The organism is Citrobacter sp. Cpo012 (assembly GCF_030333015.1).
In the GTDB taxonomy this organism is placed as follows: Bacteria; Pseudomonadota; Gammaproteobacteria; order Enterobacterales; family Enterobacteriaceae; genus Citrobacter; species Citrobacter portucalensis.
The window spans coordinates 1-228,337 of record NZ_JAOWGR010000037.1; the positions used below are offsets into that span (position 1 = coordinate 1).

At 50.3% G+C, this 228,337-nt stretch carries 234 protein-coding genes, 2 other RNA genes, 5 pseudogenes and 1 other annotated feature (1 of these 242 cut by a window edge); of the genes and pseudogenes, 152 read left to right on the top strand and 89 right to left on the bottom strand.

The annotated features are described in order from the left end of the window. Positions 1-63 precede the first annotated feature (63 nt). Positions 64-1,211 (top strand): IS3 family transposase gene (locus tag OGX90_RS09800; RefSeq protein ID WP_155959297.1). Its coding sequence is split into 2 segments (ribosomal slippage): positions 64-301 and positions 301-1,211, totalling 1,149 coding nucleotides; the frame shifts between segments, so codons are not numbered across the junction. 164 nt (positions 1,212-1,375) lie between these two features. Beyond that, positions 1,376-1,639, top strand: coding sequence for a hypothetical protein (locus tag OGX90_RS09805; RefSeq protein WP_286623659.1), 264 nt, complete (start codon positions 1,376-1,378; stop codon positions 1,637-1,639). A gap of 221 nt (positions 1,640-1,860) precedes the next feature. On the opposite strand, the pseudogene OGX90_RS09810 reads toward OGX90_RS09805, so the two are convergent. Together OGX90_RS09810 and OGX90_RS09815 are read right to left on the bottom strand one after the other, a co-directional pair. Then, positions 1,861-3,002: pseudogene (locus OGX90_RS09810) on the bottom strand (site-specific integrase). Continuing rightward, a complete protein-coding gene (locus OGX90_RS09815) occupies positions 2,983-3,228 on the bottom strand; it encodes an excisionase (protein ID WP_008784452.1) in 246 nt (81 codons plus the stop codon). Before OGX90_RS09815 ends, OGX90_RS09810 begins: the two are co-directional and overlap by 20 nt. Before the next feature lie 388 nt (positions 3,229-3,616). Between OGX90_RS09815 and OGX90_RS09820 the strand changes: the two genes are divergently transcribed. Then, positions 3,617-3,871: a hypothetical protein gene (locus OGX90_RS09820; RefSeq protein ID WP_079902980.1), complete on the top strand. Its 255-nt coding sequence runs from the start codon at positions 3,617-3,619 to the stop codon at positions 3,869-3,871. 349 nt (positions 3,872-4,220) lie between these two features. Here OGX90_RS09820 and OGX90_RS09825 read toward each other — a convergent pair whose 3' ends face one another. After that, a complete protein-coding gene (locus OGX90_RS09825) occupies positions 4,221-4,847 on the bottom strand; it encodes a LexA family protein (RefSeq protein ID WP_286623661.1) in 627 nt (208 codons plus the stop codon). A 102-nt stretch (positions 4,848-4,949) separates the two neighbouring features. On the opposite strand from OGX90_RS09825, the gene OGX90_RS09830 reads away from it, so the two are divergent. The 13 genes from OGX90_RS09830 (at position 4,950) to OGX90_RS09890 (ending at position 13,361) form a co-directional block, all read left to right on the top strand. Beyond that, a complete protein-coding gene (locus tag OGX90_RS09830) occupies positions 4,950-5,177 on the top strand; it encodes a Cro/CI family transcriptional regulator (RefSeq protein ID WP_003826141.1) in 228 nt (75 codons plus the stop codon). 10 nt (positions 5,178-5,187) lie between these two features. Next, entirely contained in the window at positions 5,188-5,739 is a 552-nt protein-coding gene (locus tag OGX90_RS09835; protein ID WP_047722332.1) for a YmfL family putative regulatory protein, read from the top strand. Positions 5,740-5,911: 172 nt separating this feature from the next. After that, entirely contained in the window at positions 5,912-6,091 is a 180-nt protein-coding gene (locus OGX90_RS09840) for a DUF4222 domain-containing protein (protein ID WP_286623663.1), read from the top strand. Then, on the top strand, positions 6,081-6,938 hold the full coding sequence (locus OGX90_RS09845; protein ID WP_286623665.1) for a conserved phage C-terminal domain-containing protein: 858 nt from the start codon (positions 6,081-6,083) through the stop codon (positions 6,936-6,938). The genes OGX90_RS09840 and OGX90_RS09845 overlap by 11 nt, the downstream gene beginning before the upstream one ends. Then, positions 6,935-8,254: a phage N-6-adenine-methyltransferase gene (locus OGX90_RS09850; RefSeq protein WP_286623666.1), complete on the top strand. Its 1,320-nt coding sequence runs from the start codon at positions 6,935-6,937 to the stop codon at positions 8,252-8,254. Before OGX90_RS09845 ends, OGX90_RS09850 begins: the two co-directional genes overlap by 4 nt. Then, on the top strand, positions 8,251-8,637 hold the full coding sequence (locus OGX90_RS09855; protein WP_003034741.1) for a RusA family crossover junction endodeoxyribonuclease: 387 nt from the start codon (positions 8,251-8,253) through the stop codon (positions 8,635-8,637). The genes OGX90_RS09850 and OGX90_RS09855 overlap by 4 nt, the downstream gene beginning before the upstream one ends. Positions 8,638-8,650: 13 nt before the next feature. After that, a complete protein-coding gene (locus OGX90_RS09860) occupies positions 8,651-9,334 on the top strand; it encodes a phage antirepressor KilAC domain-containing protein (protein WP_065944768.1) in 684 nt (227 codons plus the stop codon). Beyond that, entirely contained in the window at positions 9,331-10,326 is a 996-nt protein-coding gene (locus OGX90_RS09865) for a DUF968 domain-containing protein (protein ID WP_286623669.1), read from the top strand. Before OGX90_RS09860 ends, OGX90_RS09865 begins: the two co-directional genes overlap by 4 nt. A gap of 17 nt (positions 10,327-10,343) precedes the next feature. Then, positions 10,344-10,760 carry an antiterminator Q family protein gene (locus tag OGX90_RS09870; protein ID WP_286623671.1) on the top strand — a complete coding sequence of 139 codons (417 nt, stop codon included), beginning with the start codon at positions 10,344-10,346 and terminating at the stop codon, positions 10,758-10,760. A gap of 112 nt (positions 10,761-10,872) precedes the next feature. After that, positions 10,873-11,772, top strand: a complete 900-nt coding sequence (locus OGX90_RS09875; RefSeq protein WP_286623673.1) for a hypothetical protein — start codon at positions 10,873-10,875, stop codon at positions 11,770-11,772. A 281-nt stretch (positions 11,773-12,053) separates the two neighbouring features. Beyond that, a complete protein-coding gene (locus OGX90_RS09880; protein WP_286623675.1) occupies positions 12,054-12,302 on the top strand; it encodes a class II holin family protein in 249 nt (82 codons plus the stop codon). Between the two features lies 1 nt (position 12,303). Then, positions 12,304-12,843 (top strand): lysozyme, encoded by a 540-nt coding sequence (locus tag OGX90_RS09885; protein WP_286623678.1) that lies wholly within the window; start codon positions 12,304-12,306, stop codon positions 12,841-12,843. A gap of 2 nt (positions 12,844-12,845) precedes the next feature. Beyond that, the gene (locus OGX90_RS09890) at positions 12,846-13,361 is read left to right on the top strand and encodes a hypothetical protein (RefSeq protein WP_286623680.1); all 516 of its coding nucleotides are present in this window, start codon (positions 12,846-12,848) and stop codon (positions 13,359-13,361) included. A 91-nt stretch (positions 13,362-13,452) separates the two neighbouring features. Here the strand turns inward: OGX90_RS09890 and OGX90_RS09895 are convergent, their stop codons facing one another. Next, positions 13,453-14,088: a hypothetical protein gene (locus OGX90_RS09895; RefSeq protein ID WP_286623683.1), complete on the bottom strand. Its 636-nt coding sequence runs from the start codon at positions 14,086-14,088 to the stop codon at positions 13,453-13,455. 371 nt (positions 14,089-14,459) lie between these two features. On the opposite strand from OGX90_RS09895, the gene OGX90_RS09900 reads away from it, so the two are divergent. The 27 genes and pseudogenes from OGX90_RS09900 to OGX90_RS10025 all read left to right on the top strand — a co-directional run bounded on the left by OGX90_RS09900 (position 14,460) and on the right by OGX90_RS10025 (position 37,750). After that, on the top strand, positions 14,460-15,005 hold the full coding sequence (locus OGX90_RS09900) for a terminase small subunit (protein WP_286623685.1): 546 nt from the start codon (positions 14,460-14,462) through the stop codon (positions 15,003-15,005). After that, a complete protein-coding gene (locus OGX90_RS09905) occupies positions 14,980-16,902 on the top strand; it encodes a phage terminase large subunit family protein (RefSeq protein ID WP_286623688.1) in 1,923 nt (640 codons plus the stop codon). Before OGX90_RS09900 ends, OGX90_RS09905 begins: the two co-directional genes overlap by 26 nt. Further along, positions 16,902-17,108 carry a phage head-tail joining protein gene (locus OGX90_RS09910; protein WP_003034782.1) on the top strand — a complete coding sequence of 69 codons (207 nt, stop codon included), beginning with the start codon at positions 16,902-16,904 and terminating at the stop codon, positions 17,106-17,108. The genes OGX90_RS09905 and OGX90_RS09910 overlap by 1 nt, the downstream gene beginning before the upstream one ends. Further along, a complete protein-coding gene (locus tag OGX90_RS09915; RefSeq protein WP_286623690.1) occupies positions 17,105-18,697 on the top strand; it encodes a phage portal protein in 1,593 nt (530 codons plus the stop codon). The genes OGX90_RS09910 and OGX90_RS09915 overlap by 4 nt, the downstream gene beginning before the upstream one ends. Further along, positions 18,678-20,015 (top strand): S49 family peptidase, encoded by a 1,338-nt coding sequence (locus OGX90_RS09920; protein ID WP_286623692.1) that lies wholly within the window; start codon positions 18,678-18,680, stop codon positions 20,013-20,015. Before OGX90_RS09915 ends, OGX90_RS09920 begins: the two co-directional genes overlap by 20 nt. A 9-nt stretch (positions 20,016-20,024) precedes the next feature. Further along, the gene (locus OGX90_RS09925) at positions 20,025-20,357 is read left to right on the top strand and encodes a head decoration protein (RefSeq protein ID WP_003826193.1); all 333 of its coding nucleotides are present in this window, start codon (positions 20,025-20,027) and stop codon (positions 20,355-20,357) included. 67 nt (positions 20,358-20,424) lie between these two features. Continuing rightward, positions 20,425-21,450, top strand: coding sequence for a major capsid protein (locus tag OGX90_RS09930; protein ID WP_003034798.1), 1,026 nt, complete (start codon positions 20,425-20,427; stop codon positions 21,448-21,450). A 45-nt stretch (positions 21,451-21,495) separates the two neighbouring features. Beyond that, the gene (gpFI, locus tag OGX90_RS09935) at positions 21,496-21,900 is read left to right on the top strand and encodes a DNA-packaging protein FI (RefSeq protein ID WP_286623695.1); all 405 of its coding nucleotides are present in this window, start codon (positions 21,496-21,498) and stop codon (positions 21,898-21,900) included. Positions 21,901-21,912: 12 nt separating this feature from the next. Further along, positions 21,913-22,266 (top strand): head-tail joining protein, encoded by a 354-nt coding sequence (locus OGX90_RS09940; protein WP_286623697.1) that lies wholly within the window; start codon positions 21,913-21,915, stop codon positions 22,264-22,266. A 9-nt stretch (positions 22,267-22,275) separates the two neighbouring features. Next, entirely contained in the window at positions 22,276-22,830 is a 555-nt protein-coding gene (locus OGX90_RS09945; protein WP_286623699.1) for a phage tail protein, read from the top strand. After that, positions 22,827-23,225 (top strand): phage minor tail U family protein, encoded by a 399-nt coding sequence (locus OGX90_RS09950; protein ID WP_286623701.1) that lies wholly within the window; start codon positions 22,827-22,829, stop codon positions 23,223-23,225. The genes OGX90_RS09945 and OGX90_RS09950 overlap by 4 nt, the downstream gene beginning before the upstream one ends. Before the next feature lie 7 nt (positions 23,226-23,232). Continuing rightward, positions 23,233-23,970 carry a phage tail tube protein gene (locus tag OGX90_RS09955; protein ID WP_286623704.1) on the top strand — a complete coding sequence of 246 codons (738 nt, stop codon included), beginning with the start codon at positions 23,233-23,235 and terminating at the stop codon, positions 23,968-23,970. Between the two features lie 36 nt (positions 23,971-24,006). Beyond that, complete coding sequence (gpG, locus tag OGX90_RS09960; protein ID WP_286623706.1) at positions 24,007-24,414, top strand: phage tail assembly chaperone G; 408 nt, start codon at positions 24,007-24,009, stop codon at positions 24,412-24,414. A 50-nt stretch (positions 24,415-24,464) separates the two neighbouring features. Then, on the top strand, positions 24,465-24,743 hold the full coding sequence (locus OGX90_RS09965; RefSeq protein ID WP_286623708.1) for a phage tail assembly protein T: 279 nt from the start codon (positions 24,465-24,467) through the stop codon (positions 24,741-24,743). Further along, on the top strand, positions 24,721-27,237 hold the full coding sequence (locus OGX90_RS09970) for a phage tail tape measure protein (RefSeq protein WP_286623710.1): 2,517 nt from the start codon (positions 24,721-24,723) through the stop codon (positions 27,235-27,237). Before OGX90_RS09965 ends, OGX90_RS09970 begins: the two co-directional genes overlap by 23 nt. A gap of 3 nt (positions 27,238-27,240) precedes the next feature. Beyond that, the gene (locus OGX90_RS09975) at positions 27,241-27,588 is read left to right on the top strand and encodes a phage tail protein (RefSeq protein ID WP_286623712.1); all 348 of its coding nucleotides are present in this window, start codon (positions 27,241-27,243) and stop codon (positions 27,586-27,588) included. Beyond that, complete coding sequence (locus OGX90_RS09980; protein ID WP_047411901.1) at positions 27,585-28,340, top strand: phage minor tail protein L; 756 nt, start codon at positions 27,585-27,587, stop codon at positions 28,338-28,340. The genes OGX90_RS09975 and OGX90_RS09980 overlap by 4 nt, the downstream gene beginning before the upstream one ends. Position 28,341: 1 nt before the next feature. Continuing rightward, positions 28,342-29,052 carry a C40 family peptidase gene (locus OGX90_RS09985; RefSeq protein WP_047411899.1) on the top strand — a complete coding sequence of 237 codons (711 nt, stop codon included), beginning with the start codon at positions 28,342-28,344 and terminating at the stop codon, positions 29,050-29,052. Positions 29,053-29,082: 30 nt separating this feature from the next. Then, positions 29,083-29,424 carry a hypothetical protein gene (locus OGX90_RS09990; RefSeq protein ID WP_286623716.1) on the top strand — a complete coding sequence of 114 codons (342 nt, stop codon included), beginning with the start codon at positions 29,083-29,085 and terminating at the stop codon, positions 29,422-29,424. Between the two features lie 43 nt (positions 29,425-29,467). Further along, complete coding sequence (locus OGX90_RS09995) at positions 29,468-30,073, top strand: tail assembly protein (RefSeq protein WP_286623718.1); 606 nt, start codon at positions 29,468-29,470, stop codon at positions 30,071-30,073. Positions 30,074-30,127: 54 nt separating this feature from the next. Further along, positions 30,128-30,844: a YnfC family lipoprotein gene (locus tag OGX90_RS10000; protein WP_047411892.1), complete on the top strand. Its 717-nt coding sequence runs from the start codon at positions 30,128-30,130 to the stop codon at positions 30,842-30,844. Positions 30,845-30,895: 51 nt separating this feature from the next. Further along, positions 30,896-34,099, top strand: a complete 3,204-nt coding sequence (locus tag OGX90_RS10005) for a TipJ family phage tail tip protein (protein WP_286623721.1) — start codon at positions 30,896-30,898, stop codon at positions 34,097-34,099. Between the two features lies 1 nt (position 34,100). Continuing rightward, on the top strand, positions 34,101-35,045 hold the full coding sequence (locus OGX90_RS10010; protein WP_047411883.1) for a DUF6453 family protein: 945 nt from the start codon (positions 34,101-34,103) through the stop codon (positions 35,043-35,045). A gap of 9 nt (positions 35,046-35,054) precedes the next feature. Further along, positions 35,055-36,422, top strand: a complete 1,368-nt coding sequence (locus OGX90_RS10015; RefSeq protein WP_047411881.1) for a phage tail fiber protein — start codon at positions 35,055-35,057, stop codon at positions 36,420-36,422. Between the two features lie 78 nt (positions 36,423-36,500). Then, entirely contained in the window at positions 36,501-36,728 is a 228-nt protein-coding gene (locus OGX90_RS10020; protein WP_502872846.1) for a DNA polymerase V, read from the top strand. A 21-nt stretch (positions 36,729-36,749) separates the two neighbouring features. Beyond that, positions 36,750-36,893 (top strand): annotated as a pseudogene (locus tag OGX90_RS23830) (HumD family translesion DNA polymerase); the annotation flags it as partial. A gap of 485 nt (positions 36,894-37,378) precedes the next feature. Continuing rightward, positions 37,379-37,750, top strand: a complete 372-nt coding sequence (locus OGX90_RS10025; RefSeq protein WP_174770379.1) for a hypothetical protein — start codon at positions 37,379-37,381, stop codon at positions 37,748-37,750. Between the two features lie 200 nt (positions 37,751-37,950). Here OGX90_RS10025 and OGX90_RS10030 read toward each other — a convergent pair whose 3' ends face one another. Then, entirely contained in the window at positions 37,951-38,622 is a 672-nt protein-coding gene (locus tag OGX90_RS10030; protein WP_047411876.1) for an SOS response-associated peptidase, read from the bottom strand. A gap of 809 nt (positions 38,623-39,431) precedes the next feature. Here OGX90_RS10030 and OGX90_RS10035 point away from each other — a divergent pair. The 3 genes and pseudogenes from OGX90_RS10035 to tnpA form a co-directional block, all read left to right on the top strand. Beyond that, positions 39,432-39,776, top strand: a complete 345-nt coding sequence (locus tag OGX90_RS10035) for a hypothetical protein (protein ID WP_146040267.1) — start codon at positions 39,432-39,434, stop codon at positions 39,774-39,776. 689 nt (positions 39,777-40,465) lie between these two features. Further along, positions 40,466-40,633: pseudogene (locus OGX90_RS10040) on the top strand (isocitrate/isopropylmalate family dehydrogenase); the annotation flags it as partial. Positions 40,634-40,827: 194 nt separating this feature from the next. Then, positions 40,828-41,192, top strand: a pseudogene (tnpA, locus tag OGX90_RS10045) (IS200/IS605 family transposase); the annotation flags it as partial. Positions 41,193-41,440: 248 nt separating this feature from the next. Here the strand turns inward: tnpA and OGX90_RS10050 are convergent. Next, on the bottom strand, positions 41,441-41,845 hold the full coding sequence (locus tag OGX90_RS10050; RefSeq protein WP_103285070.1) for a DUF1398 family protein: 405 nt from the start codon (positions 41,843-41,845) through the stop codon (positions 41,441-41,443). Between the two features lie 151 nt (positions 41,846-41,996). Beyond that, on the bottom strand, positions 41,997-42,269 hold the full coding sequence (locus OGX90_RS10055) for a hypothetical protein (RefSeq protein WP_063941461.1): 273 nt from the start codon (positions 42,267-42,269) through the stop codon (positions 41,997-41,999). A 241-nt stretch (positions 42,270-42,510) separates the two neighbouring features. On the opposite strand from OGX90_RS10055, the gene pdeG reads away from it, so the two are divergent. Further along, positions 42,511-44,034, top strand: coding sequence for a cyclic di-3',5'-guanosine monophosphate phosphodiesterase PdeG (gene pdeG, locus OGX90_RS10060; protein WP_267452367.1), 1,524 nt, complete (start codon positions 42,511-42,513; stop codon positions 44,032-44,034). A 169-nt stretch (positions 44,035-44,203) separates the two neighbouring features. Further along, positions 44,204-44,401, top strand: a complete 198-nt coding sequence (locus OGX90_RS10065) for a hypothetical protein (protein ID WP_071444734.1) — start codon at positions 44,204-44,206, stop codon at positions 44,399-44,401. A 116-nt stretch (positions 44,402-44,517) separates the two neighbouring features. Here the strand turns inward: OGX90_RS10065 and OGX90_RS10070 are convergent, their stop codons facing one another. Then, entirely contained in the window at positions 44,518-46,605 is a 2,088-nt protein-coding gene (locus OGX90_RS10070; RefSeq protein WP_286623728.1) for a TonB-dependent receptor, read from the bottom strand. A 396-nt stretch (positions 46,606-47,001) separates the two neighbouring features. Between OGX90_RS10070 and OGX90_RS10075 the strand changes: the two genes are divergently transcribed. The 11 genes from OGX90_RS10075 (at position 47,002) to OGX90_RS10125 (ending at position 55,397) form a co-directional block, all read left to right on the top strand. Next, on the top strand, positions 47,002-48,624 hold the full coding sequence (locus tag OGX90_RS10075) for an ABC transporter substrate-binding protein (RefSeq protein WP_286623730.1): 1,623 nt from the start codon (positions 47,002-47,004) through the stop codon (positions 48,622-48,624). Further along, the gene (locus tag OGX90_RS10080) at positions 48,624-49,598 is read left to right on the top strand and encodes an ABC transporter permease (protein WP_048214387.1); all 975 of its coding nucleotides are present in this window, start codon (positions 48,624-48,626) and stop codon (positions 49,596-49,598) included. Before OGX90_RS10075 ends, OGX90_RS10080 begins: the two co-directional genes overlap by 1 nt. Next, positions 49,588-50,400, top strand: coding sequence for an ABC transporter permease (locus OGX90_RS10085; protein ID WP_003832419.1), 813 nt, complete (start codon positions 49,588-49,590; stop codon positions 50,398-50,400). The genes OGX90_RS10080 and OGX90_RS10085 overlap by 11 nt, the downstream gene beginning before the upstream one ends. Then, positions 50,394-51,188, top strand: coding sequence for an ATP-binding cassette domain-containing protein (locus OGX90_RS10090; RefSeq protein WP_100272597.1), 795 nt, complete (start codon positions 50,394-50,396; stop codon positions 51,186-51,188). Before OGX90_RS10085 ends, OGX90_RS10090 begins: the two co-directional genes overlap by 7 nt. After that, positions 51,172-51,759 (top strand): ATP-binding cassette domain-containing protein, encoded by a 588-nt coding sequence (locus OGX90_RS10095; RefSeq protein ID WP_008784505.1) that lies wholly within the window; start codon positions 51,172-51,174, stop codon positions 51,757-51,759. The genes OGX90_RS10090 and OGX90_RS10095 overlap by 17 nt, the downstream gene beginning before the upstream one ends. 31 nt (positions 51,760-51,790) lie before the next feature. Continuing rightward, complete coding sequence (locus tag OGX90_RS10100; RefSeq protein ID WP_060682333.1) at positions 51,791-52,306, top strand: phospholipase D family nuclease; 516 nt, start codon at positions 51,791-51,793, stop codon at positions 52,304-52,306. Between the two features lie 77 nt (positions 52,307-52,383). After that, a complete protein-coding gene (zinT, locus tag OGX90_RS10105) occupies positions 52,384-53,034 on the top strand; it encodes a metal-binding protein ZinT (protein ID WP_003832427.1) in 651 nt (216 codons plus the stop codon). A 139-nt stretch (positions 53,035-53,173) separates the two neighbouring features. Further along, positions 53,174-53,812 (top strand): leucine efflux protein LeuE, encoded by a 639-nt coding sequence (leuE, locus tag OGX90_RS10110; RefSeq protein ID WP_048227040.1) that lies wholly within the window; start codon positions 53,174-53,176, stop codon positions 53,810-53,812. A 173-nt stretch (positions 53,813-53,985) separates the two neighbouring features. Next, a complete protein-coding gene (gene yeaR / locus OGX90_RS10115) occupies positions 53,986-54,348 on the top strand; it encodes a DUF1971 domain-containing protein YeaR (protein WP_003030735.1) in 363 nt (120 codons plus the stop codon). Positions 54,349-54,351: 3 nt separating this feature from the next. Further along, positions 54,352-54,534, top strand: coding sequence for a DUF1869 domain-containing protein (locus OGX90_RS10120; RefSeq protein ID WP_003832433.1), 183 nt, complete (start codon positions 54,352-54,354; stop codon positions 54,532-54,534). 218 nt (positions 54,535-54,752) lie between these two features. After that, positions 54,753-55,397 carry a hypothetical protein gene (locus tag OGX90_RS10125; RefSeq protein ID WP_174770369.1) on the top strand — a complete coding sequence of 215 codons (645 nt, stop codon included), beginning with the start codon at positions 54,753-54,755 and terminating at the stop codon, positions 55,395-55,397. Positions 55,398-55,449: 52 nt separating this feature from the next. Here the strand turns inward: OGX90_RS10125 and fdhF are convergent, their stop codons facing one another. Continuing rightward, the gene (fdhF, locus tag OGX90_RS10130; RefSeq protein WP_204192473.1) at positions 55,450-57,597 is read right to left on the bottom strand and encodes a formate dehydrogenase subunit alpha; all 2,148 of its coding nucleotides are present in this window, start codon (positions 57,595-57,597) and stop codon (positions 55,450-55,452) included. A gap of 361 nt (positions 57,598-57,958) precedes the next feature. Here fdhF and OGX90_RS10135 point away from each other — a divergent pair, with 361 nt between their 5' ends. Next, positions 57,959-58,207 (top strand): GlsB/YeaQ/YmgE family stress response membrane protein, encoded by a 249-nt coding sequence (locus OGX90_RS10135; RefSeq protein ID WP_003832440.1) that lies wholly within the window; start codon positions 57,959-57,961, stop codon positions 58,205-58,207. A gap of 48 nt (positions 58,208-58,255) precedes the next feature. Here the strand turns inward: OGX90_RS10135 and yoaJ are convergent, their stop codons facing one another. From yoaJ to OGX90_RS10150, 3 genes are read right to left on the bottom strand one after another with little or no spacing between them, the layout of a single operon-like run. After that, a complete protein-coding gene (gene yoaJ / locus OGX90_RS10140; RefSeq protein ID WP_095533175.1) occupies positions 58,256-58,330 on the bottom strand; it encodes a protein YoaJ in 75 nt (24 codons plus the stop codon). A gap of 2 nt (positions 58,331-58,332) precedes the next feature. Continuing rightward, a complete protein-coding gene (locus OGX90_RS10145) occupies positions 58,333-58,431 on the bottom strand; it encodes a YoaK family small membrane protein (protein ID WP_032941789.1) in 99 nt (32 codons plus the stop codon). A gap of 47 nt (positions 58,432-58,478) precedes the next feature. Then, positions 58,479-59,504 (bottom strand): sensor domain-containing diguanylate cyclase, encoded by a 1,026-nt coding sequence (locus OGX90_RS10150; protein ID WP_153753277.1) that lies wholly within the window; start codon positions 59,502-59,504, stop codon positions 58,479-58,481. Between the two features lie 186 nt (positions 59,505-59,690). Here OGX90_RS10150 and OGX90_RS10155 point away from each other — a divergent pair, with 186 nt between their 5' ends. Then, positions 59,691-59,939: a putative hemolysin gene (locus OGX90_RS10155; RefSeq protein ID WP_048214378.1), complete on the top strand. Its 249-nt coding sequence runs from the start codon at positions 59,691-59,693 to the stop codon at positions 59,937-59,939. A gap of 7 nt (positions 59,940-59,946) precedes the next feature. Here OGX90_RS10155 and OGX90_RS10160 read toward each other — a convergent pair whose 3' ends face one another. Continuing rightward, positions 59,947-60,294 (bottom strand): DUF488 domain-containing protein, encoded by a 348-nt coding sequence (locus OGX90_RS10160; RefSeq protein ID WP_048235531.1) that lies wholly within the window; start codon positions 60,292-60,294, stop codon positions 59,947-59,949. Between the two features lie 198 nt (positions 60,295-60,492). Here OGX90_RS10160 and OGX90_RS10165 point away from each other — a divergent pair, with 198 nt between their 5' ends. Next, on the top strand, positions 60,493-61,200 hold the full coding sequence (locus OGX90_RS10165; protein ID WP_286623734.1) for a CTP synthase C-terminal region-related (seleno)protein: 708 nt from the start codon (positions 60,493-60,495) through the stop codon (positions 61,198-61,200). A gap of 37 nt (positions 61,201-61,237) precedes the next feature. Here OGX90_RS10165 and OGX90_RS10170 read toward each other — a convergent pair whose 3' ends face one another. Next, positions 61,238-62,425 carry a CynX/NimT family MFS transporter gene (locus OGX90_RS10170; RefSeq protein WP_071444726.1) on the bottom strand — a complete coding sequence of 396 codons (1,188 nt, stop codon included), beginning with the start codon at positions 62,423-62,425 and terminating at the stop codon, positions 61,238-61,240. Positions 62,426-62,524: 99 nt separating this feature from the next. On the opposite strand from OGX90_RS10170, the pseudogene OGX90_RS10175 reads away from it, so the two are divergent. Beyond that, a pseudogene (locus OGX90_RS10175) lies at positions 62,525-63,323 on the top strand (AraC family transcriptional regulator). On the opposite strand, the gene OGX90_RS10180 reads toward OGX90_RS10175, so the two are convergent. The 3 genes from OGX90_RS10180 to dgcJ all read right to left on the bottom strand — a co-directional run bounded on the left by OGX90_RS10180 (position 63,300) and on the right by dgcJ (position 65,923). Then, on the bottom strand, positions 63,300-63,746 hold the full coding sequence (locus tag OGX90_RS10180; RefSeq protein ID WP_003832453.1) for a DUF441 domain-containing protein: 447 nt from the start codon (positions 63,744-63,746) through the stop codon (positions 63,300-63,302). The pseudogene OGX90_RS10175 and the gene OGX90_RS10180 sit on opposite strands and share 24 nt — an antisense overlap. 138 nt (positions 63,747-63,884) lie before the next feature. Next, positions 63,885-64,388 (bottom strand): YbaK/prolyl-tRNA synthetase associated domain-containing protein, encoded by a 504-nt coding sequence (locus OGX90_RS10185; RefSeq protein ID WP_032943105.1) that lies wholly within the window; start codon positions 64,386-64,388, stop codon positions 63,885-63,887. A gap of 44 nt (positions 64,389-64,432) precedes the next feature. Beyond that, on the bottom strand, positions 64,433-65,923 hold the full coding sequence (dgcJ, locus tag OGX90_RS10190) for a diguanylate cyclase DgcJ (protein ID WP_174770367.1): 1,491 nt from the start codon (positions 65,921-65,923) through the stop codon (positions 64,433-64,435). Positions 65,924-66,087: 164 nt separating this feature from the next. Here dgcJ and OGX90_RS10195 point away from each other — a divergent pair, with 164 nt between their 5' ends. Further along, positions 66,088-66,858, top strand: coding sequence for a class I SAM-dependent methyltransferase (locus OGX90_RS10195; RefSeq protein ID WP_008784518.1), 771 nt, complete (start codon positions 66,088-66,090; stop codon positions 66,856-66,858). 94 nt (positions 66,859-66,952) lie between these two features. On the opposite strand, the gene OGX90_RS10200 is transcribed toward OGX90_RS10195, so the two are convergent. Both OGX90_RS10200 and yeaG read right to left on the bottom strand, forming a co-directional pair. Next, on the bottom strand, positions 66,953-68,236 hold the full coding sequence (locus tag OGX90_RS10200) for a YeaH/YhbH family protein (protein WP_008784519.1): 1,284 nt from the start codon (positions 68,234-68,236) through the stop codon (positions 66,953-66,955). A gap of 121 nt (positions 68,237-68,357) precedes the next feature. Next, positions 68,358-70,292, bottom strand: a complete 1,935-nt coding sequence (yeaG, locus tag OGX90_RS10205; RefSeq protein ID WP_003030707.1) for a protein kinase YeaG — start codon at positions 70,290-70,292, stop codon at positions 68,358-68,360. 433 nt (positions 70,293-70,725) lie between these two features. On the opposite strand from yeaG, the gene OGX90_RS10210 reads away from it, so the two are divergent. The 4 genes from OGX90_RS10210 (at position 70,726) to OGX90_RS10225 (ending at position 73,690) form a co-directional block, all read left to right on the top strand. Beyond that, positions 70,726-71,472 (top strand): MipA/OmpV family protein, encoded by a 747-nt coding sequence (locus OGX90_RS10210; protein WP_008784520.1) that lies wholly within the window; start codon positions 70,726-70,728, stop codon positions 71,470-71,472. A 580-nt stretch (positions 71,473-72,052) separates the two neighbouring features. Next, positions 72,053-72,295, top strand: a complete 243-nt coding sequence (locus OGX90_RS10215; protein WP_032941787.1) for a hypothetical protein — start codon at positions 72,053-72,055, stop codon at positions 72,293-72,295. 10 nt (positions 72,296-72,305) lie between these two features. Further along, positions 72,306-72,656, top strand: coding sequence for a hypothetical protein (locus OGX90_RS10220; protein WP_191214794.1), 351 nt, complete (start codon positions 72,306-72,308; stop codon positions 72,654-72,656). A 179-nt stretch (positions 72,657-72,835) separates the two neighbouring features. Continuing rightward, entirely contained in the window at positions 72,836-73,690 is an 855-nt protein-coding gene (locus OGX90_RS10225) for an aldo/keto reductase (protein ID WP_286623737.1), read from the top strand. 657 nt (positions 73,691-74,347) lie between these two features. On the opposite strand, the gene OGX90_RS10230 is transcribed toward OGX90_RS10225, so the two are convergent. Together OGX90_RS10230 and gapA are read right to left on the bottom strand one after the other, a co-directional pair. After that, positions 74,348-75,232 carry a D-hexose-6-phosphate mutarotase gene (locus tag OGX90_RS10230; RefSeq protein ID WP_234692336.1) on the bottom strand — a complete coding sequence of 295 codons (885 nt, stop codon included), beginning with the start codon at positions 75,230-75,232 and terminating at the stop codon, positions 74,348-74,350. Between the two features lie 72 nt (positions 75,233-75,304). Then, positions 75,305-76,300 (bottom strand): glyceraldehyde-3-phosphate dehydrogenase, encoded by a 996-nt coding sequence (gene gapA, locus OGX90_RS10235; protein WP_003030697.1) that lies wholly within the window; start codon positions 76,298-76,300, stop codon positions 75,305-75,307. Between the two features lie 341 nt (positions 76,301-76,641). Between gapA and msrB the strand changes: the two genes are divergently transcribed. Together msrB and OGX90_RS10245 are read left to right on the top strand one after the other, a co-directional pair. Next, on the top strand, positions 76,642-77,055 hold the full coding sequence (msrB, locus tag OGX90_RS10240) for a peptide-methionine (R)-S-oxide reductase MsrB (RefSeq protein ID WP_003832475.1): 414 nt from the start codon (positions 76,642-76,644) through the stop codon (positions 77,053-77,055). Between the two features lie 42 nt (positions 77,056-77,097). Further along, positions 77,098-77,373: a YeaC family protein gene (locus OGX90_RS10245; RefSeq protein ID WP_003030693.1), complete on the top strand. Its 276-nt coding sequence runs from the start codon at positions 77,098-77,100 to the stop codon at positions 77,371-77,373. A gap of 44 nt (positions 77,374-77,417) precedes the next feature. On the opposite strand, the gene yajD is transcribed toward OGX90_RS10245, so the two are convergent. The 4 genes from yajD to ansA form a co-directional block, all read right to left on the bottom strand. Continuing rightward, positions 77,418-77,762, bottom strand: coding sequence for an HNH nuclease YajD (gene yajD / locus OGX90_RS10250; RefSeq protein ID WP_003832478.1), 345 nt, complete (start codon positions 77,760-77,762; stop codon positions 77,418-77,420). A gap of 94 nt (positions 77,763-77,856) precedes the next feature. Continuing rightward, positions 77,857-79,110 (bottom strand): chitinase ChiD, encoded by a 1,254-nt coding sequence (chiD, locus tag OGX90_RS10255; protein ID WP_153687144.1) that lies wholly within the window; start codon positions 79,108-79,110, stop codon positions 77,857-77,859. A 258-nt stretch (positions 79,111-79,368) separates the two neighbouring features. Further along, on the bottom strand, positions 79,369-80,007 hold the full coding sequence (gene pncA / locus OGX90_RS10260) for a bifunctional nicotinamidase/pyrazinamidase (RefSeq protein ID WP_048235524.1): 639 nt from the start codon (positions 80,005-80,007) through the stop codon (positions 79,369-79,371). A 14-nt stretch (positions 80,008-80,021) separates the two neighbouring features. Beyond that, a complete protein-coding gene (gene ansA / locus OGX90_RS10265) occupies positions 80,022-81,038 on the bottom strand; it encodes an asparaginase (protein ID WP_003832492.1) in 1,017 nt (338 codons plus the stop codon). Between the two features lie 237 nt (positions 81,039-81,275). Between ansA and OGX90_RS10270 the strand changes: the two genes are divergently transcribed. Next, entirely contained in the window at positions 81,276-82,343 is a 1,068-nt protein-coding gene (locus tag OGX90_RS10270; protein WP_234095912.1) for a GlxA family transcriptional regulator, read from the top strand. 35 nt (positions 82,344-82,378) lie between these two features. On the opposite strand, the gene sppA is transcribed toward OGX90_RS10270, so the two are convergent. Beyond that, a complete protein-coding gene (gene sppA, locus OGX90_RS10275; protein WP_032943122.1) occupies positions 82,379-84,235 on the bottom strand; it encodes a signal peptide peptidase SppA in 1,857 nt (618 codons plus the stop codon). Between the two features lie 175 nt (positions 84,236-84,410). Here sppA and OGX90_RS10280 point away from each other — a divergent pair, with 175 nt between their 5' ends. The 3 genes from OGX90_RS10280 to topB all read left to right on the top strand — a co-directional run bounded on the left by OGX90_RS10280 (position 84,411) and on the right by topB (position 88,073). After that, entirely contained in the window at positions 84,411-84,962 is a 552-nt protein-coding gene (locus tag OGX90_RS10280) for an NAD(P)H nitroreductase (RefSeq protein WP_008784540.1), read from the top strand. Between the two features lie 116 nt (positions 84,963-85,078). After that, positions 85,079-86,122 (top strand): selenide, water dikinase SelD, encoded by a 1,044-nt coding sequence (gene selD / locus OGX90_RS10285; RefSeq protein ID WP_003832497.1) that lies wholly within the window; start codon positions 85,079-85,081, stop codon positions 86,120-86,122. A 4-nt stretch (positions 86,123-86,126) separates the two neighbouring features. Beyond that, positions 86,127-88,073 carry a DNA topoisomerase III gene (topB, locus tag OGX90_RS10290; RefSeq protein ID WP_032934436.1) on the top strand — a complete coding sequence of 649 codons (1,947 nt, stop codon included), beginning with the start codon at positions 86,127-86,129 and terminating at the stop codon, positions 88,071-88,073. An 88-nt stretch (positions 88,074-88,161) separates the two neighbouring features. On the opposite strand, the gene gdhA is transcribed toward topB, so the two are convergent. Continuing rightward, a complete protein-coding gene (gdhA, locus tag OGX90_RS10295; protein WP_003832501.1) occupies positions 88,162-89,505 on the bottom strand; it encodes an NADP-specific glutamate dehydrogenase in 1,344 nt (447 codons plus the stop codon). Between the two features lie 237 nt (positions 89,506-89,742). On the opposite strand from gdhA, the gene OGX90_RS10300 reads away from it, so the two are divergent. After that, on the top strand, positions 89,743-90,018 hold the full coding sequence (locus OGX90_RS10300) for a YnjH family protein (protein ID WP_167819845.1): 276 nt from the start codon (positions 89,743-89,745) through the stop codon (positions 90,016-90,018). Here OGX90_RS10300 and OGX90_RS10305 read toward each other — a convergent pair. Next, the gene (locus OGX90_RS10305; protein ID WP_008784542.1) at positions 89,978-90,391 is read right to left on the bottom strand and encodes a pyrimidine (deoxy)nucleoside triphosphate diphosphatase; all 414 of its coding nucleotides are present in this window, start codon (positions 90,389-90,391) and stop codon (positions 89,978-89,980) included. The two genes, OGX90_RS10300 and OGX90_RS10305, sit on opposite strands and share 41 nt — an antisense overlap. A gap of 79 nt (positions 90,392-90,470) precedes the next feature. Between OGX90_RS10305 and OGX90_RS10310 the strand changes: the two genes are divergently transcribed. Together OGX90_RS10310 and OGX90_RS10315 are read left to right on the top strand one after the other, a co-directional pair. After that, positions 90,471-91,040, top strand: coding sequence for a carboxymuconolactone decarboxylase family protein (locus OGX90_RS10310; protein WP_153687147.1), 570 nt, complete (start codon positions 90,471-90,473; stop codon positions 91,038-91,040). Further along, positions 91,033-91,656, top strand: coding sequence for a CDP-alcohol phosphatidyltransferase family protein (locus OGX90_RS10315; RefSeq protein ID WP_060682316.1), 624 nt, complete (start codon positions 91,033-91,035; stop codon positions 91,654-91,656). Before OGX90_RS10310 ends, OGX90_RS10315 begins: the two co-directional genes overlap by 8 nt. A 100-nt stretch (positions 91,657-91,756) precedes the next feature. Here the strand turns inward: OGX90_RS10315 and OGX90_RS10320 are convergent, their stop codons facing one another. The 7 genes from OGX90_RS10320 to xthA form a co-directional block, all read right to left on the bottom strand. Then, a complete protein-coding gene (locus OGX90_RS10320) occupies positions 91,757-93,064 on the bottom strand; it encodes a sulfurtransferase (RefSeq protein WP_153687148.1) in 1,308 nt (435 codons plus the stop codon). Positions 93,065-93,152: 88 nt separating this feature from the next. After that, a complete protein-coding gene (locus tag OGX90_RS10325) occupies positions 93,153-93,785 on the bottom strand; it encodes an ATP-binding cassette domain-containing protein (RefSeq protein ID WP_153687149.1) in 633 nt (210 codons plus the stop codon). Further along, the gene (locus OGX90_RS10330; protein ID WP_153687150.1) at positions 93,785-95,320 is read right to left on the bottom strand and encodes an ABC transporter permease family protein; all 1,536 of its coding nucleotides are present in this window, start codon (positions 95,318-95,320) and stop codon (positions 93,785-93,787) included. Before OGX90_RS10330 ends, OGX90_RS10325 begins: the two co-directional genes overlap by 1 nt. Then, entirely contained in the window at positions 95,293-96,462 is a 1,170-nt protein-coding gene (locus OGX90_RS10335; protein ID WP_153687151.1) for an ABC transporter substrate-binding protein, read from the bottom strand. Before OGX90_RS10335 ends, OGX90_RS10330 begins: the two co-directional genes overlap by 28 nt. Positions 96,463-96,494: 32 nt before the next feature. Beyond that, positions 96,495-97,205, bottom strand: coding sequence for a TVP38/TMEM64 family protein (locus OGX90_RS10340; RefSeq protein WP_234692335.1), 711 nt, complete (start codon positions 97,203-97,205; stop codon positions 96,495-96,497). Next, the gene (locus OGX90_RS10345; RefSeq protein WP_218667722.1) at positions 97,202-97,858 is read right to left on the bottom strand and encodes a TVP38/TMEM64 family protein; all 657 of its coding nucleotides are present in this window, start codon (positions 97,856-97,858) and stop codon (positions 97,202-97,204) included. The genes OGX90_RS10340 and OGX90_RS10345 overlap by 4 nt, the downstream gene beginning before the upstream one ends. Before the next feature lie 223 nt (positions 97,859-98,081). Continuing rightward, entirely contained in the window at positions 98,082-98,888 is an 807-nt protein-coding gene (gene xthA, locus OGX90_RS10350; protein WP_003030642.1) for an exodeoxyribonuclease III, read from the bottom strand. Between the two features lie 444 nt (positions 98,889-99,332). On the opposite strand from xthA, the gene astC reads away from it, so the two are divergent. The 7 genes from astC to ves all read left to right on the top strand — a co-directional run bounded on the left by astC (position 99,333) and on the right by ves (position 107,120). Then, positions 99,333-100,553, top strand: a complete 1,221-nt coding sequence (astC, locus tag OGX90_RS10355) for a succinylornithine/acetylornithine transaminase (RefSeq protein WP_048214345.1) — start codon at positions 99,333-99,335, stop codon at positions 100,551-100,553. Then, positions 100,550-101,584, top strand: coding sequence for an arginine N-succinyltransferase (gene astA / locus OGX90_RS10360; protein WP_060682309.1), 1,035 nt, complete (start codon positions 100,550-100,552; stop codon positions 101,582-101,584). The genes astC and astA overlap by 4 nt, the downstream gene beginning before the upstream one ends. After that, positions 101,581-103,059: a succinylglutamate-semialdehyde dehydrogenase gene (gene astD, locus OGX90_RS10365; RefSeq protein WP_234610392.1), complete on the top strand. Its 1,479-nt coding sequence runs from the start codon at positions 101,581-101,583 to the stop codon at positions 103,057-103,059. The genes astA and astD overlap by 4 nt, the downstream gene beginning before the upstream one ends. Further along, positions 103,056-104,399 carry an N-succinylarginine dihydrolase gene (astB, locus tag OGX90_RS10370; protein WP_234692334.1) on the top strand — a complete coding sequence of 448 codons (1,344 nt, stop codon included), beginning with the start codon at positions 103,056-103,058 and terminating at the stop codon, positions 104,397-104,399. The genes astD and astB overlap by 4 nt, the downstream gene beginning before the upstream one ends. Beyond that, entirely contained in the window at positions 104,392-105,357 is a 966-nt protein-coding gene (gene astE / locus OGX90_RS10375; protein ID WP_286623747.1) for a succinylglutamate desuccinylase, read from the top strand. The genes astB and astE overlap by 8 nt, the downstream gene beginning before the upstream one ends. 348 nt (positions 105,358-105,705) lie before the next feature. Next, the gene (spy, locus tag OGX90_RS10380) at positions 105,706-106,191 is read left to right on the top strand and encodes an ATP-independent periplasmic protein-refolding chaperone Spy (RefSeq protein ID WP_003832537.1); all 486 of its coding nucleotides are present in this window, start codon (positions 105,706-105,708) and stop codon (positions 106,189-106,191) included. A gap of 353 nt (positions 106,192-106,544) precedes the next feature. Then, the gene (gene ves / locus OGX90_RS10385) at positions 106,545-107,120 is read left to right on the top strand and encodes an environmental stress-induced protein Ves (RefSeq protein ID WP_032943147.1); all 576 of its coding nucleotides are present in this window, start codon (positions 106,545-106,547) and stop codon (positions 107,118-107,120) included. On the opposite strand, the gene cho is transcribed toward ves, so the two are convergent. Beyond that, complete coding sequence (cho, locus tag OGX90_RS10390) at positions 107,080-107,967, bottom strand: excinuclease Cho (protein ID WP_234692332.1); 888 nt, start codon at positions 107,965-107,967, stop codon at positions 107,080-107,082. The genes ves and cho overlap by 41 nt on opposite strands. A 131-nt stretch (positions 107,968-108,098) precedes the next feature. Then, positions 108,099-108,929 carry an NAD(+) synthase gene (nadE, locus tag OGX90_RS10395; protein WP_234692331.1) on the bottom strand — a complete coding sequence of 277 codons (831 nt, stop codon included), beginning with the start codon at positions 108,927-108,929 and terminating at the stop codon, positions 108,099-108,101. A gap of 210 nt (positions 108,930-109,139) precedes the next feature. On the opposite strand from nadE, the gene osmE reads away from it, so the two are divergent. The 8 genes from osmE (at position 109,140) to cedA (ending at position 115,485) form a co-directional block, all read left to right on the top strand. Continuing rightward, complete coding sequence (gene osmE, locus OGX90_RS10400; protein WP_003030621.1) at positions 109,140-109,481, top strand: osmotically-inducible lipoprotein OsmE; 342 nt, start codon at positions 109,140-109,142, stop codon at positions 109,479-109,481. Between the two features lie 298 nt (positions 109,482-109,779). Further along, the gene (gene chbB, locus OGX90_RS10405; RefSeq protein ID WP_003832547.1) at positions 109,780-110,100 is read left to right on the top strand and encodes a PTS N,N'-diacetylchitobiose transporter subunit IIB; all 321 of its coding nucleotides are present in this window, start codon (positions 109,780-109,782) and stop codon (positions 110,098-110,100) included. Between the two features lie 87 nt (positions 110,101-110,187). Then, on the top strand, positions 110,188-111,546 hold the full coding sequence (chbC, locus tag OGX90_RS10410) for a PTS N,N'-diacetylchitobiose transporter subunit IIC (RefSeq protein WP_003030619.1): 1,359 nt from the start codon (positions 110,188-110,190) through the stop codon (positions 111,544-111,546). 54 nt (positions 111,547-111,600) lie between these two features. Further along, positions 111,601-111,948 carry a PTS N,N'-diacetylchitobiose transporter subunit IIA gene (gene chbA / locus OGX90_RS10415; RefSeq protein ID WP_048214339.1) on the top strand — a complete coding sequence of 116 codons (348 nt, stop codon included), beginning with the start codon at positions 111,601-111,603 and terminating at the stop codon, positions 111,946-111,948. A 10-nt stretch (positions 111,949-111,958) separates the two neighbouring features. Next, positions 111,959-112,801, top strand: coding sequence for a transcriptional regulator ChbR (gene chbR / locus OGX90_RS10420; protein ID WP_085951046.1), 843 nt, complete (start codon positions 111,959-111,961; stop codon positions 112,799-112,801). A 124-nt stretch (positions 112,802-112,925) separates the two neighbouring features. Continuing rightward, positions 112,926-114,281: a 6-phospho-beta-glucosidase gene (locus OGX90_RS10425; protein WP_032943151.1), complete on the top strand. Its 1,356-nt coding sequence runs from the start codon at positions 112,926-112,928 to the stop codon at positions 114,279-114,281. A 12-nt stretch (positions 114,282-114,293) separates the two neighbouring features. Next, positions 114,294-115,052: a chitin disaccharide deacetylase gene (gene chbG / locus OGX90_RS10430; RefSeq protein ID WP_286623750.1), complete on the top strand. Its 759-nt coding sequence runs from the start codon at positions 114,294-114,296 to the stop codon at positions 115,050-115,052. A 169-nt stretch (positions 115,053-115,221) separates the two neighbouring features. After that, entirely contained in the window at positions 115,222-115,485 is a 264-nt protein-coding gene (cedA, locus tag OGX90_RS10435) for a cell division activator CedA (RefSeq protein WP_071992542.1), read from the top strand. Positions 115,486-115,548: 63 nt separating this feature from the next. Here the strand turns inward: cedA and tcyP are convergent, their stop codons facing one another. From tcyP to hxpB, 4 genes are all read right to left on the bottom strand, one after another. Continuing rightward, positions 115,549-116,940 carry a cystine/sulfocysteine:cation symporter gene (gene tcyP / locus OGX90_RS10440; RefSeq protein WP_006684833.1) on the bottom strand — a complete coding sequence of 464 codons (1,392 nt, stop codon included), beginning with the start codon at positions 116,938-116,940 and terminating at the stop codon, positions 115,549-115,551. A 135-nt stretch (positions 116,941-117,075) separates the two neighbouring features. Continuing rightward, positions 117,076-117,675, bottom strand: a complete 600-nt coding sequence (locus OGX90_RS10445; protein WP_008784570.1) for a metal-dependent hydrolase — start codon at positions 117,673-117,675, stop codon at positions 117,076-117,078. Positions 117,676-117,758: 83 nt separating this feature from the next. Beyond that, positions 117,759-118,520 (bottom strand): 2-dehydro-3-deoxy-D-gluconate 5-dehydrogenase KduD, encoded by a 762-nt coding sequence (gene kduD / locus OGX90_RS10450; protein WP_204191768.1) that lies wholly within the window; start codon positions 118,518-118,520, stop codon positions 117,759-117,761. 146 nt (positions 118,521-118,666) lie between these two features. Further along, entirely contained in the window at positions 118,667-119,335 is a 669-nt protein-coding gene (gene hxpB / locus OGX90_RS10455; RefSeq protein WP_003832561.1) for a hexitol phosphatase HxpB, read from the bottom strand. Positions 119,336-119,501: 166 nt separating this feature from the next. Between hxpB and OGX90_RS10460 the strand changes: the two genes are divergently transcribed. Next, complete coding sequence (locus tag OGX90_RS10460; RefSeq protein ID WP_008784573.1) at positions 119,502-120,038, top strand: YniB family protein; 537 nt, start codon at positions 119,502-119,504, stop codon at positions 120,036-120,038. A 64-nt stretch (positions 120,039-120,102) separates the two neighbouring features. Here the strand turns inward: OGX90_RS10460 and OGX90_RS10465 are convergent, their stop codons facing one another. Both OGX90_RS10465 and pfkB read right to left on the bottom strand, forming a co-directional pair. Continuing rightward, positions 120,103-120,963 (bottom strand): fructosamine kinase family protein, encoded by an 861-nt coding sequence (locus OGX90_RS10465; RefSeq protein ID WP_003030598.1) that lies wholly within the window; start codon positions 120,961-120,963, stop codon positions 120,103-120,105. A 270-nt stretch (positions 120,964-121,233) separates the two neighbouring features. Further along, on the bottom strand, positions 121,234-122,163 hold the full coding sequence (pfkB, locus tag OGX90_RS10470; RefSeq protein WP_234692329.1) for a 6-phosphofructokinase II: 930 nt from the start codon (positions 122,161-122,163) through the stop codon (positions 121,234-121,236). A 287-nt stretch (positions 122,164-122,450) separates the two neighbouring features. Between pfkB and OGX90_RS10475 the strand changes: the two genes are divergently transcribed. Next, positions 122,451-123,209 (top strand): DUF481 domain-containing protein, encoded by a 759-nt coding sequence (locus OGX90_RS10475; RefSeq protein WP_003832568.1) that lies wholly within the window; start codon positions 122,451-122,453, stop codon positions 123,207-123,209. 164 nt (positions 123,210-123,373) lie between these two features. Here OGX90_RS10475 and yniD read toward each other — a convergent pair whose 3' ends face one another. After that, positions 123,374-123,481: a small membrane protein YniD gene (yniD, locus tag OGX90_RS10480; protein ID WP_003030590.1), complete on the bottom strand. Its 108-nt coding sequence runs from the start codon at positions 123,479-123,481 to the stop codon at positions 123,374-123,376. 304 nt (positions 123,482-123,785) lie between these two features. On the opposite strand from yniD, the gene thrS reads away from it, so the two are divergent. The 14 genes from thrS (at position 123,786) to selO (ending at position 136,567) form a co-directional block, all read left to right on the top strand. Continuing rightward, a complete protein-coding gene (thrS, locus tag OGX90_RS10485) occupies positions 123,786-125,714 on the top strand; it encodes a threonine--tRNA ligase (protein ID WP_003832572.1) in 1,929 nt (642 codons plus the stop codon). A gap of 3 nt (positions 125,715-125,717) precedes the next feature. Continuing rightward, positions 125,718-126,260, top strand: coding sequence for a translation initiation factor IF-3 (gene infC, locus OGX90_RS10490; protein ID WP_048997935.1), 543 nt, complete (start codon positions 125,718-125,720; stop codon positions 126,258-126,260). Positions 126,261-126,356: 96 nt separating this feature from the next. After that, on the top strand, positions 126,357-126,554 hold the full coding sequence (rpmI, locus tag OGX90_RS10495) for a 50S ribosomal protein L35 (RefSeq protein ID WP_003030583.1): 198 nt from the start codon (positions 126,357-126,359) through the stop codon (positions 126,552-126,554). A gap of 55 nt (positions 126,555-126,609) precedes the next feature. Further along, positions 126,610-126,966 carry a 50S ribosomal protein L20 gene (gene rplT / locus OGX90_RS10500; RefSeq protein WP_003030578.1) on the top strand — a complete coding sequence of 119 codons (357 nt, stop codon included), beginning with the start codon at positions 126,610-126,612 and terminating at the stop codon, positions 126,964-126,966. A gap of 120 nt (positions 126,967-127,086) precedes the next feature. Further along, positions 127,087-127,211, top strand: a sequence feature (Phe leader region). Next, entirely contained in the window at positions 127,092-127,136 is a 45-nt protein-coding gene (gene pheM / locus OGX90_RS10505) for a pheST operon leader peptide PheM (RefSeq protein ID WP_001386830.1), read from the top strand. It overlaps the preceding feature by 45 nt. 124 nt (positions 127,212-127,335) lie before the next feature. After that, positions 127,336-128,319: a phenylalanine--tRNA ligase subunit alpha gene (pheS, locus tag OGX90_RS10510; protein ID WP_003832580.1), complete on the top strand. Its 984-nt coding sequence runs from the start codon at positions 127,336-127,338 to the stop codon at positions 128,317-128,319. A 15-nt stretch (positions 128,320-128,334) separates the two neighbouring features. Continuing rightward, on the top strand, positions 128,335-130,722 hold the full coding sequence (gene pheT, locus OGX90_RS10515) for a phenylalanine--tRNA ligase subunit beta (protein WP_286623753.1): 2,388 nt from the start codon (positions 128,335-128,337) through the stop codon (positions 130,720-130,722). Positions 130,723-130,726: 4 nt separating this feature from the next. Continuing rightward, a complete protein-coding gene (gene ihfA / locus OGX90_RS10520; protein ID WP_003030571.1) occupies positions 130,727-131,026 on the top strand; it encodes an integration host factor subunit alpha in 300 nt (99 codons plus the stop codon). 121 nt (positions 131,027-131,147) lie between these two features. Next, positions 131,148-132,128 (top strand): vitamin B12 ABC transporter permease BtuC, encoded by a 981-nt coding sequence (gene btuC / locus OGX90_RS10525; RefSeq protein ID WP_003832584.1) that lies wholly within the window; start codon positions 131,148-131,150, stop codon positions 132,126-132,128. A gap of 60 nt (positions 132,129-132,188) precedes the next feature. Beyond that, positions 132,189-132,740 carry a glutathione peroxidase gene (locus OGX90_RS10530; protein ID WP_003832585.1) on the top strand — a complete coding sequence of 184 codons (552 nt, stop codon included), beginning with the start codon at positions 132,189-132,191 and terminating at the stop codon, positions 132,738-132,740. Then, entirely contained in the window at positions 132,740-133,489 is a 750-nt protein-coding gene (gene btuD, locus OGX90_RS10535; protein WP_008784579.1) for a vitamin B12 ABC transporter ATP-binding protein BtuD, read from the top strand. Before OGX90_RS10530 ends, btuD begins: the two co-directional genes overlap by 1 nt. Before the next feature lie 77 nt (positions 133,490-133,566). Continuing rightward, positions 133,567-134,031 carry an NlpC/P60 family protein gene (locus OGX90_RS10540; protein ID WP_003832591.1) on the top strand — a complete coding sequence of 155 codons (465 nt, stop codon included), beginning with the start codon at positions 133,567-133,569 and terminating at the stop codon, positions 134,029-134,031. Positions 134,032-134,349: 318 nt separating this feature from the next. Further along, entirely contained in the window at positions 134,350-135,063 is a 714-nt protein-coding gene (locus OGX90_RS10545; RefSeq protein ID WP_063941497.1) for an EAL domain-containing protein, read from the top strand. A 61-nt stretch (positions 135,064-135,124) separates the two neighbouring features. After that, positions 135,125-136,567, top strand: coding sequence for a protein adenylyltransferase SelO (selO, locus tag OGX90_RS10550; RefSeq protein ID WP_234692328.1), 1,443 nt, complete (start codon positions 135,125-135,127; stop codon positions 136,565-136,567). Here selO and OGX90_RS10555 read toward each other — a convergent pair. From OGX90_RS10555 to ppsR, 8 genes are all read right to left on the bottom strand, one after another. Then, on the bottom strand, positions 136,564-137,343 hold the full coding sequence (locus tag OGX90_RS10555) for a heme ABC transporter ATP-binding protein (protein ID WP_286623756.1): 780 nt from the start codon (positions 137,341-137,343) through the stop codon (positions 136,564-136,566). The genes selO and OGX90_RS10555 overlap by 4 nt on opposite strands. Continuing rightward, positions 137,336-138,328, bottom strand: a complete 993-nt coding sequence (locus tag OGX90_RS10560) for a FecCD family ABC transporter permease (RefSeq protein WP_003832595.1) — start codon at positions 138,326-138,328, stop codon at positions 137,336-137,338. Before OGX90_RS10560 ends, OGX90_RS10555 begins: the two co-directional genes overlap by 8 nt. Continuing rightward, positions 138,328-139,149, bottom strand: a complete 822-nt coding sequence (locus tag OGX90_RS10565; protein WP_234692326.1) for a heme/hemin ABC transporter substrate-binding protein — start codon at positions 139,147-139,149, stop codon at positions 138,328-138,330. The genes OGX90_RS10560 and OGX90_RS10565 overlap by 1 nt, the downstream gene beginning before the upstream one ends. Continuing rightward, the gene (chuS, locus tag OGX90_RS10570) at positions 139,146-140,177 is read right to left on the bottom strand and encodes a hemin-degrading factor (RefSeq protein WP_234692325.1); all 1,032 of its coding nucleotides are present in this window, start codon (positions 140,175-140,177) and stop codon (positions 139,146-139,148) included. The genes OGX90_RS10565 and chuS overlap by 4 nt, the downstream gene beginning before the upstream one ends. A 47-nt stretch (positions 140,178-140,224) precedes the next feature. Next, the gene (locus tag OGX90_RS10575) at positions 140,225-142,207 is read right to left on the bottom strand and encodes a TonB-dependent hemoglobin/transferrin/lactoferrin family receptor (RefSeq protein ID WP_286574068.1); all 1,983 of its coding nucleotides are present in this window, start codon (positions 142,205-142,207) and stop codon (positions 140,225-140,227) included. 74 nt (positions 142,208-142,281) lie between these two features. After that, positions 142,282-142,470, bottom strand: coding sequence for a hemin uptake protein HemP (gene hemP / locus OGX90_RS10580; protein ID WP_125363165.1), 189 nt, complete (start codon positions 142,468-142,470; stop codon positions 142,282-142,284). 170 nt (positions 142,471-142,640) lie between these two features. Next, positions 142,641-143,687, bottom strand: coding sequence for a 3-deoxy-7-phosphoheptulonate synthase AroH (gene aroH, locus OGX90_RS10585; protein WP_003030555.1), 1,047 nt, complete (start codon positions 143,685-143,687; stop codon positions 142,641-142,643). 126 nt (positions 143,688-143,813) lie between these two features. Continuing rightward, positions 143,814-144,647 (bottom strand): posphoenolpyruvate synthetase regulatory kinase/phosphorylase PpsR, encoded by an 834-nt coding sequence (gene ppsR / locus OGX90_RS10590; RefSeq protein ID WP_003832602.1) that lies wholly within the window; start codon positions 144,645-144,647, stop codon positions 143,814-143,816. A gap of 328 nt (positions 144,648-144,975) precedes the next feature. Between ppsR and ppsA the strand changes: the two genes are divergently transcribed. Further along, positions 144,976-147,354 carry a phosphoenolpyruvate synthase gene (gene ppsA / locus OGX90_RS10595; protein ID WP_003832604.1) on the top strand — a complete coding sequence of 793 codons (2,379 nt, stop codon included), beginning with the start codon at positions 144,976-144,978 and terminating at the stop codon, positions 147,352-147,354. A gap of 67 nt (positions 147,355-147,421) precedes the next feature. Here ppsA and fadK read toward each other — a convergent pair whose 3' ends face one another. The 5 genes from fadK to OGX90_RS10620 all read right to left on the bottom strand — a co-directional run bounded on the left by fadK (position 147,422) and on the right by OGX90_RS10620 (position 152,500). Then, complete coding sequence (gene fadK / locus OGX90_RS10600; protein ID WP_079933935.1) at positions 147,422-149,059, bottom strand: medium-chain fatty-acid--CoA ligase; 1,638 nt, start codon at positions 149,057-149,059, stop codon at positions 147,422-147,424. Between the two features lie 82 nt (positions 149,060-149,141). Continuing rightward, positions 149,142-149,435, bottom strand: a complete 294-nt coding sequence (locus OGX90_RS10605) for a ferredoxin family protein (RefSeq protein ID WP_008784590.1) — start codon at positions 149,433-149,435, stop codon at positions 149,142-149,144. Beyond that, on the bottom strand, positions 149,432-150,721 hold the full coding sequence (locus OGX90_RS10610) for an FAD-dependent oxidoreductase (RefSeq protein WP_286623758.1): 1,290 nt from the start codon (positions 150,719-150,721) through the stop codon (positions 149,432-149,434). Before OGX90_RS10610 ends, OGX90_RS10605 begins: the two co-directional genes overlap by 4 nt. A gap of 57 nt (positions 150,722-150,778) precedes the next feature. After that, positions 150,779-151,714 (bottom strand): electron transfer flavoprotein subunit alpha, encoded by a 936-nt coding sequence (locus OGX90_RS10615; protein WP_286623760.1) that lies wholly within the window; start codon positions 151,712-151,714, stop codon positions 150,779-150,781. 21 nt (positions 151,715-151,735) lie between these two features. Then, positions 151,736-152,500, bottom strand: a complete 765-nt coding sequence (locus OGX90_RS10620; RefSeq protein ID WP_020996442.1) for an electron transfer flavoprotein — start codon at positions 152,498-152,500, stop codon at positions 151,736-151,738. A 506-nt stretch (positions 152,501-153,006) separates the two neighbouring features. On the opposite strand from OGX90_RS10620, the gene OGX90_RS10625 reads away from it, so the two are divergent. Next, the gene (locus OGX90_RS10625; RefSeq protein ID WP_008784594.1) at positions 153,007-153,897 is read left to right on the top strand and encodes an AraC family transcriptional regulator; all 891 of its coding nucleotides are present in this window, start codon (positions 153,007-153,009) and stop codon (positions 153,895-153,897) included. 54 nt (positions 153,898-153,951) lie between these two features. Here OGX90_RS10625 and OGX90_RS10630 read toward each other — a convergent pair whose 3' ends face one another. The 8 genes from OGX90_RS10630 to rprA (OGX90_RS10665) form a co-directional block, all read right to left on the bottom strand. After that, a complete protein-coding gene (locus tag OGX90_RS10630) occupies positions 153,952-155,103 on the bottom strand; it encodes an acyl-CoA dehydrogenase (RefSeq protein WP_003832619.1) in 1,152 nt (383 codons plus the stop codon). A gap of 13 nt (positions 155,104-155,116) precedes the next feature. Further along, positions 155,117-156,712: an acyl CoA:acetate/3-ketoacid CoA transferase gene (locus OGX90_RS10635; RefSeq protein ID WP_286623762.1), complete on the bottom strand. Its 1,596-nt coding sequence runs from the start codon at positions 156,710-156,712 to the stop codon at positions 155,117-155,119. 155 nt (positions 156,713-156,867) lie between these two features. Continuing rightward, positions 156,868-157,626, bottom strand: coding sequence for a type I 3-dehydroquinate dehydratase (gene aroD / locus OGX90_RS10640; RefSeq protein ID WP_048235496.1), 759 nt, complete (start codon positions 157,624-157,626; stop codon positions 156,868-156,870). 36 nt (positions 157,627-157,662) lie between these two features. Then, positions 157,663-158,529 (bottom strand): quinate/shikimate dehydrogenase, encoded by an 867-nt coding sequence (gene ydiB, locus OGX90_RS10645; RefSeq protein WP_003836604.1) that lies wholly within the window; start codon positions 158,527-158,529, stop codon positions 157,663-157,665. A gap of 21 nt (positions 158,530-158,550) precedes the next feature. Continuing rightward, positions 158,551-159,786, bottom strand: a complete 1,236-nt coding sequence (locus OGX90_RS10650) for an MFS transporter (RefSeq protein WP_286623764.1) — start codon at positions 159,784-159,786, stop codon at positions 158,551-158,553. A 240-nt stretch (positions 159,787-160,026) separates the two neighbouring features. After that, positions 160,027-161,247 (bottom strand): MFS transporter, encoded by a 1,221-nt coding sequence (locus OGX90_RS10655; protein ID WP_208744366.1) that lies wholly within the window; start codon positions 161,245-161,247, stop codon positions 160,027-160,029. A gap of 48 nt (positions 161,248-161,295) precedes the next feature. Next, positions 161,296-161,652 carry a YdiL family protein gene (locus OGX90_RS10660; protein ID WP_008784601.1) on the bottom strand — a complete coding sequence of 119 codons (357 nt, stop codon included), beginning with the start codon at positions 161,650-161,652 and terminating at the stop codon, positions 161,296-161,298. Positions 161,653-161,809: 157 nt separating this feature from the next. Further along, an RNA gene (gene rprA / locus OGX90_RS10665) (antisense sRNA RprA) lies at positions 161,810-161,906 on the bottom strand. A 39-nt stretch (positions 161,907-161,945) separates the two neighbouring features. On the opposite strand from rprA (OGX90_RS10665), the gene OGX90_RS10670 reads away from it, so the two are divergent. After that, the gene (locus tag OGX90_RS10670) at positions 161,946-163,163 is read left to right on the top strand and encodes a site-specific integrase (protein WP_286623767.1); all 1,218 of its coding nucleotides are present in this window, start codon (positions 161,946-161,948) and stop codon (positions 163,161-163,163) included. A 109-nt stretch (positions 163,164-163,272) separates the two neighbouring features. Here the strand turns inward: OGX90_RS10670 and OGX90_RS10675 are convergent, their stop codons facing one another. From OGX90_RS10675 to OGX90_RS10695, 5 genes are all read right to left on the bottom strand, one after another. Next, positions 163,273-163,809, bottom strand: coding sequence for a GIY-YIG nuclease family protein (locus OGX90_RS10675; protein WP_286623769.1), 537 nt, complete (start codon positions 163,807-163,809; stop codon positions 163,273-163,275). Beyond that, positions 163,733-164,722 (bottom strand): primase-helicase zinc-binding domain-containing protein, encoded by a 990-nt coding sequence (locus tag OGX90_RS10680; RefSeq protein ID WP_286623772.1) that lies wholly within the window; start codon positions 164,720-164,722, stop codon positions 163,733-163,735. Before OGX90_RS10680 ends, OGX90_RS10675 begins: the two co-directional genes overlap by 77 nt. Next, the gene (locus OGX90_RS10685) at positions 164,715-165,041 is read right to left on the bottom strand and encodes a hypothetical protein (protein WP_286623774.1); all 327 of its coding nucleotides are present in this window, start codon (positions 165,039-165,041) and stop codon (positions 164,715-164,717) included. The genes OGX90_RS10680 and OGX90_RS10685 overlap by 8 nt, the downstream gene beginning before the upstream one ends. Before the next feature lie 69 nt (positions 165,042-165,110). Continuing rightward, positions 165,111-167,006, bottom strand: coding sequence for a DUF3987 domain-containing protein (locus OGX90_RS10690; RefSeq protein WP_286623776.1), 1,896 nt, complete (start codon positions 167,004-167,006; stop codon positions 165,111-165,113). A gap of 15 nt (positions 167,007-167,021) precedes the next feature. Then, entirely contained in the window at positions 167,022-167,291 is a 270-nt protein-coding gene (locus OGX90_RS10695) for a hypothetical protein (RefSeq protein WP_286623778.1), read from the bottom strand. Between the two features lie 872 nt (positions 167,292-168,163). On the opposite strand from OGX90_RS10695, the gene OGX90_RS10700 reads away from it, so the two are divergent. Both OGX90_RS10700 and OGX90_RS10705 read left to right on the top strand, forming a co-directional pair. After that, positions 168,164-168,415, top strand: coding sequence for a helix-turn-helix domain-containing protein (locus OGX90_RS10700; RefSeq protein ID WP_258735676.1), 252 nt, complete (start codon positions 168,164-168,166; stop codon positions 168,413-168,415). A 360-nt stretch (positions 168,416-168,775) separates the two neighbouring features. Then, positions 168,776-169,969, top strand: coding sequence for a HEPN domain-containing protein (locus tag OGX90_RS10705; protein ID WP_286623781.1), 1,194 nt, complete (start codon positions 168,776-168,778; stop codon positions 169,967-169,969). Positions 169,970-170,259: 290 nt separating this feature from the next. Here the strand turns inward: OGX90_RS10705 and OGX90_RS10710 are convergent, their stop codons facing one another. Both OGX90_RS10710 and OGX90_RS10715 read right to left on the bottom strand, forming a co-directional pair. After that, on the bottom strand, positions 170,260-170,775 hold the full coding sequence (locus OGX90_RS10710; protein WP_286623783.1) for a hypothetical protein: 516 nt from the start codon (positions 170,773-170,775) through the stop codon (positions 170,260-170,262). 83 nt (positions 170,776-170,858) lie between these two features. Continuing rightward, positions 170,859-171,218 carry a hypothetical protein gene (locus OGX90_RS10715; RefSeq protein ID WP_286623785.1) on the bottom strand — a complete coding sequence of 120 codons (360 nt, stop codon included), beginning with the start codon at positions 171,216-171,218 and terminating at the stop codon, positions 170,859-170,861. Positions 171,219-171,325: 107 nt separating this feature from the next. Here OGX90_RS10715 and OGX90_RS10720 point away from each other — a divergent pair, with 107 nt between their 5' ends. The 5 genes from OGX90_RS10720 to OGX90_RS10740 all read left to right on the top strand — a co-directional run bounded on the left by OGX90_RS10720 (position 171,326) and on the right by OGX90_RS10740 (position 174,808). Further along, positions 171,326-171,496: a hypothetical protein gene (locus tag OGX90_RS10720; RefSeq protein WP_286623787.1), complete on the top strand. Its 171-nt coding sequence runs from the start codon at positions 171,326-171,328 to the stop codon at positions 171,494-171,496. A gap of 37 nt (positions 171,497-171,533) precedes the next feature. Beyond that, positions 171,534-171,830 carry a hypothetical protein gene (locus OGX90_RS10725; RefSeq protein ID WP_286623789.1) on the top strand — a complete coding sequence of 99 codons (297 nt, stop codon included), beginning with the start codon at positions 171,534-171,536 and terminating at the stop codon, positions 171,828-171,830. 60 nt (positions 171,831-171,890) lie between these two features. Next, complete coding sequence (locus tag OGX90_RS10730) at positions 171,891-172,223, top strand: hypothetical protein (RefSeq protein WP_286623791.1); 333 nt, start codon at positions 171,891-171,893, stop codon at positions 172,221-172,223. A gap of 14 nt (positions 172,224-172,237) precedes the next feature. Continuing rightward, positions 172,238-172,519 (top strand): hypothetical protein, encoded by a 282-nt coding sequence (locus OGX90_RS10735; protein ID WP_286623793.1) that lies wholly within the window; start codon positions 172,238-172,240, stop codon positions 172,517-172,519. Between the two features lie 180 nt (positions 172,520-172,699). Then, positions 172,700-174,808, top strand: coding sequence for a phage tail tape measure C-terminal domain-containing protein (locus OGX90_RS10740; protein WP_286623794.1), 2,109 nt, complete (start codon positions 172,700-172,702; stop codon positions 174,806-174,808). Positions 174,809-175,037: 229 nt separating this feature from the next. On the opposite strand, the gene rprA (OGX90_RS10745) is transcribed toward OGX90_RS10740, so the two are convergent. Then, positions 175,038-175,145: antisense sRNA RprA (gene rprA / locus OGX90_RS10745), an RNA gene on the bottom strand. Positions 175,146-175,328: 183 nt separating this feature from the next. Continuing rightward, positions 175,329-176,438 (bottom strand): AI-2E family transporter YdiK, encoded by a 1,110-nt coding sequence (gene ydiK / locus OGX90_RS10750; RefSeq protein ID WP_003832632.1) that lies wholly within the window; start codon positions 176,436-176,438, stop codon positions 175,329-175,331. Between the two features lie 213 nt (positions 176,439-176,651). On the opposite strand from ydiK, the gene ydiJ reads away from it, so the two are divergent. The 3 genes from ydiJ to OGX90_RS10765 all read left to right on the top strand — a co-directional run bounded on the left by ydiJ (position 176,652) and on the right by OGX90_RS10765 (position 180,381). Continuing rightward, positions 176,652-179,708: a D-2-hydroxyglutarate dehydrogenase YdiJ gene (gene ydiJ, locus OGX90_RS10755; protein ID WP_267452055.1), complete on the top strand. Its 3,057-nt coding sequence runs from the start codon at positions 176,652-176,654 to the stop codon at positions 179,706-179,708. Further along, on the top strand, positions 179,705-180,115 hold the full coding sequence (menI, locus tag OGX90_RS10760; protein ID WP_008784603.1) for a 1,4-dihydroxy-2-naphthoyl-CoA hydrolase: 411 nt from the start codon (positions 179,705-179,707) through the stop codon (positions 180,113-180,115). The genes ydiJ and menI overlap by 4 nt, the downstream gene beginning before the upstream one ends. Before the next feature lie 77 nt (positions 180,116-180,192). Next, positions 180,193-180,381: a YdiH family protein gene (locus OGX90_RS10765; RefSeq protein WP_003030540.1), complete on the top strand. Its 189-nt coding sequence runs from the start codon at positions 180,193-180,195 to the stop codon at positions 180,379-180,381. A gap of 66 nt (positions 180,382-180,447) precedes the next feature. Here OGX90_RS10765 and OGX90_RS10770 read toward each other — a convergent pair whose 3' ends face one another. Beyond that, complete coding sequence (locus OGX90_RS10770) at positions 180,448-181,299, bottom strand: Vmh family MBL fold metallo-hydrolase (RefSeq protein WP_032943195.1); 852 nt, start codon at positions 181,297-181,299, stop codon at positions 180,448-180,450. 121 nt (positions 181,300-181,420) lie between these two features. On the opposite strand from OGX90_RS10770, the gene OGX90_RS10775 reads away from it, so the two are divergent. The 8 genes from OGX90_RS10775 to ldtE all read left to right on the top strand — a co-directional run bounded on the left by OGX90_RS10775 (position 181,421) and on the right by ldtE (position 189,433). Further along, on the top strand, positions 181,421-182,296 hold the full coding sequence (locus OGX90_RS10775) for a LysR family transcriptional regulator (RefSeq protein WP_048214311.1): 876 nt from the start codon (positions 181,421-181,423) through the stop codon (positions 182,294-182,296). A gap of 488 nt (positions 182,297-182,784) precedes the next feature. Beyond that, the gene (gene sufA / locus OGX90_RS10780; protein WP_003832645.1) at positions 182,785-183,153 is read left to right on the top strand and encodes a Fe-S cluster assembly scaffold SufA; all 369 of its coding nucleotides are present in this window, start codon (positions 182,785-182,787) and stop codon (positions 183,151-183,153) included. A gap of 8 nt (positions 183,154-183,161) precedes the next feature. Continuing rightward, entirely contained in the window at positions 183,162-184,649 is a 1,488-nt protein-coding gene (gene sufB / locus OGX90_RS10785; RefSeq protein ID WP_020996440.1) for a Fe-S cluster assembly protein SufB, read from the top strand. A 16-nt stretch (positions 184,650-184,665) separates the two neighbouring features. Next, a complete protein-coding gene (gene sufC / locus OGX90_RS10790) occupies positions 184,666-185,412 on the top strand; it encodes a Fe-S cluster assembly ATPase SufC (protein ID WP_003832649.1) in 747 nt (248 codons plus the stop codon). Beyond that, the gene (gene sufD / locus OGX90_RS10795; protein WP_032943209.1) at positions 185,387-186,658 is read left to right on the top strand and encodes a Fe-S cluster assembly protein SufD; all 1,272 of its coding nucleotides are present in this window, start codon (positions 185,387-185,389) and stop codon (positions 186,656-186,658) included. Before sufC ends, sufD begins: the two co-directional genes overlap by 26 nt. Continuing rightward, positions 186,655-187,875, top strand: coding sequence for a cysteine desulfurase SufS (gene sufS / locus OGX90_RS10800; protein WP_008784609.1), 1,221 nt, complete (start codon positions 186,655-186,657; stop codon positions 187,873-187,875). The genes sufD and sufS overlap by 4 nt, the downstream gene beginning before the upstream one ends. Before the next feature lie 12 nt (positions 187,876-187,887). Continuing rightward, on the top strand, positions 187,888-188,304 hold the full coding sequence (gene sufE, locus OGX90_RS10805; protein WP_003832654.1) for a cysteine desulfuration protein SufE: 417 nt from the start codon (positions 187,888-187,890) through the stop codon (positions 188,302-188,304). A gap of 124 nt (positions 188,305-188,428) precedes the next feature. Beyond that, a complete protein-coding gene (gene ldtE, locus OGX90_RS10810; protein WP_032943210.1) occupies positions 188,429-189,433 on the top strand; it encodes a L,D-transpeptidase LdtE in 1,005 nt (334 codons plus the stop codon). Between the two features lie 68 nt (positions 189,434-189,501). Here the strand turns inward: ldtE and lpp are convergent, their stop codons facing one another. The 3 genes from lpp to ynhH form a co-directional block, all read right to left on the bottom strand. After that, positions 189,502-189,738, bottom strand: coding sequence for a murein lipoprotein Lpp (lpp, locus tag OGX90_RS10815; RefSeq protein WP_003029373.1), 237 nt, complete (start codon positions 189,736-189,738; stop codon positions 189,502-189,504). A gap of 309 nt (positions 189,739-190,047) precedes the next feature. Beyond that, positions 190,048-191,460, bottom strand: a complete 1,413-nt coding sequence (gene pykF / locus OGX90_RS10820) for a pyruvate kinase PykF (RefSeq protein WP_003029366.1) — start codon at positions 191,458-191,460, stop codon at positions 190,048-190,050. Positions 191,461-191,467: 7 nt separating this feature from the next. After that, a complete protein-coding gene (gene ynhH, locus OGX90_RS10825; RefSeq protein ID WP_244293978.1) occupies positions 191,468-191,662 on the bottom strand; it encodes a protein YnhH in 195 nt (64 codons plus the stop codon). A 375-nt stretch (positions 191,663-192,037) separates the two neighbouring features. Between ynhH and OGX90_RS10830 the strand changes: the two genes are divergently transcribed. Genes OGX90_RS10830 through OGX90_RS10840 form a run of 3 tightly spaced genes read left to right on the top strand, consistent with a single transcriptional unit; the run spans position 192,038 to position 194,555 of the window. After that, the gene (locus tag OGX90_RS10830; RefSeq protein WP_063941515.1) at positions 192,038-193,060 is read left to right on the top strand and encodes a methionine ABC transporter ATP-binding protein; all 1,023 of its coding nucleotides are present in this window, start codon (positions 192,038-192,040) and stop codon (positions 193,058-193,060) included. Further along, positions 193,053-193,721: a methionine ABC transporter permease gene (locus OGX90_RS10835; protein ID WP_048214308.1), complete on the top strand. Its 669-nt coding sequence runs from the start codon at positions 193,053-193,055 to the stop codon at positions 193,719-193,721. Before OGX90_RS10830 ends, OGX90_RS10835 begins: the two co-directional genes overlap by 8 nt. Positions 193,722-193,742: 21 nt before the next feature. Beyond that, positions 193,743-194,555 carry a MetQ/NlpA family ABC transporter substrate-binding protein gene (locus tag OGX90_RS10840; protein WP_003029358.1) on the top strand — a complete coding sequence of 271 codons (813 nt, stop codon included), beginning with the start codon at positions 193,743-193,745 and terminating at the stop codon, positions 194,553-194,555. A 94-nt stretch (positions 194,556-194,649) separates the two neighbouring features. On the opposite strand, the gene ttrA is transcribed toward OGX90_RS10840, so the two are convergent. Genes ttrA through ttrB form a run of 3 tightly spaced genes read right to left on the bottom strand, consistent with a single transcriptional unit; the run spans position 194,650 to position 199,465 of the window. Beyond that, a complete protein-coding gene (ttrA, locus tag OGX90_RS10845; RefSeq protein ID WP_234692319.1) occupies positions 194,650-197,715 on the bottom strand; it encodes a tetrathionate reductase subunit TtrA in 3,066 nt (1,021 codons plus the stop codon). Beyond that, on the bottom strand, positions 197,708-198,730 hold the full coding sequence (ttrC, locus tag OGX90_RS10850; RefSeq protein WP_234692318.1) for a tetrathionate reductase subunit TtrC: 1,023 nt from the start codon (positions 198,728-198,730) through the stop codon (positions 197,708-197,710). Before ttrC ends, ttrA begins: the two co-directional genes overlap by 8 nt. Then, positions 198,731-199,465 (bottom strand): tetrathionate reductase subunit TtrB, encoded by a 735-nt coding sequence (gene ttrB, locus OGX90_RS10855; protein WP_353622332.1) that lies wholly within the window; start codon positions 199,463-199,465, stop codon positions 198,731-198,733. Positions 199,466-199,692: 227 nt separating this feature from the next. Here ttrB and ttrS point away from each other — a divergent pair, with 227 nt between their 5' ends. From ttrS to ydhT, 9 genes are all read left to right on the top strand, one after another. Beyond that, the gene (gene ttrS, locus OGX90_RS10860) at positions 199,693-201,426 is read left to right on the top strand and encodes a tetrathionate respiration histidine kinase TtrS (protein ID WP_103014617.1); all 1,734 of its coding nucleotides are present in this window, start codon (positions 199,693-199,695) and stop codon (positions 201,424-201,426) included. After that, on the top strand, positions 201,401-201,985 hold the full coding sequence (gene ttrR, locus OGX90_RS10865) for a tetrathionate respiration response regulator TtrR (RefSeq protein WP_008784617.1): 585 nt from the start codon (positions 201,401-201,403) through the stop codon (positions 201,983-201,985). Before ttrS ends, ttrR begins: the two co-directional genes overlap by 26 nt. A 92-nt stretch (positions 201,986-202,077) precedes the next feature. Continuing rightward, entirely contained in the window at positions 202,078-202,287 is a 210-nt protein-coding gene (gene fumD / locus OGX90_RS10870; protein ID WP_003029345.1) for a fumarate hydratase FumD, read from the top strand. 494 nt (positions 202,288-202,781) lie between these two features. Next, positions 202,782-203,408: a ferredoxin-like protein gene (locus OGX90_RS10875; RefSeq protein WP_003029338.1), complete on the top strand. Its 627-nt coding sequence runs from the start codon at positions 202,782-202,784 to the stop codon at positions 203,406-203,408. A 120-nt stretch (positions 203,409-203,528) separates the two neighbouring features. Continuing rightward, positions 203,529-205,631: an aldehyde ferredoxin oxidoreductase gene (locus tag OGX90_RS10880; protein WP_234692373.1), complete on the top strand. Its 2,103-nt coding sequence runs from the start codon at positions 203,529-203,531 to the stop codon at positions 205,629-205,631. A 10-nt stretch (positions 205,632-205,641) separates the two neighbouring features. Further along, positions 205,642-206,307, top strand: a complete 666-nt coding sequence (locus OGX90_RS10885; RefSeq protein ID WP_100272549.1) for a YdhW family putative oxidoreductase system protein — start codon at positions 205,642-205,644, stop codon at positions 206,305-206,307. 64 nt (positions 206,308-206,371) lie between these two features. Next, entirely contained in the window at positions 206,372-207,040 is a 669-nt protein-coding gene (locus tag OGX90_RS10890) for a 4Fe-4S dicluster domain-containing protein (RefSeq protein WP_020996435.1), read from the top strand. Then, positions 207,037-207,822 carry a thiosulfate reductase cytochrome B subunit gene (phsC, locus tag OGX90_RS10895; protein WP_048235471.1) on the top strand — a complete coding sequence of 262 codons (786 nt, stop codon included), beginning with the start codon at positions 207,037-207,039 and terminating at the stop codon, positions 207,820-207,822. Before OGX90_RS10890 ends, phsC begins: the two co-directional genes overlap by 4 nt. A gap of 51 nt (positions 207,823-207,873) precedes the next feature. Beyond that, the gene (gene ydhT / locus OGX90_RS10900) at positions 207,874-208,638 is read left to right on the top strand and encodes a protein YdhT (protein ID WP_423220558.1); all 765 of its coding nucleotides are present in this window, start codon (positions 207,874-207,876) and stop codon (positions 208,636-208,638) included. 9 nt (positions 208,639-208,647) lie between these two features. Here ydhT and OGX90_RS10905 read toward each other — a convergent pair whose 3' ends face one another. Genes OGX90_RS10905 through OGX90_RS10920 form a run of 4 tightly spaced genes read right to left on the bottom strand, consistent with a single transcriptional unit; the run spans position 208,648 to position 211,753 of the window. After that, complete coding sequence (locus OGX90_RS10905; protein ID WP_100272547.1) at positions 208,648-209,325, bottom strand: amino acid ABC transporter permease; 678 nt, start codon at positions 209,323-209,325, stop codon at positions 208,648-208,650. Beyond that, on the bottom strand, positions 209,315-210,100 hold the full coding sequence (locus OGX90_RS10910) for an amino acid ABC transporter permease (RefSeq protein WP_286623802.1): 786 nt from the start codon (positions 210,098-210,100) through the stop codon (positions 209,315-209,317). Before OGX90_RS10910 ends, OGX90_RS10905 begins: the two co-directional genes overlap by 11 nt. After that, on the bottom strand, positions 210,100-210,918 hold the full coding sequence (locus OGX90_RS10915; protein WP_071446911.1) for an amino acid ABC transporter ATP-binding protein: 819 nt from the start codon (positions 210,916-210,918) through the stop codon (positions 210,100-210,102). Before OGX90_RS10915 ends, OGX90_RS10910 begins: the two co-directional genes overlap by 1 nt. 1 nt (position 210,919) lies before the next feature. Further along, positions 210,920-211,753 carry an ABC transporter substrate-binding protein gene (locus tag OGX90_RS10920; RefSeq protein WP_100272545.1) on the bottom strand — a complete coding sequence of 278 codons (834 nt, stop codon included), beginning with the start codon at positions 211,751-211,753 and terminating at the stop codon, positions 210,920-210,922. Between the two features lie 306 nt (positions 211,754-212,059). Between OGX90_RS10920 and OGX90_RS10925 the strand changes: the two genes are divergently transcribed. Further along, positions 212,060-212,953, top strand: coding sequence for a LysR family transcriptional regulator (locus OGX90_RS10925; protein ID WP_048214301.1), 894 nt, complete (start codon positions 212,060-212,062; stop codon positions 212,951-212,953). Between the two features lie 52 nt (positions 212,954-213,005). Here the strand turns inward: OGX90_RS10925 and OGX90_RS10930 are convergent, their stop codons facing one another. Together OGX90_RS10930 and OGX90_RS10935 are read right to left on the bottom strand one after the other, a co-directional pair. Next, positions 213,006-213,146 carry a hypothetical protein gene (locus OGX90_RS10930; RefSeq protein WP_003832695.1) on the bottom strand — a complete coding sequence of 47 codons (141 nt, stop codon included), beginning with the start codon at positions 213,144-213,146 and terminating at the stop codon, positions 213,006-213,008. A gap of 93 nt (positions 213,147-213,239) precedes the next feature. Then, the gene (locus OGX90_RS10935) at positions 213,240-213,971 is read right to left on the bottom strand and encodes a FadR/GntR family transcriptional regulator (protein WP_048226681.1); all 732 of its coding nucleotides are present in this window, start codon (positions 213,969-213,971) and stop codon (positions 213,240-213,242) included. A gap of 193 nt (positions 213,972-214,164) precedes the next feature. Here OGX90_RS10935 and OGX90_RS10940 point away from each other — a divergent pair, with 193 nt between their 5' ends. The 6 genes from OGX90_RS10940 to OGX90_RS10965 all read left to right on the top strand — a co-directional run bounded on the left by OGX90_RS10940 (position 214,165) and on the right by OGX90_RS10965 (position 221,504). Further along, a complete protein-coding gene (locus tag OGX90_RS10940) occupies positions 214,165-215,064 on the top strand; it encodes a 2-dehydro-3-deoxygalactonokinase (protein WP_234692317.1) in 900 nt (299 codons plus the stop codon). Next, positions 215,057-215,719, top strand: coding sequence for a 2-dehydro-3-deoxy-6-phosphogalactonate aldolase (locus OGX90_RS10945; protein ID WP_048226678.1), 663 nt, complete (start codon positions 215,057-215,059; stop codon positions 215,717-215,719). The genes OGX90_RS10940 and OGX90_RS10945 overlap by 8 nt, the downstream gene beginning before the upstream one ends. A gap of 19 nt (positions 215,720-215,738) precedes the next feature. Next, the gene (locus tag OGX90_RS10950; protein WP_122984009.1) at positions 215,739-217,109 is read left to right on the top strand and encodes an MFS transporter; all 1,371 of its coding nucleotides are present in this window, start codon (positions 215,739-215,741) and stop codon (positions 217,107-217,109) included. Beyond that, positions 217,106-218,821 carry a dihydroxy-acid dehydratase gene (ilvD, locus tag OGX90_RS10955; protein ID WP_234692315.1) on the top strand — a complete coding sequence of 572 codons (1,716 nt, stop codon included), beginning with the start codon at positions 217,106-217,108 and terminating at the stop codon, positions 218,819-218,821. Before OGX90_RS10950 ends, ilvD begins: the two co-directional genes overlap by 4 nt. Beyond that, positions 218,818-219,720, top strand: coding sequence for a dihydrodipicolinate synthase family protein (locus OGX90_RS10960; protein ID WP_286623806.1), 903 nt, complete (start codon positions 218,818-218,820; stop codon positions 219,718-219,720). The genes ilvD and OGX90_RS10960 overlap by 4 nt, the downstream gene beginning before the upstream one ends. Before the next feature lie 302 nt (positions 219,721-220,022). Further along, positions 220,023-221,504 (top strand): APC family permease, encoded by a 1,482-nt coding sequence (locus OGX90_RS10965; RefSeq protein ID WP_234692313.1) that lies wholly within the window; start codon positions 220,023-220,025, stop codon positions 221,502-221,504. A gap of 21 nt (positions 221,505-221,525) precedes the next feature. Here OGX90_RS10965 and OGX90_RS10970 read toward each other — a convergent pair whose 3' ends face one another. Further along, the gene (locus OGX90_RS10970) at positions 221,526-222,224 is read right to left on the bottom strand and encodes a cache domain-containing protein (protein WP_003832700.1); all 699 of its coding nucleotides are present in this window, start codon (positions 222,222-222,224) and stop codon (positions 221,526-221,528) included. A gap of 24 nt (positions 222,225-222,248) precedes the next feature. Continuing rightward, complete coding sequence (locus OGX90_RS10975; protein ID WP_008784630.1) at positions 222,249-222,974, bottom strand: FadR/GntR family transcriptional regulator; 726 nt, start codon at positions 222,972-222,974, stop codon at positions 222,249-222,251. Positions 222,975-223,289: 315 nt separating this feature from the next. Here OGX90_RS10975 and OGX90_RS10980 point away from each other — a divergent pair, with 315 nt between their 5' ends. From OGX90_RS10980 to OGX90_RS10995, 4 genes are all read left to right on the top strand, one after another. Further along, positions 223,290-224,717, top strand: a complete 1,428-nt coding sequence (locus tag OGX90_RS10980) for a gamma-aminobutyraldehyde dehydrogenase (RefSeq protein ID WP_286623809.1) — start codon at positions 223,290-223,292, stop codon at positions 224,715-224,717. 11 nt (positions 224,718-224,728) lie between these two features. After that, entirely contained in the window at positions 224,729-225,202 is a 474-nt protein-coding gene (locus OGX90_RS10985) for an ester cyclase (RefSeq protein WP_057067612.1), read from the top strand. An 88-nt stretch (positions 225,203-225,290) separates the two neighbouring features. After that, complete coding sequence (locus OGX90_RS10990; RefSeq protein WP_048235463.1) at positions 225,291-227,183, top strand: NAD(P)-binding protein; 1,893 nt, start codon at positions 225,291-225,293, stop codon at positions 227,181-227,183. Between the two features lie 3 nt (positions 227,184-227,186). Continuing rightward, positions 227,187-228,337, top strand: partial view of a c-type cytochrome gene (locus tag OGX90_RS10995; RefSeq protein WP_125363183.1) — the 5' portion only. The gene runs 58 nt beyond the window's last position; the window shows 1,151 of its 1,209 coding nt (coding positions 1-1,151); the start codon lies at positions 227,187-227,189; its stop codon lies off the right edge, out of view.

Consider the following 228,337-nt stretch of genomic DNA (forward strand, 5'->3'; position numbering starts at 1 on the left):
TGAATCGCCACGGGTTTAACAGACACCTCGGAGTCATTTAAGATGACTTAAAGAGAGGTGCCCATGAGCGGTAAACGTTATCCCGAAGAGTTTAAAATTGAAGCAGTCAAACAGGTTATTGATCGCGGTCATTCTGTTTCCAGCGTTGCAACACGTCTCGATATCACCACCCACAGCCTTTACGCCTGGATAAAGAAGTACGGTCCGGACTCATCCACTAATAAAGAACAGTCAGATGCTCAGGCCGAGATCCGCCGACTCCAGAAGGAGTTGAAGCGGGTTACTGACGAACGAGACATATTAAAAAAAGCCGCGGCGTACTTCGCAAAGCTGTCCGACTGAGGTACGCCTTTATTCGTGACAACTCCCGTTGCTGGCCTGTTCGTCTGCTCTGCAGGGTGCTGGATGTTCATCCCAGTGGCTTTTACGCCTGGTTTAAGCAACCGTATTCTCAGCGCCACCAGGTAGATCTAAGACTGACGGGACAGATCAAACAGTTCTGGCTGGAGTCCGGTTGCGTTTATGGTTATCGCAAGATCCATCTGGACTTGCGGGATAGCGGTCAACAGTGCGGAGTGAACAGAGTCTGGCGACTGATGAATCGTGCCGGGATAAAGGCTCAGGTCGGGTACCGGAGCCCGCGGGCACGCAAAGGCGAGGCCAGTATCGTATCGCCCAACAGGCTCCAGCGACAGTTCAATCCGGATGCTCCGGATAAGCGTTGGGTAACGGACATAACCTACATCAGGACCCACGAAGGCTGGCTGTATCTTGCTGTGGTTGTTGATCTGTTCTCACGCAAAATTATCGGCTGGTCAATGCAATCCCGGATGACAAAGGACATTGTCCTGAACGCACTGCTGATGGCTGTATGGCGGCGTAATCCCCAAAAACAGGTGCTGGTTCATTCGGACCAGGGCAGTCAGTACACAAGCCATGAGTGGCAGTCGTTCCTGAAATCACACGGCCTGGAGGGGAGCATGAGCCGTCGCGGTAACTGTCACGATAATGCGGTTGCAGAAAGCTTTTTCCAGTTGCTGAAACGCGAACGGATAAAGAAAAAGATCTACGGAACGCGGGAAGAAGCCCGCAGCGATATTTTTGATTACATCGAAATGTTTTATAACAGTAAGCGTCGGCATGGTTCGAGCAATCAGATGTCACCGACAGAATATGAAAACCAGTATTATCAACGGCTCGGAAGTGTCTAGATTATCCGTGGCGATTCAATGATGCAATTAACATCGAAATTAAAAATCTAATTGTTGAACAAGCAGCAGAATATATAGAAGATGCAAATCCTGAAGGTATTAAAAAACTTGCTCAATTCGCTTCGTTGCATGGAAAGATTTGCCAACCGTCTATCGTGTATAAAATGGCACAAGAGGGAGTTTCAGCGCAACTGATCATATTGCTATTGGAACCTCATTTGAGATCGATTAGCCGTGAACAGCTCTTTTCAATCTTGAAGTTACTTGGTGGTGATTATGCCAGGCTGACTGAGGTTGGTTACGACAAACCCCGCATTCCAAATACTCCTGCCGATCTTTCACTGCTTGAGCGTCTCAAACAGGACGGGATTGTTGGAAAATATGATGAGAATGAATCACTGATTAAGGTGAACAAAAAATATAAATAAATAGGGGGAGATCGATACAGTTGGTTACTGACTTTCTGGAAGAGAGAATGACAGTTCTTGGCTTTCTGAATCCAAAATATATTTGGCTCATTATTGAATGAGCATTAATAATTCATGTTTTTATTATACGTATGGCGAATATGATATTCGCCGTGCTACTTAATAATTGAGATACGATGTTATTTTCAGCCCAGTAAATGTGTGTGGGGGAATTTGCCATGCTAGAGCCTACAATTTTTTAACACTACCTTTATCCAGTTTTTACCTCGATCGTCATGATAGCGGTCAGTTTGCTTTTGTGTTTTATGGCCAAGCAGTTTTTGAGTATCTAATCCCTGTACTTTATAAAGACGCTCAGATAGAGAGCGTTGTTCATGAAACGTAGCGGGAGTTCCTTCTCCCCAGTCAATCCCAGCCAGATCTCTCGCCTTACTAAAATTCATTGTTAATGTGTTTGATTTAACTTGTGCGCCGCGTTCAGCCTGTGAAGTCGTACGAAAAAAATGTACAAGGTATGGGCTGACTGCATAGTCACGGCAGCGAGCTACAACATCGCGCAGGCTCCAGTTGATTGCATTCAAACGCAGGGAAAGAGGAATAGCTATTTTGCTGCCGGTTTTTTCCTGTTCGATATGCAGATGATCATCCCATATATCGCTAAATTTCATTTTGGATATGTCACCAAGACGTTGCCCTGTCACAAGGGCAAGCAGCATTGCATTCCCCATATACTGTTGTTTCTTATCTGCGATATCGAAAATCTTCTGCCACTCCTCGAGACTAAGTCGTTGTCTGGTAATCTTGCGCCTGGGCTGTTTAGTAGCAAGGGCAGGGTTGTGACCAGGCGGCACTTCACCGTAGTGTTGGGCCTCTTTGAATACATCGATCAGCACTGAACGAACAACTTGTGCCATTCTTGGTTGGCCTGCAGATAGATACTTTCAAGAATTTGAGCAATATCCCTGACATCAACAGAAGATATGAGCTTCATTCCCGCACGTTCCTTAAGAAGTGCAACTGGCTTGGCTTTTTGTTTATACGTATTCTCCTTGATATCACCTGAAGCGAATCTTTCCTCCTGAATTTTCCAGTACCGCTCAAGCCAGGTAACTGTAGTAATTGCCTTACCCTTACTGGTAGCAATTCGATCGCTTATAGCCAGTACCTGTCTTGAACGCTGCTCAGCAAGTCTCGCGTTCGCTTCAGTAGCAATTGCTTTAGCCTCAGCTTCATCAGTACCCAGACTGTGAAATTTCCCAGTTACAGGGTGCTTGTACCTCCAATACACTTTATTGACCTTACGACTGTATAGTGGATAGAGGTTAGGTATTGATACATTATTTTTACGTGGTCTCGCAGCCATCGCTGAGGATCCTTTGCAATTTTGGTGAATCAGATTTCTTAATAACCGGCGCAGCAAGTTCTCCAACCAATTCCGCGTCCTCTCTCACTCTCCATAGCCTACCTTGCTTCATGGCTGGTGGAGAAAAGAGGTTTTGCTTAGCGTAACGGCGCAATGTCGAGACGCTAGGTGGATTACTTCTGTATTTATCAGTTGCCCATTCTTCAAGAGTTAACATCTGAATCATGCGTCATTCTCCATATAACCCAGCTGCACCCGGGTTTTAACATCAAATATTCGTACGGTTCTCCGCTGCCGTGTATATCGCTACTTTCAGCAGATTAAATCAGTTAACTTTTCCTACGACCCACGGCTTAGAAGTCCGTTGCTCTCTTTAAGCTAACATCGCAACTGGAAGCGCGCTCCGGTAGCTTTGGATTAACGGCTGACCTTATAGGTTAAGGGACAGAACGCGCTTTCATGTTGAGCCCTGAAAAAGGCTGGCGGTTACCGGACAAACGGGAAAACACCGGGCCGCCAGAACAGGGAAGTATTTGTTATTGCTTTGGCCTGCTTCTAACCACATCAGGCGCGGTGGTATCTTGGTGTTCTCACACAGCCAAGAAGGAAATAGCATGCGCGGAGTCGTCGTTCATCATGAGCACCGTATCGGTTATATCGTTATCCGTGACCCTATGGGGGAGTTCACAGTTGCAGAGCTGCTCGGCGGATATGATGTTGAGAAAGGGCACGTCATATCCGGAGATCTCCATAGCCTCGGAGGCGAAACATTTCTGAATGAGACTGAGGATGAAGATATTGATGTTTTCGTTCAGGGTTATGGCATGTCTGAACAGCAATCAATTCTTATGATCCGACGTACTCGCTAAACCACTTACGAAACAGAGCACAGCTTTTTAACGTTGCGTTGCAGTAATCAACGGATATGACCTGTCCTTCAGCAAATGGCTGTAGGAGCTCTTCGTTAATCTGCAACCCTCGTTTTGCAGCTTGTTCTAAGTCTGCAATCTTCTCAAAAAGCGCTTTCGCATTCTTATCCACTGACTATCTCCACACTTAGGCGAATCATCCGATTATTCATACGCCACTGGCGGCTACTTCGTGGGCGTCCTGCCTGTTCGCTGTTGATGAACAAAATCTAACTTAACTTAGCTTTTAGATCAAGAAAAAACACCAAACTATTCTTAGCTTGATGTTAAGAGGAAGGTTAGAGGTGGGTTAAAGCTCGTACTGAACGCCTTTGACAACGCCAATGATCAGGCAATTACCGTTAATTGAAATGTTTGGATAGCGTGGATTTAAGGGAACTAAGAACTTTTGAGGCCCATCGATGACAAGTTTTTTTATAGTAGCCTCGTTTGTCCCATCAAGCCTGGCTACGACTATCTTTCCATGAAGTGGCTCTGCATCTGGATCTACTATGACTGTTGCCCCTTCAGGGATTGTCGGGAGGCCATTTGGGTTTGTCATCGAATCACCTTTAACCTCCAATGCAAAGGAGCTATCCCCTATCCGGAGTGATGTCTCTATCCACTTATCTACTTCGCTGAAAACCTCTGCTGCTTTACATTCTGTAAACTGTCCAGCCTGAACCCAGGATATCACCGGAATCCTTTGCATCTTGGTTATCAGATTGCCTTCAAATTCAGTGCCATAAAGTATGTAATCAATTGAGGTGTTGAAATACTTTGCAAGTTTAGCTAGTGACTCGCCGCCTGGCACATTAACGTCTTTTTCCCAATACCCAACCGCCACATCACTAACACCGCAGAACTTACCCAGTTCTTTCTGCGAGGTTTTGGTTATGCGCCTGAGAGCTTTGATGCGCTGACCGACAGTTTCCATTTGAACACCATAAATAAATTAAAAGGCTAAGCAATCTTAGTTTTTATTGACCAAAGTTAGATTTGTTATTAATATCTAATCAAACTTAGCTAAGGAGGCGTTATGACAACCGATGATATTGAAAACTACTTCGGAAGTACTGAGAAGGTTGCCGAATTTTTTGGAATCACAAGCGAGGCTGTTTACCAGTGGCGTAATAGAACTGGTCGTCTTATCCCAAAAGGGCGTGCAGCTGAAGCAGCCTATCGGACCGGGGGGAAATTGGTTTTTCATCCCGACCTTTACGAAAAGCGTAGCGATGCTTCAGTAAAACTCAAACCACAGGAATAAGGGGGGAGCTGTGGGTAACGAACCTATTTGGAAAGTCGAACGTCAGCCAGCATGGCTGGTGGCGGCGATAAAAAAAACGATCACCGATCTACCTGGTGGTTATGCCGAGGCGGCGGAATGGTTGGGCGTGACAGAGAACGCATTGTTTAACCGCCTTCGTGTGGATGGGGATCAGATCTTCCCTATGGGATGGGCGATGGTGCTACAGAAAGCCGCCGGTGTTAGCTACATAGCAGATGCGTTTTCTCGTCAAACAGATAACGGGATTCATATCCCTGGTGCCGCACCAGAAACAGAGAACGAAGAAATTGGCTTAAAGCTGGCTGAGCTGGTGGGCAGGCTTGGGGATCTGGTCAACGCATACCGTCGATACATCGATGATGGTGTAGTTGATAAAGGGGAGTGGGACAGTCTGAATGAAATCGCCTACCAGTTCCGGGTAACGCTTATGACGTTCCTGAACCTGATTTCACGAGTTTATTGCCTTCCAGAAAAGAGTGACGCCCGCGAGTGTGCAGCTCCGGGCGCCTTGGCGAACAACTCTTCGAGTATGGAGAAATAATCCGCATGAGCAGTTTAACGGTTTTTAACCGTCTACCGCAACTCAGGATGATCCCGGTTTCGGGTACTCCGTTGTTTCGGTATGAACGCAGATTATCAAACCGCTGGGTTCCGTGTAACCACAGTAGGGCGGTTTCAATTGTGGGGGTCTACAACCGGAGGGCAAAACGCCTGTGTGCGAACTTAACCGAAGGTTCAAAGACCACCGTGGAGTGCCAGTCCGTGTTATCCGCTGGGAGCCAGAAACACAGCGCGTTATCTATCTGCGAGATGGCTACCCGCACGAATGTTTCAGCCCACTTGAGCAATTCAGGCAGAAGTTCAGGGAGATAACGGACGATCATGAGCACTAAATTAACCGGCTACGTATGGGATGGTTGCGCGGCGTCGGGCATGAAGTTGTCTAGTGTCGCGATCATGGCTCGCCTTGCTGATTTCAGCAGCGATGAAGGTGTGTGCTGGCCGTCCATTGAAACTATTGCTCGCCAGCTTGGCGCAGGGCCGAGCACTATCAGAACGGCAATCGCAAAGCTTGAAAAAGATGGCTGGCTCACGCGCACACAGCGCCGTAATGGTAACCGTAATGCTTCGAACGTATACCGCCTGAATGTGGCGAAACTTCAGGCTGCCGCATTTTCTCAACTGTCAGATTCTGACACGTCAAAATCTGACGCATCAAATTTTGACGCCTCAAAAACTGACCCGTCGAAATCTGGCAAAAATGGCGGTTTTGACCCGTCAGAATCTGGCGGGGATCCGTCAGTAAAATCAACACAAGATCCACAAGTAAGTTCAAAACCCTCTTGTCCGGTTGCGGCGCAACCAGACCCTGAAGTTGTGATTACCGACCAGGCAATTTTGGTTCTGACCCATTTGAACAAGATCAGCGGATCTCGGTATCAGAAATCCAAAACATCCCTAGAGAACATCCGCGCCCGACTGCGTGAGGGATACAGCGTTGCAGACCTGCAACTTGTTATCGACCTGAAGCATGAGCACTGGCACGAGAACGACGAGCAGTACCAGTACATGCGGCCGGAAACGCTGTTTGGCCCGAAGAAATTCGAAAGCTATCTGCAAAGCGCTACCCGCTGGAATCAGAAGGGACGGCCTAAACGCGCTGACTGGGGGGCGAAAAATCGCGATGTGATGGCTTTTGGTCCGGTTGATACAACGATTCCTGCGGGGTTCAGAGGATGACGTTAAACAAATATTGCCAGGCGCTGGCTGCACTACGTAGCCAACCAGCCCACGAATTGAAAGAAGTTGGCGATCAGTGGCGGACACCGGATCTGCTTTTCTGGGGTATCAACGCGCTATTTGGTCCATTAGTTCTGGACTTGTTTGCTGACGACGACAACGCGAAGTGCCCGGCATGGTACACCGCCGAAGATAACGCGCTGAAACAGAACTGGTCTGAACGTCTGGATGAACTGGGTGGCGCTGGTTATGGCAACCCCCCGTATAGCCGTTCGCAGTACCACGAGAAACAGGCGATCACTGGCATGACGCACATCATGAGCTACGCTGCAGCCCAGCGTGAAAAGGGCGGTCGCTATGTGTTCCTGATAAAGGCTGCGCCGAGTGAAACGTGGTGGCCGGAAGATGCCGATCACATTGTATTCATTCGCGGACGCATTGGGTTCGATCTGCCTGTGTGGTTTGTACCTGCTGACGAAAAACAGAAGCCCACCAGCGCGTTTTTTGCCGGTGCCATAGCTGTATTCGATAAGTCATGGCGTGGTGAGCGGTTCAGCTATATCAACCGCAAAGAACTGGAGGCAAAAGGGCGGGCGTTTATGACTTTGGCGCAATTTGCTGCCAGCAAGTCTCAACCTGCAACTGCCACACCATCTGAAGCTGACAAGCCAGAAGCAGAGTTGCCACTTACCCAGAAAGATATTTTTGATATCAGCGGTGTCGAGGCGTGGGCATGCGTTAGAGCTGCGTTCGGCGATAAAGAAGAATACACATTTAGTGAATCGAAGTTTGGGCATACCTGGGCGGCGGATTCTGTCGAAGCACCGGAATTCACTCAGGTATCACCATTAACGATCGACAAGGCCAAACTGCTCATTCTCGAAAGCATTTTGTTCGGTGTAGATGAGTGGCTTTTGTCGATTCAATTCGATGACGCTGCTGCGCGCCTGGATATGTCGGAACGTATTCGCACTGTTGCCCTTGAAGCATCCGGTGAATATGGCATGAACAGCACTGATTTCATTGTAGCTATGGGAAGCCTGGATGTTTCCAGTTGGTCCAATATTCGCCAGATCCGCATGCACATTCGTGAGAAAGCTAAACCAGTATCGGATCCGCTTCCCGAGTCCTGTATCTGGCCGCTGGAGGTTGGAATTGTATTCGACCAGGTGGATGGTGCTGACATGCTGGATGAGTCACTGCAACACAAGCTGAAAGCCAATATCAATCAACTCTGGCTGGAGCGGACTGCCACCAGCGAAATCATTACTGCTGCTTCTGAACTTGTTCGCAATATGCGGGGAGAGGCCGCGTGAAACTGGTACTGCCTTTTCCTCCGAGCGTGAACACTTACTGGCGCGCCCCTAACAAGGGGCCGCTGGCCGGTCGTCACCTCATTAGCGCTGATGGCCGTAAATACCAGAGCGCTGCCTGCGTGGCGATCATTGAGCAATTACGACGTCTCCCGAAGCCATCGACTGAACTGGCAGCGGTAGAAATCACACTGTACCCGCCGGATGCGCGCCGCCGGGATATCGATAATTACAACAAAGCCCTGTTTGACGCGCTGACGCATGCGGGTGTCTGGGAAGACGACAGCCAGATTAAGCGCATGCTGGTGGAATGGGGACCCGTAGTGCCGAAAGGTCGGGTAGAGATAACGATCAGCAGATATGAACCGGCGGGTGCAGCCGCCTGATATGGAGAAAAGTATGAGCCAGTTAGCAACAACAGCATTAACCATGTCCAGCAGCGATATTGCTGAGCTGGTGGAATCACGACATGACCATGTTAAACGGTCCATTGAACGCCTGGCAGAGCGCGGTGTTATTGAACTCCCCCCAATGGGGGAAGTTAAAAATCACCTCAATCAGTCGGTATCGGTTTATCTGATAGGGAAGCGGGACAGTTATATCGTTGTCGCGCAGCTGTCGCCGGAGTTTACCGCGCGTCTGGTTGATCGCTGGCAGGAGCTTGAGCAGGCACAGCAGCAGACGATTCCTCAATCATTCTCTGAAGCCCTACGTCTTGCAGCTGACCTTGCAGAACAAAAACAGCAGTTGACTAACGAACTTGCTGCCGCGGCGCCGAAGGTAGAGTTTGTTGATCGGTACTGTACAGCCAGTGGGTCAATGTCATTCCGCCAGGTGGCAAAACTGCTTAAGGCCAAAGAGCCAGATCTGCGGTTATTCCTCCTTGAGAACGACATCATGTATCGCCTTGGCGGAACGATGACCCCACGGCATCAGCATATTGATGCGGGCCGTTTTGAAGTGAAAACCGGCACATCCGTAACCTCAAATCATGCATTCAGCCAGGCACGTTTCACGGCGAAAGGCGTGCGCTGGATTGGTGGACTGTGGGCAGAACACATTGCCAGGGGGCAGGTCGCGTGAGAGCTCTGCTTACCCCCGAGATCGCCCATCGTATGGGGATTGTGTTGTTCCGTCCCGGTGCAGAACTGATGCACCTCTTCATGCGTGGTCGCGTTCTGCTCGAGCCTGAACCAGAAGAAATGGCGTCATTCAGTACCGGGGCTGTTCCGGCAGCCATTCAGCCGCTGGCTGATGATCCGGTAATGCGTCAGGTCTTCGAGAATGAGAGGGTTATTCAGCGTGCCGGTGGACTTCCTTCCCTTGAGCAATGGTTGAGTAATCGGTTTGAATGCCAGTGGCCACATTCAACGTGGCACGACAAGAACTTCACAACAATGCGGCACCCACCAGGAAGTATTCGCCTGTGCTGGCATTGCGATCACACTTTGTCGGGGCAGCATACCGAACAGCTTGCAGGTATAGCGGCAGGAAACCTGGCATCCTGGATTCTGGAAGTCATTAGGCGTGATTCTGGTTTTCCCGAGTCGCATATCCTGACGCTTCCGGAACTGTGCTGGTGGATGGTCAGAAACGACCTGGCTGATGTTATTCCGGAAAGCGTTGCACATAAGGGGTTACGGCTTCCGGATGAGACGCTCCGTTCTGTCATGAGAGAAAGCGACCTTGTGCCTTCCGCGTCTGCAACCTGCCTCGTGCAGGAGAAGGCGAAGAAGGTTCTCACCCTTAAGGTTGATCCGGAGTCGCCAGAGTCTTTCATGCTCAGGCCAAAACGTCGCCGCTGGGTAAATGAGACGTACACCCGCTGGGTTAAAACACAACCCTGTGAGTGTTGCCGACGGCCAGCAGATGATCCGCACCATATCGTAGGGCACGGTATGGGGGGGACAGCAACAAAAGCCCATGATCTCTTCGTGATCCCTCTGTGCAGAGAGTGCCACGACGAGTTACACGCCGATGTACCGGCATTTGAGCAGAAGCATGGTACGCAGCTTGAGCTGCTACTGCGTTTTATGGATCGAGCACTGGCGATCGGCGTAATAGTTAAAGCGTAAGTGTATGGAGATGAGCAATGCGTGATATGCAGAAAGTTTTAGATTTGTGGGGAGCATGGGCCGCGAGTGACTCATGTACCGTTGATTATTCACCGATTGCCGCGGGGTTTAAAGGGCTGCTGCCGCAAACCGGTAAAACTCGTCTCCAGTGCACCGATGATGATGGTCTGGTAATCGAGGGGTGTATGTCGCGCCTGAACAGAAAGAGGCCATACGATTATCAGCTCCTGATCGTGCATTACATATATCGGGTGTCAAAGCGCCAGATGGCGAAGCACCGTAAGAAAAGCGAAAAGCAGATCCGCATTGAAATGCAGATGGCAGAGGGCTTCATTGAAGGGTGTCTCTCGATGCTGGATATTCCCTTAGAAATGGACCCGGTTGTGTATATGGAAAACCGTCAAAAAAACGCTAGTGCGGTCCGCAGTTTTTAGTTTAACGTGTTAAGGGTGGTTTCTACGCCACTGACTTAAAAAGATTTTTAAACCTCGCCAATGCGGGGTTTAATGAGATATGATTGAGAAAAAGCTTATATAACAATTAGTAATGACTACGATAATCTCTCAAGACTCAGTTTTTACTGCTGCCGATGAATTATGGACTGATGCAGAGGATAGGCCTGCACCAGCTCCTTTCAAAAAGTTTTATGCGCTTAATGATAGTTTGCTGTTTTTCTCCGGTGATATAGATGCGATTCTTTCCGCATTATCTATGTATATTGGCTCATTGATCGGTGTTGATGAGGAGTTTGCTGAGCTAATGGGGCAGGCTGCTGAGTTGGATATGCGAACCTACGAGTTGATTGAAATTGATCGCTCCACAGGAAAGATTGTTTACGAGTATGGCTCCTCAAGGATTGAGGAACATGGGTGCATTTTTTACGGGCTTGGTTCTGGGTCTGACTACGCATTGAACTCATTTATCAACTCAATGGGGATCATTCTGAATTCTGGGAAGCCTTTTAAATTTCCAGAGCATGGACATAATCTCATCACTACATGCATGCAGCATGCATTCCAACTAGACGAATGCTCTGGTGGAAAAATTGCACATATTGTATGGGGAGATGATGGAGTAGTTTCCGACTGCTTGGCATGGGTTCCCAGTCCTGAACTCGAATCTTATCACTGCGCAATAATAGCAAAAATTCATGAACGCTTTGGTACCAAAGAAGAATTGAGGGAATTGATTGCTGGTCAGCTTGACGAGGAGAAGCAGGATGCTAAAGAACTAGAGATTGAGACTAAAATTTTTGACCAGGTTGATGATCGAGCGTATAGTTCACAAAACAGTCTAGCTGCAAAAGGAAGAACGAGTATGAACAACACTACTGAACAGAAACCTAGAGTCGCCGTAAAGACCTCTGGTTCTTCTCGGGGTAAGGTGTTCAGTTCGGCGGCTCTGAAAGAACGAATGGCCCAGCGTAAGGCTGAAGGTCTTAGTTAATTTTTTAAACAGATACTTTAAAAGCGCCTACGGCGCTTTTTTTGTTTTCAGGTAATGCTTTGCTGATACTAAAGACACTGTCTTAAAAAACGTTAACCTCTCCTTATTCGGCTCACAATATGAGCCAGTTAACAATACTTTTCGGCTCATCTAAGGTCACCTAGTCGGTGGCCTTTTTCATTTCGATCAGGGGTTCGTCGTCAGTATATCTATTTAACAAACACTCCCTGACGCCTGAACTTCCCCAATACAGCACCCCGAAACGTTCGGAGGTGAGAGAGATGCACAGACTTATGCCTGACAAAATTGCTTCGGCCGTGGGGTATTGCGCGTCCGGCGGCCTCATTTGCTGGGGCGGTGTCGCCAGATGGGTGCATGACCTTGATTGGAACCTGGTTGCCGTTATTGGCGGCTTTGTGATTGGCCTGTTGACTTTCTTCGTCAACTTTTACTTCAAACGGCGACAGACCAAGGCCTATGAACAGGCGCTGGCTCGCGGTTATGTTACTCCACCTCCCCAGGATAATTAATATGGCTTCCTCCAGAGCAAAACTCAGCGCGGCAATGCTGGCGCTTATCGCCGTTGGCGCTTCTGCACCAACGCTATTTGACCAGTTCATTAGCGAGAAAGAAGGTAACGCGCTTGTTGCTGTTATGGATCCGGGAGGCGTGTGGTCGCTTTGCCACGGTGTAACAGTTATCGAAGGCAAGCCAGTCATCAAAGGAATGACGGCCACCGAGGCGCAATGCAAAAAAGTTAATGCCATTGAGCGTGATAAAGCGCTGGCATGGGTACAGCGTAATATTCATGTGCCGCTGACTGAACCGCAAAAGGTCGGCATTGCCTCCTTCTGTCCATACAACATCGGTCCGGGTAAGTGTTTCCCTTCGACGTTCTATCAGCGCATCAACTCAGGCGATCGAAAAGGAGCGTGTGAAGCAATCCGCTGGTGGATTAAAGATGGCGGTCGCGATTGTCGGTTGACCAAAGGTCAGAAGAACGGCTGCTACGGTCAGGTAGAGCGACGTGACCAGGAAAGCGCGCTAACGTGCTGGGGGATAGACCAGTGACAATGAAATTAAACCTGTTCCCAGTCGCAATCGTGATAATCGCGGGCCTCTCAATTGCTGTGGTAAAGAGTTGTGCCGACGCCAGTATCATTGAGAGCGATAACAAAGTGCTACGCAACGATAACACGCTGCAGGGGCAGGTCATCGCAACCCAGTCTCTTAACTTCAATCGCTTTAACCAGGCAGCAGAGCATGCCAACAGGCTGAACTCCATGATTGATGCCAGCACCGAAGAGACTGTAATTGAATACCGGGAGATTCTCCGCCGTGAAAAAACATGTGATCTGCCTGTTCCTGCTGATGTCGCTGGTGGGTTGCTCGAATACGCGCACCGTTTACGTGCCAGCGCCATGCACACCGATACCGACAGACCTGACGCAGCCGATGATCGTTCCGTTGCCACCAGCTCAATGACGTATTGTCAGGCTGTTTTGTGGATTAAGCCGTTACTGGCGGTCATCGAGAAGGGAAACAATGATCTCGCCAGTATTCGGAGTATAGAAAATTTCAGGAAATAATGTATTTAAACCACGTTGCGTATTTTAATTTATTTCTAATTATCAAACTATTGTCTTTCAGAAAGGAAAGATCTGAAAGGCACATGATATTTTAATTGATTATATGTCTAATTGCCATTTTTAAGTCTACTAAATCATCGGTTTTAAGTTTGCTCAAAGAGTTGGCAATAACTTCATTTTCATCTTTTAGTATTTCTTTTTTGGCTGAATATAATTTCGGGTTAATTGAAAATGCACCGTTACTAAGTATGATTGGTTGTTCTAAAAAACCTAAATATGCAGAAAAGGCTCGATGCAAGTTTTCAATGTATTCTTTGAATTTAGTATCAGTGACGCTATGATAACGTAATGATTTATATAGGCTTTGATAGTTTTGGTAACGTAATTCCTGTGTGGAGTTGGAGAAGGCTCTACATTCTCTTATTAATTCGTCTTGCTTGGTAAATATCCCGTTGCTTCCGTAGAAATTATTAAGGTAACAAATTCTCGCTTCAATGTTCTTATCTAGGAATGTTACAACTCCAATAATGGAGTTTGAAAATACAAGATAATCAGTTGCTCCTTGGAATACAGCACTTTTGATTTTTTCAGCACCCCAGTTTTGGGCAATGCTAAATGCTAGATAAACAGTTAAGATTGATGCCATGCAACTTAAACCAGCAATTATGGTTGATAGTTCGTATTTTATTATTAGATGTCTAGAGATGAAAACATCAAATAAAATCATTGAAATACTCCACATGAATATAATTACAATTATTTTTGCGAATTTTTCTAACATTTTGAGTTCTTAATTTGAGCTAAGTTGTTTTAAATTACCAGGTATTATAACCCATTGTAATATCGCTGTATTTAAAAAATTCGTCGCTAAGTTTGTTTGGGTCCTTCTGGACATTTTAGATGCTTACGGGGCGGCGACCTCGCAGATTCTCGCTATTTATGAAAATTTTCAGGCATTTGCCGTTTCCGTTCTTCTTCTCGCTAATTCATTGTTTTAACTGTAAACACACCCTGAAAAGAAAGGAAATGATAAGCCTAAAAAACGGCTAAATAGCCAGAGGGCGTTTCCTTTCTCTGTTTTTGTGCATGGAGTGAGCTATGGAGGCCAACAAAAAGCGTCTTTCTGAAATATTTGGGGTCAGCGTGCGAACCATTCAGAACTGGCAGGATCAGGGAATGCCTGTAGCACGTGGCGGTGGAAAAGGTAATGAGGTCCTCTATGAATCTTCCGCGGCTATCGAATGGTATTCCGCACGCGACGCGGCGATTGAGAATGAGAAATTACGCAAGGAGGTGGAAGACCTTCGTCTTGCATCGGATTCCGATCTCCAGCCAGGTACGATTGACTATGAGCGTCACCGCCTCACCCGAGCGCAGGCAGATGCCCAGGAACTAAAAAATGCAAAAGATTCCGCTGAGGTGGTGGAAACCGCATTCTGCACGTTCGTGCTGTCGCGGATGGCCGGAGAAGTAGCCAGCATTCTTGATGGAGTTCCTCTGTCGGTTCAGCGGCGCTTCCCGGAGCTGGAAAACCGACATATTGATTTCCTGAAGAAGGACATCATTAAGGCCATGAACAAAGCAGCTGCGCTGGATGAAATAATACCGGGGTTGCTGAGTGAATATATCGAACAGTCAGGTTAAGGGGCTGCAGCACTCTGCGCGCGCAGGGCTACTTTCGCTGTATCGACCTGAGCCGCAAACAGCGGTTGAATGGGCAGACGATAATTACTATCTCCCCAAAGAGTCGGCCTACCAGGAAGGGCGCTGGGAAACGTTGCCGTTTCAGCGCGCGATCATGAATGCGATGGGTAACGATTACATACGTGAGGTCAACGTTGTTAAGTCTGCCCGTGTTGGCTATTCAAAAATGTTGCTGGGTGTTTATGCGTATTTTATTCAGCACAAGCAGCGAAATTCCCTTATCTGGCTGCCCACTGATGGTGACGCCGAAAACTTCATGAAGTCGCATATTGAACCAACGATCCGCGATATTCCGTCACTTCTGGCGCTGGCCCCCTGGTATGGCAAAAAGCACCGGGATAATACGCTCAGTATGAAACGTTTCTCCAACGGTCGCGGGTTCTGGTGTCTGGGTGGTAAGGCGGCGAAAAACTATCGTGAAAAGTCAGTGGATGTTGCCGGCTATGACGAACTCGCAGCTTTTGATGAGGATATTGAGAAAGAGGGTTCCCCGACGTTTCTCGGTGACAAACGTATTGAGGGCTCTGTCTGGCCTAAATCTATTCGCGGATCAACGCCAAAAACAAAGGGAACCTGCCAGATTGAGCGTGCTGCCAGCGAATCCGGGCATTTCATGCGTTTTCATGTTGCCTGTCCGCACTGTGGTGAAGAGCAGTACCTTAAATTCGGCGACAAAGAGACTCCGTTCGGGCTGAAATGGACACCGGGCGAACCCTCCAGCGTCTTTTACCTGTGTGAACATAATGCCTGCGTCATTAAGCAGCAGGAGCTGGATTTCACTGAAGCACGTTACATCTGCGACACCACCGGGATCTGGACGCGCGACGGTTTATCCTGGTTTTCATCAACAGGTACCGAAATCGACCCGCCAGACAGCGTGACGTTTCACATCTGGACGGCATACAGCCCGTTTACCACCTGGATACAGATCGTCAAAGACTGGCTAAAAACGAAAGGGGATACCGGAAAGCGTAAAACCTTCGTGAACACCACTCTGGGCGAAACATGGGAGCCTAAAATTGGTGAACGGCCTGATGCGGAGCTCATGGCCGAACGCAAAGAGTTCTTCGGCGCATCCGTACCGGAGTGTGTTGCTTATCTGACAGCCGGGATCGACTCCCAGTTGGATCGATATGAAATGCGCGTCTGGGGTTGGGGACCCGGTGAGGAAAGCTGGCTGATTGACCGGCAGATCATTATGGGCCGTCATGATGATGAAGCGACCCTCGTCAGGGTGGACGAGGCGATTAACAAAACCTATCTCCGAAAGAATGGCGTGGAAATGTCGGTATCCCGTATCTGCTGGGATATCGGCGGTATTGACCCCACCATTGTCTACAATCGCTCAAAAAAGCATGGCCTGTTTCGCGTGATCCCGATTAAAGGGGCTTCCGTTTACGGCAAGCCCGTCGCGAATATGCCGCGTAAACGCAACAAGAACGGCGTTTATCTGACGGAAGTGGGTACAGATACCGCAAAGGAGCAGATTTATAACCGCTTCACACTTCAGCCGGAAGGGAGTGAACCTCTTGCCGGAGCCGTGCATTTTCCCAATAACCCCGAAATTTACGATCTGGCTGAGGCACAGCAACTTACTGCTGAGGAGCAGGTTGAAAAATGGGTGGACGGGCGTAAGAAAATCGTCTGGGACAGCAAAAAGCGACGAAATGAGGCGCTGGACTGCTTCGTTTATGCGCTGGCGGCCCTGCGGATCAGTATTTCGCGATGGCAACTGAATCTTGATTCACTGCTCGCGAGCCTGCAGGAGGAAGAGGGAAGCCGGACCAATAACAAAACCCTGGCTGATTATGCCCGGGCATTATCTGGAGATGAATAATGGCGACACAGACAGATCTGGATGCCGCCCGCGCTGCGTTGCATGACCTCATGATGGGAAAGCGGGTAGCCACGGTGCAAAAAGACGGCCGGCGGGTTGAGTTCACTGCGACCTCCGTCAGTGACCTGAAGAAATACATTGCCGAACTTGAGTCACAGGTTGGCACCACTCCACGACGCCGGGGACCGGCAGGATTTTACGCATGAAAACACCTGCTTTGTTAGGACCGGACGGTAAAACCGCTCTGCGGGATTATGCCGGATATCATGGCGGTGCTGGTGGCTTTGGCGGTCAACTCCGCGCCTGGAACCCACCGAGTGAAAGCGCAGATGCTGCGTTATTGCCTAATTTTTCCCGTGGTAACGCGCGCGCTGACGATCTGGTCCGCAATAACGGCTATGCGGCAAACGCGGTACAGCTCCACCAGGATCACATTGTCGGGTCATTTTTCCGGCTCAGTTATCGGCCCAGCTGGCGTTTTCTGTGCATTGGGGAGGAAGAGGCCCGGGCGTTCTCCTGTGAAGTTGAGGCGGCCTGGAAAGAATTTGCGGAGGACGATTGCTGCTGCATTGATGCGGAACGTAAGCGTACATTCACCATGATGATCCGTGAAGGTATTTCCATGCATGCGTTTAACGGTGAGTTATGTGCACAGGCCACCTGGGACAGTGATTCCACGCGTCTTTTCCGCACACAGTTCAAAATGGTGAGCCCAAAACGCATCAGCAACCCCAATAACGCCGGAGACACGCGAAACTGCCGGGCAGGTGTCAGAACAAATGACAGTGGCGCCGCGCTGGGATATTACGTCAGAGAGGATGGCTATCCGGGGTGGATGGCGCAGAAGTGGACCTACATCCCGCGTGAATTGCCCGGCGGGCGGCCTTCCTTTATCCACGTATTTGAACCCCTGGAAGATGGGCAGACACGCGGTGCCAACGTGTTTTACAGCGTCATGGAGCAAATGAAAATGCTCGATACGCTGCAGAATACGCAGCTCCAGAGCGCGATTGTCAAGGCGATGTATGCCGCAACGATTGAAAGTGAGCTTGATACGCAAACCGCGATGGACTTTATTCTTGGCTCAGACAGTAAAGAGCAGCAAAGCAAGATGACCGGCTGGCTGGGGGAGATGGCCTCGTACTATACCGCGGCGCCGGTTCGTCTCGGCGGCGCGAAGGTGCCGCATCTGATGCCGGGCGACTCCCTGAATCTTCAGTCAGCGCAGGATACTGATAACGGCTATTCGACGTTTGAACAATCTCTGCTGCGCTACATTGCTGCAGGGCTGGGTGTGTCATATGAGCAACTCTCTCGCAACTATTCGCAGATGAGTTATTCCACCGCCCGCGCCAGTGCTAACGAGTCCTGGGCGTACTTTATGGGGCGTCGCAAATTTGTTGCCTCCCGCCAGGCCTGTCAGATGTTTTTATGCTGGCTGGAAGAGGCCATTGTTCGCCGGGTAGTGACATTACCGTCTAAAGCCCGGTTCAGTTTTCAGGAGGCGAGAAGCGCCTGGGGAAATGCTGACTGGATCGGCTCCGGGCGAATGGCCATTGACGGCCTGAAGGAGGTGCAGGAGGCCGTCATGCTCATTGAAGCGGGGCTGAGCACCTATGAGAAGGAATGCGCCAAACGCGGGGAAGACTATCAGGAAATCTTTGCCCAGCAGGTTCGTGAAACGATGGAGCGTCGTGCTGCGGGCCTTAAACCTCCAGCGTGGGCGGCTTCGGCCTTTGAGTCTGGACTGAAAAAATCGAATGAGGAGGGGACCGATGACGCCAGAGCTGCGTAATCTCCCGCACATTGCCAGTATGGCTTTCAATGAGCCGCTTTTACTTGAACCCGCCTATGCGCGGGTTTTCTTTTGTGCTCTCGCTGGTCAGTTAGGTATCACCCGTCTGACCGACACCGTGTCGGGCGTGACGCTTGGCGCAGAGCAGATGGCTGAACCGCTGGCACTCTTTGGTGATGATGAGGACATGGGACCAAAGCCGGCGCGAAGCTACCAGGTCACTGATGGTATCGCGGTGCTGCCTGTTTCCGGGACGCTGGTCAGTAAAACCCGCTCACTTCAGCCGTATTCGGGGATGACGGGGTACAACGGCATCATCGCCCGCCTCCAGCAGGCAATCAGCGATCCGGGTGTAGACGGCATTCTTCTTGATATGGATACGCCAGGTGGAATGGTGGCGGGTGCCTTTGACTGTGCGGACATCATCGCCCGTATGCGGGATACCAAACCCATCTGGGCGTTAGCCAACGATATGAACTGCAGCGCTGGCCAGCTGATTGCCAGTGCGGCATCACGTCGGCTTGTGACGCAGACGGCCAGAACGGGATCTATCGGGGTCATGATGGCCCACAGCAATTACGGCGCCGCCCTTAAAACCAGCGGCGTTGAGGTCACGTTGATTTACAGCGGCGATCACAAGGTGGATGGGAACCCCTACGAGAAATTACCCAAAGAGGTACGCGCAGATTTTCAGGCGCGTATTGACGCTACCCGGCAGATGTTCGCTGAAAAGGTGGCAGGTTATACCGGCATGTCGGTACAGGCCGTTCTTGATACTGAAGCCGCTGTATTTTCAGGCCAGGAATCAGTAGACAACGGCCTGGCGGAGCAGCTGGTCAACAATATGGATGCGCTGAACGTTATGCGCGATGCAATTCATAAACGAACGATGATTTCCCGAGGAGGAAGCATGAAAGGTACTACTGCATCCGCAGATACCACTCAACCAGCAGCATCTGCTGACCAGACCGTGACCACCGTTGACGTGCCTGCTGCGGTCGTTACTGACCCTGCAGCGGGTGCAACTGTTGATATCAGCAGCCAGCTGGCAGCGGCGGTCGCAGCCGAAAAAGGTCGCATTATGGGGATCCTGAACTGTGAAGAGGCGAAAGGGCGTGAATCACAGGCGCGCGCGCTGGCGGAAACGCCAGGGATGACGGTGGAAAGTGCCCAGCGCATCCTTGCCGCGGCTCCTCAGAGTGCCCAGGCGCGTACGGATACCGCGCTGGATCGTCTGATGGAAACCGCACCCGGCACCGTAACGGCAGGTAGCGCTTCTGCCGAAGCGGGTGACGATTTGTTAAATACGCCTGTTTAAGAGGTCAACATGTCTAACACTGAACAATTTACGCACAATCAGCCCCTCGGGAACAGTGATCCGGCGCATACCGGTTTTGCACCTGGTGAACTGACGAAAGCAGTACCGGCGATGACGCCCCTGATGCTGGATGCCACTTCCGGCAAGCTGACCGTCTGGGATGGCCAGCATGCGGGGGCTGCCTGTGGCGTTCTGGCGGTGTCTGCCGACCAGAGCAGCACTGAGCTGGCATTCTATAAGTCCGGCTCTTTCCGTATTGAAGATGTGCTCTGGCCGGATGCGGTGACGGATGAACACATCAAACGCAACGCATTCGCAGGTACAGCCATCAGTATCGTCTGACATCCGACTTAACACTAACCATCATCCACAGAAGCCGCCATCGCGGCTTTTTTTACGGGAAACATCTATGTCAATTTACACAACGGCCCAACTGCTGGCGGTCAATGAGAAGAAATTCAAGTTCGACCCGCTTTTCCTGCGTATCTTCTTCCGTGAAAGCTACCCCTTCAGCACCGAGAAGGTGTATCTGTCGCAAATTCCGGGCATGGTCAACATGGCGCTGTATGTCTCGCCTGTTATTTCCGGCAAGGTTATCCGCTCCCGCGGCGGCGCAACGTCAGAGTTTACGCCGGGTTACGTCAAACCCAAGCACGAGGTAAACCCACAGATGACGCTGCGTCGCCTGCCGGATGAAGATCCGCAAAATCTGGCTGACCCGGCCTACCGCCGCCGTCGAATTATCCTGCAGAACATGAAGGATGAGGAGCTGGCGATTGCCCAGGTGGAAGAGAAACAGGCGGTGGCTGCTGTCCTCAACGGTAAATACACCATGACCGGCGAAGCGTTTGAACCGGTTGAGGTGGATATGGGACGCAGTGCCGGAAACAACATCATCCAGGCAGGTGCTGCGGCCTGGAGCACTCGCGACAAAGAAACCTATGACCCTACTGACGATATTGAAACCTATGCGCTGAACGCCAGCGGCGTGGTCAATATTATCGTCTTTGATCCTAAGGGCTGGGCGTTGTTCCGTTCATTCAAAGCGGTAAAAGAGAAGCTCGACACCCGTCGGGGTTCTAACTCTGAACTGGAAACGGCGCTGAAGGATCTGGGTGAAGCGGTCTCCTATAAGGGAATGTATGGTGATGTGGCCATTGTCGTCTATTCCGGGCAATACATTGAAGACGACACCAAAAAGAACTACCTGCCAGATTTGAGCATGGTGCTGGGTAATACCCAGGCCCGCGGCTTGCGCACCTACGGCTGCATTCAGGATGTGGATGCCCAGCGTGAAGGCATTAACGCTTCCACGCGTTATCCGAAAAACTGGGTACAGACAGGCGATCCGGCGCGTGAGTTCACCATGATCCAGTCTGCACCGCTGATGCTGCTGGCTGACCCGGATGCGTTTGTGTCAGTCAAACTCGCCTGATGTCTATTCTGTGGCCCTGCGGGGCCCTGTTCCGGAGTTGTTCTTATGACTGAAAAAGAAAAGTTGATTGCGCGACTTAATGAGCTTGGCGCGCAGCTTGGCCGGGAAGTGAATACCAGTGGCACCATTCAGGAGCTCTCTATGCGCATTGCAGAGCTGGAGGAAGAGCTGAATGACGGCACGGATACCGATAGTGTTGAAAATAGTGGCGTGAGTGATGGTAGTGCATCCACCGGCGCCACAGAACCCGTGCCGCCAGTGGATACTGTGTTAAGCGGCAGGGCAGATGACGCACTGATGGCCGTCGAAACGCTGGCCACGCTGCACATTGAGGCGCTGCACGCGACCCGCGATGAATGGGTATCTATTGTGGGGGCGGGGACCGTGATCCGCGTGACAGAAGCGGATGCGGACAGTCTGGTTGCACTCGGACTGGTCCGCGAGCACTAACAGGGGAGCTGTGTGGCTGATTTCGATAACCTTTTTGATGCTGCAATAATACAGGCCGATGACACTATTCGGCAGGTTATGGGGACTTCTGCAACGGTAACGTCCGGCGCGATTTCTGGCGTCACGTTGAGTGGTGTTTTCGATGATCCGGAAAATATCGGTTACGCCACACCCGGCATCCGTGTAGAGGGGACCAGCCCGTCGCTATTTGTGAAATCAGCAACGATTGGGCAGCTGGCGCGGCTGGATACGCTGGATATTAACGGAAAGCCTTTCTGGGTTGACCGTATTGGTCCTGATGACTGTGGCTCCTGCCATGTCTGGCTTGGTACGGGTGCTCCTCCTGCAACGACCCGGCGCCGTTAAGGGGAAACAATGTCTTTAAAAGGGCTTGAACAGGCTATAGCAAACCTGAACAGCATCAGCAAAACGGCGGTTCCGAGGGCCTCGTCGCAGGCTGTTAACCGTGTCGCCACCCGGGCAGTCAGCCGAAGCGTTGCTGTTGTCTCGAAAGATACGCGGGTGCCGCGCAAGCTGGTAAAACAACGTGCGAAGATAAAACGCGCCACGGTGAAAAAGCCGATGGCAATGATTCGCGTGAACCGGGGCAACCTGCCCGCGATAAAGCTGGGTACCGCCAGCGTACGGTTATCCCGCAGAAAACGGGACAAAAAAGGGGCCAATAGTGTGTTGCGTATTGGCCCTTTTCGTTTCCCCGGGGCCTTTATTCAACAACTGGAAAATGGCCGCTGGCATGTGATGCGACGGACATCCAGACCCCGCTACCCGATCGAAGTGGTCAGCATTCCACTGGCAGCGCCACTGACGACCGCATTTAAAGATGAGCTGCCGAAGCTAGTGGAATCGGATATGCCTAAAGAACTTCGGGCATCCCTTACAAACCAACTCAGGCTGATTCTGAAACGATGAAACACACTGATATTAGAAAGGCGATTATTGATGCGCTGGAGAGTCATATTGGTAAAGACGCGCTCTATTTTGACGGACGTCCAGCAGTACTGGAGGAGGGGGATTTTCCGGCGGTCGCTGTCTTCCTGACGGATGCCGGGTATACCGGCGAAGAACTGGATGCTGATATCTGGCAGGCCACGCTGCATATCGAAATCTTTTTACCAGCGCAGGTACCCGATTCCGGGCTCGATGACTGGATGGAGTCACGTATTTATCCGGTGCTTGGCAATGTGCTAGGACTTTCCACATTGATCACTAACATGGTGCAGCAGGGGTATGACTACCAGCGCGATGACGATCTTGGGCTGTGGAGTTCGGCTGATCTGAAATATTCCATTACCTACGAAATGTGAGGACGCAATGACAACACCAAACCCACTGGCGCCGGTAAAGGGTGCCACCACCACGCTCTGGGTTTATTCCGGATCGGGCAACCCGTTCGTCAACCCATTATCAGATATTGACTGGACGCGCCTGGCAAAGATTAAAGACCTGCAGCCCGGCGAACTGACTGCTGAATCAAACGATGATACCTATCTGGATGATGCTGATGCTGACTGGACGTCTACTTCACAGGGTCAGAAATCGGCGGGGGAGGCCAGTTTTACGCTGGCCTGGAAACCGGCGGAAAGTGGGCAACAGGATCTGGTTCGCTGGTTTGATGACGGTACCGTGCTGGCGTACAAAATTAAATACCCGAATGGTGCCGTTGATGTGTTCCGTGGCTGGGTAAGCAGCCTGGGTAAAACGGTGACGGCAAAAGACACCATTACGCGTTCTGTCAAAATCAGCAACAACGGCAAGCCAGGTCTTGCTGAATACAGCGCTGCTGCAGTGATTGACGTAACCGGCGTCAGCCTGGATAAATCGACCACCACCGTTGCGGCTGGTGCCACCACCACGCTGAATGTCACCGTGGCACCAGCCAGCGCGAGCGATCAATCTTTCCGGGCCACCACCACTGATGCAGGTAAAGCCACGGTAACTGTCGCCGGTACGGTGCTGACGGTAACCGGTATTGCCGCCGAAACCGCCGACATTATCGTGATGACCAACGACGGGCTGTTTGTCGCGACCTGTAAAGTCACCGTTTCCTGACCTACGGGGCTGTGGCCCCGCTTTCCGGAGTAACCCATGTTTTTAAAAAGTGAGCTGTTCGAACGTAACGGTAATACAGTCACGCTCTACGAACTTTCGGCGCTGCAGCGTATTGAGCATCTTGAACACCTGAAGTCGCTGGAAAGTATCACTGATGCCGACATGCAGGCGGCGATGGATATGACGATTAAATCCGGCGCACTGCTGGTGGCCATGTCTTTATGGCATGGCCACGCTCTGAAAGGGACGCACAAAACGCCGAAAGAAGACGTTGAGCAGATCCAGAATGAAGTGCTGATGACCTGGCCGCTGGAGATTGTTTCCGCTGCAGAGTACAGCGTAAAGCTGTTATCCGGCATGGTGCCTTTGCACGAAGTGAATGACCCAGAGGATGTCGTTGTGACTGAGCCAGTCAGTCTGGAAAAGTCCTCGCCAGTGAGCTGACATTCGTCCTGAAACTGGCGCGTGAATTTCGCCGCCCGGACTGGCGCGCCATGCTTGCTGGTATGTCGTCAACGGAATACGCCGACTGGCGAACGTTCTACCAGGACAATTTTTTTAATGATGCGCAACTGGATGCACATTTTTCCTCGCTGATGCATATCGTCATTACCGCGCTTGACCCCAAAACCACATCAACCCCTGCCAGCTTCAGCCTGCTTTCACCTTCTGCGGAGGATATTGCCGACGAGGAACCCGGTGACGCTGTGCTGATGGCAAAGGCCGAGGGCATTTCAGGAGGCGTTCGCTATGGCCCAGACGGCAGTGGGTGACCTGGTCGTTAACCTTGACGTTAATTCGTCAAAGTTCAACGAGCAGATGGAGTACGTAAAAAGGCAGTTTAAGCAGACGGGTGACGCAGCGAATGACTCGGCTCTGAAGGTGCAGCAGTCATTTACCCGCCAGGAGAGTGCCGCGAAGAAGGCCGGTATTTCTGTCGGCCAGTACAACGCGGCGATGCGTATGCTGCCTGCGCAGTTTACGGATATCGCCACCCAGCTGGCCGGTGGGCAGAGTCCGTGGCTTATCCTGCTGCAGCAGGGGGGGCAGGTGAAAGACTCCTTCGGCGGTATCATTCCGACCTTCCGGGCGCTGCTGGGCAACATATCGCCGGTGATGGTGGGTGTTGGCGCGCTGGCAGTCGCTACCGGCGCGATGGTGTACGCCTGGTATCAGGGCTCGTCCACGCTGTCTGATTTCAACAAAACGCTGGTTCTGTCCGGTAATACCGCCGGGCTGACCTCAAACCGCATGCTGGTGCTGGCGAAATCTGGCGAGCAGGCGGGACTCACGTTTAACCAGACCAGCAGTGCGCTGACGGAGCTGGTTAACGCCGGAGTGCGTGCCGGTGCCCGGTTCGATGAGATGAGTCAGGCGGTAGCGAAATTCACCGATGCGTCGGGTGTGCCGGTCGATAAGGTGGCGGCGGCATTCGGCAAACTGACGAACGATCCGACCTCTGGTCTGATTGCCATGGCGCAGCAGTTTCACAACGTCACAGCGGAACAGATTGCTTATGTGGCGCAGCTGCAGCGTGCCGGGGATGAAGCCGGGGCGCTGCAGGCAGCTAATGATGCGGCGACGAACGGTTTTCGTGAGCAGACAAAGAGTCTGCGCGACAATATGGGTTCGATTGAGTCTGCTGCCGACAGCCTGAAGCGTGCCTTTAAATCGATGTGGGATGCGGCGCTCGATATCGGGCGGCCTGACACCATGCAGGAGATGGTTGCCAAAGCGGAAGCGGCCTTTAAGCGGGCGGATGAAATCTGGAATCTGCGTAAAGGTGATGGTTATGTCAATGATGATGCGCGCGCCAGCTACTGGAACGATCGGGAATCTGCACGCCTTGCACTGGAAATGGCGCAGCAGCAGGCCAGTGTGGCAAAGACAACTGAGGATAACGCCGCACGCGAGGCGGTGATTGAATCTGACCGCCAGAAGTATGCCGCGCAGGCGCAGTCGAATTATGCAAAGACGCAGACTGCGCTGGAGAAGTACACGGCCCGTCAGAATGAACTGAACAAGGCGCTGAAAGACGGACGGATCCTCCAGGCTGACTACAACATCAATCTGGAAGCTGCGAAAAAAGAATACGTCGACTCGCTGAAGAAACCCAAAGCCCCTTCAGCGGTAAAAACACCTGCAGGTGTAAAAAGTGTCGATACTGCCAGCGCGCAGACGCTGGAGCTGGAGGCGCAGTTACGCACTTTGCAGGAGCATAAGAGCATCACGGATACCATCAGCCAGCAGCGGCAGGAATTGTGGAAACAGCAATCCCGCTTTTCGGTGCTGGAAGAGGCCGCCAAAAAGCGCGCACTGACCGCCGATGAAAAATCGGTGCTGGCGAACAAAGACGAGGTGCTGGCGCGGGCCGAAGTGAATGCCCGGTTGGGCGATCAGATTGTTGCCCAGGAACGGTTAAACCGCCTGCAGGACAGCTCGCAGAAGTACGTTACCCAGATTGGGGAGAAAACCCGAGCGCTGGTGGCCGGGAGCAGTATGAGCAGTCGCGGTGCACAGCGGCAAAACGAAGAGGCACAGCTGCGGCAGGGCTGGATGAATGCCGGGGGTACGGACACCGATCAGGGTTATCAGAACGAACTGGAAGCACTGAAGAAATATTATGCCGCACAGGACGAGCTCCGTGGTAACTGGCAGGCCGGGGCGAAATCAGCGTGGGCTGACTATGCCGATTCAGCGGCTGATGCCTATGGTTCGATGAAGTCCGCAGCTTCAGCCACATTCGATGGTATCAGCCAGAATATGGCCGATATGCTGACGACAGGGAAAGCAAATTGGGCAGATTTCACCCGTTCCACGTTGTCGATGTTGACGCAGATCCTGATGAAGCAGGCCATGGCCGGTCTGGTCAGTTCCGCCACGTCAGCGTTGGGTTTCGCTGGCGGTGGTTATACCGGATCCGGCGGCAAGTATGAGCCAGCAGGTGTGGTGCATCGTGGAGAGTTTGTCTTTACGCAGGAGGCCACTAACCGAATCGGTGTCGGCAACCTTTATCGTATGATGCGCGGCTATGCGACTGGTGGTCTGGTCGGGGGGAGTGGCGGTGGCGTTGCTTCTCCTTTTGGCGTCAGCGTGTATGCGCCGGTTTCGGTTACAACAGGCCAGGGGGATTCCGGTCAACAGAAAGGAAGCGGCGATGCGCTGGGGAAAGCCTATCAGCAGGTGATCAACAGCTCCATCAGGGAAGGTATCACCAGAGAAGTCCGGCCCGGTGGAATCATCTGGAATGCAACAAAACAGAGGTAAGCAATGGCGATCGAGCATTTTGCATGGCGGATTAAAGCATCCAGCCAGCCGACTCTGAAAAGTAAGGATACCATCCGTACAGCGCAGTTTGGTGATGGCTATAAGCAGGTGTCAGGTGCCGGGCTGAATGATGAAACGCTCAGTTATGAGTTTTCATTTACCGGCGAACCGGGAACCGTCAAGGATATCTATGCTTTCCTGCGGCGCCATAAGACGAAATCATTTTCGTTTACCCCGCCTGGAGGTGATCTTGCGCTGTGGCGCGTTGAGGCAGACAGCCTGCAGCGCGTCACCAAAAGTAAAACAGTGGAAACCGTTTCGGCCACGTTTGAACAGGCATTTGCACCATGAGCTTAAACAGTGATTACCAAAAACTTGAGCCGGGCAATGCTGTCCGGCTTTTTGATGTCGATGGCACCGCATTTGGTGTTTCCGATGTTCTTCGCTTCCACGCCCACAATGTTGCCCACACTGCCGATGAGATCGCTGCTGCTGGTGGAGATGAAAATAAGCTACCGGCGAAATCGATCTGGTGGCAAGGGCGGGAGTATAAAGCCTGGCCCTGCCAGATAGAGGGTATTGAGACGGCGACCGACGGGACCAATGCGCAGCCAACGCTCTCAGTCGCTAACCTGGATAGTTCCATTACGGCGCTGTGTCTTGCTTATGATGACCTGCTGCAGGCAAAGGTCACCATTCATGACACACTGGCGCAGTATCTGGATGCGAAAAACTATCCGGAGGGCAACCCGTCTGCGGATCCTCATCAGGAAAAGCTGAAGGTGTTTTACATTGACGCCAAGAGCACTGAAACCAACGAAGTGGTTGCGTTTACGTTATCCAGTCCAATGGACCTGCAGGGGCAGATGATCCCGACGCGCCAGCTACATTCTCTTTGTACCTGGTGTATCCGTAACAAATACCGCTCCGGTGATGGATGCGACTATGCCGGGACGCGTTATTTCGACAAGCACAACAACCCGGTTAACGATCCCTCGCTCGATGAATGCCCCGGTACACTCACTGCGTGCAAGTTGCGACATGGCGAGGGGAACGAGTTGCCGTTCGGCGGATTCCCTGGCACATCCCTGATCAGGAGCTGATATGCGTCAGAAAATTATCGATGCGATTATGGCGCATGCTGCTGTTGAATATCCGCGCGAATGCTGCGGCGTGGTGGTGCAAAAAAGCAGGGTGCAGCGGTATCTTCCCTGCCGTAATCTGGCGGCAGAACCGACGGAGCATTTTCATCTTTCACCGGAAGATTATGCCGCTGCCGAAGACTGGGGAACAGTGATTGCCATTGTCCATAGCCACCCGGATGCCACGACGCAGGCGAGCGAACTGGATAAGTCACAGTGTGACGCTACGTTACTTCCCTGGCATATCGTCAGCTGGCCGGAAGGGGATTTACGCACCATTCAGCCGCGCGGCGAGTTACCACTGCTGGAACGTCCGTTCGTGCTCGGCCATTTCGATTGCTGGGGGCTGGTGATGAGTTACTTCTGGCAGACGCATGGTATTGAACTGAAGGATTACCGCGTCGATTATCCCTGGTGGGAAGATAATTACCCTGAAAATTTTTACCACGATTGCTGGTATGAATGTGGCTTCCGTGAATTCAGCGGCGCACCGCAGCCAGGTGATATGGTCATCATGCAGGTCCAGGCTAATAAGTGGAACCATGCCGGGATCCTGTTAGAAGGTAACATGCTACTACATCACCTTTACGGGCATCTGAGCCAGCGGGTGCCTTACGGTGGCTACTGGCAGGAACGAACAATGAAGGTTCTACGGCATGAGGCTCTGTGCTAACCTTTTGCAAAACAAAAGGGGGATAGGGATATGAAAAAAGCATTATTGGCCTTTTCTTTGTTAATCATGGCTGGATGTTCGAGCATGCAGGATCTCCGGAAGGAGCCAGCGTCAAATTCTTATCAGTCGAAGAAACAAATTGATGAGGTGGCTGAATGCATACTCGGTGGCTGGCAAGAAGAAAGCCAAAAATATGGAAGCGTTTTTATTCAGCCTTATGACGGTGGTAAAACTGTTTTTACACAATCTCAACTTGAGATGGTTGATTTAATATCGGATGGCGGAGTTACCAAGATAGAATTTCGTCATCAAGGTGGCCTGTTTGCTTATCGAATCAACAGCCGGATTAAAGTAATAGAACGATGTATCTAACCAAGACTTAACCCGCTTCGGCGGGTTTTTTTGTGGTGAGAATATGAAAGAAATAATGACAACAATTCAGCTAGGCGGAGTGTTAGGAAAGACCTTCGGTAGAACCCATCAACGACTGATAGCGCGAACTGGTGAAGCAGCTATTGCTCTAAGTAAAACGTTACCCGGTTTCGAAAGTTTCATGATCAACAGTAAGCGTCGCGGGTTAACTTTCGCAGTGTTTAAAGGAAAAAGGAATATCGCAGCAGATGAGATGGGGTTTCCCTCTGAAGGTGACGTAGTAAGGATCATGCCTGTAATTATCGGTAGTAAACGCGCTGGTCTTTTTCAGACCATATTAGGAGCGGTTTTGATAACTGCGGCTGTCTTTGTTTCTGGCGGCGTTGGCGCTGCTTTCGCTGCTGGTGGCTTGACTGGGTTTGCAACTGCCACTGGTGCATCGTTGGTCCTCGGCGGGGTAATTCAGCTTCTTTCACCGCAGCCATCCGGCATAGCCAGCAAACAAGGTGCAGACAACCGGGCTTCGTATGCGTTCGGAGGAGTAACCAATACAGCGGCGCAGGGGTATCCAGTCCCTCTTTTATACGGTCGGCGACGTATTGGTGGCGCTATCATATCGGCAGGTATTTACGTTGAAGAACAGCAATAACCATGTTGTAATTACGCTATAGGTAATAAGCCTAATATCAAGGTGATAGGGTATATGAAAAAATTATATGTTTTGTTACTCAGTACGGTTTTGATTTCTGGGATGAGTCACGCCGAAAATGGTTATATCCCTGTATTATATAATCTATCAACTATGTTCGATTTTAATCCTGTTAAAGGACCAGTGAAATCACTTAGTACTATAATGGAGAGTAATGGTAAGGTTACTTATAAAGTATTATTAAAGCTAAATAAAAAAGGTTGTATTGAAAGCCTGAGCCTGGATAATATTTCAAATGGCTTTAAAACAGAACTTAATAATGATGGGGTAAATCTTGTAGGCAAGAGAGGTGAAAACCCGTACTTTGTTGGTCTAACGGAAGATTGTAATATTCTTTCTCAGAATGATAATGGTGAGGAAAGTACATTTTCCCTCACGGCAAGTGGAATGATTAAAGATACTTATTATTTAGGGCAAAAAATAGTAACGCATTTTTATGATGATAGTGATAATTTAATACGCTCTGAGTTTTATGGTTCAGGTAAAATTTTGTCCAGTAATGAAGTTACGTATTTAGATAAGAATGCTAAACCTCTTGACTACAAGATTATAAACGAAAGTAGCTATGCACAAGGATATACTGCTACAACAACTTGTAAATACAACGCGAAACTTGTTCCAGAGTTATGTAATCTGATAATACAGAATACAGGGAATCCGCTACCTAAACCGACAGTAATTACAGCACATACAAGCGTGGAATTTTATTAAATATCCACCTTCATACATACCGCCTACGGGCGGTTTTTTTATGGGCGCAATATGGCTACAGCAACCCCGATAAAAGGCCGCAAGGGCGGCAGTTCCAGTTCCCGAACCCCTACCGAACAGCCTGATGATCTGCAATCTGTAGCGAAGGCCAAAATCCTCGTTGCGCTTGGGGAAGGGGAATTTGCAGGGCAATTAACCAGAAAAAATATCTACCTGGACGGCACGGCGCTGGAAAACACCGATGGCTCCCAAAACTTTAGCGGCGTGACGTGGGAGTTTCGCGCGGGAACTCAGGCACAAAATTACATTCAGGGCATTCCCGGTACCGAAAACGAAATCAACGTTGGAACTGAAGTATCAAGCGCAACAGCCTGGACGCGTACCTTCACCAACACCCAACTATCAGCCGTTCGCCTGCGACTGAAATGGCCTTCTCTGTTTAAGCAAGAGGACAACGGCGATCTGGTAGGGTATTCCATCAATTATGCAATAGACCTGCAAACTGATGGTGGGACCTGGCAAACCGTTCTTAATACCAGCGTAACCGGCAAAACGACGTCTGGTTATGAGCGCAGCCACCGTATTGATTTACCGCAGGCTGGCAGCACCTGGACAATCCGACTGCGTAAGATTACCGCTGACGCAAACAGCGCCAAGATCGGCGACACGATGACGCTGCAAAGCTTCACGGAGGTGATTGATGCCAAGCTGCGCTATCCGAACACCGCGCTGCTGTACATCGAATTCGACTCAAGTCAGTTCAATGGTTCGATTCCACAGATATCCTGTGAACCACGTGGCCGAGTGATCCGAGTGCCTGATAACTATGACCCCGATACGCGGACTTATAGTGGTACATGGCAGGGCGCGTTTAAGTGGGCCTGGACCGATAACCCGGCGTGGATATTTTACGATCTGGTTATTACCGATCGCTTTGGTCTGGGTAATCGCCTGACTGCAGCCAACATCGATAAATGGACGTTGTACCAGGTATCGCAGTATTGCGATCAGCCGGTACCGGATGGAAAGGGTGGAAGCGGGACAGAACCACGCTATACCTGTAACGTCTATGTTCAGGAGAGGAATGACGCTTACACTGTGCTGCGTGACTTTGCGGCTATATTCCGGGGTATGACGTACTGGGGCGGCGATCAGATTGTTGCGCTTGCCGATATGCCGAGAGATGTGGATTACGCTTACACCCGCGCTAACGTTATCGACGGACGCTTTACCTATTCCAGCAGTACAAAAAAAACGCGGTATACCACAGCGCTGGTTTCCTGGTCTGATCCGGGTAACGCCTATGCGGATGCGATGGAGCCGGTATTTGAGCAGCCTCTGGTGGCCCGGTACGGATTTAATCAGTTGGAAATGACAGCCATCGGTTGCACCAGGCAGTCAGAGGCGAACCGTAAGGGGCGCTGGGGTATCCTCACCAACAATAAGGATCGTATTGTTTCGTTTGATGTTGGCCTGGACGGAAACATTCCGCAGCCGGGATACATCATCGCCGTGTCAGACGAGCTTCTGTCTGGCAAAGTTATGGGCGGCCGCATCAGTGCTGTTAACGGTCGCGTGATAAAACTTGACCGCGTAGCTGATGCAGCAGCAGGCGATCGCCTTATTCTCAATCTTCCCTCCGGTGCGTCACAGAGCAGGACTATTCAGGCGGTTAACGGGGAGTCAGTCACAGTCACCACGGCATACAGTGAGACACCACAGGCCGAAGCTGTATGGGTGGTTGAGTCAGACGAGCTCTACGCCCAGCAGTATCGAGTTGTCAGCGTCTCCGATAATGATGATGGCACTTTCTCAATTACCGGCGCATGGCATGACCCGGATAAATATGCCCGTATCGATACCGGAGCCATCATTGACCAGCGGCCGGTGAGTGTGATCCCGCCGGGTAACCAGTCGCCGCCGGCTAACATTGTGATCAGCTCGTTTTCAGTGGTGCAGCAGAATATCAGCGTCGAAACCATGCGGGTGAGCTGGGATCAGGCGCAGAATGCCATCGCCTATGAGGCACAGTGGCGCCGCAATGACGGTAACTGGGTAAATGTGCCGCGCAGCTCCACCACGTCATTCGATGTTCCGGGCATTTACGCAGGGCGCTACCTCGTGCGTGTGCGTGCCATTAATGCCGCTGAAATTTCCTCTGGCTGGGGCTATTCCGAAGAGAAAACGCTGACGGGCAAGGTGGGAAATCCACCGAGACCTGTCGGCTTTGCGACAACGCCGATCAACTGGGGGATTCGCCTCAACTGGGGATTCCCGGCTAACACCGGGGACACGCTGAAAACGGAAATTCAGTACACCGCGAACAGTGATTTCTCTAATCCTCTTTTGCTGTCGGATGTGCCTTATCCGTCTGCCGAATATATCCAACTGGGTCTGAAAGCGGGGCAGGAATTCTGGTTCCGCGCGCAACTGGTTGACAGAACGGGTAATGAATCAGGCTGGACCGACTGGGTTCGTGGCGAATCCAATGCGAATGCTGATGATTACCTGGGTGATATTGCTGATGATTTCCTGACGTCTGCCGATGGTGACCGCCTGACAGGCGACATTGATACCAATCTGGAAGCTGCGTTGCAGAATGCGCTGGCCAACCATGGAACGGTGGAACACCAGTGGGCGCAGTACGGCGAAGTGCGCGCGGATATTCTGGTGGTTAAAACGACCATTGCAGATGTTGATAAAGCGATGGCTGAAATGTCCACGCAGGTGCAGGCGCAGTTCAATGATGTGACTGCAGCGCTGGAAGATAAGCTCACCGCCGTAGTTGATGCTACAGGAGCCTCTGCAATTTACACCCTCAAAACTGGAGTCCGGATTAACGGTGTGATGTATAACGCCGGAATGTCGATTGCAGTGCTGGCGGAAGCGGGTAAGCCGGTAGTCACGCGCGTCGGGTTTAACGCCAATCAGTTCGTCCTGATGAGTGGCAGCGGTGATACGCAATATTCACCGTTTGCGGTGGTCAGTGGTCAGGTATTTATCAGCGATGCGTTTATTCAGAATGGCAGCATTACCAATGCCAAAATTGGTAATTTTATCCAGTCGAACAACTTCGTTGCGGGCTCAACTGGCTGGCGCATTGATAAAAATGGAAACGCTGAATTGCATGGCAAACTTTACGCTGACAGCGGCCAGTTTGCATTTAACGGTACCAATAACACCGTCGTCATCAACGGGAATGGGCTGACGGTTAATTTGTCCGATGGTGGTCGGGTTGTAGTCGGGAGGTGGTGATATGCCGGAAGGGATATTAATCGACTATAACGATGGTCGCCCGGCAATGGCAATTACTGCGGGGCTGCGAGCACCCAGTTTTTGTACATCGTTCTCGGGCTGGTCATCCCAGTTCATGCAGTACCCTGTCAATACACCGCTTGTTCCTGGCTCACAGGTTATCGTTGTGCCAACTAATCCCATTTACATCTATTCCTTTGCTGAATTTGATGTGGCCATTATGAGCAGCGTAACCCGAAACGGTGATTCCGGGGTAATTATCGGGGCTGAGACAATCGGTGGAAAAAGTCTTGTCCCTGACTGGTCTGGCTACGTCATGGAGCTGCTGCCTGCGGCGACTTATAACGAAGGATTACTGGTTTCAAACTCGACTGACTTCACCGCTATATCCAACCAGGCCGCGCTGATGACCTGCACTTATTCAGGACGCATTACGGTTAACGGCAGTGCACCGCTTCCGGTGAGCGGTATTCCTTTCGGTAAATGGGATAACCCGAATGTGTCAGTGGGCTTTGATGGCGGCAATATCATCGTGCGCGACATTTCCTACACAGGGCGGGACGATGTGGCCGGAACGGCGACGATTGACCTGGTGATATTCAATCAGTCCGCACCTGTCGGTGGCGACGGTATCACGATGACCAACGCCGCCGGCCAGGTGACGTTCTCCACGCTGAAACGCCCCTTTGTGTATGACCGTCAAATCCAGATCACCGATGCCTTCCAGGATATTGGCGGTGGGTTCAGCCAGATAGTCTATACCGGCGTTCAGGTGCGTATGAGCGGTGGATGGGGAAATATCAGAACTAAAGGCGTGGTTATGTCAGGCGGCAGCGTCAGGTCAGCCTACAACAAAGTGTTCGCAAACCGTAACTCCGGTTCATGGGATATGACGAGAAACAGAAATATCGCCATGCCAATTCTTATTCTTCCGAACATGTACTGAGGAAAAACTATGTCAGCAGGAACATTAACCCTGACGAATAACGACCGTTATGTTACTGGCACAAATACGACGTTTACGACAGATTTAAAAGCCGGGGATTTCATTGTCTCGGTGGTGGGTGGCGTCACGTATACGTTACCAGTAGAAACCATTGATGATAATGCGGGCCTTGCTCTCGTCAGTCCTTACACGGGGCCAACTCAAAGTGGGCTAGCCTGGTATGCAGTTCCACGGCTGGCAATGAACCTGGTTACCTCAGCTCTGGTTACACAGAGTGCTGAAGCCCTGCGCGGGCTGAATTACGACAAACAGAACTGGCAGCAGCTTTTTTCTGGTACCGGAGATGTGACAGTAAAACTTCCCGATGGCAGTTCTTTTACCGGACCTGCATGGGGGGGGATAACCGCGACACTGAGTAACATTTCTCAGGCTCTGCAAGGGAAAGCCGGGAGCGGAGCAAACTCCGATATAACCAGCATAACAGGACTAACCACACCGCTGAGCCTGAAGCAGGGGGGGACGGGCTCAGATAATGCTGCAGGATCAAGGGTAAATTTAGAGGCAGCAAGTATCTGGAACTCATTCTCATCGAACATTATTAACAAAAACATTCAGAATTACCCACCCAGGACGGGCTACTGGCAGGCTGTCGATAATCAGTGGACACCTAAACTATATGGCGGAGTACTGTGTTTCAACAATTCAGGAAATGAGAAGAACGATTTTGTGGAAGGCCAGGTATCCAGATGGATGTTTATTTCTGACGATAATAAAATGTACCTCAGAATGACATATACAGCGTCGGGTCAAACTGTTGACACGCCATGGATTGCACAGTGGGGACAGGCAAACACTACAATTGATGCAAACGGGGCTCTGAAACCGGCATCACCGATAGTTAAAATATTTGGTAACGGGTCCGTGGAACTCAATGATGAGTCAGAAGGCGTTACCGTAAAACGCGTGTCAACCGGCGTGTATTTACTCTCTGGTGTTGTTGGGCTTAACGCAGATCCGCTCTGGGGGGGGATTTATGGTGGTGTAGTGATACCGACAGATATCAATAACCAACCGCTTATCTGGGCTGATTTTAGTTTGGAGCCAGACGGCGATATAGTGCTGAAAACGTATCACCGGACCCACCCCGGCGCGCCGGAATTCGCGCGAAACCTGATTGGCAAAAAGAATAACGATGGTTCGTTTACTGAAACGGTGCGGGATGGCGAGCCGGTTGATATTCCTGCAGGTCGATGGGTTGATGTGCGCGTTCAGATGCCGGAGGACAGTCTCTGGAATCAGAAACAACTGGTAATACGGGAGGCCATGGAAAAAGCTGAACGGGAGCGTCAGCAAAATCAGCAGGATATCCAGCAGTAATTATTGGTAGCATTTTCCTACATTGATCTAACCCAAATGAAACACTACTGTATATCAATACAGGTTTTTTTTGGGGTTATGACGATGCCACGCTTCTACGAAATTGAGACAGCTTTCCGCTCTGCGATTGTCAGGGAACCCAGTGGCCGTAGCACGGTCACGACCAGGGATTTTGTCCGGGAACTGAAAAAGGTGAACTGGGACTTCTCACTTAAAGATGCTAATGCGTGGATCGAATCCAGCGTTAGCACCTTTAAAGATATATCTTCAGTAGAAGGGGAAGAGCGCACTTTCATGCTTTTTTAACCCAAATGGGGGGCTTTAGCCATGGGCTTTCCTTCACCTGCCAGTGATTACGTTGAAACAAGGATTTCCCTCGATCAGCAGCTTATCAGCCAGCCAGCAGCGACTTATTTCATGCGGGCATCGCGTTCACATTTCAGGGAAGGGATAATTCAGAGGGCAATACTTTTTTTATGTGCATGGTAAACAGATAAATGATGAAGTATATGCATTGCTTAGTCAGAATTTAACTTTTAGCAAGTACACCCTGTACAAAATTTAAGAAAGTTAAGTGGATGTAAAGAGTATGGTAGTGTTTTTGGTAAAAAGAAGATTTATTTAACTAGTACTTGCTGAATGTGAAATATATTCAGGTTGATTATTTTTAGAGACATTTTATTTGATTTTTTGATGTGATAAAGTTGAGTTCCTTTTGAAAGTTTAATATTTCAGGTGAGCATTGATGGAAATTTATACTTCCGGTGGGTTGCTCAATAGGAATTGTAGGGCACTATGTGTTATAGCCATTCATGTAAAAGAGCATTAATTAGTTTGAAAAAAGGAATATGTGGATTTGTATTGAAAGTTAGCAACGATTCATGGCACTCCAGAAATTAAGTGCAAACCTCAAGGAAGTTGCATCATAAAAGCTCAAGTATGTAAGGTCTAACCAAATGAAAAAATTCATAGTTTTGTCGATACTAATTGCGTCAGTATCAGTTTCGGCTGCTGAGCCTACGGTCAAATCAATGGCGCATGCCACGTATCTGTGTGGTAGTAATGGGCTTGTGATCAAGACTGCTGGATTGGCTGCACAAATAGGGGGGGATGAGGGATACAAATTACAGTCTAGTGAAAACGTGCCTGCTACAGATGAAGCACCAGGTTATCTGTCAGTACAGTATGCTAGGTCAGCCCCAACGTCAGCCAACGCTGATTGGTTTGCACTAACACTCACAAAGCATAGTGAGTTTATCGCTCTCACTTATGTTAACCAAGAAAAGAAAGTCGAGTTGGTTGGTATGTCCTGCCAGATTGTGGAGTAATTTGTTCTTTATTTCGTTTTCAATTTAGGACAGGAACATCTACCAGGGTGGGGTCAGTTCACGCTTGATAGCCACTGCTACATCAAATTAGTTGCAGATAGTTGATCAGTACAATTCAGGTTTGAAGTAGGACGTTTAAATCATCAACATTTGCGCCCACTCCTTGCTCAAAGCCGCTATTTTCTCACCTCCCAAGGACATCAACGGATAGAGTCTATTAACTCTGGTCCTTGATTCTTTACATTCCCGACGCCACGCGTTACGGCATGCCATATAAATTTATCAGCCGGCACGGAACCGTCGGCCGCAATTTCCGCAGCTTCTTTCCCTCCGATGTCCTGTCTCATCCATTCGCGAGCGGCTTCTGGTGACAGTACCAGAGGCCGCCTGTCGTGAATATCTACCAATCCTTTGTCGGCCGCAGCTGTCACTATCAGGAAACCTTCTGCTTCATCTCCACGTTCGAATGGTGTGCTGCCGATCGCCGCCATGAATATCGGCTGACCATCGGCCCGGTGAATAAAATAGGGTTGTTTCTTGTCGCCTTCCTTTTTCCATTCAAACCATCCATCAGCAAAGCAAATTGCGCGACCATGTTGCCAGAGTGGTTTAAACATTCTGCTGGTGGCCGCAGTTTCAGAGCGTGCGTTAATTAGCGGTGGTTTATCCCACCACCCAGGGGCGTATCCCCAGATAACTGGATCAAGATGCAAGTGTTCATCACGTTCGCTCAGTAGCAGAACTTTGGTGCCTGGTGCCACGTTAAAACGACCGATTGGTTCGGGATCATATGGTATGTCGAGTTCGGCCTCATCAGCGAGTAGGGCGAGATAATCTTCACGCGTCATTGATTGAACGAAACGTCCACACATAGAAATCTCCAGCCATATGTCAGACTGAAAGTATAGGGCAGGAAGAAAAAGTGGTGCGCACCGGTAATGATTTAAAAGGAGCCTGTAAGGTAAATCGGAATGATGGTTTTGGGAATTGATGAATTCCGAAAGTGAAAAGGTTACTTAATCATTGTGTGGTAGCGATCCGGGGGTAACATTTGACGGGATTATTCCCCCGTAATTCCCCGTTGCTTCCCCGTTCAGAAAACAGGCATAAAAAAAACAGCCGTAACAGGCTGGTTCTTAGAGGATTTTTGGTCGGCACGAGAGGATTTGAACCTCCGAGCCCCGACACCCCATGACGCCTTAAAATTGCTTTAAGCCGCGTCATTTCTGGTCTTAGTTGACATTCGTATGTATAAACAATTTTTTTTGACAAAATCCGCATTATATATCAATGAGCTAGGGGAAATTTATCCCCATGATATTGAACTACTACCACATGCTTGATCTGTTAGCTTTCTAGGGTGGAAATCAGTTACAGGTAATGAGAAGCGGAAATTGTTTTTGAAAGATGACTACTAAATAGCCCTATAGGCTAAATTGTAATGATAACCATAACCACAAAATTCCCTACCCATAGAGGAGGGGATCTTCGAGTGAGCCAGAATAATTATTCAAGAGGTTTTAAATCTGTAGTCGTTTTTGCTGGTAACTATAATTTTGATGTATGAAATATTTTTTTGAATCAGATATAAATATACTATCTAGTATAATTTAGATAAAATGTCTTGTGCATATGTTGCAAATAAAATATATAAGATAATTTTAAATGGGTGGTTTTCAAATTGTTATATTATAAAGAAATTAATGCACAAGATGTAAAAAAGAATGATGTGTTGTTACAGGGTGAGAAACAAATAATAATCACAAGTGACGCTGTTCAGGAAAACATCAACGACGAGGTAGTTGTAAATTTAGAGTACAATCACTCAATTGACATGCAATTCAATATCGACCAAAAAGTGAAAGTAGTAGACTTTGCTTATGCAGAGAGAAAAAAGCAGATTGTAAAGGAAAAAAATAAAGATATATTATCTAACATTGGTGCTTTTATAGGCACAGGGTTGATGTTGATATGTGGTCTTGTTTTTATAATTTGGTTGGTAAAAACGATATGGTATCTAGTGTAGATATCCACATAGCCACAGCTTTATAGGCTTTATATCAATTATTAAGTAATTGCCTGCGTGGTTGAGCATTACACTTGGTAAAGATAAACGTGTTAGCTACGTTATAGTGATTATCGTCAATCGTCCGCTTCAACTCATCCCCGATCGGGATTGCCACATGACGGGGATAAGCATGTATGATACAAAATCGTGGTAGGTGACTGAAGTAAATGCTCTTATCCACAATAAAATAGTCTTATGAGGTTTAATATAGCGACTGACTATGCAAAGATTGTTAGAGAATAAGCAGTACAAAATGCTATAAGAGATGAGTTTCTTGAGTTTATGAAAGCAAGAAGGTTAGAAAGAAACGAACAAAATGCACACGTTTTTGCGTTATATTCTTAAGAAGTCTTCGCCATTACGGAATGACGCTATCTGTAAGCTTTTATTTTGTATGATGCTGAATTGTAAGTTATTGACGAAGAAAATCAATCTACTGATAAGTATGCAAAATACAACTGATTTAAAATCCCTTTGTCGTGAAGTTGCAGATAGATGCAGGTAGTTTTTCCCTTCTAAACGGTTATCAAAACCAAAAAACTTATATGGATAATCAATAGGTTGGGTGAAAGCTTATAAACATTTTATTTACACAAAATTCTGGTTAAATTGTCTTTTTATCAATTGGTTATGTTTAAATCATCTAACTACTGTTACGCCACATGGGTTGGGTAGAAGCGGCTGACCTGATTGTTAAAGGTATGGAAGGCGCGATTAACGCGAAAACCGTAACCTATGACTTCGAACGTCTGATGGACGGCGCTAAACTGCTGAAATGCTCAGAGTTTGGTGACGCGATCATCGAAAACATGTAATCCAGATCTTGGGTTGTATGAGAACGGGACCCGAGAGGTTCCCGTTTTTTTGTGCACAGAAAACCCCCCAGCTAGGCTGGGGGGCCGGAAAGCTTTCAGCTTTGGGCCAGTTATTAAAACCCCTTTTGATTTGTTAAAACACCTTGCGGTCTGGCAACAGCAAGGGTTAAACAAGAAATCAAAAGAGGGTCCCAATGGGAGACGAAAAGAACTTAATGCACACCCGATGGAACTGTAAATATCACATAGTTTTTGGGCCCAAATACCGAAGACAAGCATTCTACGGGGAGAAAGGTAGGGCGATAGGCAGCATCTTAAGAAAGCTGTGTGAGTGAAAAACGTGCGGATCCTGGAATAGGAGTGCTGTGCAGATCGTATCCATATGCTTATGGAAATCCTGCCCAAAATGAGCGTAGCCGGCTTTATGGGGTATCTGAAAGGGAAAAGCAGTCTGATGTTGTATGAGCAGTTTGGTGATATGAAGTTTAAATACAGGAACAGGGAGTTCTGGTGCAGAGGTTACTACGTCGACATGGTAGGTAAGAAAACGGCGAAGATAACTACCTGCAGGAGTACATCAGGACGCAATGCCTGAATTAACTGAGCCAGCTTAATTGCGGATTTCATATACCTGGGTGTCCAATCAATTAAGCACAGTACAATGACATAATCATGCGTTATGTCGCCGCAGTGTTCCGCATTAACTATGACTGTAGCCCGATGTGGTGATCCTTCACGCGGGTTTGTCCCTTAAGCCAGCTTCTACGGTGCTGAGTGGAAGAAATCGGACTACTAGTTCAACTATCATTATATTAATGGATTATTGTTCTCAACATCTTCCATGTATAAAAGCGTATCGTCAACAGAGTAGTAATGCCGTTTGTTATCATTGACATCCGTAACCCATCGGAAAACGCCAGCATTGACAAGTGTTGCAGTATATTCACGAAATGTGGATTTCCCGGAATAATGAATCTGGGCTGCTTTTTTTACTTGTTCCGGGTTCTTGTTTGTACTGACTTTCAATAAGTCTCTTTTCCCTCTTATTAATATTACTTCATCATTTTCTGTCACAACTCTGATGTTATCAGTAGCCAGGTAGTAAATATAATAAGCAATATTCTGGCGTTTTAGTTCAGAGTAAAACCACGGAAAGTTATGTTCCTTTCTCACTTGCTCAAACATCTTTTCAAGAACATCAACCTGATCCATCAGGGTTATAACCTATTGTTAGTCATGAGAGCGTATAGTGTGCACGAACGGTTTTATCACTTCAATCTGGTCTGACTTCTTGGTGCGGACAGCAAAGCCATGAGAGCAATTGCGCACAGCCCATTTACGCGTGCGCACCCGGTGCGTGCAATTATTCTTTTGCTGAAAGTTTGTACGGAAATACATGCAGAGCGTTGGCTGCGATGGGATAAACGCCCAGGCCTTCTGTTCTGGCTTTGATTTCCTCGAAAGAGAGTGAAGGGGAGGGTTCTCGTCCGCCCCACAGATTAATGCCTTCAGGAACATCGTCCCGGCTGTACTCCTCGGCGATCTCGATGGTTCCGCCACTATTCAATTCGATGACAACGCTTTTTCCGTCAACAGGAATCAGGTTCCCGTCATTGTCAGTGATAAAGATTTTCATTTGATTACCTCTTATTAGTGCATTCCTATGATAGCAAAATTGGATGAGGTGAAACGCCGGTTTTGTACTGCGAATTTCAGTAATGATTTTATCAATAAATTAGTAAGTTACGTTGTTATTGAGGAAATGTGACTGGGCGCATGGCGACTTTTGTTTCTGTCTACCATGCTCTGTAGAGATAAATTAGAACACGTCAATGCTCATCGCAACGACTGATCAGTTTTCACCACAGGACATGAGAATGCGCAAAGCACTTTTACCGGTAACTGCTGCGGTGTGTCTTTTTTTAATCGGTGTTTTTATTCTTAATATGCAGCTTTGGTATTCCTCCTCGATGGAAACCCTCGGGGGGGCCAGATATGCCGCGAAAAATATGGATAACATACTTGATGAAGCTTTCCAGGCAACCCGTACCGCTATGCACATCGCTGAAAAAAAATGCGATTTGGAGGGGCAATACCAACTTGGAACCGAAGCTGCGCTCCGACCCCATTTGCGAACGCTGATAATTATTCGACAGGGGAAGGTTTGGTGTACCTCTTTGCCGGGTAATCGGATATTACTTAAGCATATTCCCGTTATAGCTGATACTAATTTACAACTGACTCCCGCAAGCAATACCGAGAATGAAATACCTGTTCTGCTGTATCAAACACGTTTTCACACAGGCCGTATAATCGTCACCATAAGTGGCGTGCATATCCGAGGGGCACTGAATGTCCCGTTAGCGGGAGTAACGTACTCGTTGCTTGTGGGTGACGCAGTACTCGGTTTATTGGGCGATGTGAAACCTGTTGCTGCAAATGCGCAGAAGTTTGGCCAAGTGAATTCCGCGAAATATTCCTTCAGCATCATTTACGCTGAACCACCATTGTTTAGTGCTAGCAGGTTGATCAGGCATGGCTTAGGGATCCTGATTTTTATCCTACTGATATCGCTCGCCGCCGCTTATGCCATTGATAAGTATCTGAACAAGAACGATACCCCTGAAGAAACGTTGCGCAGGGCGATAGTAAAAGGAGAGATCGTGCCTTTTTATCAACCTATCGTAAATGGTCGCGAGGGGACGTTACGCGGTGTTGAAGTGCTGGCCCGATGGAAACATCCTAAGGCCGGATATATCTCTCCTGCTTCCTTCATTCCCGTCGCTGAAAAATCAGGCCTGATAGTGCCACTAACTCAAAGCCTGATGAGGCAGGTCGCGGAAAACATGAACGCCATTGCCAGCAAACTGCCATCCGGCTTCCATGTCGGCATTAACTTCAGCGCATCCCATATCACATCCCCTACATTCGTGCAGGAGTGCCTGCATTACAGGGATAGTTTTAACCGCGATGACCTCAATCTGGTAATCGAAGTTACTGAGCGCGAGCCGTTAGATGTGGATGAAGATCTTGTGCAGAGGCTCAATATCCTGCATGAGAATGGCTTTGTGATTGCGCTGGATGATTTTGGTACGGGCTATTCTGGGCTTTCTTATTTGCATGACCTGCACATTGATTACATTAAAATCGATCAGAGCTTTGTGGGAAGGGTAAATGAGCTTCCCGATTCAACCCGAATTTTAGATTGTGTCCTCGATCTGGCTCGTAAACTATCTTTAAGCATCGTTGCCGAAGGGGTTGAAACAAAGGCTCAGCTTGATTATCTCAACAAAAACAACATTGTTTTCCTGCAAGGGTACTATTTCTATAAACCAGTAACCTTCACTGAGTTCGTCATGATTCTGCTGTCAAAGCCTAAAGTGAAGGTTTTTGTCGAATAAATACAAGATAACCTAATTGATGAAAAGTGAGCATGAAATCTGCTTCGGTAGCAAAAATCCGACGATTATCTTTATCGTGAGACAAATCTCAGATTCTGTTAGTTAAAATCTATACCCTTATCGATGTGGTGGTTATTTGTGTTTTCATATACAGCAACTGGATAATGGTATGGCAGATATAACATTCGCGATGGAGCGTGATTCAAGTCATAGAGCGGCGAAAAATAAGTTGGATGTGCGAAGCAAAGTGAAGAACACAAATCGCAACCAGCTTGCGATTGCCGCAGTCTTGTTTTTAGGCGGTATCGTCGGGGTTATTGTTTTGGCATTATATCTAATGGTGCAGGAAGGGGTGTTTCTGTATTAATTGTTTAAATATTCTTATATGTTAAAATAAGTTGCTGATTATATCTTGTGTCTTCTTTCAATAATATTCTGCTGGTCGGGGTATTAGTGTGCCCCGACCAGCAGGATCTTATAAAATTAGAACTGATAATTTAAAGATACCCAGTAGTTACGACCAGGGTTTACGTACCCAGTGGTGGATTGCGCCGTTTGATAGTAATCACCTGCGTAAGTACTATTACGCCCCACCTGATACAATTTGACCTCACTAAAGTCTTTATCCAGCACGTTATTAACCGCCGTATTAAGCGTCAGATCTTTGGTCAGCTTATAAGACATCCCCATATCGACAACGGTCCAGGCTTTTAAATCAGCGCCTTTATCGTCATAGACGGCCTTTTGTACCGCGCTAAGGTTGTCGTAATTTTCGGTAAAGCGTGGGGCTTTGCCGCGATAACGTGCGCTTAACCAGGCGTTCATATCTTCCGTTGCCTGCCAGTTCAGGCGGGCATTAGCCATATGTTTTGGGGTGTAACTTAATGGCGCGCCTTTATTGTCACCATCTTTTTGCTTGCTCTGAGTGTAGGTATAGTTGAGAGATAAGGTCAGCACATCCGACCAAAGAGGGAAGGTGCTGGCAAATTCAACGCCATCGGTCCTCGCCTTGCCGCTGTTGGTATAGCTGTTGGTATTATCATCGATAGAATATGAGACAATTTTATTTTTGTATTCGGTATAGAAGCCGGTAATGTTGGCGTTAAGCCCGGCGTCGTTCTCGTAATACAGCCCGGTTTCGTAGCTGATACTTTCCTCAGGTTTGAGGTCCGGGTTACCGACCGTATTCACCGTTCCCTGCGCGGTTACACCGCTGATCCCGTTATGCAACTGGCTTAGTGATGGTGCTTTATAACCTGTCGTCACGCCACCTTTGAACGTCCAGGCGTCGGAAACGTCCCATACCATATAGGCTCGTGGGCTGAGATGACCGCCAAAGACATCGTTATGCTCATAGCGTGTTCCTGCGGTTAAGGCCAGCGAGTCGAGAATATGCCATTCATCTTCCGCATAGGCTGCCCACGTTTTTTGATGGAACGTCTCGCCGGTATTGGCCAGTACCACACCATCTTTCATCCGGGCATCCCAGAATTCTCCGCCAAGGGTTAAGAGGTGCGAATCACCTAATGGCGTCAGCAGCACTGAGTCAAGAATGACGTTGGTGTTCTTCAGTTCACGTGCGTCACCGGCCCGGCCAGCGTTCTCTGGCGTGAGTGCGGAAGATACCAATTGCCGGCCTTTGTTTTCGGTTTCATTCCAGCCGAGGGAGGATTTCCAGGTGCCGAACGTTAAGGCTGTATCGTGGCCGAGGGTCACTTTGTTACGCTCATAGCGTAGCGTTTTATCATACCCCCCTGTCAGGTTGCCCAACTGCCCGTCATCGTTGTCATAGCGCTGTCTGGCGGAGTCGAGATCTAACCACAGCGTATTGTTCTCATTGGTTTTCCAGTCGAGGCGCGTGCCAATATTATAGTTTTCCGATTCGGTAGGATAAGGTACGCGGGTGGAGGCGGTATCGCTGAGGGAGGTGACGCTGGAACCCTGACGTTGGGTTGTGCTCCCCCGAACCTGCATATCCAGTACGCCCGCAATCAACGGGCCGCTTGACCAGAAGTTGGCGACCGTACTGTTACCCCATTTATTACTCTCTTGCAGGTTAACGCCGGTATTGATGGAAGTGCTCCATTTATCGGTGCTTTTTTTGGTGATGATATTCACCACGCCACCGATTGCGTCGGACCCATAAAGTGTCGACATCGGGCCGCGGATCACCTCAATATGATCGATTGCCGCCAGCGGGGGCATAAAGCTGGTATTCATGGCAGAGAAACCGTTTGGCGTTACGTCGCTGCTGCCGTTTTGACGAATACCGTCAATCAGGATCAAGGTATAGCTGGCAGGCATGCCACGGATGCTGATCTCCAGACCGCCGGTTTTACCGGTGCTGCTTTCAACATCTACCCCTTCAACAGAACGCAGGGCTTCACCTAAGTCATTATATTTATTGGTTTGTAACTCTTGCTGCGAAATAACAGAGACGCTGGCGGCGGCATTGGTGATTTTCTTTTCATAACCGGAAGCGGTTACCACCATGACATCTTCAGCAAATACCAGGGGGCTGGAAAATCCTAAACAGGACAGAACGACAGAGGCAACAGGTTTTAAACGCATAGTCAAACTTCCTTTGTTAAAAATTCAAAGGCAGTAAGATAATTGATGGAAATGATAATACAAATAATTATCATTACAAATTTACATAACTTGTCACTTCTGGTGTTTTTCTTGAATAAATATACATAAATTGTCATGAGTTTTAGATAAGGAATTAGCAGGAAGGGACAATAGTCCGCATAGGCAATTATTAGTTCGGGATTAATATTTCTGTGAATAAATGGCGAGGGATTAATCTATTTTCTGAGATTCACATCGTACTCATAACGGAGTATCAGAAAAAAGTATGATAATTTTAGAAAATCGTCATACTTTTCTGCGCCGCATCATTTTTTTCGTCATTTCTGTCCGCCATAATCCCTTCCCCAGGAGACTGCTTAACGACGGTAAATCGTTATGCGGCATAAAAATAACGTAAATCTGGATAACATAATGATCAAAGGCAAGCTGGCACTGCTTACGTGCGCATTGACTCTCGCATTAACCTCACCACTTCTTGCCGCGCAAAATGCGAGCGAAGGGCAGACGTTAAAACTGGCAATTGGACCAGAACCAACGGAAGGGTTTGACCCGATGCTGGGCTGGAGTCATGGCAGCTATTTGCTTTTGCATGCACCATTATTAAAACAAAATGCAGATATGAGCTGGGGAAACCTGCTGACGGAAAAAGTAGAGACCAGCGCAGACGGCAAAACCTGGATATTGACGTTAAAACCTGACCTTAAATTCTCTGATGGTTCCCCGCTAACCGCTGAAGATGTGGTGTTCACCTATAACAAAGCAGCAAAAAGCGGCGGTAAAATCGACATGGGAAACTTCACCCATGCCAGCCTGAAAGATAACCGTACGGTAGAAATTACGCTAAATAGCCCACAGAGCACCTTTGTGAATGTGCTGGGTTCTTTGGGTATTGTTCCGGCGAAACGGTATGACGAAAAAACATTTGCCAAAAATCCGATTGGCGCGGGTCCTTATCGGCTGGTGAGTTTTCAGCCGGGACAGCAGTTGATCGTGGAGGCTAACCCCTGGTATGCCGGTAAGAAAAATGATTTCAGTAAGCTGGTGTTTGTCTTCCTTGATGAAGATAACGCTTATGCCGCAGCGCGCAGTGGCCAACTGGGACTCGTACGTATCGCGCCGTCGATGGCGGTCGCTCCTCAGCAGACAAATTTGAAACTTTGGGTACGCGATAGCGTGGAAAACCGGGGCATTGTGTTCCCGATGGTTCCTACAGGTAAAAAAGATGCCAATGGCTATCCGATTGGGAACGATATCACTGCCGATGTTGCCATCAGGCGCGCCATCAACTATGCCATCGACCGTAAGCAGCTTGCCGATCAGGTCATGGAAGGTCATGCGATTCCTGCGTATAGCGCAGTGCAGGGGCTGCCGTGGCAGGGGCAATCCGTTGCGTTCAAAGATGGTGACAGCGAAAAAGCACGCACGATTCTGGAAGAAGCCGGCTGGAAGGTGGGTAAAGATGGCGTACGAGTGAAAGACGGCAAAGAGGCTCGACTGACTTTATGGTACGCCAGCGGTGACAGTACGCGCCGGGATTTAGCCGAAGCTGTTCGCGCAATGCTGGAGCCGGTGGGCATTCAGGTATCACTACAGTCAGGAAGCTGGGAAACTGTTGAACGTCATATGCATGCGAACCCGACGTTATTTGGTTGGGGAAGCCTGGATCCGATGGAGCTTTTCCATCATTACAGTAATCAGGCCGCGGGCGTGGAATATTATAACCCAGGCTATTACAGCAATCCTGTTGTTGAACAGCACCTTAAACAGGCTATCGACGCCCCAGACTGGCAAAAGGCGTTACCTTTCTGGCAACAGGTGGAGTGGGATGGTAAGCAAGGGGCTGGCGTGCAGGGCGATGCTGCCTGGGCATGGCTGCTGAATATTCAGCACACTTATCTGGCAAATCCGTGTATTGATTTAGGCAAAGGCGCACCGGAGATTCACGGTAGCTGGTCACTACTCAATAATCTGGACGAATGGACCTGGACCTGCCGTTGATGAAGTCTGTTGTGGGCCATTTTCTACGGCTGATTGTGCTATTAGTGCTGGTTGCGGCTGGCACTTTTGTGCTGCTCAGTTTTTCTCCAGTCGATCCGATTCGCGCTTATATCGGCAATGATCTCCTGCATGTGCCGCCGGAGCAATATGCACGCATTGCTGCTCGCTGGGGATTGGACCAGCCGCTATGGGAGCGTTTTGGTCACTGGTTTGTTCGTGTATTGCAGGGCGATCTCGGCTATTCCATGTTGTTTAATGCGCCGGTTGCCAGCGTGATCAAGGAACGCTTTTCCACCTCATTTGCGCTGCTTGGCGGCGCGTGGCTACTCTCCGGCATATTGGGAACGGCAATGGGGTTTGTCGCGGGTCGCTACCTGAATCGCTGGCCGGACAAAGCAATCTGTCGCCTCAGCTATCTGCTTTCTTCGCTGCCGACCTTCTGGATTGGCATGTTGCTGCTGGCGTTATTTGCCGTGCGCTGGCCGGTATTTCCGGTCTGCTGCGCGTGGGAGCCGGGCAACAGCGGCGATATGGCGACGCTGACCGAGCGTCTGCGTCATCTGGTGCTCCCCGTTTGCGCGCTCAGTTTGCTGGGGCTGGGGCAAATTACGCTTCACACGCGGGAAAGCATCGCCAGCGTAATGAAAAGCGAATTTGTCCGTTTTGCACGTTCCCAGGGAGATAAAGGCTGGTCACTGTTACGCCATCAGGTTCTGCGTCATGCAATTACGCCTGCGCTGTGTTTGCAGTTTGCCTCACTGGGAGAACTGTTGGGAGGTGCACTATTGGCCGAAAAAGTCTTTGCTTATCCAGGACTGGGGCAGGCCACCATTGATGCCGGGTTACGCGGCGATCTGCCGTTACTGATGGGGATTGTGTTGTTCAGTACCGTACTGGTGTTCATTGGCAACTCGCTGTCTACCTGGCTTGTCCGTATGTTGAACCGTGCTCTGGAGCGACCTGATGCTCTATAACCCGACGCCGACGCTAATTCGTCTTTTATTCTCTTTTAGCTGCCTGTTATTCATTGCAGTGTATGGTGCCGCAATGCTGGATAACCCGTTGAGCGTTAATCTGCTTGCTCGTCATCTTCCACCTGATGCGATGTACTGGTTTGGCACCGATAACCTCGGTCGCGATCTGTGGATCCGTTGTTTTCAGGGTGCACTAACCAGTCTGCAAATTGGTATTGGTGCGGCGTTGTGCAGTGGCTTAATTGCGTTAATGATGGCGGCGGTTTCGCGCATACATCCGCGTCTGGATGTGCTTATGCGCCTTATAACTGATGCCATGCTGTCGATGCCGCATCTGCTGTTGCTTATTTTGATCTGTTTTACGCTGGGCGGCGGGAAAAACGGGGTAATCATGGCGGTTGCACTAACGCACTGGCCGCGTCTGGCGCTGATCCTGCGTGCTGAAGCGCAGCGCGTGGCCCACAGTGACTATCTGACGTTGACCTGGCGTCTGGGACACGGCCATTTTTACTGCTGGCGGCATCACTATCTACCGGCGTTGTTACCCCAGTGGTTAACCGGGACATTGCTGATGTTTCCCCATGCGGTGTTGCACAGCGCGGCGTTAAGCTTCCTCGGTTTTGGACTGGCACCGCATGAACCGTCGCTGGGCCTGCTGCTGGCGGATGCGCTGAGGTTTATCAGTCATGGTGATTGGTGGTTAGTGCTGTTTCCAGGACTGATGCTGTTCAGTCTGGTGATGTTATTCGATCAGCTCGCAAGGGCGGTGCATCGTTTATGGTTACGAGGTGACGCATGTTGAGTTTAAGGCAGGTCTCGCTGGACGTGGCGCGTTATCGCTGGTACGGCGCGAAAAACTGGTCTTCGCTGTTGCAGGATATCTCTTTCGACGTAGCGCCTGGTCAGATGGTGGCGCTAGTTGGGGGAAGTGGCGAAGGTAAGAGCCTGTTGCTGCAATGTCTGCTCGATCTCTTACCAGACAATTTGCGTTTCAACGGCGTTATTACCCTGGAAGGTAAAACGCTGGGTAGTGATGATATTCGCAAATGTCGTGGTAATACCTTCAGCTACGTCCCGCAAGGTATTCAGGCACTTAACCCGCTGCTCTCGATTGAAAAGCATCTGCGCAGGGCATGCCAGCTTTCTGACCAGCAATGGAATGCCGGAAAAATTGAACGATTGCTCCAGCGTAGCCGACTGGAAAGTCGCGTATTAGATGCTTTTCCGCGTCAGCTTTCAGGCGGTATGGCAAAACGTGTTCTGGCTTGTCATGCGTCTCTGAGTCAGGCTCGCTATATTCTGGCGGATGAAATTACCGCCTGGCTTGATGCACCTCTCGCTAATCAACTGCTTGAACAGTTGCGTGAGCAATGTGAGCAAGGGGCTGGCGTTTTATGGGTAACACATGACCTCACGCTGGCGGCCCGCCATGCGGATCGTATTGTCGCGCTGCATCAGGGAAGGGTGTCGGATAACGTCAGCCGGGAACAGCTGTTACGCGGAGAGATTAGCGAACACCTGCAACGACAATGGCGGGCGCTGCCTGAAAGAAATCAACTTTTTGGAGAGCGCGATGCTGTGCTGTCGTGATGTAACAATCCGTCAGGGGGAAAAGGTTCTGTGGCAAAATCTGACCTTTTCTCTACGCCCTGGAGAACGTATTGGGATTTGTGCGCCCAGTGGAACTGGCAAAACGACGCTGGGACGCGTGCTGGCGGGCTGGCAGAAACCAACTTCCGGTGACATTCTGATTGATGACCAACCGTTGCCGATGCACCAGTATTGTCCGGTGCAACTGGTGCCACAGCATCCAGAATTAACTTTTAACCCCCGACGCAGCACCGGTGATGCGGTGCATGATGCATGGCGACCGGATGCTGCAATGCTTACCCGTCTTCACATCAATCCAGAGTGGTTAACCCGCCGTCCCGGACAACTTTCTGGTGGTGAACTGGCGCGAATTGCTTTACTTCGCGCGCTGGACCCGCGGACACGTTTTCTTATTGCTGATGAAATTACTGCCCAGCTTGATCCTTCTATTCAACGGGATATCTGGGCGCTGCTGCTTGAAGAATCTCAGCGTCGACCATTGGGTATGCTCATTATCAGTCATCAGCAGGCGCTGCTTGATCAGATCTGCACGCGAGCGCTACTCTCTTAGGTCTCTTTCGCATTTCAGGCAAATAACTAACGTGATCGTAAAAACTATCGCTGTGGCTGCGCTAATGTACGGGGCGGGTGCTTTTGCAGCACATGCTTCCATTCAGGTGGGTTTTTCACCGGAAGGGTCGGCTCGGGCTTTAGTGCTGGATTCAATTAACCATGCGCAGCACAGCATCGATATGATGGCTTATTCATTTCAGTCTGCAGATATTGTTCAGGCCTTGGTAAACGCTGAAAAGAGAGGCGTAGTGGTTCGGGCTGTTATCGATAAGAAACGTAATGAGGGCAAGGTTAGCCAGAAGGCCATCGCGTTTGCTGCCGCGAATGGGGTTGATGTGCAACTGGATGGTCACTACCACATCCAGCATGACAAGGTAATGATTATTGATGGCGACACGCTGGAAACCGGTTCATTCAACTTTGCCAAATCCGCAGAATTTGCCAACTCTGAAAATGTGTTAGTTATTCGTGACGAACCTGCCGTTGTTGCGCAGTATCAGGCCCATTTTGACAGCCGTTGGAAAATCGCGCACCAGAGCGGTTAAATGCTTCACAACGCCGTTGATTTAAATGTTATGTTATATTATAACACCTCACTCGCAAATGATTTGAGGGTGAAATTTTGGCTATTCGTTTTAAAAAACTGACAATCGCTCTGGGGATGCTTTTAGTCAGTAGTTCGGTTCTGGCGCATGGTCATCATTCCCATGGTGCGCCAATGAGTGAAGCAGAACAAAAGGCGTCGGAAGGGGTATTTGATGATAACCAGGTGCAGAACAGGGCGCTGACCGACTGGGATGGCATGTGGCAATCTGTTTATCCGTATCTGGTCAGCGGCGAACTTGACCCAGTATTCAAAAAGAAAGCGGAGAAAGATAAAAGCAAAACGGCAGAACAAATCAAAGCGTATTACCGTACAGGCTATGCAACCAACGTAGACACTATCGGTATTGAAAATGGCGTGATGGAGTTTCATACCGGGAATCAGGTTGCATCATGTAAATACGACTACGCCGGATATAAAATCCTGAATTATAAATCAGGCAAGAAAGGTGTACGGTATCTGTTTGAGTGTAAAGCTGCTGACAGCAAAGCGCCTAAATATGTGCAATTTAGCGATCATATTATCGCTCCGCGTAAATCGAGCCACTTCCATATCTTTATGGGAAATACCTCGCAGGCAGCCTTGCTTGAAGAGATGGAAAACTGGCCTACCTATTACCCTTATCAGTTGAAGGGAGAAGAGGTTGTGGATGAGATGCTGCACCATTAATCCGGGCTAGCCTTATCTGTACACACCCGTCACCAGTGGCGGGTTTTTTAATTCATAACCTTCTCTTTCCATCACCCGATGCATTCGTTAGCATATTGTATCGCAGCAAGTGCATGTGTTTTTTCAGGAAGAGGTTAACGTGTTCGCAGAGTATGGAGTTCTGAATTACTGGACGTATCTGGTGGGAGCCATTTTTATCGTGTTGGTACCGGGGCCAAATACGATATTTGTGTTGAAGAACAGCGTCGGTCGGGGAGTGAAGGGTGGTTATCTCGCCGCAAGCGGTGTGTTTATCGGTGATGCCGTGTTGATGTTTTTGGCCTATGCCGGTGTTGCCGCATTGATCAAAACAACGCCCGTTTTGTTCAATATTGTTCGCTATCTTGGCGCGTTTTATCTGCTGTACCTTGGTGCGAAGATCCTGTATGCGACACTGAAATCGAAAGCAAGCGATGCTGCGGCCGAGGAAGTCCCGTTTGGCGCTATTTTTAAGCGAGCATTAATTCTAAGCCTGACGAATCCCAAAGCTATTTTGTTTTATGTTTCGTTCTTCGTGCAGTTTATTGATGTCAATGCACCGCACTCAGGGCTGTCATTCTTTATTTTGGCCATTACGCTTGAAGTAGTGAGCTTTTTCTATCTGAGCTTCCTTATTTTCTCCGGCGCGTTCGTGACACAGTATATTCGCACGAAGAAAAAACTGGCCAAAGTGGGTAATTCCCTAATCGGCCTGATTTTCGTTGGTTTTGCCGCTCGTCTGGCCACGCTTCAGTCGTGATGCTATCGGCCCGCTGGTTGCGGCGGGCCTTCAATATGACGCTTTGCTTTTCATTTGTAATTGTAGGGTTATAACCAATAAATGGTATTTTAAATGTATATTTTGAGGCGTACCCTGTGTACAGCAGCGATTCAATAAGACTCGCTGGTTGTCGACTGGAAAAGGGAAGAAAAATGCTTCAAATTCCACAGAATCATATCCATACACGTTCTACACCATTCTGGAACAAAGAAACTGCGCCTGCCGGAATTTTCGAACGCCACCTTGATAAAGGAACTCGTGCTGGGGTTTATCCACGACTTTCTGTTATGCAGGGGGCGGTCAAATATCTCGGATACGCCGATGAACACAGTCCGGAGCCAGTAGAGGTGATGGTTATTGAAGCCGGTCAGTTTGGCGTTTTTCCGCCGGAAAAATGGCATAACATCGAAGTGATGACCGACGACACTTACTTTAATATCGATTTTTTCGTTGCCCCGGAAGTTCTGATGGAGAGTGCAAATCAACGAAAAGTCGTGCGCACCGGCAAGGAGTAAATCATGGGCAAAGCAACCTATACCGTAACCGTGACCAATAACAGTAACGGTGTTTCTGTTGATTATGAAACAGAAGCGCCGATGACATTACTGGTGCCGGATGTGGCAGCAGAAGTGGTCAAAGACTTGGTCAATACCGTTCGTTCGTACGATACCGAGAATGAGCATGAAGTCTGCGGATGGTAGGCGTTAAATACTCTTACTGATTGAATACACAGAATTTTAATGTACTAACCGCACAGCGTTTTGACGGCGCCGTGCGGTTTTTTTATTTGTGTTGAACGTAGTGATGTCCGAAAAAAGATTCCTTAAGAATACCTTAAGAAATTCGCATTGAATGCTAATTGTCGATCATTCACAGGAGTTATGATCGCAAAACAGTAACAATACAGAACATCGCGCTTATGAAACTGAATACCCAAATTACATTCCCCACACTTATTCTAGGACTGGTCATTGTGGCGATCCCGTTCACCGCGAACTGGAATCTTCCGCTGCTTAACGGCACTGTCGTCAGATGGATCGAAAATGGGCAGGCGCTATGGCTACTGTTTGGTGCCGTATTTACCCTTGGCTATATCCGGCCTTTATCACGCCCTGAAGGCGAGAAGCAATTTTGGCTTTGGGCAGCCGTGTGGTGGTTGGTATTGCTGGGGAGAAGCACCAGTTGGGGCCGTGACTATTTCCCGGAGCAGCCTAAACTTCTGTTCAGAGCTATCTCTGTTGTAATGATTTCCATGATTATTCTGCCGGTGCTGTTGTCGAAGCGCTTACGCCTGGATATTGTCCGACGCGTGCGTAATGAACAGCTACCGCTCTGGCTGCTGGCGATCACCGCCTGCGCATTTTTGATTTCCGATACGGTAGAGCATCATCGTCTGCTGGCTCCCATCTTCCTGCACAATGTCCAATATGGCGATATGATTGAAGAATTGTACGAACTGCCGTTTATGGCTGGCCTGTTTCTGATGAACCTCGGTTTTATGCAGCGGGATATGCAGGAGGAATCTGCCTCCATCCGCTTCAGTGAACCACACCTGGTAAAGTAATGAGATAAAACCTGAGTCTGGGTATCCAGACTCAGGTGGCGATGGTGGGGAATTACGCAATGGCCTCACATAAGCGCGATTTCATGTCGCTATACGATTGAGCGGCATACTTTTCAGCCCATCTCTGATCGCTAATGTGCTCGATATTTACGGCACAATATTTGGTTTCCGGCGTTTTCGAGATTGGATCGAGGTTATCCTGGGTCAACTCGTTGCATGCACCAATCCACCATTGATAGGTCATATACACCGTTCCGGAATTGATACGCTCGGATACATCCGCACGGCTGATGACCTTACCCCGACGCGAGCTGACCCACACCAGATCACGATGACGGATACCCAGTTTTTCGGCATCATGGGTATTGATTTGCACATATCCTGGTTCATCAGCCAACGCTTGTAACGCTGCGCAGTTACCGGTCATCGAGCGACAGGAGTAATGCCCAACTTCACGCACGGTACACAGTACCAGCGGATAATTGTCATCCGGAACTTCTGCGGGCGCTCGCCACGGTGCGGCAAACAGTTTGCCTTTGCCGTTGGCGGTATCAAACTGGCTGTGCGCGTAAAGGTACGGCGTACCAGGACTATCGAGATCGGGGCACGGCCACTGAACATGCCCCATTTCCCCCATTTTCTCATAGGTCACGCCGTAGAACAGCGGGCACAGCTCGCGCATCTCATCCCAGATTTGCTGGTTATTTTGATACTGCATTGGATAGCCCATTTCGCTGGCCAAAAGGCTGATGATCTCCCAGTCACGTTTCACATCAGCGGTGGGCTCAATCGCTTTCTCAAAACGCTGGAAGCCGCGATCGGCGCAGGTAAATACGCCGCCATGTTCGCCCCATGAGGTGGCGGGCAGGAGGACGTCGGCCATTTCCGCTGTCTTAGTCATGAAGATGTCTTGCACGACGATAAAATCGAGCGCGTTAAACCCTTCCCGAACCAGGCCCAGGTCGGCCTCGGTTTGCAGCGGATCCTCTCCCATGATGTAGTAGGCTTTTATTTTGCCTTCGAGAGCCAGATGCGGAACTTCAGTGATGCGCGTTCCAACCTTGTCATCCATCTGATTAACGTCAATGCCCCATGCGCTGGCGAATTTTTCCCTGACGGCGGAATCGGTCACGTCCTGATACCCCGGGAATTGGTTAGGTAGTACCCCCATATCGCACGCACCCTGCACGTTATTTTGCCCGCGCACCGGACCAACGCCGACGTTAGGGCGACCCAGATTCCCGGTCAACAACGCCAGGCTCGACAAACCGCGAACCACATCAACGGCCTGACCAAACTGGGTGACGCCCATCCCCCACATTACGGTTGCCGATGGTGCTGCGGCAAATGTACGCATTGCCTGACGAACCTGCTGTGCGGGAACGCCGGTCAAATGTTCAACGGCTTCAGGCGCATAGTCCTTAACGGTTTCCCAGTATGTTTCCAGCCCTTCCGCATGCTTTTGCACATACTCGCGATCGTAGAGTTGCTCTTCGATAAGAACATGACCGAAGGCATTAACCAGCGCCATGTTGCAACCATTTTTCAACTGCAAATGTTGGTCAGCAATACGGGCGGTTTCAATACGACGTGGGTCGCAGACAATGATTTTTGCACCGTTCTGGCGAGCTTTAATTACCCGGCGGGCTACGATCGGGTGCGAGTCGGCGCAGTTATAACCAAAGATCAGCAGACATTTTGAGTTTTCAATGTCGCTGATGGAATTGCTCATGGCGCCATTGCCTAATGTTTCTTGTAACCCGGCAACGGAAGGACCGTGACAGACGCGGGCACAACAATCGACATTATTGGTATGAAGTACGCCACGTGCGAATTTTTGCATCACGTAGTTAGTTTCATTTCCGGTTCCCCGGGAAGAGCCGGTAGTCATGATGGCGCGAGGGCCATAGGTATTTTTGATTTCAGACAGGCGTTTTGCGGTGTAACGAATGGCTTCATCCCAGCTAACGGGCGTGAATTTGCCACCTTTTTCATAACGGATCATCGGGCGAGTCAGACGGGGAGTCAGAAGGCGTGTGTCGTTAAGAAAGTCCCAACCATAATAGCCTTTCAGGCATAACTGATTTTGGTTCGTTACACCCTCTGCGGCTTCGGCGCGGATGATTTTGTTATTTTCGACAACAAGCTTGAGCTTGCACCCGGCCCCACAGTATGGGCAAACACTGGTGATTTTTTTCATCAATAACAGACCTGTTAAATGCTGAAATAGCGCGAATTGTAGACGCAGCCGCGCGATAAGCACCGCGGACTACGATTTGTCGTAGCGACGGGTTGTTTAAGCATAAAGTGTGCCAGAAGTGAAAACCCAGCAATAACGGGGCTGACGGCAAAAGAGTTAAGCATAATGACTGACGATTCGACATTAATGACGAGGAGCGGCAAAAATTTAGCCTGTCGGTCAGCAGTCATAACCTTATGAAACATCGGAAAAAGATGAAAATATGAAGTGATGACGATCACAAATTTTAATTTTTCAGCGCTATGCTATGCTTTTATACAACGAGCGAATCGTTAATTTAAAAACATAAGTGAGGAAAATTATGGGCATTATTTCATGGGTGGTTTTCGGTCTTATCGCTGGGATTTTGGCAAAATGGATTATGCCGGGTAAAGATGGCGGCGGATTCTTTATGACCATTATCTTAGGGGTTGTCGGTGCGGTAGTGGGTGGCTGGATCAGTACCTTCTTTGGTTTTGGTAAAGTTGATGGTTTCAACTTCGGCAGTTTCGTCGTAGCGGTTATCGGTGCGATTGTGGTGTTGTTTATCTATAGAAAAATCAAAAGCTAACTAAACATGCAGATAATAGAGGCCACTGATAAGTGGCCTTTATTTTGGTTACCACCACCCCAGTTCCGTGCCCAGAACCACGATGATCGCCACGCCAATCATAATAATCGTTGTTTTTTTCATCGTTATGCTCCCGGCGCAGCGTAGCCGCCAATAAAAAACCAGGATAAGAAAACGACAGCGGAAATGAAAATAATGACAGGGAAAATAATACCGAGTCGCATACGATTATCTACCAGAGTTATTTAAAGACGAGCCAGCATAGCAGGGCTTAATGTACGACAAAAGGGGTTTTATCCTGACGCTTTTTATCCTGATACATTGCGCTGTCTGCAAGATGAAGCGCACAGTTTACATCAGTCTCCAGCGGATCAATTTCCACCACACCCAGACTGGCACCAGGATAAAACAGATGAATGTCACCCAGGTGGTAGTCACCGCAAATCTGCTGTTGCAGCTGATTTTTCACCTGCTGCAGACGCATAAGTTGATCAAGTTCATCTTCCGCTGACAGGCGAACGACTAAAAATTCGTCACCGCCCAGTCGACCGAGAATGTCATTATCATTACATTCACGGAGCAGGCGCTGCCCAATCTGGATCAGGAACTGGTCACCAACCTCGTGGCCAAAGCGGTCATTAATCAGTTTGAAATCATCCAAATCGATATAGGCGACAACTATCTTCTGCCTGAGATGGCGGGCAAGCGAAAAAAGGGTTTCCACATTTTCAAATATTGCGCGCCGATTCGGTAAACCGGTCAGGGCATCGGTGTAGGAGTGAGCAATCAGCGCAGCGTTCGCTTCACGTAACTGAGCAACCAACGACTCTTTTTGAATCGACTGGGCGATCAGACCGGCAAACAGATGTAATACTTGTTCTCCACGTTGGCTCAATGCCTGCTGGCGGCGGCTGGTAGCGCAGAGTGTACCGTAAAACGTTCCGTCAGGAAGATGAACGGGAGTGCTCAGAAAGGTGGTGATGTCCAGTGCGCGAGCGGCGGTACATTCCGGCCAGCGTGCGGGCACGTTGTCACTGTACAGACAGTTTTCCTCAATAGCGCGTTTGCACAGCGTTTCATCCCACGGCACGGAAAGCCCTTCGGGGATCTGCATTTGGCGGCTATTACGCGCATACAGAATATGCTGCAGACGGGCATCCAGATCGACCTTGGTCAGGTAGGTCGATTCCATCTCAGTCACCATCTCCAGCATCTCCAGAAGTTGCCGAACCAGACTTTCAACAGACTGCTCCGTGGCTAAGGATTGTGAGACTCTGGCAAGGATCATGTCCGACATGAGATGTAAATGCTCCTGAGTAATGACTGGGCTGACGTTGCCCGCATGATAGAACATCAAGGTGAAAGATGAAACACGCCATCCAGCTCAGAATGTAAACATAAAATGGATAGCTGGCAGGAAAACATGGAGATAGATGGAAAGTCGGGGTAACCTGCCAGGATAAGGTTTTTAACAGGAGTAAATATGAAACTGGCATCTATTGTTTTGCCCGGCTTGCTGGTGCTGGCGGGGTGTACCACGGAACCGGAAGCGCCTGTGCCACCGAAAGTTGGCATGGCGAATCCAGCATCGGTGTATTGCGAACAAAAGGGCGGCTCGTTGATTGCGGTGCAGACTCCGCAAGGTGTTAAGTCTGACTGTAAACTACCCAACGGGGAAGTGATTGATGAATGGTCACTCTGGCGTAGAGATCATCCGGCAACGGCCAAGTAATACGCGGTCAGCATTGACGTAGCCACTCAGCGAGCACCAGCGCGTGGTTTTGCTGGGTATTCTTCGCCGCATACAGTAGCGTTAAGGTTTGCTGCTGGGCAATCTCTGCGAGGCGCTTTCCTTCCTGCTGCTGTTGGGCCAGCTCTGCGCGATATTGCTCGGAAAAGTGTGAAAAATCGATCAGTTCTGCGTGGAATGCTTTGCGCAATTCAGAAGATGGCGTCAGCGTTTTATTCCATTCGTTGAAAGTAAGGTCAGTCTTTTTTATTCCGCGTGGCCACAACCGGTCGACCAACACGCGATAACCATCGCTTTTTTCTGCCGGGTCATACACGCGTTTACACTGAATCTTCATCTCTTCATCCGCTCCTTTCAGCTACCGCTCAGGTATTGCTCATCAACTTTATTACGGTTAAATAAGATCGTAAAACGTGACCATTATAGCATTTTGCCCGCCCTGACTCCCAATTTAAGGGATTGTGATACCACTAAAAAGTCGGTAGGCTGAGGCTCCTTATGCTGTCCCTTATTGTCAGGACACAAGGAAAGCTTAATGGAAATTTCCCCAATTAAAGATACGCTTCGCATTGCGCTGGTGGGCGATTACAGCCCCAATATTGTGGCGCACCAGGCTATTCCCCTTGCTATCGATGATGCTGCCGCCGTCCTGGAATTGGTGGCTGATTACGACTGGCTAACCACATCTGATATCAACAGCAGTGAGGACTTGATTGGCTATGATGCCATCTGGGTCGTTCCAGGCAGTCCATATCGCCATCTTGAAGGGGCGCTGATAGCGATACGCTACGCGCGTGAAAACAGCATCCCGTTCCTGGGGACCTGCGGCGGCTTTCAACATGCGATTCTGGAGTACGCCCGCAACGTGCTGGGCTGGAGCGATGCCGCCCACGCCGAGACGGACACCACGGGTCGGATGGTGATAGCACCATTGACCTGCTCGCTGGTAGAAAAAACGGATGATATTGAGCTGCGGGCCAATACGCTGATTGCCAAAGCCTACGGGCGGGATGTTATCACCGAGGGATATCACTGCAACTATGGCGTATCGGAGGATTTTGCCGCCGAGCTTGAAAGCGGTGATCTTCGGGTGACCGGTTGGGATGAGGCTGGTGATATTCGTGCCATTGAGCTGGTGACGCATCCATTTTATGTTGGCACGTTCTTTCAGCATGAACGCGGAGCGCTGGCGGGAAAACCCGTACCGTTAGTTCAGGCGATGCTGCGCGCCGCGCGCGGATAAAAAAACGGGCAGGTTGTTCACGAACCTGCCCTGTGCATTATGCGCTCGCGATCTCCCGATTGCGCCCCGCGCACAAACCAAATACCGCCATCAGCATCGCTAACACGGCGACCCCGCCAAGAGGAATCAGCCAGCTATCGTTGAGGTCGTGAATTTTCCCCATCAGTGGTGGTCCGCAGGCCGCCAGTAAATATCCGACAGACTGTGCCATGCCGGACAGGGCAGCAGCCTGATGCGCTGAGCTTGCGCGCAGGCCAATAAAGGTCAAGCCGAGAATCATCGTCGCGCCTGAGCCAAAGCCAAACAGGATGGTCCATAGCAATGCCTGGTCGGGCATTATGGCGAATCCCGCCGCGCCGACGGCGCACATTAATGAAACCAGTGCGGCGATGGCGCGCTGATCCTTAAATCTGTTCAGGACGAGAGGAATCAATAATCCCGGCGCGGCGGTCGCCAGCTGCAGTAAACCATGCAGCGAACCGGCCTGCGCCTCGCTGTAGCCGTGGCTGATCAAAATGGCGGGCAACCAGCCGATGATGACGTAGTAGATAAGCGAATTGATCCCCAGAAACAGCGTCACCTGCCAGGCGAGGCTGGAGCGCCAGATCGCGCGGGAATGCAGAGCGCGCGAGTTGCTCAAGCTGGCATTGGCCGTCTGGCGGCATTGGGGTAACCAGATAATCAGTGCCAGCAGCGGAAAGGCCATCAGTACCATCAGCGCACCGCGCCAGCCAAACCCGTTCAACGCCAGCGGTACCACAATGGCGGAACCCAGTGCCGCTGCTGCGCCCATGGTCAGCGAGTATGCGCCAGTGAGTTTCGCCACATGCTGAGCAAAATCACGCTTAATCAGTCCGGGTAAAAGCACATTTCCCAATGCGATTCCGCAACCAATGATAGCGGTGCCGCTAAACAGGAACCCTGGTGAGGGCAGCGAACGTATCGCAATACCCACGCAAATCAGTAGCATAGCAACAAACAGGCTGCGTTCGATACCCCAACGGCGCGCAACGGCGGCAGCCAGAGGTGAAACCAGTGCGAAAGCCAGCAGTGGCAGGGTGGTCAGAAGCCCCGTCTGGGCGGTACTCAGACCGTAGTCGGCGCGAATTGCATCCAGCAACGGGGCAGCACCGGTAAAGGTGACGCGCAATGTGGTGGCAATCATCAGGATCCCCGCGATCAGCAACGCTGCGTTCTTGCCACGGGAGGAAGGTGTATTTGTCATTTTTTTCTCATATCGTCAGGCGAGGCGATACCTTAGCGTTTTTACTCAATGGATGAATCAAGCTAAAATGACAGTTTATCGCTTAAATCGGACATTTTTATGTTAGGACTGAGGCTGGATGGATACGAACCCGATCTTCACCACGATGCGGCGGTGGCGTTTTGTATTCAGGCCCGGGAAGATGAACTTTTCAGTCCGCTGCATCAGCACCGTAAAGGCCAGTTGATTCTGGCACTGCATGGCGCGATCACCTGTGAGGTTGAGAATGCTATGTGGATGGTGCCCCCGCAATATGCGGTGTGGATCCCCGGTGAAATTCCACACAGCAACCACGTTACCGTTGGCGCACAATTGTGCTTTTTGTTTATTGAGCCGCAGGCCGTCGTGATGCCCGATCGTTGCTGCACGCTGAAAATTGCTCCGTTGTGCCGGGAGCTTATTCTGGCGCTGGCATCCAAAACGGATGCCCAACGGCTGGAGCCGGCAACCCAGCGGCTGACGCAAGTGTTGTTTGATGAACTGCCGCAGCAACCCCAGGAGCAAATGCAGTTGCCGGTTTCCGATCACCCGAAAATTCGCAGAATGGTCGCAACGATGGCGAGAGAGCCTGCACAATGGCAGACGTTGGGGCAATGGGCCAGCGTATTTGCGATGAGTGAACGTAACCTTGCTCGCCTGGTCGTCAAAGAAACGGGGCTGAGTTTTCGCCGCTGGCGTCACCAGCTCCAGCTGATTCTGGCGCTGCAGGCGTTAATTGATGGTCGCAATGTACAACAGGTCGCGCAAATGCTCGGGTACGATTCGACCACGGCATTTATCTCTATGTTCAAAAAAGGCCTGGGACAGACACCAGGCCGTTATCTGAACGGGCTGGCTACTGCTTCCCAACAATCAATGAGACCAGACCTGCCGCAATAAGCGGCCCCACTGGCACACCGCGAAACAGCGCCACGCCCAGTACCGTGCCCACCAGTAAACCAGCAACAAGCTGAGGCTGGCTACCCATTAGCGTAACGCCGCGTCCGCCAAGCCAGGAGACAAATACCCCAACGGCAATAGCAACCAGTGATTTCCAGTTCACAAAGGAGTGGATGAGCGTGGAGGGCGGTAGCGTTCCGCTGGCGATCGGCGCCATGACGCCAATAGTCAGAATTATAATCCCGACGGTCAGGCCCTGTTTTTCAATCCAGGGAAAGAAGGTATTCAGTGGGGTAACACGGACAATAATCAGCACCAGAATTGAAACAGCGACAGTGGTGTTGTGGCTGACAAAGCCCAGAGCTGCCAATCCGAGCAGGATCAGCAGAGTGACATCAAACATCGTAGTTTCCTTGCCAAAAGAAAAAATAAGCCTGCTTACTGTACGCGTAAATGCGTGACGGAACAGGCTTTTTTTAATGATTATGATTTTTTTTGGGCTAACGCACGAAGCGATGTTTTTTACTGCTAACTTGTGCAGTTATTGTTCTCTGCGGAACGGGATTAATTCCGGTTGCGCGATGCGCAGGTAATCTGCGGTATCCATGATCACAGATTTTTCCAGCATTCCGGCATTGAACGCAATTTCATTAAAACGCTCAAACAACAGTGGGTCGGCGACCAGCTTGAGGTTCGGATGAAAACTGAACGGTGGGATAGCGCCAAATACGCAGCCAGTCAGTTCATCTACCTCCGCCGGGCTGGCAAGTGACGCTCTCAACCCGCCAATATGGCTGGCCAACAGGCTCAGGTCGGCCTGCTGATCGGCAGAGAGGATCGCCAGAACATGCTGATTGACGCCGTTGCCTTTTACTTTGCAGACCAGCGCTTTTGCACCCTGACCCAGTGCGGTACCGCGAATTTCAGAGACAGCTTCACATTTGCCTACGGCTTCATGGCTGACTACGCGGTAGGTCGCACCGTGTTCTGACAACAGGGAGATTAAACGCTGGTGCGTTGCGTTACCTTTGTTTACTTCCGTCATGACTTACTCCTGGTACAACAATGAAAATCCTGTCAGAAAAATAATTACGCATCGGTGCGTTTTTTCTGTTTGTTCAGGTAGAGCTGTGCATCAGATGCTTTGTAGGCATCATCAATGGTGTCGTTTGGCTGCATATTATAAATCCCGACAGAGAAGCTGATTGATCTATCTTGCGCAATAATTTGTAAGTTATAGCGAATCCTCTCCAGCAGGCGGGGCGTTAATTCACTGGGGTGATCGATGAGGATAATGCAAAACTCATCGCCGCCGAGGCGGATGGCATAGTCGCTTTTGCGAATGGACGTTTGAATAGCTTTGGCCAAAATGGTGATAATGCGATCGCCTTCCTTATGCCCCAACGTATCATTAATAACTTTTAGTTTGTCGCAATCAATGGCGATAAAGGTCACGAGCGTTCCTGTGTTCACCAACTGTTGCAAACGCTGCTCAAGCGCTGGCGTTAAAATTTTACGGTTGTAGAGCCCTGTCATCGCATCACTGACATTTTCCCGTGTGACGTTGTGATACAAGCGAAAATGCGTTCTGACCATATTCAGCAGCAATATCGTTGCCAGTAGATAGAAGGCGAATATCTTCCAGGACGAGACAATAAAGTACATGACATCAAGTGAGAGGGTGATACGTATACCGCCAGGTATGTCCTTCTCATAGTGAACATAGCGGAACAGATCGGTTTCACTTTTGTGAACGAGGATCTCTTTACCTGAACTGGTGTCAGAGACCGTTACGTTAAGATAACGCCAGACGAGAGGGCGGTCGCTGGTATAGAAAATATTCTGTAAATTCTCTTTATTAATATCCACCATCACCACGCCTTTTAGCTTATTGGCGTAGTAAACCGGTGTTAAAAAGCTCATCACCTTTTTCTCGGTCAGGTTATCTTCATAAATACTGGAGATCACCGTGCGGCCAGTAAAAATACCGTCAATATCATTCTGGTCGATTCCCAACGTACCTTTTTGCAAAAACGACCAGTTGTGTATCGCAAATCTCCGCGAGTCGATCACATCATAGAAATAAACGTAGTTATTTTTGAGATCGACGTAATATCGAAATTTATACTCCAGCGTCCCTAATCCCTGACCGTAATCTTTCTGCTGGCGATTAACATTGACCGCCCGGTCAAAAGAGGGCAGCAGAAAAATGTCATCAAGCTGTTCGCTACATTTTGTTGAGGTGGTCTGCAACGTACCGTGTAATGGCAGATAGTTGCGCTTAGTGAGATTGAGCCCATGAGTGCCGTTAACGCTGTCGAAAGCGTTGCAAAGTACTTTTTGCTGTTCGAGAGAAGCAGGCCCCTGAGGGGACGAAAATGTGCGCATCAGATGGGCTGCGATGCTCTGATTTGTGTACTTATCATAGAGAAACGAGGAGTCGGCTTTCTCATTGATATAGCGCATGTACGCATTCATTGCTTTATCACTAGCAATGAGCTCATAAACCAAAAAAGAAGATGTCAAAACAATTACGCTGACGGAGATAAAGATCCTGAGCGCTTTATGATGCAATTTCATAATGATTTACAGCCCTGTAAGTCTGATACTTCAGTCTATCACACGGCATACATCCGCTCTAACGCTACGGGAAAGGACATTTTGAAATAAAAATCATTCGCGTACTTCACCTTTAACTCTTAATGTTGTATTTATAATGCAACTTATAAAAAGGAGACAGGCCAATGAGCGCGACTGAAAAAGCGGGTCATACATTTTTAGCCAGCCTGGGCAAAACCCGTCTGCGTCCGGGCGGTGTTGAAGCAACAGAATGGTTGTTTAGCCAGTCACAGCTGACGCCCGGCAGCCAGGTACTTGAAGTGGCGTGCAACATGGCCACGACGGCGATAGAGTTAGTTCAACGCTATGGCTGTACCGTATACGCCATTGATATGGATAAAACCGCACTGTCAAATGCAAGGAATAACGTAGCGGCAAATGGTCTGGAAAATCATATTCATGTGATGGCTGCTAACGCCAACACTCTTCCTTTTGCGGATAACAGTTTCGATGTTGTGATTAACGAAGCCATGCTGACAATGTATGCCGATAAAGCGAAGGCGAAGTTAATTGCCGAATATTATCGCGTGTTGAAGCCCGGTGGGCGTCTGCTCACCCACGATATTATGTTCACCGCCCAAAAACTGGGCGCGGGCGATCAGGGCCAGCTTGTCGATGTGGTGAAATCAAACGTTAGCCCAATGACCAGACAAGGCTGGCGTGATTTGTTTCTTAACTGCGGGTTCGAACAGGTCCTGCAGCAGAATGGCAACATGTCGCTGATGTCGCCGCGCGGATTAGTTCGTGATGAAGGGCTTACGGGGGCGGTAAAAATTGTGTTTAACGGCTTACGCACGAGCGAAAATCGTCGTCGTTTCCTGAAAATGTTTCGCTTCTTCCGTTCGCAACGTCATCAACTCAATTACATTGCCTGCTGCTCTGTAAAGGGAAAATAAAAAGGATAAACGGATGAATATTGATAAGATGAAAAAACAGCACCCGTAAAAAATCAGCCAGAGAAGATAACCTCTGGCTGATTTGTTTAGGTGGTTAACTATTGCTGGTCGTACTTTGTTTATGAAACAGTTCGCGGAATACCGGGTAAATATCATCCTGGTCGCGAATATGTTGCATCGCAAAGTTATCAAAAGTTGATTGCAGATGTTCGTATTCACGCCACAAGGTTTGGTGAGCGCGGCGAGTGATTTCGATATAGCTGTAATAGCGGACCACTGGCAGCAGTTTTTTCGCCAAAATCTCATGACACAGCGGTGAATCATCAGCCCAGTTATCACCGTCCGATGCCTGTGCAGCATAGATGTTCCACTGGGCAGGGTTGTAGCGCTCTTTCACCACTTCATCCATTAACTTAAGCGCACTGGAGACAATGGTTCCCCCGGTTTCCTGAGAGTAGAAGAACTCATGCTCATCCACTTCTTTCGCCTGGGTATGGTGGCGAATATAAACCACCTCCACGTTCTTATAGGTCCGGCTTAAGAACAGATACAGCAGGATATAAAAACGTTTAGCCATATCTTTGGTCGACTGATCCATTGAACCAGAAACGTCCATCAGGCAGAACATTACCGCCTGGCTGGAAGGGTCGGGGCGTTTTTCATAATTCTTGTAGCGTAAATCAAAGGTGTCGATAAATGGCACGCGTTCGATTTTTGCCCGTAGTTCGGCAATCTCTTTGCGTAACCGTTCCTCTTCCAGCAACTGTGCTGGTTCGCTTTTCGCGATGGTTTCCAGATCCGCTTCGAGAGCATGCAGTTCGCGACGCTTACCCGCTGTCATCGCCGTGCGGCGCGCCAGTGAGTTTTGCAGGGATCGCACCACGCTGATGTTGGCAGGCACACCGTTAGAGGTAAAACCTGCCCGGTGTGTTTTGTACTCCGTTAGCTGACGCTGCTGATTCTGCTTCAGGTTAGGAAGTGCTAAATCTTCGAACAACAGATCGAGATATTCATCTTTAGAGATCTGAAAGACGAACTCATCCTGACCCTCACCATCCTGGCTGGCCTGGCCTTGTCCGCTTCCTGAACCGCCACCGCCGCCCTGTGGGCGTTCAATGCGGTCATTCTGCACAAAATGGTCGTTACCCGGATGCACGCGATGGCGCAGGCCACCACGTCCCTGATGAAACATTGGTTCGCTAATATCATCAGTCGGAATAGAGACAGATTCGCCGCTATCCACATCAGTCACCGAACGCTTGTTAATGGCCTCGGAGATCGACTGTTTAATTTGCGATTTATAACGGCGTAAGAAGCGCTGGCGGTTTACCGTGCTCTTGTTTTTGCCGTTAAGACGCCGGTCAATAAACCAGGTCATAAGCCCCCCGTACTGCCAACTGTTCGCCATGTCTGTAAGTGCCGGATGGCGCTAGCGCTATCCGGCCTACGGAACATTGTTTTGCAAGCCCGGTAAGCGCATGCGCCACCGGGCACTTATGTTAAGACGATTTACGTACGCGCAAATACCATTCGCACAGTAAACGCACCTGTTTACGCGTGTAGCCTTTTTCCATCATACGGTCGACAAAATCGTCGTGTTTTTTCTGCTCGTCAGTCGAGGTTTTAGCATTGAACGAAATGACCGGCAGCAGCTCCTCGGTATTGGAGAACATTTTCTTCTCAATGACCGTGCGCAGTTTTTCGTAACTGGTCCAGTTTGGATTGCGACCGCTGTTATTCGCTCTGGCACGCAGAACAAAGTTGACGATCTCGTTACGAAAATCTTTCGGGTTACTGATACCCGCCGGTTTCTCAATTTTCTCCAGTTCTGAGTTCAGTGACTCGCGGTCAAACAGCTGACCGGTATCCGGGTCGCGATACTCCTGATCCTGAATCCAGAAATCCGCATAAGTGACATAACGGTCGAAAATGTTCTGTCCGTACTCGGAATAGGATTCGAGATAAGCCGTCTGGATCTCTTTGCCGATGAATTCAGCATATTTCGGGATCAAATAGCCTTTCAGGAACTCAAGATAACGCTCAGCTTGCTCCTGCGGGAACTGTTCACGTTCGATTTGCTGCTCCAGTACGTAAAACAGATGTACCGGGTTAGCTGCCACTTCGGCATGGTCAAAGTTAAAGACGCGAGAGAGGATCTTAAACGCGAAACGCGTGGACAGACCGTTCATTCCCTCATCAACCCCGGCGTAATCCCGATACTCCTGATAGGATTTCGCTTTCGGATCGGTATCTTTCAGGCTTTCTCCATCGTAAACGCGCATCTTCGAGTAAATGCTCGAGTTCTCAGGTTCTTTCAGGCGAGAAAGAATGGTAAAGCGAGAGAGCGTTTCCAGTGTGCCCGGTGCGCAAGGCGCATGGGTCAGCTCACTGTGGTTAAGCAGTTTTTCGTAAATTTTGATCTCTTCAGAGATACGCAGGCAATAAGGCACTTTGACGATGTAAACACGGTCAAGAAACGCCTCATTGTTTTTGTTATTACGGAACGTTACCCATTCGGACTCGTTCGAGTGGGCAAGAATAATCCCGTTAAACGGCAGGGCAGAGATACCTTCTGTCCCGTTGTAGTTTCCTTCCTGGGTGGCGGTCAGCAGAGGATGCAGCACTTTAATCGGTGCTTTAAACATCTCAACGAACTCCATAATCCCCTGGTTTGAGCGGCATAGTGCACCCGAATAACCGTAGGCATCAGGATCGTTCTGGGCGTGGTGTTCGAGTTTACGAATATCCACTTTCCCGACCAGCGCAGAAATATCCTGGTTGTTTTCATCACCAGGCTCCGTTTTGGCGATTGCGATCTGCTCCAGAATAGACGGCCAGACTTTGACGACGCGGAATTTTGTAATGTCCCCGCCGAAATCGTGCAGACGTTTCGCAGCCCAGGGCGACATGATCGTACCGAGATAGCGACGCGGGATCCCATACTCTTTTTCCAGGATCTGCGCGTCTTCCTGCGGATTAAACAGGCATAACGGATGATCGTTGACCGGGCTACGTTCGCCATTGGCACTCAGGACATAAATCGGTACTCTCTGCATCAGCGACTTCAGTCGCTCAGCAAGAGATGATTTCCCCCCTCCCACAGGCCCCAGCAGATACAGAATCTGCTTCTTCTCTTCCAGACCCTGAGCCGCATGTTTCAAATAAGAAACAATTTGCTCAATGGCGTCTTCCATGCCGTAAAACTCTTCAAAGGCGGGATAGCGTGCAATTACCCGATTCGAAAAGAGTCGAGAAAGTCGAGGTTCGTGGGCAGTGTCGACCATGACAGGCTCACCAATAGCCATTAATAGCCGCTCTGCCGCGTTGGCATAAGCACTGCGATCTTGCCGACAAGTGGTAAGAAACTCCTGCAGCGTGAACTCTTCGTCCTTGGCAGCTTCATAACGCTGGCGATAGTGATCGAATATATTCATGGTATGCCGTCCTTTCGTTTTTTAGCACATGTTAAGAGCCGTTCATATGAATAGTAGAGGCCCCTGAAGAGGTAAACTGAACGACGTCGCTGCTGAATAAATAAGCAACTCTCATGCCATTTTGGTGGTCAGGAGATCAACGTATTCGGTGATACACCTTCTAAAATTAAGCGTAGATGGCATTTGCAAAACTTGCCTGTGTGCGCAAATGAATTTCAATGGCATATCAATAACTCATCAGCAAAAAAAGCACATCTTATGTAAAGAATTGGAGCGGGATTCATGCGGTGTTCACCGTCCTGCAAGCAAAATGTCATCACTCGCTGAGAAATTAGGGGGTTACATTCTGGGGCGAATACGTAAAATAGTTGGGCTGAAGCGTATTGGCGGTTACACTTTGACCGCTACACATTTGAATAAGGAATTATGGATTGTGACCAAACTCAAACTTCTGGCACTTGGCGTCCTTGCCGCAACCGCAGTTAGCACCGCACAGGCGGAAAGTCAGTGGACTGTTGGCGCGGGTGTCGGCGTGATTAACAGCCCGTACAAACAGTATGACCGCGATGTTTACCCTGTTCCGGTTGTCACCTATGAAGGCGATAATGTCTGGTTCCACGGCTTGGGTGGCGGCTACTATCTGTGGAATGATACGGCAGATAAGCTCTCCATCATGGCGTACTATGATCCGACGCATTTCAAGCCGGGTGATAGCGATAGCCATGCTTTGCGCCAACTCGACAAGCGTAAAAGCAGCTTGATGGCTGGCCTCTCGTATGTACATAACACCCAGTATGGTTTCCTGCGTACTGCACTGGCGGGTGATACTCTGGATAACAGCAACGGCTTTATCTGGGATCTGGCCTGGCTCTACCGTTACACTAATGGTGGGCTGACTCTGACGCCGGGTATCGGTGTGCAGTACAGCAGCGAAAACTACAACGACTATTATTATGGCGTGTCCAATCACGAGTCTCGCCGCAGTGGTCTGAAAAGCTACAACGCTGACGATGGATGGGATCCGTACCTGGAGTTGACCGCGAGCTATAACTTCATTGGAAACTGGAACGTATACGGAACTGGCCGTTATGTGCGCTTGAGTGATGAAGTGAAGGACAGTCCGATGGTCGATAAGTCCTGGTCTGGCATCTTCTCAGTGGGTGTGACCTACAAGTTCTGATGACATTCAGTGTTGAACACAAGCCCGCAGACATGCGGGCTTTTTTGTGCGCTACCGATATGAATATTGATCTAAAACATGAGATTTCGTCATTTGTGCTGATTTGACATTCTGTCAGGCTACAACGAATTTTTAACGTATTATTCCTGTCGCTGTTACTAAAAATAAACCTGCTATTTTATTAGCCTGTTATCTATTCATTTTTGAATGAAGTAAAGTCGTGAAGGTTTAGCAAATCATTGTCATGAGGTAATGGTTTGTAGCTATACAATGCGTTGATAATACTAGGGTTTACGATCGAGGTAAGCGTTATTTTCTTATTGTTAAGCACAATGAAAATTATTGATAACTCTTTTAGCATGTTTATCTCATGGCGAAAGTTAACTTTCATGTGAAAAAACAAAAATTAATCGATTGATTTTAATTTTACATCTTTAGGTATTTATCTGAAAAAATTAAAATTGACATTAAATATCCCATTGCAGATATTAATTAAACTTTAAAGTATCGACAGCAACTCTTCATGGCATTAAATATAATGCGCCATGTGGATTTTTTGAGAATAAACCTGGTATATATAATGAAAAAGTTAATCATGATAGCTGTGATGGGCGGGATTCTGGCTGGTTGTTCCTCCGAGGCTTCACGCATGAATGCTTGCGAAAGCAAGGGTGTGAGCCGTGATGCCTGTTATGTTGCGGAGCAAAACCGTCAGGCGACAATCAATGCTGCCGCTGAAAAACAGGCTATGGAAAATGCGCAAAACTTGTATGGCACAAATGATACAAATTCCAGTCACCACCACAAACACGATAAATATTAAGGTTTAACTAATGAAGAAATTAATTATTATCGCTGCTCTGGTGGCTTCCTCTGCTGCGCCTGCGTATGCCATCAGTGAGGCTTATCGTCAACAGTTACAGCATGAACATAAAACCATGGTCAGTGACACGAATACCCCGGTACACGCCAGTAAAATCACGCCCGTGCATGTGAATAAACTTGGAGTGGACTTTAAACGTGGTGCTGATGGCATTGCTTATATTAATGGCAAACCTGCGGCAAATGATGAGAATAGTGCTGAAGCTCAGTCTTATAGCGCAGGTTTGATTTCCGTTATCGTCTATAAAAACGGAAAAATCAACGCTATGAAAGAGGGGAAATATTTAGGTCGGTTGAAATAACCACTTCGTAGATAAGATTTTGTATTTTTTCGGCCCGGGAACATCTGCTGTTCCCGGGCTTTTTATTTCGCTCGCCTTAACGATCGGTTTCCAATCCATGATGGTGCAATTTGTGCACCCTAACAGGACACATGCACGTTGTTTTGCTTTACTGTGGTGCATTAACACAGGAGGGTGCGATGACAGCGAAACAGGTGACGTTTACAAACCAGGTATCGCTTCCTGCTATTGGGCAGGGAACATGGTACATGGGCGAGGATCCAAGCCGACGCCGGGATGAAGTGTCTGCGCTGCAGGCCGGACTGGATCTCGGCCTGCGATTGATTGATACCGCAGAAATGTACGCTGATGGTGCAGCGGAAGAGGTGGTGGGTGAAGCATTAACGGGACGGCGTGATAGCGCTTTTTTAGTCTCGAAAGTTTACCCATGGAATGCCGGTCGACAGAAAGCCATTGCCGCCTGCGAAGCGAGCCTGCGTCGACTGAAAACTGATTATCTGGATCTCTATTTGCTGCACTGGATGGGCGATTTTTCATTTGCAGAGACCATCGATGCCATGGAAACACTGATTGCGCAGGGGAAAATCTGCCGTTGGGGAGTCTCAAATCTCGATTATGATGATATGCAGGCGTTATGGCAGGTACCCGGTGGACGAGAGTGTGCAACTAATCAGGTGCTTTATCATTTAGCCTCGCGCGGTATTGAATATGATTTACTGCCGTGGTGCCAGCAGCAGCAGATGCCGGTCATGGCATACAGTCCGCTGGCCCAGGCGGGACGACTGCGTGGCGATTTGCTTTCTAACTCTGTGGTGAATGACATCGCGCGTGCGCACAATGTTAGCGCTGTGCAGATTTTGCTGGCATGGGTGATTCGTCAGTCGGGTGTAATAGCCATCCCGAAAGCCGCAAGCGTAGCGCATGTCGAACAAAATGCCGCCGCGCTGGAGATAACGCTCTCTGTAGATGAGTTGAAGCAGTTAGATAAGGCGTATCCGGCGCCAAACGGTAAAACCGCGCTGGATATGGCCTGATTTGCCAAATGCCGATGTTCCCGCAGCTTATCAGGCCTACGGCTGCGTGTAGTTTGTAGGCCGGATAAGGTGTTAGCAGCATCCGGTACGGTGCGTAGAGCTGCCTGATGCGCTGAGCTTATCAGGCCTACGGCTGCATGTAGTTTGTAGGCCGGATAAGGCGTTGGCAGCATCCAGGCACGGTGCTCGGAACTGCCTGATGGCGCTGTGCTTATCAGACCAACGGCTGCATGTAGTTTGTAGGCCGGATAAGGCGTTAGCCGCATCCGGCATGGTGCGTGGAACTGCCTGAGGGCGCTGTGCTTATCAGACCTGCGGCTGCGTGTAGTTTGTAGGCCGGATAACGCGTTAGCCGCATCCGGCACGTTGCGCAGAGCGGTCTGATGGCGCTGCACTTATTAGGCCTACGGCTGTATGTAGTTTGTCGGCCGGATAAGGCGTTAGCCGCATCCGGCATGGTGCGTGGAACTGCCTGAGGGCGCTGTGCTTATCAGACCTACGGCTGCGTGTAGTTTGTAGGTCGGATAAGGCGTCAGCCGCATCCGGCATGATGCGCGGAACTGCCTGATGGCGCTGTGCTTATCAGACCTGCGGCTGCGTGTAGTTTGTAGGCCGGATAAGGCGTTAGCCGCATCCGGCACGGTGCGTAGAGCTGTGTTAGCGTTTAGCTACACGAATAGTCTGCGCGAGGCGAGATGGTTTTTCTTCGGTGGTTTTCTGCGGAGCGGTCGCGTAAGCCGTTTCTACACAAACAAACGTTTTGTAGCCATCATCCGGCATGTCGCCCATGCTGACGGACAGCGCCGGGCCAGGGTTCCAGCCCACTACATTCAGATGGTGGTGGTGGACAACATCTATATTGCGATTCAACGCATCATCATGAATCACGCTGCACGCTTCCGGATTCAGATAAACGCGATCGGTGCGGTCCGGGAAGGTCTGGATCCCATCAGCCAGCACATCTTCTTTAGCATCATTCACTTTATCGATCAGGCGATCGCCAAGACCACTGACTTTCACTGCCGCAATGTCACCAACGTTGAAATAGGTATGCAGTGCCGAGGTGGTTTCAAACTCACCATGAGCTTCCAGCTCCATTTCACAGGTGGCTCCCACTTTGAAGCGGGCAAGCAGGCAAAAATCGTGAGGCCAAAGCTGACGCGTTTCAGCGTTGCTCTGCAGTTCAAACGTCAGCACCACGCCATTGTCGTCTTCGTTGTGCGCTTTCAGCGTCCATGGCAGGTTGCGGGCAAAACCATGCGAAGGCAGGCCCTGCTTAGCAGCCGGACCAAACCACGGCCAGCAAATTGGTACGCCGCCACGCAGCGCTACGCCGGTTTTAAATGGGGTATTATTACTTAACCACAGGACTTCCTCTTCACCATTTGGTTTCCAGGAAAGAAGATGTGCGCCCTGCAGCGCGAAAGAAGCTTTAACCTGTGGGTGATCGACAACAAGAACCTCAAGCTCATCAAGCTGACGGCGGGAGAGGACAGGGGTAATTTGTTCGATTACCGGAAGTGCAAAAATTTTATTAATCATTACGCAATCCTTTCTTCAGGCAAAAAAAAGAGCGACCTGAGTCGCTCTTACAGATTACTGTTTCATCTCAACTTATTTGGAGATGTGAGCAATCAGGTCCAGAACTTTGTTGGAGTAGCCGGTTTCGTTGTCGTACCAGGATACCAGTTTCACGAAGTTGTCGTTCAGTGCGATACCAGCTTTAGCATCGAACACGGAAGTGCAAACTTCACCGTTGAAATCGGTAGATACTACGTCGTCTTCGGTGTAACCCAGAACGCCTTTCATCGGGCCTTCGGAAGCAGCTTTGATTGCTTTCTTAATTTCTTCGTAAGAAGCAGCTTTTTCCAGACGAACGGTCAGGTCAACAACGGATACGTTCGGGGTAGGAACGCGGAACGCCATACCAGTCAGTTTGCCGTTCAGTTCTGGCAGTACTTTACCTACAGCTTTAGCTGCACCGGTAGAGGACGGGATGATGTTCTGGGATGCGCCGCGGCCGCCGCGCCAGTCTTTGTGAGACGGGCCATCAACGGTTTTCTGAGTAGCGGTGGTCGCGTGAACAGTAGTCATCAGACCTTCGATGATGCCGAAGTTGTCGTTGATAACTTTAGCCAGAGGAGCCAGGCAGTTAGTGGTGCAGGAAGCGTTAGAAACGATGTCCTGACCTTCGTATTTGTCAAAGTTAGCGCCTTTAACAAACATCGGAGTGTTATCTTTGGACGGACCAGTCAGAACCACTTTTTTCGCACCAGCAGTGATGTGCTTACGAGCGGTTTCATCTGTCAGGAACAGGCCAGTAGCTTCAGCTACTACGTCAACACCAACTTCGTCCCATTTCAGGTTAGCCGGATCACGTTCAGCGGTAACACGGATTTTTTTACCGTTTACGATCAGATGACCGTCTTTCACTTCAACGGTACCGTTGAAACGGCCGTGAGTGGAGTCATATTTCAGCATGTAAGCCATGTAGTCAGCGTCTAACAGGTCGTTGATTGCAACGATCTCGATGTCAGAGCGTTCTTGAGCAGCACGGAAAACAATGCGACCGATACGGCCAAAACCGTTGATACCTACTTTGATAGTCATATATTCCACCAGCTATTTGTTAGTGAATAAAAGGTTGCCTGTAAAATTACAAAAACCTTACGCAGCGTCAAGCGGAATCGTGTCAATCATTGCGACAAATCAATCTGCTGCCTAAGCTTTGCGCAACTGACTCGCCTCACTCTTCCTTTGGGCTTGAAACCACATGGGGTCGGCGGCCCGAATTTTAAAGGGCAATCAAGATAAAAACGTGATTCTGATCACGAATTGCAGGCTGCCATTTCGCAAGGATCAAGTTTAGAACAAAAGTTCGCACTCCGGTGTTAATGTTTTGTTAGAATCTGTCTCGCGATGTGAGTTTAGATAAAGCGAGATGTGAGCAAATGGCTAATCAACCTTCTCCAGAAGAACTGAAAAAAAATTTAACCGAAATGCAGTTCTATGTGACGCAGAATCACGGGACAGAACCGCCATTTACCGGACGTTTGCTACATAACAAACGTGACGGCATCTACCACTGTTTGATCTGCGACAATCCGCTATTTCGTTCCGAGACAAAATATGACTCAGGCTGCGGCTGGCCCAGCTTTTACGAGCCTGTCAGCGATGAGGCTATCCGTTACATAAAAGATACGTCACACGGCATGCAGCGCATTGAAATCCGCTGCGGAAACTGTGATGCACACCTGGGACACGTCTTCCCGGATGGTCCGAAACCTACCGGTGAACGGTACTGCGTTAACTCAGCGTCTTTGAACTTCACCGATGGTGAAAACGGTGAGCAAACCAAGGGTTGAAGAAACGATTCAGCAAATTATTCTACGGAGAGTGGTTTTAATATGAATCTTGATGAGATGATCAACAGCATGACGCCGGAAGTTTATCAGCGCTTATCGACTGCCGTTGAACTCGGAAAATGGCCGGATGGCGTAGCGCTAACGGCAGAACAAAAAGAGAATAGCTTACAGCTGGTGATGTTATGGCAGGCGCGAAACAATATTGACGCGCAGCATATGACGATTGATACCAACGGTGAGATGGTGATGAAGAGCAAGCAGCAGTTGAAGGTTGAGTTTGGTATTACGCCAGAACCGATTGCGACGTTTAAATCCTGATTACCCAGGCCCGGCAAACATCTGTGTCGGGCCTGCAGTTGATGTTATTTCTTGTTCATCATCGCTTTCAGATCGGCGAACGGGTTGTATTTCGCTTCGCCCACGGCCTTTTGCGCATCTTCTCCTGCAACCACCGTTGAACCATACTGGTCCGCTTCCGTATATTTGGAATGCTCGTGATCGTGGCAGTACAGGCACAACATTTCCCAGTTGCTACCATCTTCCGGGTTATTTGAGTGATCGTGATCGATATGGTGTACCGTCAACTCGCGCAAATTTGAATACACGAACTCACGGGAACAGCGTCCGCAGACCCAGGGAAAGAGTTTAAGCGCCTTTTCCCGGTAACCGACTTCCAGACGGGCGTAATTTTTAGGGATAAAAGCCATAAAAGCGCATGCCTCCAGTAGAAAATGAAGAGCTGCGCCAAAAGCTGGCGCAGCAGAATGCGCTAATCATAACCTATTGTGTCAGGCGTTGGGATCAGTGTTTGATGCCTAACGAATCGGCTAACTGCTTCGCCAACTGATTATTGTCATCTGCGCCGTACTCCCAGAACATGGCGCCTGCCAACCCTTTGCTTTTGATGTAGTCGGCTTTGATCGCCACCGAACGCGGGTTTTCATAGGAGAGGGCAAAGAGTTTTTTTCCATCCGCAGACTGTACCGACAGCCACGGCACTTTCGCTTCATCATCCCAATGTTGACTAAAGCGTTTTTGCGGATCGTTGATCAATTTCGCCACGATATCGTTGTACTTCACGTAGGTGTCTTTGCTCAGGTCGACGCCCAGTGATTTGAACAACTCAATTTGAGCTGACTCGAAATAGGGTTGGGTAGCCGGGTTTTTCTGCGCGTCAGGTTTGCTCCAGTCAATACCTGGCTCAACGGCGCGTTTTGGTACGCGTCCATAAAAGCCAATGCCCAGATTCATTTGACTCGGTTTCAGACCGGCTGCGAGATAGTTATTGACCACAAAATCGGCGCTGTACTTATCCGCCGCGGCGACCGTCGGCCATTGCGTCGAATCATACAGGTTCGAGTTGAAATATTGGGTGCCGTAAGCCATGTCATAGGTCATCAGGTTGATGTAGTCGAGCGATGGGGCAATGGCTTTTACATCCACCCAGCTTTTCGGACTTTCCGCATTCGCGCCCACGGCGATGGTCAGCAGTTTTTTATGCCCCAATGCGGCGCGCAGTTCTGTTAGCAGTGCGGTGAAGTTAGCGCGGTCAGCCGGTTGGCTTTCGACCAGTCCCCAGGCACCGTTAACCGGGTATTCCCAGTCGAGATCGATGCCATCCAGACCATATTTCGCAATTATCTCCTGTGCAGACTGAATAAACACTGCGCGTGTTTCCTTCGTTGCTGCCGCGCCAGAGAATCCACGCGCTCCCCAACCGCCGACGGAAAGCAAAACTTTCAGGTTTGGATTTTGTTTACGCAGCTGTGGAATTTTCAGCAAATCATCCTGCACTTTCTGTGAAAGCCAAATCTGATGCAGTTTGCTGGTGTCTTTTAAGGCGTCATTGGTCTCGTCTTTTTCGTTGTTGTAGACAAGGCCAAACGAATAGTTGAGATGGGTTATCTGGCGAACATCCAGTTTATTGATGTCGCCACCGGGACCGGCAGTGACGTCGCCACCACCATTAAAGTAGCCAACTGACATCAGTGAACTGGCGGAAACAACGCTGGCGCAGAGCAGGGGTAATGCTGCCAACAAAGGCAATAGTTTCATCGGTGTTCCTCTTTGACATTTAAACAAGCAAACATGCCACGGAAATGGCGTGGCGAAAAAAACAGCATCCGCAGGTTAACAGTTTCATAACAGGAAAAATGCGAAGGGGTTCACGCCATGTTGGAGCAGCGGCAAACCAATTTTGGTAGGTTGTATTGGTTAGAGGAGTACTGGTTGAAAGGGAGATGCGTATTAATCCGGCCTATAAATTTGCAAAAATGTGCAGTTTCAATCGACCGGATATAACGTTTTAAAGCATTAGCGCTGGGTTTCCAGCCAGTCGTCCAACGTATACAGCGTTGCGCCCGCAGCCGCCATTTCCATAAAGGCGTTTGCACTGTCCTGGGGGTGAATATTAACGCCACGGCAGCCGTCGGTTATAACGCTGACGGTGTAGCCAAGATCGAGCGCATCCAGAACGGTGAATTTGACGCAATAGTCGGTAGCCAGACCCATGATGATGAGCTCGGCAATGCGGTGTTCGAGTAGCCATGCATTCAGCGCGGTTGCCTGACGACGACCGTTATCAAAAAAAGCACTGTAGCTGTCGACCAGCGGGTTCTCACCTTTAGTGAATGTTTGAGTTATCGCACGCTGGTTCAGCAGCGGATGCAGGGCAGCACCTTCGCTGTTTTGTACGCAATGATCGGGCCAGAACGTCTGCGCCAGGCCATCGAGTTGTCCCTGGCTGTAGGGCTCGACCTGATGCTGGCTGGCAAAACTACCGTGATTCGCCGGGTGCCAGTCCAGACTGGCAACGACCGTGTCGCCGCGTATGGCACACCAGTCAATCAGGCGGTTGGCGATATCGATTGTGCTGTCACCTTGTGGGACCGCGAGGGCACCACCGGCACAAAAGTCATTTTGTAAATCGACCAACAGTAAGGCTCGGGCCATGGGCATAGACTCCTTTAATCGTCAGGCGTGAGCTCACCACGCAGATTTTGCGTCATTGCTTCACGAATTGTTTGCGTATCCAGCCCCTGACTCAGCAAATAGTGCAGTTTGGTGAGTGTGGCTTCGACGGTCATATCCGCGCCGCCAATCACGCCAGCATGCGCCAGCGCATTCCCTGTCGCGTAGCCCCCCATGTTCACCTTGCCGGACATACACTGCGTAAGGTTCACCACCACAATGCCACGCGAGCTCGCATCTTCAAGTTCTTTCAGGAACTCTTTATTCTGCGGCGCATTGCCCACGCCGTAGGAGCGCAAAATTAATGCTTTTACCGGCTGGCGCAGGAAGTTGCGTACCACGTCAGCGGAGATCCCAGGATAAATGGTGACCACGCCAATCGGTTGTGGAGTGATAGGATGGACAATCAACTCACCTGTGCCGTGAGGTGCGGGCGGTGTTCCCAGCCGACGAATGTGGATCCCGGCTTCCAGCAGTGGTGCAAGGTTGGGTGAGGCAAACGCGTCAAAACCATCAGCATGCGCTTTAGTGGTCCGGTTACCGCGAAACAGTCGGTTGTTGAAAAACAGGGTCACTTCATTGATCGGATAATTTGCTGCAACGTACAACGCATTCAGCAAATTGATTTGTCCGTCAGAACGTAGCTCTGCTAATGGGATTTGTGACCCTGTCACAATGACTGGCTTGCCCAGATTCTCCAGCATAAATGAGAGCGCCGAAGCCGTAAACGCCATGGTGTCAGTGCCGTGCAGAATGACAAAACCATCGTAATCGTCGTAGTGCGCTTTAATGTCTTCAGCAATATGCTGCCAGTCTTCTGGCGTCATGTCTGAGGAATCCATCAGCGGGACGTATTCGTGGATGGTGAAGTCTGGCATCTCTGGGCGGTGGAATTCAGGCATCAGTGCCAGCTGACGCTGGAGATGACCGGAAACAGGAATATAACCCTGTTCTGAGCGCTGCATACCAATGGTACCGCCGGTATAGGCAACGTAAATCGATTTCTTTTGCATGGGCGTCACAGGTTAAGTTGTGCATAAACAGGCGCAGTATAAAGTCCCCCCTGAAAAAATACAGTGCAAATGACGCATACCTGCCATCCGATCAATATGTCATTTATGTTCAGTGCCTTGTCCCGTTTGTTCAGTGTGGTTTTGCTCCCTCGGCCCTACAGTAGCAGCCTTGCTTTTTGGATATAGCGATTGCCGTTATCATGTTTCGTCCTAATGACAATACGCATGGAGCCTGAAGTGAAGAAAGACCTGAGAATTTTTCAGCCAGGCGAGTGGGCGGATGGAGACATCATTACGGCTATCGATGCGAGTCAGACAGAGACACCCCACAGACCACAGTTGAATGTCGGCATTCTTCTGTGGCCGGAATTTCCTCTGCTGGCGCTGGCGGGATTAACCGATGCGTTACGTCATGCGGCGGATATGGGGGATGATAGCCAGAAAATTCGCTGCTCCTGGCGTCTGATGAGCGCTACACCAGACCGACCTGTTCTAAGCAGTTCAGGAATGGCGATGATGCCGGATAGCGCATTCGTTGCACCGGAACAATTTGATTATGTGGTGGTGATTGGCGGCTTGCTGCGCAGTATGGCGAAAGCCGATCGGGCCGCGCGACGTTACCTGCATCTTGCGCATCAGCTCAACATTCCGCTGGTAGGTATCTGCACGGGCAGCTTTGTTCTGGCGCAAGAAGGTTTCCTCAATGGGCTGATGGCGGCGATTCATCCCTGGCATCTGAATGATTTTAAAACGCAATTTCCTCAGCTGGCTGCCCGTAGCGGGGTCGATTTTGTTGAGGAAAAAGGGATTCTGACATGTCCGGGGGGCATTTCGACGATAGGGCTGGCAACAGAGCTTATTCGCCGCCACTGTGGTCCCGACAGGGCGACAAAAGCCATCTTCCAGATGTCCGTCCCCAACCGCATAGACAGCACGTCAGTGGCGGTCTCCAGAGCGATAGGTTTTACCCACGTGAGCGACAGTCGGTTACGCAAAGCGGTCTTTTTAATTGAGCAAGGACTGGTAAAGCCCATTTCGACCCGCTGGCTGGCCGCTGAAGTCAACCTGAGTCCGCGACAGCTTACCCGGTTGTTTAACGCCGAGTTCGCCCAGTCGCCGGGAGAGTTTATCCGACGTGCGCGTTTGCGTTATGCCCACTGGCTGCTAATGAATTCTGGAGAGAGCGTCACGGAGATTGCGCTGCGTCTGGGATTTAGCGACTGTGCGCACTTTATTCGTTTGTTTAGTCGGGAGTTTGGCTGTACGCCTGGAGATTGTCGCAGTACGCGACATCAGAATGCATAAAAAATGCTGCCCCGACTTGGGGCAGCATTGGCAGATTAGCGAACGTTGGCGCAGGTCAGGCAAAACGCATAGCGGTTTTGCGGATCGTTAAACGCGGCCAGCTTATCGCTCTCCGCTTTAACCGTACTCGCCGCAGAAGCGAGCGGCGCCGGGAGCATCGCCTGGATAGCTTCAGGCAGCATGGCACGAACGGAACCGGACATGCTATCCATCACCATATCAACGAATGTCGGTTCGTCCTGATAATACTCAATGTGCCATTGCTTCAGTTTGGCCAGCTCAGCCGCTTTCGCCACGGCGTCATCAAAATCACCCAGACTGTCTACCAGACCGTTGGCTTTCGCATCCTGGCCGGTCCAGACGTGGCCCTGCGCGATTTTGTCAATCTGCTCAGGCGTTGTCTTACGCGCATCTGCGACCAGCGTGATAAAGCGCTTATAGCCGTTCTCGATGCTCAGTTGCATCATTTGCTGCACTTCAGGTGGTAACGCTTTGGTGATGGAGATATCCGCCAGTGGGGATGTCGCCACGCCGTCGGTGTGTACACCAATGGAATCCAGACTGTTTTCCACAGTGTTGATCACGCCAAAGATCCCGATTGAACCGGTCAGCGTGCTGGGGTTCGCCACAATGTAGCTTGCTGGGGTGGAGATCCAGTACCCGCCGGATGCCGCCATGCCCCCCATGGACACGACAACCGGCTTGCCTGCTGCTTTTGCCGCAGCCAGCTCAGCGCGAATGACTTCGGAAGCGCTGACGCTGCCGCCAGGGCTGTTCACGCGCAGCACAATTGCTTTCACTTTCGGATCAAGACGCGCTTCGCGGATCTGCGCGGCAGTCGTGTCACCGCCCACATTCCCAGGGGTTTCTTCACCGTCCATAATTGCGCCATTCGCGAAGACGACGCCAATGCTGTCCCCAGTATCCGCTGGCGTTTTCAGCGAGTAATCGTAATAGCTGACGGCGCGATAATTTTTATCCGCTTTGCTCCAGCCAAACTGTTTGGTCAGCATTTTTTCGACTTCGGCGCTGGAGGCCAGTGCATCCACCAGTTTGTTGTCGAGCGCATATTTCGCGGTATCACCATCGACTTTTGTCAAACCGTCCAGCATGGCCTGCGCGCCCGGGAACACCTGCTGAGCAGGGATCTGGCGGTTGGCAGCGACCGTGTCGAGATAGTTCTGCCACAGCTCGCCGATCCAGCGGCTGTCGGCCTCGCGCGCGGCAGGAGACATATCATCACGAATGAACGGTTCTACGGCAGACTTATAAGTCCCGACACGGAACACGTGCGTGGAAACTTTCAGCTTGTCGAGCAGGGACTTGTAGTACAAACCGTTGGTGGCAAAGCCGTGCAGATCAACGGAACCCTGCGGAGAGAGATAAATTTTATTGGCGAAACTGGCGAGGTAGTACTGCCCCTGGCTGAAGTTATCGCCCACGGCAAAGACCGGTTTGCCGCTGTCGCGGAATTCCCGCAGCGCTTTACCGATATACTGCATGGAAGGCTGGTCGGCCCCGGCAAAATTTTTCAGATCCATCACAATGCCGGTGATGTTGCGATCATCTTTTGCCTGGCGAATAGTATTCACGATATCGAACAGGGAGTTTTCCTGCAGACGATCGGAACTGGCGCCAAACAGCTGACGACCAATAACGCTTAAGCGACTGGTGCTCGAAGGTTTATCGACAATCACCCCCGAGATATCCAGCAGCAGTGCGCCTCGCTCAGCGTGTTCACTGGTATTGCTGCTGCTGACCTGCATCCAGATGCCCACGCCCACCAGCACCAACAAGATGAAGAACAGGTTAAGCACAAATTCACGGACGAAATTGAGTAATCGCCATGTCCATTTAAAAAATCCGGCAATAAATCGCCACAGGGTTCGCATGTATTCTCCCTACCGATTAACAACACGCCACCCCGAAATTCCGGAGAAAGGCGATAAGATGAGGCTATCGTAATGACCCGACAGGCACTTGTCAGCAGGAATCACCGCCTGTGCTGTAACAAAATCCGCTCACGTGTTAATTTTGTGAACAAATCTCATTGTTGGAGTTAAGCAAATGGATGCACTCGAATTACTGATTACCCGTCGTAGCGCCTCTCGTCTCGTCGAGCCAGCCCCGACAGGAGAGCAGCTGCAAAACATTCTGCGTGCGGGTATGCGCGCGCCAGACCACAAAACGCTGCAACCGTGGCAATTCTTTGTCATTGAGGGTGAAGGGCGTGAGCGTTTTAGCGCAGTGCTTGAAAAAGGCGCGATTGCCGCAGGCAGTGACGAGAAAGCTCAGGAAAAAGCGCGCAGCGCGCCGTTTCGCGCGCCGCTGATTATTACCGTGGTGGCGAAATGTGAAGAAAACGACAAGGTTCCTCTGTGGGAACAAGAAATGTCTGCCGGTTGTGCGGTGATGGCTATGCAGATGGCCGCAATTGCCCAGGGCTTTGGCGGTATCTGGCGCAGTGGTGCATTAACCGAAAGTGCGGTCGTTCGCGAAGCATTCGACTGTCGCCCGCAAGATAAAATCGTCGGTTTTCTCTATCTGGGCACACCGCAGCTAAAAGCATCCACGACGATTAACCTTGCCGATCCGAGCGCATTCGTCCGTTATTTCTGATATCAACGGCAAAACTGTCTGGATTCTGAGCAAAGACACCCGAATTCAGACAGTCACTCTTACCACATCATGGAATGAGCGCTACCATATCCGGATTGCAATGACAGGAGATGTCCATGAGCGAGCAAGCTATTCGTTTAACGCAATACAGCCACGGAGCCGGTTGCGGTTGTAAAATTTCCCCAAAAGTGCTGGAAACCATCCTGCACAGCGAGCAGGCGAAGTTTGTTGATCCAAACTTACTGGTGGGTAATGAAACCCGCGACGACGCGGCCGTATACGATCTGGGAAACGGCACCAGCGTTATCAGCACCACCGATTTCTTTATGCCGATTGTCGATAATCCGTTTGATTTTGGACGCATCGCCGCGACTAACGCCATCAGCGATATTTTCGCCATGGGCGGCAAACCGATTATGGCAATTGCTATTCTGGGCTGGCCGCTGGATAAACTGGCACCGGAAATCGCCCGCGAAGTCACCGAAGGCGGACGCTTTGCCTGCCGTCAAGCGGGTATTGCGCTGGCGGGCGGCCACTCTATCGATGCCCCTGAGCCTATCTTTGGCCTTGCGGTAACCGGCGTTGTGCCGACCGAACGCGTGAAGAAAAACAGCACCGCTGAGGCAGGGTGTAAGTTGTTCCTGACCAAGCCTCTGGGCATAGGTGTTCTGACAACCGCAGAGAAAAAATCACTGCTTAAGGAAGAACATAAAGGACTGGCGACAGAAGTGATGTGCCGGATGAACATTGCCGGTGCGGCATTCGCCGATATTGACGGCGTGAAAGCCATGACCGATGTTACCGGTTTTGGTCTGCTGGGGCATCTGAGTGAGATGTGCCAGGGCGCAGGCGTTCAGGCACAGATCGTCTACCAGGATATTCCTAAGCTGCCTGGCGTTGAAGAATACATCGCGCAGGGCGCGGTGCCGGGTGGTACCCAACGTAACTTTGCCAGCTACGGACACCTGATGGGTGAAATGCCGCAATCGGTACGCGATCTGCTGTGCGATCCGCAAACTTCAGGTGGCCTACTGCTGGCGGTAACGCCGGAAGCTGAAGCCGAAGTGAAAGCGGCAGCGGCGCAGTTCGGTATCGATCTCACCGCCATTGGTGAGTTAGTGGAAGCTCGTGGCGGTCGCGCCATGGTTGAGATTCGTTAACTCGATGCGGTTGTTTATTGCCGAAAAACCAAGTCTGGCGCGTGCTATCGCCGATGTGCTGCCGAAGCCGCATCGCAAAGGCGATGGTTTTATCGAATGCGGAAATGGACAAGTGGTGACCTGGTGTATTGGTCACCTGCTTGAACAGGCGCAGCCGGATGCCTACGACAGTCGTTATGCTCGCTGGAGTCTGGTCGATCTGCCGATTGTCCCTGAAAAGTGGCAACTGCAACCGCGCCCCTCGGTGACCAAACAGCTCAACGTCATTAAGCGCTTTTTGCATGAAGCCAGCGAAGTTATTCACGCCGGTGACCCTGATCGTGAAGGGCAACTGCTGGTGGATGAAGTGCTGGATTACCTGCAACTGGCGCCTGAAAAGCGCCAGAAGGTGCAGCGTTGCCTGATTAACGACCTCAACCCGCAGGCCGTTGAGCGGGCTATTGAGCGGTTGCGCGCCAACAGTGAGTTTATCCCGCTGTGCGTGTCGGCACTGGCGCGAGCGCGTGCGGACTGGTTGTACGGTATCAATATGACGCGCGCTTACACCATTCTTGGACGTAACGCGGGCTATCAGGGCGTACTTTCGGTCGGGCGCGTACAAACGCCGGTGCTCGGGCTGGTTGTGCGTCGCGATGAAGAGATAGAGAACTTCGTCGCCAAAGACTTCTTCGAAGTGAAAGCGCATATCGTAACGCCCGCCGATGAGCGGTTTACCGCTATCTGGCAGCCGAGCGAAGCGTGTGAGCCGTATCAGGATGAAGAAGGGCGCTTGCTGAATCGCACGCTGGCTGAACATGTCGTGAACCGCATTAACGGTCAACCGGCGATAGTCACCAGCTATAACGATAAACGGGAATCAGAATCCGCGCCGTTGCCGTTCTCGCTGTCTGCGTTGCAGATTGAAGCGGCGAAGCGCTTCGGTTTAAGTGCGCAAAACGTTCTGGATATCTGCCAGAAGCTGTATGAAACCCATAAGTTGATTACCTATCCGCGTTCGGATAGCCGTTATCTGCCGGAAGAACACTTTGCCGGACGTCACGCGGTACTGAACGCGATTAGCGTCCATGCGCCGGATCTGCTCCCGCAGCCGGCGGTCAATCCCGATACGCGAAATCGCTGTTGGGACGACAAAAAAGTGGATGCGCACCACGCCATCATTCCTACCGCGCGCAGTTCGTCCATCAACCTGAATGACAACGAAGCGAAAATTTACAACCTGATTGCCCGTCAGTATCTGATGCAATTTTGCGCAGATGCGGTATTCAGGAAGTGCGTCATTGAGCTGGACATCGCCAAAGGCAAGTTTGTCGCCAAAGCGCGTTTTCTGGCGGAAGCCGGATGGCGCACGCTGCTCGGCAACAAAGAGCGCGACGAAGATAATGACGGGACGCCGCTGCCGGTGGTGGCAAAAGATGACGAACTGCTGTGCGAAAAAGGCGAAGTAGTTGAACGTCAGACCCAGCCCCCGCGGCACTTTACTGATGCAACTCTGCTGTCAGCGATGACCGGGATTGCGCGATTCGTGCAGGATAAAGATCTGAAAAAGATCCTGCGCGCAACGGATGGTTTAGGTACGGAAGCGACGCGCGCCGGAATTATCGAGCTGCTGTTTAAGCGCGGGTTCCTGGTGAAAAAAGGACGTTATATCCATTCGACTGACGCGGGAAAAGCGCTGTTCCACTCGCTGCCAGAAATGGCGACGCGCCCGGACATGACAGCGCACTGGGAATCTATCCTGACCCAAATCAGCGAAAAGCAGTGTCGCTATCAGGATTTCATGCAGCCGCTGGTGGGAACGCTGTATCAGCTTATCGATCAGGCGCGCAGCACACCGGTACGACGCTTTCGTGGAATTGCCGCGCCGGGCGGTAGTGGTAGCGATAAGAAAAAAAGCGCGCCGCGTAAACGTCCGGCGAAAAAAAGCCCGCCATCTGAAGAGGCGGGCCTGTAAGTTTGTAAGCCTGATAAGCATGGCGCATCAGGCTTAGCCGGATGCGGCACCCGTGCCTAATCCGGCCTACTGGCCTGCAGAGACAATATTAAATCACGCCCTGACCCAGCATCGCGTCGGCAACCTTCACGAAGCCCGCGATGTTGGCGCCACGTACGTAGTTGGTCTGCTTGCTTTCGCCGCCGTATTCAACGCAGGCATGGTGAATATCCAGCATGATGTGGTGCAGGCGCGCATCCACTTTCTCCGCTTTCCAGCCCAGACGAGCGGCGTTTTGCGCCATTTCCAGACCGGATGTCGCTACGCCACCGGCGTTGGCGGCTTTACCCGGTGCGAACAGTACGCCCGCCTCGAGGAACAGATCGGTGGCCTCGATAGTGGTCGGCATGTTTGCCCCTTCGGCGACTGCTTTCACGCCGTTGGCGATCAGTACGCGCGCTGCATCGACATCCAGTTCATTCTGAGTGGCGCACGGCAGGGCGATATCGACCGGAACCGACCACGGCTGTTTGCCTTCCAGATAGGTCAGGCCAAACTCACGGGCGTAATCCGCCACGCGACCGTCACGGCTGTCTTTGATCGCGCACAGACGCGCCAGCTTTTCTTTAGTAAATCCGCTTTCGTCGACCACGGTACCGCTGGAATCGGAGGCGGTAACTACTCGCGCGCCAAACTCCATGGCTTTCTCAATGGCGAATTGCGCCACGTTGCCGGAGCCAGAAACCGCCACGCGCATGCCTTCAAAGCCCAGACCATGGCGTTTGAGCATTGCTTCGGTGAAGTACACCAGACCGTAGCCGGTGGCTTCCGGGCGGATCAGGCTGCCGCCAAAAGAGAGACCTTTACCGGTAAAGACGCAGGCGCTGTTGTTGGACAGTTTTTTCATCATCCCGGCCATAAAGCCGACTTCACGACCACCCACGCCGATATCGCCCGCGGGGACGTCGGTATCAGGACCTAAATGGCGGAACAGTTCGGTCATCAGTGCCTGGCAGAAACGCATGATTTCGCCTTCGCTTTTACCTTTCGGATCGAAATCGCTCCCGCCTTTACCTCCGCCCATTGGCAGCGTGGTGAGGGCGTTCTTAAAGGTCTGCTCGAAACCCAGGAATTTCAGGATCGACAGGTTCACGGAAGGGTGGAAACGCATACCGCCTTTGTACGGGCCAATGGCAGAGCTAAACTGTACGCGCCACGCGCGGTTGACCTGCACCTGATTGCGATCGTCCAGCCAAACTACGCGGAACTGGATCACGCGCTCCGGTTCAACCAGACGTTCCAGCAACGACATCTGACGATAACGCGGGTTCTGCTCAAGAAAGGGCCACAGCGTCGTCATTACCTCACGAACGGCTTGCGCGAACTCGGTTTGATTCGGGTCGCGCTTTTGCACATGGTTGAGAAATGACTCCAGAGAACATGTCTGATCCATAGATATAAGAACCTCTTATGTATTGATATGGTTATATTTTTGATATTTATGTTATGTGTTGTGCAGTTTTTGACTATACCATCAGCAGTGTGACGTGACGCAAGAAAAAATTAACCCCGCTAAGTAAATTAATATTGCGCCGTGGGTCATAACCAAAAGCGATGATGGAAGGGACTAAAGTTTCTGCCGATTTATACCGTTATACTGAGCATAAATGTCAGTTAAAAAGGAAAGACAATGCGCCGTTTAATCATGGCAGGAGCGTTGGTACTGGTGTCCAGCGTGACGCTGGCAAATCAGCTTTATCGCCCGGATGTGCAGGTGAATGTACCGCCGGAAGTGTTCAGTTCCAGCGGTCAGCGGGCTCAGCCCTGTAGCCAGTGCTGTATTTATCAGGATCAAAACTACTCTGAAGGGGCGGTGATTAAAGCCGATGGCGTTCTGTTGCAGTGCCAGCGCGATGATAAAACGATCAGCACGAATCCGCTGGTCTGGCGGCGTGTAAAAGGATAAACGCCTCTAACAACGGGATATCGGCGGGTGCCAGCGGATAACGCAGCGCCTCTTCGGGTGAGCACCAGACGATATCCTGATGTTCATGCGCTCTAAGTTCCCCTTGATACGAAGGCACATGCCAGGCATGCAGGTGAATCAATCGGCCTGAAACCTCGCGTTGATGACTGGCAATGTAGCGCCCCACGACCGCCTCAATGCCCAATTCTTCACGCAATTCACGGATCAGCGCCTCGGGCTGACTTTCGCCCGGCTCAACCTTACCCCCGGCAAACTCCCACATGCCTGACTGATCCGCATGCAGCGGACGCTGAGCCAGTAAAATTTTGCCATCACGTTCAATGATAGCGGCGACCACGTCGAGGGTTTTCATCATATTCATCAAGATCTAACAGCAGAAAATGACATACTATCGTTATCTTTGTTTTATCTAAAGTATTCAGGAGCCACCGTTGAACGAACCTCAGTCGTGGGTAAAGCCGTTAACGCGTATCCCTTCCAGTTTAAAACCGCTCGTTGCCACGCAGAAAAAAAATTATGGCGATGTGCTGCATCCCACGCGCTGGTGGGGGCGGATGCCGTTTCTGTTCTGGCTGGTGGCGCTGTTTGTCGGGTTTCTGGAGCGTAAAAAGGCGCGCTTAACGCCGGTGATGCGCGCGCTGTTGATGACCCGCGTTTCTCAGGTCTGCCACTGCGCTTTCTGTGTTGATGCGAATAGTTTACGGCTGGCAGAACGCTGTGGCGCGCTGGATAAAGTCATGCAGGTTGCCACCTGGCAAGATTCGACGCTGTTTAGCGCTGAAGAACGCGTAGCGCTGGCCTATGCCGATGCGGTTACCGCAACGCCTCCACAGGTTGACGATGCGCTGAAAGTGCAGATGAAGCAGCATTTTACCGATGATGCCATTACGGAAATGACCGCGCTGATTGCGTTTCAAAATCTCTCGGCGCGTTTTAATGCCGCTCTCGATATTCCCTCGCAGGGACTGTGCGACAGTTTTAAAGGACGCCCGCATGCTTGACCGCCATCTTCATCCACGATTAAAACCGCTGTTGCATCGGTGCGTAGGTATTATCGATAAACCGGCGATTACCCCGGACGGACTTACGCTGGTCGGATTTGCCATTGGCGTGCTGGCGTTGCCATTTCTGGCGTTAGGCTGGTATCTGGCGGCGCTGGTGGCCATTGTGCTCAATCGGTTGTTTGACGGGCTGGATGGGGCGCTGGCGCGGCGCAGAGGACTAACCGACGCGGGCGGATTTCTCGATATCTCGCTCGATTTTTTATTTTACGCCCTTGTGCCGTTTGGTTTTATTCTTGCCGCTCCGGCGCAGAATGCGCTGGCAGGCAGTTGGCTGTTGTTCGCGTTTATTGGCACCGGTAGCAGCTTTCTGGCCTTCGCCGCACTGGCAGCGAAACATCAGATCGATAACCCCGGTTACGCACATAAATCGTTTTATTATCTTGGCGGGCTGACCGAAGGAACTGAGACAATTTTGCTGTTTGTGTTGGGGTGTCTGTTCCCGGACTATTTTGCCGTGCTGGCGTGGGTCTTTGGCGCGTTGTGCTGGATGACAACGTTCACCCGGATCTGGAGCGGATATCTGACGCTGAAAACCGTTCAGCGTCAGGCGTAAGGTAATGCGTTGCCGGATGCGCTTCGCTTATCCGGCCTACAACGATGATATATCCAGGCTGGGTAAAGCGTTCTCGCCGCATCCGGCAATAATGCCAGTCTTACTTGCTGGCGTCCGGACCCCGTTCACCGCTGGCGACCGGGTTTTTCGGATTGCTGCTCCACTCGTACCAGCCACCATCGTAAACAGAGACGTTTTTCCAGCCCATCGCGCGGGCATACATAAACGTTTCTGAAGCACGCCAGCCGGTACCGCAATAGAAAGAGACCTGTTGATTCGGCAGGATATTCCATTGCTTCCACATGGCGGCGATGTCATCCGCGCTGCGCATGGTGCCATCCGGGTTATGGAAATCTTCCATGTGGGTGGAGTCGCTGCCCGCGTGGCCCCAACGCGCGCCTGCGATCTCACCTTTTGGCTTAATGTAGCTGTAACCGCTGGTGGTACCGACAAATTCCGGCCATGAACGAATGCTCACCAAAGATGCATCCTGGCGATGCAGCAGACCGCGCGCCTGTTCCATATCCAGCATAAGCTGCGGCTGGGCAGGGATTTTCACGCCGAAATCAGGCTCTGGTTTCACCGTTGGCGGAGTGCCGCGTTCGACCGGTAAACCTGAGTCGGACCAGGTTTGCCAACCGCCGTCGAGCAGACGAACGTCTTTCACGCCTGCGTACAGCATAATTTGCGCCACGCGAGCGGCGGCATAGACATCGCGGCCGTATAAAATTACCGTGGTGTCGTGGCGGATACCGTGTTTCGCCAGCATCACTTTAAGCTGCTCGTCGGAAACTTTATTCCACAGCGGTTCGCTTTCAACTTCATTGGTATCAATGTAGCCCGCGCCGGGGATGTGGCTGAGCAGATACAACTTCGGCGCGCCCCAGGCGGCTTCAATCACTTTCCAGTCACCCGCCGGTTTGGCAGTCACGTCTTTACCCTGCTGAAGATCGTGCAGCCACTGTGGGTAAACCAACTGTTCGAAGTGCGGCAGACGTTGCAGACGGGCAGGGTCTGTCAGCGCATCGCTGAGGGTTGAAATCTGGTTAAAGCCAACTTTTTGCAGACGGGATTTAACGGCCTGCATGTCGTTATCGCTACCATACAGCGCCACCGGAGCGTCGGTCTTAAGTTGATGTGACTTAACCCAGGCGCTGAGTTGTTCATCATTCATCTTGTCGAGCCAGGCGGCAGACAGGTTCAGTGCGGAAGGTTCGTGTCCTGAAGGACCATTGAGCGATTGTGGCCAGCCGTTGTAAAAAGCGCTCTGACGGGTATCGATCGCCGCGCCTTGCTTTTGCTGTAACTGGTTGAGGGTGAGCGTCTGTGCTGTTTCAGCAGCCCAGGAAGAAGCGCAAGCGAGCCCTAAAGCCAGTGCCAGCGCGGTCATTTGAGAAACACGTTTCATCGAATAGCCCGACGTTGAAAAAAAGAAGACGACATTCTGTGCCGCCAGTTACGTAAAAACCTTGCGTTAACGCAGCATATCGCCACATTCACGCCCAGTTTTCCATCTGAAATACGTGGCCTGCAGGCGGAACGTCCTGCGCGTCATGGGTCACCTGTACCACCGGGATCCCCAGCTTACGCACCTCGGTGAAGACCCATTGGCGAAAGTTATCGCGTAGCGACGCATCCAGCCTGCTAAAGGGTTCATCAAGTAACAGCGCCTGGGGCTGCGCCAGTAGTGCGCGGATCAGGGCGACACGTGAGCGTTGTCCGCCGGAGAGTGATGACGGATCGCGCGAATAAAAACCTGCCAGGTCAGCGCGTGCGAGAGCGCATTCAATCTCATGGCGTCTGGCGGGACCTTGCAGGCTGGCGGGTAAGGCCAGCAGTAAATTCTGCCCAACGCTGAAATGGTCAAACAGCAGCGCATCCTGGAACAAAATGCCAATCTGGCGCTGCGCGGTAGGTAACGTATCGATGCGTCGTTCATTAAGCCACAGTTCGCCTGAGGCCTGGAACTGGGGAGACAACGCCCCGATCATCCATGAAAACAGCGAAGATTTCCCGCTGCCGGAAGGTCCCATAATAGTGACGATGTCACTTTTGTTAACCTGAAAATTAACGTCTTTCACCAGCGCTTTCGCGCCCTGGTACAACGAAACGCCTCGTACAGTAAGCATTAGCGGAGTCCTTGTCGAAAGCGGCCGATCCACGCGGCGAGAAAGGCTGCAAGTGCGAAAACGAGCAGTGGTAAAAGCAGCTGCCACAACGCTTGTGTTGCCAGAATCGCACTGCTACCGCCGCTGCTTAATGCCACCGCTTCGGTGGTTAATGTGGGATAGCGTCCGGCACCTAGCCACAGCGTTGGCATATACTGGGCGATACTGACCGAGAAGCCAACCGCGAAGGCAATCAATGCCGGGCGTGCCAGCTGTGGGCATTTCACCAGCCAGAATATCCGCCACCGCGTCCAGCCCAGGGTTTGCGCAATCAAAATTAATCGTGGGTCAATGCGCTGCCACGCCGGTTTAAGCACAAATAGCATCCAGGGCATCACCCACAGCAGGTGGCCCCAGATAATGGTAGTCATCAGTCCATCTTGTTCGGCATATAACGCCAGCAGATATTGTCCGGTTACCAGCGGTAGCGCAGGCAAAATGAGCGGTAGCCAGACCCAGCGGTGTCCAGTTTGTGGACCCCATTCCAGCCAGGCAAAAAGTATCAGAAGCGCCAGCACGCTGGAAAGGAGCCCCAGTTGCAGGCTGTTGCTGAGCGCCTCGCTGTTTAGCGAGGAATAGCTGGCGATAAGCGCCAGTACCAGCGCGCATACCACACCGCTGACGGGCAAAATCTGTACCAGCGGGCGTGCGATTGTCATAGATGAAAAATGCTGGCGTTCACCGTTTACTGCCGGAATAGTATGTCGCCAGGCACGCCAGAGCAGATAACCCACCAGCGCGATAACAAGGAGCAACAGCACCAGCAACAGACTGGCAAGTGCGCCTTTCGCCTGCTGTTCGACGTCGCCCTGACTGAGCCACTGCCAGCTCAATACGGCAAGCGTTGGCGGATTGCCGGGGCCAAGAACGATTGCCACATCAACAACGGAGAGTGACCAGGCAACAATCGCCAGCATAGCTTTACCTAATGCCGGGCCGATAGCGGGCAGAACCAGCCAGTTCAGGCATTGCAGTCGGCTGTAACCCAGCGAATCCAATACGATAACCTGCTGAGAAAGTTGTTTTTCACTCAGCAGGGCCGAGAGAATCCATAACAAAAAAGCGCTCTCTTTCACCGCCAGCGTGACGCCAAGTCCAATGCCGTAGCGGTCCGGCTGTGGGCTGAGGAACGGGAGCCATTGCCAGAGCAGGCCGCCTTCAGCAAAAACCAACAGCACGCTGGTGGCGAAGGCAACGTGCGGAATTGCCAGCAGCCACGGAAGACGCGTATACAGACGTACCCAGCCTGCGCCGGGCCACAAGGCGAGGATCGCCAGCAGCGCGATAATCAGCGCGCCCCCAGCCGCGAGGCCGACGGAAACCAGCGTTGCCAGTAACGCCTGCGGAAGTTGAGGATCGGCAAAGAGCGCCAGCCAGTGTGTGATACTAAGCGCCGGTGTTATCAGAGACCATGCCGCTGGCGCCAACGGCAGATAAACTGCCGCCATGATGGCCCAGAGTAGCAGAATTAATGCGTACCGTAGCGGCGTAGCCATTCTTGTTCCAGAGCGTTTACCCAGGCTGCATGCGGTTCTGGCAACACGGCAGGGAGCCCCTGAGGGATCCGCGCCAGCAGCGCATCACGCTGTTCGTCAGGCAATTTTTGTGGATCAAGCACCGAAGGATCTCCCCAGACAGCCGGGTCAGCTTTGCGCAGTTGCGCTTCAGGAGAAAGCAGGAAGTTTGCCACGACTTTTGCTCCGGCACTGGCGTGGGCATTCGCCGGAATGGCAACAAAGTGCACGTTGCCGAGCATGCCCTGTGAGAAACCAAAACTGTAGCTGCTTTTAGGCAATTCGCCGCTCGCCACTTTTTGCTGCGCGTGGGCAGGGTTAAAGGTCAATGATAAACGCAGGGTGCCGCTATTGAGCAGTGCATCCATTCGTGCTGGCGTGGGCGGAAAATCTTTGCCTTCACGCCAAAGTACAGGATGCAAGGTATCAAGATACTGCCACAATGGCGCGGTAACTTCGGCGAATGTCGCTGCATCTGGCGCAACTTTCAATGCCTGTGGTTTGGTGGTGAGCGAAATTAGCAACTGCTCAAGAAAAGCCGTTCCGGTAAAGTCTGGCGGTCGTGGATAGGTCACCGTGCCAGGGTGCGCCTGCGCAAATTCGAGAAGTGCCTGCGGAGATAACGGCGGCTGCGCGGTGAGATCGCGCCGGGCAATAAAGGTGAGTTGGGCACCGCCCCACGGTGATTCAGCCCCCTCTGTTGGAACGGAGAAATCTTCGGTCACCGGTTTTTGTGTATCAACATAGCGCCAGTTAGGCAGCGATTGTGCCCACTGGGTTTGCAGCAGCCCGGCTTCTTTTAGCGTACGGAAGTTTTCGCCGTTAACCCACAGTAAATCGACAGAGCCGCCGGTTTTTCGCCCGGATGCCGCTTCCGTCTGGATGCGTTTTACGGCATCGGCGGCGTCTGCCAGGCGCACGATTTTCAGGTTAATGTTGTAGTGCGTTTTCATCTCGCCGCTAACCCAGTCGAGATACTGGTTAACTGCATTGTCGCCACCCCAGGCGTTGAACCATACCGTTTGACCACGGGCGTCATTTTTGATTTGTTGCCAGTTGGCGTCCTGGGCAAACGTCGCCAGCGGGCAGAGCAACAAACTCAGACACAATAAGCAGTAACGCATAATATCTCCATGGCTAAAAATGGGGGAAGGTCTCAGCTTTTTTTCCGTTGGCGCTCAAGATAAAGGCTTCTTGCCACCGATATCACCACGCTTAGGGCAAACAGGACAAACAGACCCGTCACAAACCAAAATGTGCCGCCAGTTAACAGGCTTCCCGCCCATGAGTAGACGATAGTGGCGGGTAACTGTCCGATGCCGGTGGCGATGAAAAAATGGCGAAAACGAATTGAGGTCAGGCCAGCCGCGTAGCTTACCGGGTCGAACGGCACAAAAGGTAACAGGCGGCAGACCAGAATAGTGCGCTTACCATAGCGCTCGAAAAAAGCGTCCATATTATTCAGCACCGTTTTTCCGGTCAGCTTTTCTACCGCACCGCGACCTAAAATGCGGGCAATAAAAAAGCACAGCGCCGCACCTGCCATTGCGCTGCTCCAGGATAGTACGCCGCCCCAAAATGCGCCAAACAGCGAGGCATTGGCAAACGTGATCACAAACGCAGGAAGCGGTGCAACGATGGCCTGTAAGATCATCAGGAAAAACGACACCACTGCCGCCTGGGTTCCATAAGAACGAATAAAGTTCTCAAGAGCATGCTGATCGAGTGTGGTAAATGCTGCCAGGCTGCCGTGGAGAAAATCACTCACGCCAGGTATCCATGCCCATGCCATTAGCCCGAGCAGTAGCAGAGCAATCAAACCCGCCCGGTAATAGCGAGCCAGCCGCGCCTTATTCCATTTTATCATTTACCCGTACACTCATGGTTGGCTGACGGATCGATGTGCTTATATCGGGCCCAGGCTTTTGCTGCCTGAACGAGGGCGAATAACGCCAGCCCTGCCACGCTGAGCTTACCGATGAATACCAGGGTAATGCCTTCGCTGGCGAGTTCATGCGACATCAGCGTATAGATAAAGATACCGGGTAAGGTGGTAAGTGCCGATATTACGGTAAATGACCAGAACGGAATGGCCGTCAGCCCATAGGCGTAATTTTGAATATTATAGGGGAACAGCGGCACGAGCCGGGTCAGGATTAGAAAGTCTACTCCGCTATGGGCAATGCCTTTTTCGATAGCCTGAAACGTCGCAGTGTGCCCAACGTATTTCAGTAGTAGATCCCGTCCAAGCCAGCGAGCCAGCAAAAACGACAGCGCCGAGGCCACGGTTGCTGCCACTAACGAGATAAGCGTCCCAGCCACGGGGCCAAACAGCACACCGCCGACGATCACCAGGATGCTGCCTGGGATCAGACACAGCGCAGCAACAATAAAAAGCAGGATATAAAGCGTATAGCCGAACACACCGCTTTGGCGGATGACGTCTTGTAAATGATGGAAATTGGTTATCAGGTCGGTCAGACCATAATGATGGAAAACTCCCGCCAGAACGCAGAACAGGACCGCGACAATCAGCAGCCGGTATTCTGCTTTATGCGAACTTCTTTTTCATGGGGGTTCTCCTGTAAAACCGAGTGCAATGGAGCATTTTCGTCAGCGAAAAGCGCGCGCGAAGATATAATAAATTCCCGGCCGTAACAATGTATTACCGTCACTTTATTGATTTTGCACAGAATAAACAGACTCTCCAGGCCGGGCCTGGAGAGTAAAAAGACGCAGAAGGTCAGACGCGGAATTTAGCCCATACAGGCGCATGGTCGGACGGTTTTTCCATGCTGCGAATTTCATAGTCGATGCCGGTTTCTTCGCAGCGTTCCGCCAATGGGTTGCTCGCCAGCAGCAGGTCGATACGCAGGCCACGGTTATCGTCAAAGCCTTTTGAGCGATAGTCGAACCACGAGAACTGGTCATTCTTTTCAGGATTTGCGTGACGGTAAGTATCCACCAGACCCCAGCCCAGCAGGCGTTCCATCCACTCACGCTCCTCCGGCAGGAAGGAACATTTACCGGTGCGCAGCCAGCGTTTACGGTTTTCTTCGCCAATGCCGATATCGAGATCGGTTGGGCTGATATTCATATCGCCCATAATCAATACCGGATTGTCGCGCTTCAGTTCAGTCTCCAGATAGTTTTGCAGGTTCTGATAAAACGCGGCTTTGGCCGGGAATTTGGTTTCATGGTCACGGCTTTCGCCCTGCGGGAAATAGCCGTTGATCACCGTGATGCTGCCCAGAGGGGACGGAATTTCTGCCATGATGATCCGACGCTGAGCTTCTTCGTCATCGCCCGGGAAGCCACGACGTACCGCAATTGGCGTTTCTTTCGTTAACAACGCCACGCCGTAATGACCTTTCTGGCCGTGATAAAAGACGTTGTAACCAAGCTTTGCTACCTCTTCGAGAGGGAACATATCGTCGTGGACTTTTGTCTCCTGTAAGCCAATAACATCCGGTTGGTGTTTTTCGACAATGGCTGCCAGTTGATGGGGACGGGCACGCAGGCCGTTGATATTAAAAGAGACAAATTTCATAGTCGCTGCCACTTTGCAAGATGAATAGTGCAAGGATGGTAGCAGAATTTCTGCAGCCTGACTGCTTCTTGTCACCTGATTCCAACAATGATTGCTAATGGTGTTAACGATGGAGCAAAAACTGCACCGTTTTGGCGCGAAGCGCGTCGGAATGGGGCAATAATTTCCGAAAAATTTCGTATACGATCACAATTCCAGAATTATATTTGGCGACTGAATAAAACTGCGTTTTTTCCTCTGTTTAGTCGCCTGATGCGCAAACATATTCACTTTATATGCACATGCAGTGAATATCGCCACGTTGTAACCTGTTGATATTTCGTCATCGACCTCCGTTTATGCACTTTTTTCGCTGGCTGGCACGAACCCTGCAATCTACATTTACACCGCAAACACTATATTTATTAACATATAAATAACCTTTTATTTACCGTTGAGGTCGCTATGTCTCTGTCAATTACGCGTGAAAATTTTGATGAATGGATGATGCCCGTATATGCTCCGGCCCCTTTTATTCCGGTGCGGGGTGAAGGTTCACGTCTGTGGGATCAGCAGGGTAAAGAGTATATCGATTTCGCGGGAGGCATTGCGGTTAACGCGCTGGGTCACGCCCACCCGGCATTGCGCGAGGCATTAAACGACCAGGCGAGCAAATTCTGGCATACGGGAAATGGCTACACCAACGAGCCGGTACTGCGTCTGGCGAAAAAGCTGATTGACGCCACCTTCGCCGAGCGCATTTTCTTCTGTAACTCCGGTGCAGAAGCCAACGAAGCGGCACTAAAACTGGCGCGTAAATATGCCCACGATCGTTTTGGCAGTCAGAAGAGCGGGATTGTAGCGTTTAAAAATGCTTTCCATGGACGCACGCTGTTTACCGTCAGCGCCGGAGGACAGCCTGCCTACTCACAGGATTTCGCGCCGCTGCCGCCGGATATCCGTCATGCAGTATACAACGATCTCGATTCTGCCAGCCAACTGATTGATGACACCACCTGTGCGGTTATCGTGGAGCCTGTGCAGGGTGAAGGCGGTGTGGTACCGGCAACAAAAGCCTTTTTGCAGGGGCTACGTGAGTTATGCGATCGCCATAATGCGCTGCTGATTTTTGATGAAGTTCAGACCGGCGTTGGCCGTACCGGGGAACTGTATGCCTATATGCACTACGGCGTGACGCCGGATCTTCTGACGACAGCAAAAGCGCTGGGCGGTGGTTTCCCTATCGGCGCACTGCTGGCGACAGAGCGTTGCGCCAGCGTGATGACGGTTGGCACACACGGTACAACGTACGGCGGAAACCCGCTGGCTACGGCGGTGGCAGGTAAATTGCTGGAAATTGTGAATACACCGGAAGTGCTCAACGGAGTAAAACAGCGCCACGACTGGTTTGTGGAGCGTATAAACGCCATTAACGAACGTTTTGGACTGTTTAGTGAAATTCGTGGACTCGGACTGCTGATCGGCTGCGTGCTGAACGCGGAATTTGCCGGGAAAGCGAAACTCATCTCGCAAGAAGCGGCTGTTGCCGGGGTGATGGTACTGATCGCTGGCGCTAACGTGGTGCGTTTTGCGCCAGCGCTCAACGTCAGCGAAGAAGAAGTCGCCACCGGACTGGATCGCTTTGCGCTGGCCTGCGAACGCATTAAAGCAGGAGGTTCATCATGATGGTGATTCGTCCCATTGAACGCGCGGATATCACCGCGTTGATGCAGCTTGCCAGTAAGACCGGCGGCGGGTTGACCTCGCTACCGGCGAATGAAGCTACGCTGATGGCGCGTATCGAACGTTCACTCCAAACCTGGCGCGGTGAGTTGCCAAAAAGTGAGCAGGGATATGTGTTTGTGCTTGAAGACAGTACCAGCGGAACCGTGGCCGGGATTTGCGCCATTGAGGTAGCGGTAGGGCTTAACGATCCCTGGTACAACTACCGGGTTGGTACCCTGGTCCACGCCTCGAAAGAGCTGAATGTCTATAACGCGCTGCCGACACTGTTTCTGAGTAACGATCACACGGGTAGCAGCGAGCTTTGCACGCTGTTTCTCGATCCGGACTGGCGAAAAGAAGGCAACGGCTATTTGCTGTCAAAATCGCGCTTTATGTTTATGGCGGCTTTTCGCGACCGATTTAATGAGAAAGTCGTGGCCGAAATGCGCGGCGTGATTGATGAGCACGGTTACTCGCCGTTCTGGCAAAGCCTTGGTAAACGCTTTTTCTCAATGGAGTTCAGCCGGGCGGATTTTCTCTGCGGGACAGGGCAGAAAGCCTTTATTGCTGAACTGATGCCCAAGCATCCTATTTATACCCATTTTCTGTCTGATGAAGCGCAAGGCGTGATTGGTCAGGTGCATCCGCAAACTGCCCCGGCGCGGGCGGTGCTGGAGAAAGAAGGATTTCGCTACCGCAACTATGTCGATATTTTCGACGGCGGGCCAACGCTGGAATGCGATATCGACCGGGTTCGGGCTATTCGTAAAAGCAGGCTGGTGGAAGTGGCGGAAGGTCAGCCAGCAACCGGCGATTATCCGGCCTGTCTGGTTGCCAATGAAAACTATCAAAATTTCCGCGTCATGCTGGTTCGCGCAGACCCGGATACCCAACGTCTGGTACTGACGGCGGCGCAACTGGATGCCCTGAAATGCCACGCGGGCGACCATGTACGTTTTGTACGTCTTTGTGCAGAGGAGAAAACAGCATGACACTATGGATAAACGGTGACTGGGTGACGGGTCTGGGCGAGCGTCGGGTGAAAACCAACCCGGTAAGCGGTGATGTGCTGTGGCACGGTAATGATGCAGATGCAATGCAGGTGACGCAAGCGTGCCAGGCCGCACGCGCAGCCTTTGCCGGTTGGGCTAAACAGCCTTTCAGCGCACGCCAGACTATTGTTGAAAAGTTTGCTTTATTGCTGGAAAGCAATAAAGCCGAGCTAACTCAGATTATCGCCAAGGAAACCGGAAAACCTCATTGGGAAGCCGCGACTGAACTGACGGCGATGATCAATAAAATCGCCATCTCCGTCAAAGCTTATCACGCCCGTACCGGTGAGCAGCACAGCGAACTACCGGATGGTGCGGCAACGTTGCGCCATCGCCCACACGGCGTGCTGGCGGTTTTTGGTCCGTATAACTTCCCCGGACATTTACCAAATGGTCATATTGTTCCGGCATTGCTGGCAGGCAATACGTTGATTTTCAAACCCAGCGAGTTGACGCCGTGGACCGGTGAAGCAGTAATAAAACTGTGGGAGCAGGCGGGGTTGCCGCCGGGCGTGCTGAATCTGGTGCAGGGCGGACGTGAAACGGGGCAGGCGCTGAGTGCGCTGGAAGACCTCGATGGCCTGCTGTTTACCGGCAGTGCGAATACCGGTTATCAGCTGCATAAGCAGTTATCCGGCCAGCCGGAAAAAATCCTTGCCCTGGAGATGGGGGGCAACAACCCGCTGATTATTGAGAATCCGGAGGATATTGATGCCGCGGTGCATCTGACTATTCAATCCGCATTTGTCACCGCCGGACAGCGCTGTACCTGTGCCCGCCGCCTGCTCGTAAAAAAAGGCGCGCAGGGTGATGCGTTCCTGACGCGTCTGGTGGAGGTTAGTCAGCGTTTAGTGCCCGGCAACTGGGATGCACAACCGCAGCCATTTATGGGTGGACTGATTTCCGAACAGGCCGCGCAGCACGTCTATGATGCCTGGCAGCATCTGGCGTCGTTGGGCGGCCGTACGTTGTTAGCGCCACGTCTGGTAAATGCCGGAACGTCACTGCTGACCCCTGGAATCATCGAACTGACCGGGGCGGGGAACGTACCTGATGAAGAGGTTTTCGGTCCGCTGCTCGGCGTCTGGCGTTATGACAGCTTTGATGATGCGATTCGTCTGGCGAACAACACCCGCTTTGGATTGTCGTGTGGGTTAGTTTCGCCCGATCGCGGCCAGTTTGAACAGCTACTGTTGGAGGCGCGGGCAGGGATCGTCAACTGGAATAAGCCGTTAACCGGCGCTGCGAGTACCGCACCGTTTGGCGGTGTAGGCGCTTCCGGGAACCATCGCGCCAGCGCGTGGTATGCCGCAGATTATTGCGCCTGGCCGATGGCAAGTCTGGAATCCCCGGCCCTAACGCTGCCAACGGCGCTTAGCCCCGGACTGGATTTTTCTCGCGAGGATAAGCTATGAAAGCCCGTGAGGTAAATTTTGATGGTCTGGTGGGACTGACTCACCACTATGCTGGATTGTCATTTGGTAATGAGGCCTCAACCAAACATCGATTTCAGGTGTCGAACCCGCGTCTGGCGGCAAAGCAAGGTCTGCTAAAGATGAAAGCGCTGGCGGATGCGGGATTTCCTCAGGCGGTGATCCCGCCCCACGAGCGGCCTTATATTCCGGTTCTGCGTCAGTTGGGTTTTAGCGGCAGTGACGAACAGGTGCTGGAGAAAGTGTCGCGTCAGGCGCCTCACTGGCTCTCCAGTGCCAGCTCCGCATCGCCTATGTGGGTAGCGAATGCGGCAACGGTTTGCCCTTCGGCAGACTCGCTGGACGGGAAAGTGCATCTGACGGTGGCGAATCTGAATAATAAGTTCCACCGTTCACTGGAAGCGCCTACTACCGAAGCATTGTTACGGGCGATTTTCCGTGATGAGAATAGCTTTGCGGTCCACGGCGCGTTGCCCCAGGTTGCGCTTTTCGGTGATGAAGGGGCGGCAAACCATAACCGCCTGGGTGGAGATTACGGTGACCCCGGCGTACAGCTGTTTGTTTACGGTCGTGAAGAAGGCAATGCATCCCAACCGAAGCGCTATCCGGCAAGGCAATCCCGTGAGGCCAGCGAAGCGGTCGCGCGACTGAATCAGGTCAACCCACATCAGCGCATTTTTGCCCAGCAAAACCCGGACGTTATCGATCTTGGCGTGTTCCATAACGATGTGATTGCGGTATCGAATCGCCAGGTGCTGTTTTGTCATCAGCAGGCGTTTGTCAGACAGCAGGCATTGTTAGAGCAGTTGCGCAGTCAGGTGGCAGGTTTTACCCCGCTGGAAGTCCCGACAGCGGAAGTGTCGGTGCAGGATGCCGTGACCACTTATCTGTTTAACAGTCAGTTGCTGAGTCGTAGTGACGGTTCGATGATGCTGGTCCTGCCGCAGGAGTGTCGGGAGCATGCTGGCGTGTGGCGGTATTTGAACCGGCTTCTCGAGGAAGACAATCCGATCGATGACCTGCGGGTATTCGATCTGCGTGAAAGTATGTCCAACGGCGGTGGTCCGGCATGCTTGCGCCTGAGAGTGGTGCTCACTCCGATGGAACAGCAGGCGGTGAATCCGGCGGTTATCATGAACGACACGCTGTTTAACACGTTGAATAACTGGGTTGATCGTTACTATCGCGATCGTCTTACCGCTGCCGACCTTGCCGACCCACAGCTATTGCGCGAGGGGCGTGAAGCGCTGGATACGCTGACGCAATTGCTCAACCTCGGCTCAGTGTATCCTTTCCAGCAGGAGGGGATGCGCCATGGATAACTTTCTGGCGATCACGCTCGCAGGCGCCACTCCAGAGAAAACGCAAGGAACCACTCATGGTTTTGACTGGCAGTGGATCGGTCACGGAATTCTGGAACTGACGCCGCTTGCACCCGTTGAACATTCACTGGTGCTGTCTGCGGGGATCCATGGCAATGAAACCGCGCCGGTAGAGATACTCGATTCATTGCTTTCCAGTCTGTTTAGCGGCGAGCTGACACTGACATGGCGGCTGCTGGTGATTCTGGGAAACCCGCAGGCGCTGGCTGCGGGAAAACGATATTGTCATAGCGACCTGAATCGTATGTTTGGCGGCCGGTGGCAGATTTTTACCGCGAGTGAAGAAACGCACCGAGCCCACGAGCTTGAGCTGTGTCTTGAAGATTTCTATTCGCGCGCAAAGGAGTCTGTGCGCTGGCATCTGGATCTGCACACCGCGATCCGCGGTTCACAGCATCTGCGCTTTGGCGTATTGCCACAACGCAACGTTGCCTGGGACGAGGATTTTCTTGAATGGCTGGGAGATGCGGGACTGGAAGCGCTGGTTTTCCATCAGACGCCTGGCGGCACGTTCACCCATTTTAGCGGGGAACATTTTGGTGCGTTGGCCTGTACGTTGGAACTGGGTAAAGCGCTGCCGTTTGGACAAAACGATCTCACCCAGTTTGCACAAACGGCAGACGCACTGGAGAAACTGCTGCGGGGTGAACGAGGGTCGACGAGAGAAATATCCCCGCTGCGTTATCGCGTGGTGTCGCAAATCACGCGTCGTAGCGACGATTTCATTCTCCACATGGATAACCAGACGCTAAACTTTACCCCCTTTAAAGAAGGCACCTTGCTGGCGCAGGACGGAGATGAACGTTTTATCGTCACCCATGATGTTGAATACGTTCTCTTTCCCAACCCTAACGTGGCCTGTGGTTTACGTGCCGGATTGATGCTCGAAAAGTTGTGATAAATATATTCGCCCTCAGGTTTATCCCTAAGGGCTTATTTTTACGTGCTGTTTTTATTTATTACGGATTATTCCTGGTGAGTTGCTTTCTTAATAATCATGGTTCAGGTATAGTTCTTCATAATCCTTTCAAAATCATCCGCTTGTAATTTTTAATTTCAACTCTACGCAATTTATTCTTTTTTTCTCCATAATTGATGAAAGTTTGTTTTTTACACTTTCACGGTTTTACCGTTGCTCTGATTAATTGACGATTAAGCCGGTAAAGTTACTCTCGTCAACACGACATCACATTGCATAAGAGTCGCATGAGTGTCGTAAAAATAACTGAAAGAAAGGATAGAAATTATGCGTAAACTGACTGCTCTGTTTGTTGCCTCTACTCTGGCGCTGGGTGCTGCGAACCTGGCTCATGCTGCTGACACTACAACAGCTGCACCAGCGGATGCTAAACCGATGATGCACCACAACGGCAAATTTGCCCCGCATCACGACATGATGTTTAAAGACCTGAATCTGACTGACGCTCAGAAACAGCAGATTCGCGAGATCATGAAAGGCCAGCGCGATCAGATGAAACGTCCGCCGCTGGAAGAACGCCGTGCAATGCACGATATCATCGCCAGCGATAGCTTCGATAAAGCGAAAGCCGAAGCGCAGATTGCGAAGATGGAAGAACAGCGCAAAGCCAACATGCTGGCGCATATGGAAACCCAGAACAAAATTTACAACATTCTGACCCCGGAACAGAAAAAGCAGTTTAATGCCAATTTTGAGAAGCGTCTGACAGAACGTGCAGCGCAGAAAGGTAAAATGCCGGAAGCTGCCGAGTAATCGATCAGCGTCTACACTAAATCATTCACATTGTGTCGCGCTGATTGCCGCACAGTGTGAAACCAAACTCAAGACCGCCGCTCTTGTCCACAACACGTATAACGATGTGGGCAGGATCGGCGGTTTTTTCATTTCTGCCTATTGCACCGGACGCACGACACGCTATTCTCCTGAAGCCCGCGAAAATTCTACCTGGATCAGCGCGTTATTCTTTTTTGCAAAATGCCGGGTTCATCGCTAAGGCAAATCAACTCTGCTGCCGATAACAATAATCTGCAGGGTGAACATAATAATGATGATTTATGGCTGTCTGTTTACGGCAGGCTGCCATGCTTCTCCTTTCTGGAGGGATGATGGAATACTTTGATATCCGCAAAATGCCGGTTAACCTCTGGCGGAATGGTGCGGGGGAAACGCGTGAGATTTGCTGTTTTCCGCCAGCAACACGAGATTTTCACTGGCGGGCGAGTATCGCCTCCATTGCAGCAAACGGTGAATTTTCACTTTTCCCGGGTGTAGAACGCGTGATTACGCTGCTGGAGGGAGGGGAAGTCACTCTGGAAGAAGCGAACATCTTTACGCATACCCTGAAACAGCATCAACCTTTTACCTTTGCCGGTGACAAGGTGGTAAAAGCAAAGCTGACGGAAGGGCAGATGTCGATGGATTTTAATATCATGACCCGACGAGATGTTTGCCAGGCAAAAGTCAGAGTGGCCGATCGCACCTTTACGACCTTTGGTTCACGCGGCGGCGTGGTGTTTGTTATCAGTGGTGCATGGCAACTGGGTGATAAACTGCTGACGGCCGACCAGGGTGCGAGCTGGCATGACGGCAAACACACATTACGACTGCTGGAGCGCGAGGGAAAATTGCTGTTCAGCGAGATTAACTGGATGCCGGGGCATTCTCCGGATGCAGTTCAATAATGTCATATTGACCAGACAGAACAGGCCGGCAGAGAATTTTGTAGCCATCATGGTCAAAGCCTGCCGGCATACGCGCCAGGGTAGCCGCTTCATCCAGCGTTGAAACGACTCCCAGCCACAGCCAGTTGTTGATGATATGGTACTGTGTCATTTCAGCGCCGGTTTCCTGCAGTGCAATAGCATTGCTCCATGGCCAGCAAATCACTCTCACTCTTTCCAGCGCCGCTAACAGACGCAAATGATGCGCTTCATGACTCTCTTTTCCGCAGCACGCTCCGGCGCAGCGTTTAAGCGCGGAGCGAAAACAGGCGCGCCCGCGACTCAGGGGTTCCAGCCCCAACAGGCCGTAGCACAGCTGTTGTTCATCCGCGAGGCTTTGCAACGCTTGTAGCGCTGCGCGACGATTGGCAAACAGGCCAAACAGATTGGGTGCATGGGAGAAATCAATATCTCGTGCGTAGACAATCTGAACAGTTCGGTCGGTAAGCTGCAAGGCGCAAAGCTGACGATTGCGCCGCAGTCGTTTATTAAACAACGGCTGTTGTTCTTTGATCAACCGCGCTTCCAGCAGCAGGGCACCAATTTCTCCCGCCGTACAAATCCAGCTAATGCGTTTGGCCTGACGCAGCATTGCCGCTTCGTCTGCGGTACGCAGGTGTGCCAGCACGCGGCTGCGAATATTGACGCTTTTACCAATGTAGAGCGGCATAGTGTCGCTTTCACTGTGAAACAGATAGACGCCTGGCGCGGTGGGAAGCGCACTCAAAAATGGACGCAGGTGTTCAGGATATTCATAGATTGCCGCTGCCTCAAATGTCAGGCGTGGGGCTGATTGACGCCGTACCACTTCTCACTCCGGATGCTGGTTATTCATCCAGTGTAGCAGTTTGAAACCGATTAAAAAAGCGGCATCAGACCAGGAAGAGGGGCCGGACAGCGGTGATCCCAGTGCTATCCGGCGATATGTGATTAAAAAAATTACGCTTTTTTCCAGAAGTCATCAAACACCGTGATCGGTGTGCGACGTTTGTGCTCGGTCTTCAGATACCAGCCTTCAATTTTTTTCGCGATGTCGGCAGCCAGCGTTTTTCCTTCCAGATAATCGTCGATGTTGTCATAGGTGACGCCTAATGCGGCTTCATCCGGCAGAGAAGGGCGATCGTCTTCGAGGTCGGCGGTTGGCGCTTTCTTATATAAATGTTCCGGGCAACCCAGCGCGGCAAGCAGCTGCTTACCCTGACGCTTGTTCAGGCGGAAAATAGGGTTAATGTCAGTACCGCCATCGCCGTATTTGGTGAAAAATCCGGTGATGGCTTCTGCTGCATGATCGGTACCCACGACAACACCGCTGGTCATTCCGGCGATACTGTACTGGGCCTTCATACGTTCACGGGCTTTTTCATTGCCACGGACAAAATCGCTCAGTTCAATACCCGCTTCACGCAGGGCCTGTTCACTGGCCAGTACCGCACCCTTAATATTTACTGTGAGCACGCGGTCCGGTTGGATAAAGGCGATGGCATCCTGACAGTCCTGTTCATCAGCCTGAACGCCATACGGCAGACGTACGGCAATAAACTGCAGCGTGTCACTCCCCGTTTCTTCGCGAAGCTCGGAAATAGCCATCTGGCAAAGTTTTCCCGCGAGCGTTGAGTCCTGTCCGCCGCTTATCCCTAATACCAGTGATTTCAGAAAAGGGTAGGTTTGCAGGTAGGATTTCAAGAAATCCACGCTGCGGCGAATTTCCTCTTCTGCATTAATTTGCGGTTTTGCGCCAAGCGCCTGGATTATCTCTTGCTGCAGAGTCATTTAACCCCCTCCGAAAAATGAAATGATCAAAAAAATGATGTGTTAAAGCTAACGCGTTGGGACCCAAACGACAAGGGATGCAGGCCTGATCTAACATCATTTTGTTTTAATAGAATTTTCCGAAACGACCTAAGTATCATCTGATTGCTTGAAAAATGTGTTGTTGTGCTCCAGGCTTATATAACACGCTGAAATACAAGAGGACGGAATATGAACAAGAACCTAACAGGAATTCTAAGCGCAGCGGCTGTTTTGACTATGCTGGCAGGATGTACGGCCTACGATCGCACCAAAGACCAATTTGTTCAGCCCGTGGTGAAAGATGTGAAGAAAGGGATGAGCAGGGCGCAGGTGGCGCAGATTGCCGGTAAACCTTCTTCTGAAGTCAGTATGATTCATGCGCGCGGGACATGCCAGACCTACATCCTGGGTCAACGAGATGGTAAAGCTGAAACCTATTTTGTTGCTTTAGACGACACCGGACATGTGATTAACTCCGGTTACCAGACCTGCGCAGAGTACGACACTGACCCGCAGGCGGCGAAGAAGTAACAACTGCTTATTGCCTGAGCATTCAGAAGAACCGGCCATCGTGCCGGTTTTTTTGTGCCGAACGATCTTATTTATTGCCGCGAATTATTTGCCCGAAATGTGAGGGGGGTCATAACGACAGGTCAAGGAGAGACAATTTAGTTGGTCAAGGAAATACCATCCACCGGTGCAATCCCGTATACTCATTTCAGCCACCTAAAAAAGTAATTTAGCTGACGCAAGTTACCCAGAGCATGGATGCAGGTTATGGCTTGCGGAGTGTCTGGTTGACAGATAATCGCACATGAGGATCGTTTTAATGGAAAAGAAACACATTTATCTGTTTTGTTCTGCGGGCATGTCGACTTCATTGTTGGTTTCGAAGATGCGTGCTCAGGCCGAAAAATACGAAGTGCCGGTTATTATTGAAGCATTTCCTGAAACGCTGGCCGGAGAAAAAGGTCCTGTCGCCGATGTCGTGTTATTAGGTCCACAAATTGCTTATATGTTGCCCGAAATTCAGCGTTTGTTACCCAACAAGCCTGTGGAAGTGATTGACTCGCTGCTGTATGGCAAAGTCGATGGTTTAGGCGTGCTTAAGGCTGCTGTTGCAGCAATTAAAAAAGCCGCAGCAAATTAATTATTTTATTTTAATTTTTCCCGTCAAAGAGTTATTTCATTAACATTCACCGCAATTATTAATTGCGGTATTTAAGGGTATTTTTCTATGAGTAACGCTATTGCTTCACTTGAAAAGGTACTCCTTCCTTTTGCTGTAAAAATTGGAAAGCAGCCACACGTTAATGCAATCAAGAACGGTTTTATTCGTTTAATGCCGTTAACCCTCGCAGGGGCCATGTTTGTATTAATCAATAACGTTTTCCTGAGCTTTGGGGAGGGGTCGTTTTTTTATTCAATGGGCATTCGACTTGATGCTTCAACTATTGAAACTTTGAATAGCTTGAAAGGCATTGGTGGAAACGTCTATAACGGTACGCTGGGTATCATGTCATTGATGGCACCGTTCTTTATCGGCATGGCGCTGGCAGAAGAACGTAAAGTCGACTCACTAGCTGCCGGGCTGTTATCCGTCGCCGCGTTTATGACCGTAACGCCTTATAGCGTGGGTGAAGCCTATGCCGTTGGCGCGAACTGGCTCGGCGGTGCCAATATTATTTCCGGTATAATTATCGGTCTTGCAGTCGCGGAAATGTTCACCTTTGTGGTTCGTCGCAATTGGGTCATTAAATTACCTGATAGCGTACCGACATCCGTATCGCGCTCTTTCTCTGCGCTGATTCCTGGCTTCCTTATCCTCTCCATTATGGGGATCATCGCCTGGGCACTGAACACCTGGGGTACGAACTTCCACCAAATCATTATGGATTCCATTTCAACTCCGCTGGCGTCGTTGGGCAGCGTGGTGGGCTGGGCCTACGTGATTTTTGTTCCGCTGCTGTGGTTCTTCGGTATTCACGGTTCACTGGCGCTGACTGCGCTGGACAGCGGTATCATGACGCCATGGGCGCTGGAAAACATCTCTATCTACCAACAGTTTGGTTCCGTAGATGCCGCGCTGGAAGCCGGTAAGACGTTCCACGTCTGGGCGAAACCGATGCTCGACTCCTATATTTTCCTTGGGGGTAGCGGAGCAACGCTGGGTCTGATTATCGCTATCTTCCTGGCATCGCGTCGTCCTGACTATCGTCAGGTTGCTAAGTTGGCACTGCCGTCAGGTCTGTTCCAGATTAACGAACCTATCCTGTTCGGTCTGCCGATCATCATGAACCCGGTGATGTTTATCCCGTTCATTCTGGTGCAACCGATTCTGGCGGCGATTACGCTGGCAGCTTACTACTCAGGCATTATTCCACCGATTACCAACATTGCACCGTGGACTATGCCAACCGGTTTGGGCGCGTTCTTTAACACCAACGGTAGCGTCGCTGCTCTGCTGGTCGCGCTGTTCAACCTCGGTATCGCAACGCTGGTTTACCTGCCGTTCGTGGTGGTAGCCAACAAAGCGCAGAACGTTATTGACCAAGAAGAAAGCGAAGAAGATATCGCTAACGCATTAAAATTCTAAATTTAATCCGGCATGGCTTTACGGTCATGCCGGACTGAACCAGAGGAAAAAAGTATGTTGGATATCGAGAACATCGTCGACACGCAGTCAGAAGCAGAAGAACTTGAAGAAGTGGTGATGGGCCTCATCATCAACTCCGGTCAGGCGCGTAGCCTGGCGTACGGCGCACTCAAAATGGCCAAGCAAGGTGATTTTGAGTCGGCCAGGGCCATGATGGACCAGTCTCGTCTGGCGCTGAACGAAGCGCACCTCGTGCAAACGAAATTGATTGAAGGCGATCAGGGCGAAGGTAAAATGAAAGTCAGCCTGGTGCTGGTCCACGCACAGGACCACCTGATGACATCAATGCTGGCGCGTGAGCTGGTGACTGAACTGATTGAGCTTCACGAAAAGCTGAAATAGCGAGGAGTGCATAATGCAGCTACAGATTAACGCACCGGAAATCAAAACCGTTTATGAACAGCAGCTGTTTAATGGCAAAAATTTCCATGTGTTCATCTATAACAAAACTGAGAGCATCAGCGGGCTGCATCAGCATGACTACTATGAGTTTACCCTGGTTTTAACCGGGCGCTATTATCAGGAAATCAACGGTAAACGCGTACTGCTCGAGCGTGGAGACTTTGTCTTTATCCCGTTGGGATCGCACCACCAGAGTTTTTATGATTTTGGTGCGACAAGGATCCTTAACGTCGGCATCAGTAAACGTTTTTTTGAACAGCACTATCACCCGCTGCTGCCATTTTGTTTCGTTGCATCGCAGGTCTACCGGGCGAATAACTCGTTTCTTACCTACATTGAAACGGTTATTGCATCACTGAACTTTCGTGAGAGCGGGCTGGATGAATTTGTAGAAGTGGTCACCTTCTATATTATTAATCGGTTACGCCATCATCGCGAAGAGCAGGTGCTGGATGATATTCCGCAGTGGCTTAAAACCACCGTCGAGACCATGCACGACAAACGGCAGTTTAGCGAGAATGCGCTGGAAAATATGGTACACCTGTCCGCGAAATCCCAGGAGTATCTGACCCGCGCTACCCAGCGTTATTACAGCAAAACGCCGATGCAGATTATTAATGAAATCCGCATTAACTTTGCTAAAAAACAGCTGGAAATGACGAACTATTCTGTAACGGATATTGCTTACGAGTCTGGCTACAGTAGTCCAAGCCTGTTTATTAAAACGTTTAAAAAGCTGACGTCGTTTACACCGAATAGCTACCGTAAGAAATTAACTGAATTTAATCAGTAGATATTATTTGCTAATAACCCATTTTTTATAGCTTGCCCAAAATAGCGTCGGGACAGCCACGCTATACCTGACAAACGGGTTGAGCATAATACACGTCAGTGTTTTTACACTGAAGGGAGAAAGTATGAGCCAGAAATTAAAAGTCGTCACTATCGGTGGCGGGAGCAGCTACACCCCTGAATTACTTGAAGGCTTTATTAAGCGCTATCATGAATTACCGGTTTCTGAGTTGTGGCTGGTTGATGTCGACGGTGGAAAAGAGAAGCTGGACATTATTTTTGACCTTTGCCAGCGCATGATCGACAAAGCCGGCGTACCGATGAAGTTGTTTAAAACGCTGGACCGCCGTGAAGCACTGAAAGATGCTGATTTCGTTACCACCCAACTGCGCGTAGGGCAACTGAAAGCCCGTGAGAAGGATGAACGCATTCCGCTGAGCCATGGTTATCTGGGACAGGAAACCAACGGTGCGGGCGGGCTGTTCAAAGGTCTGCGTACCATTCCGGTTATCTTTGACATTATTAAAGATGTGGAAGAACTGTGCCCGAATGCCTGGGTGATTAACTTTACTAACCCGGCAGGGATGGTGACAGAAGCGGTCTATCGCCACACGAATTTCAAGAAATTCATCGGTGTGTGTAATATTCCTGTCGGCATGAAAATGTTCATTAGCGATGTGCTGGCGCTGAAAGAGAGCGATGATTTATCCATCGATCTGTTCGGTCTGAACCACATGGTCTTTATTAAAGACGTGCTGGTGAACGGTACATCACGCTTTGATGAACTGCTGGACGGCGTGGCTTCTGGACAACTGAAAGCTTCCACCGTGAAGAACATTTTCGACCTGCCGTTCAGCGAAGGGTTGATTCGTTCGCTGAAGCTGCTGCCGTGCTCGTATTTGCTGTACTACTTCAAGCCAAAAGAGATGCTGGCGATCGAAATGGGCGAGTACTATAAGGGCGGCGCACGTGCCCAGGTAGTACAAAAAGTAGAAAAACAACTGTTTGATCTCTACAAAAATCCTGAGCTAAACGTTAAGCCGAAAGAGCTGGAGCAGCGCGGAGGCGCGTATTACTCCGATGCGGCCTGTGAAGTGATCAACGCCATCTACAACGACAAACAGACCGAGCACTACGTCAACATTCCACATCATGGACATGTTGATAACATTCCTGCGGACTGGGCGGTTGAGATGACCTGCACGCTCGGACGTAACGGTGCTACGCCGCACCCACGTATTACCCATTTTGATGAGAAAGTGCTCGGCCTTATCTACACCATCAAAGGCTTTGAGGTTGCGGCGAGCAATGCGGCATTGAGCGGCGAGCTGAATGATGTGCTGCTGGCGTTAAACCTGAGTCCGCTGGTGCATTCTGACAGCGATGCCGAGATTCTGGCGCGTGAGCTAATCCTGGCGCATGAAAAGTGGTTGCCAAACTTCGCCGGGTGCATTGAGAAACTCAAAAGCGAACAACACTAACTGAGGTCGGCTATGGAACGCGTACTGATTGTGAATGCGGATGATTTTGGCCTGAGTAAAGGACAAAACTACGGCATTGTTGAAGCCTGTCGTAATGGCGTTGTTACCTCGACAACAGCACTGGTTAACGGTGCGGCGATTGACCATGCGGTACAACTGAGTCGCGACATACCTGCACTTGCCGTCGGGATGCATTTTGTTCTGACGCTGGGTAGGCCGTTGACGGCAATGCCGGGCCTTACCCGTGACGGATTACTGGGGAAATGGATCTGGCAGATGGCAGAGGAGGACACTTTGCCGCTGGGTGAAATATCTCAGGAACTAGCCGCGCAGTATCAGCGTTTTATTGACCTGTTCGGGCGGGAGCCGACGCATCTGGATAGCCATCACCATGTGCATATGTTCCCGCAAATTTTCCCTATCGTAGCCGGGTTTGCTGCCCAGAATGGGATTGCATTGCGTATCGATCGTCAGACGGTGTTTCAGGCGTCTGATTTTCCGGAAACGTTACGTACCTCCCAGGGATTCAGCAGCGAGTTTTACGGCGAAGCGATTTCCGAGGCTCTGTTTTTACAGACGCTGGATGCGTCAGCCGACCGGGGAGAGTCTTCGCTGGAAGTGATGTGTCATCCGGCCTTTATCGATGACATTATTCGTCAAAGTGCCTACTGTTACCCCCGCTTAACTGAGCTCGACGTGCTGACGTCTTCGTCACTGAAATATGCAATTGCGGAGCGCGGTTATCGTCTTGGCAGTTTTCTGAACGTGTAATTCCTGAGTTTGCGGCGCAATCGTGCGCCGCATTTTTTTGCTTGTGGCACAAATAGCACCTGCAACCCGTCTGCGATCCCCGATATAGTCATTCCCTTCATGAATACGCTGTTTTTGCACCGCCCAGTGGCAAAATCGGCTAAGATAGCGGTTTTCTGATTTTTAGAATTTGTCTTTAGTGAAGCAACTGATTATGAAACCTCTTCGCCAACAAAATCGTCCGGTTATCAGCTATGTTCCTCGCGTGGAGCCCGCGCCACCAGAGCATGCGATTAAAATGGATGCGTTTCGTGACGTATGGATACTACGCGGAAAATATGTCGCTTTTGTCTTAATGGGGGAGGCGTTTCAACGTTCGCCTGCATTTACGGTCCCGGAATCAGCACAGCGCTGGGCTAATCAGATTCGCCAGGAAAATGAACTAAGCGATTAATGGATATAAAAAAACCGCAGGAGCATGACACTCCGGCGGTTTTTTGTTTTTTAGCTGACAGACTTAGCGATGCGCCAGTTCGGCGTTATCGTCGCTGTCCAGAATCGTTTTATCAGTCTGCTTGAGCCATTGGCTGGTCAGCGTACCGGCAGTCATGGAACCGCTTACGTTCAGCGCGGTACGCCCCATATCGATCAGCGGCTCAACGGAGATCAGCAGCGCAACCAGCGTGACCGGCAGACCCATAGCGGGCAGGACGATCAGCGCGGCAAATGTTGCACCGCCACCCACACCCGCAACCCCTGCGGAGCTCACGGTCACGATACCAACCAGCGTGGCAATCCACATTGGGTCCAGTGGGTTGATACCGACGGTCGGTGCAACCATTACTGCCAGCATTGCCGGGTACAGGCCCGCACAACCGTTCTGACCAATCGTGGCACCAAACGAGGCGGCAAATGAGGCGATGGATTCAGGCACGCCCAGACGACGGGTCTGCGCTTCAACGTTCAGCGGAATTGAGGCTGCGCTGGAACGGCTGGTGAAGGCGAACGTCAGCACTGGCCATACCTTGCGGAAGTATTTTAATGGGCTAACGCCGTTCACACCCAGCAGGATCCCGTGTACCACGAACATAATGCCCAGACCGAGATAAGAGGCCACGACGAAGCTACCCAGCTTGATGATGTCCTGCAGGTTGGAACCCGCAACCACTTTGGTCATCAGCGCCAGAACACCATACGGCGTCAACTGCATCACCAGACGAACCAGTTTCATCACCCAGCTTTGCAGGGTATCGATAGCGACCAGAACGCGCTCGCCTTTTGGTGCATCATCTTTCAGCAGTTTCAGCGCGGCTACACCCAGGAATGCGGCGAAGATAACCACGCTGATAATCGACGTCGGGTTCGCGCCAGTCAGATCGGCAAACGGGTTTTTCGGAATAAACGACAGCACCAGTTGCGGAACGCTGAGGTCAGCCACTTTGCCAACATAGTTGGTTTCAATCGCGTTCAGACGGGCGGTTTCGGCACCACCTTGCACCAGACCTTCGGCGGTCAGGCCGAACAGGTTGGTCACCAGAACCCCTACCAGCGCGGCAATCAGCGTGGTAAACAGCAGCGTTCCGATGGTCAGGAAGCTGATTTTACCTAACTGAGAGGCGTTATGCAGACGAGCAACGGCGCTGAGAATAGACGCAAATACCAGCGGCATAACAATCATCTGCAGCAGTTGGACATAGCCGTTACCGACAATGTTGAACCACTGTACTGAATCTTTAAGAACCTGGCTGTCGGAGCCATAAATGGTGTGCAGGGCAAGGCCGAACACGACACCCATGACCAGACCGACCAGTACTTTTTTGGCCAGACTCCACTGTTTGTGACGGGCTTGCGCCAGCACGAACAGCAGCACTACGAACACGATAATGTTCGCGATTAATGGAAAGTTCATCCCCGTTCTCCTGATCTTATTATGCGTATCACCGTTTAAAGGTGATTCTGTTGGCGCAAGATTAGCAGAACTGTGACTTGCCTCTTATATTCAAATGGAATTGTTTATACCTAAAATGATTTTTTGGCTGATTTATTAGTCAATCTGATGCGTTATGAAACGATTGAACTGCATTTGTAGCGTATTAATCATCTGCGAAGACCAGCGTACCGCGCTGTTCTCTTGTACGGTTTGCGGCATCCAGATTGCCCACGCGAACAGTGCCATGCACAAAAAACGCTCCAGTTGATTGCCTTTTTGCGGCACGAGGATGGGCAGACGAAAACGCCAGCGGCAGGGCCAAAGCAGGGGAACGCCTGCTGGGGTCAGCATGTCGGCCAGAATGTGACTAAGATAGCCGAGTACCATACCTTGTAAGGCATCGGCAGGTATTATCCAGGTATCCGGGACTTTCAGGTAGAACGTGGCCAGCAGGGCAAAAACCGCCAGCAGGCTATGTGTAAACCCGCGATGACCAAATGCCCGGGCAATGGGTTTTGATATCCACTTCAGACGCTGCCCCAGCAGAGATTTGGGATGATCGATATCCGGCAGCAGGCACGTTAAAATGGCTGAAGGAACAATATGCCACCAGTCACCCTGCGCAAGAACGGGCGTTAGCTCGGCATTCTTGGCAAATACCGCACAGGCAATAGAAAAAAGAAGGTGGCCTTCCGCCGTCATGATAAAACCCAATAAACTGTCGATTCATACAGTATAGGGGTTTTATACAGTAGGCGGAAGAGGTGACGTTGTAACCCTTTGTCACAAGTGCGCCTTTACCGCGCCAGCCAACCGCCATCCACCGCCAGCGTATAACCATGAATATAGTCAGAGGCGGGACTTGCAAGGAAAACAACCGGGCCTTTTAGATCATCCGGCGTTCCCCAGCGTCCGGCGGGAATACGATCGATAATCTCCTGATTGCGCTCGCTGTCTGCGCGCAGTTGCTGGGTGTTGTTGGTCGCCATATAGCCGGGCGCGATGGCGTTGACATTAATTCCTTTGGCCGCCCATTCATTGGCGAGCAGGCGAGTGATGCCCAGAACGCCGCTTTTTGATGCGGTATAGGAAGGTACACGGATACCCCCCTGAAAAGAGAGCATCGAGGCAATGTTAATGATTTTTCCGCCATTGCCCTGAGCCAGAAACTGGCGCGCCACGGCCTGCGACAGAAAGAAAACGGATTTTAGATTCAGATTCATCACGTCATCCCAATCTTTTTCACTGAAGTCCAGTGCATCCTGACGGCGTATAGTTCCTGCATTGTTGACCAGAATATCGACCCGGCCAAACGCCGATACCGTTTGTGTCACGATGCTGGTGAGAGCATCTTGTTGACTGAGGTCGGCCTGAATGGCCATAAAGCGTCGACCGAAGGCGTTAATTTTCTCTGCGGTTTCATGCGGTATTTTACGATTCACGCCGACTACATCGCAGCCCGCTTCAGCCAGCGCCACTGCCATACCCTGCCCGAGGCCGGTGTCACATCCAGTGACGATGGCGACTTTACCCTCGAGACGAAAAGCTTCCTGAATCATGTTTACCTCAACTATTTATGTCATTAACGCTTGCGCTATAGGGCAAGGATAGGAGAGGTTAAACAGAAATACAATTAAAAATGAAACGGCGTTTTAAAATAGAAATTCTGAAAAGACGGGCAATACGATCATTGCCCGTTACAGGATTAGCCGCGCAGATGAGCGGCTGTGAGTTCGGTGAGCGAGGTTAGTTTGACGTCGGCAAGCACGAAGCGAGGATCGTCCTGATTCTCATGCGCTGGTACGACGATGGAACGCATACGGGCAGCTTTCGAGGCAATCATGCCGTTCACTGAGTCTTCCAGTGCTACGCAGTTTAACGGGTCAATGCCCAGTTTTGCCGCACAATCGAGGTAAACCTGTGGGTGCGGTTTGCTGTAAGGCAGTTTTTCTGCAGAAGCCAGCGCGTCGAAGTCATCGCGCAGATCAAACATGGTCAGCACTTTTTCCAGCATATGTAGCGGCGAGGCGGATGCCAGTCCTACTTTGATTCCCTGAGATTTGCACAGTGCCACAGCTTCACGAACGCCTGGCAGCAGCGGTTTTGTCTCTTCAACCAACGCAATGGCCCGGGTAATGATGCGCTCGGTGACTTCCTGACGTGAGGGGCCGTTCCAGGGTTGCTGCGCAAACCACAAATCAACCACCATGTCGATGCGTAAGCCAAGGGTATCGGGAAGTTCATGGCGGCGGGAGATATCAACGCCTAAACTTGCTATCACATCCAGTTCAGCCTGATCCCAAAGCGGTTCAGAATCGACCAGTAACCCATCCATATCGAAAATTGCAGCAAGAATTTGACGCGGGGTTGACATTACAACCTCTCCTTTACGGTGATAAAAGGGATTAGAGCCAGCCTGGACGGACTCTGAGCGTTCATTATGGCTAATTCAGAAGTATACCGCCTTTAAAGATCAGGCGAAAACGGTAATCAACGGGTAAACTTAGGCCAAAATGACACGTCTTAATCAAGGGGAACTCATGACGTATCAACAAGCTGGACGCATTGCCATCTTGAAAAGGCTGGTGGGATGGGTGGTTTTCATTCCCGCGCTGATTTCAACGCTGGTTTCAGTACTGAAGTTTATGTACGCGCACAGCGAAAAGCAGGAAGGGATTAACGCGGTCATGCTCGATTTTGCCCATGTGATGATCGACATGATGCGGGTGAACACACCTTTTCTTAACGTGTTCTGGTATAACTCGCCAACGCCCGATTTTCAAAGTGGACTGAATCTCGTTTTTTGGCTGATATTCATTCTGATTTTTATCGGCCTGGCGTTGCAGGACTCAGGCGCCAGAATGAGCCGTCAGGCGCGTTTCTTACGCGAAGGCGTAGAAGATCAGCTAATTCTGGAACAGGCAAAGGGCAGTGAAGGATTATCCCGCGAGCAACTGGAGTCGCGAATTGTGGTACCGCACCATACGATCTTCTTACAAATTTTCCCGCTTTATATTCTGCCGGTGATCGTTATCGTGATCGGCTACTTCTTCTTCTCATTGCTGGGCTTTTTGTAAGTGCCGAACTATCGGGCCTGCCACGTTGCGAAACGGCAGGCCTGATAAGCAACGCGGTACGTCGTTAAGCCGCCAGTAATCTATCCAGTGCTTTCTGCGCCACAACCAAATGCTGTCCCCCGAACAGAATTGCCCGATTCAGCAGCGTATAGAGCTGGTAGATTGGCTGCCTGTCGAGAAAGTCCAGCGGCAGTGGCGAGACAGACTGGTAACCGTCATAAATTTGCGGCGGCTGATCGGTATGTAACGGCAGCATTGCCAGGTCACACTCTCTGTCCCCCCAGTAGCAGGCAGGGTCAAAGATGTACGGACCGTTAGGACCGAGGGCGCAGTTCCCGGACCACAAATCACCGTGCAGGAGAGACGGCTGCGGCTGATGAGAAGAGAGACGTTGCTGAACGTGTTCGACGATGGCGTCAATATTGCCAAACGCAATGCCTTTTTCAGCGGCGAGTTCCAGCTGCCAGCCTATACGCTGCTCGGCGAAAAAGGTTGACCAGCGACGTTGCCAGGTATTTGGCTGCGGCGTGGTAGAGAGCGCGTTATCGAAGTCGAGACCAAACTGAGGCTGGTCGCTCCATTCGTGCAAATGCGCAAGCTGTTGACCGAGGATAAACGCGTTATGCGCATCAAGCGGACGGGGAGGGAGGAAATCCATCACCAGAAAGCTGTAATCTCTGTCTGCGCCTACTGCCCAGACTTTCGGTACAGATACAGTTTGACTGCGGGAAAGTAGCTCCAGCTGATCGGCTTCTGCCGTAAAGCCGGTTAACAGCTCTCTTTCATCGCATTTGACGAAAAAATCTCGCCCCGCATAGCGTAAATGCCATGCGGCGTGGATCTCTCCGCCGGGCAGTTCATTACGCAGTTCGATTTCGCCTTCACCTAATTGCTCGCTTAAAAGACGACTGATAGCCTGCCACATGATGTCTCTCCCCATGTTGTCTGCCAGATCATAAGGTTAGCGCAAGAATGCGGTTAAAAAACACGAACTGACGCACACCACGGACGCGTCATCGCTGGAAAGGCACTTAATGTTTGTCGCTCTTCTTCACCTCGCACCGTTGTGGAGACGTCTGACTGCACATGATTCACTTCTTTGTAATCACGTGATTTTTTATCATAGTCGCATAATACCCATGCTGACAGTTTTACGCGAGAATCCCCCTTTTTCTTCAAAAGAGGGACGGTGTCATTACTGAGCGAGATACGAATATATTTTTTGCGTGTCGTCCAAAGAGCACAGGCGAGTACCCTGATTCAGCGTTGCTGCGCTGCCCGCGGCAACACCGTAACGGACAATATCCTCAAAAGACGCGTTCTCAGCCAGCTTAAGCGTCATAGCCCCGACCATACTGTCGCCCGCGCCTACGGTACTTTGACTTTTCACCGGTGGCGGAACCACCTGAACGCAGGTATCGCGATCTACGCCCAGCGCCCCTTGCGGCCCAAGCGAGACCACAACGCGGTGCGCTTTCCTACTCTGTACGATTTCCTGCGCGGCCTTGCGCACATCATCGGGTTGAGTGAGTTCACGGTTTACCAGCGCACTCAGTTCTTTGAGGTTGGGTTTGACCAGTTCGATATTGCCGATGGCTAACGCCGCCGTCAGTGCTTCGCCTGAACTGTCGACAATACAGCGGATCCCCTGTTTTTGTGCGGTGGTAATGAGTTGGGTCAACTTCTCAAGCTGTACGCCGGGCGGCAAACTGCCGCTGATGACCAGCAGCGCACCAGACTCAATTTCCAGCACCTGATCCTGAAGTTGATAGAACTCTTCATCGGTCAGCGCAGCGCCTGGCATGACAAAACGATATTGTTCGCCGCTGGACTCCACGTGGACATGAAGATTTTGTCGGGTCCAGTCTTTGGCTTCGACGGTAGATACGGGAACATTTTCGTCGGCGAGCAATGCAACAAGATGCTCTCCGGTTGCTCCCCCCGCGGGGAAAATCGCTGTTGCGGTTCCGCCAAGATGGGCAATTGCGCGAGCGACGTTGATACCGCCGCCGCCGGGTTCAAAAACCGGCGAGGTACAACGAAGCTTACCTTCCGGGTAAATTTGCGGGGTGATTGTTGCGCTATCGAGAGAGGGCGCAAGTGTTAACGTATAGATACGTACCATCTTTACCTCCTGTTAGGCTGAACTCAGTCTGGCACTTAACCTCCCGAAAGTGAAGTAATTAACAACATGATTTTTCATATCTTTATTTAAAATTATCGTCATAAAGATATATAAATAAAATAAAGGTTTAGGAACGCTCTTATTCAAAAAATGAAATAATAATTTATTGCTATGTTATTCGAGTCTTTTTATAATTTGTTACCTTTCAAGGGTCTTTTGTCATTGATCCATATGAAAGTTTCCGAGACCGTTATGGTCTCTTTTTTTGTTGTACGGACTCTTAATAAATGAAGCTTTTGAAGACAGTGCCCGCAGCATTACTGCTGACGGGAGGCCTGCTTGCGTCAATGCATGCTGTAGCCGATGATTCCGTTTTTACTGTCATGGATGACCCTTCCAGCGCGAAAAAACCCTTTGAAGGTAACCTGAACGCGGGATATCTCGCCCAGTCAGGCAACACAAAAAGTTCTTCTTTAACCGCAGATACCACCATGACCTGGTACGGCCAAACGACCGCATGGTCTCTGTGGGGAAATGCCAGCAATACCTCCTCAAATGATGAGCGTTCATCGGAGAAATATGCCGTAGGTGGCCGTAGTCGTTACAACATGACCGACTATGACTATCTCTTTGGACAGGCAAGCTGGTTGACCGACCGCTACAACGGCTACCGCGAGCGTGACGTGCTGACAGCGGGTTATGGTCGTCAGTTCCTCAACGGACCTGTGCACAGCTTCCGTTTCGAATTCGGTCCTGGCGTGCGCTATGACGAGCACACGGATGGCACCACCGAAACACAGCCGTTGGGCTATGCGTCCGGGGCCTATGCATGGCAGATGACGGACAATACCAAGTTTACTCAGGGTGTGTCGGTATTCGGCGCTGACGATACCACGCTCAACTCTGAAACTGCCCTGAACGTTGCCATCAACGAGCACTTTGGGTTAAAGGTGGCTTACAACGTGACCTGGAACTCTGAACCGCCGGCAACAGCGCCGGAGCATACCGATCGCCGTACGACAGTTTCCCTCGGCTATAGGATGTAGTGACAAGCCGGGTCAAATAAATGACCTGGCTTTCCTAAATTAAAGTTAAGTTAATTTAATATTTAATTTGCGTTTTACTTTTTTACCTGGCCATAACGCGCTATTTTCAGACGAATTCGATTAATCGATAAATAAACGAAACCGGAACAGTGGGTGAGCGTCATTTAGCCCCAGATCATCGCAGCCCAGCGCAGCATCAACATGGCCGCACAAATAACGAGCAGAATCACAACCATCTTCCAGTGTTTCTTCGCAAAGCGATTTGTGGGCATTGTTTTTTTCCTGCTCAGGTTAGATGACTTTGTGCAAGTGTAACAAAGACGGTTGGGTGTCAGTGAATTGATTTACATCATAGAGCGCGCGTTGATTGTTGCTTTGATCGACCCGTAATGCCGTGTACACTGTCAAACGGTGTTATCAAAAAGCGGGTGTAGGTCCAGTGTGGTCTTTAAGGCAACCAGTGACATATTTCGCAGAGTGAAGCGGGAATCAGCCCACACCTTTTTGATAATTTTAAATATTGAATCTTTGTATGTGATCTTACGTGTGGGTCACCACTGCAAATAAGGATATAACATGCCTGTTATTACTCTTCCTGATGGCAGCCAACGCCATTACGACCACGCTGTAAGCCCCATGGATGTTGCGCTGGACATCGGTCCAGGTCTGGCGAAAGCCACTATTGCTGGCCGTGTTGACGGTGAGCTGGTAGATGCTTCCGATCTGATTGAGCATGATGCGAAACTCTCCATCATCACCGCGAAGGATGAAGAAGGTCTGGAGATCATTCGTCACTCCTGTGCGCACCTGTTAGGGCACGCGATCAAACAACTCTGGCCGCACACCAAAATGGCGATCGGACCGGTTGTTGATAACGGTTTTTACTACGATATCGATCTTGACCGTACGTTAACCCAGGAAGACGTCGACGCGCTCGAGAAGCGGATGCACGAGCTCGCTGAGAAAAACTACGATGTCATTAAGAAGAAAGTCAGCTGGTACGAAGCGCGTGAAACCTTCGTGAAGCGTGGCGAGACCTATAAAGTCTCCATTCTTGATGAAAACATTGCCCATGATGACAAGCCTGGCTTGTACCATCATGAAGAATATGTCGATATGTGCCGTGGCCCGCACGTGCCGAACATGCGCTTCTGCCATCACTTCAAACTGATGAAGACCGCAGGGGCATACTGGCGTGGCGACAGCAATAACAAGATGCTGCAGCGTATTTATGGTACTGCATGGGCAGATAAAAAAGCCCTGAATGCCTACCTGCAACGTCTGGAAGAAGCGGCCAAACGCGATCACCGTAAAATCGGTAAACAGCTTGACCTGTATCATATGCAGGAAGAAGCACCGGGTATGGTGTTCTGGCACAACGATGGCTGGACTATCTTCCGTGAACTGGAAGTATTCGTTCGTTCAAAACTGAAAGAATACCAGTATCAGGAAGTGAAAGGCCCATTCATGATGGACCGCGTGCTGTGGGAAAAAACAGGTCACTGGGATAACTACAAAGATGCGATGTTCACCACCTCTTCTGAGAACCGTGAATACTGCATTAAGCCAATGAACTGCCCAGGCCACGTGCAGATCTTTAATCAGGGTCTGAAATCCTATCGCGATCTGCCGCTGCGTATGGCTGAGTTTGGTAGCTGCCACCGTAATGAACCGTCAGGTGCGCTGCATGGCCTGATGCGTGTTCGTGGCTTCACTCAAGATGATGCACATATCTTCTGTACTGAAGAGCAGATTCGTGATGAAGTTAACGCGTGCATTCGTATGGTCTACGATATGTACAGCACCTTTGGCTTCGAGAAAATCGTCGTCAAACTGTCCACTCGCCCCGAAAAACGTATCGGTAGCGATGAAATGTGGGACCGTGCTGAAGCTGACCTGGCCGTTGCGCTGGAAGAAAACAACATCCCGTTTGAGTTCCAACTGGGTGAGGGCGCGTTCTACGGTCCGAAAATTGAATTTACCCTGTATGACTGCCTCGATCGTGCATGGCAGTGCGGTACTGTACAGCTGGACTTCTCCCTGCCGTCCCGTTTAAGCGCCTCTTACGTTGGCGAAAACAACGAGCGTCAGGTTCCGGTTATGATTCACCGTGCAATTCTTGGGTCGATGGAACGTTTCATCGGTATCCTGACCGAAGAGTTCGCGGGCTTCTTCCCGACCTGGCTCGCGCCGGTTCAGGTTGTGGTCATGAACATCACCGATTCTCAGTCTGAATACGTTAACGAATTAACGCAGAAACTACAAAATGCGGGTATTCGTGTAAAAGCAGACTTGAGAAATGAGAAGATTGGCTTTAAAATCCGCGAGCACACTTTACGTCGTGTCCCTTACATGTTGGTCTGTGGCGACAAAGAGGTAGAAGCAGGCAAAGTTGCCGTGCGCACCCGTCGTGGCAAAGACTTGGGCAGCCTGGACGTAAATGAAGTGATTGAGAAGCTGCAACAAGAGATTCGCAGCCGCAGTCTTCAACAACTGGAGGAATAAGGTATTAAAGGCGGAAAACGAGTTCAAACGGCACGTCCGAATCGTATCAATGGCGAGATTCGCGCCCTGGAAGTTCGCTTAACAGGTCTGGAAGGCGAAGCTTTGGGTATTGTGAGTCTGAGAGAAGCGATCGAAAAAGCTGAAGAAGCTGGAGTAGATTTAGTTGAAATCAGCCCTAACGCCGAACCGCCAGTTTGTCGTATTATGGACTACGGCAAGTTCCTTTATGAAAAGAGTAAGTCTTCTAAGGAACAGAAGAAAAAGCAAAAAGTTATCCAGGTTAAGGAAATTAAATTCCGTCCTGGCACCGACGATGGCGATTACCAGGTAAAACTCCGCAGCCTGGTACGCTTTCTGGAAGATGGCGATAAGGCTAAGATCACGCTGCGTTTTCGCGGTCGAGAGATGGCCCACCAACAGATCGGTATGGAAGTGCTCAACCGCGTCCGTGACGATCTGAGTGAACTGGCAGTAGTCGAATCCTTCCCTACGAAGATCGAAGGCCGCCAGATGATCATGGTGCTCGCTCCTAAGAAGAAACAGTAAGGCCTTCAAGTAGCAATGTCTGTGGAGCCTACGGGTTCCACAGCCGTTGTTCGCCTACGTTTCGTTTATTAACAATGCGAAGTGGAAGTTATTAAAATGCCAAAAATTAAGACCGTACGCGGTGCTGCTAAGCGTTTCAAAAAAACCGGTGGTGGTGGATTTAAGCGTAAGCACGCAAACCTGCGTCATATTCTGACCAAAAAATCTACTAAGCGTAAACGTCACCTGCGTCCAAAAGGCCTCGTGTCTAAAGGCGATCTGGGTCTGGTTATCGCGTGCCTGCCGTACGCATAAGCCGTTAACGTTTAATTCATTTTTTTACTAAGAATATAGATACAGGAGAGCACATATGGCTCGCGTAAAACGTGGTGTAGTTGCCCGTGCACGTCACAAGAAAATTTTGAAACAAGCTAAAGGCTACTACGGTGCGCGTTCTCGCGTATACCGCGTTGCCTTCCAGGCTGTTATCAAAGCTGGTCAGTACGCTTATCGTGACCGTCGTCAGAAAAAGCGTCAGTTCCGTCAACTGTGGATTGCGCGTATCAACGCAGCAGCACGTCAGAACGGTATTTCTTACAGCAAATTCATCAACGGCCTGAAAAAAGCCTCTGTTGAAATCGACCGTAAGATCCTGGCTGACATCGCAGTATTCGACAAAGTAGCGTTCACCGCTCTGGTCGAAAAAGCGAAAGCAGCTCTGGCATAAGCCGGTGAAAAGAGGGAGCCTGGCTCCCTCTCTTTTATTTGTAGTGCAATCAATTAGTTGACAATTTATCCGTAAGCCTTTTCAATAAAGGTTGTCCGGTTTTTACCACACAAGGTAACGCAAGCATGAATGCTGCTATTTTCCGCTTCTTCTTTTACTTTAGCACCTGAACTCAGGAGGCTTGCGCGTGAAAGAAGAAACGGAAAACAGCGCCTAAAAGCCTCCCTGGTGGAGGCTTTTTTTATACGCGTCATCCTTCAAGTTGTCTCTGTATTGGCTGCATTCGCTCTTTGGCCGCGTTGATACAACTTGAATGATTTTGCGTATATACGAGCGACTAGTGAATATCGCAACATAACGAGGAAAACCATGTCACATCTCGCAGAGCTGGTTGCCAGTGCAACGGCCGCCATTAACCAGGCTTCAGATGTTGCCGCGTTAGACAATGTCCGCGTCGAATATTTGGGCAAGAAAGGGCACCTGACCCTTCAGATGACAACCCTGCGCGAACTGCCGCCAGAAGAGCGCCCGGCAGCAGGTGCGGTGATTAACGAAGCCAAAGAGCAGGTACAGCAAGCGCTGAACGCGCGTAAGGCCGAATTAGAAAGTGCTGCGCTGAATGCTCGTCTGGCTGAAGAAACGATCGATATTTCCCTTCCTGGGCGTCGTATCGAAAACGGCGGTCTGCACCCGGTGACGCGTACAATCGACAGGATTGAAAGTTTCTTCGGTGAGCTGGGCTTTACCGTGGCGACCGGTCCGGAAATCGAAGATGACTATCATAACTTCGATGCGCTCAACATTCCTGGCCATCACCCGGCGCGCGCTGACCACGACACTTTCTGGTTTGACGCGACGCGTCTGCTGCGCACACAGACTTCCGGCGTGCAGATCCGCACCATGAAAGAAAAACAGCCGCCGATCCGTATTATCGCCCCGGGCCGTGTATATCGTAACGATTACGATCAGACACACACACCAATGTTCCACCAGATGGAAGGGCTGATTGTTGATACCAACATCAACTTCACCAACCTGAAAGGCACGCTGCACGATTTCCTGCGCAACTTCTTTGAAGAAGACCTGCAGGTTCGTTTTCGTCCTTCCTACTTCCCGTTCACGGAGCCATCTGCGGAAGTTGACGTGATGGGCAAAAACGGCAAATGGCTGGAAGTGCTGGGCTGCGGGATGGTTCACCCGAACGTGTTGCGTAATGTTGGCATCGATCCGGAAATCTATTCCGGCTTTGCATTCGGTATGGGTATGGAGCGTCTGACCATGCTGCGTTACGGCGTTACCGATCTGCGTTCTTTCTTCGAAAACGATCTGCGTTTCCTCAAACAGTTTAAATAAAGGCAGGATAAAACAATGAAATTCAGTGAACTGTGGTTACGCGAATGGGTAAATCCGGCGATTGATAGCGATGCGCTGTCAAACCAAATCACGATGGCGGGTCTTGAAGTTGACGGTGTGGAACCTGTTTCCGGTGCGTTCAATGGCGTTGTGGTAGGTGAAGTGGTTGAATGTGGCCAGCACCCGAACGCTGACAAACTGCGCGTCACCAAAGTGAATGTAGGCGGCGACCGCCTGCTGGATATCGTCTGCGGTGCGCCAAACTGCCGTCAGGGGTTGAAAGTGGCTGTGGCAACCGTTGGTGCCGTTCTGCCGGGCGATTTCAAAATTAAAGCCGCGAAACTGCGCGGTGAACCATCTGAAGGCATGCTGTGCTCGTTCTCCGAGCTGGGTATTTCCGACGATCATAACGGGATTATCGAACTGCCTGCCGATGCGCCAATTGGCACCGATATCCGTGAATACCTGAAGCTTGACGACAACACCATCGAAATCAGCGTCACGCCGAACCGCGCCGACTGCTTAGGCATCATCGGTGTAGCGCGTGATGTTGCTGTACTGAACAAAGCCCCGCTGGTTGAGCCGGAAATCGCGCCAGTAGCCGCGACCATTAGCGACGTCCTGCCGATTCAGGTTGAAGCCGTGGAAGCCTGCCCACGCTATCTGGGCCGCGTGGTGAAAGGCATCAATGTTAAAGCGCCGACCCCGCTGTGGATGAAAGAAAAACTGCGCCGTTGCGGTATTCGTTCTATCGATGCCGTGGTTGACGTGACTAACTATGTGCTGCTCGAACTGGGCCAGCCGATGCACGCATTCGACAAAGACCGCATTGAAGGCGGAATTGTTGTCCGTATGGCAAAAGAGGGTGAGACCCTGGTATTGCTGGACGGCAGCGAAGCGAAGCTGAATGCAGATACGCTGGTGATTGCGGACCACAACAAAGCGCTGGCGATGGGCGGCATCTTTGGTGGCGAACATTCCGGTGTGAACGATGAAACACAAAACGTCCTGCTGGAATGTGCATTCTTCAGCCCGCTGTCTATTACCGGTCGCGCGCGCCGTCACGGTCTGCACACCGATGCATCTCACCGCTATGAACGTGGTGTCGATCCTGCGCTGCAACATAAGGCCATGGAACGTGCAACGCGCCTGCTGATTGATATCTGCGGCGGTGAAGCGGGCCCAGTCATTGATGTGACGAACGAAGCCACGCTGCCAAAACGCGCAACCATTACGCTTCGTCGTAGCAAACTGGATCGTCTGATCGGACACCATATTGCCGATGAGCAGGTGAGCGACATTTTGCGTCGTCTGGGTTGTGACGTGACGGAAGGGCAGGATGAGTGGAAAGCGGTCGCGCCAAGCTGGCGTTTCGATATGGAAATCGAAGAAGACCTGGTCGAAGAAGTCGCCCGCGTATACGGTTATGACAATATCCCGAACACGCCGATTCAGTCGGGTCTTATCATGGGTACGCATCGTGAAGCGGATTTGTCGCTGAAACGTGTAAAAACCATGCTGAATGACAAAGGCTACCAGGAAGTCATTACCTATAGCTTCGTCGACCCGAAAGTCCAGTCGCTGCTGCACCCGGGTGAAGAAGCACTGCTGCTGCCAAGCCCAATCTCTATTGATATGTCGGCAATGCGTTTGTCCCTGTGGACCGGCTTGCTGTCTACGGTAGTGTATAACCAGAATCGTCAGCAGAACCGCGTACGTATTTTCGAAACGGGTTTACGTTTCGTGCCAGATACGCAGGCCAACCTCGGGATCCGTCAGGATCTGATGCTGGCTGGCGTGATCTGCGGTAACCGTCATGATGAACACTGGAATCTGGCAAAAGAGACCGTTGATTTCTATGATCTGAAAGGCGATCTGGAAGCAGTTCTCGACCTGACCGGAAAACTGGGGGACATTCAGTTCAAAGCTGAAGCGAATCCAGCACTGCATCCGGGTCAGTCTGCGGCGATTTATCTGAAAGGTGAACGTATTGGTTTCATTGGGGTTGTTCATCCTGAACTGGAACGTAAACTGGACCTGAACGGTCGCACTCTGGTGTTTGAACTGGAGTGGAATAAGCTCGCAGACCGCGTGGTGCCTCAGGCGCGTGAAGTTTCTCGCTTCCCAGCGAACCGTCGCGATATCGCAGTCGTTGTGGCAGAAAACGTTCCCGCTGCGGATATTTTATCCGAGTGTAAGAAAGTTGGCGTAAATCAGGTAGTTGGCGTAAACTTATTTGACGTGTACCGCGGTAAGGGTGTTGCGGAGGGCTATAAGAGCCTCGCTATCAGCCTGATCCTTCAGGATACCAGCCGTACACTTGAAGAAGAGGAGATTGCCGCTACCGTCGCCAAATGTGTAGAGGCATTAAAAGAGCGATTCCAGGCATCATTGAGGGATTGAACCTATGGCGCTTACAAAAGCTGAAATGTCAGAATATCTGTTTGATAAGCTTGGGCTTAGCAAGCGGGATGCCAAAGAACTGGTCGAGCTGTTTTTCGAAGAGATCCGTCGTGCTCTGGAAAATGGTGAGCAGGTAAAACTCTCTGGTTTTGGTAACTTCGATCTGCGTGATAAGAATCAACGTCCGGGCCGTAACCCGAAAACGGGCGAAGATATTCCCATTACAGCACGGCGCGTGGTGACCTTCAGACCCGGACAGAAGTTAAAAAGCCGGGTTGAAAACGCAACGCCCAAAGAAGAGTGATTTAACGATACGCAGAGTATGACGCGTATAACTAAAAAGGCCGCTATGCGGCCTTTTTCCTTTTCACTACCGAATCAGCACCGTAGAATCACCTCCATCTCTTTTCAGCAGAATGGAAAACATGCTGACTTTCGCCCATCAACAACAGCGTCGAAACGTGCGCTGGATACTGTCACTGTCAGTACTGATGCTACTGGCAACGATTCTAAGCTTGTGCGCAGGAGAACAATGGATCGCTCCCGGCGACTGGTTCAGCGCCCGCGGCGATCTGTTCGTCTGGCAAATTCGACTTCCCCGTACCCTTGCCGTTTTGCTGGTAGGCGCTGCATTGGCCTTATCTGGCGCAGTGATGCAAGCTCTGTTTGAAAACCCGCTCGCAGAGCCTGGATTACTGGGCGTATCTAACGGCGCGGGAGTCGGGCTTATCGCGGCGGTGCTGCTGGGGCAGGGGCAACTCCCTGGCTGGGCGTTGGGCCTTTGCGCCATTGCCGGAGCGCTGATTATCACGCTTATTCTGCTACGTTTCGCTCGTCGACATCTGTCTACCAGCCGACTGCTGCTGGCGGGGGTGGCGCTGGGGATAATCTGTAGCGCGCTGATGACATGGGCTATCTACTTCTCTACCTCGTTTGACTTACGACAGCTGATGTACTGGATGATGGGGGGCTTCGGTGGCGTAGACTGGCATCAGGCCTGGCTCATGGTGGCGTTGATTCCGGTGCTGGTGTGGATCTGCTGTCAGTCGCAGCCGATGAATATGCTGGCGTTAGGAGAGACTTCTGCACGTCAGTTGGGACTGCCATTATGGTTCTGGCGCAACCTGCTGGTGGTTGCCACAGGCTGGATGGTTGGCGTGAGCGTGGCTCTGGCAGGGGCGATTGGTTTTATTGGGCTTGTGATCCCGCATATTTTGCGACTGTGCGGCCTCACCGATCACCGTGTTTTACTGCCAGGTTGTGCGTTGGCTGGCGCAATCGCATTATTGTTTGCTGATGTTGTCGCGCGTTTGGTGCTGGCCTCGGCTGAGTTACCTATCGGCGTGGTAACGGCCACCATGGGTGCACCGGTATTTATCTGGCTATTGTTAAAAGCCGCGCGCTAGAACGCGTTGGTTCGGTCTATGATTAAAAACTGAAAATCCACCTGTTGTTCTGGAGATGCTATGCAAAACACTATCCTCGATACAGAAGTGACGACCATCGACGGCGAGGTTACCTCACTGCAGCCGTATTCCGGGAATGTGCTGTTAATCGTCAACGTTGCTTCAAAATGTGGACTGACGCCGCAGTACGAGCAACTGGAAAATCTGCAGAAAGCCTGGCACCAACAGGGCTTCAGCGTTCTTGGTTTCCCTTGCAATCAGTTTCTGGGCCAGGAGCCGGGCAGCGAAGAGGAAATAAAAACGTACTGCAGTACCACATGGGGCGTAACTTTCCCGATGTTCAGCAAAATTGACGTCAACGGCGAGGGACGCCATCCGCTGTATCAGAAGCTGATTGATGCCGCGCCAACGGCCGTTGCGCCTGCGGATAGTGGGTTCTACGAGCGAATGGCGAGCAAAGGTCGTGCGCCGCTCTACCCGGACGATATCCTGTGGAATTTCGAGAAGTTTTTAGTGGGTCGCGATGGAAAAGTGCTGCAACGATTCTCACCGGATATGACGCCTGAGGATCCCATCCTGGTGCAAACCATCAAGCAGGCGCTGGCAAACTAATGTCTCGATTGATGCAGCTACAGGACGTCGCGGAATCGACCCGTCTCGGCCCGCTTTCTGGTGAGATCAAAGCAGGAGAGATCTTGCATTTAGTGGGACCAAACGGTGCCGGAAAAAGTACGCTGTTGGCGCGTATGGCGGGTCTGACAAACGGAGAAGGCAGTATCACTTTTGGTGATATGCCGTTGGAGGAATGGCCCGCCGCCAGGCTGGCGCAATATCGCGCCTATCTTGCGCAACAGCAAAATCCGCCGTTTGCCATGCCGGTCTGGCATTTTCTGACGCTGCATCAACCCGACAAAGCACGCACCGATCTGTTACAGGAGATCGCCGATGCGCTCGGCCTGGGAGATAAACTGGGGCGCGGCGTGAACCAACTCTCCGGCGGTGAGTGGCAGCGTGTGCGCCTGGCTGCGGTTATCCTGCAGATTTGCCCACAAGCGAATCCATTAGGTCAGCTTTTACTGCTGGATGAGCCGATGAACAGTCTGGATGTCGCGCAACAAAACGCACTGGACCGCTTGTTGAGTCAGCTTTGTTTGCAGGGCATAGCGATTGTGATGAGTAGCCACGACCTTAATCACACCTTACGCCATGCGCATAAAGCCTGGCTACTCAAACGCGGGAAACTGCTTGCCAGTGGTTCACGAGATGCGGTACTGACGCCGGCCAATCTGTCTGCGGCCTATGGCGTCAACTTCCGACGTTTGGATATTGAAGGGCACAGAATGCTCATATCAACCACTTAAGTGAAATGGGTTCTTGAAAATCATATAATTTCCACGCTAAATTGGCATAAAAATAAAATTCAGAGGATTCGTACTGAATGCGCTTTTGGCTCCTTTTCATCACAGCATTGTTTTTGGCGGGCTGCAGCAGCCATCGTGCGCCTGCGCCAAATGCCCGCTTGTCGGATTCTATTGCCGTTATCGCCGGTCTTAATGATCAGCTACAAACCTGGCATGGCACACCCTATCGTTATGGCGGTATGAGTCGTAGTGGGGTGGATTGTTCTGGATTTGTTTTGATGACGATGCGCGATAAATTCGACCTGCAACTTCCGCGCGATACGCGTACGCAATCAAAGATTGGTACCGAAATTGATAAAGACGATTTGCTGCCCGGCGATCTGGTTTTCTTTAAAACCGGGTCTGGGGAAAGCGGTCTGCATGTTGGTATTTACGATACCAATAATCAATTTATTCATGCTTCAACCAGCCGTGGCGTGATGCGCTCGTCTCTGGATAACGTTTACTGGCGTAAAAACTTTTGGCAGGCACGACGTATTTAATCCCCCGCAACTCCGAGGCTGCCATCGAGTGCGCAGCCTCAACATCACCATTTGAAAGTTAACTTTTATTTCTGCTTTTGGTTAGACAATACCCCTGAACATTAAGAGCGTATCTTGCTAAAAATATGATTTATTCCGAGATATTAAAAAGTGCAAAGCTGGATATTCGCTTATAATCAGGATAAGCTAAAAAAAAGGATTCGATTTACCGGCTAAAAAGGGAAAAATGAAAGGGCCTCTACTTGCATCAGCAGTAACGTATTTCTCCATCCTTTGCTACAGGATGCCGGATAACACCCATGCAGCGGGGCTGGCACGATGATTGTTTCACTGGATAATCTTTACCATTCTGAGTTCTCTTTTCTTCCTGCGAGAAGCGAAAAAGGCGATCTTGAATTCGTCGATATCATCACCAGTTTCGCCAGTGCGCATGGGGATGTGCGTATACCCACCGAGCTGGTCCTACCTCGGATGTCAGACGACGAACAATGTCGTTTATTTGTAGAAAAACTAGAATTAATCGAAACGTGCCAACATTTTTTTATTCAGCGAAAAGTATCCGCCTGGATTAATTTAACGCCAGCAGTTGCTAATACTTTATTATCAGATACTGAACTTGCTTCACAAGTTGAACGATTTTCATTTCTGGAGCTGACTATTAATGAAAGCTATCCGGAGTTAAACAAAGGTAAAGATAATCCAATATTGGCCGCACTTGCTGCGCGATTTCCATTAGTCCTGACAAACTATGGTTCTGGCGGTATATCAACCCGGGCAATTTTTGACGGCCTGTTCAAACGCGTCGTGCTGGATAAAAACTTTGTTCAACAAAGGATTGCACATATTTCGTTTGAACCGTTTATGCGGGCTATTCTGGCGCAACTATCGCCCAGCTGTGAGTCAATAATCATTAGCGGAATTGATACACAAGAGATGCTGGAGCGCGTCTTGCCTGTGGGATTTAGTGCCATGCAGGGAGGATTGTGGCCTGCGGTGCCTCCTGCGCAGATAATTTCGCTCGCTAAGATATAACCCTTTTATTTGCTGGTGTTTAACAGCCTATTAACAGTCTACACTAGAGGCAGGAGGCCCTATGACCCTGTCTTTTACCACTCGCTGGCGTGATGAACTACCAGCAACCTATACCGCGCTTTCACCCACCCCTCTGAAAAACGCGCGCCTTATCTGGCATAACGATGCGCTGGCGGAGCAATTAGCAATTCCTGCGGCGCTATTTGATATTCCGACTGGTGCAGGCGTTTGGGGCGGCGAATCGTTGCTTCCCGGGATGTCGCCTTTAGCCCAGGTTTATAGTGGGCATCAGTTCGGCGTCTGGGCTGGTCAGCTTGGCGACGGACGAGGGATCCTGCTGGGCGAACAACAGCTCGCGGATGGTTCAACGTTTGACTGGCACCTGAAAGGCGCCGGACTCACGCCGTATTCCCGCATGGGTGATGGGCGTGCCGTGCTGCGCTCGACCATTCGTGAAAGCCTGGCCAGTGAAGCGATGTACTACCTGGGAATACCGACCACGCGGGCATTGTCGATTGTCACCAGTGACACGCCGGTTTATCGCGAAACGGTCGAAGCAGGGGCGATGCTCATTCGTGTGGCGCAAAGCCATATGCGGTTTGGCCATTTTGAGCATTTTTACTATCGCCGAGAGCCGGAAAAAGTGCGCGAGTTGGCTGACTTTGCGATTCGCCATTACTGGCCGCAATGGCAGGAAGAAGCCGATAAGTATCAGCTGTGGTTTAACGATGTTGTCACGCGTACTGCGACGTTAATCGCTGACTGGCAGGCGGTAGGATTTGCGCATGGTGTTATGAACACGGACAACATGTCGATTCTGGGTCTGACGATGGATTACGGTCCATTCGGTTTTCTTGATGATTACGTGCCCGATTATATCTGCAACCACTCTGACAATCAGGGGCGATACAGCTTCGATAATCAACCGGCTGCCGCGTTGTGGAACCTGCAACGTCTGGCGCAAACTCTGTCGCCGTTTATCCCGGTCGAGGCGCTAAATGATGCGCTGGACAGTTACCAGCTGGCGCTGTTAACTCGCTATGGTCAGCGGATGCGGCAAAAGCTCGGCTTCTTTAGCGAGCAGAAAGACGATAACGAACTGCTTAGCGAACTGTTTAGCCTGATGGCGCGAGAAAGAAGCGACTATACGCGAACGTTTCGCATGCTCAGCGAAACGGAGCAGCACAGTGCGCAATCTCCGTTGCGCGATGAGTTTATCGACCGCGCAGCATTTGACGACTGGTTCACGCGGTATCGCTCGCGCCTTCAGCAAGACAATATTGCCGATGCAGTCAGACAAACACAGATGAAGGCGGTAAATCCGGCGATGGTATTACGTAACTGGCTGGCGCAACGGGCGATTAGTCAGGCAGAGCAGGGGGATTATGCCGAACTGCATCGGTTGCACCAGGCGTTGCGTACCCCGTTTGCCGATCGCGATGATGACTATGCCAGCCGTCCACCTGACTGGGGCAAACGGCTGGAAGTAAGTTGTTCAAGCTAAGGGGCCAGAAATACCTGCGGGGAGGCGTTGGCCGGATGCTGGCCAACGTGTACCTGAGCACCGTACCAGCGCTTCAGATCATCGGCCTTTAACACAGTTTCCGGTGTTCCCTGCGACACCAGCCTGCCGTTGTGCAGCAGCACTATTCTGTCTGCCCACAGTGCGGCGAGGTTCAGATCGTGAAGCACAATGCACACATGCAGCTCACCCGAAGCGGTTAGCGTTTTTAGCATGCGCAACAGATGCTGCTGGTGGTAAAGATCCAGCGCGGAGGTCGGTTCATCAAGGAATAACCAACCGCGAGGCGCACCGTCGTACCAGAGTTGCGCCAGCGCACGGGCTAACTGCACTCGCTGTTGCTCGCCGCCGGAAAGCGCGGCGTATTGCCGGCCTGCCAGAGGCGTACATCCGGTCATCTCCATTACCTGTGCAATAAGCCCAGGTTCCGGTCGTTGGGTCCAGGGCGCGCGACCCATCGCGATGACGGCCTCTACCGGCCAGTCAAATCCCAGTTGCGTTTGCTGACGCATTACCGCCCGGTGTCGCGACAGCATTTGGGTAGGCCACTCCTCCAGCGGTTTGCCCGCCAGCACGCAGCGCCCGGTAGCCGGTTTCAGAAAACCGGTCAGCAAGCGTAGCAGAGTGGATTTCCCCGCACCGTTTGGGCCGATGAGCGCCACCAGTTCACCTTTTGTAAGGGCGAGTGATACGTCGTCGATCACCGCTCTGCCAGCTACGTGATAGTGAAGCCCTTCAGCGATGAAATGTTCAGCCATGCGGTCCTCGCTGACGAAAAATAAGCCATAAAAACCACGGTGCGCCGAGAAGACTGGTCAACAGACCGACCGGCATCTCCGCAGGCGCAACCGCCGTACGGGCCAGTGTGTCTGCAATCAGCAATAAAAACGCGCCCGCCAGCACGGAACCCGGAATAACGGCCCGATGGTCTGAGCCGAGCCACATACGTATTAAATGTGGGATGACCAACCCGATAAAGCCAATCACGCCGCTTACCGCCACGGCTGAGGCAACCAGTAGTGCGCTACAAAGCAGCAAAATACGCTGGATTGTACGAACATCAACGCCGAGATAATGCGCCTCTTCCTCACCCAGTTGCAGAAGATTCAGCGCCGGAGCAAGTCGCCAGATGATCAGCACTGTCGGGATTGTCAGTGAAGTGACAGCCAACAGTGTGGACCACTGCGCGGCCCCCAGACTTCCCATTCCCCATAGCGACAGCTGGCGCAGTTGCGCATCATTACTGACCCACGACAAAACGCCAACCGCCGCCCCACAGAGCGCGTTAATGGCAATGCCGACCAGCAGCAGGCGTGAGAGTGAACCGTCGCGCTGTTGGCTAAGGATAAAAATCACTACGGTTGCCGCCAGCGCGCCGAAAAAAGCGGCCAGCATTGGAGCATACAACATCAGCAGCGCGGGCAAGGAGACAGGCAGCACCACCCACAGGGCCACAGCGCAGGCGGCGCCGCTGCTTATTCCCAGTAATCCAGGGTCTGCAAGTGGATTGCGAAACAACCCCTGCATCACGCAGCCCGCGAGCGCCAGAGAGCCGCCAATCACCAGCGCCAGCAGGACGCGGGGCAGACGAATCGTGAGCCAGATTTGACGCAGTGCCTCATCGCCATCACGCCAGAGCAGACTTACCGGCAGGCGCAACGCGCCAAAACCGGTAGCCAGAACCGTCATTACAACCAGCATCAATGCCAACATCCACAATGAACAGGTGATCCGCCGGGACATCAGGGCAATTGCTCCGCTTTAGCACGAAGCTGCAAAATAGCCTGTGGCGTGCGAACGCTGAAGCCCAACAGCGCCATATCGTCAACCTGCAATACCTGTTTATTCCTTCCGGCAGGTGTTTGCGCAAGTCCCGGTAGCGCCCACAGGTTTGCCTCGCCACCCATCGCCTTAACACCTTCTTGTGAAATCACTACCAGATCGGGCTGGCTGGCAATGATGCCTTCTTGTGACAGCGGCTGATAGCGATTAACGCCCTGCATCGCGTTGCGTAGACCTGCGGCACGAATCGCCGCATCGGCTCCGGTTTGCTGGCCCGCCGCCATCGCGGTCATCCCGCCATGATTGAGAATAAACAGCACACGTTTATTAAGTTCAGATGACGGGAGCGTCGCCAGTTCCTGACGTAACGTTGCGCGCAGCGTTTCGCCGTCGGCCTCCCGATGAGTAGCCTCGGCGATAACCCGAACTTTTTCATCAATCGCGTTAAGATCGTTGCTTGCTGGGATCGTGACAACCCTGACGTTGCTCTGCTCGAGCTGTTTTAACACCAGAGAAGGCTGCGCCTGCGCGCTGGCAAGGACCAGCGTAGGGCGTGTGGCAAGGATCCCCTCGGCGTTGAGCTGGCGCAAATAACCAACATCAGGTAACGCGGTTGCCGCAGCAGGCCATTGGCTGGTGCTGTCTCTCGCCACAAGGGAGGGTTGTGCTCCCAGTGCGTATACGATCTCGGTGACATCGCCACCGAGGACAACAACTCGTTCCTCGGGCGCAGCCAGTGCGGCGAAGGGCAGCAGCACGATCAGGGCCAGCAGTTTTTTCATGCGGCCAGTCCTTTCGGCGTTAGCGCGTCAATCTGTGTGCGCCATTGCGTCTGTTCCGGCTCGCCTTCCGTACGTTGACCATACAGTTGTGCGATTTGCGTACCGTCGGCAGCAAACAGTTCCAGACTGGTGACGTGGCCATCGACGGTCGGTTTGCGCGTCACCCACGTTTCGGCCACGCTCTCTTCCAGCAGATGCAGGGTAAAGGTTGGGTTGAAGATGTTTAGCCAGCCTTTCATCGGTACCAGTTTTTCAATCACGCCGGTAAAAATCTGTACACAGCCGCGATTACCCACAAAAACCATAATTTCGTTGCCATCCTGACGCGCGGTGTCGAGTAACTGCGCCAGTGCACTATTAGAAACCTTACAGGCCAGATCGTCGCCTACCAGATTAAATGCCTGTTGGCGGGTGAGTTCATGGCGTTTCAGCAGACCGAAGAACTGGTGGACATCGGTCATCGCTCGCCACTCTTGATCAACGGTCTGCGCATCGACCGTGACGGCGGCAGGCGCGGAATTGTTGGCGGGTTGCAGTGCCAGCGGCGGGTTTTCTGCAAAGATGAAACGGGTCAGCAACGCTGCCCATTCCTCAACGAGGGTATTTTGCGTGGTATAGACCTTCAGCAGCGCATCACCCTGATGGTCGAAGAACTGAATGCTCTGACGCTCACCATGGGCGGTTGTTTCGCTGATATGAAAGGTGCTGGCCCACTGACTCAGGAACAGACGCAGATCGAGGGCGCGCGGATTGAGAACCAGCCCAGCATGACCGTTGAGGTGCTGATTGGTAAAAGCACCTACCTGCTCATGTACTGCGTATTCATTGCGGCAAATACATTTGGTTTCGCCAACTGCTTCCAGTGCGCTGAGAATTTCACGCACTTCGCCACGTAAGCGCCAGGCATCGTGACCGACGCGTGCAAAGGTCAGTTCGGCTTCGCTAATATTCATCAACCCCGCAATATCACGTGCGTATTTGCCAGGATTTTCTTTCTTCAGTTCCAGCCAGCGTGTGTAATGATTCATTGTCTCTTCCTTCCAGATTGCGGCCCCGGCGAACCGGGGAAAAGTGATTACCACTGATAACTCACGAAAATTTTGCCATTACGACCATCCTGCGGAATGCCTTGCGGCGACCAGTACTCTTTGTCGAAGGCGTTGCCCAGTACCAGCGTGGTGGTCATGCCTTTCAGCGCTTGTTGGCCCTGATAGCTGACGTAGAAATCGTTTACCGCATAGCCGGGCTGTTTAGCGTAGGTGCTGCTGATATGCGTTGAACGGTCAGCAAATGTCCCTATCCAGCCGACAGAGAAACCGCTGTGCGCAACCGGCACATTCAGTTTGCTGGTGACGGTGTCTGGGTTAATGCTTGAAATGTATTCGCCGGTGTCAGTATCTTTTCCGCGTGTGCGGTTATAGGCCATGTCGAGGCTGAACAGATCGGTGGAATATTTCGCCATCACATCCCAGCCCCAGATTTTGGCGTTGGGTACGTTATAGGACATGGTTGTCGCAGCGGCGAAATCGACGCTGGTGGAGATGTAATCTTTCGCTTTGGTGTCGAAATAGCTGGCTTTAAATTCGAGCGCGTCGCTCGCCATCAGAAGATCGTCAAAGCGCAGGCCAAATCCGTATTCCTGTGTTTCGTTGGTTTCCGGGCGCAGGTTAGGGTTTGGCACCCAGTAGTTGGTGTAAAAACGACCAATCGAAAAGTGTTTCGCATCGTTATACATCTCGCCCATAGTCGGGGCACGGAAAGCCTGAGCGTATGAACCGAACAGCATCAGCCAGTCAGTTGGCGCAACCGTTAATCCGGCGCGGGACGACCATTTATCGGCATCGACATCGTCATAACCGTCGCTGCTGCCGCGATAAGAGTCATAACGGGTACCGCCCAGCAGCGTAACCGGCAGGTCGCGCAGGGTGATTTCATCCTGGAGCCAGCCGGAGCTGAAATCGATCTTAGCCTCCGGGAAACCAGTTGTTGCTCCTCCCGGTTGTTGTTCCTGACGATAGTATTCACCGCCGTAGGTCAACAGGTGAGATGCAAAAGAGTCGGTAAACAGGCGGCTGCGGTTGTCGATCTTCCCGCCTTTGGTGGTTTGCTTGCGAAATTCGCCAGTGTTATCTGCGTTCTGAGCATTAATGCGCGCTTCGGACCAGTAGATACGGGCGTCAGCGTTCAGCCAGTCATTGTCTGCCGGAGCGAGCGAGTAGGTCAGTTGCGCATCACGCTGGATCGTTGAACGGTTGGTCATCGGGTTGCTGGCATCCACCGCGCTGGTCTGCGGGTTTTTAGGTTCCCGGGCGTCATTGTTGTAGTAACGCAGCGAACCGGCCAGCGTCTGGGCGCTGTCAATTTTCCAGCTACCTTTGGCCAGCATATTGTTAATTGCTTCGTCATTCGGCGCAGTAGTACCGTCACTCTGGCGTAAATCACCGCGATCGCGGCTGGACCAGGCAAGCAGTCCGTCCAGCGTATCGGTACGGCCATACGTGCTGGCGCCCATGCCGAGACTGTGATCGCCGGTCGCCGCGGTACCGAACACGCGATAACCACTGTTTTTCCCGACTTCCAGTAGATCTTTGGCATCTGCAGTGTCATAGGCGATCACGCCGCCTAGCGCGCCGCTACCGTACAGTAGTGCGGAAGGGCCACGCACGACTTCGATGCGTTTGATAAGCGCCGGGTCGAGGAAGGTACTGTTCAGGTGTCCGGTGTCGGTTCCCTGACGAACGCCGTCAACCAGTACCAGAACGCCGCGTCGATCGTAGCCGCGCAGATTCACGTCCTGGCCGTTGGTACGGCCCGTACCGTCAAGGGTCAGGCCTGGAACCTTACGTAACAGGTCGGCAGCCGAGCTGGCGGTTTGGTTTTCTGGGGCGGTGGCGTCAATGACGCTGACCATCATTGGCGCTTCAAAGGCGCTACGGGCATTGCCGGTGGCGGTAACGGTCATATCCTCGACCGCCGCCCAGGCGACGGCGGGCAGGTTACTGATAATCGCCAGCGCCAACAGCGATGGGCGCAGGGAAGCGGTGTGCAGGTAAGGCATAGCAACTCTCCATTAGGAAATCGAAAAGCGCTGGCTGCCTGGGTATGACCTGGGTGGCTGGCGAAATGTGTTGTTTATTTAGTCAGAATGAGTTTTCCGGCTTGTGTCTGGCGCAGCAGGTAGTGCTGACCATCATGTTCTATGATCACGCGTCCTTCGTTACCAAGCAGGGTTTTACTGTCAATTCGTCGCTCGTTTGGCGCGACGAAAGGCGGTGTTTTGTCTTTTGCGGGCGTTGCCGTTGTGTTATCCATACGTGACATAGTGTTTAAAAATAACAATCAATGTAACAATGATAATCATTATCATCAAACTACAAATTTGCGGCAAGCGTTTTTGTGAAATAATTGTGACGAGAACGTTTTTTGCGCAATAAGCAAGGGGAAAACAAGGGATTAGCGCCGGGCAAGCTGATATTGCCCGGCGAACAGCATTAAAAACGGCTATCAACCGCAGAGGCGAGTTTTTCAACCAACAGTTCAGTATCTTCCCAGTTCAGGCACGGGTCGGTAATGGACTGACCGTAAACCAGCGGCTGGCCGCTAACGATTTTTTGCGTACCTTCACGCAGGAAACTCTCCGCCATAATCCCGGCAATCGCCGTCGAACCATTGCGAATTTGCTGGCATACATCATCACAAACGTCCAACTGACGGCGATGCTGCTTCTGGCAATTGCCGTGGCTAAAATCGACTACCAGATGCTCAGGCAGAGAAAATTCGTGCAGGGTATCGCAGGCGGCGGCAATATCTTCAGCATAATAATTCGGCTTTTTACCGCCACGCATGATGATATGCCCGTAAGGGTTACCGCTGGTCTGGTAAATGGTCATCTGACCGGTTTTATCCGGCGAGAGGAACATGTGACTGGCGCGGGAGGCGCGAATCGCATCGACGGCGATGCGCGTGTTGCCATCCGTTCCGTTCTTAAAGCCAACCGGGCAGGAGAGCGCGGAGGCCATTTCACGATGGATCTGACTTTCGGTGGTGCGCGCGCCAATAGCTCCCCAACTGATTAAATCAGCAATAAACTGGCCGGTCACCATGTCGAGGAATTCAGTCGCCGTGGGGACGCCCAGTTCGTTGACCTGCAACAGCAGTTTTCGCGCCAGTTCAATACCGTGGTTCACACGATAACTGCCATTCAAATCCGGGTCGGAAATCAGGCCTTTCCAGCCTACGACGGTGCGTGGTTTTTCAAAATAGGTACGCATCACGATTTCCAGACGCGCCTGGTGCTTAGTGCGCAGCGCCTGTAACCGTGTCGCGTATTCCATCGCGGCATCAAGATCGTGAATCGAGCAGGGACCTACGATCACCAGTAAACGGGGGTCTTCACCATTTAAAATTTTTTCTATCCGACGTCGGGAGTCCGTAACATGACGGGCGACGGAGGACGAAACAGGATGCCGTTGCGCAAGCTCTGCTGGAGTGACCAGGTTGTCAATACGCGCAGTACGGAGTTCATCGGTTCTGTTCATTACTTGTCTCAGAAATTTGTTGCTTCAACGGCAGGACTACCGGGAAGTGATGTACATCACAATATCACACTCATCCTGCCTGGTGGCGAGCATAATAACAAAAAATCGAACCAATGCACTAGCATTCTAGTACATGCGGCGATTCAGTCCCATGATATCGAGGATCTTGGTAGCAATCTCTTCTACCGAATAATTGGTACTGTTCAGCCAGGGGATCTGGTTTTTCCGATAAAGCGCTTCCACCTCAGCAACTTCCATACGGCACTGACGCAGCGAGGCGTAACGGCTGTTCTCACGGCGTTCTTCGCGGATGGCCGCCAGGCGCTCAGGGTCGATAGTCAGACCGAACAGCTTATGCTGCAACGGCTTCAGGGAAGTGGGCAGCACCAGATTATCCATATCATCGGCAATAAAGGGGTAGTTGGCCGCGCGGATACCAAACTGCATGGCCAGATACAAACTGGTCGGGGTTTTGCCGCAACGGGAAACGCCGAGCAGGATCACCTGCGCCTGATCGAGGTTGCGCAACGAAATACCGTCGTCGTGGGCGAGGGTGTAGTCAATGGCAGCGATGCGCGCGTCGTACTTGTTGAGGTTACCGGGATTCAGACCGTGCGTGCGGTGGGCGATAGGCGTAGGGTCGAGTTTCATCTCGTGCTGCAGTGGGGCAACCAACGCCTGCACGATATCCTGACAAAACCCTTCGCTTTGCAGAATGATCGAGCGAATTTCCGGCAGGACGATGGAGTAAAACACTAAAGGGCGCACGCCAGTTTGTTGGTAGATAGCGTCAATCTGGTCTTTAACCGCGCGCGCACGACTCTCATTTTCCACAAACGGCAGCGTAATACTGCTGATCGTGACCGGAAATTGCGACATCACCGCGTGACCCAATACCTCGGCGGTGATGGCCGTACCATCAGAAATATAAAATACGTGACGATCAACAGCATTATCCATTTTGCTCATCCTGGGGCAGATATAATTCTCTGAAAGCATAAATTAAAATTCGCCAGAAGCGAATATTGCGGCATCTATTTTATAAAATGAAACGCTATTTTTATATTTAATGAAAAGTACATTTCATTTTTCTGAACAAATGTTTATACCGGTCATTTTTGTGGTGATCCCGTGTGGCTCGCGGGTTTGCGCAAATGCGGAAACAATCTGAAAAAATAAAAAATAAAGTTGCTTGAACGATTCACCGTTTTTTTCGCCGGAGTAAATATGCCAAGATAATTACGCAAAATTGAGTTTCCTAACCTCGTTCATATATAAGGATTGTTCGATGTCCAACAATGGCTCGTCACCGCTGGTGCTTTGGTATAACCAACTCGGCATGAATGATGTAGACAGAGTTGGAGGCAAAAATGCCTCCCTGGGTGAAATGATTACTAACCTTTCAGGTATGGGTGTTTCCGTACCGAATGGTTTTGCAACGACCGCCGATGCGTTTAACCAGTTTCTGGACCAGAGCGGTGTAAACCAGCGCATTTATGAGCTGCTGGATAAAACGGATATCGACGATGTCACTGAGCTTGCGAAAGCCGGGGCACAGATCCGCCAGTGGATTATCGACACTCCTTTCCAGCCCGAACTGGAAAATGCCGTCCGCGATGCCTACGCGCAGCTGTCAGCGGACGATGCCAATGCCTCTTTTGCCGTGCGTTCTTCCGCTACCGCAGAAGATATGCCAGATGCGTCATTTGCCGGTCAGCAGGAAACCTTCCTCAACGTCCAGGGATTTGATGCCGTACTGGTTGCCATCAAACACGTATTTGCCTCGCTGTTTAACGACCGCGCGATCTCTTATCGTGTTCACCAGGGCTATGACCACCGTGGCGTCGCACTTTCTGCTGGCGTTCAGCGGATGGTGCGTTCTGACCTCGCGTCCTCAGGCGTAATGTTCTCCATCGATACCGAATCCGGTTTCGACCAGGTTGTCTTTATCACGTCCGCCTGGGGCCTGGGCGAAATGGTCGTGCAGGGCGCCGTTAACCCGGATGAATTCTACGTGCACAAACCGACCCTGGCGGCTAACCGTCCGGCGATCGTCCGTCGCACAATGGGATCGAAAAAAATCCGCATGATTTACGCGCCGACCCAGGAACACGGTAAGCAGGTGACCATTGAAGATGTCCCGCAGGAACAACGCGACATTTTCTCCCTGACTAACGAAGAAGTGCAGGAACTGGCTAAGCAGGCGGTGCAGATCGAGAAGCACTACGGTCGTCCAATGGACATCGAATGGGCGAAAGACGGTCATACCGGCAAGCTGTTCATTGTTCAGGCGCGTCCAGAAACCGTGCGCTCTCGCGGTCAGGTGATGGAGCGTTATACGCTGCATGCTCAGGGTAAAATTATTGCTGAAGGTCGCGCCATCGGCCACCGCATTGGCGCGGGTCCGGTCAAAGTCATTCATGACATCAGCGAAATGAACCGCATCGAACCAGGCGACGTACTGGTTACCGACATGACCGACCCGGACTGGGAACCGATCATGAAGAAAGCGGCAGCAATTGTCACTAACCGTGGCGGTCGTACCTGTCACGCGGCAATCATTGCCCGTGAACTGGGGATCCCGGCCGTGGTGGGCTGTGGCGATGCGACCGAGCGCATGAAAGATGGTGAGAAGGTAACTGTCTCCTGTGCCGAAGGCGATACCGGTTATGTTTACGCTGACATGCTCGACTTTAGCGTGAAGAGTTCCAGCGTGGAGACCATGCCGGATCTGCCGTTGAAGGTGATGATGAACGTCGGTAACCCGGACCGGGCTTTCGACTTTGCCTGTCTGCCAAACGAAGGCGTCGGCCTGGCGCGTCTGGAATTTATCATCAACCGCATGATTGGCGTACACCCGCGTGCGCTGCTGGAGTTCGATGACCAGACGCCTGAACTGCAAAATGAAATCCGCGCCATGATGAAAGGTTTCGATTCTCCGCGTGAATTCTATGTCGGTCGTCTGACGGAAGGGATCGCAACGCTGGGTGCGGCGTTTTATCCAAAACGCGTCATCGTGCGTATGTCGGACTTTAAGTCCAATGAATATGCCAACCTGGTCGGCGGTGAGCGTTATGAACCGCATGAAGAGAACCCGATGCTGGGCTTCCGTGGGGCGGGCCGTTATGTTGCCGACAGCTTCCGCGACTGCTTCGCGCTGGAATGCGACGCGGTAAAACGTGTCCGTAACGACATGGGCCTGACTAACGTTGAAGTGATGGTACCGTTTGTACGTACCGTTGCCCAGGCGAAAGCGGTGGTGGAAGAGCTGGCACGCCAGGGGCTGAAACGCGGCGAGAACGGACTGAAGATCATCATGATGTGTGAGATCCCGTCTAACGCCTTGCTGGCCGAGCAGTTCCTCGAATACTTCGACGGCTTCTCCATCGGCTCAAACGACATGACGCAGCTGGCGCTGGGTCTGGATCGTGACTCTGGTGTGGTTTCTGAACTGTTTGATGAACGTAACGACGCGGTGAAAGCACTGCTGTCGATGGCGATTCGTGCAGCCAAGAAACAGGGTAAATACGTGGGTATTTGCGGCCAGGGACCTTCTGACCACGAAGACTTCGCAGCCTGGCTGATGGAAGAGGGGATCGACAGCCTGTCGCTGAACCCGGACACCGTCGTACAAACCTGGCTGAGTCTGGCTGAACTGAACAAGTAATATCATGCCTTATCCGGCCTATTCAACGTAGGCCGGATAAGATGCGTGAGCATCGCCATCCGGCGCTTTATCCTGTAATACTCTCCACGCTCAAACGCTGAATAATATCCTGACGAAGCTGGTATTTTTGTACTTTACCTGACGCCGTGCGCGGTAATTTCTCCACGATCACAATGTGCTCAGGGTATTTGTACTTTGCCACCCGCTTGCGGCTAAAAAATGCCACCACTGATTCCAGCGACAACGAATGATGCGGAGGTTTTAGAACCACGTAAGCACACGACCTTTCACCTAACCGTTCGTCCGGCATCGCGACAACACAGGCATCGTGAATGCGAGGATGCTGCAATAAAATATCCTCAACTTCGCGGCTGCTGATGTTTTCTCCACCGCGGACAATGATATCTTTTTTCCGTCCGGTGATTTTGATGTACCCCGCATCGTCCATTCGGCATAAGTCGCCACTGTAATACCAGCCGTCTTGATCCAGCGCGCGGGCGGTGAGTTCGGGTTCATCGAGGTAGCCCATAAACACATTGGGACCACGCGAAGCTTCTTCACCTTCTACCCCCGCGGGCAACGTATTGCGTGCTTCGTCGACCACTTTAATTTCGACGCCTGCAGCAGCATATCCGTCGGTATTCATCATGCGAGAAAGCGAATCATCGAGATTGACCAGCGCATGCGGTGAACTCTCTGTCGAGCCATAAATGCTTAATAATTTTATGCCGAGCTGCTGGCAGTCACGGGCAATCTTTTGTGGAATGGTTGTGCCCCCACATAAGAAAAAGCGTAGCGATGAGAGATCGCGTGGTCGTTTTTCCATGCTACACAACATGTCGTAGACGAAGGGCGTTGCGCCGAGCACACAGGTACAGCGTTGTTGCTCCAGCAGTTCAAGACAGGCGGTTGGGGTGAAAATATCTAACAATACGCTGCGTGCGCCGATTAAAAACGGTGCAGTAACGCCATGCAGAAAACCGGTAGCGTGTCCCAGTGGTGCGGGCATCAAAAACACATCCTGCCAGGTGAGATTGAGGCGGGCACAGTAGGCGCGCTCGCTGGCAAGGATGTTGTTGTGGGTCAGCATTACGCCTTTTGGCATTCCCTCGGTACCGGAGGTAAACAACACCGCCGCCAGTTCATCGGCGTGAACATTAATCGTCTGGGTTAAAGGCGGAGCTAAAAGCAGTTGACTGAGCGCCAGCGAGGTCGTTGCCGGAGCCAGTTTATCCACGGCAACGATCTGTTGCAGATGCGGCAACTGGTTTTGTAAGGGGAGGATCAGATCGACCGGTCGGGTCTGTTTAAACAGCGTCGGTGCGAAAAAAATCTTCGCTTTGCACTTATTTAGCACCCATACCAGCTCTGCTTCACGCCACGCTGGCAGCAGCGGTACGGAAACGGCCCCGGTTTTCAGGCAGGCCAGGTAGATAATCGTAAACTCGCACCAGCCCGGTAACTGGAAGGCAATGCGATCGCCGGGTTGAATACCGCAGGCTAAAAACCAGGTTGCCAGACTGCTGGCCGCGCTGTCGAGTGCAGCATAGGTGTATGAAGCGCCATGGTTATCAACCACGGCGATTTTATCTGGCATGGCTCTGGCAGTTTGGTTCCAGTAATCGCCAAGCGAAGCATCTCCCCATAAACCCTGTTGCCGCCAGACTTCGCGGCGTTCGGCGTTAAACGTTAGTGTGATACTCATGAAGTTATTCCCAGGATGATTTCGGCATACATCTGACCGGATGGCCGGCGTGGCCGATCCGGTGTACTACAGGCAAAATCCATTAGCCGTAGCGAAAATCAACGCCAAATGTTCCGACCGGATATTCCCATTGGTCGAGGATTGTGTCGCCGCACAGTACTCGACACGTTCCGCACTCCAGGCAACCAGCAGAATCAAAATGAATGTTTCCACTCTCATCCTGCTTATACAGCCCGGCGGGGCAGGCTTTCAGCAGCTTGCGAAATTCATTAAGGTCTGGATGTTCGGCCAGGATAATGTGCGGGTGGCCTTCATTGACATTGAATTTATTGACGCCCAGTTTGACGTCAACGTTAACGGTATTGTCCTGATTCATAGTGCAGTTGCCCCCTTGATACCGTCTTTCAGTAAGTTCATCAGCCCGATTTGTTTTGCGTGGGACATAATCATCTTGCGAACCGGTTGATTTGGACGTCCGTCAACGGTGAACATATCGCTCATGATGTCGGCCACCATACGCGGATACTGAGTGAACAGCCGTGGGTTTTCCATTAACGCCGGGATCTTGCGAAAATGCTGTAAATCACGCATCACACAGCCCTGTTCGAGCGCGCGCTTGTAGCCCATCAGGCTACTGGCAGAGAAATCCTGGCGTTCTTTTGCTGCAATAGCTGTTTGGGCAGCGGCTTCTGCGGAAGCGATGGCCAAATCCATACCTCGCACCGTGAAACCCAGGTTCAAACAGAAACCGGCGGCATCGCCCACGATCATCACACCGTCATCGACCAACTTTGGAACCATTGCCAGACCGCCTTCCGGCACCATATGCGCGGAATATTCCAGTAGTTCTCCACCGGCAATCAATGGCCGAATAGTTGGATGTTGTTTAAAGTCTTCCAGCATTTGTGGAATGCTTTTTGTGGCATGGGCAATATCCCCCAGACCACACACCAGACCCAGAGAGATGGAGTCCTGGTTGGTATACAAAAATCCGCCTCCCATCAACCCATCAGACGGTGAGCCTGCAAACAGCCAGGCCGCGCCTTCATTACCTGAAAGATTGAAGCGATCTGCAATGACCGCTGGAGGTAAGCCGATCAGCTCTTTTACGCCAACGGCATAGTGATGTGCAGAAGAGGGCGGAACCATCCCCAGGGAACGCCCCAGCATAGAGTTGACGCCATCGGCAAGGATGACAATATTGGCTTCCAGGATATCGTCACCGGCCTGAACTCCGGTAACCTTTTTACCTTCGCGGATCAGGGCATCGACGCGCACGCCGGGGATGAACTGCACGCCAGCTTGTTCCGCCTTATCCATTAGCCATGGGTCAAGTCTGTTGCGCAAAACGGTATACGAATCCTGCGTTGGTGCGTCAGCTTTTTCACGATGGAAATCGAGAGTGACGGCGCTTTCTTCGGTCAGAAAGGAGATTTTTTCGCGGGTGACTTTACGCTCGAGCGGCGCTTCCTGCGCGAACCCCGGCATGATGCGCTCAAGACTATGTGCATAGAGTCTTCCGCCGGTCATATTTTTACTGCCTGCATTGTTTCCGCGCTCGATGACCAGTACGTCCAGTCCGGCCTGAGCCATCACGTAGCCTGCAACCGTACCCGCCACGCCAGCACCGACCACAATGGCATCAAATTTTTCATCTGACATGCTTTATGCTCCCTTCCCGCTGCGAGGGCAGCGGGATATGTGCGTTAAATGTGGGGGTTAGCGGCTGAGATGCTCGATAAGAGCCGGAACGACTTTGTAGATGTCGCCGACCAGTCCGTAATCGGCGTAATTGAAAATAGGGGCTTTCTTATCTTTGTTGATGGCAACAATGACTTTCGCGCCGTTACCGCCAACCATATGCTGAATTTGTCCTGAAATGCCGAGGGTGAGGTAAAGGTCCGATTTCAGTAACACGCCAGAAACGCCGATGTAGCGTTCGCGTTCCATCCAGTTTTCGCCTTCGGCAATCGGTCGTGAACAACCCACTTCTGCACCCAGTACAGATGCCAACTGGTGCACCATCTCCAGATCGTTTTGCGCAACCAGGCCGCGGCCCACACCCACCACACGTTTGGCTTTGCTGAGATCCACGCTGCTCACGGATTTGGCGCGACGTTCCTGGCACATAATTTCATGGTGTGGTGCGATGTAAGGTGCAGAGACAACAGGGCAGGTATGTGAAGCATTAGCCTCTACCAGTTCAAGTACGCCTAGGGCAAGGGTGATAATTGCCTGAGTTGTTTTGATTTTTTCTTTGCCGAATGCCAGGCCACCGTACATACGGTGTTCTGCGAACAGTGAGTCATCATCAAGCGTTACCGACGTGGCGTCATTTACCATCGCTGCATTGAGCTGAATACTTAACCGCGCACCAAGGGATTTAGCGCGTTTAGTCGCTGGCATCAGCAATAGCCCGGTATGTTCTTGTATCAGGGCGGCGATGGTCTCGGCAAAATTTTCAACACGCTGTAAACCAGACGTTGTTTCAAGCACGACAATCTCATCGGCACCCAGAGGTTTAACCTGATTGGCCTGTTCGTTGCCTTCTACAATAAGGTGTACCTGTTCACCCCACAGGCGTGCGCCGGCCATTAATTCTGCATAGCGTTCTACGTTATCGCTGAACACCCATACGTTAGCTAATTTACTCATGATAATTTCTCTCCGTTGGGCTTAGTTCAGGGCTTTTTTCAGATGCTCAGCCAGCTCGGCGATGGCTTCTGCTGAGTCATTTTCCAGAATGATGTGCTTACGTTCTGTTTGTGGCGGAACGGTGAGGCTCACCAGTTCTGCTAACGGTGAGGCAGGTGTCCAGCCAATATCGCTGGCTTGCCACGGTGTGACTGGTTTTTTACCTGCGCCCAGAATGGCTTTCATCGAGGGAATACGCGGCGTGTTGATATCCGAGGTTACGCACAGCACGGCGGGGAGCGACAGTTCAATCACTTCAACTTCGTCTTCCAGCGTACGTTCAACCACAATGCGATCGCCGTTACGTTGGATGTTGCTGACGGCGTTAATCACCGGAAGTTGTAAGAGTTCGCCAACCAGTAAGCCAACCTGCTGGGCGTAGATGTCTCCAGACCCTTCGCCGAACAGCATCAGGTCGAATTCAATGTTTTTGGCCGCGCAGGCCAGCGCCTGAGCCGTGTCTCGCGGTAATGAATGCTCCAGTTGGGGATCCTGCACCATAAACAAACTGTCCGGCCCGCGGGACAGTACGTCTTTACGCACTTTGGAGTTTTGCAGTAGCGAGCCGCCAACCGTTAAGGCGACAATTTCATCACCTTCCGCACTAAGTTGCGTCGCGGCCTCTATTGCATTCAAATCAAACTGACTGATTTTGGCATCGGCTCGGTCAAAGTTAAGCGAACGTTCTGGGGTAACAACAATGTCCTGTTCTTCAGGCACCAACTTAAAGCAGGTTATTAGTTTCATGGCATCTCCAGTGATTCTCGTGTGGATGATGACGGGGAGCGCCATCATCAACAGTAGGGAAAATTGACTGAAAATAGTGTGCGGCAGAGGGAGACTGTTTTCGACGGGGCAATCTGTTTTCATTCCCAACAATCTTGCAAAAAAAAGGACTTTAGGAATGCTGAGTTTATGAACGTAAAGACGACGTCGGGTGTTAAAGTGATAAATATGGAAATAAAATCGAGACGTTTTTTTGAGAAATGGATCATATTTTTATCCGTTTCTGCATGCACTTTGTTTCTGGTGTGTAAATTATTATTGCTGACTTAATAACATTTACACTTTCCTGTTATTTTAAAATAAAAACAATTTGTGCGAGCAGCGTGCTGAAGTTGGAGGTGTCATCTTGCAGACGACGCAAATAATTTTGTTTCGCCTGGACAGAATAACGTTGTATAACGTCTTCATCGTTTTTACTTTTCGATATTAATTATCCGCAAAATTACTGCCTTTCGGTGGAGGTTGTCATGTATCAACGCTGTTTTGATAATGCCATGGAGACCCTTTTTGAACAGGGAAAAACCCCGAGATTTTCGCGATTCGTCATCAGTGATGATCCTAACTGGGAGTCGGGCCATCATGTTCATGACAATGAAACAGAGCTTATCTATGTAAAAAAGGGTGTCGCAAGGCTAATTATCGACTCTTCGCTGTATGTCGCACATGCGGGTGACATCGTAGTGATAGAACAAGGGCGGTTACATGCGGTTGCTTCCGATAGCAGCGCACCTGCAACCACTTACACCTGTGCGCTCTACGGCTTTCGTTTTAACGACTGGCAGGAGAACCAACTCTTGCAGATGCACTCGTGTCCGGTTATTAACGTCAGCCAGGGCAAAGAGGTTATTAAAAGTATCTTTAATGAACTGAGTGTTATGATCCCGCAGAGCAAGAATAACCTGACGTCTTCCGCTTATGACGCCTTCGCTTATGCATTAACCGTTTTATATTACGAAAACTTTAAAAATGCTTATCGTTCTGAGCAGGGATATATTAAAAAAGATATCTTAATTAAAGATGTGTTGGTTTATTTAAATAACAACTTTCGAGAGAAAATTACGCTGGAACAGTTGTCTAAGAAATTTCGTGCCAGCGTGAGCTATATCTGTCACGAGTTTACTAAGGAGTATCGTATTTCGCCGATTAATTATGTGATTCAGCGGCGAATGACAGAGGCAAAATTTGCCCTGACGAATACGGAGTCCTCGTTGGCAGAAATTTCATGGCGGGTAGGGTATGAAAATGTCGATCACTTTGCCAAACTCTTTCAGCGGCATGTGGGTTGTACCCCCAGCGATTATCGTAAGCAGTTTAAAAATAACCTTGTAGAACAGGAATGTTTGATGCCAGAAATATGATTCACCTGGCACGTGCCGGATAACGCATTTGCGCTATCCGGCAAGCATTACTGCTTACTTATTCTGATAATCTTTCAGGATTTGGCGACCCGCGACGTAAATCATGATTTCATCTGTACCACCGCCAATGCGTTCACAGCGGACATCACGCCAGAAGCGGGAAACGCGTGCTTCGTCGGTGTAACCCAGCCCACCCATAATCTGAATGGCGTCATCAATCACTTCCATTGCAGTACGTGCACAATACAGTTTTGCCAGCGCTGCACTGGTGCGCAGAGACTGTTCCTGATCGGCCTGCCAGGCGACTTTTAACACCATATTGCGCATGTTATCGATTTTAATCGCCATCAGCGCCAGTTTTTCCTGGATCATCTGATTGTGACCAATTGGCTTACCGAATGCGATGCGCTGGTTGGCGTAACGGGCGGCATCTTCGAAGGCGCATTCAGCAAAACCGGTACTGCGCGCAGCGTTGATCAAACGTTCCATTTCGAAGTTGTACATGACGTTGAGGAAACCCATGCCTTCCTCTCCGACCATATCGCTTTCGTCCACTTCGACGTCATCAAGATAGACTTCGCAGGTGCTGAGCATATGCCAGCCGATTTTGTGCAGCGGATTAACCTTAATGCCGGGTTTCTTCGAATCGACCCACCACAGCGTAAAGGCTTTTTTCGGATCTTTTGGCTCCGGATCGCGGGCCAGTACCAGCATATAGGGATACTCTTTCGCGCCGGTGATAAAGGTTTTTTGCCCGTTGAGATAGACCTTACCATTTTTGCGAGTGTAGCTGGTGGTCGCGCTGTTGTTGTCGGAGCCAGCTCCCGGTTCGGTTAATGCCAGCGCATACGCTGGATCGCCCGTTTCCATGGTGCTTTCTGCGGTCTTACGCAGCTGTTCGGCGGATCCAAAACGACGCATACTGTGAATACACTGACCGTTAGTGATCAAAAAAGCGGGTGCGCCGCATTTTGAAACTTCCATCAGCGCCAGCATCTGTGTGACGTAATCCGCCGGGATGCCACCAAACTCTTCCGGAACGCCCAGCATCGAAATACCGTTGTCCGCCAGGGCACGCATAAACTCTTTCGGGTAGGTCGCCGTTTGATCGCAGGTACGGAAATATTCTTCCGGGAAATTGCTGGTAATCAGTTCTCGAATACTGGCAAGCAGCAGTTCTTGTTCTTCAGTTAAAGAAAAGTCCATCATGGTACTCCTTTTAATTGGCGGCGTCGGGTAACACAAAACCCATCGAGGCATCGATAAATAATCTTTCGTCCATCAGCTTCAGATTTGGCGAAATGATTGGCGTGAAATCCATCTTGTCCAGGATGTCTTCCTGTAAAGAGACTCCCGGTGCAATTTCGATTAAATGAAGACCATCTGCTTTTAACGTAAATACAGCGCGCTCAGTGATGTAACGCACATCAAGTCCACGTTCGAGAGCAATTTTTCCGCTGAAAGTCACTTCAGGTAATTCGTTGACGAATTTTTTCACCCGACCTTCCTGCACGATATTTAACTTGCCATCGGCAACTTCCGTTTTCAGACTTCCGGCAGTTAACGTGCCGCAGAAAATAATTTTTTTGGAGGTGGCGCTAATATCGATAAAACCGCCGGTACCCATGATTTTGCCATTGAATTTGTGTACGCCGACGTTGCCGTGGCGATCGACTTCGGCAAAACTTAAATAGCACACGTCCAGTCCACCACCGTGATAGAAGTCAAACTGGGAGGTCATATCCAGAATGGCGCGGGTGTTGACGTTGGCGCCGAAAGCAATACCTTGAGAGGTGATGCCGCCAATCGGACCCGTTTCGACTGTCAGAATAAAATCGTCAGCACAGCCTTCTTCGCGCGCGACGAGGCCAATGCCATCGGCAATGCCTACGCCAACGTTGCCGACCGCACCTTTGCGCATTTCAAACAGGGCGCGTCTGGCCACCAGTTTACGCTGATTGAGCGGCAGGGCAGTCTGTTGGCTGTCATCGAGAACAAAATCGCCAGAGATAAAGCGGTTAACCGGCGCGCCACCATACAGTTGCGTTTGGTCGGGGTCGATGACCACAATATCGACCAGATAGCCGGGAATACGCACCGATTTCGGATGCAACGTGGCTTTCTTCACCATCTTTTGCACCTGCATCATAACGATGCCACCGTTATTGTGTACGGCCTGGGCAATCACCAGCGCATCAAGATACATCACTTCATCTTCAAAGGTGGCGTAGCCTTCACTGTCGCAAGTGGTGGCGCGAATAAAGGCGATGTTTGGCGCAATGGCTTTGTAATACAGGTACTCTTTGTTATCAATTTCCACCAATTTGATCAGATCTTCGGTGGTCACTTCATTCAGCTTACCGCCCTGTTGGCGAGGGTCAACAAATGTACCGATGCCGATATCACTAAGGATCCCCGGCTGGTGAGCCGCCGATGCACGCAGGGTTTGGGTTAATACGCCCTGAGGATAGTTATAGGCGGCAATTTTATTTTGTTCAGCCAGATCGGAGATTCGCGGTGATTGTCCCCAGTGTCCGCATAATGCCCATTTGACTAAACTTTCCTGTGCCAGTGGGCTAATTCCCCGGTCGGCACGGTCACCCAAACCTGTAGGACTAATCAACGCTAAATTTCGCGGTGACTGAGAGTTTTTATATTTTTCAGCCAGTGCATTAATTAATGTTGTTGCTTCGAGAATACCCCCTCCAGCACCTAATACACAAAGCGTTGCTTCATCAGGAATATAATTGACTGCATCTGCAGCGGATAATACGGGTACCCGACCATCTATACGATTTGGCCTTGAAAATTTCATGTGAACTCCAGATTATATGCGTGCGACTACCTGTCGCTATATTCGACAATAATATAGTGAGTTATTTAATAACGCTTAATTACCGGCCAGATATCCGTGGTTAGACGAATATCTGGGGTAGGGCATTACTGATATTTATATGGATATATCTGTAATTAAGCCTGATGCAATATTGTCAATACAGTACGCAGGTCGGTGACCGAAATTTGTCCTGGTGCGGAGGCTTTTTTTACTGCCCCAAAGGTTGCCGCTGAACCGAAAACCTCACCAGACAGACGTGAAATCACCCCTGTTTTAGCCATCGACATGGTGATTATCGGGCGATCGGCATAGCGTTCTTGCATTTCCAGCGTGGCACTAAGCAGCGTCAGAACATCCGTTTTATTTTGCGGCATCAAGGCAATCTTCGGAATATCTGCGCCCAGCTCCTGCATTTTACGCAGGCGCTGGACAATCTCTTCCGCGGCTGGTGTCTTATGAAAATCGTGATTGGACATAATCACAAAGACATTTTTCGCATGCGCATGCTCGACGGTCGCTTTGACCAGTTCGTCACCGGTAAACAGTTCCAGATCGATCATATCCACCAGACTGCTGTCTACCGCCGCGCGGTTAAGTGCAATATAGTGCTCGACAGACAGAGCCTGTTCACCGCCTTCTTTGGCGCTACGGAAGGTGAAAAGCAGTGGTTTGTCAGCCATCACATCGCGGATGGTGCGCGCAGCTTCCAGCACCGCCTCAATGGAAGAGACATCGGCGAAATGGTCTACGCGCCATTCCAGAATGTCGAAATCCGCTTCGCGATAGGCCAGCGCTTCGCTTTTTACCGTTGCGATGTCTTTACCCATCAGCGAGACAATGATCTTCGGCGCACCCTCGCCAATAACGAGGTTTTTTACGGTTACGGTTTTCATTGATTACCCTTTAACTATTGTACAAATGCTTGCCTGTCAGGCGGCAAAACCCATAACCTGTTTCACATACTCCAGTGGGAAATCTTTCCCGGTCCAGAGCTTGAACTGTTCAGCCCCTTGCCACAACAACATGCCGTAACCATCAATTGTTTTGCAACCAGCACTTTGTGCCTGCTGCAATAATTTGGTCATATGCGGGTTGTAGACGCATTCGGTTACCAGCAGTTCCGGACGCAGCAGGGACGCGTCGGTCACGAGAGATTCATTTTCCAGCGGCTTCATGCCGACTTTAGTGCCGTTGGTCAAAATATCTGCGCTGGCAAGTGCGTCAGCAAAAGCCTGGCGATCGGCGAGATCGATAACGGTGACCACGCAGTCGGTGTTTTCATTGACGCGTTTGGCAAACTCCTGCGCTTTGGCAAAAAACTCATCCTGGCGGTTAAAGAGTTTAATTTCTTTGATGCCTTCAATCGCTGCCTGTGCACCAATAGCCGTCGACGCACCGCCTGCGCCCAACAGTACCATGGTTTTACCTTTGATATCGAAACCACTTTCCTTAATTGCACGAATATGGCCCGTGCCATCGGTATTGTAACCGCGCAGATAACCATCATCATTGACGATAGTGTTAATTGCGCCGACCAGCTTGGCTGCGGGTGTTAATTCATCAACATACTCACATGCCAGCTGCTTGTTGGGCATTGAGACCCCGGTACCCCGCATCTTTAAGGCCTTCAGCCCGGCAATTGCATTAGCAAACGTTGAGTTATCAACTTCAAATGCCATGTAAGTGAATGGCAATCCCGCTTTTTCTAATGCCTTATTTTGCATTTCAGGCGACAGACTGTGTCTGATAGGGTAGGCCATCAAACCAATCAATTCATATTTAGCAGTTACGTCCATTTGATACTCCTTCTAAACAATTTATTGAAAATAACGCTCGCCCAACCGCACATCATTTTTGGGGATATCAAATACGCGGTAGTAACGAATAAAGACGATGATGGCGGTGACAAAAGCCAACAGAGCAAATGCAAGGTCCAGCAAAATAATGTATTGCAGACCAATGTTAGAGAGGTATCCGGTGATTAATGGGATAATAAAGTTGGCTACGCCACCCATCATCATATAAATACTGGTGACTTTGGCCTTGCTCTTGGGAAAGAACTCCGACATCACCGAAACACCGAGCTGTAAAATACCGCCAGCGGCAGAGAATCCAATGAGAAATGAACCGGCGTTACATACCAGCGGAGATGGGTATAAATAGATCACGGCTGCGGTGATGGTTGCCAGTCCGGCATTAAATACATTCGCCCAAATAGGCCGTACCCATTTTTTCAACAGTGCGGCAAAGATAAATACGCAGACCAACGACCCCATACTGTAGTAAGAGATTGTTTTCAGTGCGTCGGATTCTGCCATACCGGCAAAGGCCATCGCATATTTCGGCATCCAGACCACGATGACGTAAAAAGTCGAAAAGGCAGCAACACCAAACATGACGGATGCCACACCTTCCAGCCAGACCAACGGTTTACTGTTCATCTGTGGCAGATCTTTCGCGATGCCGGTATCCACCATCTGGCTGGGGAAACGACTTTTTAGCAGCATCAGGGTAATGACTACAAACAACGCACCTGGGATAATGACCGCATAACCGTACCAGATATGGTTGAGCAGCATGGTGCTGACGACGATGGGGTAGATCATCTGCCCAAACGAGACCATAGCTTTCACCAGGATAACGGCTGAGCCAGAGGCTTTAGGGAAGCATTCCATTAACGCCGGGTACCCACCGGTATCCAGTGCCGAGTTTGCCACGCCAACGCAAACGGCCAGAATAAAGGCAATCATCAGATTAGGGCTGGCGGGAATACCGAAGAAGAACAGTATATACAGAATAGCCCCTAACAGAATGATAGCCCGACGACCAAATTTATCTGAGAGCACGCCAAAGAATAAGATGCTCACCAGTCGTCCCAGACCAATGCCTGAAATTAAATAGGCAATTCCTGCATTGTCGGTGGAAAACTTTTCTGCAAGAGAGGTCATATTTTGCGCCAGTGTAATGACGCTAATGCCGTGTAGGAAATAACTTAAATAAATACAGGTTATCGCCAAAAGAAATGGCGTATTAAAGGTCTTGCTTTGAGACATTTTCACAACTCCTTGCGGATTTTAAAATTGTTCTGTGCTCGTCGATATTGTTTAAATTGCGGCGACCTTGTAATTAATATACCGGGTGGCAGCCACAGAACCTACATAGCATGGCGTTTAAGTTACCAGGTATATTGCATAACACACTGTGAAATTGAACTCTGCCAGCCGGTGTTTTGTTGATGTTTTAAAACATATGCCAATTATTTTGCAGAAGGGGGGAACAATATTGCATCCACGCTATTCTACGGCTTGTATCATTTTTAGCTGATGCTTTGACGCGATGTGGCTGCGATAACCAATAAATAACGCCAACAGGAACCCAACAGCAGCTATGCCAGTATCAAACCACATGATGTGAGCAATACTGGTTTCTGAGAGTTTTGCTGTTATCAATGGAATGGTGAAGGTCGCAATGCTGCCCGCGCTATAGTAAATCCCGGTCGCTTTACCCTTCGCATGCGGAAAGCGTGCGGCCATGAGCGTTAAACCGATTTGCACAACGCCCCCAGCGGAAGAAAAACCGATGACAAACGCAAAGATAATGACCACGTAGGGTGTCGGATGCAGACAAACCATCAGCAATGCGACAAATGAGATAAACGTATACAGCATCAGCATCGATGTCGCGCGTTCTGCTTTTCGCGCCAGCGGGGCGGTGATCAGCACGCACAGTAGAGAGCCGCAGGTATAAATGCTTAACAGTTTGATAGATAACGTATAGGACATTCCTGCGACAAACTGTCCGTATTGCGCCAGCCACTGGCTTACCAGGTAAAATGTTGCCATTGCGATGTAGCCGTATAGGGTGTAACTGGCAAGGTCGAGCAGGGAGCAACGATGTTCAGGTTGTGCGGTTTCTCGTTCAGCAGGTTGTGCCCGGATGACGATATGAGGCCCTGGGTGTGGAGGAAACCGACAGCGAAACAAAAACACGCCGTTGAGTATCATAACGGCAGCCGCCAGCAGGAAGGACCAGCCAAACCAAAGTTCGGCCCACACCAGCAGGCTGATGATCATTGGCAGCAGGAACTGACCGCTGGAGACGAAGGCTTTTATCAAAATATTGGCCGTGCTGGGGGAACGGGGGAATGCCTCCATCAGGCTGGGATAGGTTCCGGCATCGAGAAAACTGTTTGCCATTCCTGCTAAAAAACCAAAAGCATAGGCAAGAAAAATACTGTGAGTATTGATGATGCCAATAAAGAAAATCAGGTAGCAGGTCATACCAAGGATAATAAATGGTCTGCGACCGTAGCGATCGGAAAGCATCCCTGCCACTAATAAAACGCTTAAGCGGCCGATGCCGAGTGAGGAAATAACAATCGAGACGCCCGCAGCATTGGTTTGCCACTGTTGTTCCAGCGAAGACATATTGAGGCTCATCAGAATGACCCCCATACCGTGCACAAGGTAATTTAGGTACAGCCCTATCGCAGTGGAGAAATAGGTGTTTTTCATAATGTGTTACTCAGCGAAGAGGCTAAATAGGTATGGCGTTGCAATCTCTTAACACATACGCTCGAGATCGTGAGCATAGAGTTCAACAGCAGCCGACTGATAGATTTTCCAGTCGAGAAAACCATCGTGGTGATAAACCGCCTGAAAAGCGTTCAGATCGGGGAAAAAACGCATGGTGTTATTACCGATACGATTATTTATTTTGTCGATAATTGCATTAATTCTTAACTTCCTCCTGGCTTTCATTTCTGAACAAATGCGGATGATGTCTTCTGGAATTTCTCTTTCACCCTTTTCCCATTGCTGCCAGGCGGCAACATTGTTATCGCGCGCGATATACCTGGCGCTTTCTTCCACCGTCATAGCAAAAATATGGCGGATCGCCTGTAGTTCTAATGCGTTCATTATTTGGTCACTTCATAAAAGACGGTGGAATAGTAATAACATTGTTGTGGATATTTCTGCTTGAAGAGAGTCACAGTATTTTGTGCAATATTATTTGTTCCTTGACGGGGAAGATAATGTGTTGGTGCGTTAAGGTTGGTGGAGTGGCGCGCGAAGGACAAAAAAAAGCCCATCGTGGGAGATGGGCAAAGACTACACACAGCAATTCGTTGTTTCACTCAGGGGAATTAAGTCATTGATTGATTTATGGGTATGCGGTTTTCGGCATAACCAAAATTAAGCAAGGCTTGAAAATGGACACACAAATTGCACACATATCGCACACAGATAAAAAGGGGTATCTATGGCGCAAGCGCTACCAAAAACACACTATTGAAATCATCTTGCGTACACGCGATAAATCAATTGCTATAAAAATAGCGGCATCTATAACAATTCGCTATATAGAATTAAAATCGCTTGATGTTCCATTTGAAGCTATGCGGGAAATGCTAAAAAAGTTTCGTGATGGTCTGATTACGTCACATGACATTGAGCGCTTAAGGTCGATTGCGATGGCTTCACAGGATGCGCCACAAGCCACTGTAATCGATGCGCCAATGCAATCACGTGCACAGGAGGTTAAAACCTCTCAGAAGGCCGCACAGGGGCATTCTCTAATGGATGCTCAAAAAGCGTACTTTGACGCTAACACCGAATGGAAGCCAAAAACCGTAAAAGATTATAATGCTTGTCTTGAGCGTTTTATTTTTTGGTGCATAGATAATGGAGTGTCAACAATTGAAGAAATAAGCAAAGATAAAATAATCGCCTTCAAAGCATACATGGACGGTGAAGGATTAGCGCCATTAACTAAAAGTAAAATCATAACGCGAATCGGTTCATTCCTTAATTTCTGTGTGAACATTAAAGAATGGATAGATAAAAATAACATAACAGGTTTGCAGTATAAAAAGGTTTACGTTCAAAATCCAAAGGAAGAAATTACACCAGAACATTTCAAAGCTGTCATGCAGCAATTCAGGGTAATTAACGATAGTCAAACATATTGGGCGATGAATATCATGTATTATACGGGCGTCAGGGTAAGTGAATTAACACAGATAACTAAAGTTGACTATATAGAGCTTTACGGGATTAAATGCCTGTCAATAAACACAATTGATGATGGCGAAGCGAGTAAGACTGTTAAAACCGAAAATGCCAAACGTAACATTCCGATATGCCAAAAATTACTAGATTTAGACATATGGAATGTTAAGCCAGTAATGAAATATGGAAATAACAGAACGATGGCGGCAACAAGCGAAAGTTTTAAGGATATTGGTCTTACGCGTTCAACTCATTGCTTTAGGCATTCATTATCAAACAGATTACGTGATGTGGATGGTGTGGAAGATAGCACACGAAATATGATAATGGGTCATGCGCAGGAAACAATAACAGATAGAGTTTATATTTCTCGCTTACCTCTAAAGAAAATGTTAAAGGCATTGAACTACGCTAATTAAGTATTGTTCCGCTTCGCTCCACCGCCTACGGCGTGATGAGGTAGAGATAAAGGTTTTGAATCACGCCTTTTCTTCACCTCACCAGCGCGAAGCGCAGCCCCGCAAGGGGCTAAATGCCATCAGTTCTGTAAACAGGATTACCCCCTGAAATAATGAGAGAACTAAAAGCCATTGATGGCATGATTTTGAAGAATTCCGATGAACCTGCAAACTTTAAGTTAAAAGGTGATATTTGATACTGTTTAAACATTGCTTGTGCAAATCTTTCAGAATCCCACGCTTCCCTTCTTGAATTGTAAGAACACAGATAATTTAAAATACAATTACGGCCTAATCTAAATGATAGTTCACCCATACGGGCATATACATTTGCCGTTCTGCCTATTTTTACAATGTTATCGGTTTGCATAACGTAATTATAGTAAGTCTTGGTTTTATTAGTTTGGCATGATGGGCATTCATCGCCGTATAGATGATAAATGCCAACACGTTCAAATTTGCCATGTACAGGACAATAAATGCTTACTTTTGTGAACAAATCTACGAAATCAGAATATTGGTATTTGCAATTATATTGATGGCTTGCGGTCTGTAAGAACCCTTCGAAATTCATCACGCACTGCAAATTTTCCGCGCTGAAAAACATCACACCAATCCTCACCAGTAGTTACGGGCATAGCCCACCAACATTTATTTACTTGCGATATTGTTTTTATAGTCGCCTTTAAACCTGCATCATCATTATCAGTAAGAATGCAAATATCGGCATTTGGATAGCATCGCCTTGCTTCTGTTGCGACATTCAATAAATTGTTGTCATTGCCAGCGGTTAAGAATAAGGATGCCGGATATAAATCACTTATCGAGTATTGAAATGCCGTAACCGTTCCGAAACCTTCACCAATAAATATTGACTCAATATTCCCATCCTGATTTCGCTCACAGTGAAAAACGCCTGAAATTTGGCTATTAGGTATAAAATTCTTTTTACCTTCAACGGGTATTCTTTGCAGGGCTGAGAGCGTCCCATCAGCGCGGTAATAATCCAATAGCGTTTGACCATGACCACCAACCCACATCATTTTGCTAATCCCTTTAGTTAGTAGGTAAGGGGACTCGCGCCATGTGGCATTTTTAGATTCATTGCGTACATTATTAGAAAATAAATCCAGCTTGTTAGAATCCAGTTCTGTTAGTTTGCGTTCATGAGTAGATGGCATTTTCTTTGGCGCGCACCTCATTACAAAATGTTTTGGATTTCTGTAACCTCCATTTTGTTTAAATCCTATATGCGCACCGATATCTAAATATCTCATCTTGGTTGCGGCCTCAATTATAGTTAAAGGCTGGATTATATGGTGTCCATCATGGGCGCTTTCATTTCGGCAATAACCTGTATTTGCATATGTTCCTTTGCTTCGCCATTCAAATCTATCAACGCCCCCACATATAGGGCATGGCATTTGTTTTTCTGGTTCAATTTCAATGCTAAAATCGTGCATGTATTTGATTGGGTTTTGCTTGATAAAATTATTTAAGTCGGTAAAGAAATTAGCCATTGTATTTACTCCCATATCGCCTTGCCGGATGTTTCGCAAAAAAATCTACAATGTCTTGTTTTCGATACCAGATATAACCCTCCGTCTCATGGTAAATTTCTTGTGGAAATTCTTTAGGGTTAAAGCGTTTTGCAGCGTAAAACATCGGCTTACTGACACCAGCTAAAGCAACTGCATCATTACCGCACACAAGCCCCGTAAGCTGTACCTTTTTCGATTGTTCGCTTATCTGTGCTGCAATTACTTTCCTATTTTCTTTGACGTGTTTTTCAATCGCCATTGACCGTAATTTGTCTTTAATATAATTTGTGTCTGTCATTTTGATATCCTTGTTTCTTGGGTGGGTAATTTAACTATGATGCTGGTGGTATAAATTTGATGTTATTAACTAGGTAGCCCCAATTAACGTTAACATTCTATTGATTCCCGCTGGTTCTAATTTATACGCTGGCTTTTTATTTGCATCAGCAATAGATAAATAATCTGATGAAACAAGTTTATTCATAAATCGCTCAACGGTTAGCTTAAAGCGGTTTAACATGCTGCTAATTTTCTTACCATTAAATAACTTGTCACGCAGAATACTAAGATAACAGTACCCATGTTGGTTTTTATTTTTATCTATTACAGTATAAACCTTTGCTTCTATTTCATTTTCGAATTCATATTGCTCCGATTCGCTACCGCTCGCTTCACACAGTGTAATAATGGCATTGAGGCTATCCAGAACAATTTTAAATGCTGCTTTTGCTTGTGCTAAAGTTATTTGCAAATCAAAATTCCCAACAGCAAGCAGTGACGCAATTCTGCATGTGTTTTCATAAACCCTTCGATATAAAGGTGCATAATCTTTATGTTCCCTATATTGCTGAGTATCATAATTTAACATTACTTCATCAAGATATCGCTTTGATTCATTGTCGGTTGTGATTTGTCCCTCCCTGCTTGAAACCCATTCCGCATAATTCATTATCATTTCTTTTTCCATTTCTGTTGAGTATGGTTCACGCAATGGATTAACCTTGTCACTCCATCCCATAATTACTCGGCCTAAAAAACCACTCTGTATTGAACGCTTATTAATATGCGGCCTCATTTCTCGCGGAGTGGATGAGCCAAATAAATTTAAGCGTATGTCATCGATTCTTTTAGTTGAGCGAATCTTCTTAATCATTTCTTTCTTGTACTCAATAGATTTTTGAATCTTATCAATTCTGCTTTCAGCGATATCTTTATTTATTACATTCCCGTCTTCATCTAAGTTTTTTTTAAATTGTTCAATTCGCTTCTTAGCTGAATTGATTTCATTCGTTATAGAGTTACAAATCTCTTTTGCATAGGTAGGAGATAATTTTGCATAGTGTTTTGTAGATAATTTTAAAATACTTCCTTCCATTCCGTTAGCATGTTCAGATTTTTTTGAACCTATACCGCGCATCCCATTTAGCATTTCATGTACTTCATCAACCACAAATGCCGCGCGCCCTTTACCGTGAAAGATATCCATGTAAATACTTTTATTTGATGTTGGTGCATCAGCCGCTGCCATTCCAGCAGATACCGCAATATCATCAAAAAATTCTTGTGGTTTTTCTTTACCTGCGCCTGACTCGCAAACAGTAAAAGTAAGCAATCCCATTGTTACGTTGTTGTAGCCTTTAATCTTTGGTGACATTGCTGATAATGCCTGTAATGCAGCCATTTTTGATGCTGGTTTTAATTCTCTTCGACCAGCGCCATTTATACACTCATAAATATATTGACCTAAACCGCATAACTCATCGCTTTCGTTATTTTTATCTTTGCCCAATGATTCTGCCTTGGGTTTATTAGCATTATCAATTACTAGTGTTGAAGAATTAATGTGTAGTGATGTTTTCTGTACATCTTGTTGCTGATTGCCAGAATTGAACGCAGACTGACCAAAATTATTTACTGGCGCTGATTCAATTTTATTATCGAATTCATCCCATTCACCATAATAAGGCTGACAATCCCAATCAACCGCCATATATAAAGTCGGCTTTGCACTCCAATCAATCGCCATTCGGTCGTAACATTTAACAAAACCATATTCATCAGGAATATCTGGTTTTGCGTTTGGGTCAATATAAATGCGTAAAGGTTTTACGTCATCTTTAATAAATTTATACAGTGGGCCAACGCGATTATCAAATTCATCATAATCACCATCATAAGGCTGTGCGTTATAATCAATAACCATGCGTAATTGTTGTTGATTATTATTAATTTGCTGGGCATTTTTACTGTTAAACCCGTTCATTTTTCTAACTCCGCTCTACCTGAGTTTAGCCGCCACAATAGTTGGTTTAGCTGGGGCGTCTTTTGGCCTGTATCCATATCTTCCAAAAAATTCAATTACTTCTTTTTTTGAATAATAAATTGATTTCCCACACCTTACACCTTTTGGGAAATCCTCCGGCCTCCATTTTCTCGCTGAGCTAAATTCTTGAGTCGTTATGTTTAATAGCAATAAGATCTCTTTATTGTTGATTTTATCTTCTGAAAAATGGCGTGAGTTATCCGCGCATAAATTAAGCGTAATCATTTTGTGTGCTCCATATTATCTATTCAGTTAATCTATTATCTTAATAGAAGGAATATATCTCGCTTTGATGCAAATAACTTTACCCGTGTTGGATAGGGTAGTCAAACATGGTGATGACGTAAGTCATTGATTTACTTGTTGTCAACAATTTGGCAGGAAACCGCATGGCGCTGGGAACGGATGGGTAATTAGGGGACTGATTTTAATAGTGAACAGTTTGATATATAAGGGAAAAAATAAAATTAAAATATTTTCAATTGAGTGAAATTTGCACAGGCTAGAGGTGGCTTAGCTGGAGGTGGGTAGATTTCCGGCTTTTCCAGATTCGTTTCCAGAATTTAATTGCCTGTAATACCCGACGCCATGCGTTTTTTCCAGATTTCCGAGATTTCCAGTATAGGGTTAAAGCCTCTTATAGAATCCCTTAATACATACCCATGCCCCTGTGTTATGTGAAGGGTAAGGGAGTACCCCATTACCTATGTATATCCCTAAGAAAATGACCGCTTCTCATCTCTTATAATGTCGGAAAAACCGGATAAACAGGAAAAGTGAGATGTGGCGCGGCTTGTAGGGCCATACCATTTGGAAATGAATCTGGAAAAGTAGGAAGCAATTCATGTAAACCCTTGCGGCGCTAGGCTTCCCGCCAATTTCGATATGTGGTAGATTCGACATGTCAGTGCGAAAAGGGCGCTGATGGGGATTTGCAGCCCCAACTAACACCACGCTATTCACTTATGTGAATGGCTCGGTCTTGCTCACCCGTAGTTTCTCTATGGTGGGTCGGAACGTGGGAGTCGAAAGACTCGCCAGTGGGTGTTAGCTGGTACTGCAAACCACGTTTCGATTCACCACCAAAAGGAACGGGTATGCAGGAAACAGACTGGCACAAAGCGGATATTCTTGCCGCATTAAAGAAAAAGAAAATCAGTATGGCGGGATTATCCCGTGAACATGGTTTATCTGATGGCACATTGTTAAATGCCTTAAATCGAGATTGGCCTAGAGGTGAATTAATTATTGCAAATGCAATTGGCGTTTCACCTCAAGAAATTTGGCCTTCTAGGTATTTTGAAAAAGATGGTTCTCCGATAAATCGTGTAATTCGAAAACCTGTTTAAATTAATCGATGCGTCTCTAATTTAGGGGGCGCATTTTTGTTTTTAATGTGTCTGATTGCGGTGTGGGCCATGCCGCGCGCGTGTGCGTAATAGATATTAATTAATTTGTATTTATGTACTAGTTAACAAATACGAATTTCACAGGCCAACTTAATTAAGTATTGTTCCGCTTCGCTCCACCGCCTACGGCGTGATGAGGTAGAGATAAAGGTTTTGAATCACGCCTTTTCTTCACCTCACCAGCCCGTCAGGGCGTGAGCGTAGCGAACAATTGCATACTGAATTTGACACATTTAATAACTATCTTTTTTCTTGGAAGGGTTTTAAGATTATTGAAAATGTCAATTATGGAACTTGATAATGAATAAAGAAATTCACCCTAAATCAGCAGAAAAATTGCGAGCGATAATCACTGGCTTACTGACCAATACTGGTGTTATCTTCGGTAGTACAAGGTTTGATTATAATTTGTCTTTGTTTGAAAAGATTTCATTGGAGCTGAACAAAAGAAAGTTGGATTTTAAGACAGATGCAATTGGATGTATGCTAATCTATATGGATGCTGTAAATGCATTTTCTAAGCGTCAAGGATTTGATGAAAAAAAAGAAAACATTAGTTTTGATAGGGTAGACAGAGAGGTTTTTGAAAATGCTGTGAATTTCGTAATGGATATTTACTTATCATTGCCCATGAATTACCAAGTAAAAATACCACTTAGCAACATTGATTTCAGATATGATAGTTTTGATCACTTTGATTTAAATATTAACAAAGAGAAATCAATGAAAATAGGATTGCAAAAGGAATATGAATATTATTCACAACTATCTATAATTGGCAGTGGCTGCTTTTCTGTATATGAAGAGAATGTATTTATGAAGGAGGTTTTACTAAAAGTGAATATATTGCTTTTCTTTCTTAAGACATTTAATGTTGTTAAACAAGAGAGAGGTAGCGGTATTCATAATGGATGGGATTGGTTTGGAATGCAGGAAAAACATGATGTACCTGTCATTCGGGCTAATATTGGAAGTGTTGACTTTCCGGAGATTGAATCATTTTCCGTATTGTCCATATCAGTTAGCAAGTATTTAAAGGAGCTGAGGGTGACAAAAGAATACGCGGGAAATGATAAATCTGATGATATAGAAAAAGCATTATATATTACTGATCTACTAATTAAAGATAAAACAAGGGAAGGTGAGCGAATAAAGGCTGCTATTGATTGGTTTATGCAGTCGGAAATCACCGATGATGCCACTATGTCTTTCCTGCAAGTTTGTATGGGACTTGAGTCTGTTTTCGGTGATGATGATTATGAAGGAGGATTAACAAATATTCTTGCTGATAGGTGCTCATATCTGATTGGAAAAAACATGGCTGAGCGGAAAGAAATAAAAATTCAATTTAAAGAAATCTATAGACTACGTTCTAAAATTGTTCATGGAGTTAAAGGTTATTTATCATTAAAGGAAATGGATATAAAAAATAAAGCAACAACATATCTCAATAACTCAATAGCAAGAGAGATAAGGAATATAGGCTTTCTTTAATAATTCGGCCTTCGGAGTTGCTCTGAGACGTTAACGGCTGTCAGGTAATGCGATTGTATGTCTCTGTGCTTCAACGCTTACTGATGATCCCTGTGAAGCCGTAGGCCGCAAATTGAACAATCATGGCGTGGCTGGTGGTCGTCATGGGGTGGGTAGAGGCATGATGCCAGATGCCTCAGATTTGCGCCGGAACCGTACCGCCAGCAAGTGCAAGAGGTGAGAAGGTGTGAATGCTAGGCGAGGGACAAGAGGCCGCTAGTGTCGATTACACGGCCTCGCATTTGCTAGTGCTATCGACATGAATAAAAACTACTCAACTTTGGTATTACTCCAGTTTCAGTCCTAAATGCGTGAATCACTTTGTCATTACTGGAATAAAGATAAAGTAAATTGCCCCTGTTTTTGGTGAATCCCCAATCATCCCTGTAAACATCCATCTCCTGATTTTCGACAGAAATTTTCCCTAAATGATTATATGGTGATGCTTGATCTCCATATGAAATGTATTGGTATTTTGTGTCTTTCCTAAAAAGTGGTGCAGCAAAATTTATAATTGGTATGTATGCAAATGCGCCCATAGTAGATTCTTGAATGTTATTAAATCCTAAATTAAAAGATTCATCATTATCATTTCTGCAAATCACTGATTGATCTTTTTTCCCATAAAAGGTTTGTTCACTTGTCTTGATTAGGTCGTGCAATTCTAATTGCTGGTTTGATTGTTGATTAGTTTCCGCTGCACATCCGGCTAAAATTGAAGTGCTACTTGCAAGGGTTATACATGCAATCATTTTTATTAATTTCATTTTTTAATCCTTAAGCCATAAAGCGAGCATGATAGCCCGCTTTTTATGTTTGGTAATTATTGGAACCGATAATTAGAAGGGTATTAATTGTTAATTTGTTTCTCAGTGTGTGAGATAAAATTTCTAAGCAAATCTTTTTCAATGACAATTTCGCTTTTTAGATTTGGATTTCCCACGGCATCAATTCTTTCCAGATAAAACATTAATTCCTGTTGTGCATCGCATTTTCGCTTGAATTTAATTGCGCCGCCGAATTTTTGAGTTAAAGAATCATCGTCACATAGGAAATAGATTTTATTATTTATGGTTAATTGAATTAAATATGTTTTTCGGGTTAGATAATCCAATCTTTCGTTAGCTTTCAATAGGTTAGCTTCTGCTTGCCTGACTAATGAGAGTGCTTCTTCTTTGCTTGTAGGCGAGTTATTGACAGGCTTGATCATTATTTGATCCCTTAGGTTGAGTGTTGGCTAAAATAACGTTTCTTACCCTTGTGGGTAGTGTGTCTATATAATAGAATGAACTTGTCGCCATAACAAGAGGATGATTCATGCATAACTGCAAGAATAAAATAGCTGTATATCTATCAGATGATGAAATAAAAATAATTGAAGCGTATAAAAATGAATTCCAAAATAAAAATGGGATTCCTTTAAGTAGAAATTCAATTATCAAAATGCTAATTAGCCGTTTACCATCAGAAATTGCAGCATCAAAATAAAAATGAATTTAAACCATGCCATGCAAAGGATATCACCATGAAAATCGTATTTAATTATTTTATAGGAGTATTGAAAATGACCGAGAAAAAAACGCTTATGCGACTTACCGACAGTGAAATCAAAAGACTTTTGACAGAACGCCGTGATGAAGCAATTTCAAAGTATAAAGCAGAAGTTCAGCGCTTCCATGCAAAGCATGAAAAAATGGGTTTTTTCTCAACTGGCAGTGACTTAACCGAAAAGGATGTTATCGAACATGGAGAGTTAGTTCTCTATCTTCTGAATGATATTTTATTAGCACAGCAGAATATTGAACAAGGATATGCAAAATGATTACTGCACTTTTCGTTATTATGGTAATAGCTTTTCACATATTAGGAAAGGATATTAAAAATGAGCATTGATAAAAGGCGTTATGGGGTGTTTGTTATTAACCCTGAAACGGATGGCGATAACCCTGACACTATGTATTGTAATGCGTATTTAAAGCCTTTATCAGTATTTCCATCAACGGTATTGGCAAATGACAAACGCCGCTCTCTTATCAGTATTTTAAATAAATCAAATGACAAGCGAAAAGTCGTAGTTAGAACGATGCTTGATTTGGTTGATGTTGAAATTTATAAGCAAGAGCAAATCGCCAGTAAAAACGATGATGAAGAAACGGAAAAGGATAACCGTTATGAAATTCTTAAAAAGTTGATGATTAAGAATAACACCAAATAAAGAGGTTAATTAATATGAATCAAGATTATGTATTTTGGACGGTTGTTTATCATAAGAAGTCCGAATCTTTAGCTTTTAATTCTTTTTACAACGGAAAGAGCAAGCCTGTTTTTAAATACTCAACTCGAAGGGAGGCCGTTGATGTTTGTCTTGAACGAAACAGTAAATTGAAGGGAGAATATAAATACTCACCCCAAAAATTTTATGATTATGATGCTGAAAAAGCTGATATGGAGGACTTAAAAAAGAATCAGCAAAAGGAACGACGCAAAATGTTAATTAGGCAGGGGCATTAATTATCAGGACGTGTAATGGCGTAATTATATTTAAAATCATATGCTGTATGGGTTAAGGGATTTAACCCCATCACATTAAATCACTCCAACACAAGGTTTAAAAACTTCCTTTTCTTCACCTCACCAGCCCGTCAGGGCGTGAGCGTAGCGAACAAATACACATTAAAGAGGTAAAATAAAATGTCAGGTACAGATGCTGAATTAGGTTTTTTCGATACGTCGCAAGTGGAAGATGCAACGACACGGCTTGATGAATTGTCAAAATCCGCACAGGGTGTTACTAGCAATATTGACAAAATGGCTGATTCATTTAAATCTCAGAATTTGGGGGATGGGATGCGTCGTGGATTGATGGGTAATATTACCCGTGATTTTCAATCTATGCAAAACTCTATTACTAACGAGATTATAAATGATGGCGAAAAAGCGGGTAAAGGCTGGTGGTCTAATTTTATAAATGGAGTTAAAGAGAATCATAACGCGCAACGTGAATTAGGCGTCATGGGGCATGAACTTATGTCAGGGCGTTGGGCTAATCTGCGCGGTTCTGCGGCTATCATGATGGGTTCTGCTGGTATCGGTGGTCTTGCCTCTACTGGCATCGTCATGGGGCTTACAGCCGCCGTTGAGGGCATCGAGGCACTAACCGAAAGCATACAGGAAGCCGCACAAGCGCAAAAGGATTTACAGCAATCAGCAATATTATCTGGAAATGCTGGTGCATTATTTTCCGGTAGAATTGATGAAATCGTTAATGGGCTACAAACTGTTAAAGACGCTTCAAGGGAAGTTAAAGAAGAATTTGTTACTAATGCACTAAATTCTGGATTAACGCCTGGTTTTTTGAAAAAGAATGGTTCGATGCTTCTTCAATATCAACAGGAATTCGGTGATAAACAAACAGAGGCATTAGAAAAAATCCTTGCAGAAACACAGACTGATGCAACAAAGGGTTATGCCGCACTTTATAAAATGGGTGACGGCTTACTTGATAAAGTGAATAATGATATTCAAAGTGGTAATTATAAAGCCGCTGGCGCTGATATGATTACACAGTTAATGCAGGGGGCGCAAAATGAATTACGTGAATCACAGAAAAACCAACATGAATTAGATGGGGATTCTTGGTGGGATACAACCTTGCAATATATGGGGATGGGTTCATTGGGGTATTCAGCCGCTGGAGTACAAACACAGCAGAAAATCTTAAATGGAATTAAGCAAAAGAAAGATACTATTATTGATGCCAATAAAGAGGCGAATGCAGCAATTCAGAAATCAATTGATTCTGTTAAGTCGCCTGATTTAAGCCGGACTAAAGCCTACCATAATTTTAGTGTTTATAATCATCCATCATTCGGCACTCACACCGGAAAAACAGAAGCCGAAAAATCCGCTGAAAAAGCACAGCGAGCACTGGAACAATTAAAATCATCAATCTATGGAATTGACGAACAATCATCATCCTTGTTGAATTCTGTTAATCGTCGATGGGGTTCTAAAATGCAACCTTTCAGCGATTTAAGTCATGATGCTTATGATTTTCAGCAATCGCAAGACCAGATTAATCAACAGTTTGATAAAATGATTGATAGGGTAAATGAGCTGCGCCGCCGTCAAGGTAAAAGCGCGAATAATTCAGCATTCGATTCTGAAATTACCAAAATAATGAACCAGCGCGATTCAGTATTAAAGGCCAATCAAGACGGATTTGAAAGCTATGAAGATAGTTTACATTCCGCTGTTGCTGGTATGAAAGAAGCGTGGAAAAACTACGATGAGAAAGTTGATGATATTGCAGCGCAACAGGCCACTGTATGGAGCAAATCACTTGATTTAATGACAGATGATTTAACTGATTTTCTAACGACCGGAACGACAGATTTTGAGAAATTCTTTAAAAATATCGCCGTGATGGAAGAAAAGTATATGGTTCAAAATTGGCTTGTGAGGCCAATGAATGATTACATTGGCGGGTTAATGGGGTTCGGTTCATCATCAAGCCTAGCGTCTCAAGCGGCGAATTCATTTGCTGTACCTGAAATTCCTAAACTGGGAGCAACTCATTTAGGTGGTGGATTGGGTTCGACTGCGCCAACAATCAATATCACCATTAATGATAATGGTAATAAAGGTGTGGATAGTAAGGTAAATGCCAGTGGCGGCGATGCGCAAAAACTAGGAATTGCACTTGATAAATTCATGCAAAATTATATCAAGCAACAAAACGTCAATTCGAATCGACAAGGCGGCATTAATAAATCAATGGGGAACTGGTCAACGCGCTAATCCGTTAACACGAAAAATCATCCCTTCATGGCCTTACGGTGTGGAGGGATTTTTAGGTTTAATTTGAGATATCCCCGCCAAAATTCCCGCTAGAAAATTATTGTAACACTCGCCTGATTTACCCTTATAGCACACAAATGGTACACAAAAGGCTCACAGGTAATCGCATACCCTTAATACCTATAATCTCTCAAACCCCGTAATTGCTGGTTCTGATAAGAAAATCAGGACAAAAAAAAGCCCACCGTGGGAGATGGGCAAAGACTACACACAGCAATTCGTTGTTTCACTCAGGGGATTTCCATGCTTATAAATCAATGTGTTGATCTAAAGCCATGAGCTAATAGTAGGCATAGTGATTTTTTACGTCGATCAGATTCATCTCAATAGTTTAAAAACTGTAAAGAATTTGCGACACAAATGATTATTTAAAGAAGGGCGAGGTTGGGTCTAATCCCGCAAGAAGGAGGATTGATTAGTATTGTTAAATAATCAGGCGGCGCTGCCGCCTGATGTTGGATTACTTATTGCGTTCGATTTCAGCAATTTCTTCGAGGATTTCATCTGGATTGGTACCTGGCGCAGGGGCTTCGTTTACCCAGGCGGAGAACAGACGCCAGGAAACGGCCAGCACTACTGGACCGATAAACAGACCAATCATGCCGAAGGCAATCAGTCCGCCGATGACCCCGGAGAGAATCAGGATCAGTGGCAAATCGGCACCCATACGAATCAGCATCGGTCGAATAACGTTATCCAGCGTTCCGACCACGCCGCTCCACACCAGCAGAACCGTGCCCCAGGTTGAATCACCCGTCCAGTACAGCCAGATAATGGCCGGAATCAGCACCGGCAACGGCCCCAGTTGCACCAGACAAGACAGGATCATCAATACCGCCAGCAGCGTGGCGTAAGGCACGCCGGTTACCGCCAGACCAATTCCCCCGAGCACTGCCTGCACCAGAGCGGTGACCACAACGCCCAATGCGACGGCGCGAATGGCTTGCGCGGCCAGCAGAATGGCAGCATCGCCACGTTTTGAGGCAAGACGGCAAGCGAAGTGACGAATACCTAATGCGACCTGTTCACCGCGCCAGTACAACAGGGCGCTGAACAGCAGCATCAGACCACAGTGCATCATAAAGCGGCCGATATGTGCGGCCTGACCGACAAACCAGGTGGTGGTGGTACCGATATAAGGACGAACCTTGGCCATAATGGCCGAACCGCCCATATCCAGTAAACTGTGCCATGCGCCATACATTTTGGCACCCACCAGTGGAATGCTGTTCAACCAAGCCAGATCCGGTAGCGTCATATCACCTGCGGTTACGGCATGGATCAGCGGCCCGCTGCCATCGACGATACTGTTAACCAGCAGCGCGATAGGGATGATGAACAACAGCACTAACAACAGTGTCATCACCAGTACGGCAAGTGAACGACGTCCCCAGAGCAATTTTTGTAAGCGTAGCAGGATAGGCCAGGTCGCAATGACAATCGTACCTGCCCAGGCAAAACCGAGGATAAAGGGCTGAACAATCCAGAGACAGGCCACAATCAGGATGGCTAAAAACAGCACCGATAGCAGCACTTGTGCAATATCCCTGGGCTGACGGAAATTTACCATAAATACTTTTCACCTTTGTCTTTGCGCCAGAACGTTGACGCGACGTGAACACGTTAATCACACTCTATAATGATGAGCAATTTCAGCGGTTTTGAACAGGCGGATTCTGCCTGTAAATCTGCTGAGCGTATTAGAAAAAAATGTGATACAACAAACAAAGCAACACGCAAACGATTAAATTCACAACACAGACCGCAGGAAAGGGTCACTATAATGATTCCACAAATTTCTCAGGCGCCAGGTGTCGTTCAGCTGGTGCTCAATTTTTTGCAGGCGCTGGAGCAGCAAGGATTCACGGGTGATACGGCAACGAGCTATGCCGATCGTCTGACAATGTCGACGGATAACAGTATTTATCAGCTGCTTCCTGATGCTGTCGTTTTCCCTCGTTCAACCGCAGATGTGGCGTTAATCGCCCGTCTGGCGGCAGAACCGCTATTCTCGTCGTTGATTTTTACCCCGCGCGGCGGCGGCACCGGGACCAACGGTCAGGCGCTGAACCAGGGCATTATTGTTGATATGTCCCGCTATATGAGCCGGATTATTGAAATCAACCCGCAAGAAGGTTGGGTGCGGGTAGAAGCCGGGGTGATAAAAGACCAGCTCAACCAGTTTCTGAAGCCATATGGCTATTTCTTTGCCCCGGAATTATCCACCAGTAACCGGGCAACGCTCGGCGGGATGATCAACACCGATGCGTCCGGGCAAGGATCGTTGGTTTACGGTAAAACTTCCGATCATGTGTTGGGCATCCGTGCGGTGCTGATGGGCGGTGATATTCTGGATACCCAGCCCATGCCGGTCGAGCTTGCCGAAATGCTGGGTAAAAGCAATACCACGATTGGCCGTATCTATAAGACCGTTTATGAGCGTTGTCGTGATAACCGACAGCTGATCATGGATAAATTCCCGAAACTTAATCGCTTCCTGACGGGTTACGATCTGCGGCACGTCTTTAACGATGAGATGACCGAATTTGATTTAACCCGCATTCTTACCGGCTCTGAAGGTACGCTGGCGTTTATCACCGAAGCCCGCCTTGATATCACGCCACTGCCCAAAGTCAGACAGTTGGTTAACGTTAAGTACGATTCGTTTGATTCGGCGTTGCGTAACGCGCCGGTGATGGTGGAAGCGCGCGCATTGTCGGTAGAAACCGTCGACTCCAAAGTACTCAATCTGGCGCGTGAAGACATCGTCTGGCACTCGGTAAGCGAACTGATTACCGATGTCGCGGATAAAGAGATGCTGGGCCTGAATATTGTCGAGTTTGCCGGTGACGACGAAACCTTGATTAATTCGCAAGTCAGCGCACTCTGCGAACGCCTGGATGGGTTAATCGCTCGCCAGGAAGCGGGCGTTATTGGCTGGCAGCTATGTACCGAACTGGCGGGCGTCGAACGAATTTACGCCATGCGCAAAAAGGCTGTCGGTCTGCTGGGCAATGCAAAAGGTTCCGCGAAGCCCATTCCGTTCGCCGAGGATACCTGCGTTCCTCCGGAGCATCTGGCTGACTATATTGCCGAGTTTCGCGCGCTGCTCGACAGCCATGGTCTGAGTTACGGTATGTTCGGCCACGTGGATGCTGGCGTGCTGCACGTCAGGCCGGCTTTAGATATGTGCGACCCGCAGCAGGAAGTGCTGATGAAACGCATTTCTGATGATGTCGTCGCGCTGACGGCAAAATATGGCGGTTTGTTGTGGGGTGAGCACGGGAAAGGTTTTCGTGCGGAATACAGTCCGGCGTTTTTCGGTGATGAACTGTATCGTGAACTGCGCAAAGTGAAATCGGTGTTTGATCCGCAAAACCGGCTCAACCCCGGCAAAATCTGTCCACCGGAGGACGTTGATGCGCCGATGATGAAAGTGGACGCGGTGAAACGCGGAACGTATGACCGTCAAATCCCGCTGGCCGTACGCCAGGAGTGGCGTGGGGCAATGGAGTGTAATGGCAACGGGTTATGCTTTAACTTCGATGCGAAAAGCCCCATGTGTCCGTCGATGAAAATCAGCCTTAACCGTATCCATTCTCCGAAAGGGCGAGCTACGCTGGTACGTGAATGGCTGCGTCTGTTGGCCGATCGCGGGATCGATCCTGTGCAACTGGAAAAAGAGCTACCGGAGAAACGCGCCAGTTTACGCACGCTGATTACCCGTACCCGCAACAGCTGGCATGCACGCAAGGGCGAATACGATTTCTCGCACGAAGTAAAAGAGGCGATGTCAGGTTGCCTGGCGTGTAAAGCCTGTTCCACACAGTGTCCGATTAAAATTGATGTGCCGGAGTTCCGCTCACGCTTCCTGCAACTGTACCACACGCGTTATCTGCGCCCGTTGCGCGATCATATGGTGGCGACCGTTGAGAGCTATGCACCGCTAATGGCGCGGGCGCCTAAAACGTTTAACTTCTTCATCAATCAGCCGCTGGTGCGAAATCTGGCTAAAAAGCACATTGGAATGGTTGATTTACCGCTGTTGTCTGCGCCGTCGCTGCAACGCCAACTGGTGGGGCATCGTTCTGCCAATATGACGCTGGAACAGCTCGAATTACTCAGCCTCGAGCAAAAAGCCCGCACGGTGCTGGTGGTACAGGATCCGTTCACCAGCTATTACGATGCGCAGGTGGTGGCTGATTTTATACGTCTGGTAGAAAAACTGGGTATGCAGCCGGTACTGCTGCCGTTTTCGCCAAACGGCAAGGCGCAGCACATTAAAGGCTTTTTAAACCGTTTTGCCAAAACGGCGAAAAAGACATCCGAGTTTCTTAACCGGGTAGCGAAGCTGAATATTCCGATGGTGGGTGTTGATCCGGCGCTGGTGCTTTGTTATCGCGATGAATACAAGCTGGCGCTGGGAGAACAGCGGGGTGATTTCCATGTGCTGCTGGCCAACGAATGGTTATCAAAAACTGTGGAAACACAGCAGTCAGTCGCTGTTGGCGGTGAACCGTGGTACTTCTTTGGCCACTGTACCGAAGTGACGGCTTTACCGGGCGCGCCTGCACAATGGGCGGCTATTTTTGCTCGCTTTGGCGCAAAGCTGGAGAACGTCAGCGTGGGGTGCTGTGGTATGGCTGGCACTTACGGTCACGAAGTGAAGAATCACCAAAACTCATTGGGTATCTATGAGTTATCATGGCACCAGGCAATGCAACGATTGCCACGTAACCGTTGTCTGGCTACAGGGTACTCCTGTCGCAGCCAGGTTAAACGCGTTGAAGGTACGGGCGTTCGCCACCCATTACAGGCACTGCTGGAGATTATAGGATGATCTGGAAACGTGAAGTCACACTCGAGGCGCTCAATGCCATGGGTGAAGGAAATATGGTTGGGTTGCTCGATATTCGTTTTGTGCACATTGGCGACGATACGCTGGAAGCTACGATGCCGGTGGACCATCGCACCAAACAACCCTTTGGGTTGTTACACGGCGGCGCATCCGTGGTGCTGGCGGAAAGCATTGGTTCGGTAGCTGGCTACTTGTGTACTCAGGGTGAGCAGAAAGTGGTGGGCCTGGAGATCAACGCCAACCATATCCGTTCTGCACGGGAAGGGCTCGTCAGGGGCGTATGTCGCGCGTTACATACAGGTTCTCGTCACCAGGTGTGGCAAATAGAAATCTTCGATGAGCAGGGTCGATTGTGCTGCACGTCGCGTCTGACGACCGCAATTTTGTGATGCATATTGCTTTTGGTCATTATCTGCACAGGGAATGGTGTTATACTGTGCAGGTTTTGAACACAAGCGAGGATGATATGTCTACCCAATTAGACCCTGCCCAACTGGCAATAGAATTTTTACGTCGTGATAAAACCGATCTTTCACCGGCTCAGTACCTGAAAAGGCTAAAACAGCTTGAGCTGGAGTTTGCAGATCTGTTGGCGCTCTCTTCCACTGAACTGAAAGAAGAGATCTATTTTGCCTGGCGCATGGGCGTTCATTGATTCCGGTATGCTTATCGTAACGAAACCCCGACACGCGTTCGGGGTTATTTTTGCCTTAAATCTTCATTACCACTTCATCTCGCCGCTGTTAACTTTTGCACTTAGTTCCAGCGAGCTTACGTCTGCAAGGCCTGGCCATGCTGCCGTCATGGTTTTAATCACATAACCCGATCCTTTTTTCGCCCCTAGCGCCTGCTCAAACGACTGCAAATAGTCCTGGGTGAAGCGAATAGCTTTATCACCGGTTGGGCGGTCGCCAATGTAATGACCCGGTACCACCTGAGTGGGCTGTAAGCTCTGCATTTCGCTCAGTACGCTACGCCATGCACTACGTTGTTGTTCAGACTGTGTGTCCGCCGTCCAGACGTGAATACCTGAAGCCACGCCTGTGCCGCCAATAATGGCTCGATTCGCCGGGATCCAGATATACGCTGCATAATCGTTGGCGTGACGCAGTTCCAGCGTTTCGTCATCAACCGTGAACTGCGTTTGCGTAGTCGCCTGCGGAACGGTGAGCGATGTTGGTGCGCCGTCCTTCATTTGCGGGCCCCAGAACTGCAGCTTGGCCTCTTTGGTGGCGCGGATATGGTCTACCACCTGCGGCGTTGCCAGGACTTTTACCTGTGGGAAGGCCTCAACGATGGGCTGCAAACCAAAATAGAAATCCGGATCGCCGGAGGTGATCACAATAGCCTTCAGCGTTTTACCGCTGGCTCGAATCATTTGCACCAGTTGTTCGCCATCTTTGGTACTGAACTGGGCGTCAAACAAAATCGCCTCTTTTGGGCCAGACACCAGCGTCGAAGAAACCGGGAAAATAGCCTTATCCTGTGGATTATAGACGTCCAGCTGTAGTGGCGCGGCGAAAGCTGAAGACGCAAACAGAGGTAACAGCAGGGCCAGAGTTTTAACTTTCATACCAGGTAACCTTGTGCAGGAAATTGTCATTTGATAGTTCCCGTATTTTAAGGATATTCGGATCTGTTAGAATTCCCTCATTAGGACATGCTGAGTTTCATAAAACGATCGGATGGGAACAATGGACAGAGTGATGGCGGCAACGGTATTCAACCATATCTGTGATTTGGGTAGCCTGAGCGCAGCCGCGCGTGCGTTGGGGCTTTCCCGTCCGATGGTCAGTCGTTATCTCGACGAGATGGAAAAATGGGCAGGCGCAAGGCTTATCCATCGCTCATCGCGTCGTTTGACGATCACGCCAGCGGGTGAAGAGGCATTAGTGAAAACACGTTCTCTGGCGCAACTTTCGCTGGATATTGGTGCCGCCAGTGCCGCGCAAATTCCCTCCGGCACGCTACGTGTAGCCTGCGCCCATTTTACCGCGATGCATATTCTTGCTCCGGTTCTGCCGACGTTTATGGCGCAATATCCGCAATTACGTATTGAGGTGGAGATCAATAATCAACCGGTAAGCCTTGTGGGGGAACGCATCGATGTGGCGATCCGCATAACAGATAATCCAGAGCCAGGGACTATTGCCCGTCGGTTGGGCGACTGTAAATCGGTGCTTTGCGCGTCTGCAGATTATCTGCATCAACATGGCACACCTGAGACAATCGACGATCTCACACGGCACAATTGCCTGTACTACAGCGGTTTTGCCGGGCAATCCTGGCACTTTTTGGATCCTCAGGGGCAGTCTGTCTCCGTTGCAATCAAAGGGAATTTGAGTGCAGGGATCTCTTCGCTGCTCTGCGAGTCGGCGGTGGCCGGAATGGGGATCGCGTTGGTGCCAGAGCTGGAGGCGCAGGAAGGGCTGGAGCAGGGAAAGCTAATTCGATTACTGCCAGAACTTCAACCTAAATGCCTGCCGATTTATGGTTTGTACCTTTCACGTGAACATCAACCCGCAGGGCTACGCCTGCTGCTGGACACGCTCAGTGAGGCACAGCGTTAAATATGTGATTGAACGCGTTTATAAAAGAGTCAAACCGCAATTAGTGTTAAAAAAAACTAATCGGTGTATGAGATTCTTCTTATCGCCCCTTCAAGAGCTAAGCCAATATGAGTGCCGGAGATAAGCGCCGGATGGGGCCGGAACCCTTAAGCCTGCCAGCAAGCAGACTTAAGGGTTTTTTGTTGTTTGTTTATTATTTGAATTGTTTTTCCCTACCTTCATCCCCACCTATCCTTTAAATAGACATTTTCTATACATCTTTTGTCATTTGACCTGACTGAACGATTGGATTTTCATAATCCATTATTAATCAATGCATTGAACAAAATAATCCATCCCTGTAAACCCTCGCTGCAGGGTCTATGCTTAGTAAAAGTAGTCAGAAAGGGCGATTAACCCGAATGCCCCTGCTGTTGAGGGGTTGAAGTGATAATCATTATCACTAACATGGTGTTATAGCTTAAAAGCTAGTGACTCGAGGTAACTCTATGGAATTGCATTCAGGAACATTTAACCCGGACGATTTTGCCTGGCGTGGGCTGACGTTAACGCCAGCGGCTGCGGCGCATATCCGTGAACTGGTGGCAAAGCAACCTGACATGTTGGGTGTGCGTCTAGGTGTGAAGCAAACAGGGTGCGCGGGATTCGGCTACGTGCTGGATACCGTCCGCCAACCCGAAAAAGACGATCTGCTGTTTGAAACGGAGGGCGCCAGACTTTATGTGCCGTTGCAGGCGATGCCGTTCATTGACGGTACAGAAGTCGATTTCGTTCGCGAAGGATTAAACCAGTTATTTAAATTTCATAACCCGAAAGCCCAGAACGAATGCGGCTGTGGCGAAAGTTTTGGGGTATAGGCGGTACTATGTCTCGTAATACTGAAGCAACTGACGATGTCAACACCTGGGCTGGCGGGCACCTTAATTACAAAGAGGGCTTCTTCACCCAACTGCAAACCGATGAGCTGGCAAAAGGGATCAATGAAGATGTCGTGCGCGCGATTTCGGCAAAACGAAATGAACCCGACTGGATGCTGGAATTTCGCCTGAATGCCTTTAAAGCGTGGCTGACCATGGAAGAACCACACTGGCTTAAAGCGCATTACGACAAACTGAATTATCAGGAGTATAGCTATTACTCCGCACCTTCCTGCGGTAACTGCGATGAAACCTGTGCGTCCGAACCGGGAGCGGTACAGCAAACGGGCGCGAATGCATTTTTAAGCAAAGAGGTTGAGGACGCATTCGAACAGCTTGGCGTGCCGGTACGTGAAGGCAAAGAAGTGGCGGTTGATGCTATTTTCGACTCGGTATCGGTAGCGACCACCTATCGCGACAAACTGGCGGAGCAGGGCATTATTTTCTGTTCGTTCGGTGAGGCCATTCACGATCATCCTGAGCTGGTAAAACAGTACCTGGGCACGGTTGTCCCCGGCAATGACAATTTCTTTGCCGCGCTGAATGCGGCGGTGGCATCTGACGGCACGTTTATTTATGTACCGAAAGGCGTACGTTGCCCAATGGAGCTGTCGACCTATTTCCGTATCAATGCGGAAAAAACCGGGCAGTTTGAACGCACCATTCTGGTTGCGGATGAGGGCAGCTACGTCAGCTATATCGAAGGCTGTTCAGCCCCGGTGCGCGACAGTTACCAACTACACGCGGCGGTGGTGGAAGTCATCATTCACAAAGATGCCGAAGTGAAATACTCCACGGTGCAAAACTGGTTTCCCGGCGATGGCAATACGGGCGGTATTTTGAATTTCGTCACCAAGCGCGCACTCTGCGAAGGCGAAAACAGCAAAATGTCGTGGACGCAGTCGGAAACCGGCTCGGCCATTACCTGGAAATACCCAAGCTGCATTTTGCGTGGCGACAACTCGATCGGCGAATTCTACTCCGTCGCGCTGACCAGTGGACATCAGCAGGCCGATACCGGCACCAAAATGATCCACATTGGCAAAAACACCAAATCGACCATTATCTCGAAAGGGATCTCCGCCGGACACAGCCAGAACAGTTATCGCGGCTTAGTGAAAATCATGCCGACCGCTACTAACGCCCGCAACTATACCCAATGCGACTCGATGTTGATCGGTGCGGATTGTGGGGCACACACCTTCCCGTATGTGGAGTGTCGTAACAATAGCGCCCAGCTTGAACATGAAGCCACCACGTCGCGTATTGGTGAAGACCAGTTGTTTTACTGCCTGCAGCGCGGCATCAGTGAAGAGGATGCCATTTCGATGATCGTGAATGGTTTCTGTAAAGACGTGTTCTCTGAACTGCCGCTAGAGTTTGCTGTGGAAGCGCAAAAACTTCTCGCCATAAGTCTTGAGCACAGCGTCGGTTAAATTTTAAGGAAAGCACATGTTAAGCATCAAAGATTTACAGGTCAGTGTGGAAGATAAGGCGATCCTGCGTGGGTTGAGCCTTGAGGTTCGACCCGGAGAAGTTCACGCCATTATGGGACCAAACGGTTCGGGGAAAAGTACGCTTTCCGCAACTCTCGCTGGACGGGAAGACTACGACGTCACTGGCGGAACGGTAGAGTTCAACGGCAAGGATTTACTGGAACTGTCGCCGGAAGACCGGGCCGGTGAAGGGATCTTTATGGCATTCCAGTATCCGGTGGAAATCCCTGGCGTCAGTAACCAGTTTTTCCTGCAAACGGCGCTGAATGCGGTGCGGAGTTACCGTGGCGAAGAGTCGCTGGATCGATTCGACTTCCAGGATCTGATGGAAGAGAAAATAGCGCTGCTGAAGATGCCGGAGGATTTGCTCACGCGCTCGGTAAACGTCGGTTTCTCCGGCGGTGAGAAAAAACGTAATGACATTCTGCAAATGGCCGTGCTGGAGCCTCAGTTGTGCATTCTTGATGAGTCAGACTCCGGGCTGGATATTGATGCGCTGAAAATCGTTGCGGATGGCGTGAACTCGCTGCGTGACGGGAAACGCTCATTCATTATCGTCACTCACTATCAGCGCATCCTGGACTATATCAAACCCGATTTTGTTCACGTTCTCTACCAGGGGCGAATTGTGAAGTCCGGTGATTTTACGCTGGTCAAACAACTGGAGGAGCAAGGTTATGGCTGGCTTAGCGAACAGCAGTAACGTGCTGCAACAGTGGCATCATCTGTTTGAGACGCAAGGGGAGACACGCTCACACCATGCGCAGCAGCACTTGCAACAGATGCTGCGTCTGGGGCTGCCAACGCGGAAGCATGAGGACTGGAAATACACGCCGCTGGAGGGATTAACCAACAGCCAGTTTGTCAGTCATGTCGCTGAGATAACGTCAGCCCAATGTGCAGCGTTGTCGCCGACAATTGATGCTGTACGACTGGTGTTTGTTGACGGACAATTCTCTCCGACGCTCAGCGACAGTACAGACGGTAGCGGTTTTGACATTACCATTGACGATGCGCGCCAGGCGCTGCCAGCGGCTATCCAACCGGAAGTGTTTTTGCACCTTACCGAAAGCCTGTCCCGTAGCGTAACGCACATTCAGGTGAAGCGTAACCAGCGCCCCGCGAAACCGCTGCTGCTGCTGCACATAACCCAGGGGCTGGCGGGCGATGAGGTGAATACGGCGCACTATCGCCACCATCTGGAGCTAGCGGAAGGCGCAGAAGCCACCGTCATTGAACACTATGCCAGCCTCAGCGAGCGTCGCCATTTCACCGGCGCACGCTTAACGATGAACGTCGCGGCAAACGCCCATTTGCGCCATATCAAACTGGCGTTCGAAAATCCGTTTAGTCACCACTTCGCGCATAATGACATTCAATTGGGCGCGGATGCTACTGCCGTTAGCCACAGTTTCTTGCTTGGTGATGCGGTATTGCGCCATAACACCAGTACGCAGCTTAACGGTGAAAACACCACGCTTCGGCTGAACAGTCTGGCGATGCCGGTGAAAAATGAAGTCTGTGATACACGGACCTGGCTTGAGCACAACAAAGGGTATTGCAACAGTCGCCAGCTGCATAAAACGATTGTCAGCGATAAGGGACGAGCGGTCTTCAATGGTCTGATCAACGTCGCCCAGCACGCCATCAAAACCGACGGTCAGATGACCAACAATAATTTGTTGCTCGGAAAGCTGGCGGAGGTGGATACCAAGCCACAGCTCGAAATTTACGCCGACGATGTGAAATGCAGCCACGGGGCGACGGTAGGGCGGATCGACGACGAACAGATGTTCTATCTGCGTTCGCGAGGGATCGGCCAGCAGGATGCTCAACACATGATTCTCTATGCGTTTGCCGCTGAGCTGACGGAAGCCCTGGGCGATGAAACGCTGAAACAACAGGTACTGGCACGGATCGCCCAACGCTTGCCGGGAGGCGCAGCATGACATTTCCCATTGAAAAAGTACGGGCTGACTTTCCGGTCCTGACGCGTGAAGTGAACGGTTTACCGTTGGCGTATCTGGACAGCGCTGCCAGCGCGCAAAAACCCAATCAGGTGATTGATGCCGAGGCCGAGTTTTATCGTCACGGCTATGCGGCGGTCCACCGCGGTATTCATACGCTGAGCGCCCAGGCCACGGAAAAAATGGAAAATGTGCGCAAGCTTGCCTCGTTGTTTATTAACGCCCGCTCAGCGGAAGAGCTGGTGTTTGTTCGTGGTACGACGGAAGGCATCAATCTGGTGGCGAACAGCTGGGGCAGCAGCAATGTGCGAGCGGGCGATAACATTATCATCAGCGAAATGGAGCACCACGCCAATATTGTGCCCTGGCAGATGCTGTGTGCCCGCGTAGGGGCAGAGCTGCGCGTTATTCCGCTCAATGCCGATGGTACGTTGCAGCTGGAGACGCTGCCGACGCTGTTTGACGATCGTACGCAACTGCTGGCGATTACCCACGTTTCTAACGTGTTGGGTACCGAGAACCCGTTATCGGAAATGATTGAGCTGGCGCATCAATACGGCGCAAAAGTGTTGGTGGATGGCGCACAGGCGGTGATGCATCATCAGGTGGATGTCCAGGCACTGGATTGCGATTTTTATGTTTTCTCCGGGCATAAACTTTATGGACCAACCGGTATTGGCGTTCTGTATGCCAGAGAGTCGCTGTTGCAGGAGATGCCACCCTGGGAAGGCGGTGGTTCAATGATTGCGACGGTGAGTTTGAGTCAGGGAACAACGTGGGCTAAAGCCCCCTGGCGTTTTGAAGCCGGAACGCCAAATACCGGAGGTATTATCGGACTCGGCGCGGCTATTGAGTATGTTTCAGCACTGGGGCTTACTGAAATCAGCGAATATGAACAGTTCATGATGCGCTATGCGTTGGAGCAGCTGGCGGATGTGCCGGATTTGACACTCTACGGACCGGATAACCGCTTGGGTGTGATTGCATTTAACCTTGGTAAACATCACGCCTTTGACGTCGGCAGTTTTCTTGATAACTATGGAATAGCCGTGCGGACGGGGCATCACTGCGCTATGCCGCTGATGGCCTACTATAACGTTCCTGCTATGTGCCGGGCGTCGATTGCAATGTACAACACCCATGAAGAAGTGGATCGCCTGGTAACGGGCCTCAAGCGTATTCATCACTTACTGGGCTAACAGGGAGGCGTTATGGCTGCGCTACCGGATAAAGAAAAGTTGTTGCGTAATTTTCTGCGTTGCGCTAATTGGGAAGAGAAATACCTGTACATTATTGAGCTGGGTCAGCGTTTGCCGGAATTAAACGACGACTTACGCTGCCCGGAAAATAGCATCCAGGGATGTCAAAGTCAGGTATGGATTGTTATGAACCAGAATGGCGAAGGGATTATTGAATTACAGGGCGACAGTGATGCGGCAATTGTGAAAGGACTTATTGCCGTGGTGTTCATTTTGTATGATCGCATGACGGCCCAGGATATTGTGAATTTTGATGTGCGTCCGTGGTTTGAAAAAATGGCGCTCGCACAGCACCTCACGCCGTCTCGTTCACAAGGGCTGGAGGCGATGATTCGGGCTATTCGCGCCAAAGCCGCAACTCTTAGCTAAACTGATAAAACACGTTAACTTTCAGACCGACTTGAAAGCGTTCGTGTAAGGCAACGCAGTGACTCGTAAGCCGGATTGGGCGCTCGCCGCCGTCCGGCAAGAACGCCAGGGGGGGTGAGTGAGTATGAAACGCGCGTCTGTTATTACGTTAATGCTAATCGGCGCTTACAGCGCTATTCAGGCCGCATGGGCGGTCGATTATCCTTTGCCCCAGGCGAACAGCCGCCTTGTTGGGCAAAACCAAACCTACACCGTGCAGGAAGGCGATAAAAACCTACAGGCGATAGCCCGTAAGTTTGATACCGCTGCCATGCTGATCCTTGAAGCCAACAATACTATTGCCCCCGTACCTAAACCCGGAACCCTGATTACTATTCCCTCACAATTACTGCTGCCGGATGCACCACGCGAAGGCATTATTGTGAATCTGGCGGAACTGCGTCTGTACTACTTCCCGCCGGGAGAGAATATTGTTCAGGTATTCCCAATTGGTATCGGTTTGCAGGGGCTGGAAACGCCGGTAATGGAAACCCGGGTTGGGCAGAAAATCCCAAATCCTACCTGGACCCCTACACCAGGCATCCGTAAACGCTCTCTGGAGCGCGGCATCACATTACCGCCTGTTGTACCTGCCGGGCCAAATAACCCGTTAGGACGCTTTGCACTGCGTCTGGCGCATGGAAACGGTGAGTATCTGATCCATGGCACCAGCGCGCCGGACAGCGTGGGCCTGCGTGTGAGTTCTGGTTGTATTCGCATGAACGCGCCGGACATTAAAGCACTGTTTGCTCAGGTCCGCACAGGCACGCCGGTCAGGGTGATTAATGAGCCGATAAAATATTCGATTGAGCCGAACGGCATGAGATATGTCGAAGTGCATCGACCGCTGTCGCCGGAAGAGGAACAAAACGTCCAGACCATGCCGTATGTGCTGCCAGCCGGTTTTACCCAGTTTAAAGACAATAAAGCGGTGGATAACAGTCTGGTGGAAAGGGCGTTGTATCGTCGTGCAGGTTATCCGGTCACCGTCACTGCCGGGCAAGCATCGGTCGCGAGCAATGGGCCAGAAGTGAAGTCTGCGCAAAATGGCGTGCCGGGAGGAGATGCTGAGGTGCGCGCTACGCAATAACAGGGAAGGGGAGTTCAGAGCAAAAAAAATGGCGCACAATGTGCGCCATTTTTATTACACAGATACTATTACTTGCGGTATTTAGTAGCTGCGTTGTCCAGACGCTGGTTAGCGCGAGCTGCGTCATCTTTAGCAGCCTGAACGTCGGAACGCATTGCGTTCACGTCGTTGCTCAGCTGGTCAACTTTAGCGTTCAGAGTCTGAACGTCAGAAGACAGCTGATCGATTTTAGCGTTGCTGGAGCAACCTGCCAGCAGAGTAGAACCCAGGATTACCGCGCCCAGTACCAGTTTAGTACGATTCATTATTAATACCCTCTAGATTGAGTTAATCTCCATGTAGCGTTACAAGTATTACACAAACTTTTTTATGTTGAGAATATTTTTTTGATGGGAATGCACTTATTTTTGATCGTTCGCTCAAAGAAGCATCGAATTGTGCAAAAACGGCTAAAAACCCGAGTGAAAACAGAAAGCTTCCATCGGATTCATCTTAGATAATCACGGATTAGATAGTGAAATCCGATTTGATTTTTTATTAATTGTGGCTATCGATAAAATAAAAAAAGCGCCACCAGGGCGCTTTTTTTAGCAAATTAATTCGCGATGGAATTATTACAGCACGTGAACGGATGCGGTGTTGGTGGTGCCGCTCGGAACCAGTGCACCAGAAACCATAACCACAACGTCACCTTTTTGAGCCAGACCGCTTTCCAGAGCGACTTCTTTACCCAGACGATAGAAATCATCGGTAGAGCTGATTTCTTTAACCACCTGTGCAACAACGCCTTTGCTCAGCACCAGCTGACGCGCGGTAGTTTCGTTGGTGGTCAGCGCCAGGATGGTGGCATCCGGGAAGTATTTACGTACTGCGCGAGCGGATTTACCACCCTGGGTTGCGACGACGATCAGCGGCGCGTCCAGTTTTTCAGCAGTTTCAACCGCGCCACGGCAAACGGCTTCGGTGATGCGCAGTTTGCGGCTGTCGTTGTTGAAGTCCAGACGGCTGGTCATCACACGGTCAGTACGCTCACAGATGGTCGCCATGATGGTAACGGCTTCCAGCGGGTATTTACCTTTTGCAGACTCGCCAGACAGCATTACTGCGTCGGTACCGTCGAGGATGGCGTTCGCTACGTCACCGGCTTCAGCGCGGGTCGGACGCGGGTTTTTGATCATGGAGTCCAGCATCTGGGTCGCAGTGATAACGACTTTACGTGCACGGATACATTTTTCGATGATCATCTTTTGCGCGAAGATAACTTCTTCAACCGGGATCTCAACGCCCATATCGCCACGCGCAACCATGATGCCGTCAGACGCTTCGAGGATTTCGTCGAAGTTGTTCAGGCCTTCCTGGTTTTCGATTTTGGAGATGATCTGGATGTTTTCGCCGCCGTGCGCTTTCAGGTGCTCACGGATTTCAACGACGTCAGAACGTTTACGGATAAAGGACGCTGCAACGAAGTCAACGCCTTGCTCGCAACCGAAGATCAGGTCTTGTTTGTCTTTTTCAGCCAGTGCTGGCAGCGCGATGGAAACGCCCGGCAGGTTAACGCCTTTGTTTTCGCCCAGGTCGCCGTTGTTCAGCACTTTACAGATAACTTTGTTACCTTCGATGGCGGTAACTTCCATGCCGATCAGACCATCGTCAACCAGAACGGTGTTGCCGACAGACAGATCTTTAGTGAAGCCTTCGTAAGTTACAGCAACGATTTCGTTGTTGCCTACGACAGATTTGTCGGTGGTGAAGGTGAAGGTCTGGCCCGCTTTCAGGGAAACGTCGTTACCGCCTTCCAGTTTGATGGTACGGATTTCCGGACCTTTGGTGTCGAGCAGGATTGCGGCTTTCTTGCCGGTTTTGCTCATAACGTTGCGCAAATTCTTGATGCGCTGACCGTGTTCTGCGTAGTCGCCGTGGGAGAAGTTCAGACGCATGACGTTCATGCCCGCGTCCAGCATTTTGGTTAACATCTCTTCGGATTCGGTTTTCGGACCGATGGTGCAAACAATTTTCGTCTTTTTCATGACAGTCTTAGTCTTTAAGTTGAGAAGGATATGGAAATCTGGCTCCCATCGCGCACGGATGGGAAGCTAAACCTGAGTTACGAAAGTTGTGATGCCTCGCTCTAAGGATAGGTGACATCGAAAAAGCGTGCAGAGGAATGTGTGCTTGTGTTTCAGCCCAACGGGATGGTGAGTTCTGTAGTCGTTGAGTTTTACAGGTCAATGTGCTGAAACCATTCAAGAGACAATTGGCGCGCATTATACGCTGAAAATTATCAAAAAGGAAAATGGAAACAGCGTTTCAAAACACTTCTGTGCAGTTTTACAAAAATTATTCATTAATTTGTTCATCGGTATGGATAAAGAGGTTATCGGGCGTTGCGATTTGTTGCGCAACAAACTGCATTTAACATCTCGATGGCTACGTTTTATATCGTTGACGTCGATACAGCACTATATTCCTAAAAGTTATATCAAATTCGTTTTAATTCATTTTAAAAGCCAATTCCACTGATTACACTCGTTTGGACATCCATACTGCTAAACAGCCAAAAGCGCTAGCAGAAGAACAATAAGCAGCAGCGGATACCTAAACGACATGATTGTCCTGAAAAATATTTCGAAAGTGTTTACGCCAGGCAGGCTTGCCATCACCGCTGTCGATAACGTCAACCTGACGGTTGAACAGGGACAGATTTACGGCATTATTGGTTACAGCGGGGCAGGTAAAAGCACCTTAATTCGTTTGCTCAATGGTCTCGAAAAACCAACCTCTGGCAGCGTGACGATTAACGGCCACGATATCTCGGCCGCCAGTGGGGAATCGTTACGCCAGGCGCGACTGAAAATCAGCATGGTGTTTCAACACTTCAATTTGCTGTGGTCGCGGACCGTTAGCGAAAACATTGCGTTCTCTATGCAAATCGCCGGTGCGTCCAAAGCGTCCATCAAAGCGCGGGTTGCTGAACTGATTACGCTGGTTGGGCTGAGCGGTCGTGAAAATGCGTATCCTTCCCAGCTCAGCGGTGGGCAAAAACAGCGTGTAGGAATTGCTCGCGCGCTGGCGAACAATCCAGATGTCCTGCTGTGTGACGAAGCCACCTCGGCGCTGGATCCGCAAACTACCGATCAGATCCTCGATTTACTCCTCGATATAAACCGTCGCTTCAAATTGACCATTGTGCTGATCACTCATGAAATGCACGTGGTACGCAAAATCTGCGATCGCGTCGCGGTAATGGAAAACGGCAAGGTCGTTGAGGAAGGTGATGTGCTCAGCGTCTTTACCCATCCTCAGCAGCCTATTACCCGACAGTTTGTTCGTCAGGTTAGCCAGTACACCGAAGAAGACGAGTTTAATCCGCAGCTGGCAAGCGAGTTGGGTGGGGTGGTTATCAAATTAACCTTTACCGGGCAACGTACCCATCGACCTGTGGTTGGGGAATTGACCCTGCGCTATGGCCTGCCGTTCAACATCTTGCACGGCAAGATGACGCAAACCGCACACGGCGTGTTTGGGCAACTCTGGGTGCACGTGGTGGCCTCTGAGGAACAATTGAACAATATTTTGGCCGACCTGCGCCAGAGCGACATTGAAGGCGAGGTGATTCAACATGGCTGAAGAACTGTTTCCCCATCTGAAGTGGGATCAACTGTTAGCGGCAACCCAGGAAACGCTGTATATGACAGCTCTTTCGGGGGCGGCGACCTTTATTCTGGGCATCGCGCTTGGCCTGGCATTGTTCCTGACAGCGCGCGGCGGATTATTCCCTAATCGCGCGGTATATAGCGCTATTTCGCTGGTGGTGAATATCTTTCGTTCGATCCCATTCATCATTTTGATCGTGCTGCTGATCCCGTTTACCAAAGCGATGGTAGGCACCATTCTCGGCGCCAATGCCGCGTTGCCTGCGCTGATCGTGGGGGCAGCGCCGTTTTATGCGCGTCTGGTCGAAATCGCTCTGCGTGAAGTGGATAAAGGCGTTATTGAAGCGACGCGTTCAATGGGCGCACGACTGAGCACACTTATTTTTCGAGTTTTACTGCCGGAATCCTCTCCTGCTCTGGTGTCCGGGATCACCGTGACGCTAATTGCGTTGGTTAGCTACAGCGCGATGGCAGGGGTAATTGGTGCCGGTGGTTTAGGGAATTTGGCCTATCTGGAAGGATTCCAGCGCAACCACAGCGACGTCACGCTGGTGGCGACGGTGACGATTTTGCTCATTGTCTTCATCATCCAGCTTTGCGGCGATGTGATCACCTCTCTGTTAGATAAACGCTAATAAAATACGGAAACCATTATCATGAAAAAATCACTGACGTTACTCGCCGCAGCAACCTTAAGCGCCCTGAGCTTTGCCTCCTGGGCTGATACTCTGACCGTTGGCGCGTCTAACGTGCCGCATGCGGAGATCCTTGAACAGGCCAAACCGATTTTGGCGAAGCAGGGGATCGATCTGGAGATTAAACCGTTCCAGGATTACATTCTGCCGAACACTGCGCTGGCTGGCCGTGAGATTGACGCCAACTACTTCCAGCATATTCCGTACCTGAACAGCGTGATTAAAGACCATGCAGGCGATAAAACGTATGACTTCGTCAGCGCCGGAGCGATTCATATTGAGCCGATTGGTATCTATTCGAAAAAAGTGAAATCACTTAAAGATCTGCCGGAAGGCGGCAAAGTCATCATGCGTGACGCGGTATCTGAGGAAGGCCGTATTCTGTCGATTTTCGAAAAAGAGGGGGTGATCAAGCTGAAGCCGGGCGTGGATAAAGTAACCGCGCGCATTAGCGATATCGTCGAAAACCCGAAAAAGCTGAAGTTCCTGCCAAACGTGGAAGCCGCGCTGTTACCGCAGATGTATAACAACGACGAAGGCGATGCGGTGGTGATTAACGCCAACTACGCCATCGACGCCGGGCTGGATCCAGTGAAAGATCCTATTGCCGTTGAAAGTGGTGAAAACAACCCGTATGCCAACATCATTACCGTGCATCGTGGCGACGAGAAGAAAAAGGATATCGTAGCGCTGGTTGATGTCCTGCATTCAAAAGAGATCCAGGACTGGATCCGTACTAAATATAAAGGTGCGGTGATCCCGGTAAACAACTAATCTGCTTTTTGCCGGGTGGCGGCAGTGCTTTATCCGGCCTACGACGTCCTGTAGGCCGGGTAAAACGCGTTCGCGATGCCATGCGGCACCAGAGCTACACTCGCTCAATTCTCGCTGGCAACCCCTGACGCACCGACGCACCCGACACCCAGTCAAGCCAGGTATTGGCTACCTGTCGAGTTGGGTCCGCAAAACCCAATTCGTTGAGATTAATCCCCGACTTAATCTGCTCATCAAACGCCATCGGCTCACCGTCGAGGGTATGCCGTGCCGCGCCCATTTCTTTATGCCCGTAACCATGCTCGATGGCGATAACACCCGGCATGACGCCATGCAGCAGGCTTATCTGCGCTTGTGCCTGACCACCGGGGGTGGTGATACGCACGATATCGCCGTGTGCTAAACCATACCGCTGACCATCCTGTGGATTAAGCGCCACCAGATTAACCGGCTTCAGATGATGAAGGCGTGGGATAACCGCCGTGGCGCTGGACATGGTATTGGATTTAAAGGAAATCAGTTTCAACGGCCACTCTTGTTCCGGGAACAACTCCTCGACCGCACGTCCATCTGACAGACGTGAAGGATACCAGGCCGGGCAGCCGCTGAAGCGCTCGCCGGTAATCGCATGGCGGTGCGCGGCGACGTTCGCATTCCAGATTTGGAGCGGTTTTTCCCAGGCATTGCCGACGCGGTTATCAACTCGCCCGCTGTTGTCCGGCGCAAAGCGCCCGCCGCGGGAGTAGATAAACGCCACTCGGCTGATTTCATCGGTTTTCAACGTTTGGGTCATCACAGGCATGATCCGCTGGACCCCAGTCAGCGCTATGTCTTCCGGCTGTGCTTCTGCAACCGGAGCTTTGCCCATAAACGCAATATTGGCCGCGAGACGCAGGTAGTAATCTTCCGCACGGTTTAACGGGTAGTGATTACCTTGCGGATCGGTAATTGCATTGTCGCCGAATCCAGGTAGCCCGATGCGCTTTGCCACTGCGATACAGAAAGACTCCATCGAGGCCGGTTGACCGTCAGCCGTGAGGCTGGTCGCCGATCTGACAACTGGCCAACGCGCAGTGGTGGCTTTGCTGGCCACGCCCGCCCACGGAGCGCTGAATCCCCAGCTTTCGAAGTTGTGGGTATCCGGCACGATGTAATCTGCCAGCGCCGTGGTTTCGTTCATAAAGGCGTCAATGGCAATAAACAGCGGCAGACGAGCAGGATCCTTGAGCTTTTCTTCCGCCACGCCGCGTATCCCCGCAATGCCGTAAAACGGGTTGGTCATGTTGGAGATCCAGGCTTTCAGCGGATAAGGGTAACCTTCAAGCGCCGAGACGAGGAGTTCGGTAAGCTGACCGGCGACAAACGGATACCACGGCGCTTTAGCCGGGAAGGGCGATTGCCCGGCAGCCACCTTATTGCGGTACTCTTCCGAAGACTCATAAGCGGTTTTACTGCGCGCGATGCTTAACCCTTTCGGTTTTACCTTCCCGGCGAAGCTGTCCATGTTGTAGCGCGGACCGTCGGTGGCGCCATTAAATTTGCCGCCGCCGACGAACACGCCGCCTTCAAGGCTGAGGTTACCAATAAGCGCATTGAGCATCATTACCGACCAGGCGTTATAAAATCCATTACCTGCCATCATACCGCCGTGCGTGATCACTGCCGCTTTACGCCCGTGGCGGGTGAATGCGTCGGCCAGAGCGGCAATGTCTGCTTCTGACACCCCACACTGCTGGCTGTACTGCGTTAGCGACAGTTTCTCTGCGGACTCACGCAGACACTGGAAGCTGCTTTTTACTGTTACTGTCTGCCCGTCGGCCAGCGTCACTTCACGGGTAACAAACAGCTGAGCGCGCGGGCAACTGCTGGCGGCGACAATCTCACCGGCCTCGTTGACGACCACCGGCTCCTGGGCTGCGTTTGCACTCAGATGGGCGAGGGTCAGGTGCTGTCCGGCAAGCGTTGGAATTTCATCGGTAATCACCAGATGCGTAGCGTTAGTCCAGCTTTTTTCTCCAGCCTGCTGCATGGCCTGCACACCGGGAATGGCGAGATAATCAGCGTTATAGCGTTGTTCATCGATAATCCAGCTTATCATTCCCATAGCCAGCGCGGAGTCGCTTCCCGGTCGTACGGGTTGCCAGTGGCCGCGATCGTCAGCCAGCACCGTGGTTAATGGCAGGGCTGGCGCCACCACAACATAGCGGAAGTCGTCACGTAAACGGGCGCTGGCCAATTGGCGGGCCTGGCGCTTAAACGGGTTGCCGGATTGCGCCGGAGAGGTGCCCATAAACAGCGCGAATTCGACGTTATCCCAGTCGGGTTTCACGTGGGTATTTTTATCCAGATCGCCCATTAACGCGCCGGAACCGGCCCGATAGGCCAGGCCGCAGTAAGCGCCATGAGCACCGAAGTTTTTACTGCCGAAACTGTTCAGTGCGAAGCGACGTAAAAAGGTATCACGTCCTTCATCGCTGGTATTGGTGACCAGCAGTTGATTGGATTTTGGGCCAAAGCCGGGATGTTTCGCATCAAGCGGTGTAGTGGGATCGTGGATAGCTCTCAGACCATCAACGTGGCCTTCACCAAACAAATCGCCACCTTCCACCACCTCTTTGATCAGCTGTTCGAAGCTGATGCGCTGCCATTTTCCCTCACCGCGTTTACCGACACGCTTCATAGGCTCCAGAATACGTAGCGGGCTGTACAGACCTTCGAGTAAGGTTGCGCCACGGGCGCAGGCGGTGGAACGTGCGTCAAGACCTGACTCCCCGGCCAATTGTTCCATTGCCGTGGCAAAGGGGACGGAGGCGTCTATATGGTGCTCGTGCGACAACGGATGATAAGGGTTGCCCGCAATGCGCAGCACTTTGCCTTGCTCAGTGTCAACGCGAACCCGTACACCACACTGCGTCCAGCAACCAAAGCACTGCGTCATCGAGATCACCTGCTGCGGGTTTTGCTGCCAGTGAGGCCGGGCGTTGGCTTCTGGGATTAGCGCGTTGGCAAAAATGCGGTCACGGGTAATTTTGCCCGAGGTTCCGTCCAACAAACCGTCTATCGCGCGCTTTGCCACATCCCGATAACTCAGGCCAAAAGTCACCATGCCACCTACGGCAAGGCCCACTTTAAGCCACTGACGACGGGTTAAATTAGCCATGTTGCATTCTCCTTGCGATCGCGTTCAGGGCTTCACGAACAATAATAATCAGTGCTATCCACAGGCCGAAGGTACCCACAATAGCCAGCCAGCCATCGGTGCCGCCGGGCAGGGTATAGGGATTAAACTGCGCGTTAAATTTCGGTACGGTCTGCACCTGGATGAGTAACGTCCAGCGCATTAGCCAGCACAGCGCCATAGCGCTAAAAGCGAGTAATATGCGCAGCGGTAGCGATAAGGGGTAACGTACAACCAACCCGCAAAGAGCAAGCGAAACAAGCCATAGCGCAACCCAACCGATAGCGTAGTGTTGTGCTGAAGAGGCAACATCCAGCCACTGACGGATAGCCGAACCGGAAAGCGTATTTCCACTCGCCCAGATCGCCACCACGATAGCCAGCGCGATCAACGTGACCATTTGCCCCCACGCTAGCTTACGCGGTAGTGCGTCCTTGTTATTTGTCGTGGCAATAAGCAGGGCAAGAAATGTTTGCAGCGCGCTGAGGAACATCGCAACCGGAAAGGCGTAACTGAACCAAATGGGACGCGCCTGTACCACCGACACTTCACGGCCGGTGTAAACCAGCAATCCGATGGCGGACAGCGCGCTACCAAGCGCTAACCATTTTGTGACACTGTAACTTTTTAGCGTTAGCCGTTTCACATGCTGCGCCAGAAACCACAGACCTAAAAAACCGGTAAACAGCGGTAAAAACAGCGCGCCCCACGGCATCCAGGACCATGGCGTCGGATACGCATAGAAGTGCCAGACGCGGGCGGTTTGGTGTAGATCAGCGGTCAGCGCCAGTGGCGCGGTAATCGCGCAGGTCAGGGCAATCAACAGCGTCAGATTCTCCAGGTCTGCCGTTTCTTTTTTGCGCCAGTGAAGAACGCAGGCGAATAGCGCGGCGCAGGCGGCAATGCCGATGAAAAAAAAGTATTGTACGGCCCAGGGTAACCAGCTTACGTCCTGGGGATGGGCCAGAACCTCGTCGATAATCAGTGAATGGTTCATTTAAACCTCCTGCCAGAGAGCGGGTTGAGCTCGTCCCATCAATGGGGTGACAAACGCCTCATCCAGTCCCAGATAGAACACGTGAGGAGACGTACCGCTTTCCGGCTTCAGGACTTTGATGGCGTCATGGTGTTCATGCAGCATTTGTGAAATGCGGCTGTGCGGATCTTTAATATCGCCAATGATGCGCGCGCCGCCGACACAGGATTCCACACAGGCCGGGAGCAGCCCCGCTTCTAGGCGGTGAACGCAAAAGGTACATTTATCGGCGGTTTGCGTTTCATGGTTGATGAATCGCGCATCATAAGGGCAGGCCTGCACGCAATAGGCGCAGCCCACGCAGCGTGTGTTGTCGACCACCACAATGCCGTCTTCGCGTTGGAAAGTGGCTTGTACCGGGCAAACGGGCACGCAAGGGGGATTATCACAATGGTTGCACAGTCGCGGCAGCAGGACGTTGGTAACGCTTTGCTGGCCTTCAATCTGTACTTGATACTGGTTGACGAGGGTACGAAATTCGCCCTGTGGCGTCTGGTTTTCAATGGCGCAACTGACGGTACAGGCCTGGCAGCCGATACAGCGTCGCAGGTCAACCAGCATGGCGTAGCGATGCTGTTGTGAGCCTTCGTGGCGTTCAGGCGAAAAGGGAAATTGCGCCTGAGCCAGCGGAACCAGTGATGCGCCAGCGGTCAGGATGCCCAGTTGCTGGAGAAACTGCCGTTTACTGCTGTCCATATTTTCTCCCGTCACGATGCAACAACGAAACATTGGTCACGCCGTTGATTTGCGTGTGATGAATAAAGAATCTCAATGATTTACAGTGTAAAAATCGTGACGGGGTATACTCTATTGTGGTTAACCACATACCCGGCTTGTTGTTGATCTAAAACAACATAATTGACAGGGACAATTGAGTGGGACGCAACGTAGTAAGATGTCTGACGGTGCTGGCGTCGCTGTGGATGCTAAGCGGCGCGGTCAGGGCGCAGACATGGAACATTGGCGTTTTGGCGATGCGCGGGGAGGTTTCAACACGTAATCACTGGCAGCCGCTGGAAACCTTGTTGAATCAGCAAATCCCCGGTGAGCAGTTTCATATTCAACCGCTGGACCTGCGGCAGATGCAGGAGGCGGTGAATCGTGGAACGGTACACTTTGTGGTCACCAATCCGGCGCAGTTTGTCCAGCTTAACAGCCGCTCAGCGCTACGCTGGCTGGCGTCGTTACGCTCCACCCGTGGTGGGAAAGCCACCAGTAACGTGATTGGCAGCGCCATTCTCGTCAGGCGCGACAGTGGGTTAACCTCCGCACACGATCTGATCGGCAAAACGGTTGGCGCCATTGATGCTCAGGCGTTTGGCGGCTATTTGCTGGGATATAAAGCGCTCAGTGATGCCGGTCTGCGCCCTGAACGTGATTTACGTCTGACGTTTACCGGATTTCCCGCCGATGCCTTACTCTATTTATTACGTGAAAAAGCCGTGCAGGCGGTGATCGTGCCGGTGTGCCTGCTGGAAAAAATGGATGAAGAAGGCCTCATCCGTAAAACCGATTTTATGACCGTGTTGAATCATCCGACTTCAATTCCCTGTTTAACCAGTACGCCGCTCTATCCGGACTGGTCATTTGCCGCACTACCTGCAGTAAGTGACGAGCTGGCCGATCGCGTTACGCGGGTACTGTTCAATGCACCGCAAAACGCGACGTTTCGCTGGGGCGCGCCCGCCTCGACCCGTGAAGTAGAAGCGTTGCTGCGCGACGTCCGACAGCATCCGCAGCAGCGTCAGCTGTGGCTGGATGTCAAAAGCTGGTTTATTCAACACCGACTGGCGATGGGGGGCGTGGTCATCGTATTGCTGTTGCTTACGCTCAATTACATCTGGGTGATGCTGTTGGTTCGCCGACGTGGCAGGCAGCTGGAGCGGAACAACGTGTTGTTGCACAAACAGGAACAGGCGCTGGAGACTGCCCGCCAAATGAGCGTGCTGGGGGAGATGACCTCCGGTTTTGCCCATGAACTCAATCAGCCGTTGTCTGCTATCCGTCATTATGCCCAAGGCTGTCTAATTCGCCTGCGTGGTCAGGATGAGCAGCATCCGTTGCTGCCCGCGCTTGAGCACATAGACGCCCAGGCACAGCGAGGAGCCGATACGCTGCGCAATCTCCGGCAGTGGGTCAGCCAGGCACAGGGCAATCCGGTACTCTCCGATGACTGGCAAGCCATCAACGTTCACGATGCTATCCATCACGTCTGGCAATTACTGCGCATGCCCCAGCAATTCCCGGCGGTAACGCTGCACACGCAGGTTAGCAAGGCGTTAACGTTGATGCTGCCAAGCGTTCTTCTTGAGCAGGTGCTGGCTAATCTGGTACTCAATGCCGCCCAGGCAGGCGCTACGACGGTATGGTTTAGCGCCCTGCACAAGGATGGCGGCGTGCGTATTCAGGTGCAGGATAATGCCGGAGGCATTGACGAGGCTCAGTTGTATCAGGCGTTTCAGCCGTTTATGACCACCCGTAAAGAAGGTATGGGACTAGGACTGGCCATTTGTCAGCGACTGGTGCGCTACGCAAACGGAGATATTGAGATCAAAAATCAGCAGGCCCCGGACGGTAAAGCGGGGGCGAGAGTGACATTGTATTTTAAGCCAAATCAGGAAGGAGGCCGTAGTGGCGATAATTCATCTGCTGGATGACGACATTGCCGTTACCCAGGCCTGTGCGTTTTTATTGGAAAGTCTGGGATATGAAGTGTCTTGCTGGGAGCAAGGCGAGAAATTCCTCGCCGAGGCAAATTTGCACCAGGTGGGCGTACTACTGCTGGATATGCGTATGCCGGTACTGGATGGGCACGCTGTGCATGAAATCATGCGTCAGAAAGCAAGTACGCTGGCGGTGGTCTTTCTCACCGGGCACGGCGATGTGCCGATGGCGGTTGAGCAAATGAAACGTGGCGCGGTCGATTTTTTGCAAAAACCCGTGTCAGCCGTGCCGCTTCAGGCGGCATTAGAACATGCCTTGCAGGTCTCGGCAGCGGCGTTCTCGCGACAAGAGATCATCTCATGCTACCAACAACTTACGCCAAAAGAACGGGAACTGGCGCATCTGGTAGCAAAAGGGTTAATGAATCGGGAAATTGCTGATGCCATGAATATTGCCGTGCGTACGGTTGAAGTGCACCGGGCGCGGGTGATGGAAAAAATGCAGGCAGGAAGTCTTGCTGAGCTCGTTAATCGACTTCAGAGAGTTCAGTAGAATGATGACATTTATTTGATTTTCATTGAATTTTGTCTAAATCCTCAGAGTGATATATGCTGTTGGTTTGAGTTAATGACGAGCGGGCAAAAATGGGAAATCAGACGAAAGACGACGAGTTGTACCGTGAAATGTGCAGAGTAGTCGGTAAAGTAGTGCTGGAAATGCGCGATCTGGGACAAGAACCTAAGCATATCGTCATTGCGGGAGTACTGAGAACCACCCTTGCTAACCAGCGCGTGAAGCGCAGTGAGTTAGAAAAACAGGCTATTGAGACCGTAATTAAAGCATTGGCCGGTTAATTCATAAAAAGAGGACCGCAGAAATTTTTTGCCGTCCTCTTATTCTCGATACGTTAATCTATCAATCTATATAATTTATCTCCGTTAATAATTGGTTGTAGAGAACTATAAATCGATATGTATTTATTTATATATCGGTGGCCGTGCAATATTATATTTGGGAGAGGGTTCACAAATATTTGTAATTTAAATGGGCTGCTATTTCACTCCATTTCTTAATGATAATAAATCTCACTCCGCATTAATTATATCCCTTCCGTTTTTTAATTGATGACGATCAAGACTATGTATGCTGAATAACCACATTATTTCTGCGCCTAACCCTAAAGGATTAGATTCATTCAGTTTAACCACCGTCATTTACGCGATCAGGTTAGGGCAAAAATTTACGTGTTGTTGGCAACATTAACCGCCCGATATGGCTTGAGCTGCGCTGGTTTAAATTAGCCTGGATGTGTTGCTACCACAGCATTTGCGAAGAGGATGCGAAATAAATGAACCAGGTTGATCGTCCATTTTTAGATTGTGGTTTAACGCGACTAGAATTCCTGCGGATATCAGGGAAAGGACTGGCGGGATTAACGATTGCCCCCGCGCTGTTATCCCTATTTGGTTGTAAGCAGGAAGATGTCGATAGTGGGACCGTGGGGCTTATCAATACGCCGAAAGGGGTTCTGGTGACCCAGCGAGCCCGCTGTACGGGCTGTCACCGCTGTGAAATATCCTGTACCAATTATAACGATGGTGCCGTAGGGACCTTCTTTTCCCGGATAAAAATCCATCGCAATTTCTTCTTTGGCGATGATGGCGTCGGGTCCGGTGGTGGGCTGTATGGCGATTTAAACTATACCGCTGATACCTGCCGACAATGTAAAGATCCGCAGTGCATGAAGGTCTGCCCAATTGGTGCAATTACCTGGAAACAAGAAGACGGTTGTATTGCGGTGGACCACAAACGCTGTATTGGCTGTAGCGCGTGTACCACAGCCTGCCCGTGGATGATGGCGACCGTAAATACCGAAACGAAAAAATCCTCAAAATGTGTGTTATGCGGAGAATGCGCCAATGCTTGTCCGACTGGGGCATTAAAAATTATCGAGTGGAAAGATATTACTGTTTGATAGATAACAGGCATACCTGATTCGCGCCATTAATTGCCAAAAATACTGCAGTTTTAGATCAAAAAGCTGCCTGAAGAATGGCGGGTATATCTATTAAACCTTCTTGCAAAGGAAAACATGATGGCTAATGGTTGGACAGGTAATATTTTACGGGTCAATCTCACCACGGGTAATATCACCCTTGAAGATTCCAGTAAATTTAAAAAATTTGTCGGTGGGATGGGCTTTGGTTATAAAATTATGTACGACGAAGTCCCGCCAGGCACCATGCCTTTTGATGAAGGGAATAAACTGGTTTTTGCCACCGGACCATTGACGGGGTCAGGCGCTCCCTGTAGCTCCCGCGTCAATATCACCTCCTTATCGACGTTTACCAAAGGTAACTTAGTCGTAGATGCCCATATGGGCGGTTTCTTTGCTGCACAAATGAAATTCGCCGGTTACGACGCCATTATTATTGAAGGCAAGTCCGCATCACCGGTCTGGATCAACATCAAAGACGATAAAGTCAGCATCGAAAAAGCCGATTTCTTGTGGGGCAAGGGGACTCGCGCCACAACCGAAGAGATTTGCCGGATTACCAGCCCTGAAACCTGCGTTGCCGCTATTGGGCAGGCGGGTGAGAATCTGGTGCCACTGTCCTGCATGATCAACAGCCGCAACCACAGCGGCGGTGCAGGTACGGGTGCGGTGATGGGTTCTAAAAACCTGAAGGCCATTGCGGTAGAAGGGACCAAAGGCGTCAACATTGCCGATCGTAAAGAGATGAAGCGTCTCAATGACTACATGATGACCGAGCTTATCGGCGCCAACAACAACCACGTTGTGCCAAGCACCCCGCAGGCCTGGGCAGAATACTCTTCGCCAAACTCGCGCTGGACAGCCCGTAAGGGACTTTTCTGGGGCGCGGCAGAAGGGGGGCCAATCGAAACCGGTGAAATCCCGCCGGGCAACCAAAATACGGTGGGTTTCCGTACCTATAAATCGGTGTTCGATCTGGGTCCAGCCGCAGAAAAATACACGGTCAAAATGAGCGGCTGCCATTCATGCCCTATTCGTTGTATGTCGCAGCTCAATGTCCCGCGGGTGAAGGATTTTGGCGTGCCGAGTACCGGCGGCAACACCTGCGTGGCGAACTTTGTTCACACCACCATTTTCCCCAATGGCCCGAAAGATTTTGACGATAAAGACGATGGGCGAGTCGTAGGGAACCTGATCGGACTGAACCTGTTTGACGATTACGGTATCTGGTGTAACTACGGCCAGCTGCACCGTGACTTTACCTACTGTTATTCGAAAGGCGTCTTTAAACGCGTGCTGCCAGCCGAAGAGTACGCGGAGATCCGTTGGGATCAACTGGAGGCGGGCGATCCTAACTTTATCAAAGATTTTTACTATCGACTGGCGCATCGCGTGGGGGAACTCAGTCATCTTGCGGACGGCTCGTATGCCATTGCTGAACGCTGGGATTTGGGCGAAGAGTACTGGGGTTATGCCAAAAATAAACTGTGGTCGCCGTTTGGTTTTCCGGTCCATCATGCAAACGAAGCCTCAGCGCAGGTGGGGGCGATCACCAACTGTATGTTTAACCGTGACTGTATGGCGCACACCCATATCAACTTCATCGGTTCCGGTTTGCCGCTGAAATTACAGCGCGAAGTGGCGGGCGAGTTATTTGGGTCGCAGGACGCCTACGACGAGACCAAAAACTATACCCCAATCAATGCCGCCAAGATCAAATATGCCAAATGGACGCTGCTGAAAGTCTGCCTGCATAACGCGGTTACGCTGTGTAACTGGGTTTGGCCGATGACGGTTTCACCACTCAAGAGCCGCAACTATCGCGGAGATTTGGATCTGGAAGCGAAATTCTTCCAGGCTGTCACCGGTGATGAAACCACGCAGGCGAGTCTGGACCTGGCCGCTGAACGCATCTTTACCCTGCATCGTGCCTATACGGTCAAACTGATGCAAACCAGAGATATGCGTAATGAACACGATCTCATCTGCTCCTGGGTGTTTGATAAAGACCCGAAAATTCCGGTCTTCACCGAAGGCACCGACAAGATGGACAGGGAGGATATGCGTCAGTCACTGACGATGTTCTATCAGGAAATGGGCTGGGATCCCGAGTTGGGTTGCCCAACGCGCGAAACCCTGAACCGACTCGGACTTGAAGACGTGGCAGCCGATTTGGCTGCGCAGGATCTGTTGCCAGCGTAAGGAACGCGAGATGACTAACGTGAGCAACGTTCAGGCACCCGTTGGGGCGCTTCCTGACGAGGTTGATAGCCAAAAGAGACACTGGCTACAGGCGTTTCACCCGCCGGTCGAGCAGGTGACTGCGCCGCAGGTTCAGGAAGCCGCCAGCCCGGAGTCGATTGTGGCAGATTTTATCCGCCAGCATTCGGCATCGGGGCACCTGGTGGCGCGCAGCGTGTTTCTGCAGCCACCTTATTCGGTCCCTGAAGCCGATCTCTCCGCGCTGCTGGATGTGCTGTGCCAGGACGCGAATAACGCGGATATCACCCGTGTGCAGGGTGCGGAAGATGTCTATTTCTACTCAACGCAAACCATGACGGCAAACTACGCCGGCATGTGCGTGCAGGTGGTGGAAAACGACATCTGCCGTGCGATTGCTGAGGCGGTACGCTTCGACTGTCAAACGTATCCTCGCCCCTATAAGGTCGCCATGTTGACGCAACCGCCGTACAGCTTTGAGTCTCAGCAGATTTCAGCGGCGCTAACGGCCATGGAAACGCACCCTGATTACGCAGATATACGTACTGTGGAATCGTCAAATGCGGAGCCTTATTTGTTCAGCGAACGTTTTATGAGTTATGGCAAAGCGTACGGCCTGTGTGAATGGCTTGAGGTTGAGCAGTATCAGAACCCCTGAATTCTTCAGGTTGATGTCATGGAATGTGTGGACGACCACTGTCACAGCATTAGAGGATAACCCGATGTCCTTCACCCGACGAAAATTTGTCATTGGCATGGGGACGGTGATTTTTTTTACCGGCCCAGGTCAAAATCTGTTAGCGAGTACCAGGAGCCCTAAAGCCGTTCGTTACGTCATGATTCACGACGAATCACTGTGTAATGGATGCAATATTTGCGCTCGTGCATGCCGGAAAACCAACCATGTACCTGACCAGGGCAGCCGTTTGTCGATAGCGCATATTCCGGTAACCGATAACGACAACGAAACGCTGTATCACTACTTCCGTCAGTCCTGCCAGCATTGTGATGATGCACCTTGTATTGAGGTGTGTCCGACCGGTGCCTCCTGGCGAGATGAGAACGGTATTGTGCGAGTAGATACGTCTTGCTGTATTGGTTGCAGTTACTGTATTGGCGCGTGTCCTTATCAGGTGCGCTATCTCAACCCGCAAACCAAAGTGGCGGATAAATGCGACTTCTGCGCTGAATCTCGGCTGGCGAAAGGTTTCCCTCCGATCTGTGTTAACGCTTGCCCGGAACATGCGCTGATTTTCGGTCGTGAAGATAGCCCGGAAATTCAGACCTGGTTGCGAGAAAACAAGTATTACGAATATCAACTTGCAGGCGCCGGGAAGCCCCATCTGTATCGTCGGTTCGGTCAACATTTGATTAAAAAGGAAAATGTATGAACGCGTCGCAGAATGCCGAACAGTTTCACGCCCAGCTTGCACAGTATGTTCCCCTGTTTTCACCGGACTACTGGCCTGTGTGGTTAGTCGTTGCCGGGTTAATGCTGGTGGGAATGTGGCTGGTACTGGCACTTCACGCCATGCTGCGCTTTCGGGCGGCGCATAAAGCGTCGGCAGGGCACGGCGAGAAGGTCTATTTATATTCGAAGGCTGTCCGCCTGTGGCACTGGTCGAATGCACTGTTATTTCTGTTGCTTCTGGTCAGTGGCCTGGTCAATCACTTCTCTGCCGTTAGCGCACCGGTAATGAAAAGCCTGCTTACCGTTCATGAGGTCTGCGGCTTTTTGCTACTTGCCTGCTGGATTGGTTTTGTGCTGATCAACCTGATTGGCGGCAACGGACATCACTATATTATTCAACGTCAGGGCTGGATCGCTCGTGCGCAAAGACAAACTCGTTTTTACCTGTTTGGCATTATGCAGGGCGAGTCACACCCATTTCCGGCCTCACCTCGCTCTAAATTTAATCCGTTACAGCAGGCGGCCTATGTTGGCGTGATGTATGGTTTGTTGCCACTGCTACTGATCACTGGATTGTTATCGCTTTACCCGGTAGCTGTCGGCGATCTGTTCCCCGGTGTACGTTACTGGCTGCTTCAGGCGCACTTTGCGCTGGCAATAGTCAGTCTGTTTTTCATTTTTGGGCATCTTTATCTCTGCACTACGGGGCGCACGCCGGGCGAAACCTTTAAGTGTATGGTGGATGGCTACCACCGGCATTAAGCGATGATGATTACGCGAAGTGACTTACGGGCCTGGCGTGTTGGGCCCGTCATGTATCGTTGGTTTCTACGCGCGTTTCCCGCAGGAGGAAGCTATGCCGATGTTCATCGCGCGCTCCAGCGGGAAGGGTATACCGATTGGGCAAATAGCCTGGTGGAATACGGCTGGTCAAAATGGCGGGAAGAGGCGAGTTTTGCTCAGCAGGATATTGACGCGATGGGGAATATTTCCCGTGAGCAAGCCGCGGGGGAAACCAGTCGTCCGTTGGCGAGTGCGGAAGATTATGCCCGATTTAGCAGTGCGGGTGATAACGTAAAAATTGCCAGCGCCGGGTATGCTGCGCAGATCGCCTGTGCCGGTTACAGCGCACGGATTGGCAGTGTAGGCTATAACACGCATATCGGCAGTTCAGGCGATCGCGGGCGAATAGCGATTGCGGGAAACTCGGCGCGTATCAGCAGTGTGGGCGACGGAACGCGTATCGCCAGTACCGGCATGCGCGTACGTATCAGTTCGCTCGGCGACCGAAATCGGATTGCCAGTAGCGGTGATTTAACCCAACTGGCCTGTTTTGGCGCAGAGGCGAAAATCGCTAACTGCGCGGACAATATCCACATTATTGCCAGCGGAGAGAACGCCGTTGTTGCCAGTACCGGTGCTGTCGACTCGATAATTCTTGGTCCCGGCGGATGTGCGGCGCTGGCTTATCACGATGGCGAAAGAATGCGTTTTGCGCTTGCCGTTGAAGGGGAAAATAACATTCGGGCGGGCGTGAAATATCGGCTCAACGAAGACCATCAGTTAGTGGAATGTTGAGCCGAGAGGTCATTTTAGTGCGAATCGGCGCTGGGTGATTTTTTCAAGGCTAAAGCACAGCAGGTAATAAACCAGCCCGGTAAAGATAAAAATGGCTGCGGGGTAAATTTGCACCCGGCTGTTAACCTGACCGGCAACCGTCGTGAGTTCCGGCACGTTAACGATAAACGCCAGTGACGTGTCCTTCAGTAGCCCAATAAAAATCCCTGTCAGCGACGGCAGTACGTTACGCAGCACCTGCGGCAGCAAGATAAGCCACAGGACCTGATCCGGGCGAAAACCCTGAACAACTGCCGCTTCATACTGCCCGCCAGGCAGTGCGCTAATTCCAGCATACACCGAGTGCATCACCGAGGCGGCGGTGAACCATGCCAGCGCCAGCGTCACGGTAACGGCACCGGGCAGATCGCTTCCGGTCAGCATGGGTAGCAAATACCACATCCAGAAAATCACAAAGATGAGCGGAATGCCGCGAATAAATTCCGCCCAGATAAACAACCCGTTGCGAACCGCGCCCGGAAATCGCCAGGCGCAACAGGCAAGAACGATCCCGCCAGGCAGCGCCAGCAATGCCGCACCAATAGCCATCAGCAAAGTGAGCAGTACACCGCCGGGTTGCCCCTCAGCTACACGTCCCCACAGGAGATAGTCAAGATTGTCGGTAATGACCGAAACATTAGCGATCATGCAGTATGCTCCTGACGCTGAAGATGCGCATTCTTATCTTTGACGATTTACCCGACGCAGACTGCGGGCCAAGGCGGGTAAGCAGCATACCCAGAACGATGCCGGTAAACAGATAGAGTGCGGTGCCAACGGCAAAGGCTTCCAGCGCGTGCGCGTTGTAGCTCTCAATTTGCCGTACCTGGTAGGTGAGCTCAGCAAATCCAATACCGCTGGCAAGCGAGGAAAGCTTCATCAGGTTGAGATATTGCCCAACAATCGGTTGCCAGGCGTTTGCCAGCCCCTGAGGCAGCAGAATGTGACGAAATATCGCCCAGGATGAAAACCCCTGCGCCACGGCAGCCTCGCGTTGTCCGGCAGAAACAGCCTGTAAACCCGAAGCGATCTCTTCAACCAAAAATGCTGAGGTAAATACCCCCAACCCCCATGCTGAACAGATAAATTCCGGCGTTAACCACCAGACATCACCCGGCAAAATTGACCATGGATGATCGGCATTGATAAAGCTAATGACGTTACGGGGTAGCCAGTTCCAGGCGGCAAAATACCAGAACATCAGTTGCACCAGTAAAGGCGTGTTGCGAAACACCGAGACCCACCCCCCGACCATCGCTTTAGCGAGACGATTGCCCGTCAGGCGCAGGCCGAGCAGTGAGATGGCAATGAGCGTGGCGAGCACAGTACCTGCCAGCGTCACCCAGAGCGTGGTGAGAAAACCGGAAATTATCCATTGCAGGGGTTGCCCGCTCAGCACCCCCTGCCAGTCCATTGCATGCATTATGACGATGACTCCTGGTGTAACGGGTCGAGCACTTTTTTCAGGAAACGCTGGGTTCTCGGGTGCTGTGGTCGGACGAAAAAATCCTCCGGCGCGGCCACTTCCAGAATATCGCCACCATCGATGAAAACCACCCGATCGGCAATCTCGCGGGCAAAATGCATTTCGTGGGTCACGACGATCATGGTGATACCGCTGTGGGCCAAATTTTTCATTACCTGTAATACCTCGCCGATCATTTCCGGATCCAGCGCGGAAGTGGGCTCATCAAACAGAATAATTTGTGGCGACGAAGCTAGTGCGCGGGCGATGGCCACGCGCTGCTGCTGCCCACCGGACAACTGCGCGGCATAGGCGTTGGCTTTTTCCGCCAGTCCTACCTTTTCCAATAACTCGAGTGCCCGACGATCCGCTTCCGTCTTGTTCCAGCCGTGAACATATTCCAGCGCCAGCGCGATGTTCTGCAGCGCAGTCAGGTGCGAATAGAGATTGAATTGCTGAAATACGAAACCGATACGGCTACGTAGCTGGCGTAACGCCGCCCCGCGCAACTGGCCAATCGGTTTACCATCAATGAAGATTTCGCCACCGCTGAGCGACTCAAGCTGGTTGATAAGACGAATAAGAGTGGACTTTCCTGAGCCGGAAGGCCCCAGAATAGTCACCACTTCACCGGGTTCAACCGCCAGGCTAACGCCGTTAAGGACGGTGTGAGCGTCATACTGTTTAATCACATTGCGTAATTCGACGCTCGCCTGGCGCAAATGGGTAAAATCCGCAGCCGAAGCTGCGGATCGAGGAAAAAGGGCTGAGAGCATATTACTTGGCTTCTATTTTAAAGGCGCGGGCTTGCGGATTTTTGGTTTCAGGACCAAACCAGACATCATAAATTTTGGCTGCCTGCCCGGTAGATTCCAGCTTCAAAAGTTCATCGTTGACGGCTTTTAACAACGCTGGCTCACCTTTTTTCACCCCCACGCCGATCTCTTCTTTGCTCAGCAGGTCCGGCAGAATTTTGAAATCCGCTTTATCCGGCGCACCGCTTAACAAGCCCGCCAGGATTGTACTGTCCTGGGTGATGGCCTGCACATTACCGTTGCGTAGCGCGGTTAACGCCAGCGGGATATCGTCGTAGGCCAACACGCGCGACTGCGGGAAGCGCTGATGCAGTGCCTGTTCACCAGTAGTGCCTTTTACCGCGCCGATGCGTGCTTTGCTGTATTCATCGAGCTTATCCGGAGATTTTGCTGGCACAAGGAACTGCTGGCCGGTAACAAAATAAGGGACGGAGAAATCTATTACCTGCGCCCGTTCAGGTGTAATCGTGATATCCGCGACGATTAAATCAGCTTTACCAGATTGTAATAACGGAATGCGGTTTGCCGGATTGGTCGCTACCAGTTCCAGTTTTACACCAAGGGATTTGGCCAGCGCTTCGGCAAAATCAACGTCGTAGCCGACAATCTTATGGGTTTTGGCATCGACGGAGCCAAACGGAGGATTCGCGTCAAATGTCGCGACTTTTACGACGCCTGCGGCTTTGATATCGGCCAGTTGGTCAGCCTGAACCTGCGAGACGGTAAGTCCTGAGGCCAGCAGCACGCCCAATGCCAGCAGTGTTTTTTTAGCGCGGTAAGTTTTCGTTGCCATCATTGTATGAAATCCCTGTAGTTTTTTGGTTTGTGCTTTTTACGCTCCCATAACTTACGGTTGGGACAAAATAAGAAAAAATTCTTATCTATATACAAAATGTTATTAGTGAAGGATGTGTTAATAGCGGGTGAAAATAATGCAGGAGTGAAAGGTAAAATCGTGCATAAGCCTGGTAATAATTCGCATTTTGTTTTTGTGTGAGAGCACGCTTGAATAAGATTGAGCTGTGCTAATGTCCAGAAATGCTACTGGAATACCCTCCGGACCTGTACCATATATCACAACAGGTCTGGAGTGGGGATAAGCATGCTGCGTGATAATTTTAACGATCTCTATTATCTCATTATCGTTGCCCGCGAGCGTAGTTTTACCCGGGCAGCGGCAAAACTTGGGGTTTCGCAATCCGCGCTAAGCCATGCGATTCGTGGGCTTGAAGAGCGGCTGGATGTACGGCTTCTGACCCGCACCACGCGCAGTGTTGCGCCGACCGAAGCCGGAGAACGGCTTATCAACAGTATCAGCCCGCGTTTTGATGACATTGAAACAGAGCTGCTGGCATTAACCGATGTCCGTCAGCGCGTGGCCGGTAACATTCGCCTGACGCTGGGCGAACATGCATTGCAATCTACCGTCTGGCCCGCGCTGGAGCCATTTTTGCAGGCTTACCCTGATGTTAATGTGGAAATGACCATCGACAATAGTCTGACGGATATTGTGACTGGCCGTTATGACGCGGGTATTCGGCTCGGTGAGCAGGTGGCAAAAGACATGGTCGCCGTCAGAATTGGCCCGGACTGGCGTATGGTAGTGGTGGGGTCACCGGCGTATTTTGCTCGTCATGGCAAACCGAAAACCCCTCACGACCTGCAAAATCATAGCTGTATTAACATGCGCATGCCGACGTTGGGCGGATTATACGCCTGGGAGTTTGCTAAAGACGGGCAAGATTTGCGCGTACGGGTGGAAGGGCAGCTTATTTTTAACAATCTACCCCCGCGAATTAGCGCAGCGATGGCGGGAATGGGGCTGGCTTTTGTGCCGGAAGACACCGTCGAGCAGGCTGTTGCAGAGGGGGCATTGGAAAAAGTGTTGGAGGACTGGTGCGAACCTTTCCCTGGCTATTATTTGTACTATCCCAGCCGAAAACAACATACCGCCGCCTTTGCGCAACTGATTGAGGCCTTACGGTATACGGGCTGAAGTGGGTGGGGTTAACAGGCGATAAAAAACCGGCATTGCGCCGGTTTGGAAATCAGATTTTGCAGGCGTCGCCGCAGTCATTATCAGCAATAATTTCCTGCGCTTTCTTGTCTGCATCTTCCAGACGTTCAGCGTTACGCTCTTGCGCTTCTTCCAGTCCATCAAAGACCAGATTATCGAGATCAATTTCCATCATTCACCTGCTCAGGTTCAGCGTTTAACATCACGTTATTATATTGCAAAAATGTTGCTTAACAGCAGCGATTCTTGCTACTTAGCATCATCCCTAAATCAGTTGCGTATATTTTTCCGGCAGCGTGGCCCACAAATGGCGGTTTGCCGCGCTAAGTATTATATCGCGCATGCATTCACGCGCCGTAACGCCCTGGCGCAGGCGTATGGCTTCCAGTAACAGGCGATGCTGCTCTACGGCGTGTTCTGTTTCCCGCACTGATGACTCCTGCGTCTGTTTAAACGACAGCATCATGGCTGCTGAAAGTGCGTTGCCAATCGACATCAAAAATGGGTTATGACAGGACTTGAGTAGTGCGGTATGAAAGGCTAGATCGCCTTCCTCAAATAGCGCAATCTGATCCTGCTGCTGTCCGCGCAACATCAACGTCCAGGCTTCTTCAATGGCAGCCAAATCGCGGGCTGTCGCGTTGGCGGCGGCCAGAAAGGCGGCGTTAGGCTCAAACATCAGGCGCGTTACCACCAGTTGCTCCGCGACATCAGGTGAAATACCCACTTCCTCCATCCAGCCCAGCACGTCCGTATCCAAAAAACTCCAGAGTTCGCGCGGATTGACCGTACTGCGCCGCTTAGCCTGGATGGACAGCAAACCTTTTGCTGACAGGACATGCAGCGCGTTTCGTACAGAGGTCCGAGATGCCGAATATTGCACGGCAAGCTCATTTTCGCCGGGGAGCATCTCCCCATCGCTCAGGGTTCCGCGGATGATTTTCATCGCCAGATCGCGAGTGATCGTTTCAGAAATGGTGGCCAGGGAGGTCGTCATAGTCTGCCTTGAAAATTTGAGAGTTCCTCATTGTACGCACAAAACAAAGCGTTACGAATACAAAACAACAATTCTTGTCCTTTCAGATAGTGAAAAAAAACGTTTTATTTCACTTCACGATCGCGCTCACAGATCGCTCTGGTAAAATTAACTACATTCTTGTCATACAAGATTTGATTGTTGAGGCTACAAGATGAAAGGGGAGTGGATCGCAATCGACTGGGGAACGTCGAATTTCCGCGCATGGTTAATGGCAGGGGATGATGTGCTGGACAAACGCAATGCCAGCTACGGTCTTCTTCACGTCGAGCCGGGGCAATTTGATGCGACGTTAAAAATGTTACTTGGTGAGTGGATTGCTGAGGGAACGCCAATGGTTGCAATGGCCGGGATGGTGGGTTCGCAGCAGGGCTGGTATGAAGTTGACTATTGTTCGTTACCCGCCAGTGCCGATAGCTTGCTTGCGCACAGCAAAAGTTTCATGACCTCCTGGGGCAGCAAAGCATGGATTTTCCCTGGATTGCGTAAATCCCCTTCTGGTGACATGCCTGATGTAATGCGCGGTGAAGAGGTTCAGCTTCTGGGACTGTCTTTACTCGAAGACATCGATAATTTCCATGCGATTCTACCCGGCACACACAGCAAACATGCCCGGATGCAGCAGAGACAGATCGTTGATTTTTCGACTTATATGACCGGTGAGCTTTTTCAGGTGCTGATTTCGCACTCGCTGCTTGGTCGTGGTCTTCCTGATGCGGCGGCTGATGACAGCGCATTTTTACTCGGGGTGGAAGCATCCCGACGCCACGCGGCGCTAAGCCAACTCCTTTTTTCTACCCGAACGCTGCGTCTATCGGGTGAATTATCTGCTGAATCAGTCAGTGACTATCTCTCCGGTTTACTGATCGGATTGGAGTTTTCCACTGACAACATCAGTCCTGTCTGGCTGGTGGGTAGTGCGGCATTAACTCGCCGCTATCAGATGGCTGCCAACGCATTTGGTATTCAGACACGCTGCGTCGAGGGCGATCGCTGTTTTATCGCCGGAATGCAGTCTCTTCAACAACGTCTAACAGAGAAACGCTATGGATAGTTTTGACTTTGCCACGATGTGGCAGAAAACGCCGCTTCCGATGATCGCGATTTTACGCGGTCTGAGGCCAGAGGAAGCAGCGGAAATTGGTGATGTATTGCTGGAGGCGGGCTTTACCTGGCTGGAAGTACCGCTAAATTCACCGCGCGCGTTGGATTCTATCTCGCTGCTACGCGAACGCGTCGGCATGCGTGCTATCGTCGGCGCGGGTACGGTACTGACGACAGAGCAGGTTGATAGTGTCGTCGATGCGGGCGGGCAGGTAATTATCTCGCCAAATATGAATCCCTCGGTGATCCGCCGCAGCAGAGATCGAGGGGCTATCAGTTTACCGGGCGTCGCCACGCCGAGCGAAGCGTTTACTGCCCTGGACGCTGGGGCCAGCGGTCTGAAATTTTATCCTGCGGAAATGATCTCCCCGGACATACTGCGGGCTATGTGCGTGGTATTACCGCCTCACGTAGTTTGTATGCCGGTTGGTGGTGTTTCTGCCGAGGCGCAACAACTACAAAGATGGTGCGAGGCGGGCGCGAAAGGTTTTGGCTGCGGCGGAGGTTTATACCGCGCGGGCACAGAGTGCGAACAGGTTCGGCATAACGCGTTGGCCTATGCTCAGGCATGGCAACAGGTTAATAGCAGAGCGCAGCGGCAATAACAACTTAAGAGGCTGAAAGATGAATACGCGTACCCTCGATATTGAAAATAAAAATGCGGTTTATCGTAAAGTGACCCGACGGCTGATCCCGTTTTTAATCCTGTGTTATTTTTTCGCATATCTCGATCGTGTAAACGTGGGCTTCGCCAAACTCCACATGCAGGATGCGCTTAATCTTAGCGATACAGTGTATGGAATTGGCGCAGGTATCTTTTTTATCGGTTATTTTATTTTTGAAGTACCGAGCAACTTGTTGATGCAGCGTTTTGGTCCCCGTTTCTGGATTGCGCGCATCATGGCCAGTTGGGCAGTGTTGTCGGCACTGACGATGTTCGTTACCACGCCAACACAGTTTTACGTAGTGCGTTTTTTGCTTGGCGTAGCAGAGGCCGGTTTTTTCCCGGGTATTGTTTACTATTTAACCTTGTGGTTTCCCTCATGGCGTTCGGCGCGCACACTCGGGCTGTTTATTCTGGTGACGCCGTTATCCACTATTATCGGTAGCCCGCTCTCCGGACTGATCCTGAAAATGTTTGAAGGTGTCGGCCATCTGCATAACTGGCAGTGGTTATTCCTGGTAGAGGCTATCCCTTCATTCCTGCTGGCCTTCGTGGTGCTGCGTTATCTAGATAACGACGTGAAATCGGCGAAGTGGTTATCTGATGATGAAAAAGCGTTGATTGAGCAAGATCTGCAAAAAGATCAGCTTGATAAAGTCGCCGCTAACGCGGGAATGCCGCAGCATAGTTTGTCCGCCATGTTCCGTAATCGCTTCGTCTGGCTGCTGGCGCTGATTTTCTTCAGTTTCAACATTGGCTATTACGGTATTAATTTCTGGCTTCCGTCGATTATCAAAAGCTCTGGCGTACAGGATGATTTTGCTATCGGTCTGCTGGCAGCGGTGCCCTATATCTTCGGTGCGGCTTGCATGTTGTGGAATAGCCGTCACTCCGATCTGAAACAAGAACGCCGCTGGCACATTGCGATTCCGGCGATAGTCGGGGCCATTGGTCTGACGTTCAGCGCGCTAAATGAAGGCTCCACGTTCTGGATGATGGCATGGATTTGCGTAGCAATGTCCGGCACGTTATCGCTGATTCCCACCTATATAAGCCTGCCAGGTACATTGCTTTCCGGTACGGCAGCGGCGGCAGGTATCGCGTTAGTGAACTCTATTGGCAATCTGGCTGGCTTCTTTGGCCCAACCGTTCTTGGCTGGCTGAAAGACACTACCGGCAGCACCAGCAGCGGACTGTATATTCTGGCGGGGTTTCTGGTACTTTGCGCACCGCTTATTTTCCTCATTCCGGCACGGTTGATTAACCCTCGCGATCGTCAAGCCATGAAACCGGCAGAAAATAACGTATTAACGAAAAGAGGTCATATATGAGCAGTTGTGGCAGCGGGTGCGCAGGTTGCGGTGGCGAACACTTCAATCCGATCCTCAGTGGTGATGACGGTGCTTTAAAGCGCGCCTTGTATAAATCGATGGGTCATACGGACGAGCAGTTGCGTCGTCCCGTAATTGCTGTAGTGAATAGCTATACCAATGCGACGGCAGGACACGCCAATTTGAATGAACTGACAGCGCATGTGTTAAAAGGCATTGATGAAGCAGGCGGAGTGGGGATGGTGTTTGGCACCATTGCCCCTTGCGACGGTATTGCCGAAGGACACCTGGGTATGCGCTATATTCTGGCGGCACGCGAAATCATCGCCAGTTCGATCGAAGTAATGATGCGGGCCCACCGCTTCGATGGCATGGTATTGCTGGGATCGTGCGACAAAATTGTCCCCGCTATGCTGATGGCTGCTGCGCGCCTTGATCTTCCGGCTATTCTGGTGAACGGTGGGCCAATGTATCCTGCCGAATACAAAGGTAAACACTGGGATGGCAATATCGTCACCGAAGCGATTGGCTGGAAACGTCGCGGTGAAATTGATGAGGCCGAGTTCCGTCATATTGAAGATATCGCCGAGCCGGGGCACGGCTCCTGTACCATGTACGGTACCGCTAATACGATGTGCTGTATTGCGGAAGTGCTGGGTATGAGCTTGCCTGGGAGTAGTATGCTGCCCGCAATTTCACGCGAACGCCGCGAGTGCGCCTTTGCGACAGGAATGACCGCGGTGGATCTGGTAAAGCGCGGTGTGAATGCGCGACAAATTATTACACGCGAATCAATCCGCAATGCGATGGCCTATCTGTTGGCGACGGGCGGCTCCACCAACGCCATTCTACATCTGCAGGCTATTTATTATGAAGCCGAGCTGGGTCATCTGCCGCTGGCTGAATTTGATGCGCTGAGTCATCAGGTACCGCTGGTTGCTTCGCTCTATCCGGCATCGGAATACGATATGATCGATTTTTGGGAGGCTGGGGGGGTTGCGGCAGTTGAAAAAGAGATCGCTAATTTACTGGATCTCAATTGCCTGACGGTTAGCGGACAGAAAAAAGGGGAATGGCTGATTAATGTTCCCTCTACTCGACGCCCGGAAGTTATCCATACTCTGGCCATTCCGGTACGTAATGAGTCAGGGGTTGCTGTCCTACACGGCAACCTGTCACCGATGGGTTGTGTAGTGAAACCCGCTGCTGTTCCGGACCATTTAATGATCTTCACCGGGCCTGCGGTGGTGTTTAACAGCGAAGATGAGGCCGTTGAGTCAATTCTCTCCGGCGATATTCAGCCGGGTAGTGTATTGGTTCTGCGCTATGAAGGACCAAAGGGCGGACCGGGTATGCCGGAGATGTACAAGCCGATGAAATTCCTTGAAGGAATGAATCTCTCTGACTCCTGTGCGTTGATCACCGATGGGCGTTTTTCCGGTTCGAACCGCGGGTTATTTGTGGGACATATCTCTCCAGAAGCCAGCGACGGAGGCGTTCTGGCATTGGTGGAAACAGGTGACTCAATCAGTATTAATATTCCGCAGCGAACATTGACGTTGAATGTAGCGGATGCCGTGCTGGATGAGCGTCAAAAAGGCTGTCATCTGGTGCACAAAGAGGTACCTCGCGGATTCTTGCGACTTTATCGTCGTTGGGCGTTACCGGCGGCGCAAGGCGCGGTACTGGCGGACAGAGAGGATTTGTCATGACAACGGTTACAAAGATTCAGGGCGTTAATCCCATTGTTGCAATGCCGTTTACGCCACAGGGTAAAGTCGATTTTACGAGTTTTCGCCGTCTGCTGGCCCACCTTTCGGACGTGGGTGTTAACGGACTGACGCTGTTTGGTATTGCCAGTGAGTTTCCGAAGCTCGACGACAGCGAACGGTTGCAGTTGGCGGAAATTTTTATTGCTGAATTAGCGAATAAAAGTGTATTTCGTGCACTGTCGGTCACCGATCACAGCACCGATCTGGCTGTTCGCCGTGCGCGGCGCTATCAGAGTATGGGGGCCGACGCACTGATGCTGCTTCCGCCATTCTTCCTGCAGCCGTCTCTTGCCAGCGTACAGGCGCATATCGCGGCGGTGCTGGAGGCTGTGACCATTCCTGTAATGGTGCAGTACGCGCCGGGAGAAACTGGATTTCCGGTCACTGCAGTTCAACTTGCTGAGATGGCTAAACGCTATCCACATGCAGTGTTTAAAATTGAATGTAATCCACCAGTGGATTACACCCGCGAGTTTCTGCAGCAGGCACCAGAGGCCCATGTGCTCAATGGTTATGCCGGTTTATATATGCTTCAAATGTTGGAGGTTGGGGGCAAAGGTGTAATGCCAGGCTGCTCATTTAGCGAAATTTATGTGCGAATTTATCGTCACTGGCTGGCAGGGGAGCATCAACAGGCGGTGCAACTACATGAGGCACTATTACCGTACATTCAGCGCTGGATGCAGCACTGTGAGTATATTATCCAGGTTGAAAAGACAATATTACAACGACGCGGGGTTATCGCTGATGATTATTGCCGCAAGCCGGGTTGGTCATTAACGAATGACGATGTAAACCACATTGATAGTTTTATTTCACAGTTCAATTTGTCGGCATGAGTAATTTGCAATAGAGGTATGAGCAAAACGTTTTAACCGTATGCTATGCACCGGATCGAACATCTTGATCCGGTGCAACTGTACTATGCCTTAAAGCATCATTTCTGTGTCTTCACCGCCACTCACATCAAATTTAATTGTTAATCATCTGTTTCTGTTATCTCGTAACCATCCGATTTTGTAGCAATGTGATGCGCGATCATTTTTAACAAATCTGCGACAAATTCACTATACATATAACTTAATATCTTTTATACATTAATTGTTCAACCCTGCGACTATTCCACAAAAGAGAAAGCAATATGGAACAGACACCTGATAAGAAAAACGATAATTTTCAAAAAGATGGCAAAGAACAGTTCAATCGCTCGATCGGTCTTATTTCAAACTTTGCGTTGGGTTTTACCTACCTGTCGCCGCTTACCGCCGTCTATTCGCTGTTTGCGCTGGCCGTAACGCTGGCGGGGCCGCCCGCAGTATGGTGGATTTTAATCGTCGCATGTGGGCAACTTTTGGTTGCATTGGTGTTTGGTGAGGTCGCTTCCCAGTATCCGATAACCGGCGGGCTTTACCCCTGGGCCAGAAGGTTGTGGGGCAAGAAGTATGCGTGGATCGCCGCCTGGATCTACCTGTGGGCGCTGGTGGTCACCATTACGTCGATCGCGGAATATACATCAACGTTTGTTGAATCACTCTTCCACTATGGTCAGACGCCGGCCACGATGTTGGTGACTTCCGTCCTGCTGCTGCTGTTGATGATGGCCGTTAATATGTCCGGGACTAAAAATCTGGCCCGGGTGGCGAAAATTGGTTTCTGGTGTGAAATTGTCAGCGTGATCGCGCTGGGGATTTATCTGCTGATTTTCCACCGTTCGCAGCCGTTCTCTGTGATTTTTGACTCGATGGGCGTGCTGGCTCATGACGGCAGCTACTCCACCGCATTTATGTCTGCTGCGCTGATGGGGCTGTTTATGTTCTTTGGCTTTGAGGCCTGCGGTAACGTTGCGGAAGAGGTGCAGAATCCAAGTAAAAAGATCCCGGTGGCGATGATTTTAAGCATCGTATTCGGCGCGATTTCCGCCATTATTTCTGTTATGGGTTATTTGCTGGCATCACCGAATCTGGTCAGCATCGTGAATGGCAAAACGTCCGATCCGATCCCGGCAATCCTTAATGAAGCTCTGGGCGAAACTGGCGCGACTGTCTTTATCGTCGTTGCAATTATCGCCATGTTGTCGTGCATTTTGTCTCTGCAGGCTGCGTTAAGCCGTCTTATCTTTTCTTTCTCCCGCGACAGAATGCTGCCGGGAAGTGAATGGATGGCCAAAATCTCTAAAAATGGTGTTCCGGATAATGCCATGGTCGTCAGTTGCCTGCTGCCAGTGATCATCTGCGTTTGGGTTTATTTCCAGCCAGATAACCTGTCGCGTATCACCGCGTTTGCTGTTATCGGGATTTACATCTCGTTCCAGATGGTTGTGCTGGCCGCGCTGCGTCAGCGTCTGAAAGGCTGGAAACCGGCGGGAGAGTGGACCATGGGCGGTTGGGGCGTAATCGTGAATGTGCTGGCGTTAGCTTACGGATTGTGCGGGATCTGGTTACTGGCGCAACCAGCAGACAGCAGCGACTTCATCGATCGTTGGACGGTTCTGTTCGGCCTTGCGATTGTTGTTGGCTCGGGGCTTATTTATATGTTCCTGACCCGTCCGTTTGGTCGTTCAGCGGCGCCGGAAAACGACGCCATTGCCTACGCCAATAAGCTCAATATGGGGCAGGATAACTAAAAACTCAGGGCCTTCGGGCCCTTAGTTTTGATAGTGATAAAGGATAAAGTAGTCGCTCTGATACACCACTGTACTGTTTGCAGGTGACAGCAATTCACCCACGCGAAAACGTGGCCAACTGGAGAAAATGATCCTGTTTTCCAGATTAGTCAGAATCACATAGTCAGGATGGGCACAGGAAAGCAGTTCGGCTTCTATCTGACTGACCAGCAGATCGACCGCGGCAACACCGAGAAACTGATCGTTGTAGTAGACCGGGACGGCTGACGTCAGGGTATAGGAGATATTGCAAATATAGTCGACGTAGGGACCGTGGATATAGGCTTTGCCAGCCGGAGGAGAATGCTTAAACCACTCAAAGGTTCTGAAGTCCAGTCGTTGTTGCGTGGCCTGATCCAAATCCAGATGCGCCTGGCTCAAACCATTATCTTTCTTATACCACCACTCCAGCAACCAATACTCTTTTGTGGTTGCGGTGCTCTCAATATGGCTGGCGAATCCCGCCCCTGAGCAGTAATGGTTGTTATTGAGCGTGCGCTTGATGTGCTGTTGAACGGTGGATCTGACTGAGGGGTCGAGAACGACCTCGGCTGAGGCCTTTTGTACCCCTGAAATCGCCTCATGGATGCTCCTCGCCAGCGCAACGGTAGAATCTACGGTAGAAACAGTAATGTCATCAATTTTACGAATTAATGCGCTTAGGGATGTCGAAGAGCTCATTGTCTGTCCTGCCTTCACTGATTGTCAGTTCGAGTTATATTTCAGCTTTTTTTCAATAAGGTAGTAGGTAAACGTGTCGATGATCTGCGTGGCAAACTGTACTGACTCTGCCTCGTTGTGAGCAGCCAGCGCATCGGCCAGCGCCGAATAAAGCGCGATAATTTCTGCATGAATACTGTCTGTGCGATAAAGTATCGCCACCAGCGATGCCCATTCAGCCTGAACCTGCAGCTCCTGATTGGCCAGTCGCGCTGAATGCGAACTGGCGGCAATCGCCAGCAGACAACGCATATCGGCCTGGGTCATCAGCTCAGGTGAGTTTGCCTTTCTGAGCACCTCGACAAACTCGCGAAATTTGGCGATATCCGCACCGGTCATCCGTCGGGAAGCCAGCCTCGCGCTATGGCTAATAATGGCGCAATGCATTTCACCCAGATCAGACAGATAATCCGTACTGATCGCCTTGAACGGATGCAGGGCGCTATTTTTGCCATCAATATTTTCGCAAACGAAACTCCCGCCATTACGACCACGAACCGTATGGATAAGATTATTAGCCCGAAGCGTGTTTAGCGCTTCTCTGATAGTGATATGTGAGACACCCATCATCTTTGCCAGATCAGTTTCGTTGGGGAGCTGTTCTTTTGGCTCCAGCAACCCCGTGATAATGGCATTTGAAAGGCGTTGGACTATCTGGTCTGAACGACTGACCTGCCCGATAGGCGCAAATATGACCGCGTGAGTAATCATAATCTTTTCTGTACTCAATTCCCTGAAACAACGACCATTTTTAACACATGCCCGTCGGGCAAGGAAGGTAAGAATGGCCGAGTTATTTTACATGCCTGGGCGCAACGTCACTGCACAAGCGGATGTGTGTCCCGATAACCTTATGATGAGCTGGGCGTAACGCGTCAGCTGGCAATAAAAAGCCTCACCCTGCAAATGTGAAAATTAAGTTAAAAATGCGAGGCTTATCATAGTGTCAATGTTGCGCATTTGAAAAAATTTTACAATATATATATTACATAAGATTCTTTATGTATTAATTGGCAGGAGACAAACATGAAAACCCTGAAGCATTTTATTAATGGGCACTATGTAGCAGGCAGTAGCGAAGATAGCTTCGAACTGGTGAGTCCGGTTGATGGTGAAACGTACGCAATATCTCCCAACGCTAACGAGGTGGAGGTAGAGCAGGCTTACTCAGCAGCGGAGGCGGCGTTTAGCATCTGGAGAAAATCGACGCCGGCAAAGCGGCAAAAGGCGTTATTGCGGCTGGCCGATGAGATTGAACGCAACGTTGAGCGACTGGTAACCGCGCAGAGTCAGGAAACCGGTCAGCTTCGCCATTTTATTGAGAAAGAGGAGATCGCAGCATCTTGCGATGCCATCCGCTTTTTTGCCGGTGCGGCGCGCTGTCTTGAAGGAAAGGCGGCCGGAGAATATTCCTCAGGATTTACTTCAACCATTCGTCGTGAACCGCTGGGTATTGTTGGGCAAGTGACGCCGTGGAACTACCCGTTCATGATGGCGGTGTGGAAGATTGCACCAGCGCTGGCGGCAGGCAACACGGTGGTGTTAAAACCAAGCGACACCACGCCAGTTAGTACGCTGCTGTTGGCTGAACTGGCCGCACCGTTGTTCCCGAGAGGGGCGTTTAACGTTGTGTTGGGCAAAGCCAGCACTGGTTCGCTGGTGGTTTCAAACCCGAAAGCCTCACTGGTCTCGATTACCGGTTCGGTCCGTGCGGGTTTGCAGGTTGCGGCTTCGGCGGCGGCAAATCTGACCAGAGCACACCTGGAATTGGGTGGGAAAGCGCCCGCAATCGTGTTCGCCGATGCGGATATGGACAAGGCGATTGCGACGATTACCACAGCAGGCTTTTTCAATGCCGGGCAGGATTGCACAGCGGCAACGCGGATTCTGGTAGAGCAATCTATCTACGCTGAGTTTCTGGAAAAACTGATCCAGAAAACAAAAAGTATCAAATTTGGGCCGCCAGAAGATCAAAATGCACTGTACGGCGCATTGAATAGCCGGAATCAACTGGAGCAGGTGAAAGGCTTTATTGAGCGTTTACCGGCACATGCAAAAATTGAAACCGGTGGGCACGCAGGATCTGGTCCAGGCTTCTATTTTGAGCCGACAATCGTCTCCGGTTTGCATCAAAATGATGAAGCTATTCAGCATGAAGTATTTGGCCCGGTAATGACTATTCAGTCGTTTTCTACTGACGAAGAGGTACTACACAAAGCGAATGATGTGGAGTATGGTCTTGCCGCCAGCGTCTGGACCAGTAACCATGGTCGCGCCCAACGCTTCAGCATTGACCTCGATTTTGGCACGGTGTGGATTAACAATCACATTCCTCTGTGTGCCGAAATGCCGCATGGCGGGTTCAAAAAATCGGGGTACGGCAAAGATCTCTCATCTTATTCACTCGAGGAATACACTCGGGTGAAACATATCATGTGCGACATTTCTGAATAGAGAGGATTACGATGAAAACATTAAAAATCGCGGTGCTTTCATTAGTGATGTTCTCGGGCTATAGCCTGGCAGAAAGTACATCGCTGAATACCGTAAAAGAGTATATGGCGGCGTGGAATGCGCATGATGCTTCGCGAGCCGCTCAATTTCTTGCTGATGATGCGGTCTATTATGATGCCGCCACAGGAGAACCGATAAACGGCAGGGAAAAAGCAGAAAAAGAGGTTATCGGCGCTTTTATTAAGGCGGTTCCAGATCTTAGCTGGAAAATGGTTGGAAAACCCGTCTACGACGAAGATACCGTGGCCTTTCGTTGGGAATTTTCAGGCAAAAATAGTGGTGAATGGGCAGGGAGTCCGTCGACAAATAATCCGATCAAATTTGAAGGCGTCAGCTATATTCATGTTAAAGCAGGAAAAATCACCTGGCAGGGTGATTATTATGATTCTAAAAAACTGGATGAAGAGTTAAAGCCAGTGAAGTAGTCGGTTGTACCCCTTTATAAATAAGAAGGGGTATCTCTCTTATTTGTGTCGTATTAAAGGCAGTGTGTAGCAATAAGGAAAAAAGTTAATGGCAATTACCAGACGTGATTTTCTCAACGGCGTCGCGGTGACTATTGCGGCGGGACTTACCCCGCTGGAGTGGGTCAGGGCGGCAGGAAAGGGAAACGCATTTATAGATGGAAATTATTATCCTCCTGCGCTGACGGGGCTGCGGGGTAATCATCCTGGATCGTTTGAAATGGCGCATGCGCTAGGCCGCGAGCATAAACATTTTGATTTAAACGCTCTGCCCGTTGAGGAAGAGTACGATCTGGTGATTGTGGGTGGCGGGATTAGCGGGTTAGCTGCCGGTTGTTTTTGGCGTCAAGTTGCCGGGCAAAATAGCCGGATCCTGATCCTCGATAACCATGACGACTTTGGTGGACATGCCAAACGTAATGAATTTACCAGCTCGGGTAAGAAATTACTCGGTTATGGTGGCAGCGAAGCATTCCAGTCACCTGCGCATAATTTCAGCCCTGAAGTACAAAAGTTGATGGAAACCGTGGGCGTCAGCGTCACGCGGTTAAAAGAGAGTTTTGACGTAAACTTCTACCCCGACTGGCAGCTCAGTCGCGGCGTTTTCTTCGATAAGAAGAATTTTGGCGAAACAAAAATCGTCAGCGGCGATCCGGGACGCGCGGTATCTGATGATATTCCGCCGGACAGGCTCAATGGGCGTAAAATTGAAGACTTTATCAATGATTTTCCGCTAAGTGAGAACGACAGAAAAGCGCTGATCGACCTGCACGTCCGGCCCGGTGATTACCTGCCGGGGATGACGGTCGATGAGAAAATGGAATGGCTGGATACCCACAGCTACAGTGAATTTTTGGCAACAAAAGTTGGTTTGAGCAAAATGGCGCTGCTCTATTTCCAGCAGCGTTCCAACGACTTCTTTGCTATTGGTATTGAAGGTATTTCCTGTAGCGATGCCCGTGCGTGCGCCTTACCCGGCATGGAAGGGATGGGGTTACCGCCGTTGGACGGAGAGTCGCTGGCCGACCTCGAAGAGCCGTATGTTTACCACTTCCCGGACGGTAACGCCGGGTTAGCCCGCCTGTTAGTCAGATATATGCTGCCGGATGCGCTACCGGGCAACACGATGGAAGACTCTGTCCTCGCCAGACTACATTACGAAAAGCTGGATCTGCCGGAAAACACCACGCGCCTTCGCCTGAACAGCACGGTGATTAATGCGGCCAACGTGCAGGATGGCGTGGCGGTGACCTATCTGCGTGACGGTAAAATGCACCGTGTGCGCGGTAAGAACACCATCATGGCAGGCTATAACATGATGATCCCGTATCTGGTGCCTGAGATGCCGGAACAGCAGCAGGCGGATCTTAAACTGAACGTGAAGGCACCGCTGGTGTACACCAACGTGGTGGTCAAAAACTGGCAGGCGTTCAAACAGCTTGGCGTACATGAGTTTTATTCTCCGGCGGCACCTTATAGCAGGGTCAAGCTCGACTATCCGGTCAGTATTGGTGGGTATCAACATCCGGCCTCCCCGGACGATCCGATGGTCATTCATATGGTTTATGTGCCGACCTATCCGGGCAGTAACTTGTCGGCCAGAGAACAGTTCCGTCTAGGACGAGCCTATTTGCTGGGGACCACTTTTGCCGCGCATGAGGAGATGATTCGCTCCCAGTTGCAGGAGATGTTTGGCTCAACTGGATTTGATAATCAACGCGATATTGCCGCCATTACGGTTAACCGCTGGGCGCATGGCTATGCGTACTACGCCAACTCGCTGTTCGATGATATGGATAAGATGCCAGAAATTATCGAACGGGCGCGTAAGCCAGTCGGTCGCATTGCCATCGCTAACTCCGATTCTGACTGGAGTGCTTATGCCCACACGGCAATCGATCAGGCATGGCGTGCGGTTAATGAACTCAAGGATATGGGGTGATCTATGCGTAATGTAACCATTCTCGCCGCCTGTTTATTTACCGCTTCGGTTTCCGCTGCTGAATCTAACGGTGAATACATCGCGCGAATTTCAGACTGCGTCGCCTGTCACACAGCAGAAGGTGGTGCGGCGATGGCGGGGGGCAAAAAATTTCCTACTCCGGTGGGGGATATTTATTCGACCAACATTACCCCGGACAAAACGCAGGGTATTGGAAATTATTCTTACGAGGATTTTGAACAAGCCGTACGGCAGGGGATTGCCAAAGATGGTCATCCGCTCTATCCGGCTATGCCTTATCCCTCCTATGCGAAACTTTCTGACGAGGATGTTAAGGCGCTGTATAGCTATTTTATGCATGACGTCACGCCGTCAGCACAGCCCAATAAAGAGAATGCCATTCCGTGGCTACTCTCCGCCCGCTGGCCGCTGCATATCTGGAACTGGCTGTTTACCGACGCGCCAGTGACGGCTGTAGAGGGCGCGAAAACGGATGATAATGCTGCCCTGGTAAAACGGGGTGCTTATCTGGTGGAAGGCCCCGGACACTGCGGTTCATGCCATACCCCGAGAGGCATGGCGATGAACGAAAAAGCGTATACTAATGCTGATGCCGAATACCTGAGCGGCGCGATGATTGACGGCTGGTATGCACCGTCGCTGCGCGGCACCGGTATGTCTGAGCAGGAGTTAAAATCGCTGTTACTGACCGGTAAAAGCAAGCATGCCGCGGTTTCAGGTTCGATGGCTGAAGTCGTCACGCAGAGTACACAGTATCTGACCGACGAAGATGCCACGGCGATCGCCCAATATCTGTTGAGCCTGAAAAGTGCGAAGCCTGAAACGGTACGTGCTGCGGCGACTACAGCATCCTGGTCGAATTCACCTGAGGCGGGCAAAGTGACCTATAACCGCTACTGTTCAACTTGTCACGGTCTGGAAGGGAAAGGTACGGATGATAACGCGCCTTCTTTAGTTAACAATCCACTGGTGATGGTTGATGACCCGACACCGCTGTTCAGAGTGATTGCCCACGGCGCAGAAACACCGACAACGCGTGGCAGCGTCTCCTTTAAGATGCCTGCCTACGGTGGCTTGTTAAGCGACAACGAAATGCGCGACGTGATCAACTACGTGCGTAAAAGCTGGGGTGA

Bases quoted from the DNA above. Each gene is read 5' to 3' on its own strand.
- OGX90_RS09805 (WP_286623659.1), top strand. From the start codon at position 1,376: ATGGCACAAGAGGGAGTTTCAGCGCAACTGATCATATTGCTATTGGAA.
- OGX90_RS09815 (WP_008784452.1), bottom strand. From the start codon at position 3,228: ATGATTCAGATGTTAACTCTTGAAGAATGGGCAACTGATAAATACAGA.
- OGX90_RS09820 (WP_079902980.1), top strand. From the start codon at position 3,617: ATGCGCGGAGTCGTCGTTCATCATGAGCACCGTATCGGTTATATCGTT.
- OGX90_RS09825 (WP_286623661.1), bottom strand. From the start codon at position 4,847: ATGGAAACTGTCGGTCAGCGCATCAAAGCTCTCAGGCGCATAACCAAA.
- OGX90_RS09830 (WP_003826141.1), top strand. From the start codon at position 4,950: ATGACAACCGATGATATTGAAAACTACTTCGGAAGTACTGAGAAGGTT.
- OGX90_RS09845 (WP_286623665.1), top strand. From the start codon at position 6,081: ATGAGCACTAAATTAACCGGCTACGTATGGGATGGTTGCGCGGCGTCG.
- OGX90_RS09850 (WP_286623666.1), top strand. From the start codon at position 6,935: ATGACGTTAAACAAATATTGCCAGGCGCTGGCTGCACTACGTAGCCAA.
- OGX90_RS09860 (WP_065944768.1), top strand. From the start codon at position 8,651: ATGAGCCAGTTAGCAACAACAGCATTAACCATGTCCAGCAGCGATATT.
- OGX90_RS09870 (WP_286623671.1), top strand. From the start codon at position 10,344: ATGCGTGATATGCAGAAAGTTTTAGATTTGTGGGGAGCATGGGCCGCG.
- OGX90_RS09875 (WP_286623673.1), top strand. From the start codon at position 10,873: ATGACTACGATAATCTCTCAAGACTCAGTTTTTACTGCTGCCGATGAA.
- OGX90_RS09880 (WP_286623675.1), top strand. From the start codon at position 12,054: ATGCACAGACTTATGCCTGACAAAATTGCTTCGGCCGTGGGGTATTGC.
- OGX90_RS09885 (WP_286623678.1), top strand. From the start codon at position 12,304: ATGGCTTCCTCCAGAGCAAAACTCAGCGCGGCAATGCTGGCGCTTATC.
- OGX90_RS09890 (WP_286623680.1), top strand. From the start codon at position 12,846: ATGAAATTAAACCTGTTCCCAGTCGCAATCGTGATAATCGCGGGCCTC.
- OGX90_RS09895 (WP_286623683.1), bottom strand. From the start codon at position 14,088: ATGATTTTATTTGATGTTTTCATCTCTAGACATCTAATAATAAAATAC.
- OGX90_RS09900 (WP_286623685.1), top strand. From the start codon at position 14,460: ATGGAGGCCAACAAAAAGCGTCTTTCTGAAATATTTGGGGTCAGCGTG.
- OGX90_RS09910 (WP_003034782.1), top strand. From the start codon at position 16,902: ATGGCGACACAGACAGATCTGGATGCCGCCCGCGCTGCGTTGCATGAC.
- OGX90_RS09915 (WP_286623690.1), top strand. From the start codon at position 17,105: ATGAAAACACCTGCTTTGTTAGGACCGGACGGTAAAACCGCTCTGCGG.
- OGX90_RS09920 (WP_286623692.1), top strand. From the start codon at position 18,678: ATGACGCCAGAGCTGCGTAATCTCCCGCACATTGCCAGTATGGCTTTC.
- OGX90_RS09925 (WP_003826193.1), top strand. From the start codon at position 20,025: ATGTCTAACACTGAACAATTTACGCACAATCAGCCCCTCGGGAACAGT.
- OGX90_RS09930 (WP_003034798.1), top strand. From the start codon at position 20,425: ATGTCAATTTACACAACGGCCCAACTGCTGGCGGTCAATGAGAAGAAA.
- gpFI (WP_286623695.1), top strand. From the start codon at position 21,496: ATGACTGAAAAAGAAAAGTTGATTGCGCGACTTAATGAGCTTGGCGCG.
- OGX90_RS09945 (WP_286623699.1), top strand. From the start codon at position 22,276: ATGTCTTTAAAAGGGCTTGAACAGGCTATAGCAAACCTGAACAGCATC.
- OGX90_RS09950 (WP_286623701.1), top strand. From the start codon at position 22,827: ATGAAACACACTGATATTAGAAAGGCGATTATTGATGCGCTGGAGAGT.
- OGX90_RS09955 (WP_286623704.1), top strand. From the start codon at position 23,233: ATGACAACACCAAACCCACTGGCGCCGGTAAAGGGTGCCACCACCACG.
- gpG (WP_286623706.1), top strand. From the start codon at position 24,007: ATGTTTTTAAAAAGTGAGCTGTTCGAACGTAACGGTAATACAGTCACG.
- OGX90_RS09965 (WP_286623708.1), top strand. From the start codon at position 24,465: ATGCTTGCTGGTATGTCGTCAACGGAATACGCCGACTGGCGAACGTTC.
- OGX90_RS09970 (WP_286623710.1), top strand. From the start codon at position 24,721: ATGGCCCAGACGGCAGTGGGTGACCTGGTCGTTAACCTTGACGTTAAT.
- OGX90_RS09975 (WP_286623712.1), top strand. From the start codon at position 27,241: ATGGCGATCGAGCATTTTGCATGGCGGATTAAAGCATCCAGCCAGCCG.
- OGX90_RS09980 (WP_047411901.1), top strand. From the start codon at position 27,585: ATGAGCTTAAACAGTGATTACCAAAAACTTGAGCCGGGCAATGCTGTC.
- OGX90_RS09985 (WP_047411899.1), top strand. From the start codon at position 28,342: ATGCGTCAGAAAATTATCGATGCGATTATGGCGCATGCTGCTGTTGAA.
- OGX90_RS09990 (WP_286623716.1), top strand. From the start codon at position 29,083: ATGAAAAAAGCATTATTGGCCTTTTCTTTGTTAATCATGGCTGGATGT.
- OGX90_RS09995 (WP_286623718.1), top strand. From the start codon at position 29,468: ATGAAAGAAATAATGACAACAATTCAGCTAGGCGGAGTGTTAGGAAAG.
- OGX90_RS10000 (WP_047411892.1), top strand. From the start codon at position 30,128: ATGAAAAAATTATATGTTTTGTTACTCAGTACGGTTTTGATTTCTGGG.
- OGX90_RS10005 (WP_286623721.1), top strand. From the start codon at position 30,896: ATGGCTACAGCAACCCCGATAAAAGGCCGCAAGGGCGGCAGTTCCAGT.
- OGX90_RS10010 (WP_047411883.1), top strand. From the start codon at position 34,101: ATGCCGGAAGGGATATTAATCGACTATAACGATGGTCGCCCGGCAATG.
- OGX90_RS10015 (WP_047411881.1), top strand. From the start codon at position 35,055: ATGTCAGCAGGAACATTAACCCTGACGAATAACGACCGTTATGTTACT.
- OGX90_RS10020 (WP_502872846.1), top strand. From the start codon at position 36,501: ATGACGATGCCACGCTTCTACGAAATTGAGACAGCTTTCCGCTCTGCG.
- OGX90_RS10025 (WP_174770379.1), top strand. From the start codon at position 37,379: ATGAAAAAATTCATAGTTTTGTCGATACTAATTGCGTCAGTATCAGTT.
- OGX90_RS10030 (WP_047411876.1), bottom strand. From the start codon at position 38,622: ATGTGTGGACGTTTCGTTCAATCAATGACGCGTGAAGATTATCTCGCC.
- OGX90_RS10050 (WP_103285070.1), bottom strand. From the start codon at position 41,845: ATGGATCAGGTTGATGTTCTTGAAAAGATGTTTGAGCAAGTGAGAAAG.
- OGX90_RS10055 (WP_063941461.1), bottom strand. From the start codon at position 42,269: ATGAAAATCTTTATCACTGACAATGACGGGAACCTGATTCCTGTTGAC.
- pdeG (WP_267452367.1), top strand. From the start codon at position 42,511: ATGCGCAAAGCACTTTTACCGGTAACTGCTGCGGTGTGTCTTTTTTTA.
- OGX90_RS10065 (WP_071444734.1), top strand. From the start codon at position 44,204: ATGGCAGATATAACATTCGCGATGGAGCGTGATTCAAGTCATAGAGCG.
- OGX90_RS10070 (WP_286623728.1), bottom strand. From the start codon at position 46,605: ATGCGTTTAAAACCTGTTGCCTCTGTCGTTCTGTCCTGTTTAGGATTT.
- OGX90_RS10075 (WP_286623730.1), top strand. From the start codon at position 47,002: ATGCGGCATAAAAATAACGTAAATCTGGATAACATAATGATCAAAGGC.
- OGX90_RS10080 (WP_048214387.1), top strand. From the start codon at position 48,624: ATGAAGTCTGTTGTGGGCCATTTTCTACGGCTGATTGTGCTATTAGTG.
- OGX90_RS10085 (WP_003832419.1), top strand. From the start codon at position 49,588: ATGCTCTATAACCCGACGCCGACGCTAATTCGTCTTTTATTCTCTTTT.
- OGX90_RS10090 (WP_100272597.1), top strand. From the start codon at position 50,394: ATGTTGAGTTTAAGGCAGGTCTCGCTGGACGTGGCGCGTTATCGCTGG.
- OGX90_RS10095 (WP_008784505.1), top strand. From the start codon at position 51,172: ATGCTGTGCTGTCGTGATGTAACAATCCGTCAGGGGGAAAAGGTTCTG.
- yeaR (WP_003030735.1), top strand. From the start codon at position 53,986: ATGCTTCAAATTCCACAGAATCATATCCATACACGTTCTACACCATTC.
- OGX90_RS10120 (WP_003832433.1), top strand. From the start codon at position 54,352: ATGGGCAAAGCAACCTATACCGTAACCGTGACCAATAACAGTAACGGT.
- OGX90_RS10125 (WP_174770369.1), top strand. From the start codon at position 54,753: ATGAAACTGAATACCCAAATTACATTCCCCACACTTATTCTAGGACTG.
- fdhF (WP_204192473.1), bottom strand. From the start codon at position 57,597: ATGAAAAAAATCACCAGTGTTTGCCCATACTGTGGGGCCGGGTGCAAG.
- OGX90_RS10135 (WP_003832440.1), top strand. From the start codon at position 57,959: ATGGGCATTATTTCATGGGTGGTTTTCGGTCTTATCGCTGGGATTTTG.
- OGX90_RS10145 (WP_032941789.1), bottom strand. From the start codon at position 58,431: ATGCGACTCGGTATTATTTTCCCTGTCATTATTTTCATTTCCGCTGTC.
- OGX90_RS10150 (WP_153753277.1), bottom strand. From the start codon at position 59,504: ATGTCGGACATGATCCTTGCCAGAGTCTCACAATCCTTAGCCACGGAG.
- OGX90_RS10155 (WP_048214378.1), top strand. From the start codon at position 59,691: ATGAAACTGGCATCTATTGTTTTGCCCGGCTTGCTGGTGCTGGCGGGG.
- OGX90_RS10160 (WP_048235531.1), bottom strand. From the start codon at position 60,294: ATGAAGATTCAGTGTAAACGCGTGTATGACCCGGCAGAAAAAAGCGAT.
- OGX90_RS10165 (WP_286623734.1), top strand. From the start codon at position 60,493: ATGGAAATTTCCCCAATTAAAGATACGCTTCGCATTGCGCTGGTGGGC.
- OGX90_RS10170 (WP_071444726.1), bottom strand. From the start codon at position 62,425: ATGACAAATACACCTTCCTCCCGTGGCAAGAACGCAGCGTTGCTGATC.
- OGX90_RS10180 (WP_003832453.1), bottom strand. From the start codon at position 63,746: ATGTTTGATGTCACTCTGCTGATCCTGCTCGGATTGGCAGCTCTGGGC.
- OGX90_RS10185 (WP_032943105.1), bottom strand. From the start codon at position 64,388: ATGACGGAAGTAAACAAAGGTAACGCAACGCACCAGCGTTTAATCTCC.
- dgcJ (WP_174770367.1), bottom strand. From the start codon at position 65,923: ATGAAATTGCATCATAAAGCGCTCAGGATCTTTATCTCCGTCAGCGTA.
- OGX90_RS10195 (WP_008784518.1), top strand. From the start codon at position 66,088: ATGAGCGCGACTGAAAAAGCGGGTCATACATTTTTAGCCAGCCTGGGC.
- OGX90_RS10200 (WP_008784519.1), bottom strand. From the start codon at position 68,236: ATGACCTGGTTTATTGACCGGCGTCTTAACGGCAAAAACAAGAGCACG.
- yeaG (WP_003030707.1), bottom strand. From the start codon at position 70,292: ATGAATATATTCGATCACTATCGCCAGCGTTATGAAGCTGCCAAGGAC.
- OGX90_RS10215 (WP_032941787.1), top strand. From the start codon at position 72,053: ATGAAAAAGTTAATCATGATAGCTGTGATGGGCGGGATTCTGGCTGGT.
- OGX90_RS10220 (WP_191214794.1), top strand. From the start codon at position 72,306: ATGAAGAAATTAATTATTATCGCTGCTCTGGTGGCTTCCTCTGCTGCG.
- OGX90_RS10225 (WP_286623737.1), top strand. From the start codon at position 72,836: ATGACAGCGAAACAGGTGACGTTTACAAACCAGGTATCGCTTCCTGCT.
- OGX90_RS10230 (WP_234692336.1), bottom strand. From the start codon at position 75,232: ATGATTAATAAAATTTTTGCACTTCCGGTAATCGAACAAATTACCCCT.
- gapA (WP_003030697.1), bottom strand. From the start codon at position 76,300: ATGACTATCAAAGTAGGTATCAACGGTTTTGGCCGTATCGGTCGCATT.
- msrB (WP_003832475.1), top strand. From the start codon at position 76,642: ATGGCTAATCAACCTTCTCCAGAAGAACTGAAAAAAAATTTAACCGAA.
- OGX90_RS10245 (WP_003030693.1), top strand. From the start codon at position 77,098: ATGAATCTTGATGAGATGATCAACAGCATGACGCCGGAAGTTTATCAG.
- yajD (WP_003832478.1), bottom strand. From the start codon at position 77,762: ATGGCTTTTATCCCTAAAAATTACGCCCGTCTGGAAGTCGGTTACCGG.
- chiD (WP_153687144.1), bottom strand. From the start codon at position 79,110: ATGAAACTATTGCCTTTGTTGGCAGCATTACCCCTGCTCTGCGCCAGC.
- pncA (WP_048235524.1), bottom strand. From the start codon at position 80,007: ATGGCCCGAGCCTTACTGTTGGTCGATTTACAAAATGACTTTTGTGCC.
- ansA (WP_003832492.1), bottom strand. From the start codon at position 81,038: ATGCAAAAGAAATCGATTTACGTTGCCTATACCGGCGGTACCATTGGT.
- sppA (WP_032943122.1), bottom strand. From the start codon at position 84,235: ATGCGAACCCTGTGGCGATTTATTGCCGGATTTTTTAAATGGACATGG.
- OGX90_RS10280 (WP_008784540.1), top strand. From the start codon at position 84,411: ATGGATGCACTCGAATTACTGATTACCCGTCGTAGCGCCTCTCGTCTC.
- selD (WP_003832497.1), top strand. From the start codon at position 85,079: ATGAGCGAGCAAGCTATTCGTTTAACGCAATACAGCCACGGAGCCGGT.
- topB (WP_032934436.1), top strand. From the start codon at position 86,127: ATGCGGTTGTTTATTGCCGAAAAACCAAGTCTGGCGCGTGCTATCGCC.
- gdhA (WP_003832501.1), bottom strand. From the start codon at position 89,505: ATGGATCAGACATGTTCTCTGGAGTCATTTCTCAACCATGTGCAAAAG.
- OGX90_RS10300 (WP_167819845.1), top strand. From the start codon at position 89,743: ATGCGCCGTTTAATCATGGCAGGAGCGTTGGTACTGGTGTCCAGCGTG.
- OGX90_RS10305 (WP_008784542.1), bottom strand. From the start codon at position 90,391: ATGAAAACCCTCGACGTGGTCGCCGCTATCATTGAACGTGATGGCAAA.
- OGX90_RS10315 (WP_060682316.1), top strand. From the start codon at position 91,033: ATGCTTGACCGCCATCTTCATCCACGATTAAAACCGCTGTTGCATCGG.
- OGX90_RS10320 (WP_153687148.1), bottom strand. From the start codon at position 93,064: ATGAAACGTGTTTCTCAAATGACCGCGCTGGCACTGGCTTTAGGGCTC.
- OGX90_RS10325 (WP_153687149.1), bottom strand. From the start codon at position 93,785: ATGCTTACTGTACGAGGCGTTTCGTTGTACCAGGGCGCGAAAGCGCTG.
- OGX90_RS10330 (WP_153687150.1), bottom strand. From the start codon at position 95,320: ATGGCTACGCCGCTACGGTACGCATTAATTCTGCTACTCTGGGCCATC.
- OGX90_RS10335 (WP_153687151.1), bottom strand. From the start codon at position 96,462: ATGCGTTACTGCTTATTGTGTCTGAGTTTGTTGCTCTGCCCGCTGGCG.
- OGX90_RS10340 (WP_234692335.1), bottom strand. From the start codon at position 97,205: ATGATAAAATGGAATAAGGCGCGGCTGGCTCGCTATTACCGGGCGGGT.
- xthA (WP_003030642.1), bottom strand. From the start codon at position 98,888: ATGAAATTTGTCTCTTTTAATATCAACGGCCTGCGTGCCCGTCCCCAT.
- astC (WP_048214345.1), top strand. From the start codon at position 99,333: ATGTCTCTGTCAATTACGCGTGAAAATTTTGATGAATGGATGATGCCC.
- astA (WP_060682309.1), top strand. From the start codon at position 100,550: ATGATGGTGATTCGTCCCATTGAACGCGCGGATATCACCGCGTTGATG.
- astD (WP_234610392.1), top strand. From the start codon at position 101,581: ATGACACTATGGATAAACGGTGACTGGGTGACGGGTCTGGGCGAGCGT.
- astB (WP_234692334.1), top strand. From the start codon at position 103,056: ATGAAAGCCCGTGAGGTAAATTTTGATGGTCTGGTGGGACTGACTCAC.
- astE (WP_286623747.1), top strand. From the start codon at position 104,392: ATGGATAACTTTCTGGCGATCACGCTCGCAGGCGCCACTCCAGAGAAA.
- spy (WP_003832537.1), top strand. From the start codon at position 105,706: ATGCGTAAACTGACTGCTCTGTTTGTTGCCTCTACTCTGGCGCTGGGT.
- ves (WP_032943147.1), top strand. From the start codon at position 106,545: ATGGAATACTTTGATATCCGCAAAATGCCGGTTAACCTCTGGCGGAAT.
- nadE (WP_234692331.1), bottom strand. From the start codon at position 108,929: ATGACTCTGCAGCAAGAGATAATCCAGGCGCTTGGCGCAAAACCGCAA.
- osmE (WP_003030621.1), top strand. From the start codon at position 109,140: ATGAACAAGAACCTAACAGGAATTCTAAGCGCAGCGGCTGTTTTGACT.
- chbB (WP_003832547.1), top strand. From the start codon at position 109,780: ATGGAAAAGAAACACATTTATCTGTTTTGTTCTGCGGGCATGTCGACT.
- chbC (WP_003030619.1), top strand. From the start codon at position 110,188: ATGAGTAACGCTATTGCTTCACTTGAAAAGGTACTCCTTCCTTTTGCT.
- chbA (WP_048214339.1), top strand. From the start codon at position 111,601: ATGTTGGATATCGAGAACATCGTCGACACGCAGTCAGAAGCAGAAGAA.
- OGX90_RS10425 (WP_032943151.1), top strand. From the start codon at position 112,926: ATGAGCCAGAAATTAAAAGTCGTCACTATCGGTGGCGGGAGCAGCTAC.
- chbG (WP_286623750.1), top strand. From the start codon at position 114,294: ATGGAACGCGTACTGATTGTGAATGCGGATGATTTTGGCCTGAGTAAA.
- tcyP (WP_006684833.1), bottom strand. From the start codon at position 116,940: ATGAACTTTCCATTAATCGCGAACATTATCGTGTTCGTAGTGCTGCTG.
- kduD (WP_204191768.1), bottom strand. From the start codon at position 118,520: ATGATTCAGGAAGCTTTTCGTCTCGAGGGTAAAGTCGCCATCGTCACT.
- hxpB (WP_003832561.1), bottom strand. From the start codon at position 119,335: ATGTCAACCCCGCGTCAAATTCTTGCTGCAATTTTCGATATGGATGGG.
- OGX90_RS10460 (WP_008784573.1), top strand. From the start codon at position 119,502: ATGACGTATCAACAAGCTGGACGCATTGCCATCTTGAAAAGGCTGGTG.
- OGX90_RS10465 (WP_003030598.1), bottom strand. From the start codon at position 120,963: ATGTGGCAGGCTATCAGTCGTCTTTTAAGCGAGCAATTAGGTGAAGGC.
- pfkB (WP_234692329.1), bottom strand. From the start codon at position 122,163: ATGGTACGTATCTATACGTTAACACTTGCGCCCTCTCTCGATAGCGCA.
- OGX90_RS10475 (WP_003832568.1), top strand. From the start codon at position 122,451: ATGAAGCTTTTGAAGACAGTGCCCGCAGCATTACTGCTGACGGGAGGC.
- yniD (WP_003030590.1), bottom strand. From the start codon at position 123,481: ATGCCCACAAATCGCTTTGCGAAGAAACACTGGAAGATGGTTGTGATT.
- thrS (WP_003832572.1), top strand. From the start codon at position 123,786: ATGCCTGTTATTACTCTTCCTGATGGCAGCCAACGCCATTACGACCAC.
- rpmI (WP_003030583.1), top strand. From the start codon at position 126,357: ATGCCAAAAATTAAGACCGTACGCGGTGCTGCTAAGCGTTTCAAAAAA.
- rplT (WP_003030578.1), top strand. From the start codon at position 126,610: ATGGCTCGCGTAAAACGTGGTGTAGTTGCCCGTGCACGTCACAAGAAA.
- pheS (WP_003832580.1), top strand. From the start codon at position 127,336: ATGTCACATCTCGCAGAGCTGGTTGCCAGTGCAACGGCCGCCATTAAC.
- pheT (WP_286623753.1), top strand. From the start codon at position 128,335: ATGAAATTCAGTGAACTGTGGTTACGCGAATGGGTAAATCCGGCGATT.
- ihfA (WP_003030571.1), top strand. From the start codon at position 130,727: ATGGCGCTTACAAAAGCTGAAATGTCAGAATATCTGTTTGATAAGCTT.
- btuC (WP_003832584.1), top strand. From the start codon at position 131,148: ATGCTGACTTTCGCCCATCAACAACAGCGTCGAAACGTGCGCTGGATA.
- OGX90_RS10530 (WP_003832585.1), top strand. From the start codon at position 132,189: ATGCAAAACACTATCCTCGATACAGAAGTGACGACCATCGACGGCGAG.
- btuD (WP_008784579.1), top strand. From the start codon at position 132,740: ATGTCTCGATTGATGCAGCTACAGGACGTCGCGGAATCGACCCGTCTC.
- OGX90_RS10540 (WP_003832591.1), top strand. From the start codon at position 133,567: ATGCGCTTTTGGCTCCTTTTCATCACAGCATTGTTTTTGGCGGGCTGC.
- OGX90_RS10545 (WP_063941497.1), top strand. From the start codon at position 134,350: ATGATTGTTTCACTGGATAATCTTTACCATTCTGAGTTCTCTTTTCTT.
- selO (WP_234692328.1), top strand. From the start codon at position 135,125: ATGACCCTGTCTTTTACCACTCGCTGGCGTGATGAACTACCAGCAACC.
- OGX90_RS10555 (WP_286623756.1), bottom strand. From the start codon at position 137,343: ATGGCTGAACATTTCATCGCTGAAGGGCTTCACTATCACGTAGCTGGC.
- OGX90_RS10560 (WP_003832595.1), bottom strand. From the start codon at position 138,328: ATGTCCCGGCGGATCACCTGTTCATTGTGGATGTTGGCATTGATGCTG.
- OGX90_RS10565 (WP_234692326.1), bottom strand. From the start codon at position 139,149: ATGAAAAAACTGCTGGCCCTGATCGTGCTGCTGCCCTTCGCCGCACTG.
- chuS (WP_234692325.1), bottom strand. From the start codon at position 140,177: ATGAATCATTACACACGCTGGCTGGAACTGAAGAAAGAAAATCCTGGC.
- OGX90_RS10575 (WP_286574068.1), bottom strand. From the start codon at position 142,207: ATGCCTTACCTGCACACCGCTTCCCTGCGCCCATCGCTGTTGGCGCTG.
- hemP (WP_125363165.1), bottom strand. From the start codon at position 142,470: ATGTCACGTATGGATAACACAACGGCAACGCCCGCAAAAGACAAAACA.
- aroH (WP_003030555.1), bottom strand. From the start codon at position 143,687: ATGAACAGAACCGATGAACTCCGTACTGCGCGTATTGACAACCTGGTC.
- ppsR (WP_003832602.1), bottom strand. From the start codon at position 144,647: ATGGATAATGCTGTTGATCGTCACGTATTTTATATTTCTGATGGTACG.
- ppsA (WP_003832604.1), top strand. From the start codon at position 144,976: ATGTCCAACAATGGCTCGTCACCGCTGGTGCTTTGGTATAACCAACTC.
- fadK (WP_079933935.1), bottom strand. From the start codon at position 149,059: ATGAGTATCACACTAACGTTTAACGCCGAACGCCGCGAAGTCTGGCGG.
- OGX90_RS10605 (WP_008784590.1), bottom strand. From the start codon at position 149,435: ATGAATCAGGACAATACCGTTAACGTTGACGTCAAACTGGGCGTCAAT.
- OGX90_RS10610 (WP_286623758.1), bottom strand. From the start codon at position 150,721: ATGTCAGATGAAAAATTTGATGCCATTGTGGTCGGTGCTGGCGTGGCG.
- OGX90_RS10615 (WP_286623760.1), bottom strand. From the start codon at position 151,714: ATGAGTAAATTAGCTAACGTATGGGTGTTCAGCGATAACGTAGAACGC.
- OGX90_RS10620 (WP_020996442.1), bottom strand. From the start codon at position 152,500: ATGAAACTAATAACCTGCTTTAAGTTGGTGCCTGAAGAACAGGACATT.
- OGX90_RS10625 (WP_008784594.1), top strand. From the start codon at position 153,007: ATGTATCAACGCTGTTTTGATAATGCCATGGAGACCCTTTTTGAACAG.
- OGX90_RS10630 (WP_003832619.1), bottom strand. From the start codon at position 155,103: ATGGACTTTTCTTTAACTGAAGAACAAGAACTGCTGCTTGCCAGTATT.
- OGX90_RS10635 (WP_286623762.1), bottom strand. From the start codon at position 156,712: ATGAAATTTTCAAGGCCAAATCGTATAGATGGTCGGGTACCCGTATTA.
- aroD (WP_048235496.1), bottom strand. From the start codon at position 157,626: ATGAAAACCGTAACCGTAAAAAACCTCGTTATTGGCGAGGGTGCGCCG.
- ydiB (WP_003836604.1), bottom strand. From the start codon at position 158,529: ATGGACGTAACTGCTAAATATGAATTGATTGGTTTGATGGCCTACCCT.
- OGX90_RS10650 (WP_286623764.1), bottom strand. From the start codon at position 159,786: ATGTCTCAAAGCAAGACCTTTAATACGCCATTTCTTTTGGCGATAACC.
- OGX90_RS10655 (WP_208744366.1), bottom strand. From the start codon at position 161,247: ATGAAAAACACCTATTTCTCCACTGCGATAGGGCTGTACCTAAATTAC.
- OGX90_RS10660 (WP_008784601.1), bottom strand. From the start codon at position 161,652: ATGAACGCATTAGAACTACAGGCGATCCGCCATATTTTTGCTATGACG.
- OGX90_RS10670 (WP_286623767.1), top strand. From the start codon at position 161,946: ATGGACACACAAATTGCACACATATCGCACACAGATAAAAAGGGGTAT.
- OGX90_RS10675 (WP_286623769.1), bottom strand. From the start codon at position 163,809: ATGTTTTTCAGCGCGGAAAATTTGCAGTGCGTGATGAATTTCGAAGGG.
- OGX90_RS10680 (WP_286623772.1), bottom strand. From the start codon at position 164,722: ATGGCTAATTTCTTTACCGACTTAAATAATTTTATCAAGCAAAACCCA.
- OGX90_RS10685 (WP_286623774.1), bottom strand. From the start codon at position 165,041: ATGACAGACACAAATTATATTAAAGACAAATTACGGTCAATGGCGATT.
- OGX90_RS10690 (WP_286623776.1), bottom strand. From the start codon at position 167,006: ATGAACGGGTTTAACAGTAAAAATGCCCAGCAAATTAATAATAATCAA.
- OGX90_RS10695 (WP_286623778.1), bottom strand. From the start codon at position 167,291: ATGATTACGCTTAATTTATGCGCGGATAACTCACGCCATTTTTCAGAA.
- OGX90_RS10700 (WP_258735676.1), top strand. From the start codon at position 168,164: ATGCAGGAAACAGACTGGCACAAAGCGGATATTCTTGCCGCATTAAAG.
- OGX90_RS10705 (WP_286623781.1), top strand. From the start codon at position 168,776: ATGAATAAAGAAATTCACCCTAAATCAGCAGAAAAATTGCGAGCGATA.
- OGX90_RS10710 (WP_286623783.1), bottom strand. From the start codon at position 170,775: ATGAAATTAATAAAAATGATTGCATGTATAACCCTTGCAAGTAGCACT.
- OGX90_RS10715 (WP_286623785.1), bottom strand. From the start codon at position 171,218: ATGATCAAGCCTGTCAATAACTCGCCTACAAGCAAAGAAGAAGCACTC.
- OGX90_RS10720 (WP_286623787.1), top strand. From the start codon at position 171,326: ATGCATAACTGCAAGAATAAAATAGCTGTATATCTATCAGATGATGAA.
- OGX90_RS10725 (WP_286623789.1), top strand. From the start codon at position 171,534: ATGAAAATCGTATTTAATTATTTTATAGGAGTATTGAAAATGACCGAG.
- OGX90_RS10730 (WP_286623791.1), top strand. From the start codon at position 171,891: ATGAGCATTGATAAAAGGCGTTATGGGGTGTTTGTTATTAACCCTGAA.
- OGX90_RS10735 (WP_286623793.1), top strand. From the start codon at position 172,238: ATGAATCAAGATTATGTATTTTGGACGGTTGTTTATCATAAGAAGTCC.
- OGX90_RS10740 (WP_286623794.1), top strand. From the start codon at position 172,700: ATGTCAGGTACAGATGCTGAATTAGGTTTTTTCGATACGTCGCAAGTG.
- ydiK (WP_003832632.1), bottom strand. From the start codon at position 176,438: ATGGTAAATTTCCGTCAGCCCAGGGATATTGCACAAGTGCTGCTATCG.
- ydiJ (WP_267452055.1), top strand. From the start codon at position 176,652: ATGATTCCACAAATTTCTCAGGCGCCAGGTGTCGTTCAGCTGGTGCTC.
- menI (WP_008784603.1), top strand. From the start codon at position 179,705: ATGATCTGGAAACGTGAAGTCACACTCGAGGCGCTCAATGCCATGGGT.
- OGX90_RS10765 (WP_003030540.1), top strand. From the start codon at position 180,193: ATGTCTACCCAATTAGACCCTGCCCAACTGGCAATAGAATTTTTACGT.
- OGX90_RS10770 (WP_032943195.1), bottom strand. From the start codon at position 181,299: ATGAAAGTTAAAACTCTGGCCCTGCTGTTACCTCTGTTTGCGTCTTCA.
- OGX90_RS10775 (WP_048214311.1), top strand. From the start codon at position 181,421: ATGGACAGAGTGATGGCGGCAACGGTATTCAACCATATCTGTGATTTG.
- sufA (WP_003832645.1), top strand. From the start codon at position 182,785: ATGGAATTGCATTCAGGAACATTTAACCCGGACGATTTTGCCTGGCGT.
- sufB (WP_020996440.1), top strand. From the start codon at position 183,162: ATGTCTCGTAATACTGAAGCAACTGACGATGTCAACACCTGGGCTGGC.
- sufC (WP_003832649.1), top strand. From the start codon at position 184,666: ATGTTAAGCATCAAAGATTTACAGGTCAGTGTGGAAGATAAGGCGATC.
- sufD (WP_032943209.1), top strand. From the start codon at position 185,387: ATGGCTGGCTTAGCGAACAGCAGTAACGTGCTGCAACAGTGGCATCAT.
- sufS (WP_008784609.1), top strand. From the start codon at position 186,655: ATGACATTTCCCATTGAAAAAGTACGGGCTGACTTTCCGGTCCTGACG.
- sufE (WP_003832654.1), top strand. From the start codon at position 187,888: ATGGCTGCGCTACCGGATAAAGAAAAGTTGTTGCGTAATTTTCTGCGT.
- ldtE (WP_032943210.1), top strand. From the start codon at position 188,429: ATGAAACGCGCGTCTGTTATTACGTTAATGCTAATCGGCGCTTACAGC.
- lpp (WP_003029373.1), bottom strand. From the start codon at position 189,738: ATGAATCGTACTAAACTGGTACTGGGCGCGGTAATCCTGGGTTCTACT.
- pykF (WP_003029366.1), bottom strand. From the start codon at position 191,460: ATGAAAAAGACGAAAATTGTTTGCACCATCGGTCCGAAAACCGAATCC.
- OGX90_RS10830 (WP_063941515.1), top strand. From the start codon at position 192,038: ATGATTGTCCTGAAAAATATTTCGAAAGTGTTTACGCCAGGCAGGCTT.
- OGX90_RS10835 (WP_048214308.1), top strand. From the start codon at position 193,053: ATGGCTGAAGAACTGTTTCCCCATCTGAAGTGGGATCAACTGTTAGCG.
- OGX90_RS10840 (WP_003029358.1), top strand. From the start codon at position 193,743: ATGAAAAAATCACTGACGTTACTCGCCGCAGCAACCTTAAGCGCCCTG.
- ttrA (WP_234692319.1), bottom strand. From the start codon at position 197,715: ATGGCTAATTTAACCCGTCGTCAGTGGCTTAAAGTGGGCCTTGCCGTA.
- ttrC (WP_234692318.1), bottom strand. From the start codon at position 198,730: ATGAACCATTCACTGATTATCGACGAGGTTCTGGCCCATCCCCAGGAC.
- ttrB (WP_353622332.1), bottom strand. From the start codon at position 199,465: ATGGACAGCAGTAAACGGCAGTTTCTCCAGCAACTGGGCATCCTGACC.
- ttrS (WP_103014617.1), top strand. From the start codon at position 199,693: ATGCTAAGCGGCGCGGTCAGGGCGCAGACATGGAACATTGGCGTTTTG.
- fumD (WP_003029345.1), top strand. From the start codon at position 202,078: ATGGGAAATCAGACGAAAGACGACGAGTTGTACCGTGAAATGTGCAGA.
- OGX90_RS10875 (WP_003029338.1), top strand. From the start codon at position 202,782: ATGAACCAGGTTGATCGTCCATTTTTAGATTGTGGTTTAACGCGACTA.
- OGX90_RS10880 (WP_234692373.1), top strand. From the start codon at position 203,529: ATGGCTAATGGTTGGACAGGTAATATTTTACGGGTCAATCTCACCACG.
- OGX90_RS10885 (WP_100272549.1), top strand. From the start codon at position 205,642: ATGACTAACGTGAGCAACGTTCAGGCACCCGTTGGGGCGCTTCCTGAC.
- OGX90_RS10890 (WP_020996435.1), top strand. From the start codon at position 206,372: ATGTCCTTCACCCGACGAAAATTTGTCATTGGCATGGGGACGGTGATT.
- phsC (WP_048235471.1), top strand. From the start codon at position 207,037: ATGAACGCGTCGCAGAATGCCGAACAGTTTCACGCCCAGCTTGCACAG.
- ydhT (WP_423220558.1), top strand. From the start codon at position 207,874: ATGTATCGTTGGTTTCTACGCGCGTTTCCCGCAGGAGGAAGCTATGCC.
- OGX90_RS10905 (WP_100272547.1), bottom strand. From the start codon at position 209,325: ATGATCGCTAATGTTTCGGTCATTACCGACAATCTTGACTATCTCCTG.
- OGX90_RS10910 (WP_286623802.1), bottom strand. From the start codon at position 210,100: ATGCATGCAATGGACTGGCAGGGGGTGCTGAGCGGGCAACCCCTGCAA.
- OGX90_RS10915 (WP_071446911.1), bottom strand. From the start codon at position 210,918: ATGCTCTCAGCCCTTTTTCCTCGATCCGCAGCTTCGGCTGCGGATTTT.
- OGX90_RS10920 (WP_100272545.1), bottom strand. From the start codon at position 211,753: ATGATGGCAACGAAAACTTACCGCGCTAAAAAAACACTGCTGGCATTG.
- OGX90_RS10925 (WP_048214301.1), top strand. From the start codon at position 212,060: ATGCTGCGTGATAATTTTAACGATCTCTATTATCTCATTATCGTTGCC.
- OGX90_RS10930 (WP_003832695.1), bottom strand. From the start codon at position 213,146: ATGGAAATTGATCTCGATAATCTGGTCTTTGATGGACTGGAAGAAGCG.
- OGX90_RS10935 (WP_048226681.1), bottom strand. From the start codon at position 213,971: ATGACGACCTCCCTGGCCACCATTTCTGAAACGATCACTCGCGATCTG.
- OGX90_RS10940 (WP_234692317.1), top strand. From the start codon at position 214,165: ATGAAAGGGGAGTGGATCGCAATCGACTGGGGAACGTCGAATTTCCGC.
- OGX90_RS10945 (WP_048226678.1), top strand. From the start codon at position 215,057: ATGGATAGTTTTGACTTTGCCACGATGTGGCAGAAAACGCCGCTTCCG.
- OGX90_RS10950 (WP_122984009.1), top strand. From the start codon at position 215,739: ATGAATACGCGTACCCTCGATATTGAAAATAAAAATGCGGTTTATCGT.
- ilvD (WP_234692315.1), top strand. From the start codon at position 217,106: ATGAGCAGTTGTGGCAGCGGGTGCGCAGGTTGCGGTGGCGAACACTTC.
- OGX90_RS10960 (WP_286623806.1), top strand. From the start codon at position 218,818: ATGACAACGGTTACAAAGATTCAGGGCGTTAATCCCATTGTTGCAATG.
- OGX90_RS10965 (WP_234692313.1), top strand. From the start codon at position 220,023: ATGGAACAGACACCTGATAAGAAAAACGATAATTTTCAAAAAGATGGC.
- OGX90_RS10970 (WP_003832700.1), bottom strand. From the start codon at position 222,224: ATGAGCTCTTCGACATCCCTAAGCGCATTAATTCGTAAAATTGATGAC.
- OGX90_RS10975 (WP_008784630.1), bottom strand. From the start codon at position 222,974: ATGATTACTCACGCGGTCATATTTGCGCCTATCGGGCAGGTCAGTCGT.
- OGX90_RS10980 (WP_286623809.1), top strand. From the start codon at position 223,290: ATGAAAACCCTGAAGCATTTTATTAATGGGCACTATGTAGCAGGCAGT.
- OGX90_RS10985 (WP_057067612.1), top strand. From the start codon at position 224,729: ATGAAAACATTAAAAATCGCGGTGCTTTCATTAGTGATGTTCTCGGGC.
- OGX90_RS10990 (WP_048235463.1), top strand. From the start codon at position 225,291: ATGGCAATTACCAGACGTGATTTTCTCAACGGCGTCGCGGTGACTATT.